170 protein-coding genes, 3 tRNA genes, 3 pseudogenes and 3 riboswitches (2 of these 179 cut by a window edge) are annotated in these 230,686 nt (G+C 60.5%); of the genes and pseudogenes, 97 read left to right on the top strand and 79 right to left on the bottom strand.

The annotated features are described in order from the left end of the window. Positions 1-978, top strand: the 3' portion of a protein-coding gene (locus tag SM130_RS11645; RefSeq protein ID WP_102825877.1) for an efflux RND transporter periplasmic adaptor subunit. 510 nt of this gene lie to the left of the window's left edge; only the last 978 of its 1,488 coding nucleotides appear in the window; the start codon falls outside the window, past its left edge; its stop codon occupies positions 976-978. Then, a complete protein-coding gene (locus tag SM130_RS11640; RefSeq protein ID WP_102825878.1) occupies positions 975-4,133 on the top strand; it encodes an efflux RND transporter permease subunit in 3,159 nt (1,052 codons plus the stop codon). The genes SM130_RS11645 and SM130_RS11640 overlap by 4 nt, the downstream gene beginning before the upstream one ends. Here SM130_RS11640 and SM130_RS11635 read toward each other — a convergent pair. Further along, positions 4,116-4,832 carry a hypothetical protein gene (locus tag SM130_RS11635; protein WP_102825879.1) on the bottom strand — a complete coding sequence of 239 codons (717 nt, stop codon included), beginning with the start codon at positions 4,830-4,832 and terminating at the stop codon, positions 4,116-4,118. The two genes, SM130_RS11640 and SM130_RS11635, sit on opposite strands and share 18 nt — an antisense overlap. Before the next feature lie 206 nt (positions 4,833-5,038). Between SM130_RS11635 and gacA the strand changes: the two genes are divergently transcribed. The 6 genes from gacA to SM130_RS11605 all read left to right on the top strand — a co-directional run bounded on the left by gacA (position 5,039) and on the right by SM130_RS11605 (position 8,761). Beyond that, positions 5,039-5,683 (top strand): response regulator transcription factor GacA, encoded by a 645-nt coding sequence (gacA, locus tag SM130_RS11630; RefSeq protein ID WP_003284948.1) that lies wholly within the window; start codon positions 5,039-5,041, stop codon positions 5,681-5,683. Continuing rightward, positions 5,683-7,506: an excinuclease ABC subunit UvrC gene (gene uvrC / locus SM130_RS11625; protein WP_102825880.1), complete on the top strand. Its 1,824-nt coding sequence runs from the start codon at positions 5,683-5,685 to the stop codon at positions 7,504-7,506. Before gacA ends, uvrC begins: the two co-directional genes overlap by 1 nt. A gap of 34 nt (positions 7,507-7,540) precedes the next feature. Then, the gene (pgsA, locus tag SM130_RS11620) at positions 7,541-8,098 is read left to right on the top strand and encodes a CDP-diacylglycerol--glycerol-3-phosphate 3-phosphatidyltransferase (RefSeq protein ID WP_102825881.1); all 558 of its coding nucleotides are present in this window, start codon (positions 7,541-7,543) and stop codon (positions 8,096-8,098) included. Between the two features lie 68 nt (positions 8,099-8,166). Then, positions 8,167-8,242 (top strand) — tRNA-Gly (locus SM130_RS11615). Between the two features lie 46 nt (positions 8,243-8,288). Next, positions 8,289-8,362: transfer RNA gene (locus SM130_RS11610), tRNA-Cys, on the top strand. A 153-nt stretch (positions 8,363-8,515) separates the two neighbouring features. After that, complete coding sequence (locus tag SM130_RS11605; protein ID WP_102825882.1) at positions 8,516-8,761, top strand: hypothetical protein; 246 nt, start codon at positions 8,516-8,518, stop codon at positions 8,759-8,761. Here the strand turns inward: SM130_RS11605 and SM130_RS11600 are convergent, their stop codons facing one another. From SM130_RS11600 to SM130_RS11580, 5 genes are all read right to left on the bottom strand, one after another. Continuing rightward, positions 8,762-8,944: a PLD nuclease N-terminal domain-containing protein gene (locus SM130_RS11600; protein ID WP_102825883.1), complete on the bottom strand. Its 183-nt coding sequence runs from the start codon at positions 8,942-8,944 to the stop codon at positions 8,762-8,764. It lies immediately after the preceding gene. A gap of 115 nt (positions 8,945-9,059) precedes the next feature. Further along, complete coding sequence (locus SM130_RS11595; protein WP_102825884.1) at positions 9,060-9,290, bottom strand: thioredoxin family protein; 231 nt, start codon at positions 9,288-9,290, stop codon at positions 9,060-9,062. 8 nt (positions 9,291-9,298) lie between these two features. Then, positions 9,299-10,675: a permease gene (locus SM130_RS11590; RefSeq protein ID WP_102825885.1), complete on the bottom strand. Its 1,377-nt coding sequence runs from the start codon at positions 10,673-10,675 to the stop codon at positions 9,299-9,301. Positions 10,676-10,768: 93 nt separating this feature from the next. Continuing rightward, positions 10,769-11,848, bottom strand: a complete 1,080-nt coding sequence (gene arsB / locus SM130_RS11585) for an ACR3 family arsenite efflux transporter (protein WP_102825886.1) — start codon at positions 11,846-11,848, stop codon at positions 10,769-10,771. Positions 11,849-11,891: 43 nt separating this feature from the next. Beyond that, a complete protein-coding gene (locus tag SM130_RS11580) occupies positions 11,892-12,977 on the bottom strand; it encodes an ArsO family NAD(P)H-dependent flavin-containing monooxygenase (RefSeq protein WP_102825887.1) in 1,086 nt (361 codons plus the stop codon). Between the two features lie 195 nt (positions 12,978-13,172). Between SM130_RS11580 and SM130_RS11575 the strand changes: the two genes are divergently transcribed. The 8 genes from SM130_RS11575 to arsJ all read left to right on the top strand — a co-directional run bounded on the left by SM130_RS11575 (position 13,173) and on the right by arsJ (position 18,471). Further along, entirely contained in the window at positions 13,173-13,586 is a 414-nt protein-coding gene (locus tag SM130_RS11575) for an arsenate reductase ArsC (RefSeq protein WP_102825888.1), read from the top strand. Between the two features lie 12 nt (positions 13,587-13,598). Continuing rightward, positions 13,599-13,955: a metalloregulator ArsR/SmtB family transcription factor gene (locus tag SM130_RS11570; RefSeq protein WP_102825889.1), complete on the top strand. Its 357-nt coding sequence runs from the start codon at positions 13,599-13,601 to the stop codon at positions 13,953-13,955. Between the two features lie 13 nt (positions 13,956-13,968). After that, positions 13,969-14,439: an arsenate reductase ArsC gene (locus SM130_RS11565; protein WP_102825890.1), complete on the top strand. Its 471-nt coding sequence runs from the start codon at positions 13,969-13,971 to the stop codon at positions 14,437-14,439. 18 nt (positions 14,440-14,457) lie between these two features. Next, entirely contained in the window at positions 14,458-15,171 is a 714-nt protein-coding gene (gene arsH / locus SM130_RS11560; protein ID WP_102825891.1) for an arsenical resistance protein ArsH, read from the top strand. A 22-nt stretch (positions 15,172-15,193) separates the two neighbouring features. After that, a complete protein-coding gene (locus SM130_RS11555) occupies positions 15,194-15,691 on the top strand; it encodes a dual specificity protein phosphatase family protein (RefSeq protein WP_102825892.1) in 498 nt (165 codons plus the stop codon). Positions 15,692-15,701: 10 nt separating this feature from the next. Next, a complete protein-coding gene (locus SM130_RS11550; RefSeq protein ID WP_102825893.1) occupies positions 15,702-16,028 on the top strand; it encodes a YnfA family protein in 327 nt (108 codons plus the stop codon). 25 nt (positions 16,029-16,053) lie between these two features. Continuing rightward, the gene (locus tag SM130_RS11545) at positions 16,054-17,058 is read left to right on the top strand and encodes an ArsJ-associated glyceraldehyde-3-phosphate dehydrogenase (protein ID WP_102825894.1); all 1,005 of its coding nucleotides are present in this window, start codon (positions 16,054-16,056) and stop codon (positions 17,056-17,058) included. 198 nt (positions 17,059-17,256) lie between these two features. Further along, entirely contained in the window at positions 17,257-18,471 is a 1,215-nt protein-coding gene (gene arsJ, locus SM130_RS11540) for an organoarsenical effux MFS transporter ArsJ (protein WP_102825895.1), read from the top strand. A 38-nt stretch (positions 18,472-18,509) separates the two neighbouring features. On the opposite strand, the gene SM130_RS11535 is transcribed toward arsJ, so the two are convergent. The 5 genes from SM130_RS11535 to SM130_RS11515 all read right to left on the bottom strand — a co-directional run bounded on the left by SM130_RS11535 (position 18,510) and on the right by SM130_RS11515 (position 23,533). Next, positions 18,510-19,763: an alginate export family protein gene (locus tag SM130_RS11535; RefSeq protein ID WP_102825896.1), complete on the bottom strand. Its 1,254-nt coding sequence runs from the start codon at positions 19,761-19,763 to the stop codon at positions 18,510-18,512. 139 nt (positions 19,764-19,902) lie between these two features. Beyond that, the gene (locus SM130_RS11530; protein WP_102825897.1) at positions 19,903-20,082 is read right to left on the bottom strand and encodes a hypothetical protein; all 180 of its coding nucleotides are present in this window, start codon (positions 20,080-20,082) and stop codon (positions 19,903-19,905) included. A gap of 136 nt (positions 20,083-20,218) precedes the next feature. After that, the gene (locus tag SM130_RS11525) at positions 20,219-20,905 is read right to left on the bottom strand and encodes an RES family NAD+ phosphorylase (RefSeq protein ID WP_102826134.1); all 687 of its coding nucleotides are present in this window, start codon (positions 20,903-20,905) and stop codon (positions 20,219-20,221) included. Then, the gene (locus SM130_RS11520) at positions 20,905-21,312 is read right to left on the bottom strand and encodes an antitoxin Xre-like helix-turn-helix domain-containing protein (protein WP_102825898.1); all 408 of its coding nucleotides are present in this window, start codon (positions 21,310-21,312) and stop codon (positions 20,905-20,907) included. The genes SM130_RS11525 and SM130_RS11520 overlap by 1 nt, the downstream gene beginning before the upstream one ends. A 766-nt stretch (positions 21,313-22,078) precedes the next feature. Next, positions 22,079-23,533, bottom strand: coding sequence for an efflux transporter outer membrane subunit (locus SM130_RS11515; protein ID WP_102825899.1), 1,455 nt, complete (start codon positions 23,531-23,533; stop codon positions 22,079-22,081). 100 nt (positions 23,534-23,633) lie between these two features. Here SM130_RS11515 and SM130_RS11510 point away from each other — a divergent pair, with 100 nt between their 5' ends. The 8 genes and pseudogenes from SM130_RS11510 (at position 23,634) to SM130_RS11475 (ending at position 33,128) form a co-directional block, all read left to right on the top strand. Further along, positions 23,634-24,251, top strand: a complete 618-nt coding sequence (locus SM130_RS11510; protein ID WP_102825900.1) for a TetR/AcrR family transcriptional regulator — start codon at positions 23,634-23,636, stop codon at positions 24,249-24,251. A 73-nt stretch (positions 24,252-24,324) separates the two neighbouring features. Then, positions 24,325-25,440, top strand: coding sequence for an efflux RND transporter periplasmic adaptor subunit (locus tag SM130_RS11505; protein ID WP_102825901.1), 1,116 nt, complete (start codon positions 24,325-24,327; stop codon positions 25,438-25,440). Further along, positions 25,437-28,526 (top strand): efflux RND transporter permease subunit, encoded by a 3,090-nt coding sequence (locus tag SM130_RS11500; RefSeq protein ID WP_102825902.1) that lies wholly within the window; start codon positions 25,437-25,439, stop codon positions 28,524-28,526. The genes SM130_RS11505 and SM130_RS11500 overlap by 4 nt, the downstream gene beginning before the upstream one ends. Continuing rightward, positions 28,523-29,365 (top strand): oxidoreductase, encoded by an 843-nt coding sequence (locus SM130_RS11495; protein WP_256044909.1) that lies wholly within the window; start codon positions 28,523-28,525, stop codon positions 29,363-29,365. Before SM130_RS11500 ends, SM130_RS11495 begins: the two co-directional genes overlap by 4 nt. 50 nt (positions 29,366-29,415) lie before the next feature. Next, positions 29,416-30,699: a beta-ketoacyl-ACP synthase II gene (gene fabF, locus SM130_RS11490; RefSeq protein ID WP_102826135.1), complete on the top strand. Its 1,284-nt coding sequence runs from the start codon at positions 29,416-29,418 to the stop codon at positions 30,697-30,699. Positions 30,700-30,701: 2 nt separating this feature from the next. Beyond that, on the top strand, positions 30,702-31,265 hold the full coding sequence (locus SM130_RS11485; RefSeq protein WP_102825904.1) for a TetR/AcrR family transcriptional regulator: 564 nt from the start codon (positions 30,702-30,704) through the stop codon (positions 31,263-31,265). 134 nt (positions 31,266-31,399) lie between these two features. Continuing rightward, positions 31,400-32,556, top strand: a pseudogene (locus SM130_RS11480) (IS30 family transposase). Between the two features lie 368 nt (positions 32,557-32,924). After that, positions 32,925-33,128 carry a DUF4224 domain-containing protein gene (locus SM130_RS11475; RefSeq protein ID WP_102825905.1) on the top strand — a complete coding sequence of 68 codons (204 nt, stop codon included), beginning with the start codon at positions 32,925-32,927 and terminating at the stop codon, positions 33,126-33,128. 89 nt (positions 33,129-33,217) lie between these two features. Here the strand turns inward: SM130_RS11475 and SM130_RS11470 are convergent. The 5 genes from SM130_RS11470 to SM130_RS11450 form a co-directional block, all read right to left on the bottom strand. Beyond that, positions 33,218-33,304: transfer RNA gene (locus tag SM130_RS11470), tRNA-Leu, on the bottom strand. Between the two features lie 45 nt (positions 33,305-33,349). Continuing rightward, on the bottom strand, positions 33,350-35,674 hold the full coding sequence (locus SM130_RS11465; protein ID WP_102826136.1) for an ATP-dependent DNA helicase: 2,325 nt from the start codon (positions 35,672-35,674) through the stop codon (positions 33,350-33,352). Next, entirely contained in the window at positions 35,671-37,308 is a 1,638-nt protein-coding gene (locus SM130_RS11460; RefSeq protein WP_102825906.1) for a VRR-NUC domain-containing protein, read from the bottom strand. The genes SM130_RS11465 and SM130_RS11460 overlap by 4 nt, the downstream gene beginning before the upstream one ends. A gap of 149 nt (positions 37,309-37,457) precedes the next feature. Further along, positions 37,458-38,846 (bottom strand): oxygen-independent coproporphyrinogen III oxidase, encoded by a 1,389-nt coding sequence (hemN, locus tag SM130_RS11455; protein WP_102825907.1) that lies wholly within the window; start codon positions 38,844-38,846, stop codon positions 37,458-37,460. A gap of 234 nt (positions 38,847-39,080) precedes the next feature. Next, positions 39,081-40,700, bottom strand: coding sequence for a methyl-accepting chemotaxis protein (locus SM130_RS11450; protein ID WP_102825908.1), 1,620 nt, complete (start codon positions 40,698-40,700; stop codon positions 39,081-39,083). A gap of 597 nt (positions 40,701-41,297) precedes the next feature. Between SM130_RS11450 and galU the strand changes: the two genes are divergently transcribed. Next, positions 41,298-42,137 carry a UTP--glucose-1-phosphate uridylyltransferase GalU gene (galU, locus tag SM130_RS11445; RefSeq protein WP_102825909.1) on the top strand — a complete coding sequence of 280 codons (840 nt, stop codon included), beginning with the start codon at positions 41,298-41,300 and terminating at the stop codon, positions 42,135-42,137. A gap of 111 nt (positions 42,138-42,248) precedes the next feature. On the opposite strand, the gene SM130_RS11440 is transcribed toward galU, so the two are convergent. Then, positions 42,249-42,671: a VOC family protein gene (locus SM130_RS11440; RefSeq protein ID WP_102825910.1), complete on the bottom strand. Its 423-nt coding sequence runs from the start codon at positions 42,669-42,671 to the stop codon at positions 42,249-42,251. Positions 42,672-42,742: 71 nt separating this feature from the next. On the opposite strand from SM130_RS11440, the gene gorA reads away from it, so the two are divergent. After that, the gene (gene gorA, locus SM130_RS11435; RefSeq protein WP_102825911.1) at positions 42,743-44,101 is read left to right on the top strand and encodes a glutathione-disulfide reductase; all 1,359 of its coding nucleotides are present in this window, start codon (positions 42,743-42,745) and stop codon (positions 44,099-44,101) included. Positions 44,102-44,143: 42 nt separating this feature from the next. Here gorA and SM130_RS11430 read toward each other — a convergent pair whose 3' ends face one another. Beyond that, on the bottom strand, positions 44,144-44,650 hold the full coding sequence (locus SM130_RS11430; RefSeq protein ID WP_102825912.1) for a copper chaperone PCu(A)C: 507 nt from the start codon (positions 44,648-44,650) through the stop codon (positions 44,144-44,146). A gap of 355 nt (positions 44,651-45,005) precedes the next feature. Here SM130_RS11430 and SM130_RS11425 point away from each other — a divergent pair, with 355 nt between their 5' ends. The 12 genes from SM130_RS11425 (at position 45,006) to SM130_RS11370 (ending at position 64,167) form a co-directional block, all read left to right on the top strand. Next, a complete protein-coding gene (locus SM130_RS11425; protein WP_181019281.1) occupies positions 45,006-46,298 on the top strand; it encodes a sialidase family protein in 1,293 nt (430 codons plus the stop codon). Beyond that, positions 46,298-46,888: a hypothetical protein gene (locus SM130_RS11420; protein WP_102825913.1), complete on the top strand. Its 591-nt coding sequence runs from the start codon at positions 46,298-46,300 to the stop codon at positions 46,886-46,888. The genes SM130_RS11425 and SM130_RS11420 overlap by 1 nt, the downstream gene beginning before the upstream one ends. A gap of 58 nt (positions 46,889-46,946) precedes the next feature. After that, entirely contained in the window at positions 46,947-48,986 is a 2,040-nt protein-coding gene (locus SM130_RS11415; protein WP_102826138.1) for an LTA synthase family protein, read from the top strand. A 403-nt stretch (positions 48,987-49,389) separates the two neighbouring features. Next, a complete protein-coding gene (locus SM130_RS11410) occupies positions 49,390-49,980 on the top strand; it encodes a hypothetical protein (RefSeq protein WP_102825914.1) in 591 nt (196 codons plus the stop codon). After that, a complete protein-coding gene (locus SM130_RS11405) occupies positions 49,977-51,962 on the top strand; it encodes a Mu transposase C-terminal domain-containing protein (RefSeq protein ID WP_146029749.1) in 1,986 nt (661 codons plus the stop codon). The genes SM130_RS11410 and SM130_RS11405 overlap by 4 nt, the downstream gene beginning before the upstream one ends. Further along, positions 51,962-52,924, top strand: a complete 963-nt coding sequence (locus tag SM130_RS11400) for an ATP-binding protein (protein ID WP_102825916.1) — start codon at positions 51,962-51,964, stop codon at positions 52,922-52,924. Before SM130_RS11405 ends, SM130_RS11400 begins: the two co-directional genes overlap by 1 nt. Positions 52,925-53,000: 76 nt before the next feature. Further along, positions 53,001-54,368, top strand: a complete 1,368-nt coding sequence (locus SM130_RS11395; protein WP_146029750.1) for a hypothetical protein — start codon at positions 53,001-53,003, stop codon at positions 54,366-54,368. Positions 54,369-55,106: 738 nt separating this feature from the next. Then, on the top strand, positions 55,107-55,967 hold the full coding sequence (locus tag SM130_RS11390; RefSeq protein WP_102825918.1) for a helix-turn-helix transcriptional regulator: 861 nt from the start codon (positions 55,107-55,109) through the stop codon (positions 55,965-55,967). A 9-nt stretch (positions 55,968-55,976) separates the two neighbouring features. Beyond that, complete coding sequence (locus tag SM130_RS11385) at positions 55,977-57,341, top strand: hypothetical protein (protein WP_102825919.1); 1,365 nt, start codon at positions 55,977-55,979, stop codon at positions 57,339-57,341. After that, positions 57,338-58,129: a hypothetical protein gene (locus SM130_RS11380; RefSeq protein WP_102825920.1), complete on the top strand. Its 792-nt coding sequence runs from the start codon at positions 57,338-57,340 to the stop codon at positions 58,127-58,129. The genes SM130_RS11385 and SM130_RS11380 overlap by 4 nt, the downstream gene beginning before the upstream one ends. Continuing rightward, the gene (locus tag SM130_RS11375; protein ID WP_102825921.1) at positions 58,113-63,065 is read left to right on the top strand and encodes a hypothetical protein; all 4,953 of its coding nucleotides are present in this window, start codon (positions 58,113-58,115) and stop codon (positions 63,063-63,065) included. Before SM130_RS11380 ends, SM130_RS11375 begins: the two co-directional genes overlap by 17 nt. Beyond that, on the top strand, positions 63,058-64,167 hold the full coding sequence (locus tag SM130_RS11370) for a Wadjet anti-phage system protein JetD domain-containing protein (protein ID WP_102825922.1): 1,110 nt from the start codon (positions 63,058-63,060) through the stop codon (positions 64,165-64,167). Before SM130_RS11375 ends, SM130_RS11370 begins: the two co-directional genes overlap by 8 nt. 143 nt (positions 64,168-64,310) lie before the next feature. Here the strand turns inward: SM130_RS11370 and SM130_RS11365 are convergent, their stop codons facing one another. The 6 genes from SM130_RS11365 to SM130_RS11340 all read right to left on the bottom strand — a co-directional run bounded on the left by SM130_RS11365 (position 64,311) and on the right by SM130_RS11340 (position 80,509). After that, positions 64,311-65,123 (bottom strand): phospholipase D-like domain-containing protein, encoded by an 813-nt coding sequence (locus tag SM130_RS11365; protein WP_102825923.1) that lies wholly within the window; start codon positions 65,121-65,123, stop codon positions 64,311-64,313. Continuing rightward, positions 65,110-67,152 carry a hypothetical protein gene (locus SM130_RS11360; RefSeq protein WP_102825924.1) on the bottom strand — a complete coding sequence of 681 codons (2,043 nt, stop codon included), beginning with the start codon at positions 67,150-67,152 and terminating at the stop codon, positions 65,110-65,112. Before SM130_RS11360 ends, SM130_RS11365 begins: the two co-directional genes overlap by 14 nt. A 9-nt stretch (positions 67,153-67,161) precedes the next feature. Further along, the gene (locus tag SM130_RS11355) at positions 67,162-70,722 is read right to left on the bottom strand and encodes a DEAD/DEAH box helicase family protein (protein ID WP_256044910.1); all 3,561 of its coding nucleotides are present in this window, start codon (positions 70,720-70,722) and stop codon (positions 67,162-67,164) included. A gap of 9 nt (positions 70,723-70,731) precedes the next feature. Further along, positions 70,732-73,518: a hypothetical protein gene (locus SM130_RS11350; RefSeq protein WP_102826140.1), complete on the bottom strand. Its 2,787-nt coding sequence runs from the start codon at positions 73,516-73,518 to the stop codon at positions 70,732-70,734. 8 nt (positions 73,519-73,526) lie between these two features. Further along, the gene (locus tag SM130_RS11345; RefSeq protein WP_258006880.1) at positions 73,527-79,949 is read right to left on the bottom strand and encodes a hypothetical protein; all 6,423 of its coding nucleotides are present in this window, start codon (positions 79,947-79,949) and stop codon (positions 73,527-73,529) included. 284 nt (positions 79,950-80,233) lie between these two features. After that, positions 80,234-80,509: a tyrosine-type recombinase/integrase gene (locus tag SM130_RS11340; protein ID WP_256044913.1), complete on the bottom strand. Its 276-nt coding sequence runs from the start codon at positions 80,507-80,509 to the stop codon at positions 80,234-80,236. Between the two features lie 136 nt (positions 80,510-80,645). Between SM130_RS11340 and SM130_RS11335 the strand changes: the two genes are divergently transcribed. From SM130_RS11335 to SM130_RS11300, 8 genes are all read left to right on the top strand, one after another. Next, positions 80,646-80,804: a hypothetical protein gene (locus SM130_RS11335; protein WP_256044914.1), complete on the top strand. Its 159-nt coding sequence runs from the start codon at positions 80,646-80,648 to the stop codon at positions 80,802-80,804. Between the two features lie 111 nt (positions 80,805-80,915). Continuing rightward, positions 80,916-81,287 (top strand): hypothetical protein, encoded by a 372-nt coding sequence (locus tag SM130_RS11330; protein WP_256044915.1) that lies wholly within the window; start codon positions 80,916-80,918, stop codon positions 81,285-81,287. Between the two features lie 89 nt (positions 81,288-81,376). Beyond that, positions 81,377-82,405 carry a DNA-binding protein gene (locus SM130_RS11325; RefSeq protein ID WP_102825925.1) on the top strand — a complete coding sequence of 343 codons (1,029 nt, stop codon included), beginning with the start codon at positions 81,377-81,379 and terminating at the stop codon, positions 82,403-82,405. Positions 82,406-82,660: 255 nt separating this feature from the next. After that, complete coding sequence (locus SM130_RS11320; RefSeq protein ID WP_102825926.1) at positions 82,661-83,248, top strand: hypothetical protein; 588 nt, start codon at positions 82,661-82,663, stop codon at positions 83,246-83,248. Positions 83,249-83,258: 10 nt separating this feature from the next. After that, positions 83,259-84,188, top strand: a complete 930-nt coding sequence (locus SM130_RS11315; RefSeq protein WP_102825927.1) for a Kiwa anti-phage protein KwaB-like domain-containing protein — start codon at positions 83,259-83,261, stop codon at positions 84,186-84,188. 100 nt (positions 84,189-84,288) lie between these two features. After that, the gene (locus tag SM130_RS11310; protein WP_146029751.1) at positions 84,289-84,507 is read left to right on the top strand and encodes a hypothetical protein; all 219 of its coding nucleotides are present in this window, start codon (positions 84,289-84,291) and stop codon (positions 84,505-84,507) included. Positions 84,508-84,683: 176 nt separating this feature from the next. Continuing rightward, a complete protein-coding gene (locus SM130_RS11305) occupies positions 84,684-85,136 on the top strand; it encodes a DNA-binding protein (RefSeq protein WP_102825929.1) in 453 nt (150 codons plus the stop codon). An 834-nt stretch (positions 85,137-85,970) separates the two neighbouring features. Then, on the top strand, positions 85,971-87,707 hold the full coding sequence (locus SM130_RS11300; RefSeq protein ID WP_102825930.1) for a diguanylate cyclase: 1,737 nt from the start codon (positions 85,971-85,973) through the stop codon (positions 87,705-87,707). Positions 87,708-88,187: 480 nt separating this feature from the next. On the opposite strand, the gene SM130_RS11295 is transcribed toward SM130_RS11300, so the two are convergent. Together SM130_RS11295 and grxB are read right to left on the bottom strand one after the other, a co-directional pair. Next, entirely contained in the window at positions 88,188-88,643 is a 456-nt protein-coding gene (locus SM130_RS11295; protein ID WP_102825931.1) for a DUF305 domain-containing protein, read from the bottom strand. A 581-nt stretch (positions 88,644-89,224) separates the two neighbouring features. Beyond that, positions 89,225-89,869: a glutaredoxin 2 gene (gene grxB / locus SM130_RS11290; protein WP_102825932.1), complete on the bottom strand. Its 645-nt coding sequence runs from the start codon at positions 89,867-89,869 to the stop codon at positions 89,225-89,227. Positions 89,870-90,157: 288 nt separating this feature from the next. On the opposite strand from grxB, the gene SM130_RS11285 reads away from it, so the two are divergent. Both SM130_RS11285 and SM130_RS11280 read left to right on the top strand, forming a co-directional pair. Next, entirely contained in the window at positions 90,158-91,633 is a 1,476-nt protein-coding gene (locus tag SM130_RS11285; RefSeq protein ID WP_102825933.1) for an FAD-dependent oxidoreductase, read from the top strand. 149 nt (positions 91,634-91,782) lie between these two features. Continuing rightward, a complete protein-coding gene (locus SM130_RS11280) occupies positions 91,783-92,796 on the top strand; it encodes an SDR family oxidoreductase (protein ID WP_102825934.1) in 1,014 nt (337 codons plus the stop codon). Between the two features lie 47 nt (positions 92,797-92,843). On the opposite strand, the gene SM130_RS11275 is transcribed toward SM130_RS11280, so the two are convergent. The 3 genes from SM130_RS11275 to SM130_RS11265 form a co-directional block, all read right to left on the bottom strand. Beyond that, positions 92,844-94,646, bottom strand: a complete 1,803-nt coding sequence (locus SM130_RS11275; protein ID WP_102825935.1) for a thiamine pyrophosphate-requiring protein — start codon at positions 94,644-94,646, stop codon at positions 92,844-92,846. Between the two features lie 98 nt (positions 94,647-94,744). Next, the gene (gene ligD / locus SM130_RS11270) at positions 94,745-97,303 is read right to left on the bottom strand and encodes a DNA ligase D (RefSeq protein WP_102825936.1); all 2,559 of its coding nucleotides are present in this window, start codon (positions 97,301-97,303) and stop codon (positions 94,745-94,747) included. Between the two features lie 29 nt (positions 97,304-97,332). Then, the gene (locus tag SM130_RS11265; protein WP_102825937.1) at positions 97,333-97,626 is read right to left on the bottom strand and encodes a hypothetical protein; all 294 of its coding nucleotides are present in this window, start codon (positions 97,624-97,626) and stop codon (positions 97,333-97,335) included. A gap of 271 nt (positions 97,627-97,897) precedes the next feature. Between SM130_RS11265 and SM130_RS11260 the strand changes: the two genes are divergently transcribed. Continuing rightward, the gene (locus SM130_RS11260) at positions 97,898-98,173 is read left to right on the top strand and encodes a DUF1652 domain-containing protein (protein ID WP_102825938.1); all 276 of its coding nucleotides are present in this window, start codon (positions 97,898-97,900) and stop codon (positions 98,171-98,173) included. A gap of 10 nt (positions 98,174-98,183) precedes the next feature. On the opposite strand, the gene SM130_RS11255 is transcribed toward SM130_RS11260, so the two are convergent. After that, positions 98,184-98,468, bottom strand: coding sequence for a DUF2061 domain-containing protein (locus SM130_RS11255; protein WP_102825939.1), 285 nt, complete (start codon positions 98,466-98,468; stop codon positions 98,184-98,186). A gap of 103 nt (positions 98,469-98,571) precedes the next feature. Further along, positions 98,572-99,102: a ferritin-like domain-containing protein gene (locus SM130_RS11250; RefSeq protein ID WP_102825940.1), complete on the bottom strand. Its 531-nt coding sequence runs from the start codon at positions 99,100-99,102 to the stop codon at positions 98,572-98,574. Positions 99,103-99,297: 195 nt separating this feature from the next. Here SM130_RS11250 and SM130_RS11245 point away from each other — a divergent pair, with 195 nt between their 5' ends. Next, entirely contained in the window at positions 99,298-100,410 is a 1,113-nt protein-coding gene (locus SM130_RS11245) for a mechanosensitive ion channel family protein (RefSeq protein WP_102826142.1), read from the top strand. 12 nt (positions 100,411-100,422) lie between these two features. On the opposite strand, the gene SM130_RS11240 is transcribed toward SM130_RS11245, so the two are convergent. Beyond that, a complete protein-coding gene (locus SM130_RS11240; protein ID WP_102825941.1) occupies positions 100,423-100,929 on the bottom strand; it encodes a CinA family protein in 507 nt (168 codons plus the stop codon). Positions 100,930-101,223: 294 nt separating this feature from the next. On the opposite strand from SM130_RS11240, the gene glgA reads away from it, so the two are divergent. From glgA to SM130_RS11205, 7 genes and pseudogenes are all read left to right on the top strand, one after another. Further along, on the top strand, positions 101,224-102,774 hold the full coding sequence (gene glgA, locus SM130_RS11235; protein ID WP_102825942.1) for a glycogen synthase GlgA: 1,551 nt from the start codon (positions 101,224-101,226) through the stop codon (positions 102,772-102,774). Between the two features lie 12 nt (positions 102,775-102,786). Further along, entirely contained in the window at positions 102,787-104,559 is a 1,773-nt protein-coding gene (gene treZ / locus SM130_RS11230) for a malto-oligosyltrehalose trehalohydrolase (protein WP_102825943.1), read from the top strand. Continuing rightward, positions 104,556-106,631: a 4-alpha-glucanotransferase gene (malQ, locus tag SM130_RS11225; RefSeq protein ID WP_102825944.1), complete on the top strand. Its 2,076-nt coding sequence runs from the start codon at positions 104,556-104,558 to the stop codon at positions 106,629-106,631. The genes treZ and malQ overlap by 4 nt, the downstream gene beginning before the upstream one ends. Continuing rightward, a pseudogene (locus tag SM130_RS11220) lies at positions 106,628-109,440 on the top strand (malto-oligosyltrehalose synthase). Before malQ ends, SM130_RS11220 begins: the two are co-directional and overlap by 4 nt. Further along, on the top strand, positions 109,437-109,790 hold the full coding sequence (locus SM130_RS11215; RefSeq protein ID WP_102825946.1) for a DUF2934 domain-containing protein: 354 nt from the start codon (positions 109,437-109,439) through the stop codon (positions 109,788-109,790). Before SM130_RS11220 ends, SM130_RS11215 begins: the two are co-directional and overlap by 4 nt. 92 nt (positions 109,791-109,882) lie before the next feature. Further along, positions 109,883-112,033, top strand: a complete 2,151-nt coding sequence (gene glgX, locus SM130_RS11210; protein WP_102825947.1) for a glycogen debranching protein GlgX — start codon at positions 109,883-109,885, stop codon at positions 112,031-112,033. Between the two features lie 411 nt (positions 112,034-112,444). Beyond that, the gene (locus SM130_RS11205; RefSeq protein WP_102825948.1) at positions 112,445-113,293 is read left to right on the top strand and encodes a M23 family metallopeptidase; all 849 of its coding nucleotides are present in this window, start codon (positions 112,445-112,447) and stop codon (positions 113,291-113,293) included. A gap of 17 nt (positions 113,294-113,310) precedes the next feature. On the opposite strand, the pseudogene SM130_RS22330 reads toward SM130_RS11205, so the two are convergent. Together SM130_RS22330 and SM130_RS11190 are read right to left on the bottom strand one after the other, a co-directional pair. After that, positions 113,311-114,149, bottom strand: a pseudogene (locus SM130_RS22330) (DUF2218 domain-containing protein). Positions 114,150-114,179: 30 nt separating this feature from the next. Further along, on the bottom strand, positions 114,180-115,004 hold the full coding sequence (locus SM130_RS11190; protein WP_102825951.1) for a DODA-type extradiol aromatic ring-opening family dioxygenase: 825 nt from the start codon (positions 115,002-115,004) through the stop codon (positions 114,180-114,182). Positions 115,005-115,106: 102 nt separating this feature from the next. On the opposite strand from SM130_RS11190, the gene SM130_RS11185 reads away from it, so the two are divergent. Next, complete coding sequence (locus SM130_RS11185) at positions 115,107-116,027, top strand: LysR family transcriptional regulator (RefSeq protein WP_102825952.1); 921 nt, start codon at positions 115,107-115,109, stop codon at positions 116,025-116,027. A gap of 72 nt (positions 116,028-116,099) precedes the next feature. On the opposite strand, the gene SM130_RS11180 is transcribed toward SM130_RS11185, so the two are convergent. Then, on the bottom strand, positions 116,100-116,357 hold the full coding sequence (locus tag SM130_RS11180; RefSeq protein ID WP_102825953.1) for a hypothetical protein: 258 nt from the start codon (positions 116,355-116,357) through the stop codon (positions 116,100-116,102). A 151-nt stretch (positions 116,358-116,508) separates the two neighbouring features. On the opposite strand from SM130_RS11180, the gene SM130_RS11175 reads away from it, so the two are divergent. The 5 genes from SM130_RS11175 to SM130_RS11155 are packed head-to-tail and all read left to right on the top strand — an operon-like array spanning position 116,509 to position 121,748. Continuing rightward, complete coding sequence (locus tag SM130_RS11175) at positions 116,509-117,774, top strand: zinc-dependent alcohol dehydrogenase (RefSeq protein ID WP_102825954.1); 1,266 nt, start codon at positions 116,509-116,511, stop codon at positions 117,772-117,774. Positions 117,775-117,788: 14 nt separating this feature from the next. Then, on the top strand, positions 117,789-118,706 hold the full coding sequence (locus SM130_RS11170) for a DUF72 domain-containing protein (RefSeq protein WP_102825955.1): 918 nt from the start codon (positions 117,789-117,791) through the stop codon (positions 118,704-118,706). Continuing rightward, positions 118,703-119,506 (top strand): endonuclease/exonuclease/phosphatase family protein, encoded by an 804-nt coding sequence (locus SM130_RS11165; RefSeq protein WP_102825956.1) that lies wholly within the window; start codon positions 118,703-118,705, stop codon positions 119,504-119,506. The genes SM130_RS11170 and SM130_RS11165 overlap by 4 nt, the downstream gene beginning before the upstream one ends. After that, positions 119,503-120,744 (top strand): cardiolipin synthase ClsB, encoded by a 1,242-nt coding sequence (gene clsB, locus SM130_RS11160; RefSeq protein ID WP_102825957.1) that lies wholly within the window; start codon positions 119,503-119,505, stop codon positions 120,742-120,744. The genes SM130_RS11165 and clsB overlap by 4 nt, the downstream gene beginning before the upstream one ends. Further along, positions 120,741-121,748 (top strand): lysylphosphatidylglycerol synthase domain-containing protein, encoded by a 1,008-nt coding sequence (locus tag SM130_RS11155; RefSeq protein WP_102825958.1) that lies wholly within the window; start codon positions 120,741-120,743, stop codon positions 121,746-121,748. The genes clsB and SM130_RS11155 overlap by 4 nt, the downstream gene beginning before the upstream one ends. Positions 121,749-122,116: 368 nt before the next feature. On the opposite strand, the gene glgB is transcribed toward SM130_RS11155, so the two are convergent. From glgB to SM130_RS11140, 3 genes are all read right to left on the bottom strand, one after another. Continuing rightward, positions 122,117-124,330, bottom strand: coding sequence for a 1,4-alpha-glucan branching protein GlgB (glgB, locus tag SM130_RS11150; RefSeq protein WP_102825959.1), 2,214 nt, complete (start codon positions 124,328-124,330; stop codon positions 122,117-122,119). Further along, positions 124,323-127,649 carry a maltose alpha-D-glucosyltransferase gene (gene treS, locus SM130_RS11145; RefSeq protein WP_102825960.1) on the bottom strand — a complete coding sequence of 1,109 codons (3,327 nt, stop codon included), beginning with the start codon at positions 127,647-127,649 and terminating at the stop codon, positions 124,323-124,325. Before treS ends, glgB begins: the two co-directional genes overlap by 8 nt. Before the next feature lie 135 nt (positions 127,650-127,784). After that, positions 127,785-129,797 (bottom strand): alpha-1,4-glucan--maltose-1-phosphate maltosyltransferase, encoded by a 2,013-nt coding sequence (locus SM130_RS11140; RefSeq protein ID WP_102825961.1) that lies wholly within the window; start codon positions 129,795-129,797, stop codon positions 127,785-127,787. 348 nt (positions 129,798-130,145) lie between these two features. Between SM130_RS11140 and SM130_RS11135 the strand changes: the two genes are divergently transcribed. Then, the gene (locus SM130_RS11135; protein ID WP_181019276.1) at positions 130,146-130,310 is read left to right on the top strand and encodes a hypothetical protein; all 165 of its coding nucleotides are present in this window, start codon (positions 130,146-130,148) and stop codon (positions 130,308-130,310) included. A gap of 13 nt (positions 130,311-130,323) precedes the next feature. On the opposite strand, the gene fdhE is transcribed toward SM130_RS11135, so the two are convergent. The 8 genes from fdhE to SM130_RS11095 form a co-directional block, all read right to left on the bottom strand. Next, positions 130,324-131,271, bottom strand: a complete 948-nt coding sequence (fdhE, locus tag SM130_RS11130; protein ID WP_102825962.1) for a formate dehydrogenase accessory protein FdhE — start codon at positions 131,269-131,271, stop codon at positions 130,324-130,326. A 22-nt stretch (positions 131,272-131,293) separates the two neighbouring features. Then, positions 131,294-131,998 (bottom strand): formate dehydrogenase subunit gamma, encoded by a 705-nt coding sequence (locus tag SM130_RS11125; RefSeq protein ID WP_102825963.1) that lies wholly within the window; start codon positions 131,996-131,998, stop codon positions 131,294-131,296. Further along, positions 131,995-132,933: a formate dehydrogenase subunit beta gene (gene fdxH, locus SM130_RS11120; protein ID WP_102825964.1), complete on the bottom strand. Its 939-nt coding sequence runs from the start codon at positions 132,931-132,933 to the stop codon at positions 131,995-131,997. Before fdxH ends, SM130_RS11125 begins: the two co-directional genes overlap by 4 nt. 10 nt (positions 132,934-132,943) lie before the next feature. Then, on the bottom strand, positions 132,944-136,009 hold the full coding sequence (gene fdnG / locus SM130_RS11115) for a formate dehydrogenase-N subunit alpha (RefSeq protein ID WP_146029752.1): 3,066 nt from the start codon (positions 136,007-136,009) through the stop codon (positions 132,944-132,946). Positions 136,010-136,365: 356 nt separating this feature from the next. Further along, positions 136,366-137,289: a non-homologous end-joining DNA ligase gene (ligD, locus tag SM130_RS11110; protein WP_102825967.1), complete on the bottom strand. Its 924-nt coding sequence runs from the start codon at positions 137,287-137,289 to the stop codon at positions 136,366-136,368. An 11-nt stretch (positions 137,290-137,300) separates the two neighbouring features. Further along, complete coding sequence (locus tag SM130_RS11105; RefSeq protein ID WP_102825968.1) at positions 137,301-138,260, bottom strand: Ku protein; 960 nt, start codon at positions 138,258-138,260, stop codon at positions 137,301-137,303. 53 nt (positions 138,261-138,313) lie between these two features. Continuing rightward, a complete protein-coding gene (locus tag SM130_RS11100) occupies positions 138,314-139,171 on the bottom strand; it encodes an SDR family oxidoreductase (RefSeq protein ID WP_102825969.1) in 858 nt (285 codons plus the stop codon). A 106-nt stretch (positions 139,172-139,277) separates the two neighbouring features. Then, positions 139,278-140,294, bottom strand: a complete 1,017-nt coding sequence (locus tag SM130_RS11095) for a zinc-dependent alcohol dehydrogenase family protein (RefSeq protein ID WP_102825970.1) — start codon at positions 140,292-140,294, stop codon at positions 139,278-139,280. A gap of 260 nt (positions 140,295-140,554) precedes the next feature. On the opposite strand from SM130_RS11095, the gene SM130_RS11090 reads away from it, so the two are divergent. The 5 genes from SM130_RS11090 to SM130_RS11070 all read left to right on the top strand — a co-directional run bounded on the left by SM130_RS11090 (position 140,555) and on the right by SM130_RS11070 (position 148,934). After that, positions 140,555-141,472 carry a LysR substrate-binding domain-containing protein gene (locus SM130_RS11090; protein WP_102825971.1) on the top strand — a complete coding sequence of 306 codons (918 nt, stop codon included), beginning with the start codon at positions 140,555-140,557 and terminating at the stop codon, positions 141,470-141,472. A 378-nt stretch (positions 141,473-141,850) separates the two neighbouring features. Beyond that, positions 141,851-143,080, top strand: coding sequence for a multidrug efflux RND transporter periplasmic adaptor subunit MexE (mexE, locus tag SM130_RS11085; RefSeq protein WP_102825972.1), 1,230 nt, complete (start codon positions 141,851-141,853; stop codon positions 143,078-143,080). 98 nt (positions 143,081-143,178) lie between these two features. After that, positions 143,179-146,349 carry an efflux RND transporter permease subunit gene (locus SM130_RS11080; protein WP_102825973.1) on the top strand — a complete coding sequence of 1,057 codons (3,171 nt, stop codon included), beginning with the start codon at positions 143,179-143,181 and terminating at the stop codon, positions 146,347-146,349. After that, the gene (locus SM130_RS11075) at positions 146,346-147,794 is read left to right on the top strand and encodes an efflux transporter outer membrane subunit (protein WP_102825974.1); all 1,449 of its coding nucleotides are present in this window, start codon (positions 146,346-146,348) and stop codon (positions 147,792-147,794) included. The genes SM130_RS11080 and SM130_RS11075 overlap by 4 nt, the downstream gene beginning before the upstream one ends. 147 nt (positions 147,795-147,941) lie before the next feature. After that, a complete protein-coding gene (locus SM130_RS11070; RefSeq protein ID WP_102825975.1) occupies positions 147,942-148,934 on the top strand; it encodes a TRAP transporter substrate-binding protein in 993 nt (330 codons plus the stop codon). Positions 148,935-149,007: 73 nt separating this feature from the next. On the opposite strand, the gene SM130_RS11065 is transcribed toward SM130_RS11070, so the two are convergent. The 4 genes from SM130_RS11065 to SM130_RS11050 are packed head-to-tail and all read right to left on the bottom strand — an operon-like array spanning position 149,008 to position 157,949. Next, positions 149,008-150,501: an efflux transporter outer membrane subunit gene (locus tag SM130_RS11065; RefSeq protein ID WP_102825976.1), complete on the bottom strand. Its 1,494-nt coding sequence runs from the start codon at positions 150,499-150,501 to the stop codon at positions 149,008-149,010. Next, positions 150,498-153,602: an efflux RND transporter permease subunit gene (locus tag SM130_RS11060; RefSeq protein WP_102825977.1), complete on the bottom strand. Its 3,105-nt coding sequence runs from the start codon at positions 153,600-153,602 to the stop codon at positions 150,498-150,500. Before SM130_RS11060 ends, SM130_RS11065 begins: the two co-directional genes overlap by 4 nt. Before the next feature lie 28 nt (positions 153,603-153,630). Next, positions 153,631-156,711 (bottom strand): MdtB/MuxB family multidrug efflux RND transporter permease subunit, encoded by a 3,081-nt coding sequence (locus SM130_RS11055; protein WP_102825978.1) that lies wholly within the window; start codon positions 156,709-156,711, stop codon positions 153,631-153,633. Next, positions 156,708-157,949: an MdtA/MuxA family multidrug efflux RND transporter periplasmic adaptor subunit gene (locus tag SM130_RS11050; protein ID WP_102825979.1), complete on the bottom strand. Its 1,242-nt coding sequence runs from the start codon at positions 157,947-157,949 to the stop codon at positions 156,708-156,710. Before SM130_RS11050 ends, SM130_RS11055 begins: the two co-directional genes overlap by 4 nt. Before the next feature lie 290 nt (positions 157,950-158,239). Here SM130_RS11050 and murJ point away from each other — a divergent pair, with 290 nt between their 5' ends. Next, on the top strand, positions 158,240-159,706 hold the full coding sequence (gene murJ / locus SM130_RS11045; protein ID WP_102825980.1) for a murein biosynthesis integral membrane protein MurJ: 1,467 nt from the start codon (positions 158,240-158,242) through the stop codon (positions 159,704-159,706). 87 nt (positions 159,707-159,793) lie between these two features. On the opposite strand, the gene SM130_RS11040 is transcribed toward murJ, so the two are convergent. The 6 genes from SM130_RS11040 to SM130_RS11015 all read right to left on the bottom strand — a co-directional run bounded on the left by SM130_RS11040 (position 159,794) and on the right by SM130_RS11015 (position 169,940). Beyond that, the gene (locus SM130_RS11040) at positions 159,794-160,981 is read right to left on the bottom strand and encodes an NAD(P)-dependent oxidoreductase (protein WP_102825981.1); all 1,188 of its coding nucleotides are present in this window, start codon (positions 160,979-160,981) and stop codon (positions 159,794-159,796) included. 315 nt (positions 160,982-161,296) lie between these two features. Continuing rightward, complete coding sequence (gene tpx, locus SM130_RS11035) at positions 161,297-161,797, bottom strand: thiol peroxidase (protein ID WP_102825982.1); 501 nt, start codon at positions 161,795-161,797, stop codon at positions 161,297-161,299. Between the two features lie 121 nt (positions 161,798-161,918). After that, positions 161,919-163,262: an alanine/glycine:cation symporter family protein gene (locus tag SM130_RS11030; protein WP_102825983.1), complete on the bottom strand. Its 1,344-nt coding sequence runs from the start codon at positions 163,260-163,262 to the stop codon at positions 161,919-161,921. A gap of 490 nt (positions 163,263-163,752) precedes the next feature. Continuing rightward, on the bottom strand, positions 163,753-167,433 hold the full coding sequence (locus tag SM130_RS11025) for a translocation/assembly module TamB domain-containing protein (protein ID WP_102825984.1): 3,681 nt from the start codon (positions 167,431-167,433) through the stop codon (positions 163,753-163,755). Beyond that, positions 167,430-169,112, bottom strand: coding sequence for an autotransporter assembly complex protein TamA (locus SM130_RS11020; RefSeq protein ID WP_423835167.1), 1,683 nt, complete (start codon positions 169,110-169,112; stop codon positions 167,430-167,432). Before SM130_RS11020 ends, SM130_RS11025 begins: the two co-directional genes overlap by 4 nt. Positions 169,113-169,304: 192 nt before the next feature. Further along, positions 169,305-169,940 (bottom strand): GNAT family N-acetyltransferase, encoded by a 636-nt coding sequence (locus SM130_RS11015; RefSeq protein ID WP_102826143.1) that lies wholly within the window; start codon positions 169,938-169,940, stop codon positions 169,305-169,307. A 274-nt stretch (positions 169,941-170,214) separates the two neighbouring features. On the opposite strand from SM130_RS11015, the gene xthA reads away from it, so the two are divergent. From xthA to xylB, 10 genes are all read left to right on the top strand, one after another. Continuing rightward, the gene (gene xthA, locus SM130_RS11010) at positions 170,215-171,027 is read left to right on the top strand and encodes an exodeoxyribonuclease III (protein ID WP_102825986.1); all 813 of its coding nucleotides are present in this window, start codon (positions 170,215-170,217) and stop codon (positions 171,025-171,027) included. An 82-nt stretch (positions 171,028-171,109) separates the two neighbouring features. Continuing rightward, positions 171,110-172,474, top strand: coding sequence for a substrate-binding domain-containing protein (locus tag SM130_RS11005; RefSeq protein ID WP_102825987.1), 1,365 nt, complete (start codon positions 171,110-171,112; stop codon positions 172,472-172,474). Positions 172,475-172,574: 100 nt separating this feature from the next. Then, entirely contained in the window at positions 172,575-173,507 is a 933-nt protein-coding gene (locus tag SM130_RS11000; RefSeq protein ID WP_102825988.1) for a carbohydrate kinase family protein, read from the top strand. A gap of 66 nt (positions 173,508-173,573) precedes the next feature. Further along, on the top strand, positions 173,574-174,479 hold the full coding sequence (locus SM130_RS10995; RefSeq protein WP_102825989.1) for an AraC family transcriptional regulator: 906 nt from the start codon (positions 173,574-173,576) through the stop codon (positions 174,477-174,479). A gap of 297 nt (positions 174,480-174,776) precedes the next feature. Next, positions 174,777-176,084: an ABC transporter substrate-binding protein gene (locus tag SM130_RS10990; protein ID WP_102825990.1), complete on the top strand. Its 1,308-nt coding sequence runs from the start codon at positions 174,777-174,779 to the stop codon at positions 176,082-176,084. 96 nt (positions 176,085-176,180) lie between these two features. Further along, positions 176,181-177,125, top strand: coding sequence for a carbohydrate ABC transporter permease (locus SM130_RS10985; RefSeq protein WP_102825991.1), 945 nt, complete (start codon positions 176,181-176,183; stop codon positions 177,123-177,125). A gap of 10 nt (positions 177,126-177,135) precedes the next feature. Then, on the top strand, positions 177,136-177,969 hold the full coding sequence (locus SM130_RS10980) for a carbohydrate ABC transporter permease (RefSeq protein ID WP_102825992.1): 834 nt from the start codon (positions 177,136-177,138) through the stop codon (positions 177,967-177,969). A gap of 38 nt (positions 177,970-178,007) precedes the next feature. Then, positions 178,008-179,111 carry an ABC transporter ATP-binding protein gene (locus tag SM130_RS10975; protein ID WP_102825993.1) on the top strand — a complete coding sequence of 368 codons (1,104 nt, stop codon included), beginning with the start codon at positions 178,008-178,010 and terminating at the stop codon, positions 179,109-179,111. 97 nt (positions 179,112-179,208) lie between these two features. After that, on the top strand, positions 179,209-180,687 hold the full coding sequence (locus tag SM130_RS10970; RefSeq protein ID WP_102825994.1) for a mannitol dehydrogenase family protein: 1,479 nt from the start codon (positions 179,209-179,211) through the stop codon (positions 180,685-180,687). 11 nt (positions 180,688-180,698) lie between these two features. Then, positions 180,699-182,222, top strand: a complete 1,524-nt coding sequence (gene xylB, locus SM130_RS10965; protein ID WP_102825995.1) for a xylulokinase — start codon at positions 180,699-180,701, stop codon at positions 182,220-182,222. A gap of 262 nt (positions 182,223-182,484) precedes the next feature. Here the strand turns inward: xylB and SM130_RS10960 are convergent, their stop codons facing one another. Beyond that, entirely contained in the window at positions 182,485-183,711 is a 1,227-nt protein-coding gene (locus tag SM130_RS10960; RefSeq protein ID WP_102825996.1) for an acyl-CoA dehydrogenase, read from the bottom strand. A 145-nt stretch (positions 183,712-183,856) separates the two neighbouring features. Here SM130_RS10960 and SM130_RS10955 point away from each other — a divergent pair, with 145 nt between their 5' ends. After that, on the top strand, positions 183,857-184,768 hold the full coding sequence (locus tag SM130_RS10955) for a LysR family transcriptional regulator (RefSeq protein WP_102825997.1): 912 nt from the start codon (positions 183,857-183,859) through the stop codon (positions 184,766-184,768). Between the two features lie 24 nt (positions 184,769-184,792). On the opposite strand, the gene SM130_RS10950 is transcribed toward SM130_RS10955, so the two are convergent. The 4 genes from SM130_RS10950 to SM130_RS10935 all read right to left on the bottom strand — a co-directional run bounded on the left by SM130_RS10950 (position 184,793) and on the right by SM130_RS10935 (position 189,408). After that, positions 184,793-185,812, bottom strand: a complete 1,020-nt coding sequence (locus SM130_RS10950) for a LacI family DNA-binding transcriptional regulator (protein WP_102825998.1) — start codon at positions 185,810-185,812, stop codon at positions 184,793-184,795. Between the two features lie 56 nt (positions 185,813-185,868). Next, a complete protein-coding gene (locus SM130_RS10945) occupies positions 185,869-186,885 on the bottom strand; it encodes a TRAP transporter substrate-binding protein (protein ID WP_102825999.1) in 1,017 nt (338 codons plus the stop codon). Positions 186,886-186,948: 63 nt separating this feature from the next. Next, positions 186,949-188,226, bottom strand: a complete 1,278-nt coding sequence (locus SM130_RS10940; RefSeq protein WP_102826000.1) for a TRAP transporter large permease — start codon at positions 188,224-188,226, stop codon at positions 186,949-186,951. Positions 188,227-188,277: 51 nt separating this feature from the next. Beyond that, positions 188,278-189,408: a gluconokinase, GntK/IdnK-type gene (locus SM130_RS10935; protein ID WP_102826001.1), complete on the bottom strand. Its 1,131-nt coding sequence runs from the start codon at positions 189,406-189,408 to the stop codon at positions 188,278-188,280. A gap of 177 nt (positions 189,409-189,585) precedes the next feature. Here SM130_RS10935 and SM130_RS10930 point away from each other — a divergent pair, with 177 nt between their 5' ends. Continuing rightward, positions 189,586-189,864: a peptidylprolyl isomerase gene (locus SM130_RS10930; RefSeq protein ID WP_102826002.1), complete on the top strand. Its 279-nt coding sequence runs from the start codon at positions 189,586-189,588 to the stop codon at positions 189,862-189,864. 11 nt (positions 189,865-189,875) lie between these two features. On the opposite strand, the gene zapE is transcribed toward SM130_RS10930, so the two are convergent. From zapE to cbiE, 6 genes are all read right to left on the bottom strand, one after another. After that, positions 189,876-190,985, bottom strand: coding sequence for a cell division protein ZapE (gene zapE / locus SM130_RS10925; protein ID WP_102826003.1), 1,110 nt, complete (start codon positions 190,983-190,985; stop codon positions 189,876-189,878). A 117-nt stretch (positions 190,986-191,102) separates the two neighbouring features. After that, complete coding sequence (locus SM130_RS10920) at positions 191,103-191,828, bottom strand: DUF4198 domain-containing protein (protein WP_102826004.1); 726 nt, start codon at positions 191,826-191,828, stop codon at positions 191,103-191,105. A 61-nt stretch (positions 191,829-191,889) separates the two neighbouring features. Beyond that, complete coding sequence (locus tag SM130_RS10915; protein ID WP_102826005.1) at positions 191,890-193,950, bottom strand: TonB-dependent siderophore receptor; 2,061 nt, start codon at positions 193,948-193,950, stop codon at positions 191,890-191,892. Positions 193,951-194,286: 336 nt separating this feature from the next. Then, positions 194,287-195,003 (bottom strand): (2Fe-2S) ferredoxin domain-containing protein, encoded by a 717-nt coding sequence (locus SM130_RS10910; protein ID WP_102826006.1) that lies wholly within the window; start codon positions 195,001-195,003, stop codon positions 194,287-194,289. A 53-nt stretch (positions 195,004-195,056) separates the two neighbouring features. Beyond that, complete coding sequence (locus tag SM130_RS10905; RefSeq protein WP_102826007.1) at positions 195,057-195,803, bottom strand: cobalt-precorrin-6A reductase; 747 nt, start codon at positions 195,801-195,803, stop codon at positions 195,057-195,059. After that, positions 195,800-197,005: a precorrin-6y C5,15-methyltransferase (decarboxylating) subunit CbiE gene (gene cbiE / locus SM130_RS10900; protein ID WP_102826008.1), complete on the bottom strand. Its 1,206-nt coding sequence runs from the start codon at positions 197,003-197,005 to the stop codon at positions 195,800-195,802. The genes SM130_RS10905 and cbiE overlap by 4 nt, the downstream gene beginning before the upstream one ends. 74 nt (positions 197,006-197,079) lie before the next feature. Next, a riboswitch (cobalamin riboswitch) is annotated at positions 197,080-197,280 on the top strand. A 107-nt stretch (positions 197,281-197,387) separates the two neighbouring features. Between cbiE and cobG the strand changes: the two genes are divergently transcribed. The 5 genes from cobG to SM130_RS10875 all read left to right on the top strand — a co-directional run bounded on the left by cobG (position 197,388) and on the right by SM130_RS10875 (position 202,725). After that, positions 197,388-198,713: a precorrin-3B synthase gene (gene cobG / locus SM130_RS10895; RefSeq protein WP_102826009.1), complete on the top strand. Its 1,326-nt coding sequence runs from the start codon at positions 197,388-197,390 to the stop codon at positions 198,711-198,713. After that, positions 198,706-199,332, top strand: coding sequence for a precorrin-8X methylmutase (locus tag SM130_RS10890; protein WP_102826010.1), 627 nt, complete (start codon positions 198,706-198,708; stop codon positions 199,330-199,332). The genes cobG and SM130_RS10890 overlap by 8 nt, the downstream gene beginning before the upstream one ends. Beyond that, a complete protein-coding gene (locus tag SM130_RS10885; RefSeq protein ID WP_102826011.1) occupies positions 199,332-200,078 on the top strand; it encodes a precorrin-2 C(20)-methyltransferase in 747 nt (248 codons plus the stop codon). Before SM130_RS10890 ends, SM130_RS10885 begins: the two co-directional genes overlap by 1 nt. A 45-nt stretch (positions 200,079-200,123) precedes the next feature. Continuing rightward, a complete protein-coding gene (cobJ, locus tag SM130_RS10880; protein WP_102826012.1) occupies positions 200,124-201,794 on the top strand; it encodes a precorrin-3B C(17)-methyltransferase in 1,671 nt (556 codons plus the stop codon). A 44-nt stretch (positions 201,795-201,838) separates the two neighbouring features. Continuing rightward, positions 201,839-202,038: riboswitch (cobalamin riboswitch) on the top strand. Between the two features lie 36 nt (positions 202,039-202,074). Next, on the top strand, positions 202,075-202,725 hold the full coding sequence (locus SM130_RS10875) for an energy-coupling factor ABC transporter permease (protein WP_102826013.1): 651 nt from the start codon (positions 202,075-202,077) through the stop codon (positions 202,723-202,725). Positions 202,726-202,749: 24 nt separating this feature from the next. Here SM130_RS10875 and cobF read toward each other — a convergent pair whose 3' ends face one another. The 5 genes from cobF to cobW form a co-directional block, all read right to left on the bottom strand. Further along, on the bottom strand, positions 202,750-203,520 hold the full coding sequence (gene cobF / locus SM130_RS10870) for a precorrin-6A synthase (deacetylating) (protein WP_102826144.1): 771 nt from the start codon (positions 203,518-203,520) through the stop codon (positions 202,750-202,752). Between the two features lie 34 nt (positions 203,521-203,554). Further along, positions 203,555-204,253, bottom strand: coding sequence for a vWA domain-containing protein (locus SM130_RS10865; protein WP_102826014.1), 699 nt, complete (start codon positions 204,251-204,253; stop codon positions 203,555-203,557). Continuing rightward, positions 204,235-205,248, bottom strand: coding sequence for an ATP-binding protein (locus tag SM130_RS10860; RefSeq protein ID WP_102826015.1), 1,014 nt, complete (start codon positions 205,246-205,248; stop codon positions 204,235-204,237). The genes SM130_RS10865 and SM130_RS10860 overlap by 19 nt, the downstream gene beginning before the upstream one ends. A gap of 219 nt (positions 205,249-205,467) precedes the next feature. Then, entirely contained in the window at positions 205,468-209,199 is a 3,732-nt protein-coding gene (cobN, locus tag SM130_RS10855) for a cobaltochelatase subunit CobN (protein WP_102826016.1), read from the bottom strand. A gap of 6 nt (positions 209,200-209,205) precedes the next feature. Continuing rightward, positions 209,206-210,261, bottom strand: a complete 1,056-nt coding sequence (gene cobW, locus SM130_RS10850; RefSeq protein ID WP_102826017.1) for a cobalamin biosynthesis protein CobW — start codon at positions 210,259-210,261, stop codon at positions 209,206-209,208. Between the two features lie 95 nt (positions 210,262-210,356). Then, a riboswitch (cobalamin riboswitch) is annotated at positions 210,357-210,575 on the bottom strand. Positions 210,576-210,687: 112 nt separating this feature from the next. Between cobW and SM130_RS10845 the strand changes: the two genes are divergently transcribed. From SM130_RS10845 to SM130_RS10835, 3 genes are all read left to right on the top strand, one after another. Then, a complete protein-coding gene (locus SM130_RS10845; RefSeq protein ID WP_102826018.1) occupies positions 210,688-211,149 on the top strand; it encodes a cobalamin biosynthesis protein in 462 nt (153 codons plus the stop codon). 12 nt (positions 211,150-211,161) lie between these two features. Beyond that, complete coding sequence (cobM, locus tag SM130_RS10840; RefSeq protein WP_102826019.1) at positions 211,162-211,917, top strand: precorrin-4 C(11)-methyltransferase; 756 nt, start codon at positions 211,162-211,164, stop codon at positions 211,915-211,917. Positions 211,918-212,329: 412 nt separating this feature from the next. Next, a complete protein-coding gene (locus SM130_RS10835) occupies positions 212,330-213,919 on the top strand; it encodes an ABC-F family ATPase (protein WP_102826020.1) in 1,590 nt (529 codons plus the stop codon). A 123-nt stretch (positions 213,920-214,042) separates the two neighbouring features. Here SM130_RS10835 and SM130_RS10830 read toward each other — a convergent pair whose 3' ends face one another. After that, positions 214,043-215,008, bottom strand: a complete 966-nt coding sequence (locus tag SM130_RS10830; protein ID WP_102826021.1) for an alpha/beta fold hydrolase — start codon at positions 215,006-215,008, stop codon at positions 214,043-214,045. 92 nt (positions 215,009-215,100) lie between these two features. Beyond that, a complete protein-coding gene (locus SM130_RS10825; RefSeq protein WP_102826022.1) occupies positions 215,101-215,931 on the bottom strand; it encodes an undecaprenyl-diphosphate phosphatase in 831 nt (276 codons plus the stop codon). A 263-nt stretch (positions 215,932-216,194) separates the two neighbouring features. Between SM130_RS10825 and SM130_RS10820 the strand changes: the two genes are divergently transcribed. The 6 genes from SM130_RS10820 to SM130_RS10795 all read left to right on the top strand — a co-directional run bounded on the left by SM130_RS10820 (position 216,195) and on the right by SM130_RS10795 (position 221,116). Then, entirely contained in the window at positions 216,195-217,829 is a 1,635-nt protein-coding gene (locus SM130_RS10820) for a methyl-accepting chemotaxis protein (RefSeq protein ID WP_102826023.1), read from the top strand. A gap of 393 nt (positions 217,830-218,222) precedes the next feature. Beyond that, complete coding sequence (locus SM130_RS10815; protein ID WP_102826024.1) at positions 218,223-218,492, top strand: hypothetical protein; 270 nt, start codon at positions 218,223-218,225, stop codon at positions 218,490-218,492. A gap of 141 nt (positions 218,493-218,633) precedes the next feature. Next, the gene (locus tag SM130_RS10810) at positions 218,634-218,915 is read left to right on the top strand and encodes a hypothetical protein (RefSeq protein WP_102826025.1); all 282 of its coding nucleotides are present in this window, start codon (positions 218,634-218,636) and stop codon (positions 218,913-218,915) included. Between the two features lie 77 nt (positions 218,916-218,992). Then, complete coding sequence (locus SM130_RS10805; protein WP_102826026.1) at positions 218,993-219,685, top strand: DUF421 domain-containing protein; 693 nt, start codon at positions 218,993-218,995, stop codon at positions 219,683-219,685. Positions 219,686-219,751: 66 nt separating this feature from the next. Further along, positions 219,752-219,955, top strand: a complete 204-nt coding sequence (locus SM130_RS10800; RefSeq protein WP_102826027.1) for a hypothetical protein — start codon at positions 219,752-219,754, stop codon at positions 219,953-219,955. Between the two features lie 60 nt (positions 219,956-220,015). Beyond that, complete coding sequence (locus SM130_RS10795) at positions 220,016-221,116, top strand: DNA topoisomerase IB (RefSeq protein ID WP_102826028.1); 1,101 nt, start codon at positions 220,016-220,018, stop codon at positions 221,114-221,116. 11 nt (positions 221,117-221,127) lie between these two features. On the opposite strand, the gene SM130_RS10790 is transcribed toward SM130_RS10795, so the two are convergent. The 4 genes from SM130_RS10790 to SM130_RS10775 form a co-directional block, all read right to left on the bottom strand. Continuing rightward, complete coding sequence (locus SM130_RS10790; protein WP_102826029.1) at positions 221,128-222,084, bottom strand: sensor domain-containing diguanylate cyclase; 957 nt, start codon at positions 222,082-222,084, stop codon at positions 221,128-221,130. 2 nt (positions 222,085-222,086) lie between these two features. Further along, the gene (locus SM130_RS10785) at positions 222,087-223,070 is read right to left on the bottom strand and encodes a response regulator (RefSeq protein WP_102826030.1); all 984 of its coding nucleotides are present in this window, start codon (positions 223,068-223,070) and stop codon (positions 222,087-222,089) included. A 165-nt stretch (positions 223,071-223,235) separates the two neighbouring features. Continuing rightward, positions 223,236-223,820 (bottom strand): Fe-S biogenesis protein NfuA, encoded by a 585-nt coding sequence (gene nfuA, locus SM130_RS10780; RefSeq protein ID WP_102826031.1) that lies wholly within the window; start codon positions 223,818-223,820, stop codon positions 223,236-223,238. A 126-nt stretch (positions 223,821-223,946) separates the two neighbouring features. Then, positions 223,947-226,220 carry a fatty acid cis/trans isomerase gene (locus SM130_RS10775; RefSeq protein WP_102826032.1) on the bottom strand — a complete coding sequence of 758 codons (2,274 nt, stop codon included), beginning with the start codon at positions 226,218-226,220 and terminating at the stop codon, positions 223,947-223,949. A 162-nt stretch (positions 226,221-226,382) separates the two neighbouring features. On the opposite strand from SM130_RS10775, the gene metH reads away from it, so the two are divergent. Continuing rightward, positions 226,383-230,075, top strand: a complete 3,693-nt coding sequence (gene metH / locus SM130_RS10770; RefSeq protein ID WP_102826033.1) for a methionine synthase — start codon at positions 226,383-226,385, stop codon at positions 230,073-230,075. Positions 230,076-230,180: 105 nt separating this feature from the next. Here metH and SM130_RS10765 read toward each other — a convergent pair whose 3' ends face one another. Beyond that, positions 230,181-230,686, bottom strand: the 3' end of a protein-coding gene (locus SM130_RS10765) for a sensor domain-containing phosphodiesterase (protein WP_102826034.1). Its footprint extends 1,264 nt past the window's final position; the window shows 506 of its 1,770 coding nt (coding positions 1,265-1,770); its start codon lies off the right edge, out of view; the stop codon is at positions 230,181-230,183.

Raw genomic sequence — 230,686 nt, 5'->3', positions numbered from 1 at the left:
CTGGCCCTGCGGCGAATCGGCGAGCCGGCATTGCTGGCGGCCGCACGGCAGCGGCTACGGCTGGTTGGAATGCCGGCGGTGACCATCAACCAGCTCGAGCGCAGTGGCAAAATCAACGCGTCCGTCACCATTTCCACTCCGATCGCCGGCGTACTGCAGGAGCTGGATGTTCGTGAAGGCATGACGCTTGCTGCCGGTGCTTCGCTGGCGCGGATGAATGGGCTGGACAGCGTCTGGCTGGAAGTCGCGGTGCCGGAGGCGCAAAGCCAGGGCATCCGCGTCGGCCAGCGCGCCACCGCACGGCTCCCGGCGCTACCGGGACAACCCATCGAGGGTGAGATCACCGCGGTGCTGCCGCAAGCCAATGCTGCAAGCCGCACCCTGCGTGTGCGGGTGCAGCTGCCCAATCCGGGCGGACTGCTGCGCCCTGGGCTGACGGCTCAGGCCAGCCTGGCCGGCGGAGAGGGGGCATTGGCTCTGCTGATTCCCAGCGAGGCCGTAATCCGCACGGGCCAACGCAGCCTGGTGATGCTGGCCGAGCCCGGCGGGCGTTATCGCCCGGTCGAAGTGCAGACCGGGCGGGAGAATGGCAGCCAGACCGTCATCCTCAGCGGATTGGACGAAGGGCAACAGGTGGTCGCATCCGGGCAGTTCCTGCTGGATTCGGAAGCCAGCCTGCGCGGAATCGTCGCGCCACCGGCCGCCAGTGATACGGGCCACGTACACCATCAGGCGCAGCCAACGCCCGCCTTACACGAGTCCGAAGGCCGCGTCCTGGCGCTGAGCGACACTCGAATGAAGATCGCCCATGGGCCGTTCCATACGCTCGGCATGCCGGGCATGACCATGACGTTCACGGTGGTCGATGCGGCATTGCTGCAGAACATCAAGGTGGAAGACCGGGTCCGTTTCGCCGTGAGGGAAACTGACGAGGGTTTGCTGGTCGAGCGGGTTCAGACTCTGGAGAAGCAGCCATGATTGCCGCGCTGATTCGTTGGTCCGTGCTGAACCGCTTTCTCGTGCTGCTGGCAACGTTGTTGATGACCGCCGTAGGCATCTGGTCCGTGCGCACCACGCCGATTGATGCGCTGCCGGACCTGTCCGATGTGCAGGTGATCATTCGCACGCCCTATCCGGGACAGGCACCGCAGATCGTCGAGAATCAGGTGACCTACCCACTGACCACGACGATGCTCTCGGTGCCCGGCGCGAAGACCGTGCGAGGCTATTCGTTCTTCGGCGACAGCTTCGTCTATGTGCTGTTCGAGGACGGCACCGACCTCTACTGGGCGCGCTCGCGGGTGCTGGAGTATCTGAGCCAGGTCCAGAGTCGCCTGCCGGCCAGCGCCAAGCCATCACTCGGGCCGGACGCTACCGGCGTTGGCTGGATCTACCAGTACGCGCTGGTCGACCGCAGCGGTACGCACGACCTGGCGCAGCTGCGCAGCCTGCAGGATTGGTTCCTCAAGTACGAATTGATCACGCTGCCCAACGTGGCCGAAGTGGCGACCATCGGCGGCATGGTCAAGCAGTATCAGGTCGTACTCGATCCGCTGAAGATGGCCAGCCTTGCGGTGACCCAGGCCCAAGTGATCGAAGCGATCGGCATGGCCAACCAGGAAACCGGTGGTGCGGTGCTCGAACTGGCCGAGACCGAGTACATGGTCCGCGCATCCGGCTATCTGCAGACGCTCGATGACTTTCGTCAGATTCCGTTGCAGCTCAGCGCCGGCGTGCCGGTGACACTGGGCGACATCGCGCATGTTCAGCTCGGTCCGGAAATGCGCCGGGGCATCGCTGAGCTCGATGGGGAAGGGGAAACGGTCGGCGGCGTGGTGATTCTGCGCAGCGGCAAGAACGCGCGGGAAACCCTCGCCGCCGTACATAGCAAGCTTGAGGAGCTGAAGACCAGCCTGCCCAAGGGCGTCGAAATCGTTACCACCTACGACCGTAGCCAGCTGATCGACCGTGCGGTGGAGAATCTCAGCTTCAAGCTGCTGGAGGAGCTCATCGTCGTCGCCCTGGTGTGCGGCATCTTCCTCTGGCACTTGCGCTCCTCGCTGGTGGCCATCGTCTCGCTGCCCATCGGGATACTGATCGCCTTCGTCGTGATGCGTTACCAGGGCATCAACGCCAACATCATGTCGCTCGGCGGTATTGCCATTGCCATCGGCGCGATGGTCGATGCCGCGGTGGTGATGATCGAGAACGCTCACAAGAAGGCTGAAGCCTGGCGTCACGCCAATCCGGGCAGGGCGCTGGAAGGCGAAGAACACTGGCGAGTCATGACCAGCGCAGCGGAGGAGGTCGGCCCAGCGCTGTTCTTCTGTCTGCTGATCATCACGCTGTCGTTCATTCCAGTGTTCACCCTCGAAGCGCAGGAAGGCCGCCTCTTTGGGCCTCTGGCCTTTACCAAGACCTATGCCATGGCGGCCGCAGCTGGGCTTTCCGTCACCCTGGTGCCGGTGCTGATGGGCTACTGGATTCGCGGCAAGCTGCCGGACGAGGCGCGCAATCCGCTCAACCGCGGGCTGGTACGAATTTATCGCCCTGCGCTGAATGCAGTGCTGGATCACCCGAAGGCAACCATCGTGGTAGCCGTGCTGATCCTGGCTACCACGCTGTGGCCGATGTCACGGCTGGGCGGCGAGTTTCTGCCACCGATGGACGAGGGCGATCTGCTCTACATGCCTTCGGCGCTGCCGGGGCTGTCGGCGCAGAAGGCCGCGCAGTTGCTGCAGCAGACCGATCGGATGATCCGCACGGTCCCGGAAGTCGAGACGGTCTTCGGCAAGGCCGGCCGCGCGGAGTCGGCCACCGATCCGGCGCCGCTGGAAATGTTCGAGACCACCATTCGCTTCAAGCCGCGCGAGCAGTGGCGCGTTGGAATGACCCCGGAAAAGCTGGTCGACGAGTTGGACAGGGCCGTGCAGGTGCCAGGCCTGACCAACATCTGGATTCCGCCGATCCGCAACCGCATCGATATGCTCGCCACCGGCATCAAAAGCCCAATCGGGGTGAAGATCGCCGGCGCCAACCTGGAGGAGATCGACCGGATCAGCCAACAGGTGGAAGCCGTCGCCAAGCAGGTTCCGGGTGTCAGCTCGGCGCTGGCCGAGCGTCTGGTTGGCGGGCGCTATGTCGATATCGACATCGACAGGCGGGACGCCGCGCGCTATGGCCTGAATATCGCCGATGTGCAGTCGATCGTGTCTAGCGCCATCGGTGGTGAAACCGTCGGCGAAACCGTTGAGGGGCTGGCGCGCTACCCGATCAGCGTGCGCTATCCACGCGAATGGCGGGATACGCCCCAGGCGCTGGAGCAATTACCGATCCTCACACCGCAGGGCAGCCAGATCACCCTCGGCAGCGTGGCGCGGGTGCGCGTCAGTGACGGTCCGCCGATGTTGCGTAGCGAAAACGCGCGGCTGGCCGGCTGGGTGTACGTCGATGTGCGCGGCCGCGACATCGCTTCGGTCGTTGCTGATCTGCGCGTGGCGATCAGCGCCCAAATCACCCTGCTACCTGGCATGAGCCTGAGCTACTCGGGGCAGTTCGAGTTCCTCGAGCGCGCCAACGAGCGGCTCAAGCTGGTCGTTCCGGCCACCTTGCTGATCATCTTCGTGTTGCTCTACCTGACCTTCAGTCGTCTGGATGAGGCCGTGCTGATCATGCTGACACTGCCGTTCGCGCTGACTGGCGGCGTCTGGTTCCTCTATCTGATGGGCTACAACCTGTCGGTGGCGACCGGTGTCGGCTTTATCGCGCTGGCAGGGGTCGCTGCGGAGTTCGGTGTGATCATGCTGCTCTACTTGAAGAATGCCTGGGCTGATCGGCAGCGCGACGGGCTGCATGACGAAGCCGCGCTGTGCGACGCCATCCGAGAAGGCGCGGTGCAACGGGTTCGTCCGAAAGCAATGACCGTGGCGGTGATCGTCGCCGGGCTGCTGCCGATCCTCCTAGGCGCTGGCACCGGCAGCGAAGTGATGAGCCGCATTGCCGCGCCAATGGTCGGCGGCATGCTGAGCGCGCCGTTGCTGTCGCTGTTCGTGATCCCGGCCGCCTATCGTTTGATGCGCAGGCCACGGGGGCGGCGAGGCGTCCGGGCGGGACCGTTACATCAGCAACAGTAGGGCCGAATATCCCAGCGACCCGAGCAGGAAACCGCCGATTGTGCTGTTTCGCTCAGACGGCAGTTCTTCCTTGAGCACATTGAGAATGATGGCCCCGGCAATGAATGCGGTAACCGCTGAAATGCCCACCTCGGATAACTCGATGGCTGTGCCGAACGCCCAGCCGACCAGCGTCGAGCCGGCCAGGATCCATCGGCCACGCCGGGCGAACAGTTGCTGGTGGTCATGCTGCAACGCCACGTCGTTGACCATGAAATGCAGCGCCATGGCGACCGTGTACCAGATCAGCTCCAGCGGCTGCGCTGGGTCGCGATTAGCCAGGATGTAGCCGATCAATGCGTTGTAGCCAGCGAACGCGCCAATGTGGAGCCAGAACACACTTGCATGGGACGGCGCCTCGTCGGGGCGCTCGCTGCGGTGCTGCTTGATTAACCGTTCCAGCCCGTAAAAACAGGCCAGGCCGAGCAAGGCCAGCAGGTAAGCGTGGTGTTCCAGGTAGCGCAGTGGGTGGAACCCGCTATCCTCCATCACCTGTTGCCCTTGGGCCAGTTCAGGGAGCAGGTGTACGAACACGTAGGCCACGGCAACACCACCGGCCACCGAGAGCCAGCGGTTACGCGGTGACTCGTGCAGCTTGCTTAGCCTTCCGGCCAGTACATGGGTGGCTGTCAGCGCCAGGGCAGCGATCAGCGTGAGCATGGGAAAACGTGCGAAATGTTCATTCCGTTGTGACTTTCGCCGTCCATCGGCGTTCAGCATGCAGTTCGTCGGCTTACGGTCCCTACTTATGATCTCGATCAGTTAGCCGCGTCTTGATCGGCCAGGTCGATCTTTTTTTTGATAGAGTTCGCTTCTGAAAAAGCGAGCAGCCAGCCAGCTTTCAATACGGTCAATGAGGTGTCTGCTTGATTAGGGTGCTGGTGGTCGATGACCACGATCTGGTTCGCACGGGCATCAGTCGCATGCTTGCCGATATCTCAGGGCTGCAGGTGATAGGCCAGGCGGACAGTGGCGAAGATGCCATTCGCAAAGCGCGTGAGCTCAAGCCCGATGTTGTCCTCATGGACGTCAAGATGCCGGGTATCGGTGGCCTTGAGGCGACCCGTAAGTTGCTGCGCAGCTATCCGGATCTGAAGGTCATTGCCGTAACCATCTGCGAAGAAGATCCTTTTCCGACACGCCTCTTGCAGGCTGGGGCAGCTGGCTATCTGACCAAGGGCGCTGCGCTGGAGGAAATGGTGCAGGCGATCCGTATGGTCTTCGGCGGCCAGCGTTACATCAGCCCGCAGATCGCACAGCAGCTGGCCCTGAAGTCGTTTCAGCCGCAACTTAGCGAGTCACCGTTCGACCTGTTATCCGAGCGCGAAATCCAGATTGCGCTGATGATCGCCAACTGTCAGAAGGTCCAGAGCATCTCCGACAAACTCTGTCTTTCGCCGAAAACGGTCAACACTTATCGTTATCGCATCTTCGAAAAGCTATCGATTACCAGTGATGTCGAGCTCGCCCTGCTGGCGGTTCGCCACGGGATGGTCGACACCGTCAACTGATGACAGAAGCCTTCGACTCATCGGCGTTCCTGGCGGCCTGTAGCGGCCGGCCGGGCGTGTATCGCATGTTCGATGCGCAGGCCAAGCTGCTCTACGTCGGCAAGGCCAAGAACCTCAAGAAACGACTGGCCAGTTATTTCCGCAAGACCGGCCAGGCGCCGAAAACCGCTGCGCTGGTGGCGAAGATCGCGCAGGTGGAAACCACCATCACCGCGAACGAAACCGAAGCCTTGCTGCTCGAGCAGACCCTGATCAAGCAGTGGCGCCCGCCGTACAACATCCTGCTGCGCGACGATAAATCCTATCCCTATGTATTCCTCTCGGCGGGCGACTTTCCACGGCTGAGCATCCATCGTGGGGCGAAGAAAGAGCCGGGACGTTACTTCGGACCCTATCCCAGCGCCGGGGCGATTCGCGAGAGTCTGAGTCTGCTGCAGAAGGCCTTCTTCGTGCGCCAATGCGAAGACAGTTATTACCGAAACCGCACACGGCCGTGCCTGCAGTACCAGATCAAACGCTGCAAGGCGCCTTGCGTGAATCTGGTGGACGCGGACGAGTACGCCGAAGACGTACGCCATTCGGTGATGTTCCTTGAAGGCCGCAGTAATGCGTTGTCTGAAGAGCTCTCGCGCAATATGGAAAAGGCGGCGATGAACCTGGATTTCGAGCGCGCCGCCGAAATCCGCGATCAGATCGGCATCCTGCGCCGTGTGCAGGACCAGCAGAGCATGGAAGGCGGCACCGGTGATGTGGATATCGTCGCCGCGGTAGTCAGCCCTGGCGGTGCCTGCGTTCATCTGATCACCGTACGCGGCGGCCGTGTGTTGGGCAGCAAGAATTTCTTCCCGCAGGTGGCGATCGAAGAGAGCGTCAGCGAGGTGCTGCAGGCCTTTTTGGAGCAGTACTACCTGGGCGCTGCCGAGCGCGATTTGCCCGCCGAGTTGATCGTCAACGCTGTGCACGAAGATTTCCCTACGCTGATCAACGCCATTTCCGAGCTGCGCAGCGTCGAGCTCACCATCACTCATCGCGTGCGTGGCACGCGCGCGCGCTGGCAGCAGCTGGCGCTGACTAACGCCGAGCAGGCGATGGGCGCGCGCCTGGCCAACCGTCAGCATCTGTCTGCACGCTTCGAAGCATTGGCTGAGGCGCTGGATCTCGACGAGCCACCGCAGCGCTTGGAATGCTTCGATATCAGCCATTCCAGTGGCGAGGCGACGGTAGCCTCCTGCGTTGTGTTCGGTCCTGAAGGCCCACTCAAATCCGACTATCGCCGCTACAACATCGAAGGTGTCACCGCAGGCGATGACTACGCGGCGATGCATCAGGCGCTGTCCAGACGCTTTCGCAAGGTGGCGGAAGGCGAGGGCAAGCTGCCGGACATCCTGCTGGTCGATGGCGGCAAGGGTCAGCTCAACATGGCGCGCGAGGTACTCGAAGAGCTTGCCGTGCCGGAACTGATCCTGCTCGGCGTAGCCAAGGGGGTGACGCGCAAGCCGGGGCTGGAAACCCTCTACCTCAACGATGCGGCCCACGAGTTCACGCTACCCGCGGACTCACCGGCGCTTCATCTGATCCAGCAGGTGCGCGACGAAGCCCACCGTTTCGCCATCACCGGCCACCGCGCCAGGCGCGGAAAAACGCGTCGAACCTCAACGCTGGAGGAGGTTCCGGGCATTGGCCCGAAGCGTCGTCGCGAACTGCTGACGCATTTTGGTGGTCTTCAGGAACTGTGCAGGGCCAGCCTCGACGAGATCGCCAAGGCCCCCGGTATCAGTAAAAAGCTTGCCGAGTCGATTTATGCCGCTCTGCACAGTGAGTAGACTGTCCCCCGAATTCCGCCGATCAGTGGTACCGATGAATATCCCGAACCTGCTCACCGTTCTACGCGTGCTGCTGATACCTGTTTTTATTTTGCTTTTTTATCTTCCGTTCTACTGGAGCTACCTCGCCGCGAGCGCAGTATTCACCGTGGCTGCGCTGACCGACTGGCTGGACGGCTACCTTGCCCGGCGGCTGGGACAAAGCACGCCGTTCGGGGCCTTTCTCGACCCGGTCGCCGACAAGCTGATGGTTGCCGTCGCGTTGGTGCTGTTGGTCGAAGAGCATTCGAACCTCTGGCTGACGTTGCCTGCTGCGATCATTATTGGCCGGGAGATCGTCGTCTCGGCGCTGCGCGAATGGATGGCCGAACTGGGCGCTCGGGCCCACGTGGCGGTCTCGAACCTGGGCAAGTGGAAGACCGCTGCGCAAATGGTCGCGTTGGTGATTCTATTGGCGAACCCGCCGCAACCGACGATCTGGGTCGGCTCCGGCTATGCATTGCTGATCGTGGCGGCGGGCCTGACGTTGTGGTCGATGATCAATTACCTGATGGCGGCATGGCCGCACCTGAGTCCCACCGAAAAGAAATAAAACTTTTTTAATCAAAGGGTTGACGGCAGCATCCGATCGTATAGAATGGCGCCCGTCACCAAGACGATGCGGGAATAGCTCAGTTGGTAGAGCACGACCTTGCCAAGGTCGGGGTCGCGAGTTCGAGTCTCGTTTCCCGCTCCAGTTTGTAAGATCGCGCCGCAGATGTTATGCGGCGCCTTCGTTTTGAGGCCGGTTGGCAGAGTGGTTATGCAGCGGATTGCAAATCCGTGTACGCCGGTTCGATTCCGACATCGGCCTCCATATTGAAAAGCCCCAAGCAACTCGTTGCTTGGGGCTTTTTCTTTTGCGCGAAAGAATGTTGAGTTCTTCGGGCATCAACAACGTGTTCATCAGCCGGCGACTCCGCAAAGGCTATCTATACTTCGTGAGCGCCTCTTGCGCCGGAGAATAGCCATGCGACGCCTCACAGCTTTTGCCTTTGCCGTCCTGTTCAGTTCGCCGCTGCTGGCGATGCACTGCCCAATGGATATGGCCAAGATCGACGAGCAGCTCAAGACCAATCCGCCAAAGGACGCTGCGACCCTGCAACAGGTGCGCGAATTGCGCGCCGAGGGCGAGCAGTTGCATCAGGCCGGCAAGCACGCCGATTCGGTAAGAGTGCTCGGCCGGGCGCTGTATCTGTTGGGTCTGAAGCCCTGATCAACGCGATCGGCGTAGCCCTACCAGCAGCCAGAACAGCAGGCCCAGCACCGGGAAAACGGCGATGCCAATCGCCCAGAGTGCCTTTGCGCCTACTGTTCGCTCACTTTTGAATACGCTGATGATCGCCAGCAGATTCAGCGCTATCACAGCTACAGCGGCCGCAATGGCCAGGTAAGTCATCGTATCGGACACTTCTCACTCTCCTGACAGTTCACTTATGAGGCCGTGAACTGCACAGGACGGTTCCGTTCGACGAAGCCGTGCTGCATTTGCCGCACGGAGACGAGGCGATCACTCAGCCAAGCAACTGCTGAAGCTCATCACTGCTCGGCACCTTGCCCTCGACGACTATGTCGTCTTCCACTGCGAGTGCTGGGGTGCGCATGATGCCCGCGTCGATGATGGCGTTGACGTCGGTGACTTTCTCGACCTGGAACTCCAGCCCGAGCCTCCGCGCGGCTGCTTCGGCGTTGGCGGTGAGTTGCTGGCACTTGGCGCAGCCTGATCCATAAACAGTCAGTTTCATCGTCGTTCTCACATCAATTGGCCATAGAGATAGCCGCTGAGCGTGGCCATAACCACCACCAGCGAGCAGTACACGATCGTTTTCTGGGTGCCGAGCACGGTGCGAATCACCAGCATGTTCGGTAAGGACAATGCAGGCCCGGCCAGCAGGATCGCCAGCGCCGGGCCCTTGCCCATGCCCGCGCCCAGCAGACCCTCGACAATGGGTACCTCGGTCAGGGTGGAAAAGTACATGAATGCGCCGAGGACCGAGGCGAGGAGGGTGGAGGTGAAACTGTTGTCGCCTACAGCCCAGACCACCCATTCGCTGGGGATCAGCCCTTCGTGGCCGGGCCTGCCAAGCAGCATGCCGGCGATTAGCACTCCACCAAGCAGTAGCGGCATGATCTGCTTGGTGAAGTCCCAGCTCTGGCCAACCCATTCCTGACCGGCCGCATTCTCGCGACTGGCCTGCAGCATCAATCCCGCGATACCTATGATCATGGCGAGCTCAGGCCATTGCGGCGCGAGCAGAGCGCTCGCAGCGACCAGCGCGCCGATCACGAGCAGCGGTTGTACCGACCACTTCCAGCGGCGTACCAGCAATGTCGCCAGCAAGATCGCAAGCGTTGCGGTGATTGGCCATTTCCAGGCATGCACGGCCATCCAGGCCGAGTTCTCCGCACTGGCCCAGTTGGCGAATACCAGGATGCCAATCATCAAGCTGAACAAAGCGACGATGTCGCCGAGGGGGTGTTCGCTGTCGGCACCGGCGAAGCCGCGGGCACTTTTGGCAGCGCGTGCGGCCTCTTCGTGACGGTAGAGCAGGTGCATGATGGCGCCGATTACCAGTGCGAACACGATCGCACCAACTGCGCGAGCAATGCCGAGCTCGGCGCCCAGTATCTTGGCGGTGACCACGATGGCCATGACATTGATCGCCGGCCCGGAGTAGAGAAAGGCGATTGCCGCACCGAGGCCGGCGCCGCGCTTGTAGATGCCGCCGAACAGCGGCAATACGGTGCAGGAGCACACCGCCAGCAGCGTGCCGGCGACGGATGCCACACCGAACGCCACTGGCTTCGGCGAAGCCGGGCCAAGGTGCTTCATCACCGCGCCCTGGCTGATGTAGACCGCCATCGCACCGGCTATAACAAACGCCGGCAGCAAACAGAGGATTACATGCTCCCGGGCGTACCACTGCGTCAGGCGCAAGCCTTCCAGTACCGCGTTTTCGAAACGCGGCTGGCCCATCGGCAGGAAGAAGATCGCAAGGAACGCCGCGCACATGCCGAGCAGTACCTTGGCTTCGGTGGGATGGCCCCGCCAGAAGTCACCCAAGTGCGCCCGCAGCGAAGGTGGTGTGTTACGGATTGGTGCAGGCTGTTCTTGCGCAGGGCCGTCCATGTCTGTGCTTCCTCTCAGGCCACTGCATCGATAGTAGCCAGCCTGCGCGCAGCCTGGCTGATCAGGGTCAAGCGCTGGTGAGTGTTTCCTTGCTCAGCCAGCCGGTAGTGCTCGGTTGTACCAATCACGGCTGCGGTTGATGCTGCGCACCAGCCAGAGCATGACCGGTACCTCGATCAATACGCCAACCACGGTCGCAAGAGCGGCACCTGAATTGAAGCCATAGAGCACGATGGCGACGGCAACGGCCAGCTCGAAAAAGTTCGAGGCACCGATCATTGCGGAGGGGCCCGCAACATCGTGACGAACCTGAAAGCGACGATTGAGCCAGTAGCCGAGCCCTGCAATGAACAGTGTTTGCAACAGGATTGGTACCGCGAGCATGGCAATGATCAAGGGCTGGGCAACGATCGCTTCGCCCTGGAATGAGAACAGTAGAACCAGGGTCGCCAGCAACGCCACGATGGAATACGGCTGAACCTTCGTCAGCGCCGCCTGGAAAGACTGATCCCCCCGTTTCATCAATCGCGCGCGGATGAATTGCGCGATGGCCAGCGGAATGACGATGTACATCACTACGGAAAGCAGCAGGGTGTCCCAGGGCACCGGGATCGATGACACGCCGAGTAGTAGCGCGACGATTGGCGCGAAGGCGAACACCATCACCACGTCGTTCAGCGCGACCTGGGTCAGGGTGAAATTGGCGTTGCCGTTACAGAGATTGCTCCAGACGAAGACCATCGCGGTGCAAGGCGCGGCGCCGAGCAGAATCAGGCCGGCCATGTAGCTGTCCAGCTCGGAAGCCGGTAGCCACGGTGCGAACACGTGTTTGATGAATACCCAGCCGAGCAGGGCCATGGTGAATGGCTTCACCGCCCAGTTGATAAACAGCGTGACGCCCATGCTCGCCCGCTGCGCATAGACCTCTCGCAGAGCGGAGAAATCGATCTTCATCAGCATCGGAATAATCATCACCCATATCAGCAGGCCGACCGGGATGTTCACGTGGGCGACTTCCAGCGCACCGACGGCTTGCGCGGCGTCGGGTAGGCTGAGACCGAGCAGGGTGCCGGCAATGATGCAGAGGAAAACCCAGAGCGTCAGATAACGCTCGAAAAATCCGAGCGGGGCGCCGGCGGCTTTCTTGCCGACTACTTCACATTGACTGGACATCGCTAAGTACACCTTTTCGCATGATGATCGGGTTGCGTTCGTATTACTGCGGGTTCTGTGATGGCGTCGTGGCAAGTGCCTGCGCGACCTGTTCAACGGTGCTTCGCGCCGTGCGCGTGACGCCGATCAGCGTGCCTGAAGCCATGCCGGTCCAGTCGCCGTAGCCCACCAGCCAGAGATTGGGCTGCGTCGCGACACGGGTACCTTCCACCTGCACCTTGCCATCTGCCTCGACGAGGCCGAGTTGACGCAGATGATCCAGCGCCGGGCGGAAACCGGTGCACCAGATCACCGCGTCGAGCTCCTCGCGACGCCCATCCGTCCATTCAACGCCCGTTCCGGTGAAGCGAGCAAAGGGGCGTTCGGCCACCAGTACGCCGCGCTCACGGGCTTCGCGTACCGCTGGCACCATGACGATGTCACCGAAGCCGCCTACCGGCTCGTCGATGCTGCGCCCCTCCTGCTGAGCCTTCCAGCGCGCAGTGGCGCGCTCGAACAGTACGCGCCCATCGACGTCGTCGGGCAGAAACGCCGGTGCCTCCTGGGTGATCCAGAGTGTCTCGCTGACTTTCGATACCTCGGCAAGTATTTGCGCGCCGGAGTTGCCGCCGCCTATCACCATTACCCGTTTACCTGCGAAGGAAGCCGAATCGCGGTAGTGAGCCGAATGGATCTGTTGACCCTGGAAATCCTCACGACCCTGATAGGCCGGAATGAATGGCTTGCTCCAGGTGCCAGTTGCGCTGATGACAGCACGAGCCAGCCAGTGCCGATCGCCGGCTTGCACCTGCCAGAGATCGTCGACGCGATTGATCGCATCGACGCGGACCGGTCGCTGGATTGGGAACTGGTAGCGGTCTTCGTAATGTCGCAAATAACCGATAACGTCGTTGCGCGTTGGATTGCCCGGTTCCGCTGGAGCAGGCATTTGCCAGCCGGCAATTGAGCTCCAGGCAGCAGGTGAGAACAACCTCAGCGACTCCCAAGCGTGCAGCCAGGCCCCGCCAGGGCCGGATTGCTCGTCGAGCAGCAGATAGGACAGCGATGTGCGACGCAGGAAATACGCGGATGTCAGAGCAGACTGTCCGGCGCCGATGATGATCACATCGAGAACGTTGGGCGCTGTCATCAAGCGGCTCCCGTAAAGACTAATATTCGTTCAGTGCTATATATGTTTTATGGAATATACGCCTATTGCTCTGGCTGAACAAATCGATGCTCTGTACAGCATAGCTAGGTTAGAAAGCTAGGACGACCTGGCGCTTTACATACTTATTCGATAAACAATATATTCTCCCAGGCATATATTTTGGAGATCCGCTTCATGGCCTACAAAGCTCGCGTCCTGTTCGTCTGCGTTGCCAATTCGGCGCGCTCTCAGCTCGCCGAGGCGCTGTTACGGCATACCGATTCGGATCACTTCGAGGCATTCAGTGCGGGCACTGCCCCTACGCAGGTCGATCCACACGCGTTGGCCGCGCTCGAGCAGCTGGGTGTTGCGTCAGCCGGCTTGCGCAGCAAAGCACTGGCGGAGCTGGAAGGGCAGCAGTTCGATTTCGTCATCACGCTGTGTGACAAGTCATCGCTGGAGTGCCATGCGCTGCCTGGCGCCGGTGAATACATCGCCTGGAACTTCGAAGACCCCGCGGCTAGCGACCAACCGGATGCCTACCGGCACACCCTTCACGAGATACACGAACGCATCAAGATGTTCGTGCTGGTCAAGAACAAGCGTTGAGAAGGCAAATCAATGGTCGAGCACCTGACACCCACCACCGTATTCAAATGCCTGGCAGACGAGACCCGCGTGCGGATCGCATTGCTCATCGCCCGTGAAGGCGAGCTGTGCGTATGCGAATTGACCTGCGCACTGGATGAAAGCCAGCCGAAGATCTCTCGGCACCTGGCGCTGCTGCGCGGATGCGGAATTCTGGAAGACCGCCGGCAGGGCCAGTGGGTTTATTACCGGCTCCATCCGCACCTGCCTGACTGGGTCACCGACATGCTGCAGCCGATCCTGACGGCCAACAAGAACTGGCTAAGCGACAACGTGCAGCGCCTCGAACATATGCGTAACCGCCCCGAGCGCGCGAGTTCCTGTGCCTGAATCAAGGACCACCATGAAGATTCTTTTTCTCTGCACCGCCAACAGCTGCCGCAGCATTCTTGCCGAGGCACTGTTCAATCACCTCGCGCCAGCCGGCTTGCGCGGATTCAGTGCTGGCAGCGAGCCAAGAGCCGAGATCAATCCGCTGACGCTTGAAGCGCTAGCGCGAGCAGGGATTTCGGCGGACGGGCTGTACAGCAAGAGCAGCGACGCGCATCAGGTGCTGAATCCTGACTTCGTCATCACCGTCTGCGATAAGGCCGCCGGTGAGGCGTGCCCGGTGTACTTCGGGCCGGCCACCAAGGCGCACTGGGGGCTTGCCGATCCCTCCGAGAGCGTTGGAAGCCTTGAGGAAGTCGAGGCGGCGTTCGATGCGACTCTGGCCAGTCTCAAGCGCCGTATCGCAGCGTTTCTCGCACTGCCGCTCGCCCAGCTGGATGCCGCTGCGCTGAAAACGGAGTTGGCTCGCATCGGCACGCTTTGAACTTGCAGGAGAAATTTGATGAACGACGATCTACCCAACATCGACTCCGATCTGCTGGATTTGCCTGACCTCGACAAGCTCGACCTGCCGGCAGATCTGGAGCACAAACCGCGCATTCTGTTGCTCTATGGCTCCAATCGGGAGCGCTCCTTCAGTCGCCTGCTGGTGCAGGAAGCCGCGCGTTTGCTCGAACGTTTCGGCGCCGAGACGCGTATCTTCAATCCGGCAGGGTTGCCGTTACCGGACGATGCGCCAGACAGCCACCCGAAGGTTCAGGAACTGCGCGAGCTGATGCAGTGGTCGGAAGGGCAGGTTTGGTGTTCGCCAGAACGTCACGGCTCGATGAGCGCGGTGTTCAAGGCGCAGATCGACTGGGTGCCGCTGGCCATTGGCGCGGTGCGGCCGACCCAGGGCAAGACGCTGGCGATCATGCAGGTCAGCGGTGGCTCGCAATCATTCAACGCACTGAACCAGATGCGCGTGCTGGGCCGCTGGATGCGCATGGTCACCATCCCCAACCAGTCCTCCGTAGCCAAGGTCTTTCTCGAATTCGACGACGCCGGACGGATGAAGCCGTCGGCCTATTACGACCGCGTGGTGGACGTGATGGAGGAGCTGATCAAGTTCACCCTGCTGCTGCGCGGCCGGGCCGGCTATCTGGTCGATCGCTATTCGGAACGCAAGGAGTCGGCCGAAGCGCTGTCCCGTCGCGTTAATCAACGCTCCATCTGACTTTCATTCAGGAGTCGCCCGCGTGTCCAACCATCCCTATGACGTTCTCGATGTTCCAGGCAGCGCTGCCAAGCTGATCTTCACGCCTTGCCCCGGCAGCAAGGACACCAGCGTCGACGAGGCGCTGGCCACGTTGCAAGCGGCTGGCGCCGAGGCGCTGATCACCTTGATGCCTGCTGAAGAGCTGGCGCGTAACGAAGCGACGCAGCTGTCCCAGCTGTGCGACGAGCGCAACCTCGAGTGGTTCCATTTGCCTGTGGCCGACGAGCAAGTACCGCTCGCGGATTTCGATCAGGCCTGGGGGCAATCCGCAGCCCGAATCAATGAACTGCTGAATGCCGGGAAAAGCGTTGCCGTTCATTGTAAAGGTGGCTCCGGGCGTACCGGTTTGATCGCGGCGCGCATCCTGATGGATCGGGAAGTGCCGCGCGAAACCGCCATCACCAGTGTCCAGGCGTTGCGTCCCAAGGCTATCCAGCATCCGGCGCATCTGAGCTGGATAGAGCGCTTCGGCGAATGACGAGGCCAGCATGCTGAATACGCTTGGCCTGTTCGTGATCACCGCGGTCGCAGAAATCGTCGGTTGCTACCTGCCGTACCTCTGGTTGAAACAGGGCAAGAGTATCTGGTTGCTGGTGCCGGCGGCGCTCTCACTGGCGCTGTTCGCCTGGTTGCTGTCATTGCATCCGACTGCTGCCGGGCGTGTGTATGCGGCGTACGGCGGTGTGTATGTCGGCGTGGCGCTGGTCTGGCTGTGGCTGGTCGACGGCGTTCGCCCGACCTGGTGGGACCTGCTTGGCTGCGCCGTGGCGTTGCTGGGCATGGCGATCATCATGTTTGCGCCACGAACCCCCTGATTCACCTTTCGAAAGCGAGTCTTGCATGAGTATCAAAGTGGGCATCAACGGCTTCGGCCGCATTGGACGTCTGGCATTGCGTGCCGCGTGGGATTGGCCCGAGCTGGAATTCGTTCAGATCAACGATCCGGCGGGCGATGCGGCTACTCATGCCCACCTGCTGAACTTCGATTCCGTCCATGGCCGCTGGCAGTACGAAGCGGGTGCCGAGGGCGACTGCCTGGTGATAAACGGGCGGCGGGTTACGGTCAGTGCCAACAAGACCATTGCCGATACCGACTGGTCGGGCTGCGATCTGGTCATCGAGGCCAGTGGCAAGATGAAGACCGTCGCGGTGCTACAGCAATATCTGGATCAGGGCGTGAAACGTGTGGTGGTCAGCGCGCCGGTGAAGGAGCCAGGTGCACTGAACGTCGTCATGGGCGTCAACGATGGTCTGTTCGATCCGGCGCAGCATCGCATCGTCACCGCGGCTTCCTGCACCACCAACTGCCTGGCGCCGGTGGTCAAGGTCATCCACGAGCAGTTGGGTATCCGCCACGGCTCGATCACCACGATTCACGACCTGACCAACACACAGAGCATTCTCGACCAGCCGCACAAGGATCTGCGTCGCGCGCGCGCCTCAGGCATGAGCCTGATACCCACGACCACCGGATCGGCCACCGCCATCGCGAAAATCTTTCCTGAGCTGCGCGGCAAGCTGAATGGTCATGCCGTACGCGTGCCGCTGGCCAATGCGTCGCTGACCGATTGCGTGTTCGAGGTGGAGCGCGCAACCGATGCTGTCGAGGTAAATCAGCTGCTCAAGGCGGCGGCTGATGGCGAGTTAAAGGGGGTTCTCGGGTACGAGGAGCGGCCACTGGTTTCCATCGATTACCGCACCGATCCACGCTCGTCGATTATCGATGCGCTGTCGACCATGGTGGTCAATGGTACCCAGGTGAAGATCTATGCCTGGTACGACAACGAATGGGGCTACGCCAACCGGACCGTCGAACTGGCACGCAAGGTGGGATTGGCCGTGTGATGCGCCGTTGAGTGGCGCTTTGCTGAGAGCGGTGCGGGTTATGGAAGGTCGGCAGGGTGGTGGGCTGGAGCCCACCCGACAAATCTATGACTCGATGGGTGGGCTTTACCCCATCTCTCTTTTTCTCGACTTGCCACGCCGTCGCTCCTCTCCAATCTGGCTACGCAATACACCTGATCAATCAAACCGGAACCCGCCATGCAAGCCCTTGCGCGACTATCTCCCGAGGTGCGTCAGTACCTGATCGTCACCGGTAACTACTGGGCGTTCACGCTTACCGATGGTGCCCTGCGCATGCTGGTGGTGCTGCATTTCCATGCGCTGGGCTACTCACCGCTGCAGATCGCGGCGCTGTTTCTGTTCTACGAGGTGTTCGGTGTCATCACCAATCTGGTCGGCGGCTACCTCGGTGCGCGGCTCGGGCTGAATCGGACGATGAACCTCGGCCTGGCGATGCAGGTCGTGGCGCTGCTGATGCTCACCGTGCCGGCTGCATGGCTGACGGTTCCCTGGGTGATGGGCGCGCAAGCGCTGTCCGGCATCGCCAAGGACCTAAACAAGATGTCGGCCAAGAGTTCGATCAAGCTTCTGGTGCCCGATAGCCAGCAGGGCACGCTGTACAAGTGGATCGCCATCCTCACTGGCTCGAAAAATGCGCTCAAGGGTGTCGGATTCTTCCTGGGCGGCGCGTTGCTCACACTGCTTGGATTCGCCGGTGCGGTGTTGGCGATGGCTGCGGTGCTGGCGGTGATCTGGCTTTGCAGCCTGGTGCTGCTAAAAAAGGATCTTGGCAAGGCGAAGGCCAAACCGAAATTCAAGGACATCCTCTCCAAAAGCCAGGCGATCAATGTGCTGTCTGCGGCGCGGTTGTTTCTCTTCGGGGCGCGCGACGTGTGGTTCGTCATCGCACTGCCGGTGTATCTGAGTACCGTGTTTGGCTGGAGTTTCTGGATGGTCGGCGGCTTTTTGGCCTGCTGGGTTATCGGCTACGGCATCGTCCAATCGATAGCGCCGGCCATTACCGGCAAGCGTAGTGGGCAGGTTCCTGACGGACGCGCTGCCTTCATCTGGGCTGCTCTGTTGGCGGCGCTACCCGCGGCGATTGCGATAGGCCTGACAACTGATGCTTCGCCGCAATGGGTGTTGATCGGCGGGCTGTTGCTGTTCGGCGCACTGTTCGCGGTGAACTCTTCGCTGCACAGCTACCTGATCGTCAGCTATGCCAAGGAAGACGGCGTCTCGCTGGACGTGGGCTTTTACTACATGTCCAACGCCATGGGCCGGCTGATCGGCACCTTGCTGTCCGGCTGGGTGTTCCAGGCCTACGGGTTGCAGGCCTGCTTGTGGGTTTCGTCATTGTTCGTGCTGCTCGCTGCGCTCATCTCGCTGCGCTTACCTCGTCATGCGCAGTAGTCGGCAGGTCGGGCGGAGCGACGCCCGACCTGCATCGCTCAGTACGTGTACTGCAGCTGTGCCCAGAGCTTGTCAGTGTCCACCGAGTAGTCATCCGCGTCGTAGCCAGCATACTTGACCGTTGCGACCAGCCCCTTGACCAGCGGAATGGCGCGGCTGTAGCCGATGTTGATCTCTTCTCCGTACTGCTGGCTGCCGCGCTCGGCGCGGAAGTCGTGGTACCAGGCCTGCAACGTGCCGCCAAACAACGGTAGGGTGCCGCCGAGATAGACGTCCTGCACACCGTCTGCCGGTGTCAGCAGAAAGGTATCCGCCCAGCCTTGAAAAGCGTGTTTGGTGGCCAGCGGGGTTTGGAAGGCACGATTGCCCGGCCCCGAGTCGCCGCCCAGCACCTCAACGCCCGCTTTCACTGTTGCACCTTGTACCGCATAACCCAGCTCGGCCAGGTAGTACTCGCTGCTCAGCTCCTGCGGATTGCCTGCGTAGTCTTGCTGGTGTGCATATTCAAGCGCGTAGCTGATGCCTTGGACGGCACCGTTCAGGCGCAGGCCGGTGGTCTTGCTGGATAGGGTGCCCAGCGCTGCGGCGGGCGCAGTGGCGATGTTATCGAGACCCAGTAAATAGCTGTAGCCCGTGACGTTCAGTTCCGGCGCAAGGGCATAGCGGGCGTTGAACAGGTGGCTGTGGCCTTCGATGTTGGCCGGGTTGGCGCGGTTGTCGAAACGGTTGTCGCCCGGGCCGAAGATTGTGTTGATGTTGTCGAGGTAGGCGTAGGTCAGCGTCAGCTTATCGAGCGGTTGCAGCTGGGCCAGCACACCGTCGTAGGTCTGCTCGTTTTGCCGCCAACCGACGCCACCGACGAAGCGTTGATTGTCCAGGTTGATGCGCTGACGACCAGCGACCGCGTTGCCAAGGGTATGGTCATAACGCAACAGTGCCTGGTTGATTTCGCTGCCATCAGGGTCGGGTACAGCCGAGTAGTCAGTCTGGCCGTTGCGTGTGCTGTTGTAGGCGGCATCACCCAATCGACTTACGTTGTCTGCTTCGACCAGGGCCGACAAGCCGTACCACTTGCCGGTCTGAAAGCCGACGCGGGTACGCAGCGTCTGGGCGTTGGCGTGCTTGAGTGCATTGTCCTGGTCGACATGCTCGTAGCGATAGCGCAAATCCAGAATCGGCTTTGCGTCGGTGAATAACGTGCTGAAGTTCTCTTGGGCGAAGACTGCAGGGCTGCATAACAGTCCGGCGCTCAGCAGGTAGGGAGTCAGATGATGTGGATGCAGGTTCTTCATGTGCCGCTCCTTGGTTGACATCGGAGCGAACGATAGGCTGCTTACTATTTTTGCCATTGACAGCAGTCAAGGACGGAAAAAGACCCTGGGGCGGACCTGTTGGCGCGCCCCGGTAGCCTTATGGGAGCCTTGCGGACGGTTAGCGGGGCAGGGCAGCTCTTAGCATGCCGATGTCGTGCGCGGCACGCTGGATCAGCGCAGCGGCATTCGGCCCGGACTTGTCCTGTGCGTTGCGGCGGCCACGACGCCAGTGAGCCATCGGCTGGAGTGCGCTGATGTCCGACCGGGTAACCAGATCTTCGAGTGATCGCTTGCTCATGTTCGCGTCCTCACGTGGTGAGTTCGGTGGAGCGTCCGTGCGCCATGGGGAGTCCATGAGCAGAGAATGCGCGGGGTTTGTTACAACGGTTTGGCAGCATCAAACCGGCAGATGAACGGTGGCAGTCGCCTGCGAATCAGACCTCGCCGATTGCACTGACACTGGTGATGCCGGCGTTCCAGATCATCTCGTAGTGGGCGGCCTGGATGATGGAGAGCACACAGCGCGGCGTCATCAGCGCCCAGCAATGCTGGCCTGGCTTGCGCACGGAGTGGTAGCGCAATCCGGGAAATCCATCCTGTCTGGCCTGGCGGCCGAACTGGCGGCTTGCGGAGTAATCCGCGCCATCGTAAATCGGGTTCGTCATCGCTATAGCGGTGGCGTCCAGCAGCCCCGCCTCATTGAATTGGCACGACAGCCCGCGAAAAACGAAGCGCTCGAAATTGAGCCCGTGGATGTTGGACCAATACAGCTCCTGATGATGACGAACCTCGGCCAGCGCGGTTTCCATGCTATCGGCCAGATAGAGCACGCCGTAGCTGCCATCGCTGAAGCGTGACCCCGCCGGATTTACGTGGGTAAAGGGCGCTGTGGCGTAGGAGCAGCCGGGAATGCCAAAGGGGATTTCCGGTCGCGGGATCAGTTCGAGGCGGCCGGTCTCGTTGTGCAGCCGCGGGTTGGTCAAAGCCTGTAGCTGATAGAGCACTTCGAACTCATCGGCATCGGCCACATCATCGAACAGATCAATGGGTGGGAATTTCGAGTTGACCAACCGGTACGCCTGCAGCCTGCCTTCCGGCCGGACCGGCAACCGTTGCGGCACTACCACTGTGCGCCCCTCAAGCTATCGATTCGGCGGAACGACTCATAGAGCGAAATCATGTCGCCCTGCGCCATGACATCCAGCGGCGAACGCCCGTTGAAGAATTCGTTGTGATTGGGCATCGCCGCGAAGCCATAGGTGTTTTCGGGATTGTCGAATATCAGCCGCAGCGCTGCGTGGATGTTCAGGATGAAGCTCACCCGCTGCATCTGATCCGGGTCCAGACTGACCGACCAATCCGGATTGCGCAGCTTGGCTCGAGCATGGGTGCTGCGAGAGATACGCAGAATTCGGCATGCCTGTTCGGTAGTCGCCTGCCATCTATCAAGAATGTTTACCGCGGCACGCAAGCCAGTGGCGCATTGATCCTTGGTAAAGGTGACAGCTTCTAGAAGAGTCGCGCTCATATGTGATCACCTCATTTGAATCTACAGGAGCACAATAACACTATTTGTATCTGTAGATAAAATGCAACGCGAAAGTATCTCCATAAGGCGTGTCACTCGCTGTGGCTGTGGGTAGCGCTGGTGGTGCTGGGCTTGAGCCGGGCACGCCAATGCCAGCCATTTCGCCACGGCTTTCCGTAAACAGTTTGGTATCAATCCCTCTGAGGCCAGGCCGCGACGTCGAGAGGCTTTAATTCCATCATCACCGGAATCACGACAATTTGCTGAAAGCAGTAGGTCCAGCAGAGCCTGAACGTTCCGCAATCACCAAGGCCGCTTTGAAACTAGGGATTTGCGGTGAGGCTGAAAGGTGTCGATTGCCGCGCGGATGCAGCGCTAACAGATTTTCATTTTGTTTCGAGATCTCCTGAACCCGTAGGAAGGCACCGTCATGTCCCTCTCATACTCACTCGTCGCGCTGGCCATCCATATTGCTCACTGTTGCCCTTGGAGCAGATTCGGAGAAAGCCCTGCATCAGCTTCTACTTAATGGAATCACCCGTCGAGATCTAAGGGATAGGCTCGGTAATGTGCGCGTCTCGATTGATGCCCTTAAGACGCTCCAGATTTGCGAGACGGACTCGTCCATTGTAAGGCTGCTTTCGGCCAAAAGCGGGCAGTGGGGAGTGGATAGAGCGGAGCTAGTCCAGAAGCCACCCGGATGTTTCTACACAATCAGGGGCGATTTTGAGAGCCCCATATGTCCACCTTTTCCGGAGAACAACGATTAGTTGCTTGCAACCGACTGAGGGGCGTCCCAGCCGCCACCCAAGGCTTTGAAAGCCGCGACCGCGGCGCGTGCCGATTCAGTTTGCGCCTGGGCCCGCGCGTCGGAGGCACGCAGCAGGTTCTCGTCGGCCTGCAACACCTCGATCAGGCTGACGATGCCTTGCTGATAAGAAGCGAAGGACGCTTGCCGCGCACGAGCAAGCGAACCCACACCCTGCTCGAGCAAACTTGTCTGCAGCTCGCGCTTGACCAGGGCTGAGAAGGCGTTTTCCACATCCTCGGTGGCCCGCAGGGCGGCCAGTCGATAAGCCGCCAGCATCTCGGCTTCCTGACCCTTGGCCAGGTCTATCTGTGCGTCGATACGGCCGAAATCGAACAGCCGCCAGCGCAGGCCAAGCACGCCGGCGGCCTGGCTGGCACCGCTGCCGAACAGATTGCCCCCGGACACCGATGTCGCGCTGCCGATCAACCCGCTCAGGGAAAGCTTGGGGTAATACTCGGCGATGGCGATGCCGATTCGCGCGTTTGCAGCGGCCAGTCGACGCTCGGCCGCCATCAGATCGGGCCGGCGTCTTAGCAGCTCGCCCGGCGATCCCGCCGCCGCAATTTGTGGGGCAACCGGGATGGCAGCGGCTTTGGCCAGGTCTGAGCGATGCGTGCCTGGCGGCGTGCCCAGCATCACATCCAGCGCATTCATCGCCGCGTCCAGGCCCGTTTCAAGCACGGGTACGGATGCCCGCACTTGCGCAAGCGCGCCCTCGACCTGATACAGCTGCAACTCGGCAGCCAGCCCCTGGCTGTACAGCAGGTTGATCGTTGCCAGCAGCTCTTCTTGCGTCTGCACTTGCTGGCGGGCGACGGCGATGCGGGCTTGCAATCCGCGGATGGCGATATAGCTATCGGCGGTCTGCGCCGCCACGGCTAGCCGGGTCGCAGCGGCACCTGCCGCCGAAGCCTGATAGTCAGCCAGCGCCGCTTCACGGTCACGCCGCAGGCCGCCGAAAACGTCCAGTTCCCAGCTCGCGCCGAGATTGGCCTCATGGGCGTTGCCGTAGCGGTCGAAGCCGGGCGTCGAGCTCAGCACCTGTCCCAGCGGTGTTTCAACCGATTGGTAGGCTCTGCCTGTTTGGCCGCTGATCGAGCCGGAGGGTAATAATGCAGCATTGGCTGCCCCTAAGCCTGCACGGGCCTGGGCGACGCGAGCGGCGGCCTGGGCAAGATCGAGGTTCTGCTCCAGCGCCAGGGTCACCAGGCGAGTCAGTTGCGGGTCGGCAAATCCGGCCCACCAGGCGATGAGGTCAGCGTTGGGGTGAGCACTCCGTTGATCTAATGCTGCCTGGCCCATGAAGTCTTCCGGCATGGAGAGCTCGGGGCGGCTGTAGTCAGGGCCGACCACGCAGCCTGCCGAGAGACTGGCGCTGATCAGTACGGCGAGGGTGCGCTTGGATGGCATGGGTATCTTCTTCCTGGGCAAGGTGGAAATTCAACAAGTGACCATAATACATTTTAGTCACTTGTTGTCCATATACCGACTGCTCTGTAGGCTATGCCCCATGAACAAGACACCCTCTCCCAAAGTTACAGCGCGTGGTCCGGTGGACCATGAGGTGCGTGATCAGATCGTGGCCGCGGCTACCGAGCACTTCAGTCGCTATGGCTACGAAAAGACCACGGTCTCCGATCTGGCCAAAGCCATCGGCTTTTCCAAGGCTTATATCTACAAGTTCTTCGAGTCCAAGCAGGCCATCGGCGAGATGATCTGCGCGGGCTGCCTGAGCCAGATCGAGGCCGAGATCAGAGCCGCCGTCGCTGAGGCCGAGCACCCGCCGGAGAAGCTGCGACGGATGTTCAAGGCGCTGGTGGAATCGGGCCTGCGCCTGTTCTTCCAGGACCGTAAGCTCTTCGAAATCGCCGCTTCGGCGGCGACCGAGAACTGGCAGGCGGCGCGCGCCTATGACGGGCGGATCCGGGAATTGCTGCAGGATATCGTGCAGCAAGGCCGGCAATGCGGCGACTTCGAGCGCAAGACGCCCCTTGATGAAGCCGTGATGGCGATCCATCTGGTTATGCGCCCCTACCTCAACCCGCTACTCCTGCAGCACGGCCTCGATTACACCGACCAGGCGCCGGCCCTGCTGTCCAGTCTGATACTGCGCAGCCTGTCTCCATAGCGATTGTGACTATTGACTAAATTGGTCACTAGATTCAAAGTGAGGCTCCCTATTACTTCGCGATGGGTTCCTCATGCGTCGGCGCAGCCTCCTTTTGTCCACTCTTATCGGCGTGATGCCATTTGCGCTGGTCGCCTGCAGCGAACAAGCGCCATCCGATCCACGTACTGACGCGCCGCTGGTGCGTGTCGCCATCGTCCAGGGGGCAGTCTCCGGGTCGCGCTCCTTTACCGGCATAGTCGCCGCCCGGGTGCAGAGCGATCTGGGCTTTCGGGTGTCCGGTAAGGTTTTGCAGCGGCAGGTGGATACCGGTCAAACGGTCAAGCGCGGCCAGGTACTGCTGCGCCTCGACCCCGTCGATCTGAAGCTCGCCGCCCATGCGCAGCGCGAAACGGTCGCCGCAGCGCGAGCGCGAGCGCAGCAGGCCATTGACGATGAAGCCCGTTATCGCGCCTTGCGCGGCACCGGCGCGGTATCGGCGTCGGCCTACGATCAGTTCAAGGCCGCGGCGGATACGGCCCGGGCGCAGCTCAGTGCGGCCGAGGCCCAGGCTGAAGTGGCCCGCAATGCGACGCGCTATGCCGAACTGTTGGCCGATGCCGATGGCATCGTCATGGAAACCCTGGTCGAGCCCGGTCAGGTCGTCAGTGCTGGGCAGGCTGTGGTGCGACTGGCGCATGCCGGGCCACGGGAGGCGATCGTGCAGTTGCCGGAAACCCTGCGTCCTGCGGTCGGTTCTGCCGCCCAGGCCACGCTCTTTGGCAAAGACAACATCAGCGTGGCGACCCGTCTGCGCCAGCTCTCGGATGTCGCCGACCGCCTGACCCGTACCTTCGAAGCGCGCTACGTACTAGAAGGCGAACTGGCCAACGCGCCGCTGGGCACCACCATCACCTTGCAGATAGCCAACGGGCAGGCGCATGGGGCAAACGAGCTGCAGGTACCGATCGGTGCCCTGCACGACGCGGGCAAGGGGCCGGGGGTCTGGGTCATCCAAGGTGACCCGGCGCAGGTGTCCTGGCAGCCGGTTGTGCTGCAGCACATGAATGACGAGCTCGCGCGCGTCACTGGTCCGCTCAAACAAGGCGAGCAGATCGTTGCGCTCGGCGCGCATCTGTTGCGCGAAGGACAGCAGGTGCGGGTGGCTGGCCAACCTGCCATCGCGGCGGCCCAAGGAGTCCGCCCATGAGCGAGAGTCCTTTCAACCTCTCGGCGCTGGCCGTACGCGAGCGCTCCATCACCCTGTTTATGGTGTGCCTGATCACCCTGGCGGGGCTGGTCGCCTTCTTCAAGCTGGGGCGGGCGGAAGATCCGGCCTTCACGGTCAAGGTGATGACCATCGTCACCGCCTGGCCGGGTGCCACTGCCCAGGAAATGCAGGACCAGGTCGCCGAGAAGATCGAAAAACGCCTGCAGGAACTGCGCTGGTATGACCGCAGCGAGACCTACACCAGACCCGGCCTGGCGTTCACCACCCTGTCGCTGCTCGACACGACGCCGCCCTCGCAGGTGCCGGAGGAGTTCTACCAGGCCCGCAAGAAGATCAGCGACGAGGCCAAGACGCTTCCGGCCGGCGTGATCGGCCCGCTGGTCAACGACGAATATTCCGACGTCACCTTCGCCCTGTTCGCGCTCAAGGCCAAGGGCGAACCGCAGCGCCTGCTGGTGCGCGACGCGGATACGCTGCGCCAGCGACTGCTGCATGTGCCGGGGGTGAAGAAGGTCAACATCATCGGCGAGCAGGCCGAGCGCATCTTCGTCGAGTTCTCCCATGAGCGCCTGGCCACCCTGGGCATTGGCCCGCAGGAAGTGTTCGCCGCGCTCAATGGCCAGAATGCCCTGACGCCAGCTGGCTCCGTGGAAACCAAGGGCCCGCAGGTGTTCTTGCGCCTGGACGGGGCTTTCGATGAGTTGCAGAAGATCCGCGACACGCCGGTGGTGGCACAAGGCCGGACGCTGAAACTGTCGGATGTCGCCACGGTCACGCGCGGTTATGAAGACCCGGCGACCTTCCTGATCCGCAATGGCGGTGAACCGGCCTTGTTACTGGGCATCGTCATGCGCGAAGGCTGGAACGGCCTCGACCTGGGCAAGGCGCTGAACGACGAGATGGGTGCCATTAACGCCGAGCTGCCGCTGGGCATGAGCCTGAGCAAGGTCACCGATCAGGCCGTCAATATCAGCGCTTCGGTCGACGAGTTCATGGTCAAGTTCTTCGTCGCGCTGCTGGTGGTCATGCTCGTGAGCTTTATCAGCATGGGCTGGCGGGTGGGCGTGGTGGTCGCGGTGGCCGTGCCCTTGACCCTGGCGATGGTCTTCGTGGTGATGGCGGCCAGCGGTAAGAACTTCGACCGCATCACCTTGGGCTCGCTGATTCTGGCATTGGGTCTGCTGGTGGACGACGCCATCATCGCCATCGAGATGATGGTGGTGAAGATGGAAGAGGGCTACAGCCGCATTCAAGCCTCTGCCTACGCCTGGAGCCACACCGCGGCACCGATGCTGTCCGGCACCCTGGTCACCGCGGTCGGCTTTATGCCCAATGGCTTCGCCCGTTCCACGGCGGGTGAATACACAAGCAACATGTTCTGGATCGTCGGCATCGCGCTGATCGCGTCCTGGCTGGTCGCCGTGCTGTTCACCCCTTACTTCGGGGTCAAGTTGCTGCCCAACATCAGGAAGGTCGAGGGCGGCCATGCGGCGATCTACGACACCCCGCGCTACAACCGCTTTCGCCAACTGCTGAGCCGTGTCATCGCCCACAAGTGGCTGGTCGCCGGCTCGGTGGTCGGGCTGTTCGTCGCGGCCATACTGGGCATGGGGCTGGTCAAGAAGCAGTTCTTCCCGATCTCCGACCGACCCGAAGTGCTGGTGGAAGTGCAGATGCCCTATGGCACCTCGATCGCCCAGACCAGCGCCGCCGCGGAGAAGGTCGAGGCCTGGCTGGCCCGGCAGGAAGAGGCCAGGATAGTCACGGCCTACATCGGCCAGGGTGCGCCGCGCTTCTTTATGCCCATGGGGCCGGAGCTGCCCGATCCGTCGTTCGCCAAGATAGTTATCCGTACCGACAACCAGGACGAGCGTGAGGCCTTGAAACATCGGCTGCGCCAGGCGATCGCCGAGGGCCTGGCCAGCGAGGCGCGTGTGCGTGTCACCCAACTGGTGTTCGGCCCGTACTCGCCATACCCGGTTGCCTACCGGGTCACCGGCCCGAACCCGGACAAGCTGCGCGAAATCGCCGCCGAGGTGCAGCAAGTGATGGATTCCAGTCCGCTGATGCGCACGGTCAATAGCGACTGGGGCACCCGCGTGCCCACCCTGCACTTCAGTTTGCAACAGGATCGCCTGCAGGCCGTGGGGCTGACCTCCAGTGCCGTTGCCGAGCAACTGCAGTTCCTGCTCAGCGGCGTGCCCATCACCGCCGTGCGTGAGGACATCCGTACGGTACAGGTGATGGCCCGTGCGGCTGGGGATATCCGCTTCGATCCCACCCGGGTCATGGACTTCACCCTGGCCGGTGCCGACGGGCAACGTATCCCGCTGTCGCAGGTCGGCGAGGTCGATGTGCGCATGGAAGAGCCGATCATGCGCTGGCGCGACCGCATGCCGACCATCACCGTGCGCGGCGACATCGCCGAGGGCTTGCAGCCGCCGGATGTGTCGACGGCCATTACCCGGCAGCTCCTGCCCCTGATGGCGATACTGCCGAGCGGCTACCGCATCGAGGAGGCGGGTTCCATCGAGGAATCGGGCAAGGCGATGGTGGCCATGCTGCCGCTGTTTCCGATCATGCTGGCAGCCACGCTGATCATCATTATTCTGCAGGTGCGCTCGATCTCGGCGATGGTCATGGTCTTTCTGACCAGCCCGCTGGGGCTGATCGGTGTGGTGCCGACGCTGATCCTGTTTCAGCAGCCATTCGGCATCAATGCGCTGGTCGGCTTGATCGCCCTGTCGGGCATCCTGATGCGCAACACACTGATCCTGATCGGACAGATTCATCACAACGAGCAAGCCGGTCTCGATCCATTCCGGGCCGTGGTCGAGGCCACCGTGCAGCGCGCCCGACCGGTGATTCTCACAGCGTTGGCGGCGATCCTGGCTTTTATTCCGCTGACCCATTCGGTGTTCTGGGGAACGCTCGCCTACACCCTGATCGGCGGCACCTTGGCAGGCACCGTACTGACCCTGGTGTTCCTGCCGGCCATGTACGCCATCTGGTTCGGCATCAAGCCCGTCAGTCATAGCCCACTTATGGCGGCGCAGCCTGCATGAAACCCGCGTCCAATTTAGCGAGAGGAACCAACATGTCGACTTCCACCGTTGTCGTTATCACCGGCGTGTCTTCGGGCATCGGCCGCGCCACCGCAGAGCGGTTTGCCAAACGCGGTTGCCGGGTATTCGGCACCGTGCGCAACACGGTCAAAGCACAACCAATCGCGGGTGTGGAGCTGGTCGAGATGGATATCCGTGACGACGCGTCGGTGGGGCAGGGAATCCAGGCCATCATCGCCCAGGCGGGGCGCATCGACGTGCTGGTCAACAGTGCCGGTGTGACCCTGCTCGGCGCGACGGAGGAAACCTCAATTGCCGAGGCCCAGTCGCTGTTCGACACCAACGTTCTGGGCATCTTGCGCACGACACAGGCGGTACTGCCGTACATGCGTAAGCAAGGCTGCGGGCGCATCGTCAACGTCAGCTCGGTGCTGGGTTTCCTTCCGGCACCGTACATGGGGCTTTATTCGGCCTCCAAGCATGCCGTGGAAGGGCTGTCCGAGACACTCGATCACGAGGTGCGCAAGTTCGGCATTCGCGTCGCGCTGGTCGAGCCGTCTTTCACCAAAACCAACCTGGACCTCAACGCACCCCAGGCTGCCTTGAGAATTCCGGCCTACGACAGCGAGCGCAGCGTCGTTTCCCAGGCCATCCAAAAAAATGTTCAGAAAGCACCACAGCCCGATGAGGTCGCCTTGACCATTGTCGAGGCCGCTTTGGGCATCTGGAGAATGCGGCGTACGCCCAACGGCGAGGCCTCTCTGCTGAGCAGGTTGCGCCGCTTTATGCCGGCTGGCCCGGTCGATGCCGGTCTGCGCAAGACCTTTGGCATCGGCTGAGAGCGCTTCGGCTACCCCTTCATCAGCTTTACCGGGAGCGAGATATGGCAATGCATAGAGAAAACCCCGTGCGCATCGTGGTCACGGGAACCGGTGTGGTCAGCCCGTTGGGCTGTGGCAGCGAGACGGTCTGGTCGCGACTGCTGTCCGGGCAGTCGGGCATTCGTGCGTTGCCTGCCGAGCTAACCGAAGGCACCGGCTGCGCGGTGGGCGGACGGGTGCCCACGCTGGAAGAAGATGAACAGGCCGGCTACGACCCGGAGCGAACCATCGCCGCCAAGGAACGCAAGAAGATGGATCGCTTTATCGAGTTTGCCCTGGTTGCCGCCGAGGAAGCCCTGGCACAGGCTGGCTGGCATCCAGCAGACGAGGCGCAGCGGCAGCGCACCGCCACCCTCATCGCTTCCGGTGTCGGCGGCTTCGGTGCCATCGCCGAGGCAGTCCGCACTACGGACAATCGCGGCCCGCGCCGGCTCTCGCCATTCACCGCGCCTTCATTCCTGGCCAATATGGCCGCCGGTCATGTGTCAATCCGGCACGGCTTCAAAGGGCCGCTTGGGGCACCGGTGACCGCCTGCGCGGCCGGTGCGCAAGCCATCGGCGATGCGGCCCGACTGATCCGTAGCGGCGAAGCGGATATCGCCGTGTGTGGCGGGAGCGAAGCCGCGATCCATCGGGTCACGCTCGGCAGCTTCGCCGCCGCGCGTGCGCTGTCCAGCGGCTTCAACGACCGTCCTCAGGAAGCGTCGCGCCCGTTCGACCGTGATCGAAATGGCTTCGTCATGGCCGAGGGTGCCGGTCTGCTGGTGATTGAATCGCTGGAGCATGCGTTGGCCCGCGGCGCTCAGCCGTTGGCGGAGCTGGTCGGTTATGGCACCAGCGCCGATGCCTATCACCTGACTGCCGGCCCCGAGAACGGCGACGGCGCTCGCCGCGCCATGGAACTGGCATTGCGACAAGCCGGCATCGAGGCCAGTGAGGTGCAGCATATCAACGCCCATGCGACCTCCACGCCAGTGGGCGACCGTGGCGAGCTGGCGGCCATCCGCTCAGTGTTCGGCAGTGGATCGGGGGTGGCGATTGCCTCGACCAAGTCCAGTACCGGGCATCTGCTGGGAGCCGCAGGTGGGGTCGAGGCCATCTTCACCGTTCTGGCGCTACGTGATCAGGTCGTCCCGCCCACGCTGAACCTGATCAACCCCGACGATGCGGCCGCCGGGCTCGACCTGGTCGCCCTGAACGCCCGGCACATGCCGATCAATTACGCACTATCGAACGGCTTCGGTTTCGGCGGCGTCAACGCCAGCCTGCTGTTCCGCCGCTGGAAGCCCTGAGCATGAGCCAACCCGCGCAGAAGGACGCGCGTCGCGACAGACGCCGGCGGGAGATACTGTGGGCGGCGAGCGATGTATTCACGGTGTTCGGCTTCGAGCTGGCGAACATGCAGGCCATCGCTGATTCCGCCGGGGTGACCAAGGCTACCCTGTATGCGTATGTCGGTGACAAGGAGCAGCTTTTCCGGGCCGTTATGGATTACTGGCTGGAGGAACTGCCGGAGCCGAAACTGTCGAGCCAGGCGAAGGGCGGGTTGCGCGCCTGCCTAGAGAAAGTCGCAAGTGAACTGCTGCAGCAAAGCGAGCATCCGGCCTTTCATGCGCTCACCCATATACTGCTGCGCTCCAACCGGATTCCACAGAAGCGTTGGCGACAACGCTATCGTTCGTACCAGGGCTATCTGGAAAAGGCCCTATCCCAGTCTACCCGCTGCACCGATCCCGGGCAGGCTGCCATCCAGTTTCTGTTGCTGGCGGTGGGAAGCCTCGATTGCAGCAACCCCATGTCGGTGAATGAATCCCGTCTCACTGCTGCTGTGGAAACGTTCGCTCAAGCCTACGCATGAGTCGCCCGATATGAGTTTCACTCAAGCTGATTCGTCCCTCGTTTTAGAGATTCATGCGGATGTCCGCTTTTGGCTGTGGACTCAACCGGTGAACGCAACACACTGAACCCTGCGTAAGCAGGAGGGTGTTGCAGATGAAGCAAAGACCTCGGATCTACTACACCGAAAGCCAGAAGGCGTTGATGTGGGATCGCTGGAAGGCAGGTGATTCGCTACAGAAGATCGCGCAGCTGTTCGATCGAAACCACTCTTCGATCCAGCGAATTCTTGCCGAGACAGGAGGCATCCGCCCAGCCGCGCGACGACGCTCCAGGTTGTCGCTAACGCTGGTTGAGCGCGAAGAGATCTCACGTGCACTTGCAGTTGGTCAGTCGATTCGGCAAATCGCACTACGCCTGGAGCGCGCCCCATCCACCGTCAGTCGCGAGATTAGCCGTAACGGTGGTCGTCGGTCTTACCGCGCTAACGAAGCTGAACAAGCGGCATGGGATAGGGCTCATCGCCCGAAGCTGTGCAAGCTTGCTCAGTGTCCGAAGTTGGCGCAGCTTGTTGCGGAGAAGCTTCAGATTCAGTGGTCGCCCGAGCAGATCGCTGGATGGTTGAAGCGAACATACCCGGACGCGGCCAGTCAGGTGTCACACGAGACCATCTGCCGGAGCCTCTTCATCCAGGCCCGTGGCGCATTGAAGAAGGAATTACTGGAGCATCTGCGCCGCAGCCGGGCCATGCGCCGCTCACGCCATCACACCCAGAAAACTGACAACCATGGCCGCGTCAGCGATACGATTTCCATCAGCGAACGGCCAACCTGCGTTGAGGATCGTGCGGTACCAGGGCACTGGGAAGGGGATCTTTTGTGCGGCAGCAAGAATAGCCAGATTGCCACGCTGGTAGAGCGCCATAGCCGCTACGTGATGCTGGTAAGGTGGGTGGAAAAGATACCGAGGCAGTGGTGAACGCGCTGATCGAAAATGCCCGGCGACTGCGTCAGGAGCTCTACCGATCACTGAACTGGGATCGCGGCAAGGAGATGGCCGCTCACAAGCGCTTTACCCTGGCGACGGACATCCAGGTCTATTTCTGCGATCCGCAAAATCCCTGGCAGCGAGGGACGAATGAAAATACCAACGGCCTGCTACGGCAGTACTTCCCGAAGGGAATGGATCTCTCGCTCTACTCGCAGGATGAGCTGGATGTAGTCGCTCGGCAGTTGAACGAGCGCCCCAGAAAGACTCTGGGATACTCGACCCCTGCCGAGTGCTTTAACCACGCTGTTGCGTCGACCGGTTGAATCCACAGCCGATAGCGGCCTATCTCGAACGGCGGTTCGGATCGCTCCCTGCCAGTGAGGGTCATGAAGCATGTCGATAGTCGAAGCATTGGTTGGTCGGGCGCAATGGGTGGGCACGTCGCTGCAATTGCCATTAAGTACTGAATTGCCGTTCTGCTGCAAAAATGCCGGCGCCGATCATGCTGGGCCTTCTACTCTCACCAGGTAGACGTGCGGCGTGCGCAAATCGACCAGCTCATCAATGGAGAGTGTGACCTCCTCATAGTCCGACGCGGGCGATGGAAAGCCCGCCGGCACGCGGCTGTCGACGTATTGGAGAAATGTCGGAGATGGGCCGAGCTGGCCGAGAGTGTTAGCGAGAGAACTCGATGTTTCTTACGTCAGAAGAGCTTGAACAACTGACCGGATATCAGAAGGTATCAGCACAGGCTCGCTGGCTGACTCGCGAGCACCTGCCGTTTGTTAGAGGGGGAGACGGTAAGCTGAAGGTGCTCCGCCAGGTTATAGAGCAGCGTCTTGGCCTCAAGCCCCAGCCAAAGCGGGAGCCCCAAATGCGCCTCAGCAGAACGTAACCCTTCCTCTGTGATTGACCGGTGATTGACCATGAAAAAAGAGGAGGGCGTTTTTAAGGGAGGTATATCGCTGAGAATTCCGTAGTTAGTGGTGCCCGGAGCGGGGGTCGAACCCGCATACCCTTTCGGATGAGAGATTTTAAGTCTCTTGCGTATACCAATTTCGCCATCCGGGCGGAGACTGCACTGCAGTGTGCCGATGGAGAATCGGCGGCGCAGGACTATAGCGAGCCTCCGTGGCCCACGCAACCAGAACGACCGGTATCTCGAACACCCGCGCCGGTCGAAAGGGACCACCAGCTCGGTAACAGTCGACGGATCTGCGGTCGGCCGAAACGATCGTCGATCAGGTGCACGACACCTTCGTCATCCTGGGTACGGATGACTCGGCCAGCCGCCTGGACGACCTTCTGCAGGCCGGGGTAGAGGTAGGTGTAGTCGTAACCGAGGCCGCGTCCGAAAATCTCGTCGAAACGCCTCTTGAACTGCTCGTTGACCGGATTGACCTGCGGCAGACCGAGGGTCGCGATAAATGCACCGATCAGGCGCCGGCCAGGGAGGTCGATACCTTCGGCGAAGGCGCCGCCGAGCACGGCGAATCCGATCCCTTTGCTGTGTTCGGTGAAACGACCGAGAAAGTCATTGCGGGCCGCCTCCTGCATGCCGCGGGTTTGCTCCCAGAACGGAACATCCGGGCACTGTTCGCGCAATAGGGCGGTCACCTGCTGCAGGTAATCGAAGCTGCTGAAGAAGGCCAGATAGTTGCCGGGGCGGGCGCGGTACTGCTCGGCGATCAGCTCGACGACGGCGCCCAGCGAGGCTTCGCGGTGCTGGTAGCGCGTCGATACGTGTTCGGCCAGGCGTACCTGCAGCTGATGACTCTGGAACGGCGAATCGACTTCGATCCAGGCGCTGGCGGCAGGCAAACCCAAGGTGTCGGCGTAGAACCGTCGCGGATTCAGCGTGGCGGAGAACAGCACGCTGGAATGTGCCTGCGTGAGCCGCGGCTCTAGAAACGGCGCGGGAATCACGTTGCGCAGACACAGGCACGAACGCTTGGCCGTGCCACGGCCTGTGGCCGGCAGCAGGCTGATATCGAAAAGAGAATGCTCGCCGAACAGTTCGGCAATCCGGCAGAAGTGCATGGCATCGAAATAGGCGCGTTGCAGGTCCGCATCCAACATCGCGGGCTGCTCACCCAGATAATCGGTGATGGCGCTGACGGCCTGTTGCAATGCACCTAGCAGCTTTACCGGCAGCTCGGTTTGCACTTGGTAAGTTGCTGTCTGCTCGCGATGCAGTTCGTTCCAGCAGCGCTGAACACGACTCAGCGGTCGCTTCAGCGGTGCGGGTGCCTTGCTGCCAAGGCCGGCGAAGGCGCGCTGGTCGAGGTCCGCGCTGTACATGCCGCGTGCCCGTTCGAGCAGGTTATGCGCCTCGTCTACCAGCAGGCAGGCGCGCCAGTCGTTGCTCAGAGTCAGGCCGTAGAGCAGGGCGCTGATGTCGAAGTAGTAGTTGTAATCACCCACCACCACGTCAGCCCAGCGCGCCAGTTCCTGGCTGAGGTAGTAGGGACAGAGCTGATGGGAGAGGGCAATGTCGCGCAGCGTCGCCTGATCGAGCATGCAATGCTGCAGCGCCTCAGCACGGGCCGCGGGCAGGCGATCATAGAACCCTTTGGCCAGTGGGCAGGAATCGCCATGGCAGGCCTTGTCCGGGTGCTCGCAGGTCTTGTCGCGCGCTACGAGCTCAAGCGTGCGCAATGAATCAGCGCCGCTGCGCTGCAGGCTTTGCAGGGCATCCAGCGCGAGACGGCGGCCGGACGTCTTCGCGGCGAGAAAGAACAGTTTGTCCAGCTGCTGACCGGGAAACGCCTTGAGCTGCGGAAATAGCGTGGCAAGGGTCTTGCCGATACCGGTCGGCGCTTGCGCCATGAGCGTGGTGCCAGTGCAGGCCGCCTTGTACACCGCTTCGGCCAGTTGCCGCTGCCCGGAGCGGAAGTCTGCATAGGGAAAACGCAGCGCGGTCAGCGCCTGATCGCGCGTGGCACGGTGGGCCAGCTCCTGTTCGGCCCAGTCGACGAAGGCCTGGCATTGCACCTCGAAGAAGCTGCGCAGGTCTGCCGCTGTGTGCCGCTCGATGAACAAGGTCTCCTTGTGGCTGACTATGTCGAAATAGACCAATGCCAGTTCGACTTCAGCGAGCCCGCGCGCCTGACACAGCAGCCAGCCGTAGATCTTCGCCTGCGCCCAGTGCAGCTGGCGGTGATTGGCGGGCTGACGTTCCAGGTCGCCACGAAAAGTCTTGATCTCTTCCAGCCGGTTGCGCGTCGGATCGTAACCATCGGCGCGTCCGCGCACGTTCAGTTGCCCGTACTGGCCTTGCAGCGCGACTTCGCGCTCGTAGCCTTCACCGCGCCGTGCGGTGACCTGGGCATGACCGGCGATGCCTTCCAGCGCAGTGGGCGAGGGGGTGAAACGCAGGTCCAGATCGCCGACCTTGGCGGTGAACTCGCAGAGCGCACGCACCGCGACCTGATAGCTCACGCTGTTGCCTCGGCCCATTGCACATGGCAGGCCGCAATCGGGAGCCCGTGCTGGTGGGCATAGTCGATCCAGCGTTTCTGGTTGTCCTGCAAGCGATCGCCCGGTCCCTTTACCTCGATCATGCGGTAGCGGCCTTCCTTCGGCCACAGCTGGATAAGGTCCGGCAGGCCGGTGCGATTGCCGCTGACATCCGCCAGGATGCGCTGGAACATCAGCTTTAGATGGCCGGCGGGAATGCAGTCGAGCGCGAGCGCCAGCAGCTGCTCGTCGACCAAGCCCCAGACGACGAAGGCGTTGTGGACGCCGAGCTTCGCCTGGAAGGTGCGCCAGATGCAGTCACGGTAATCGTCGCTGTCGAGGCAGGTCAGGCAGGCAGCAAACAGGTCGGCACGCCGCTGATAAAAATCGGCGCGGTTCAGATCGGCCGGCGCCAAGTGAAATGGATGGAAGAACGCACCGGGCAGCGGAGCGAAGATCGCTTCCCAGCACAGCAGGCCGAACAGGGAGCCGACCAGTGCGTTCTCGACGTAATAGACCGGCGCGTCAGCCGTAGAAAAGTGCTCGCGCACCGCGTGTTCGACGCTACAGCCGGGTCTAGGCAGAACCAGCTCGAGCAGCTCGGGCTTGCGGCTACGAGAGCGATCCGTCGGGATGCCGAGGCTGCGCTGCAGGCGCGGCAGAATGCGCTGCAACTGCTGCGATTCATGCTCGTTCTGCGGTGATGCCTGAGCCTGAAGCAGCAGTTCCAGTGCCGCGGCCGGCTGGTCGCAGCGTTCCAGCACCCGAATCGCGCGTTCGCGTGCGCCCGGATAGGGGTTGGCGGCATGCAACCGCAGCGCCTCGGGCAGCTCCCCGAGCCGTTCGAGCTGCTGGCCGATACGCAGTAGCAGCTTGCCGCGGCGACTTTCCAGCCAGGCGTTGGCATACGGCGTAAGTGGCACGTCGGCCAGCACATCGGGCAGCGGCTCGCCCGCATCGAAGCGCTCCCGGCAGCGATGCAGATGCAGATAGGCATCCAGATCGGCGCGGCAGGTGAAGGCCCGCGAGGTCGGCGAAAAGGCGACTTGCTCGTAGCGATAGATACCGAGATCGGCCAGCACGAACTCCGACCAGTCCTGATGAATGTTGCCGAAGAACAGCAGGCGCAACCGCTCGCAGAGCTCGTCGATGCATAGCGCGAAAACCGCGTCCTCGATGTGGCAGCACCACGCCTGGAAGGGCTTTGCCGCGTCATGGAGCGCCCGCAGACTCTCCAATAGCTCGGCCTTGCGCAGGCTGGCGGGTGCAGCCGCTCCGAATACCTGCAATAGCTCGCCTTTGGTCATCAGCGCGAACAGCTGCTCCAGCGTCAGCGCCCGCTCAGCGTCGACCCAGCCCTGTTCGATCAGCGGCAGCGCTGCGTGGCGTGGGCAGCCGATCTCGGCATAGTGCAGCTTACCCGCGCGAAACAGCGTGCCCTTGCGCATCACCATGCGCACCAGCAGCGCCTGGGAGGCTTGGGGCAACAGCGAGAAACGGTCGATGAAGGCTCGTTCGGCTTCGTCCAGCAGATCGCCATGGTGACGACTCACCCAGGCCAGCACCTGCTGGAAGTTGTCGAGATAGTAGAAGGGATTTTCCAGGGCCTGACGCATTGCACATCCGCTGAAACTGGGGGCACGGTCGACCCGCTCAAAGACTGGCTATTTATACAGTTTAAGCGGATTTTGGCAATCATCGGGTGATCAGCGGAGGGGAGCAGGGCGGCAGGATTGCCGCCCGGTGAAGCGATCGAAAGGACAGATCAGACCGTACGCGAGAAGCGCCCGCGCTGCTCGCCGCCGAGGTAGGCATCGAAGGCCATCGCCACGTTGCGCATCATCAGCTGCCCTTGCGGCAACAGCACCAACGCATCGTCGTGCAACTCGACCAGACCGTCTGCAATCGGCTCGGCCAGCTTGGCCAGTGACTCGGCGAAATATTCGCGGAAGTTGATGGCGTGCTTGCGCTCGATCTGCGGGTAGTCGATGCGGCTGTGGCACATCAGCGACACGATCACGTCCCGGCGCAGACAGTCGTCCTCGCTCAGCTTGTAGCCACGATGCACCGGCAGCATGCCGTCATTGAGGCGCGCGTAGTACTGCGAGAGCTCCTTGACGTTCTGGCTGTAGCTGTCGGCAACCTTGCCGATGGAGGAAATGCCCAGGCCGATCAGGTCGCAGTCGGCATGGGTCGAGTAACCCTGGAAGTTGCGTTGCAGCGTGCCATTTGCACGGGCCAAGGCCAGTTCGTCTTCCGGCAGCGAGAAGTGATCCATACCGATGTAGATGTAGCCAGCCGCGGTGAGGCGCTGGATGGTCAGCTCCAGCAGTTCGAGCTTGCGCTCTGGTGGCGGCATGTCCTCGGGGCGGATGAGTTTCTGCGCCCGTACCAGTTCCGGCAGGTGCGCGTAGCTGTACGCCGCGATGCGATCGGGACGGATGTCGATGATCTTGTCCAGCGTGACGTCGAAGCTGGCCACCGTTTGCAGCGGCAGGCCGTAGATCAGGTCGACGCTAATGGACTTGAAGTGAGCATCACGGGCAGCCTGGACCAGCTCGCGAGTCTGCTCCTCGGTCTGGATGCGGTTGACGGCGATCTGCACTTGCTCGTCGAAGTCCTGCACGCCAAAGCTCAGGCGGTTGAAGCCGAGCTTGCGCAAGCTGTGGATCTGCTCGGGCGTGACGGTGCGCGGGTCGACTTCCAGCGAGAACTCGTGGTTGTCGCTGTCATCCATGTTGAACGCTTGATGCAGGCTGGCCATCAGGTCGGCCAGCTGCTCGCTGGTGAAGTAGGTCGGCGTGCCGCCACCCAGGTGCAGCTGCGTCAGTTTGCGCGAGCGATCGAACAGTTCGCCCTGCATCGCGATCTCGCGCTTGAGGTACTCGAGGTACTCGATGGCGCGATCGGTCTTGTGGGTGATGATCTTGTTGCAGGCGCAGTAGTAGCAAAGGCTCTTGCAGAACGGGATGTGGATATACACCGACAGCGGCTTGGGCGGTTGCGCCTGATTGCTGCGCGTGGCGGCGGCGCGGTAGTCGTCTTGGGCGAAAGCCTGGTGAAACTGCGGGGCAGTGGGGTAGGAGGTATAGCGCGGACCGGGGCGGTCGTATTTCTCGACCAGGGCCCGGTTGAAGCTCGGCAGTTGGTCCATGTTCGGTTCACCTAAGGGTTGAATGCGGAGTCAGGTGCGGAACGCGGTGTCACCCTCGGGTGTGTCCGGCTCAGGCAGGTCATGGGCGCGGATTATGGACGATTCGATCCGGCGCGCCGACTGTCTCAGATCAAGAATAGTGCCCCAATGACACCCCGGGCCGCGCTGTTGCGCGAACCGGATGTGCGGTTGGGGCGGATGGCGCGAGGCGCAAAGCGGCCTCGCAATGCTAGATCAAAGCTTGAACTGGCCGACCAAGCGGTTCAGTTCGGATGCCAGGCGCACCAGTTCATCGCTGATCTCGGACGTCTGCGTTGCGTCGGCCGAGGTGGTATCAGCGATCCGGCTGATCGTCGAGATGTTGCGGTTGATCTCTTCGGCAACCGCACTCTGCTGCTCGGCGGCGGTGGCGATCTGGGTGTTCATCTCGTTGATGGTGCCTACTTCATCGGCGATCACGCCCAGGCTCTGTGCGGCTTTCTCAACACATTGCGAACCGGAGCGGGCCCGCAGTTGCGCTTCTTTCATCGCCAGCACTGCATTGCGTACACCGCTTTGCAGCTGTTCGATCATGGCCTGGATTTCTTCGGTGGACTTCTGCGTACGCGAAGCAAGCGTGCGTACCTCATCGGCCACCACGGCGAAGCCTCGGCCTTGCTCGCCGGCGCGTGCCGCTTCGATCGCAGCGTTCAAGGCGAGCAGGTTGGTCTGCTCAGCGATGCCGTTGATCACGCCGAGCACCATGTCGATGCTGGCGCTGTCACTTTCGACCCGCTGAATCACTTGCGCTGCTTTTTCGATTTCGGCGATCAGCAGTTCAATGCCATCGAGCGCTTCGGTCGCAACTTTCACGCCGGCCTTCGACTCGGTATCGGCTCCGGTGGATGCCGTGGCGGTCTGGTTGGCGTTACGTGCCACTTCCTGCACGGTCGCACTCATTTCGTTCATCGCCGAGGCGACCATGTCGGTCTCGCTGCGCTGCTCATTGACTGCTGCCAAGGTCTTCTCGGCCACATGGGAAACGCGCTCGGATACATCCGTAAGCTGGTGGGTGACGCCAGCAACAGCTTCCAGACTATGACGGAACTTACCGATCATGCGGTTGAACGCATCGCCCATGGCGCCAATCTCGTCCTGGGCGCCGATCGCCACACTGCGGCTCAGATCTTCATCTTCGGCCATGCTATTCATGGTGTGGCGCATGGCAGTGATGCGCCGGATGATCACGTGGCGCACCGTCATGCACATCACCGCCACGCCGATGACCAACAGCAGTAACTGGATTGCGCCACTGATTAGGATGTTGCGGTCGACCTCATGATCCAGCGCCTTGAGGTCGTAGCTGATACGCACGGCGCCCATCACTGCGTTCTCGCCGACCTGGTGACAGGTCAGGCAGTTGGTGCCACGGTAGTCGGCGTGCGCAAGGATGGGGTTGATGACGGTCAGCACGCGGCCGCCATCCTGCTTGTTCACCTGAATGATTTCCTCACCGCTCAAAGCGCGCCGGTCCAGTGCGTCAGCCGGTGCCTGATGCTCGTATCCCGGGCCGAACACCTTGGTGATTTCCTCACCCCGAATGATGCGAGCGTCAATGACACCTGGTCGAGCGAGAATCTTGTTTCGCAGCACCTCGCGCTGAGCCATGGTTCCGGTAAGCATCATGGTGTTGATGCTATCGAAATAGGAGTCGGCTGCATCCTTGGTCTGCTGCTCGACTACCTGGAGAACCAACCGCTTCTCCGTACTGGCAGCGATAAACAGCGAGGCCGACATGATCGCTACCAGCACCAGAACGAGGGCCAGGTTGATCTTTGTCTGCACGGACATTTGGCGAGAGGCGGAGTTGTTCATGGTTTTCCTTAGTACTACTGCCACTTGGGCGTAGCTGCCATTGCGCACTGATTGTTCTGTTTGCCACGACGCAGCGATGAGCTGGCAATCTGAAACCGCTATCGGCGATCTGCCGGGTTTCTTGAAGATCGATGCGAATGGTAGCCATCCGCCATTACGGGGCGCGCTATGGTATTGCGTTCCGGTCGGGATGAAGCGCGTTAGTAGACCAATGACTATGCAAATACAGCTTTCAATGACTCAGATCAGTGGAGCGCCCCGTCCGTATGGGTGCAATGTGGCCATCTGGCTGTCACGTAACGCAGATAGATAGGGTTGTGGCGCCATGCTTTAGCTTGGTGCGAACGAATGAGGAGCCGGGTCCTGCTTTACAGAATGGCAAAGCGATATTAGCGTTGCCGACCCGTCTAGAATGGCGTCCGTGGGATTGCCTTGGATAGCGGGCATATTTTCTGCATTCGCTCATGGCGCTCGCTGCGAACCCCTATGGAAAACGATGGTCGTAGGCTCTACGCCGGCAAGGCCGGGCAATACCGCAAGGCAGCTGCTGAACCGACAAGCAGTGCATCGACTGGAACCTTCATTTCAAGGACTCACATGATCAAAAAATGCCTTTTTCCCGCTGCCGGATATGGCACACGTTTTCTTCCCGCAACCAAGGCCATGCCCAAGGAAATGCTGCCGGTGGTGAACAAGCCGCTGATCCAGTACGGGGTAGAGGAGGCACTGGCTGCGGGCCTTAGCCAGATTGCGATCGTCACCGGGCGCGGCAAGCGCTCGCTGGAAGACCATTTCGACATCAGCTACGAGCTGGAACACCAGATCCGCAACACCGACAAGGAAAAGTATCTGGTCGGCATCCGTCGCCTGATCGACGAATGCAGTTTTTCCTACACGCGTCAGGTGGAAATGAAAGGCCTGGGTCACGCGATTCTAAGCGGCCGTCCGCTGATCGGCGACGAGCCGTTCGCCGTGGTGCTAGCCGATGACCTTTGCATCAACCTGGACGGCGACCCCGTGCTGGCGCAGATGGTCAAGCTGTACAACCAGTTCCGTTGCTCGATTGTCGCAATCCAGGAAGTGCCGCCGGAAGAAACCAGCAAATATGGCGTGATCGCCGGCGAAATGATCCGCGACGACATCTTCCGCGTCAGCCACATGGTTGAGAAGCCTAAGCCGGAAGACGCGCCGTCCAACATGGCGATCATCGGCCGCTACATCCTCACGCCGGACATCTTCGACCTGATCGAGCAGACCGAGCCGGGCAAGGGTGGCGAAATCCAGATCACCGACGCACTGATGCGCCAGGCTCAGGATGGCTGCGTACTGGCATACAAGTTCAAGGGTCAGCGCTTCGACTGCGGTAGCGCCGAGGGCTACATCGCGGCGACTAACTTCTGCTACGAGCACTTCTACCTCACCGGTAAGGCGTTCTGACAGCCGGGTCTGGCAGAATTCCTGCGGGTGGGCTTCAGCCCACCGCCCGCTACCTTTAGTGGGTACGGACCTGGATCCTCGCAAAGCCACCTTCGGGTGGCTTTTTGCATTTCAGGGCGACGGAATATCCTCCGCGCCGGGCCCGAGGGGTTGGCCGTAACTGAACTCGACATAGTTGCCGGCTGGGTCACGCAAACCGCAGTAATAGCCTACCGGGTAGGGCTCATCGCGCGGCGCCCATATCAGACAGCCGTCTTCGCGCGCGCGATCTGCAATCGCATCCACTTCCTCCCGACTGGCAAGCGCAAAACCGAAATGGCTGTAGTCGTCCGCCGCCAGTGATCGATCCTTGCCGCCGGGCATGATCACGAATATGAAATCCCGCTCTTTCCCAGGCTCCGCCATCCAGACGATGCGCGAGCCCTTTCCCGGGCGCTCATGAAACACATGCATGCCACAGAATCGTGCATAGAATTCGATACAGGCTTCCAGATCCGGCACGTGCAGAGCCAGATGGGTGAGGGTAGGGCGCATGCGGCACTCCTTCGGTGAATCAGGCCGAAAGCCTGGGTTATGCTGTTCACTACAGAAGGAGACAACATTACATGGCTTACGACTTCGATCTATTCGTCATCGGCGCAGGTTCCGGTGGCGTGCGTGCGGCGCGCTTCGCCGCAGGCTTCGGCGCCAAGGTGGCAGTTGCCGAAAGCCGCTATCTGGGCGGCACCTGCGTCAATGTCGGTTGCGTACCGAAAAAACTGCTGGTCTACGGCGCGCACTATGCCGAAGAGATCGGCCAGGCGCAGGGTTATGGCTGGACAATCGACGGCGCAACCTTCGACTGGAAAACGCTGATCGCCAACAAGGATCGCGAAATCCAGCGGCTCAACGGTATCTATCGGAGCATTCTGGTCGATAGCGGCGTAACACTTCTGCAGGCCCATGCCCGTCTGGTGGATGCTCATACCGTCGAGGTCGAAGGCAAGCAGTACAGTGCAGAGCATATTCTGATCGCCACCGGCGGCTGGCCCTATGTCCCACAGATTGCCGGTCGCGAGCACGCCATTACCTCCAATGAAGCCTTTTATCTCGAATCCCTGCCGCGGCGCGTATTGGTAGTGGGCGGCGGTTACATCGCCGTCGAATTCGCCTCGATCTTTCATGGCTGCGGCGCGGACACAAAGCTGCTCTATCGAGGCGAGCTGTTCTTGCGTGGCTTCGATGGCTCGCTGCGCGACCACCTGAAGGACGAGATGATCAAGAAGGGCGTCGACCTGCAGTTCAACGCCGACATCATTCACATCGACAAGCAGGCCGATGGCAGCCTGCTCGCCACGCTGGAAGACGGCCGCACGCTGGAAGCGGACTGCATCTTCTATGCGACCGGTCGCCGCCCGATGCTCGACAACCTGGGGCTGGAGCAGGCCGGTGTAGCACTGGATGCCCGCGGCTTCATCGCCGTCGATGATGAATACCGCACCTCGGTGTCGTCCATTCTGGCTATCGGTGACGTGATCGGCCGCGTACAGCTGACGCCTGTTGCACTTGCTGAGGGCATGGCCGTGGCACGGCGACTATTCAAGCCGGAGCAATACCGCAAGGTCGACTACACGACCATTCCGACTGCGGTGTTCAGTTTGCCGAATATGGCGACTGTTGGACTGACCGAAGAAGAAGCGCGCGAGAAAGGCTACAAGGTGACGGTGTTCGAAAGCCGTTTCCGGCCAATGAAACTGACCATGACCGACAGCCTCGAGCGCAGCCTGATGAAACTGGTGGTGGATTCCGAGACCGACCGTGTGCTGGGTTGCCACATGGCCGGGCCGGACGCAGGGGAAATCATGCAAGGGCTGGGTGTGGCGCTGAAAGCTGGCGCAACCAAGCAAGTGTTCGACGACACGCTGGGCATTCACCCGACGGCGGCGGAAGAGTTCGTCACCATGCGCACGCCCGCCGCGATCTGAGGACGGGAAGGGCGTGCCAACTGAGGTGGCACGCCAGATGACTCAGTGATGATGCCCTGATGCAGCACCGCCGGCAGCCGGGGCATCTACTTCAATGCTGACCTCAGTGGTGATCTCGCCGCCATTCTCGAACTGCAACGTAACCGGAAAACTCTCCCCAGCGACCAGCGGCTGCTTGAGCCCGAACAGCATCAGGTGGTTGCCGCCCGGCTTGAACTCCACCTTGCCAGCAGCCGGTACGTCGACCGATTCGATCTGCTGCATTTTCATCATGTCGTTTTGATGTACGTGGGTATGCAGCTCAGTCTTCTCGGCGCGGGATGTCTGTGCGCCGATAAGGCGCTCAGGCTGCTCACCGCGATTTTCCAGAACGAAATAGACTGCACCGGTCGGAGCGCTTGGAGGCATCGCGCGCGACCACGCCTGACTCACAGCGAGCTCAGTCGCAGCTGCTTGCGCAGGCGCGTGGTGGTCGTGGCTGTGTTCCTGCGCGACGGCAGGCAGACAAAGCGCCGCTAGAGCGCTGGCGGCTAGTAAGCGAAGCAGCATAAGAGAACTCCAGTTCCGTTGAGATGGCGCCATATTACGCCGCTTGTCCCCTAGCGGTACCGGCATACTGCGTACCATGCTGTATGCCGCCAGTGGCGCCCGCTAAGGTGTGCCAATTTGCCACGGCCGCAGTCAAGACACTATATTGCGGCGCCGGCCCGCGCGCGCCAGCCGCACTAAGCCCCTGGCTATTGATCGGCGGCGCTCGGTTACAGCAATTCTCCATCCTAGAAGTCGAGTACGACCCTTGTAGAAACCAGCCAGCACGCTTTTCCGTCTCGAACAAATGAGGCATGCGTCTGTTGTTTCTCGCAGTCCGCAAGATGCGACGAGTATTTATATGGATATGGTTTCTATGGGCTCTGCAAAATCTGGATTTTTCGCTTCTTGTGTTTCTGCAATTGCTCTGACTGCAGTGTTCACGACCACTTGGTGGCTTCATCCTGACCGTGCCGTCTCTGGCTTCGCAGTAGCCGCTAGCTCCGTGGAGCTAGCGGGCGCGAGCCCTTTCTACAGCACTCGCTTTGCATCATCTGACCTCGAAGAGTTCGTGCATGCGTCGTCGGTGACTTCGCTGCCGCGCGGCGGGTTGATGGCCGTCTGGTTCGCAGGCTCGAGAGAGGGCGCCGCGGACGTTCAGATTCGTGGCGCGCGGTATGACGCCATAGCGGCGGAGTGGGGCGATGAACTGGTTTTGGCAACCCGAGAGTCGACTCAGCAGGCAACCCGCAAGCACATACGCAAACTGGGCAATCCCGTGATTGCGTTGGCCCCAGACAACAGGTTGTGGCTCTTTTACGTGTCTGTATCGATCGGCGGCTGGGCTGGCAGCGCCATCAATACCATGTACTCGGATGACTTTGGCGAAACCTGGTCGACCCCGAAGCAGCTGATTACCACGCCGTTCCTGAACGTCAGCACGTTGGTTCGCAACGCCCCGGTATTTCATAGCGACGGCACCATAGGCTTGCCGGTTTACCATGAGTTTCTGGGCAAGTTCGCCGAGTACCTCTATATCAGTCCCACCGGTGACGTCATAGGCAAGAGCCGGATCAGCATGGGCACCGACTCTCTGCAGCCCACAGTGGTGCCGATGGACGAGCAGAACGCTATCGCGATGCTGCGTTACGCAGGTGCCACGCACCATCGCGTGCTAGCCAGCCGCACCGAGGATGCAGGCAGGACGTGGAGCAAGCCGTTCCCAGTTGACCCCGCCAACCCCAATTCTGCGCTAGCGGCGGTAGCTACTCCCAATCATGGGCTGCTAGTCGCCTTGAATGACCTCGAGGACGGACGCTTCCGCCTTCGCTTGATGGAAACCAATTCCAGCCTCGAACTCTGGACGCCGGTAATAGACCTGGACGAGTCGCCTGATCCTGAAGGCAACCCGTTCAGCCCCGAGGTTTATCGGGACATAATCGGCGACAAGTTCCGCCTCTCCAGTGGGCCGCGGCGCCTCTCGTTGGTCGATGAGTTTCTGGCAAATCTCGACCGGCGGGTTTGCCAGACTCGCGGCTGCGACTTCGAGTACGAGTATCCCTATTTCATCAAGAGTGCTGATGGTCTTTACCACCTGGTGTACTCCTGGAATAACACATTCATTAAGCACGTCAGCTTCAATGATGCCTGGCTATTGGAGCAGCTCTGATGCCTGAACTTTGGCAAGCACATCTGACCTTTGCGCTATTCGCATACGTGGTTCTTCCCGGTTTTGGCCGCGGTCGGATTGCCCAGTTGTTTCGTCTTTTCCTTCTGCTGGCGGTCAGCTTCGTTACTGTGGATGGACTTTCCCTCGCCGCTTACATGCGCAGCTTCACCGACGATGTCGCGATTACAACGCTGGTAATTCTGGCCTTCGCCGCAGCAGTACGCATGGGCTTACTGGACTCGCCTGGGCACAGCGCTCGCGTGCAGGTGCTAATCGTGCTGGCAGCGCTGGCGCTTTTTCTTTACCCGGCAACGATGGGTTTGTCCTACCTGGATCCTTATCAGCTTGGTTACGACCCGCGCCCGCTGCTTGCGGTTGTAGGTCTGCTAGCGTTGGGGTTGCTGTTGCTGAGGAACTGGTTGGGCGCGTGCATGCTCGGTCTGGCGACCTTGGCGTTCAGCCTAGGACTCAAGCCTTCGCCTAATTACTGGGACTACTTGCTAGACCCCTTCATCGCGCTGTTCAGTTGTGGCGCGTTGATTGGCTACGCATACAGGATGCTCGTGCGTAAACCAACGGTTGCGCAGTGAAAGAAACGGATCAGCCATAGGGCTGCGCTTGGCGGTTCGATAATCAGAGGTTTGAATGATGGGTTGGGTTAGTTCGCGACGGTTGCACTACTGGTTCGCTGCTGTCGGGGTTCTGTTCATCACGCTCGCGGTGTTGCGCGGGATCTTCTTCGTCGGTTTTTCCGGATTCGACGCCAGTGCGCTCGGTGAAGTCGATGGCCTGTCCGAAACGCTGGGAATCGGTCTGCGCTTCGACCTTCGCCTTGCCATTCTGCTGATGCTGCCGGTCGCCTTGTTGGCATGGTTGCCTAAATGGAATCTGACCCGCTCACGTACCGTTCGGTGGCTAGCACGGCTGTACCTTGCGCTGGCGCTCGGAGCGATGATGTTGGTCTACATCATCGATTTCGGGCATTACGCCTATCTCGGCGTGCGTATCAACGCCACCGTATTGCGCTTTCTTGAGGATGCGCAGATTTCCACCGATATGGTCTGGCAAACCTATCCAGTGGTATGGATTACCCTCGGCTGGGCTGCGGCCACTGCGCTGGTCTGGTGGCTACTGGTGCGCATCGAGCGCGTGACGCTGGATCGCCCGGCAAAGCCCATCAGCCGCCTCTCGTTGATCTGGGGCAGCGCGTTGATGGTCGTGCTGGTCTTCGTCGCCATTCTGGGGCGCGTCGATAATCTCAATCTGGAAAACCCGGTGCCTTTGCGTTGGAGCGACGCTTTCTTCTCGGGCGATAGCCAGATTGCCGCGCTCGGCCTGAACCCGGTGATCTTCCTGTACGACACCTTGAAGGTTCCCAATCAACCATATGATCGTGAGCAAGTCGAAGCCCATTACGACGTGGTCAGTCGTTACCTGGGCGTTGAGCAGCCTGATGCGGCGTCGCTGAATTTCAGCCGAGAGCAGAGCGTCCAACCGTATGCGCTTGCTGGAAATCAGCGGCCGAACGTGGTGTTCGTCATGCTTGAATCCCTGGGCACCAGCGCAGTTGGCGCCTATGGCAATCCACTGAATCCCACGCCTAACATCGATCGGCTGGCCAAGCAGAGCTGGTTTTTCAAGAGCTTCTACGTACCCGTCACCGGCACCGCAAAAACCGTCTGGGCCAGTATCTCTGGCGTACCGGACGTTTCACGCCAGGAAACCGCAACGCGTAATCCGCTGATCACCCGCCAGCACAGCCTCGTCAATGCGCTGCAGGGCTACGACAAGTACTACATGATCGGAGGTAATTCCGGTTGGGCGAACATGAATGCGCTTATTCGCCAGAGCATCGACGGTATCCAGCTGTACGAAGAGCGACATTGGAAATCACCGATGGTCGACGTATGGGGCGTTTCGGATCTGGACCTGTTCAAGGAAAGCGACCGAATATTTCGGGAGCAGGGGGAGGGCAAGCCATTCTTCGCCTATATCCAGACGGCGGGCAATCATCGACCGTTCACTATCCCCAAACAGAACGACGGCTTTGAAGTTCTTGATCTGCCGCTGGAAAAAGTACAAGGCGCTGGCTCCCGTAGCCTGGCGCAGTACAACGCGGTCCGCCTACTGGATTTCAACATTGGTCGCCTGATGGAGATAGCGAAGGAAGGCGGCTGGTACGACAACACCATCTTCGTCATGTTTGGCGATCACAACACACGCATCAGCCAGATACCGCATATGCCACCGGCATTCGAAAAGCTCGGCCTGGAGAGCAACCATGTACCGCTGCTGATTCACGCGCCCGAGCTGCTCGAGCCGCGTGTAATTGAAGAGGCCGTGGGCTTGGTTGACTTGCTGCCGAGTGTGCTGGGCATGGCAGGAATGGAATTTCGCAATGGCGCGATGGGCCGCGACATCCAACAGCCGTCTCCGGAAGGCGAGCGTGTGGTTCCGTTGGTTCTGCGAGAAGGTACGTTTCCTCTGATCGGCGGGGTTACCAAGGATTTCCTGTTGCAGATGCAGCACGACGGCAGCCAGCCGAGTCTGCATGACATTGCTTCATCCGAGCCGCTGGTGGACGTCGCCGAACAGCATCCCGAGGAGTTCCAGCGCCTGGTCAAACTGACACGTGGCCTTCACGAGACATCCCGATTGATGCTCTATCAGAACGTCAGGAAGGACTGAGCGTCAGGCGGGGCTCGGCGACGTTGGTCGTCGCATCCCCGCCAAGGCCGTAACGAATTCGCGGATGCCTGCTTTGATTCGAAACTCACCAGCCCAATAACCCACGTCAGCAACGGCTCGATCACAGCGACACGCGTGCTATTCGACGCACCGCAAACCTTAGCGCGAGCTGGCTTTTCTGACGGAGCCGGGGGATAGCGCCGCAGGAAGATGACCGTATAACTAAAAGCTAGAAATAGCCTATCGGCCCACTCGTAACAAATTCAAAGTCTTAGTTGATTGTTTGAACAAACCACATTAATCAATTCTAGAAATTAGTTTAAATTTCTATAACTAATTTCTGGAAAAATAGTGAACGTTAACTAAAGTCTAGAAAAAGAGAAGAGACCTCTAGGAGAGGGGCATGAAGCCAAGCCTATCCGCCAAGTCCAGTGCGCGAGACTTGGTACACAAGGCATATCGTGCTCGTGGGCATAGAGACTGGCTTCTTAATTCCGATTTGCAATACATCTACTGGCTATATTTTCTTGAGTCTGACAAGACTGTCGCCGATTTCGAAATATTTGAGCGCAAGGCAGAGTCCCCTGACTTCCTAGTCAACTACCGTGATGGTTCGTCAGAAGTTCATTTCGTTAAGAGTAATAAGTCTGAGGTTCCGGAGTCATATCCTGTTGAGGGGCACAATTTATCATGCAGGTGTTTTGACTATGAAACCCTTGATGCGGTCGCTATTGAGGCTCTACGTTGGGCGAAACCTTTAGCGTTTGCGGCAAGTATCAGAGGCGAGCAGCACATAAACCTTATGAATGCAGTTGCATTTTACTTCGGTAGAGTCAGGGCTGGGACTATAGGCGATGTGGTTTCTCATCTCGGCGAGTATGATCACGCAGAAGTTGTAGGGGCGATTATTCGCCAGTATTCAAGAGGTTTCATTAAAATCTCACTAGAAAGTGGCCCTTTCAGTTTGAATACTTGCTGGGAGATCTCAGCATGAAGGCCATCATCAACTCAAGTCATGTCAATGATCCTATAGATAGTTGGCCACGTATCGATGCGGATACACTGGCGCCAGATGATAAGGAAAAATATACACAGAGGTGCATGGCTGTACAAATGCTGATGGAAGGCAGGCCTCTGGATGAAATTCAAGCAAAATGCAACATAAAAGCGTCAAATATTTATTACTACCGAAATAGATGTAAAGCGTTAGGGGATGATGGGCAAATTTTAGGGTTTAGAGCACTACTGCCCAGAAGGCATCTTGCGCTATATACAAGAGTTAAAGATGAATCACCTAAGCTTCCTGAAGCCCAAGGAGGGTGCTCTGGGCTGTTTTCAGCTCTACTTAATAGGTTTCCGGGGATTGAGCAAGAGCTCCAGACCAGAATTAAAAAAGAGCAGTCCAGAAGCATTATTCATGAACACATGATTCGCCCGAAGACACTGCACAAGATATTCATATCACTACTTAAGGAGAAAGGGGTTACTGACAGCGAATGGCCGTTCAATACCAAGTGGCAAGGTCGTACAACTATTTTCAAGTACATGCGCACCATGTTACTTCGTGATGCGGCTTCATTTGCAACAAGGCGAGGCGTTGATGAAGCAAAAAGCAATGTCCATCTAGGGAAAAAGAGCAAGTCACTGATTAAATGTGATTTGCCATATGAGATATTTAAAGCCGATGCTCATCGCATTGACTGTCATGCAACAGTGTCCTTCGCAAACCCTAATGGTACGAAGTCGAAAATTCTGATTAAGCGCATGTGGATAATTGCTCTTCTGTGTCGCTCATCCAGTGCAATAATTTCGTACAGAGTCGTCTATCGTAGCGAAGTTGGTGCGGACGATGTTGTGGCGCTGCTGCGTGATGCTGTAAACCCTGAGCACATACGACCAAAGCCAGTTATCGAAGGCTTAATCTACCCATCAAAAGGCGGACTCCCCAAAGAAGTTATTTCAGAGTGCAAGGGCGCACTATGGTCTGCAATAATGTTTGATGGTGCGCTGGCACACCTAGCGATCAAAGTAAGAGAGCGGGCAAGAAAAGAGCTTGGGTTTTCTATTAACTGGGGCTCTCCTGGTGTACCAGCAAGGCGCTCCCGCGTTGAACATTTTTTTAATATTGTCTCAAAAGAATTGTTCCAGAGACTTATGTCAACCACAGGCAGCTCGCCATCGAAAGGTAGGGCAAAGGATGGTGCAGAGCTTGCCGTTGAGTACGATATTACGGCTGACGAGATCGAGCATCTATTGAGCGTTAGTATTGCCACTCACAATGCCACTCCAACGGAGGCGTTATTCAATATATCTCCGCTCGAATTTATAAAGCAAAAAATTGAGCAGGCAGGCGGAGCCTTTTTGTTTCGATATATACCTGCCAGCAAACATTCGGAAGGCAGGGAGCTGTTCTGTGACGAAAAGCTTGTCACGGTTCGTGGAGATATAAAGAAAGGACGGATGCCATATATTCAGTTCCAAGGCGTCAGGTACACCAGTTCAATTTTAAGGGACTTGGCAGAATTAATTGGTAAAAAGATAAAGATCACAATAAATGAGGCCGACTTGCGGCAAGTAAGAGCCTTTACGTTGAACGGGTATCCCTTGGATATCTTGTTTGCCACTGGCAAGTGGTCTTATACAAAGCATGATCTCCGAACACGCAAGGCAATTCGATCACTACTATCAGCGAGGACAATCTTCATAAATTCGCAGCAAGACCCTATACAGGTATATCTGAGCTACCTGTCGACCAAGACCACTAAAGGGAAAAGAAAGGCCGCAATACCGCCCTCACAGGCAACAGAAGCTAAGAGAGTGGCCGTAGAGGCTGACTCGAGTCTGATGTTGGTTGAGGAAGAAAAACTTGAAGAGTCCTTACAGGAAACCTTCCAATCTCGCGAATCAAGCGATCAAAAAAATATTTTAAACAAGCCCTTACCGAATTTGGCAAATATTTTAAAGGGAGGGGCGTAATGCTTGATTTGAATGATCCTGGTATTCGCGAAGATATACTGGACTCCCATCCAATTATCAAGGGGCGGTCGCTCATTCTTACGCCTATGATTGAGGATGCTTACAAAAAAATCAGAGAAAAGGTTTGGCTACGTCACTCTGGATTATTTTTGTATGCTCAGCCTCGCATGGGGAAAACCAGCTGCCTGACTGCCGTCCAGAAAATGTTGAATTATGAATACCCGGAGAAATACACGTCGCAACTTGAAGCCGATGGAACAAAGTCTGCTAACTTCATGAAGGACTTGGTTAAGGCAGCACACTTGTTTCATAAGAGTAGGGAGCTATATCCGGAGCTTTTGGAGAGATACCTTGGGCATGTTGAAGCTCAGTTGGCTGCGGTTGATGGTGATCATTTTATATTGTTGATTGGCGAAATGCAGAATGTCAGCAGGGATCACTATGGAGTGCTATTGACCATTCATAACAGGCTCAAGCAGCGTAAAATAAGTATGACTACCGTAGGTTTTGCTCAGCCACAAATCCTAAACAGGAGGAGTTCTTTATTTGTCGGAGAGGCAACCAACCTTATCGCTCGGTTCCTTAGTGAGCCTGTGCCGTTTCCCGGGTGTGTCAGCAAAGATTATTTAAGAGGGATTCTAAAAAGTTTCGATCAAGAATCTGAATTCCCCGAGGGTTCTGGCTGGACCTATACTCGATTCTTTTTTCCTTCCGCTTTTGCAGCGGGATTTAAGCTTGGAATTTATCTTGATTTAATTTGGGGTGCCTTGAGCGAAATTGACCGGGCAGGCGTCAATCATTTGCCGATGGAACACGTATTTAGAATTATCGAACATTTGTTACTGGCCAATCGACGAGATGACAGCGCTAGCTTTAGGCTTGATGAGCCCATTATAAAAGAAGCTATTGATTCGAGTGGCGTTCGTCAGTTTGTGGAGCTGATGAAGCGTGCAGCGCCCTAGTCATAAAATATCGCTCAGGCTTGGCGCCCGATGCAAGGCTCCATTTGAATCGTCATTTTCGTTTTTTTTGAAGCTAATGGCCGTCAATATTATTGATAAGAGTTCGCTGTTTTCTTATATCGGCAATGGATCATGTAATGACTCTGGCCGCACTCAATACTGGTTAAGCGACTGGATTGATATGGATAAATTTTCCATGTCCACCGGTATACCTGTGCCGGAGCTAAAAAGCAGCTTCATTGATAGTATCGTTCCGATTAACGCTAAGCAGGTAGTCTCAGTCAGGCACTGCTCAGAGTGCTTGTTGAAAGGCTACCATAGTGTCTTTTTCTATTTGAAATTTATTACCCACTGTCCTTGGCATCAAAGGAAATTGGTTTTTTGTCGCGCATGTAGTGAAGCAATGTCGCTGGCAGGTCTCACACCTAAAAAGCACAAGGAGATTGATGGGGTTTCTTTCAGTCTAAAGCTGTCGTGTGGACATTTTTACTTTGACTCTAACCTTGGTTACGAAATTGGCTGCAATGATTTAAATTTTTACAACGTTGTCTGTGAGTATAGCTCCAAAATTTTGAGCTGGCTAAAACGCGCCTCCTGTTGCGATGAGGTAGCAGGCGCATTTATAAGCAGCCTTTATGACGGAAAAAGCCAGAATGAACTTGGATTTAGCCACTGCGTTGAAATTTGCTCTGCCAAGATAGGCCATGCTCCTTGGGTTGGCACAGCGCCTCTAGGATGTAAAAAAAATCTTCATATTCTTCAGTCCAGCAAGTCATTTGACGGCATTAAGCCATTGCCTGTACTTAAAAGCATACGGAGATACATCTATCGAGAGCATATTAAGTCACACAAGAGATGCTTCAAAACACTAATGCATATGGATGGTAAAGAATTACACTGTCTTGATATAAAATGCGCATGCGCGGTGTCTTCTGCCATGCTTGGCTGGATGTGCGCACTGGGATATGCTCCGGGGAATAAATTTGATGGCATTCAACCACTAACGGTTATGCTTGGAAGTGAAATGCCAGCCACCCTCAAACAGATTGCTTTATTGTGGCTGTCTCAATTTTATGGAATATGGGCGTCAATAGAGCATGAGTTGCAACTGGCTTTAACCCAGAAAGGTAAATTCATGATTTCTTTAAGCCCACGACGCGATCCCACGTTTGTTGATTTAAGTGGGCATTGCGTACTTATCACTTCCAGTAAGAGTGCATCTGCCGCAGAATTTACTGTTATTGTTCGCGATCCCAGCTATTTGTCGCTCAAATCATTTCAGCGTTGCCTTGGGCAACTTAATCTTGATAAGGCGGTGAGCCCTGCATCTACATGGGTCGTTTATTACTGGGCGTATGAGCCTTCCGATGAAATCATCATGCGATATTGGACTAACGAAGCTACCTCGGATCGCTCTCATTTCCGAAGCGTTTTACTGGGATGAGGGGGAGGGTGTTCATTACAACTGAGCCCATCTGCGTCGCGATCCTCTCAGGACTCAGAGAGCGGGATGGACACAGCAGCCTACCCGGGCTGCCTAGGGGGATGGTGGTGCTAGAGCATTTTGCAGAAGGCAGAAGGCAGAAGGCAGAAGGCAGAAAAAACTAACCCCCTGGTGCGCAGTACGGGTATGAGCCCGCCGGAGGCGTGGGGGTTATTCTTGGCTGTAACAATATACGGAAAACACTAATGCGGTCAATTCCTGCGCTCTGGGCATATTGCACCGCTTACGCCATGGCCGATGTTCGGGCACAAGCGTGCGGAACAGAGGTGTCAAGGCTGTTTAGTAATGCCTACCGGCCAACTAAAAGGCGTAACGACTGCTTATGGAAGGCGAAGATCGTCCCTCGACTTGATCGCGAAGGTGTGTGGCAGTCGCGGCAGCGCCATTGCTGCCGAGTCGTAATGAAATAGCGCTTGGCGCCGGCACCGCAGCATAGGCAATCCCCTTCTTCGCTCTGATCCCAAACGCAGCTCGCGGAACAGGGCGAACGCCTCGTCGTGGCTCAATGCGTTCAGCCCCTCTTTATCGACAGCGAACGGGCTACGGGTGAGGGGGAGGAGGGCTGCTTGTGAAGCAGGGCATTGGCTTGCCAAGGCGGCGCAGTACATGAGCGTAAAATCTATTATGCGATCAATAGATTGTATGGTATAGATTTTTATACGAACATCGGAGGGCAGCATGGGCAGAGTGGATTCAGCACAACAGCGACAATCGATTCTTGAATTGCTGCTGCTGTGGGAGGGTTTCCTAAACCGGAGCCGGATAGCAGGCCTGCTCGGACTTGGAGATATTCGAGCAAGCCAACTAATCCAGGAATTCCGCGATGCGCATCCCCTATGGATGGAGTGGAACACCAAGTCACGCAGCTACCATGTAACGAGCGCAGCCTACGCGCACGCAACGTCGGGCGGTAAAGCTCGTGATCGTGCTGAGTCGTTGGCGAAGTACCTTAGCCTCGTGGGGCTACCTTATGTAGCGGGCGAGGCGGTCGTCGACGGTCCAGTTTGCGCTGCGTTCCCTGATCTGACGACGCCAGAACCAAGTATTTTCGCCGCCTTATCGCATGCAATCCGAAACCATGCGGCCGTTCAGATTACCTATCGCTCAATGAAGGAGCCGGTGCCGCATCAGCGCACCATTACTCCCCATCACCTGGTTCGTGCCGGGCGACGTTGGCATGTACGTGCCTATTGCTCGACGCGCGATGATTTTCGGGACTACTCCCTTGGCCGGGTGGTGGATGTGATGCCTACGGGGTTGCGAGGAGAACGTTCCGAGGAAGATGACGCTGCGTGGAACGCGCACGTTCCAGTTTGCTTGATCGCGCACCCCGACCTCAGTCGCGAGCAAGAAGAGGTCATCCGATTTGAATATTTCGCTAACACGTCGGCTCGCATTGTCACATGCCGCGGCGCGCTGGTCGGGTACTTCATTCAAGACATACGAGCAGCCGTTGATGTAACGAAGCAGCGTCCGCCCGACTACCAATTGACGGTCTCGAACGTAACGGAAGTCAAACCGTGGCTGTTTCCCATATGAGAAGCTGACGTGGACTACATCCCCTTACTCTCTGCAACAGTGCGTTTACTCGACCTCCACGACTCCGATCGTGGATATGGCGAGTCCCCAGCATTTACGCGGGAGTCGCGCCCAGGGAAAACCGATGGTGTCTATCTTGATATTGCGGCGCTAGTCATCCAATGCCTCAAAGTTCAAGATGAAACCGCCCACCAAGAGTACATGCCGTTCGCAGCGATTTTTCGTCACCTCAGTCTGTCAATACCTGGCGTCGCCACCAGTGATGTGGCCTACGTTCTCAATGTTCTACGTCGCCCGACTGAGCTTTATTACTTGGAGCGGGCGGCAGGGGCACTTGAAGCGGCGCGTCACTCTGAGAAACGGAAGACCGCCATCGTCGACAAGACCGATTACGCGGACGAGTACCGCCTATCCCCGACTGGACGGATGCTTCCGGTCTTAGTGAATGCTGCTCGGGACGCCACCTACATTCGAGGTGATGCTTATAACCTTCTTCACGCTGTCGAATTCCGCGACTTCCAGAAAGTCGGTACGTTTGCTGATGAGATCGTCAGCCAGCTTCGCAACGAGATCCTCGACATCCTCTCAGCGCTAGAAAAGGTCGGGAAGACGGAGACAGCCGAAAAATACGTCGGCCGGTTCGACCAATACTGCCGAGTCATCAACGAGACGATCGATATCGTCCGTAAGGCGGAAGAAGAGGTAGACAAGAAATCGACAGCCGACGACTTCTCCGAATGGCTGGAACGTAGTGACGCGGACATCACCTTCGAGAGCGTGCGAGCCCACCTCCTTCGGGTACGGCAAGTCCTGATAATTTTCAACCGGCGCGTATCCGAATTGGTACAGGCCGCCGCCCAGAACAAGCGTATTGCAGTGCCGCCGCCATCATTCCTGGATGTGGCGCGCGAACTTGTGCGGGCTCCCTTCAGTGAAGTGCAAGAAGCGCACTTCATGCGTCAATGGGGCGCGACGACGCTTGAGGCCCCATTTCACTCGGTTCTCGATGGTTGGCACGCGGTTCCTATTCGTCAGGGGCAGCCCGAGACAAAAGCCATGGAGTTCTCCGATGAGACGGTGGAGTCGGTGTCCCAGTTGGGCAAGGTTCTGTTCATCGCACGACACGGAGAAGAGATCGCCACATTCTTGAAGAAATCACCGCTGCGCCTCTCAGAGGCCATTGATCGCGGCTGGTTCCTTCTGGATGGGAAGCCCTCGGTGGGCGATCTGGTCGGCGTGTTCGTGGCGCCGGATACCCTTCCTATCAAAGAGCCGCTCGAAATCCGGGTGTCGCCGACTTTGGTGACCAAGCAGGTCAATGGCGGCGACTTCCTGTTCTGTGACCTTGAATTGGCAATAAGGAGCAATGCGTGAATAACTCGGAACTTGGCCGCGTCCAAGCCTTCCTGCTCAAGCACCGCATTGCTGAGACGAAGGCGGCACGACGGAACATCTCACGCGAGGAGCGCGAGGTCGCCACGATCTTGCGGGATGCCGATCCTCAGATGCGAGCCCTGCTTGAAGAGATTCTCGACGGACAGGGCCTTGTGCTCCAGTCATTCCGTGAGTTCGACGTGGCTGGTATACCTGCCGGCGCAATGACCTTCGTGCTTGCGCGCAAGCCGGATACGAATCCACCTTTCTTCGGCACCGAGCGATTGGTTTCGCGTATGAAACAACTCGGGCGCTACAAGGTCTCGGACACCGAGATCAAGATCTGGTTCACGCAACTCTGGTTCATCCTTCTCGACCTCCTCTACACGAAGAAGAACCGTAGTCCCGGAGCGATGCAGGATTGGGTTGACACGGCCTTCAATCGCCTCGTTTTCACCGATGCGGTGAAGAACTACATCAACGACTCGGTTCTCAAGATGGATCCGGCGTCCTTGAAGACGACGGCCATCTATGACGCCCTTACGTCCACGAAGGAGGGCACGATCACGCAACTGTGTTCGGCCTTTATCGAGATCATGCAGGACGCCAGCTTGCTGGAGCGCCTTGAAGAGGATGTCTACCGCCAGTCGCTCCTCTTCGCATTCGAGATGAAGATGAACTATGACCGGCAGCTTGTCCCGTTGCTGCCGGCGTTGTTGCCGTTTGACGCGGCGTCCACTGTGCTGATCGAGGAAGTCGAGGAGGTCGCTCATGGCAACAATCACTAGCATTCAGGTAGCCAACTTTCTAAGCGACGGCTACACCGAAGGGCGTGAATGGGTGCCGCTCTATCGAGGTGAGACCTTCCGTCTCTTTGGTCGGTCGTCTGCCTTACAAATCGACAACGGCGGCGGAAAGACCAGTCTTACTGAGTCCTCGCTATTCCTTCTGAGCCGGGATGCTCGGCTCAAGGCCAAAGTCGCGGATCGCATTGCACCGGCGGAGCACGGTTGGACCCATATCCGCATGGAGTTCGTCGAGAAACCGCACGACGAAGATATTCTTCAGCGCGACTTGATCACTGTCGATCCTAGTGAGATTCCGGGGGTGACCTACGTGATCGGTCTCGCCTGGAGCCGTGGCAAGGATCCATATTTCTATCATTATCTAGGGCTGCTTTCTGACGCTCCTTGTTTCGTTCAGGAGCCTGACAAACTTCGACTCATCGACAACGAGACCTTCAGGCGTTCCGTCGAGCGCATACAGGGGGCGCGATGGGACAAATGGCGGAACCAGAAGGACTGGCTGGAAGAGATACGTCAGTTCACCAACATCGAAGTCGTCAAGAAGAACGTGGAGTTTCAGTTGGAGGGGGCTGGCGACTACTCCGCGATGATCAACAAGGTGGAACCTGAAAGCGGTGAATCCTACGACGCCGCGTTCTTTCGTCAGTTTGTCGCCCCAGAGCTTCTCCGCCAATCGATGGGCACTGAGGGCGATGAAGACGAGGAGCACTTCGAAGACACGCTCTACAAGACCTTGAAGCCGACCGCTGACGCCCTGGTCCACATCAACCTGCGTCAGCATGAGCTGAACGACGCGGAAGCAGCGCTCGACAAGTTCGAGCCGGTCGAAGCCAAAGCACGGGATGTTCTCGAAGCCAACGCGTCTTACGAGGATGAATTGTCTGAGGTGATCCGGGACGCAGCGGTGGTGCATGTGCTCTCAGTACGTGATCCCATACCAGGTATGCCGACAATCCCTCGTGACGCGCCATGGAGAAAGGACAGCAAGCTCAGCGCGGTGATTGCCAGCCTTGTGATCGACAAGACAGCCGGCGTGTTGATCGCTGACCACGGAGTAGCAAAACTCTTGGGAATCGAAACCAAGCGGGTTAACGAACGAGCGATGGCTGTCCGCGTGAGCCCGGTAGTTTGCGGAGCACAAGTCGTTGACTTCACGAACGACTTTAAGGGCATGGTTGTTGCGGCGCCAGATGCCCAGTATGGAGATGAAGGGGCCTATCTTGTTGAAAATAAAGGCGACCTTAAAGAATCCAGGCGCGGGCAGCATCGGAAGTACGCCGTCAATGGCTATACGCTTACGGGTGCCAAAGCTTTGCTGCCGGCAGGTGACCCCGGCAACCTTGCTGATCTCCTGACTCGCGCCTTCGGGATCGCGATCGACATCATCGATACGAACCCGTACCGCAGAACTCAGCGCGAGCTCTCTGCCCAACTTGAAAAGGCGTCCAGCTCCCACAAGACTGCTGATGCGGGCGTCAAACAATGGTCAGCCGAGTACGAGAACCTCATTGCAGAGTCCCGTGAGGCTGAAGAGAACCAAGTGGCGTATGAGACGTTCGCCGCGCGGGCAGACCTATTCCCGGCTGAGCACAAGAACCAACCGAGGGCGGCCAAGGAATGGGGATCCAAGCAGCTTACTTGGGACCGTCAGGCGCTCTCCGACCACAATGACCGCGTGGCGTCACTGACAGGCAAACACGAGATTTGGCAAGCGGTAACTACCAAGTACCAGGATTGCCCGTTGTCGGAGGCGCTGTCGATGATTGTCGACCGGCATACCGAAGCGGTTGCGGCTGGCGAGGCGGCAAAGGATGCAATGGATCAAGCTTGCCGGCGGCGAGATGAACTTCGTCCTCGGCACAAAGCAGCGGCAGACCAACTCAATACCGCAGTCGCCGCGCATCAGCGCTTAAGCGAGCTGGCGTCAGCGCTTCCTGTTTTTCGCGAACTGTTCGGCGATGTCGATCCCCTTCAGCAGAACCCTCAGGGCAACCTCGAAACAACGAACGGACAGCTTCAAAGTGTGACCGAGCGACTGCGCGCAGCTGTCGAGACGCGTGACAAGCTGGATAACCTGCAGCCCAAGGTGAAGGTTTTCCATGAGGTCTTCGGCGAAGCAGCCCCGAATACACTCAATCCGATCCAAGACTTGATCAACCTGAAGGGCAAGATCGCGACGGAAGAGACAATTCTGTCCGAGCACCTGCCTTACGTTAAGGCGTTGTTGCAGTTCCGCGAGGCCCACGGCGAGGAGACTCCTGAACAGCGCCTCGAAGCCATTGAACGTCTGCGTGGCGAACTGCTTGGAGAGCGCGTCGCGATCAAGAGACGCCTCGAAGAGATTGGTGCGGAACGGAAAGAGCTTGATGCCTATGCGGTCGCTGATGGGCGAGTCTACTCGGCTGCACTGGACGCGCTGGCGAACGCGGGAGTTTCCTTCACGCGACTGCACACCTTGGCGATGGCGGCGCCTGAAAGTCGCCGGGAGGCAGTCCTATCACTATTCTCCGCCGCGCTCTCCGCACCGGTCGTGCAGTCCGCAGAAGATGCGGACAAAGCCACCGAGGTTCTGGAGAAGGCGAAACTAACTGTTCCGGTCTTTCTGGCCGGGCCGCTGCGTCAATTCGTCGAAGCCGGCAGCTACGAGGTGACGGGAGAAGTCACTCACACCTTCCTTGCTGGTCGCTCGACACGGCAGGTCAAGATCCTCCTGAATCCGGCCCTTATAGTCGAGGAAAAGGAGCGGCTCGTGTCGGAGGAGAAGAGCCTTGAGTCGCGTGATGCGGAGGCTACTGCGCGGCTTGCCAGTATCGATCCGGCATCCGAAGCGGTAGCGATGATACTCAGGGCGCGCGATGCCGTTCGGAAGGCCTCGGATACGAAATATGCAGAGGCAAAGCAGAACCTTGGTGAGCTTTCCAAGCAGTTGCCGCAACAGCAGCGGAAGGTAGACGCCATGGACACTATTGCGGCTGCGAAGGAGTACCAAGCGCTCGGTGGCGAGACGCGGTGGCAAAAATTGGTTGATCAAACTATCCCCCACGAAGAGGGGGAGGTGGCCCGTCTCAAACGCGATATTCGGCGGCTACAGCGGCTGGTCGAGGAGGACGCCTCGCGTGCACTAATCGCCGCCAAGGACTTCTTCCGGTCTGGCGGAGAGGGCGCCCTGGCACGAGCAAAAGCAGATGTTGAACAGCTTGAGTCCATGACCACTGACCTCTTCAAGCAACTGGAAGTATTGCGGAGCGAGATCGAGGGCAAGCTGGCGGAAAATCAACGCTCTGCAGCGGCGGCCCTAAATAGCCTTGATCAGACGTTCCACCTCGACAAGCGCGATCTCGAAACGTCGATAGCGTTTGAGGAAGACGGATCCGCACATTTCATGAGCGAAGCCGAGGAACAACTCAAGACCTTGCAAGGCGCCGTGAGTACTTCTATTGCCCGGCTTCAGGACATCGACTTCGAGCGTGCCCATCGCTACATCGAGGCATCGAAGGCCGAAGGCTTAGCACTGGCTGACCGGATCGCAGAAGCCAAAGGGAAGCGGGACACCTTCACGGAGCAGCGTAACACTGCGGAACGGTCCATAAACGATCTCAACGGCCGCCTGTCTGCCTTGGAGCCATTCCTCTACGACCTCCACGACGCCATCGTAGAAATCCGCGAGCAGTACGGAAAGATCGTAACGTTCTCGGATGACGTTCGTGCACGTATCGCCATGGAGGCGAAGGCGCATCCAGACATCCTCGCCGACGCCGAGGTGTTGCGGAATGGGTGCATTGGGAAGCTGCCGTCGACTTCGGTGGAGACAAAGGCTGCCATCGCCAACCTGCGGGAAGCGATCAAGGCACTGGAAATCGACACTCGGCTACTCAACCAGCGCCGCCAAGCACGGGCGGCGGCGCAAAACGCCTTCGTCGATGAACGCGAACGCTTCTGCGAACAAGCCCGTACTGGCCACATCAAGGGATTGCAACTCCCCGAGATTGAGAGAATCGCCGAAGCGACGACGCTCGCACAGTTGGGTGCGATTCACCATATCCGTGAAAAGATTCGAGCGACCATTGATGAATATGTCGATAAGTTGACGAAAATGCGAGAGACGATGGAAACCAATAAGGCGGCGACTGTCGACAGCCTTGTCCGGTTCGCACGGCAGGCGGAAATGAATCTCAGGATCCTTAGCGACGTGATGGCGCGCACGCCGAACGCTCGTTTTTTTGTCGAAGCAGAGGTTGCGGACGAGGAGACGATCCGTCGCATCATAGAATCCCTTATCATCGAAATTCAGGATCGGGAGCAAGCTGCCCGTGACCGTAACCCGGTTGCGCTCAACAAGGATATCGAGCGCCGCAACAAGTCGTACAAAGCAGAGATTCACAAGCAGATATACGCGAACATCTTCTCCAAGGAACGCGTCCATTTTACGCATGCTGCCATTTGGGATGGCATGAAATCGCCTCTCAGCGGCGAGGGTGGCGGGCTTTCTACCGGCCAGCGCACGGCATTGATGATGATGTGGCTCATCAAACAGGCCGAGTATTCTCTAACGCGAGCGGCGCTTATGTACGGTAGTCGTAAGCAACAGAAGGCGGCGCTCAAGAGCGCTCAGCGCATCATGTTCTTCGACGGCCTGTTCTCGAACCTCAGCAACGAGGACTACATCGATCACGCCTTCCAGGGACTCAAGGATGTCGATGAGAATTTCCAGTTGATCGGCCTGATCCACAATCCGCACTACGTCAACAACCAGAACATCTTCCCCATTCATCTGGTCGGTAAGAAGAAGGTGGGCGTCAAAGGAGGTGTGCGGCGTCGGTTCGTCACCGTCGAGCCGTGGCAAGACGACAACGGGATGATCACCTACACGAGTGCATTCCGGGAAGGCAGTGCTGGTGAGGATTACCCCCGTGCCTGAGCTTCATGAGCGCGTCTACGCGTGGCTTTGCAAGAAGTCGAAGGGAAGCGCTACCGGCAAGCTGCGGTGCAGCGGCATTCTCGACAAATTGCGAACCGATGTATTGAACGATCCGGTGGCGTTGCGCAAGGCGCTCATCCAGCTTCGGGGCGAGCAACTTATCGATTACGCCGCCGGACAACACGGAGAGCCGATCAGTGGCTTCCTAACCGTAGTGCGGCCTGACCAGGAAGTGCCTTCGCATGTTGAGGCATGGCGTGCCGTCTTGGCTGACTCAACCCTCCCAGAACGAGACAAACTCGCACTACAGGCAGTCGGCAGCGCAATGGAGGGGTTCTCCTCAAAAAACATGGCGATGCTGCTGGACGGGCTTATTCGTCTGCGAGAAAACCAAGCGCAGCACTTTGGCGAGCAAGTGTTCAGCGTCAGTGCGATGTACCTAATGGGGTCGTCGAAGCTGCTATCCAGCCTCGATTGGAAGGCTCTATACAGTTTCGGTATCGAGATCGCCCGATTCTTGCCTCGCCCGGTCTATGTGGTGGTAGGCGGAAATGTGGAGGCACCCACTGCAGTCGTGCTTGTAGAGAACCCAGTGTCTTTCGAGGCAGCCGTGGACTCGGTGGCGGCTCGTGATTGTCTTTTCGTCTGCACTTTCGGGTTCGGTCTGAGTGCCTCGACGAATGACTACGGCAATCAGCTTGCAGGGGCAGTCGAGGCGGGGCAGGCGCGTGTCCTCAGCCGCTCCGCTGGCGGAGAAGTGCCGACCTTGCGCGACATCTTGCGGCATCAGCGAATCCAGTTTTGGGGTGACTTGGATGTGGCTGGCATGCAGATATTCTGCCGTCTTGCTTCCAAGGTACCGGACATGACTTTGTCGGCCCTCTATGAACCGATGATCGAAGCGATCCGGCACGACGCTTCCAGACATCCTTACGTCTCAGCCGTATGCAAGGATGGACAGGGGCGGATGATCGTTCAGACAGCTCGGAGCGACGTTCAGGAATTGCTTTGCCTTTGCGAACACTTTGCTGTTGATCAGGAGTTCGTCAGCGCAGATGACATCGTACGGTTGGCCGGTAAGCCGCTCAGCTGCTATGGCTGATCCTCAAAGCGCGACAAAAGTTGAGTGATGTTGAAAAGGAGAAAACCAGCCTCGGATTACCATTCCTACTCAGTCTCGGCAGCGGTCTCTCCTAAATTGAAGGCCGAGATTAATTAGTCGACAGGCAGACACTTTCGGAGGGACTATGCCCACTCCTCAAAGTTGTTAATAAGAACACCTGCCCACTCTCTTAAATCTATGACTGAAGAACCCTTTAGTCTGATTCCCAACTCGAAGCTTTGTTCAATTCCGGACGAAGAGTAATTAGCACTCCCGATATACGCCTCACACCCATCCATTACGACCGTTTTGGCATGGAGCAGGGGGGCTCGATACTCCTCCTCTTTTGGAGACAAAATTCGTACCTCTGCCTTTTTAAAAAGGAGGGCGTCTCGAAGCATCAATACCCCTTCCAGCTCATCATGCCTAAGCTCGCTTCTGGGTTGCGTCATAACAATGACATTTACCCCTTCCATGCTTTTTCGAGATATGTGTCGCAATAATGAGGCCACACCGGATGGTGACCAATACGGCGCAACAATGATGACTTCTCTTTCTGCCTGATTAATCAACTCATAGATCGCCGCCATAAGGGTTCCTGCCCATATACCCGTATCGATCCCGAGCTTCCTAGTCCCAGGCAGATTACGGAGAGAGGAAGGGAGGGTGCAGATTACTCGGGCTTGATCTCCCCTCTGTAACGCTGCCCCAAACTGCTCATGCGTTCTCCGGTAAGCATCCCATCCAGCGGTGAGCGTGGCGAGATTACGAACTGACGCTGGTATCAAACGTTCTACCATCGAGTCGCAATCAGTCGTACCGTTTTTCCTGGCCAGTTTATTGTTGATTACTGCCGTAATGTCAGAGGCCAACTGCATGGCTTCTGGCTTTTCCATCATGCGCATTTCCGTCGAGATGGCATTAACCAGCAGCTGATATGTATCAGCGCGATCCATCCCAGAACCCTTTCTGAATGACCAATGTGGCTTCCCGATTTACTGCACCGCCATGGAGGTATGCACGTGACAACCCTTGGTTAAAGGTCTCGCAGCCTATCTCTGTTTGTACACAGCCACTGCAGGAACTGCCATTATCTGTGCACACCGGATCGAAGGCACAATTGAAGGCGAACATGGATGCATCATTAAACCACGACTGCAGGTAGTGCTGAAACAAGGTCAGCAGCCCACCTGCCGTATAGTTCTGGACGGATGACACATACAGAATTACCGATAGATCCATGGGCAACAGGTACTCTTGGATACTCTTCGAGTCATACCCTGTATGACGGCGAGCTGTAAGCATCAACGAGTGACTGATTGAGTGAAGTAGATGAAATGAAGCTCTATTCCTCATCGGTTCTAACAAGGTTTCTCTCGCCACCATGCCTGGATGCATCGCCAATACGCGACTATGACGCAGGAGATAGGCATGACTCTTTGCCCGACTCTCTAGTACATCAGCATCAGGTGCCTCCCAGCCGGCTGACTCCACGCACCAGCGCAACACCTTGCGCGGGTCCAGACGGATCCATAGCGCTTCCGTTTTTGCCGACATCGCATACACAGGCGTTTTGCCTCTCATGCCCTCATCCACGCGATCAGTAAAGGCATTGAGCATTACAGGGGGCACGTTCTCTGTATTCGACGGACTACTCTTTTCTCGCGTGTATCCCAGCGTCGCTAGGACCACACGCAAATCCGGTATGTGCGAGATGGATTCCACCCCATAACGCTCCTGCACCATCTCCCATTGCTGATGCATGGATTCCTTCTGGATTGGGTCAGACGCCAACGCAATCGCCTTTTCGACCGAGATCCCGTTAACGTCATGTTCCAGAAAGACGGCCTCCATCGCTCGGCGATGCTGGATCAGTTCACTTAGAGTTTCATCATCCGGAATGAGGTCGCGTACGGCCTTGAAGCCGCCAGATGAGCCCGCCAGTTTGGCATCAATCGCAGCTACTTCTTTTTTGGCGGAGTCTAGTAAATCCCTAATGAATTCATCGTTTTTGGCCTGATCCTCATACTTGGCGATGCTTTCCTGTTTTTTCGCCCGAGCGGCCAGCAATGCTGCCTGCTCTTCGGCATTGCCTGCACTATTGGACAGCAGCGATTCCAGCTTCTGCTCGAGCTCCCGTCCTGGAATTTTCCGCAGCAGAGCCAACGCCAAGCCTTCGGCAATATCTTCTACCGGCCCGATAATGGCTCCTTGGGCGTCATGCAGGCACCCCAACAGCTTGGCGATTAGTTTGCCACGCTCCTCGCTCAGGGCAATATATTGCGTGCTTTGCGCATAGAAGGATTCCCCGCTGGTCAGCGGTGTCCCGCGCTTGTTGATCTCCTGCTGGTACTGGTCGCGGCAGGCTGGGCAGTTATCCTGCAGCGAGCCCGCGAGCTTTTCATTGGTATCTACATCAAAGAAGGAGGAGTGAATGAACGAGCCGGCATCACGGTATCCAATATTCATCGAACGACGGGCGGAGTGATGGACATAGATAGGACTACCGTAACCGCAGCGATGTACAGCTAGATAAGGGATTTGGATCATCTCCCCTGAACATCCTGGCCGCTTACATGAAATATAGGTTCGCCCGTTGCGTTGCTTGATGCGTTTCTCCATCTTCGGCAGGTTCTGGTCTTCCGACATCCGGGTATCATAAAAGTCGATAACCTTGCACTTCTTACAGCTCAGCATCAGGGGTGAGGGCGTCACAAAAATTTCGGATGGCGACTGGATTTCGAGACGCTTCTTTTCGGCAGCAGTCATAAATGTCGGGTCTACCGTCCCGCCAGCCCTGACCCAATCATTTACGAAATTCAGTACAGCTTCCCGGAGTTGCTCCTTGTCCACGCCTTCGAGTGCGGAGCCACTGCTATGTACCCCGACTACACGCCCATAGGCCTGATTGCGGAGACGGGTATAGGCACCCGGCAGGAAGGACTCCCGGAAAAGACGGCTGCGACTTACATATTCCTTATCCATACGTCCACCTTACCTGGCCAATGCCGTCAGAACCTGATCCGCGGTGGTATTGCTGGGCTTGATCAGAATTTGGTTTTCGATGTCACGAAACGAGCGGAATGGGGCATATCCAAATATGTCGCCGAGGGCTTCGCTCAACGTCTGGTCATTCTTGCTGCCCGGCCAGTTTTCTAGTTCATAGAGTGCGTTATCGACACGCTCCTTGAGCGACGCATTGAATCCTGCAATCACCCGTGGATCGAATTTAGATTCCAGTGCTGCTGGCATCCGTAATGCGTTGATCACCACCTTTTTGATTTCATCGGCAATGGCCCCGCCATTGGTCGTGCGTAGCAAGGACACCAAGGGTTTAACCTTGTTGTTCAGCTCGTTGCCCCACGTCTGTTGCGGCGCCCAGTTAAGCAATACAGCCGAGATGACCCCAGGGAGTGTCCGTTCGAGAATATTCGGGGCAAACCGGTTGATCGGTACTGAGTCCACTAGGCGATCAAGGAAGGTATGGTAGTCCCCGAAGTTCATAAAAACTCCTGACTCGAACAACTGATGAGAGGACAGCACGCAGACCACAATCCCGGGGTGCACACGTCCGCTACGGGCAGAGGCCTGGATGTATTCGGCGGTCGATTTCGGCCAGCCCGCCATCACCATGAAATTCAGTTCAGAAATGTCGACACCGTGGGAAACTACGCTGGTGGCAATGATATGCCGGCAGGTGTCATCTGCGTCTTTTGTCTCTACGTGATGAATTGCATCCAGAATCATGTCCAGGCGGGTTTCCCCATCGAGTAAGCGGAAGTCTCGTTCTGTCCCTGCCTTACTATTTACTTCTTCCATGTAACGCATAACTTCGGTGATGTTCCGTTTGCTGTTCGCGTAGACCAGGTCGGTATTCAGGTTCTTCTCGATATAGCCCAGCGCATCGCCTGCCTGTGCCTTCGATAATCCCATCTGGGTCAAAAGGGTTTCATCAGCATTTGCCAGACGGCTTCTCCATTCATCCACCTGATCCAGAAAGCGGGAACTGACTTCCGCGACAGCCTGCATGGCAATCTTGCCGCGACCGATAGGCAGGATTCCGGCAAACCACCGACGGATGAGACTCGTACCGGTTTCGGTATCCTTCGCTTTGCGGGCGTAGAACGACTCTCCCTGTGTGACGCCTGGCGCTGGAAAGCGTATGGCTTGCTTCAGGTACAAGTGATGGATGTGATCTTCAAAGTCCTTGATGGTGGCAGTAGCCGCCAATACTTTGGGGCCGCGTCCCTTGTGACTGACTTGCAGGGTATTCAGCAGAGTCTCGTAGTGAGCATCAAAATTCCCCAAAGATTCGCGCAGCAGGTGAAGCTCATCCTGGACAAGGAGAGCAAATCCGGGGTCTTTCATTGGGGCCACCGGAACCACTTTCAGGTCACTCGTCCGAGTGTTGTTGCCGCATTCTTTGCCTTCCCAGGCATCGTTCTTCTTCACTATGCGACGATGCTCGCACTTCGATGTATGTGAGAAGCCGTGTTCCGGGCAGAAGAAACGAGCTCCCCCGAAGTAATTCACGAAGCGTTTGTTGTGGCCAATGACCGCCAGCTTGTCCACCGTGCCAACCAGCACGGAGGGCAGGTAGCGATAACATTCCTCATCCGAGATATAGATGCCTATTTCTCCTCGGATGCCTTCGCCATGGTGACCGGCCTCCGCCTCAATATTGGACCAGCACTCCTGGTTGCTGCACACATGTTTGATACGGGCGCGTTCGAGATCCTTTTGTACGCCGATAGAACCAGCGGTACCGCAATACGGGCAGTCGCTGATGAACTGGTAGGTTTTAAGGCGATCATCACTGATCGAAGGTAAAAAGCCCTTGTATGCGTCTTCACCATAGTTGCTGCTTATGCGATTGGGCGTGCCATCTCCGGTGTAATAGCCAATGGTAAATGGCCAACCGCCCAAGCGTTCGCGCTGACGAATCTGGTTAGTTTGCGCCAGTACATAGGAGAGCCGCTGGAACTGCTGGACTGACAGCATACGCAACGGAAACCGAATCCAGGCTGTGGTGCCATAATCGCGACCTTTAAGGCGCCCATGTAGCATAGCCATGCTGATAATACCGAGATACGCCTCAGTCTTGCCGCCCCCGGTAGCAAACCACAGCACATCGGCTGCCTCTGTGCTTCCCCGTAATTCGGTAACAGGGGCATGGCGTTCATAAATCGAGCGTATTTGGGTGAGAATGAAGCCGAGCTGAAATAAGTGCCAACCGATAAACTTCTTGCCCTGCATTCTGATGGCGCTTGCCATCGCCACGTTCATCCACTGAAAACACTGGCGTAAGTCATCATGCTTGCGCAGCAGCTCCACCCCGTCCCGAATCCGGTCAATTTCCCCCTGAAAAGCGTCACGGTCTGCCATGGCAACATCACGGTCAGCCATAAGCCCGGTAGTCTCCAGAGAGGCAATACGACTCGCCCATAGTCCCAGGTAGTTATCCAGCGCCGTCAGGAAATCATCAAGCACCGGCAGGGGATCACTCGAGAGCACTGTATAGTGAGGTGGATGTCGCATACCGACCATTTCAGGTAGCGGGGCATCCACGCGAGCCTGTGCCGATGTGGGCATGCCATCGGTGATAAACCGTTTCTCGCCCTCCTGGGTTACAGCACAGCTGATGCCATAACCGGGTAGTCCATCATCATCGCGGTATCGATAATCCTCTGGCTGCAGGCGATGCGGTACCTTGTGGCTTTCACCCGTCACCAAATCCACAGCCAGACGAGCATCTAGCAGATAAGGGAACTCCACGCCGAAGGCGCGGGCATCAGTCGTCGTGGTTTGATTTTCGAGAAACAACTCCAGAAGATAGCGTCCGCCCATTGCTTCCCCGAACGCCATTGGGGTAGGGCGCAGGCGACCCCGCACATTCACTTGGTAATCCAGTATCCGATCAGGGTGCTCAATGATCTGACCATAGACAGCGCGATTCAGCCCTTCCTGGCTGCCGAGTGCTGCTTCGCTCCACTCGAAGTTGAACTTGGCCCCCCCACTTGGATTCAGATGGCAGCGACGCATGATGCGGGGGTCATTAAGCCAGCGTTTTTCTTCGACCCTCATGACAGCCGCCATCTCAACCTTACCCGACACCCATTCATTGCTCCTCTGTGGATCAAACACCAGATTGATTCCGGAAAAGCAGACCGTGTAACGCTTGAAGGCCATGGAGATGATCTGGCCTTTACGTGGAGCGGCGGAGTCCTGTACCAGATCCCTCTCCATGCTTGTCAGGTCGGGGATGTAACGATGCACTACATCAAACTGACCAGACAGTTCACATTTGACGGTATCACTGACACCTGGCGAGACCAGCAGGACAATGCCAACGGAGTTTGGGGGTTGCGGGCCGCTGTAATCCGGGTCCGGTAGAGGCCCCAGACAACCCACGAGGCTCAGTCGGTTGGGTTCCACGCAGTCATAGTGCTTGCCTTCTGGCGTAAGCACATCCGCGTCCTTGTCGCTCAGCCGCAGGCGCATCTCCTTCAGGAAGGCGGCGGTGAGCCTCATTTCCTCACGGTATTTGAGTGCCATAGAACATCCCTATGATTGCGTAGTTTCCAGATGCTTGCCGGCGTGATGAATGACAAGCAGCTTGTCTTCATCATCCCAGTCAAAATGAATGCGAAGAGTGCGTATCGGGTCGCGGGCGTTCCCCAGACAGAAGTGTCTGTTTATATCTGCGGATCTGCCTTTGTATTTTCGGTTATCGGCATATTGGCCCATGGTCACACTAGATATCTTGGGCTGGAACTCGATGCTCTCCCGCCTGAAGTTTTCGAGCACATCATGCAGGCGTCCTTTTCTGTCCCGGTAGTGCTCATAGAGTTCAGTAGCCATTAGCGAGAGGCAGGCTCGGAATTTGTCCACATCACGGTAGACTGAATCGCGCATCGATTTGAGCGCGGGCACCGTAAAATGAATCCGTTTCGGATGCTGAGCCATGATGCTTTCGGCAATCTCGGTCAACCCTTCCTCTTTGGCTGCCGCCACCAACTGGGTCGTCGGCAGCCGAACTGATTCCACGATTGCGATCTCGATCATGTCGTCAAAGGTGCATCCGTCCATAGTCAGCTTGCCTATGGTGATTGTGGTGGCACCCTTGCTCCGTTCCAGCAGAGCCTTACGTAGTTGCTGCCCCACATGTTGATGCATGTTGCGTAGCTGCTCTATGCCGTTAGATATGTAGCCGGCGGCTTTCTCTGGTTCCTTTATTCCTGCCAGTCGTGCAAACACCAGCACAGCAGCGCGGTCACGCGGACCATATACCTTGTGCCGATACCAGTTGGCGATCGCTGCATCGCCGATAATGACGTTCTCTTTTTTGAGGTGCGGCTGCACCTGGTGAGGTCTGAAACGGGCCGACACCACGTTCACCAGTGATTTCCAGCGATTTGCCGCCCTTATGAACTGCTGCATGCCTTCAGTCTCTGCCACTATCTCGAATAGCTTTTCCTGGGTAGCCAGACGCTCCTCGGTCTGCTTGAGCAGAATGATCTGGTCTCCTTCATCCAGATACTCCGGTAGGGTGGGGTGAATGTCTTCGTTCTTAAGCACCAGTACTGGTCGTGTCTTGCCCCAAGGTAACGGAAGGTCATTTATTGTCGTGGTGATCCAGACGAGATCGGGGCTCAGACTTTCGCCGCTATCTACCGAGCGATTAGGCTCAGCCGGTTCTTCCAATAACAGATCAAGCCAGTTATCCAACTCCATTTTTATTGGAACCGTCGCATGCTGCTTCCGGGGCGGATACTGGCTGTGATCCAAGCAGTTCATGATCTGCAGAGTAAGGGGCTGCGTCCTAGTTTCCTTGTCTTCGCAACGGCTTGCCCCCCAGTTCAAGCGCCAGTGCCTGAGCTTGTCGCCATCCGGGCGGCTGGCCGCCCCATTTTCCTGCCACCATCGCTGCAGCAGACGTTGCACCTGTGTGACTTCATAGGCGTAGACAGGAAACGTCATTTTTTTGCAAGGTGTCGCGAGCCAGTGCTGGCGGCTCGGCCATAGCATCCCAGTTATGATCACCTCATCCATCATGTCGCGTTGCTGCCGATAGGATCTCACTCCATCCATAGCGGTAATATGTATCGTTTCGCTCCAGCCTGGATCGAGCGTGTCATCCAACCAGCTCTCCAGCGCGGTGATTTCATGCGGACTACCGCACAGGATTAGGGTCTGAACTCCATTTATGCGACAGATCCGCAAGTGCTCACGTAACCAGCCGGCTTTCCCTGAGACGCCTTGCATCAGTAGGCCATGAAACTCCGACATCTGCGTGATCAGGCTACGCGAGCCCATCTCGGTATCGCCATATTGGCAGCTACCCTGGCCGGCGATCACCAGCCAGCGTTCCAGGCAGCGAATTGGAAACAAACCTGGTCGCGTAGCAACCTGCAGGGCGTCCTCCAGACGGGGGAGGGGAACGATCAGTTCGTTCAGGGCCCGGAATACTTTTCCAATGATGGCCAACCGTTCTTTCAGGATCGGATCCCTAGATTTTTCCAGCTCCCGCCGGAGCTGGAAAAAATGCGCGGCGAGACTCTCTAATCCGGAGTTGGCGGCATCGTCACTAATCACCCCCAGTTGCAATGTGGCCGTAGAGGATGCCTCTGGGTAAAGGGCCGCTTTGTCATCCAGTCGCATGACCCAGAGATGGGTGCGGGTGCGGTTTTGCCTCATTTTGGTAAGAGAATCGCTGTCGCCCAGAGATAACAGAACAATGCGTGGTGTTTCCGGAAAGCATTCTTCAAGAGCGCTATCGACTGCCCAGATGCCCTCGTTACCCCCGCGAGTCCCATCTAGCACAAGGACGAAGGGACGACTTTCCTTGCCGATGAGATCAGTGAGTTCCATCAGGTCAGAGGCACCGTCAACCACCAGAGTTTCTGATGTGTGACCACCCTTGTGCGCTTTTAGACTTCCTGGTCGCAAGATACGGGCATGCAACGCAGCCACCCGCGATAGCTCCTGAAAACCCGCACGAGGCCGTGAGATAAAGACGATGTCTGGATGCTGCTCTACGTTTCCCGGGTTGAGCCATGGCGAACGAATCCCCCCCTGCAGCGCGTCTAGGCGAAGCCGATGCAGATACACCATCAAGCGCGTGGTGCCGTCGCCACTCAGAACTGGCAGAGCAACCCCCATCGACTGGCCGTACTTTAAGGCGCGACCAACCATGGCAAAGCTAGCCGCTTCTGCCTTGTCCGGAGCGCTCAATTTCAACGATTCCCAGACTTGGGACGACTGCTCCAGCAAGTCGCCGGCAGGAACCGCTCCCCACGACTCCTGCATCGCCGCCAACCATTCCGGCAAGGTTGCACTGTCCCTATGCATGTTCATTATCAGGCCTTGGCTTCCTGTCCGGATTTCACCAGTAGTGCCGCCTTAATGCTGGCGGGTACCCGATAGGTGCTCTGTTTTGACACCACCTTTATGGGCTCAACCAGGCGCAGGCGCGATAGCCAGCGTAGGGCCTCTTTCGGGTTCACCTCGAATTGCTGCTCCATCAGTTGAAGTGCCAGATCATCCTCATCGAACCGCTCTTCTTCACATAAAGCGGTCAGGATCGGCTGTGCCCAGTTCACGCAGGAGACACCCGCCTTGCTCAGGAACTCTTCCAGACTCTTCGGCTTGGCATGTAGCAGTGACGAATAGGCTTGGCCGAATGCCCCCACGCGTACCACATCGGGCTTCTTTTTCCTTGCCTCCAGAAGCCTATCCAGCGAGAAGTACCAACCCTGGCTGAAGTTGGCGAGCATCTCCACAGACGTGGAAGTATTTTCCAGTCCCAGCTTGTTCAGTAGATGAGCAAGCGCCGTCTTTTTCCACACATCCAGCGCCACAAATGGCTGCATGGACTCACGGCCTACCGTCAGATCCGGGTGTACTTCCCACTGCCACAGCGCCTTTGGCGTCATCAGGAAAATCACACGGACACGGTTACGTTTCAAATTCGTATTTAGCCGCGCCTCATGGGCCACATCCAGCAAGTCCAGCGTGTGGCTAATGGGGTTGTCGCCAGTCAACTCTACAAACAGCATGATGTGTTTACTGAGTGCCTGAACCCCCAGCACACTTTCATTCAGCAGTTTCTTGAAATCACCTACCGTTGCAAAATCCGTGTCCTTCTTGTGAGCTGGTAGGTAACGGCCGAAGGGGTTGTTATTGATCGGCGGCTCTTCTTCCCCAATAGCCAGCAGGGACTCCACCATCCACAGAGGATTGAGTCCCAGCGCCTCTGAGCCGGTGATAATGCCTACCGAGTAATTCGAGGAGCGTGCTTCCACCGAGTTATGATGGGTTTTCTCCTTTTTCTCTTCGCTGATGAGTAACTTCTCGTCACGCAGCGTAAGAGGGGAAGGGCGAGTAGCTTTTTCCGGGAAAGCATGCCCCGACAGCGGGTCATCGTCGTTAATGGCCTCCACTGCACTTAATAGCTTGTCTTCGATCTTCTTGGCACCACCCACCAAATTCATGATGTTGGCGTTACGCAGCGCATATTCCTTACCTCCTTCGGTACGGCGCATGTACTGCAGCACACCAAGACCGCAAAGCTCATCCAGGAAAGCCTCGAACTGAGCTTCAGTCATTGGTTGGAAAGTCTCCGGAGCCCACTCTTCGACAATGGCCTTGGCGCGACTCGGAGAGAACGTGGTTTTGCTCTGTGCAATCAAGCTGTAGGCAATCAGTTTGTAACGTAGGTCGAGGTTGAGAGTGATATCGAAGCGATCGCAAATCAGCTCGCGAATACTCGGATCCTTGCGGATCTGTTCAATGTCATCGGTAGTGATCTTTAGTGTGCCGATGGGGTTCTGATGGCGAGCACACAGCATCCGAATGAGTTCATGACAGAAAATATGAATCAGGCCCGGATGGCGGTTCGTCTCTACCAAAATGCGGTTCATTAGTAGGGGAGACTCAAACTCATAACCCAGATACGCCAGAGGCTCGCGGATCAGTTGCAAAGCCTCCATCGGACTCATGATCGAGACCTGAATGGCACTCCCTAACTGATGCAGCGGATAATTCGGTGCATCCGCGAAACGGCGTACGTTTTCCAAGCCCGCAATAACAACCTTGAAGCGACCATTACTGTTGTTTACCAGCCCGCTCAGTTCACGAAAAATACGGAAGCCGTTGGCTGCGTCGAGACCGAGAATTGGATCGATTTCATCCAGGCAGACCATAAGTGCATCAGGGTTCTCCCTACGGAAGTACTCCTGTAGAGCAGCTACCATCCCGGCTGTATCCAGCCCGAAAGCCTCTTTCACCAACCCACTTTCAACCGCATAGTTGTAGATCGTTTTCCAGACCAGCTTGCGGTGCTTTTCTAGCTCATCTCCTGACAGGTTGGCCCGATCAAGATTCCCGTCCATCTGATGCAGGTAAGCATGATGCCGTTGCTCAGGGTCATGGAAGCGTCGTTGGGTTTCGTTGAGCAGCGTTGTCTTACCGAGCTGGCGACCACCAAAGATCATTGCCGCACCATTGCGCATGGTGGTCAGCATCTTTATGTCATTCTGGCGGCCATAGCGCATTTCAGGTGGTGCCGGCTGCATTTGGTTGCCGGTATAAGGATTGAAGAACGTCCACGGCAGGCTGAGCTGCAGGAATGTCTTGAGCCGCACCGTGTCAGGTACATTCAGGCCCGCAAGCATTGCAAGCAGAACTGGATCCGCGTGGAAGAGCGTGTGCTTCTCCCGTTTGGAAAAGGTGGCCAGCTCATTGCGATCATTATTCGTCAACGCCCTGCCGGATAGTAGGATGGTTCGATCATGCAAGGATTGAACATGCTCGTTCAGGAGGGTGCGTAATTCTGCAATCGTCCAGTCGCCCGCCGCTAACAGGATATTTACGGATTGCTCTTCCGATTTCTGACTGAAAAACACAATGCCGCGTCCGGATTCCTTACGTTTTACCGGAATCACCAGTCGAGAGAACTTGTTGTGTGTCGAAAAGCCAGTTCGTTGCTGCATTGCTCCACTGAACGACGGATTTACTGCTTCCAGTCCTAAGGCGTGCAGAACATGCACCAATTCTTCGTAGGTGGCTTTGTCCAGTGACTTCACTCGTCGACGTAGGCTGACCAGATCCTCGATGCCGTGCTTGAAGTAGGCCGGCAGGGCCTCAAGTGACAACCCTTCAATCTTTTCGCTTGCCAAATGCCGAATGACCTCACGGGGATTGTGATTGGCATTTAACACTTCATACAGTGTCGGCTCGATGAAGAGGAACTGCTTCAGTAACTCTGTTCCAGTCTCTGCCGTGCTGGCTAGCGACGTCCCGGTCTCAAGCGAGCTTTTAAGGTGCTCCAACATCTCCTCTGCAACTGTGGTGTCGTGCATCGAGAGTGCTGTCTTGAGCTGTTCCAGCCATGTGACCGGCACCCAGTCCACCCCACGCTCCACTCGTGATTGACTAACTAAAATATCCAACGAAGCTAGAAGCTCTTCTTTCTTTGCTGCGAACTTAGATTCAATGCTCGATTCCAGCTCATTGAGATTGGTATGTATCCCACAAAGGTCATCTAACATCTGAAGATGTTTTAGCTGATCCTGAAGATGTTCTAGCTCAGACCGAAGCTGGTAATGGCGTTCGTCGTCTATCAGAGATGCTACGTTGGCATTGTCTAGTAAACCCTTCAGTCGAACGCTGCGGTTGTTGCAGTTGAACACGTCTGCAGAGAACAAACGCTTGATCGCCTCTATCTTCTCAGGGATAGGCTGTTTGAGATCTTCCTGATGATGCAGCGCGAGCAGAAGTGCATGCCGGAAGTTTTTGCGCTCCAGAGCCTCATCTGCCAGTGCTTCAGAGTTAAATCCTTTTTCTTGCAGCGAGCAAAGCAGACTCAATTGTTGATCAGCACCATCCGCATCGGATTTTTCCAACCACTCTGTTGGCCATGCCAACCATCCAATGACACGACGTCCTTCCCACTGTATGTCTTCCTTACCTTCGGCAACCTGACATACGCGATCAAGAGTGTTTTTCAAAATACTAAGACCTGCCTGCTGTTCTAGGTCGTCCGTGCGTTTGAGGCGCTCAGAGACATGATTCAGGGCAGTGGTAGCCATCGTCACAAACCGACGAGCAAATTTGCTCGCCTCATTATTGCGTTGTCCCTGCTGAATGTGGCCGTCAACCCACTTATCTGCGATAGCGACGACTTCTTCCAGTGTACGCAGAAACCAGTTGCGGGCATTTCCTTCGATTTGTGGGGCTGCCGTGCTTTCGTTCATCACCTTCAGAATTTCGGTATGCATCAGGCGATTTTGCTCTTCCTGATCCCGATACTTGTCTGCGAATTCACGAACCTGGTTGATCGCCAAAACATCATCCTTTGTGATGCTGTTGTAAGCGAGCGCAAAATCCTCATGCTCTAGGCATTCCTTCATGGCCTTGCGGGCAGGTGCCCAGCCCGTTTGCTTATTCTGGATACGGTCATGCCATTCAATAAGCCGTACCGCCAACTTGCTCCGGCTTTCTTTGTCATCCCCCTTGGGCTGTTCTCTTAAAGTGTCCACATCGAGACGGAGATTGCGGCTAGAGAAGTCGACTAGCTCATCAATCATGCGAACAATCGGGCCATCAAAGTACGAGGCTACTGATGCGAGTAACCGAGGGGCACTTGTCATGTTCCCGGTAAAAATTGTTGGTTGGAAGGTGGCTGTAAATACTAGGTAGGGCACTACACGCCCACCGGGCCGCCGATCTATCCATGCCTCTATTACGTCAGAGGAAAGTTGGTTCATGCTCTGCATGATGCGCGTCACTGTCGAGGTATTACCGCTCCAGACATGCATGCCTTGATAAGCTGCCTGGACCAGCGAGAGAGACAATAATTCACCATCCAGATTTAATCGTCCCGCTACCTCCAACGTCTTGCTGGCCAGCGGTAGATGACCCTGCCTAAGCCACAATAGAGCGATATTCTCCGCGGCTATGGCTGGAACAAAGCCCATTGATTGCTTGCAGTGTTCAAACCTCAGACGAGCTTCCATGGGCGTTCCCATGTATTGGGAAACATTCACTTCTTCTTCCGGCAGCGGTTCCGCCGCTAACACCGCCGTTACCTCCTCAGATAACGGAACATCTTTTTCTGGATTGTGCTCAGACTCTTCTGGCACATCCCCAACTTTGGCAGGAGCCCGTGATTCTTCAGCTACGCTATCCAGTAGTTTTTCGGCAGCTGAAATTTCTGCAGAGATGACCTCAGGCTTCTCATTCTCTACTGGGATGAACTCGGCCTCCGGTGCTGAAATTTCTTTGGCTTCTGCGGAGAGTGCCTCTTCCTTTTCCACGATTACGGCATGAGCAGCTTCTGGGTTCCATGACCATGCTTTCAAGGCGGCCTTGGTGGTCGGGTGGTATAGCTCAGGGGTCAGCTGCACGTATTGTCCTTCCGGCAGCGAGTCAATAAAGGAGCCTGGCGGCAGCAACAGGTTGTAGCCGTCGCTCTCTGCTTCTTGGTTCTGCTTATTCCCCGTCACCCTCAGCTCTTCGGCCTGAGTGATGCTGTTACGCAGATCGCTTTTCTCGCGAAAGTTTGCAGTCTTAATTTTTTCATTGAGCCCGTCGAGCTCAGTCTCGGCTGACACAAGTACGCTTTCGGCGATCTTAAAGCGATGCTTGATCTCTTCGGCACCTGTGTAGCGCTCCATGGCCACGTCTTGCAGAAGCGTTTTCGGCACCTCTTCCATCAACCGCATATTGAAGAACTGGAGCCATGCCGACCGGAAGGCGGACAAAAATTCTTCGTCCTCGAACTCAAGCAAAGGGACGTTACGTCCAATTTCTTCCAGCACGCTAATGCATTCAGTCAGGATATTCCGAATAACATCCTCTCCCAGCGAGTACTCTTGCTTTAACCGTGGGAGATTAGAGGTAATGAGCAGCTCGATTTGCTCAGCGTATTTGAGATTACCTGCATCGGTTTTTGCCTGCTCGGCAATCTTGAATAGCTCACTATAGAGAGCTGGGAGACTCAGAGAGGACGAGTGCTCGATAAATTCAGCAGAATCTGCTTTAACTTCAGCGGGCTCTTCCTCCTTGATTGCTCTTGCATCTTTCAGTATCTCAGAGTAGTAGTTCATCAGCTCTGGTTGTTGCGAAATAAACACACCTAATATATCAGTACCAAAAGGAGTGGCGCATGCATACACACCATCTGCCAGTATCAACTTTTCGTCACTGCTTAATGTATGCCATTTAGGCAACTGATCCAGTAGAAGACCCACCATTCCTGAGATTTGTTGAAAGTACCAGCGACTCTCCATGAATTTAATTGTCTGAGCTGAGGTGTTTTTTACACCTTGCATCCAAGAAAGTCGTGGCTCAGCCATCGCCTCCAGTGCGCGCTGATCTTCCTCCGACATCTTTTTAAATCGCTCAGCCGCAATCCCCTGTGGATCGTACCAATTGTTATTAATCCGCCTGAAGACAATCATCTCCCAGCTTCGATACGCATTATTGCTCTTGGTTTTTTGACTGCAGTTCTGTTGTGCCAGATATAAGTCATTAATTAGAAGTAGCATCCGGCCGGGCGCGGACTTATGGAAATCTATTACACGAGCGCCAGGTTTGTGCTTTGCAGCTTCCATTCGCCGGATTGCTCTAGTCATGCCAATAATTCTTTCGAGCACAGATATATCGCGCTCGCCAGTATTAGGATTTAACATTACATGATCAGGCAAGCCTGGGCCGTCCTTCACAAACTGATCAAGCAGAGCATGATTGACTTTGACTTCAGAAATCAGATTTGACATAGGACTTCCATATCTTATTCATAGAGAAATAGCAGTGATTTAAAGGCCCGACTTAGAGACTTATGAGCGGAGAACCTCTTACGCTTAATCGGCCAGATGAGTGCCTCGTACTCGAATTTTGGCTAGTCACCGCTTGCTCGCAAGGCTTCTAGGAGTGGCTTTCCAGTCGATAACTCCGGACGGATGGCGCAACGCTACTATAGCGGGGGAGGTAGGGCCAGCATTTGCGGGGGGGTATGCGCGGATAGCATTCGGCGACCTGCGTATGGCTAGGCACTCCTCCACTAGGATTGCTGAGTTGGCGTCAGCTGAGTCAACGTATTGGCGCTAGGCTCAAGGGTCTGCTTCGCGGCTAAGCCGCCAAAGGAAATGGCGGGATCAATGTAGCGCATGGCTGACTTGATGTCTTTCCAGCCCACGTAGGTCATCAACGATTTGATGTCCCAACCATTCGCCGTAGCCCAGGTGGCAAAGCCCCGACGCAGTGAGTGACTGCGGTACACCAGCACCCCGCAGGATCTGGCGCAGGAGTGCGATGATGCTGTTGGGGTGGAAGCCATTCTCACCCAAATGCCCCCAGCGATCGATCCGGCGAAACACCGGTCCACGGGCAATGCCGGCCACGCTGATCCAGTCCAGGTAGGCCTGTACCGGACAGAGTCGTTTCAATGCGGGCGTTTGATAGGTAGTCCCAAGGTGCTGGCGATCCCCCTTGCTGTGCGACAGGTACAACTCCATGCCGGAACCAGCTTTGGCCTGGATCTGCTCGATCTGCAGGCGACACAACTCGTCACTGCGAAAGCCACGCCAGAAGCCGATCAGGATCAAGGCGGCATCGCGACGGCAGCGCAGTAGCCTTCCTAGGTTAGCTTGCGCGGTCGCGCGTGCTGCTTCTTTATCCAGCCAGGCGATGGCCTGTTCGAGGTGGTTAAGCTGCAGAGGCGCTGCCTGTTTTTCTTGAGCAGGATGCAGGGTACGAATGCCCTTGAGTACCTGACGGACAACTGGGGTTTTGGTGGGGTCGGGGAAGCCCTGGCTGCTGTGCCACTGAGCGAGCGCTGCCAGGCGTTGCTTGAGGGTGTTGATCGACAGCTTATCAGCGTGATCGACCAAGTAGCGCACGATGCTGTCGCTGGTGGCCGGCAGGAACCCACCCCAGGTCACTTCGAAGTGCTCTACGGCCGATTGATAACTGCGCCGGGTGTTCTCCCGGGTACCAGCCTGTATGTAGCGATCTACCTCAGTCATCACCTGACGCCCACCAACCGTACTGAAAAGCCACAGCTTGACCGCAGTTTTCATCTATACCATTCGATAAGTCTTCATTACTTTATCTGATTTAAGCCACTGAATCCGGCTTTACTTCAGATCAATTTGGCATGTAAATACATGGTATGTAATCCACTACGAAATCGTAGGAGCACACCATGGCCCGTGGCGGTATTAACAAGGCGCTGGTTCAGAAGGCGCGACAGGCCATCCTGGCGCGGGGCGAGAACCCCAGCATCGACGCGGTACGCGTCGAACTGGGCAACACCGGCTCGAAAACCACCATTCACCGCTACTTGAAAGAGCTCGAAGACGCCGAGCGCGGCCGGAATACGGCCGCGATCCCGCTCAGCGAACAGTTGGCCAACTTGGTCGGCCAGTTGGCGGATCAGCTAAAGGAGGACGCGCAGGCCGCCGTGGCCCAGGAGCGCGAGCAACTGGCACGTGAGCGGCTCGACTACCAGAACCAGACTCGGCTGGCTGAAAGCCGTATCCAGCAACTGGAAAGTCAGTGCAGCGGGGTCACGGAACAGCTTCAGGCAATTCAGCAAGCGCTACAGCAGGAACAGCAGCAACGCCAGCAGTCCGAGGTTGAGAATGCCCGCCTGGTGCAGGCTAACCGCGATCAGGACGCGCGCCTGCAGGACCGCGACAGCCAAATTCGCTCGCTGGAGGAAAAGCATCAGCATGCCCGCGATGCTCTGGAGCACTATCGCCTGGCCAGCAAAGAGCAGCGTGAGCAAGAACAGCGCCGACACGAGTCGCAGGTGCAACAACTGCAACTGGAGCTGCGGCAACTTCAGCAGACCGTGATAATCAAGCAGGACGAACTGACCCAACTGAACCGCGACAATGCGCGCCTGCTCGCCGAGGCGCGGCAGTTGCAGAAAGAGCAGCATGCGCAACAACAGCTTCTGGCGCAGAAGACCCAGGCCCTAGAAACCGCCAAGAGCGCACTGACCGGCGTTGAGCGCACGAATGAAACCCTGGAACAGCGTTGTCGCACATTGCAGGAGGAAGTGTCCCGGCTGGGCGAAGCCTCCGTGATTCAGGCACAGCAAGCGCAGGGTCTGCAGGAGCGTTTGATCGAAGCCGCTGCACAGCTGAAGCTACTCGGGGCACCGCTTGCGAACAGCGATGGCGCACGTAGCAAAAGATCCGGCACACTGAGGCCAGAAGCTGAGTAGGGGGGCAGATGACACTACCCGAGACTGCCAATGAACGGACAGCGAAGTCGTTTCGACGCAGACCCAGCGCGTACAGAGCCTACAGATAAGCCTTGCCGAGGCTACAGCAGCGTTGAAACTGCAGCGCCAAGAGGCGTCCCCCTGCAGCCTCGAAGGCACGGCGTCCGACGCAGCCCCTGACTACGCAATTGCTTGGGCCGCTAGTACGCTAAATGAAACAATAGGATCGGGATAGGCAGGGAAGTAGGCATACATATGAAATTTCGCACGCACGCAGCAGCAATGATTTACATCGGCTCCTACCTGCCGCTGAGCGTGATCTTGCTGACACAAGACTACCAGTATGAAGCGCTGTCCTTACCGTGGTGCAGTGACTGGCTGGCCTTTACCAGCCAGTGTCACATCCCTTTACGGAATCCGCTCATGGCGTTGTCGTTGTTCGCAGTCTGTTTGATGTGTTTTCTCTTTACCCTGCTTACTTTGACCTGCGTTAAGCCGAGGCTGGAGGTGGCCATCGAGGAGGCTCGACACATTCCTTCGGATTTGATGAATTACGTGCTGCCTTATGTGGTGTCTTTCATGAGCCTGGATTATCAGGAAACCAGCAAGTTCATTGGTTTCATAATTTTCTTGGCGTGGCTGTTCTGGATCACCCACAAGTCTGGCCAGATCATCCTCAACCCGCTCCTAATCGTTTTTGGCTGGAAGCTCTACGAGATTCGCTATCGCTTCGCGCAGAGCCCGAATGTCCTTAGCGGCGTCTGTTTGTCGAAGGTCGACCTGTTTCCCAACCAAACCCATAAACAACGCGCCCTCGAGGATGTGTTGATCATCAAAGAATAAGGAATACGCCATGGCTGGAGCGCTAGAAACTCTCAAGGAATTCGATCTGGAACACGCCACAGTGACGCTGTGGACCTTCAAGAAGTCGACCGGAAAGGACAAAAGACCTGTCTTTACCGGCCGCTGGGTGGACACCAGCGATGCGTTGAATGAGGCCATCAAATCGGCAGTGCAGACGACTTGTGAAGGTATAAACGAGACGCAGGAATACGGCCTGCTTGCGCAGAACAACGAGGCTAGCGTGCTGACGATCACTACCCTGGAAACCCATGCAGGGTTGATTGTGGCGCAGGCTGTCGATGAGGTTGCAGCGAAGAAGGTGATCAACCTCAAAGACATCAGCAATGCGGGCTTCTACGCGTTGAAGCTGGTTTCGGGCGATAAAGTGATTTATGCCGTGCGGCGCACGGATGATTCGTGGAAGGCGAAGAAGTCGCTCAAGATCATTTCTGCCGTATTCTCCGACCATGAGTTGGGGCTCGATGATAAACCGGGGTTCAACCTGTCCAAATACGTGGATTTCTTCATCGTTGGGGAGGATGTTCTCGTTTGCTCAAAGCCAAGCTTCGAGTCCATCCTTAGTTACAAGCAGGCACATAAAGAGGACTTCGGCGCGCTGCAAGCTGAACCGGAGTTCTCTGAAGTATTCACCGACATGCAACCGCTGATTGCTTATGTGGGGGACAACAAAATGCAATTGCGTAGGGCATCGGCTATTCGCCAGAAAGGGCACTATCGCAACCCTGATTTTATGGCGAGCCTGCGCGCAGCCCATGCACAGTTTAGTTTGAACATCACTTTTGATGACGTTGGTAAGATTGTGCCGTCGCCGGAGACCTGCAAGGATATTTTCCAAGCTCTACTGGATCACCGTTTGATGTCGCATTTCTCGCACCGTGTGTATGACGTCCAAAATGCTGCGGATGTGGCGGTAAACTAAAGAGCAGACTCACGCCAGATGCGCTTTTAGACAGATCATTGTCCTGCTTGCAGGAGGTGGTCCCATCCGGCATAGCGGGATATCCATGAGGAGACATGTCGTGATTTCTAGCGCTGAACAAAAGCGCCGAGAGGCTGCTGCCCGATATGCTCGGACGACGATCGCCTTGGAGGGCGGTCAGCAGGCGCCGATTGCAGCAGAACAGTTGGCGCGCTTTGTAGAGGGCTCGATCTCTATCGAGCAGGCGATTGAGCTCGTGCGGCAGAGCTACGGCCTCCCAAAGAATATGTCGGCGGCCCAGGTCAACAGAATCGATTAGCTAGCGAGATGGATTGCTATGGCGTAGTCGATTGGGCGCCAGTGCATCGAAAGCACTCAGATCTACACCCACATGACCATCACGGACCTGCAAGGTGTGTACAGCAGAACGCACTCGGCAGCCCAGGGTTCACGACGTTGAATAGGGTTTGGATGCGCGCTTGAGAATTTCGAGCAATGCGAGCACTGGAGACAGTGCTGGGGGGAGCAGAAAAAACTAACCACCGAGACCTAAAAGAGATCGAGGAGACCGAAGGGGGCAGGGCAGAGGGCCAGCTTCAGCTCAGCGAGCAATTGGTCAGCCTGGTGAGCCATCTCGCTGATCAGCTAGTGGAAGAAGCCGAGGCTTCGATAGCCCAGGAACGAGAGCATCTGGCACGGGAGCGGCTCGACTACCAGAATCAGATCAGGCAAGCCGAAGCCCATATCCAGCAGCTGGAAAGCCAGTTCGCAAGGCTTGCGGAGCAGCTCAATGTCGCGCAGCAAGCCCTGAACCAAGCACAGCATCAACACCAGCTGGCCCAGCTGGATTATGTCCGGCTGACCCAAGCTAACGATGACAAAGACGCGCGCCTAGCAGCGTTGTCAGTCCTTCCAGGGCGAAGCGGACAACCTGCGCAAAGCCTCTGAGAGGCAAGCTCTGCATACACTAGGGCTTCAGGAGCGTTTGATTGAGGTGACAACGCAACTGAAGCTGCATGAGCGCGCAGCCGATGCGAGCAGCACATGACCCTCACGCCCCACGCACCCAACAATCAGAGCCGCCTCCAGAGCATCGACTAGCCTAAGCTACGTCGCCTGGAAACCGTATGGCGGCTCGAACCAAGTGCGTCCAGTTTTTAACTAATCTCTGGAATGGAAGAACGAGGCCTCGGTCTGTCAAATCCCATGGGCTGCGTCGCCAACTAAACTCTAGAATCGGCGGATGTGAGACATTTCCCGCGGCTCAAACCGGTAAAAACGTTAACTAAACTCTAGAATGGAAGGACAGAAGCCCGTTTCTAGGGTTTAGTTGCAGAAAATTCTAAAATTTAGTTATACGAACAGAAGAAACGCTACGCATATAAAGAAGCAGACCCCATCGTCTGATCTAAATCCATCATTTAACATAATATAGATTATGCGAAATAAGGTAAGCGTGCCGTCTGCGCCTAGGGACTGGTCTTTCACTGTGGATGGTCAGGTCTTGCCAAGCCAATGGATGATGGTCTGGGCAACGGTCGCATCCTCCAAAGAATCAGACTTTAGTGCGCGCACCTTTCAGTAATCGAGGCGCTATACGATCAGGGATGCTCAGTTGCTTTTCGCTGCCACACGCCGTGAGCGTGTTCCAGGCGAACTCCATACCTTGTAGGTGATTTTTTTAGAATGTGATTGATGTCCGTTTTGCGTATATTTCCATCAAGGGACCGTCGCGTCATATATTGACCCGAGCACACGCGAACATTAGATAGGCTTTGGCAGATGGATCTATATAAGCAGGTACTGTTCGCGTTTGTTTTTCTGCTCGCAGCGGCGCAGACATCGGCAGCGCCAGAGGTCGTAATTGACGAGGTGCCGGTCAAGCTGACTGACTTCCGAATGGGCTACCTTGTCGATGCCTCGCACAAACTAACCTTTGAACAAGCCAGAACCCAGCCATTCAAAGAAACCGGCAACCGGACCTCTCTTGGGGCTGATGCGAGGGTCGCCTGGTACCGGCTGAATCTGCGCAGTGCATCGGATACGGATCAGCGGCTGTTCGTCCATCTGCCGCATGCCTACCATCTACGCTCAGTTGAAATCTATGAGGAACGAGACGGCGAACTGCGGCAGCGCGAACTGCTTGATATGAACCGAGCTGCTGGTTCCGATTTAATGTTTCGTGGCACTTTAGTTTTCCCACTGGCGCTTCCTGCACAGCAGTCCACCACGCTGTACTTGCGCAGCGTTTCTTACTCGCATCAATGGTTTGCGGTCGATATTTATAACGAAAGAGCGTCGCGCCTGGCCTTGGTAAGTATCAACACAGATATCGCCCTGATGGTCGGCATGCTGCTCGCTTTGGTGTTCTACAACGCGTTGCTGTATTTCGCTACCAGCAACCGGGAGAACATCTACTATTCGCTTTATCTTATTTCTGGCCTGACCTGGATCGCACTCTCCTACGGGCTAATTGCCAGCGTTTTCAATGGATATGGTGACGCTGTTTTCCAGCTGAACATGTCGCTGCTTACAATGCCCATATTCTTGCTGTTGTTCATGATTTCGATCTTCGAGACCAAGCTGCTCTACCCGACCGAGCACCGCCTTCTACAGGCATTGATCGTGCTCCTGACGGTGACCCTCATATGGTCGTGTTTCGATATTTCAGCTGCCCTCAAGCCGGCGAGCAGTCTGGCGGCGCTGATGATGTTGGTCACCTTTTCGGTCAGCATCTCGCTGTATCGCAAGGGCCATCCACTCGTGAAGTACTTCTTGATCGGCCACAGCTTCTTCGTACTGTTCAATGTTCTCGCCGTACTCACTTATAAAGGAATCCTCCCACCGAGCTATATAAGTAGTCATGGGGTGGGCATCGGTATTGTGCTCGAAGCGCTGACGCTGGCATTCATCATCTCCCATCGAATCAAACTGCTGGAAGATATGCGCGCCTCCCAAGAGGACTTGAAGAAACAGGCCGCCACTGACCCGCTGACCAAACTGTATAACCGTCGGTTCTTCTTTCCAGAGTCAGATTATTTGCTCAAGCTGGCCAGAGACGGCCTAGCTCCGATATCGATCGTGACGCTCGACATTGATCATTTCAAACGCATTAATGACTCCCACGGCCACGCCTGTGGCGACAAGGTCATTCAGCACTTGGCGAAAGCATTGAAAGAAGAAAGTCGCACCGTTGATCTGGTGGCTCGTTTGGGCGGCGAAGAGTTTGTCGTTTTGCTGCCAGGCGCTAACGTCATGGAGGCAAGCCAATATGCTGAGCGCATCCGTTGCGCAGTGCAGGTGCTGGAAGTCGCTACCAGCACAGGCGAGACGATTCAGGTCACGGTAAGCATTGGTGTTGCGGAGATCGATACCGCATTAGAGAACATCGAGTCTGCGCTCGGCCGTGCCGACAGTGCGCTGTACCAGGCCAAGAAAAACGGGCGCAACCGCGCGTGCCAGGCAGAGCCCGCGATAATTCCCCGCGGGCAAACGTTGGCTGATGGGGTAAGTGCGTGACCGAGCGGGTCGTTCGAAATATGTAACTCAACCGCTCCCTTTGGTTGAGCAAGCTCGCGTATCTGCTGTGCCCTCTTCCACCTGCCCATGCTCAATCAGACGAATCTTGATTTAGGCGAACCCATCTTACTGGTGGTGCTGCGGGCAACCCGCATTGGGCGTCTCAATTTACTAGTGCCTGAAATGCCGACTGCCTCTGGTCGAGCCGATGTATGTGTCATTACGTCTTTCGGATGCTTCAGCGATCGACAGTACGACCCGCCCTCCCCTCTGGTCTCCCTCTGTGGCTGCCGAGTTTATGTTTGACGACGTATCGCAGATCCGCAATGTCTGTTGGCGAGTTCGAAGGGCGAGGGAACCTAGACGAAGGCGGGACGTTCTCCGTTGCAGGTCGGTCCGATATGGCAGGCTGGGACATGACGCTAAGAACTGCCTAGCAACAGCGAGGTAATGCCTTGCTGCCCTACCCGTGTCAGGTGCTCAGTTGTCCCTTTCGAGATCGTTGATCAAGTACTTCATTTCGGCGATTTCACGACGCTGCGCTTCGATGATTTCGTCAGCCAGTTTGCGTACCCGTGGGTCCGTAATCTGCGCCCGCTCGCTGGTCAGGATCGCGATCGAATGGTGAGGAATCATCGCCTTCATATAGTCCGTATCACTAACGGTGGCCTGACTGCGAATCAACCAGAGCGTCAAGGCAAACACAACGGCACTGCCGATATATATAGCGATATTGATGCGCTTGTTCTTATACATATTGAGCATGAAGCTCAACATGATCACGGCCATGGCAGCGCCCATCAAAAAAGCCATCCAAGTACGTGTTTCGCTCCAGAACACATGTTCAAGTGCGTATGTGTTCAGGTACATCAAGCCGAACATCACGACGATGGAAGTTGCGATCATGACGGCGAAGCGCCAATAGGACATCTGCATAATAGTTTTCCTCTCTAGTGGTGCCCGCGTGCACTTGCCTGTCGCACCGCCGGCGTACTGGCATTTCGGAGCTCGCCGGGAGCCCGAATCGCCGGCATCTGTATCTCATGCTTGGCCGGCGTAAAACTTCGCGTTCGTTGCCATAGCGGTTGGACTAACCAACGAACGAAGGGAGATTAGCGAATGGGGCGCGGGCTACTGTGTGTATGCATCGGAATAAAGAAGCCGCCGCGCCAACAACAATCCCCGCCAGGCCCAGGCGATACAGTTCTAGTCTCTAGCGCTTAAAACTTCGTTTTTTTAACAACTACGACAGACCCTATGAAGAATCGGCGCTTGTTACATAAAGACAAAGCAACGAGTAAGAGTTTCCTGTAAATCGTCTCCCTTACAGAAATGTAATCAAAGCCAAGTTGCCCGGCCGGCATGGCAGTTCCCTAAAGGGCGCTCAGAGCGAACTAGCGCTCCTAGTGACCACCTATAGATGTTCAGGAGCAGCCCTGGCGCCTGGGGGCCTCGCTCGGCCAGCGATGACGCTCAACTTGTCGGTATACCGCTGCATCAAGGCGGCGCGAGGCGCTCTAGCATGCGCGGTCGAAAAACGTGTCGAGTCCGCAGCGCTGCGCCTGGGTGACGGTGTAGGCCCGCACTTCCGCAGGCCATTGGACAGCCTTCACCACGCTCAGGCTGCGCAGCATGGGAAACAGCGTGACGTCATCCCAGCGCGGTTGCTGGTGGGTCGGCGTCAGATCGATGATCTGCGGTAGGCGCTCAAGTTGTGCAGCGACCTCGCGCGCCTTGGCTTCGGTATGCGAAAGCGCCGCGTCGAAGTCGCCGATTGTTTGGCTTTTCTTTTCCCGGAAATGCGCATACGCCGAGGGGCTGGCGAACTCTTCCAGGCCGATCTGCGTCCAGCGCGGATAACCGAGGTACTGCAGGTTCGGCACAAATGAGTCCAGCCAATCGTGCAGCGCGGGCGTATCCGGTTCACGAATTATCGGCTGGCCATCGAGCGAATCAAGGTATCTGACGATGTCCATGCTGTCGGCCATCGGTGAACCATCGTCACGCTGCAAAACCGGGATCTGATGTTTGCCGATCAGTTGGCTGATGGTCTGCTCGTCGTCGGCCGGCAGCACCACCTGTTCTGCTTTGATTCCTTTGAGATTCAGGATCATGCGCACGCGGGCGCTGAACGGACAGTGCTCGTAGTAGTAGAGCTTCATCGGTCACATCCTCGGTCGGGGGTTCTAGCAGATGACCGGAGTCGATGGCATCCGTTTGCTCCTGCGCCTGCCAGCCGACGAGAGGAAAAACCGAGCCGGCTTGGCTTTTGGTGCCCTGCCAGATGGTCAGGAACCCGCCCGGGCCAGGGTCGCTCTACTGAACAGTGTCCGACGTTTCGCAAACGCCCGGACCCGGCATGCCGCCGTGCCGGGCCGCCTTGTCCTTCACCGACGCGGTGATGAGAAAACGTCGACGGATCAATTGACTCAGCCGACGAGGACCCTGCCATGCCAGCCCTATCCGCAACGCCCGATTGCTGCTGGACCGCCAGCGCCCCCCGTAGCGATTTTCCGCGCCTGACCGGCAACAGCGAGTGCGACGTGGTGGTGGTCGGTGCCGGCATCGTCGGGCTGAGCACCGCCATGACTCTCTGCGAAGCCGGTAAATCCGTCGTGGTATTGGAGGCGCGTGAGGTGGGTGGACAAGTCACGGGTCGCTCAACTGCAAAGGTCACCACGCAGCACGCGCTGATCTATCGCTACCTGATCGACACCTTCGGCCAGGACCTGGCGCAGTGCTACGCCGACGCCAATCGCGAAGCCGTGGAGCGGATTCGCCACTGGGTCACCAGCCTAGCCATCGATTGCGACTACGAGCGCCAGTCGGCCTTCGCCTATGCCTGCTCGGTGGACTGGCGGGCGGCCATCGAACAGGAAGCCGAAGCGGCGCATCGCCTGGGGTTCGCGGCGCGGGTCATCGACCAGCCGCCGCTGCCCTTTGCTACTGCCGGCGCGCTGGAGTTTCCCGACCAGGCACAGTTCAACCCGGCGCGCTACCTGATCGGCCTGGCCGCCTTGCTGCAGGCGCTGGGTGGACGCATCTACCAGCACACCCGAGCGACGAGCTTCGAGCGTCATGACCGCTGGCGGGTCGGCTTCGACGGCGGAAGCGTAGAAGCCGACCAGGTGGTTCTGGCCACGCACATGCCGGTGGAAACGCCGATCGACCTCGCCAGCCCGACCCAGCCGCGCTGCCACGTGGCGATGGCCTTCCGGCCGCAGGAAGGTGCACATCTGGAAGGCATGTTCATTGGCATCGACGAGCCAACCCACTCGATCCGCATGGGCCGGGATGACCACGGACCGTTGTTCATCGTGCTCGGCCCTCGTTTCAAGACCGGCCAGGATGACGATGTTGCCCAGCGCTTCGTCGATCTGGAACGCTGGGCACGGAGCAACCTGCCGGTCAGTGAAGCCGTCTGGCGCTGGTGCAACGAGGATTACGACACCGCCGACCGGGTGGCCTACGTCGGCGAGGCGGACAGCGAAAAGTCGCCCGGCCTGTTCGTCGCCACCGGCTTCAATGGCTGGGGCATCAGCAATGGCACCGCCGCCGGACTGGGCATTGCGCGCCAGATCATTACCGGTCGCTGCCCATGGAAGCAGCTCTACGACCCCAACCGCCCCTCTCCCGACGATTTCAACCAGAGCAGCGACAGTCATTCACAGATTGATGATCTGGAGGCCATCGCCCCTGGCGAGGGCGGCGTCATCACCCGCGGCGATGAGAAGCTCGCGGTGTGGCGCGACGATGCCGGCAGCCTGCATGCGGTATCTGCAGCGTGCACACATATGGGCTGCAGCGTGACCTGGAACAACGCCGACCGCACCTGGGACTGCCCCTGCCACGGGTCGATCTTCCAGGCCGATGGCGAGGTCATCCACGGCCCGGCGATCGAGCCGCTGGCCGCCAAGTCGATCTGATCGTTGCGCCGGTCTCCGCCCTCGGCATCTGCCAACTAGCGGAGCTTCCGGCGCGGCGCTTGCTGAAGCCGGCCAAGGGCCTGGTCGGAGTCTTCACCGCGACTATCGGCTGATGGATTGCCGATACCGCACAGCTTTGCAGGTTTCCCATGCATTCAAACGATCATGACAGCTCGCGGCGCAAGCTCATTCAGGGTGCCGCTGCAACACTCGCTGCCGGTGTGGTGCTACCGGGTTTTGTTCAGGCCGCTGACGCCAGCGCCACGCAGCAGGCGAGCCCCAGGCCGCTGCGCGACCCGAAGAGCCTCTATCCGCAACCGCCCTTCGACAAGCAATCGCAGCCCTGGCCGGGGCTCGCGCGGGACATGCAGCCGTTACCCGATCACGGCGAGAAGAGCTACCGCGGCTCAAACCGGCTCGCCGGGCGCAAGGCGCTGATCACTGGCGGTGATTCGGGCATAGGCCGCGCGGCGGCAATTGCCTTCGCCCGCGAAGGCGCCGATGTCGCCATCGGCTATCTCCCGGATGAGGAGCCGGACGCCCAGTCGGTGATTACGTTGATCCGCGACGCCGGACGCAAGGCGGTCGCACTGCCGGGCGACATTCGCGACGAAGCCTTCTGCCGTACCTTGGTGCAGCGCGCCGTCGAGGAGCTGGGTGGGCTCGATATCCTGGTCAACAACGCAGCGCGGCAGAACAGCGAGCAGTCAATCCTCGACATCACCAGTGAGGCGTTCGACTGGACGCTGAAGACCAACCTCTACGCCATGTTCTGGATTACCAAGGCTGCTGTGCCGCACATGCCGGAGGGCGCATCGATCATCAATACCTCATCGGTTACGTCCGATGACCCGCCGGCCAACCTGTTGGACTACTCGCTGACCAAAGCGGCCATCAGCAATTTCAGCAAGGGCTTGGCCAAGCAGCTGATCGAAAAAGGCATTCGGGTGAACGCCGTGGCGCCCGGGCCTTTCTGGACGCCGCTACAGGTCAGCGGTGGCCAGACCATGGAAAACCTGCAGAGCTTCGGCGGCGATACGCCGTTGGGCCGCCCGGGCCAGCCAGCGGAGATCGCTCCGTTGTACGTGCTGCTGGCGTCCACCGAGGCCAGCTACGTTACCGGCCAGGTATTCGGTGCTTCCGGCGGCAATGGCCAGCCTTAGTGAGAGCCTCTGTACCGCCCGATCGGGCGGTAAAGGGCATGCAAGCATCACTTCTTGTCGTTGTCGTGTCCCGGCAGGATCGAGCCAAGCACCTGCTTGGCTGTTTGCTTGATGATCCCGCGCTGGTCCGGATCGCCATGCAACAGCACCGAGGCGTACGCCTTGGCCTGTTCGAGCTTGATGTGCGGCGGCAGTGGCGGCACGTTCGGGTCCGTCTTGAATTCGAGCAACACCGGCCGTTCGGCCGCCAGCGCTTCTTCCCAGGCGGCGGCGACCTGATCCTCGCGGTCGCAGAAGATGCCTTTCAGGCCGATCGACTCGGCGAAACGGTGATAAGGCACGTCCGGGATGTTCTGCGAGGCCTCGAATTTCGGATCGCCCTCCATCACGCGCTGCTCCCAGGTCACCTGATTGAGGTCCTCGTTGTTGAACACGCAGCAGATCCAGTGCGGGTTTTCCCACTCCTTCCAGTATTTAGCCACGGTGATCAGCTCGGCCATGTTGTTCATTTGCATCGCACCGTCACCGACCAGCGCCACCACCGGGCGGTCCGGATGGGCAAACTTCGCCGCGATGGCGTAGGGCACGGCGGCCCCCATCGAGGCTAGCCCGCCCGACAGCGAGCACATCATGCCGCGACGTATCTTGATGTCCCGAGCGAACCAGTTGGCGCAGGAACCCGAATCGCTGGTGATGATCGCCCCGTCGGGCAGACGCGGCGACAATTCCCAGGTCACCCGCTGCGGGTTGATCGGACTTGCGCTGGCCATGGCCCGTTCTTCGAGTGTTTTCTCCCATTTGCCGCGCCACTTCTCCACTTGCTGCTGCCAGCTACGATCGGTCTTTTCCTCCAGCAATGGCAGCAAGGCGCGCAGCGTCTCGGCCGCCTCACCATGCAGGTTCACCTCCATCGGATAGCGGATGCTCAGCATGTCGGCCTTGATGTCGATCTGTACGCCGCGCGCCTGCCCCTCCTCCGGCAGGAACTCCGAATAGGGGAAACCCGAGCCAATCATCAGGAAGGTGTCGCACTGGGTCATCAACTTGTAGCTTGGCTCGGTACCAAGCAGGCCGATGGAGCCGGTGACCCAAGGCAGGTCGTCTGGCACGACGGCTTTGCCGAGCAGCGCCTTGGCGACGCCAGCGCCGAGCTTTTCGGCCACGGCGATAACTTCATCTGTCGCCCCCAGCGCACCGGCGCCAACCAGGATGGCGACCTTCTTGCCGCTATTGAGCACCTCGGCAGCGCGCTGCAGATCTACGTCGTAGGGCAGTATCTTCGGCCGGGTATAACCGATGCCCGACAGCACCGCGCCGTGGGCGCGCGGTGGTTCGCTGTACTCGGCCTCCTGCAAGTCGTTGGGCAAAATGATCGCGGCGACCTTGCGCTCGGCGAAGGCGGTGCGTATCGCCCGGTCCACCAGATGACGCACCTGCGCCGGCGCCGAGGCCTGCTGAACGAAGGCGCCGGCGACATCCTTGAACATGGCCGGCAGGTCGATTTCCTGCTGGTAATGCGCACCTAGCGCGGTGCGCGCCTGTTGACCGCAGATAGCAAGGACGGGCATGTGATCGAGACGCGCGTCGTACAGCCCCGTCAGAAGGTGCGAGGCGCCCGGGCCGGAGGTCGATAGGCAAACGCCAAGGCCGCCGCTGAACTTGGCATCGGCCGACGCCATAAAGGCGGCCATTTCCTCATGGCGCGCTTGGATGAAGCGGATCTTGCCGCCCGCCCGGTTCAGCGCACCGAGTACCCCATTGATGCCATCACCGGGGTAGCCATAGATACGCCGAACGCCCCACTGGTAGAGCCGTTCGACAAAATAATCTCCTACGGTCATGCCACTCATAACCTTGCTCCCCTGACTGGTTGACGTTGTACGGTGCGGGCCGAAGCCAGGAGCTGGCCCAACCCATGAAGCCGAATTTGATTGGGCGAACCCTGGTATCAAAGGCCCAGCCGCTCACGCATCTGCGCTGTAATGCGCTGCCTGGTTTGCGCGATGGCAGCCCAGGGATCGTCATCGCCCAACTGCTGCAGACGCTCCAGCAGGTTGCGTACGGTCCAGAGGTTGGCACCTTTCAGATCGGCCAGCTCTTCACGGTGGATGGGCACAGAAACCGGCAGGCCTTCCCGCGCACGCACCGAGTACGCGGCGACCGTGCTGGCGCCGCGGCTGTTGCGCAGGTAGTCGATGAATATTCGTCCTACCCGGTTCTTCGGTCCGCTGACGGCGGAGAAATGCGACGGCAACAGCTTGGCCAGGTACTTGGCGATTGCCTGGCTGAAGCCTTTCACCTCGGTCCAGTCATGCACCGGATCAAGCGGCACGATGATATGCAGGCCCTTGCCACCGCTGGTCTTGAGGAAAGAGGCTAGGCCGATTTCGTCCAGTAGCGTCTGGGTCAGCTGGGTCGCTTCGATCATGCTTTTCCACGGCAGCGCCGGGTCCGGGTCGAGGTCGAGCACGAAGCGGTCTGGATTCTCCAGCTGCGGCGCTACGGCATTCCAGCTATGCAGTTCGATAGTGCCCATCTGCGCGGCGCTGACCAGCGCCTCGACGCTATCGATGACCAGCAGTGCGCCGTGCTTGGGATCGAGCGCAGGGTCCAGCTGGGTGATATGCGGTATCGACAGTTTGTCGGCGTGCTTCTGGAAGAACAGTTCGCCGGTGATGCCCTCCGGAGCGCGGACCAGTGCCAGCGGCCGCTGGCGCAGCTGCGGCAAGGCCCAAGGCGCGACCTGGGCGTAAAACTTCGCCAGTTCGACCTTGGTGATGCCGCTGCTGGGGTCGATGACCCGATCGGGATTGGAAATCTTGATCCGGCCGCTGCCAATGGGATCGGCCTTTTGCCGCGCCGACCTGGGTGCGCGATTGGCCGGTTGGGCCCGCTCATGGGTAATCGCTTTGGCTGGCTTGTCCGAGCGCAGGCCGTGAAAAACCGAGTGGCGAACCACGCCCTGGCGGGTCATCTCGGCGTAGGCGACTTCGCACATCAAATCGGGCTTGAGCCATTGCGCCCCACGTACGTCGGCTGCAGGTGCAGCTTTAGCCAGGGGGCTTTTATCCGTTTCCAGCTTCTGAAGCTGCTTGTGCAGGCTTTGCAGCGTGGCGTGATTGAAGCCGGTGCCGACCTTGCCCGCATACAGGAGTTTTCCGCTTTCGTCGTGCAGCCCCAGCAGCAAAGCGCCGAAGCCGGTACGGCTGCCTTTGGGCTGGGTGTAGCCGACAATGATGAATTCCTGGCGATTGCTGCACTTGATCTTCACCCAGCTGCTGCTGCGCTTGGATGTGTAGGTGCTGCCAGCGCGCTTGCCGATCAAGCCTTCGAGTTTCATCTGGCAGGCGCTTTCCAGGATGCTGTCCGGCTGATCGGTAAAGTCTTCGGAAAAACGCAGCAAATCGCTGTCGCTGCGTTCCAGTGCTTCACGCAGCGCCTCGCGGCGTTGTTCCAGCGCAACTTCGCGCAGGTCCATGCCGTTCAGGTAAGGCGCGTCGAACAGGTAGTAAAGAATGCTGCCGCTGCGGCCTGCCTCGAAGGCGTTCTGCAACGCCTGAAAGTCCGGGGCGCCCTCCTCGTTCGGTACCACCACCTCGCCGTCCAGCCAGCCGGATTCAAGCCCCAGGCCTGCTAGTGCAGCTGCCTGCTGAGGCATCTTTGCGGTCCAGTCATGGCCGTTGCGGGTGAACAGTGCGACCTTGCCCGACTCGATGCGGGCCAGCATGCGGTAACCGTCAAACTTGATTTCGTAGCGCCAGTCGCCGGTAGGCACCGAGTCGACCAGTGTGGCCAGCTGCGGCTTGAAACTGGCCGGCAGCTCGGCCGGGACGGCCCCTTCCAGCTTGGCCGTGGCAGATTGCTCGCGCACGGCACGCTTTTTCGCCGGCGCCTTGAGAGGTTTGGGCGGCGATTCCGCAACACGCGCCTTGGTTGCACCACGCTTGCGCGGAACCAGGGTGCGATCGCTGAGTACGCTGTCCGGCGCGGCGCTGACGACATCGTAATCGCCTTCCTCGCGCGCCGCTTCGTCGCGGGACTTGATCAGAAACCACTGTTCCTTCTTCCCATCCATGCGGGTTCGCACGAGGTTCCAGCTGCCAGCAAGCTTTTCGCCTTCCAGCGTGAATTTCAGCTTGCCCTTGCGATATGCCTCTTGGGGATCGCCCTCGGGCGTCCACACGCCACGGTCCCAGACAATCACGTCACCGGCACCGTAATGCCCGGCAGGGATGCTGCCCTCGAACGTCGCATATTCCAGTGGATGGTCTTCCACATGAACGGCCAGGCGGCGCACGCTGGGGTCCAGGCTCGGGCCCTTGGGGATGGCCCAGCTCTTCAGGGTGCCGTCGAGCTCCAGGCGAAAATCGTAGTGCAGGCGCGTGGCGTCGTGTTTCTGGATGCAGTACTGCAACGCCTGTGTTTTGCGCGCCTTGCTGCGGGACTTGCCCGATGGTTCGGGCGTGGCGGCGAAGTCACGCATGCGCTGGTAATCGTCAAGCGCCATGACAGGTCTCCAGCAGATGACGTCTGGTGCTATTCGACTTTGCCGGCATCGGTCGAGGTGTCATTCGGGCCACCGGGTGCCGAATGACGGGTCGGGTCGGTGGAGTCCTCTTCACCCATGCGTGGCGCAACGGGGCGGCCGTCCTCGGTGACGGTGCGGCCTTTGTAATCCTTGCGCGTCTCCACTTCTTCCTGAGGAGTCGGGTTGCCCATGGGGCTCGGTCGGGAGCCGGTATCGTCGCGCGGGGTGCCCGCGGGGAACTGCGCGAGTGCCGGCGCTGCGATCAGCGCGCTCAGCATTGCGGTTAGCATCAATCTCTTCATCTCGGATCTCCGCGAAGAACTAGGTACTTAATTTGGTCACCCCGTACCGGTACGAGTTCAGCAAGCGCAAATCAGCCCGCTGAGCGGGTTCCGACAAGTGGCGGTTCCCGCAAATGGCCATGTAGAGCCTCTGCGCGACTTAATCCGCGAGGTGGACATATCGCCGCATTTACAACACGACTAGCGCTGCTACGGTTGAAAGACGTCGGGGAATCCAGGCGCGCAGCGAATGCTTTACTGCGCTTAAGTCACCTCCTCTCAGGGAGGATTTATGAGCACACGTCTTCCTTTGTTCAAAATCGAAGCCATTCTGCACACCTATCTGCGCCCGTTTCAGTGTGAGTGCCGCGCCGAGCCCGACAGCTCGCTCAGTGTGCGTCTGTACCATGAACCACCCAGCGAAGAGCTAACCGTCCTCGGCATCTCGTACGACCAGTGCCGCGACGCGGCGAACCTGGTGCGCCTGGCTCAGGAGCTACGCATCGAAATGTTCGCCACCCGCAGTACGCTGCGCGCAGATGGCGAGACGTTCAGCCGAGCGGAGTAGGCGAGGTCGATCAGCGTGGCGAGCGGACGACACGCCCGCTGGCTGATCGACCGCGGGTCATGTATTTCAGAAAAACGTCGTGCCCGTAGCTGTGGCTTTCGGTCGCCTTCTGGCGCCCAAAACGCTGCCAGGCGCGTTCGTGCAGGTAGAACACCACCGTGTTGCACAGCGGTTCGATCAGCGCGACGGCTCCGCCTATCACCAGGCTTCCGGTCAGCGCGTAGACGACGATGAACGCCGTGGCGAAGTGCAGCACGGCAAAGGTCAGGGTCTTGACTAAAGGACGTTGTTTCATTGGCAGCTTCCACCGCTCACATGCACAGCTCGCTGCATATGCCGGCCTCTGGACGGGACAGATAAGCCCGGCCGGTCATCGGCCGGGCTTTGCAGGCAAACAGTTAGCGCTTGGCTTCGACGTTGGGCTCGGCTGCCCGGGTCAGATAGGCCTGGGTCAGCTCGGGCAGGTGATCACGTAGCCAGTCCGCCATTGCCACCTCTTCCACCAGAATGCGCTCACAGACTTCCTTGGTCTGCATGTCGCCTACCGCTTCTGCCGCGGCGATGAGGATCGTGTACGAAGCGATCTCCAGGTTCTCGAAGACGTAGCCCATCTGAGCGCCTTTGACGACCTCGTCGTTGACCATCATGCCGCCCATGGCTTGTCCCATCGCCATCATCTTGCCGCCCATATCCTTCAGACCGGAGTAGGACTTGTCGTAGCGCTGCAGGCAGCCCTCGATCAGCTTGGCCTGGTTCTGAGTCTCGGTAATGTGCTGCTCGATGCGAGCCTTGAGCTGCGGATAATGGTCGATGCGGCTGGCCTGCTTGTTCAGCATGGTTTCAGCCTGCGCTTCCATGGCGTGCGCGTCGCGCAGCCACTCGATAAGGCGTTCGATACGGACGTCGTTGCCAGTCTGTGCACTTTGCATGGGGTTCTCTCCTATGAGGTCTGGAAAAACCGGGCGTCATTTTTGGCCCGCTTGATTTTGTGAAAGACCCCGCGCACAAGAGTTCCGCCCACCCGTCCGGCATGCCAGGCACCTGAACTTTTGCCGCATGCGGCCGGTCACTGGCCCTGACGAACGGTTTACCGGAGCTTCCTTATCGAATTGCCTGCGTTTCTCCTGCAATGGGATCAGTACATCAGTCAGCCGGCGCTGCGTACGCTGGCTGCTGCACTGTTCGTGGTGTTGTTTCTGAGCCTGTTCGGTCGTCTGCTGACCGCACTGATGCTGCGCCTGGCCCGCGTCTTCCTGTTTACCCGTGAGCTGTCAGAGCAGCTGGAAAAGCCCATCCGGGTGCTGCTGCCGCTGATAGGGCTTCAGGGCGTATGGACGTCTGCCTCCGATGAGCTGTTGCTGATCGATGGGGCGCGCCATGTAACCACGCTGCTGATCATCGCCAATCTCACCTGGCTGGTGATGCGTCTGCTTCGCGGTCTGCAGCAGTTCATCCTGTTGCGCAACCCGGTGGATGTGGTCGACAACCTGCGCGCCAGGCAAATCCAGACCCAGTCGCGGGTATTGCTGCGCACCCTGGCCTTCTTCGTGTTGTTGGTTGGCGCAGCGGCCATGCTGATGACGTTTCCTGGCGCTCGCCAGTTCGGCGCCAGCTTGCTGGCCTCGGCAGGGCTTGCCGGTCTTGCCGTGGGTTTCGCTGCAAGGCCGGTGCTGGCCAACCTGATTGCCGGCATGCAGATCGCCATGACTCAGCCGATCCGCCTGGACGATGTGGTCATCATCGAGAACGAGTGGGGGCGCATCGAGGAAATTACCGGTACCTATGTCGTCGTGCGTATCTGGGACGACCGCCGCCTGGTGGTGCCGCTGCAGTACTTCATCGAGAAGCCGTTCCAGAACTGGACCCGCCGCGGCTCCAGCCTGATCGGCACGGTTTTCCTCTGGGCCGATTACTCGCTACCGCTGGAGCCGCTGCGTGAGGAGTTGCGGCGGCTATGCAAGGAAGTCCCGGAGCTTTGGGACGGCAGGGTTTGCGTGCTGCAAGTGACGGATACCAGCGAAAAGTCCATCCAGTTACGCGCTCTGGTCAGTTCGCCGGACTCTTCGCGCAACTGGGACCTGCGCTGCCATATCCGCGAAAACCTGCTGGGCTTCATCCAGCGCCAGTATCCGCATTCGCTGCCGCAGGTTCGGGCGGATCTGAGTGTTGGGCACAAGCAGCGCGTCGATACCTCACAGCCCGAGCATGTGGAACCGGAGCGTCAACCGCCGGTGTGACCCCTCGCGTGACTAACGCGCCTCTGCTGCCTCGAGTTTCTTCAGCAACTGCGCGTACCGTTCCGGCAACTGAGTCAGCCCGTGCCGTGCAGCCTGCTTGCGGATATCCACGCGGTCACCCTCGAACTGCACCGTTTCGCTCACGACCACCTGCCGATCGCCCCGCATCAGTGCATAGGCGTAGCACTGCGTGCCGCCTTCGTCTTCCTCGTCATCATCGGCGACGCCTGTATTGGCCACGGCCAGGGTAGCGACGCTGGCGTTCAGCGCACCGATCGCCATCTCGCACGCCACCTCTTCGCTGGTGAGACCGAAGTTCTCGATGGTTTCGAAATCAACGCTGAGCAGGCGGTTCTTTGCCTTGGGCGAATAAACCACGAAGCCGCTGTCCAGAACCTGGCCGCAGCCCGGTATATCGCCCATCAGCGACGCCATCAGGCCGCAGGTGCAGGACTCGGCCGTAGTCAGCTTCAATTCCTCGCGCTGCAAAAAAGCTACGACTTGTTCGATCTCTTGCATGTTTTTTGCTCCAGCAGTTTCAGGGTCATTGCCTTCACGACTCTGTATTCGGAGCAGATCGGCCGGCTGCGAGTTCCGGCAGCGGCTGTTGATCGGATTTTGAGAACTTCTACAGCGACACCGGGTCTGGATTTTGGCAGGGCCAACGCAGCTCTGCCTGCCCTCGCGGCAGCTCCGAATTGATTCAGCCTGGTCGTGTTCATGGTATGTGGCGGTCATCAGATCGTTGCATAGGAGAAATATGCTCGTAGCTGGCACCGGCATCTGGAACGCCGAGGCTTTGGGGAGATCGTGATGAGTATTGCCGCTGTGAACGCTCGGCCTGCCGGAACACCGAAGGCCCAACCCGCTATGCCCCTGGTTGCTCGCCCTGCCCTGCAGATTCGCAGTAGCCACGATGACAAACGCAAAATCCTTTTCGTTACCTCGGAGCTGACCGACCTGGTCAAGACCGGCGGGCTCGCCGATGTCTCGGCTGCGCTGCCCCGTGCGCTGGGCGCTCGACATGACGTACGCGTGTTGATTCCTGGCTATTCACAGGTGATCAACAGCGGCCACGCCATCCGCACAGTTGGCTCGCTAAGCGGCTATGCCGAAATACCCGCTTGCCGCATCGGCCGGATGGACATGCCTGACGGGCTGATCATCTACGTGCTGATCTGCCCCGAGCTGTATGAGCGCGAAGGCTCGCCGTACGGCGACGGCCACGGTAACGACTGGCCGGACAACCCGGTGCGCTTCGCTCGCCTCGGCCTCGCTGCTGCGGAGATCGCTGCGGGCACGGCCTGCATCCGCTGGGCCCCGGAGCTGGTTCACGCCCACGACTGGCCGGCCGGGTTGGTGCCCGCCTACATGCGCTGGCGCGGTTTGAACACGCCGAGCGTCTTCACCATTCATAACCTCGCCTACCAGGGCAACATCGACATGGCGCAGCGGCGTCTGCTGGGAATTCCGGTGGAAGCCTGCGACCCAGAACGGATGGAGTTCTACGGCAAGCTATCGCTGCTCAAGGCCGGCATTGCCTATGCCAACCGAGTGACCACGGTGAGCGCCACCTATGCCGAAGAAATCACTACGCCGGAATTCGGCTGTGGCATGGAAGGCTTCCTCAGCATGAAAGCCCGCCAGGGTCTTCTCAGCGGTCTGCTCAACGGCATTGACGAGAGTTGGGAGCCGGAAAGCGATCCCTATCTGGTAAGCGGCTTCAGCGCGCGTAACTGGGCTGGCAAGAATGCGAATGCCGCCTATATCCGGGAGTCCTTCGGGCTTGAGGATTCTCGTGCTCCGCTGTTCGCCGTGGTTTCGCGTCTGGTGCACCAGAAGGGTGTCGACCTCACTCTCGACGTCGCGCATGCCATCGTTGAAGGCGGCGGCCAGCTGGCGATTCTGGGCCAGGGCGATCATTACATCGAGGACCAGGTCCGCCAGTTGGCCGCTCAGTATCCCGGCCGGGTCGCGGCACACATTGGCTTCAACGAAACCGATGCACGGCGCCTGTTCGCCGGCAGCGATTTTCTCCTCATGCCGTCGCGCTACGAACCCTGCGGGCTCAGCCAGATGTACGCCCAGCGTTATGCCTCGCTGCCCATCGCGCGGCGCACCGGTGGGCTGGCCGACTCCATCGAGGATGGCGTCACCGGCTTCCTGTTCAACGAGTCCGACGTCGCCAGCTACCGCCAAGCAGTGCAGCGCGCGCTGGCGATCCATCAGCATCCGCAACTTCTCAGTGCCATGCGCTGCCGTGCGATGGCGGGTGGATTTTTCTGGCGTCATGCGATCGAACCCTATGACGCGCTTTACCGGCAACTGCTCGGAGAGCGCCGCGAGGTTCGTCTTTTAATCTGAAGAGGTTGTTCAATGCAGAAGCAGCGTGCCTATATCGGGCATCACGGTCCGGAGTTGCTGGACGACGGGACGACCCGTTTCAGACTCTGGGCGCCCGATGCGCAGAGTGTCAGTCTGATCGTTGTAGGCGCACAAACGCTGCCGATGACCGCGGGGCAAGACGGCTGGTACAGCATCGAGGCACCTTACGGGGCCGGTACGCTCTACCGGTTTCTTATCGACGACGAGTTGCATGTTCCTGACCCGGCATCGCGAGCACAGGCTGGCGACGTACACGCGCCGAGCCTGGTGGTCGATACGCAGAATAATTATCTCTGGCGCAACGCCGACTGGCGCGGCCGGCCATGGCACGAGACCGTGCTGTATGAGACCCATGTCGGTCTGTATGGCGGTTTCGCCGCAATGGAAAAGCACCTCGCCGCGCTCGCTGAACTCGGCGTGACAGCGATCGAGCTGATGCCCATCGCCGAGTTTCCCGGCGATCGCAACTGGGGTTACGACGGCGTCCTGCCTTATGCACCGGAAGCGGCCTACGGCAGCCCGGAAGAACTCAAGCACCTGATCGATACCGCTCACGGCCTGGGTCTGATGGTGTTCCTTGATGTGGTCTACAACCACTTCGGCCCGGACGGCAATTATCTCGGCCGTTATGCCAAACACTTTTTCCGTCACGACCAGCAAACCCCCTGGGGCGACGGCATAGACTTCCGCCGCCGCGAAGTGCGCGATTTCTTCATCGACAACACGCTGATGTGGCTGATGGACTACCGTTTCGACGGTCTGCGTTTCGATGCCGTGCATGCCATCCCTGATCGCAGCTTCCTGACTGAACTGGCCGAGCGTGTACACACCACTGTGGAGCCTGGCCGCCATGTGCATCTGGTTCTGGAGAACGAGGACAACCGCTCCAGCCTGCTCACACAGGGGTTCACAGCGCAGTGGAATGATGATGGTCACAACGTGCTGCACGCGCTACTGACCGACGAAAGCCAGGGCTACTACGGCGACTATCACCAGGACTCGACGACAAAGCTGGCGCGCTTCCTTGGCGAAGGTTTCATCTACCAGGGACAGAACAATCGCCGTGGCGAAGCCCGTGGCGAGCCCAGTGGCCACCTTCCGCCGACATCATTCGTGCTGTTCCTGCAGAACCACGATCAGACCGGCAACCGTGCCTTCGGTGATCGCCTGATTACGCTTGCCGATGCGGATGCGCTTCGTGCCGCCACCGCGGCGCTGTTGCTGTCGCCAATGATCCCGCTGTTGTTCATGGGCGAGGAATGGGGTTCGCGCCAACCGTTCTTGTTTTTCACCAGCCATCACGGAGAGCTGGCCGACGCAGTGCGTGAGGGCCGTCGCAACGAGTTTGCAGAATTCGCCGAGTTTGCTGATGAAGCCACCCGCGAGCGCATTCCAGACCCTAACGAGGCATCGACCTTTGAGGATTCGCGGCCGGACTTCGGCGCCCATGAAAGCGCCGGGCATGCCGAGTGGTATGCGCTGTACCGCCAGCTGCTGCGCATCCGCCATGGCGAGATCGTGCCGCGCCTGCCCGGTGCGGCGTTTCTCGGCTCCAGCGTGCTTGGCGATGCGGCCGTGCTTGCCCGCTGGCAGCTGGGTGACGGCAGCCAGCTGCGCCTTGAGCTGAACCTTGGCGAACAAGCCGCTCCACTGCCCGCCTCGTCTAGCGTTGCGCAATTGCTGTTCGCCAGCCGTGAGTCGGATGACATGCCCGACCAATTGCCGCCTCGTATGGCCAAGCTGTATCTGGAGAAAGCCAAATGAGCGACGAATCCCTGATCCGCCTGGCCGAAGCCGCCGGTTTATCCATCGACTGGGTTGATGCCGATAACCGTGAACAACGGGTCGAGCCGGCTGTGCTGCGTGACGTGCTGGCCTGTCTCGGGCTGGCCGCAGAGACCGATGCAGATATCGACGCCAGCCTCGAGATACTGGCTCACAAGAACAACCACGGCGGCGTGCCACCCTTGCTTACGTGCGATCAGCACGCTGCGCTGGATCTTTCCGCCTACTTTCCCGCCGCAAGTCGTTTCGAGTTGCAGGCAGAAGATGGCGACGCCCAGCAGGGCACGCTCGATTTCCAGGCGCGCCTGCCGGCTATCGACACCCCTGGCTATTACCGGCTGACCATCGACAAGTATCAGTTGACCGTGGCTGTCGCGCCGCTCTCCTGTCCCACCGTCGCCGAAATCGCCGGGGCGGACGCCTGGGGTCTGACGGTGCAGTTATACGGACTGCGCCGGACAGGCGATGGTGGTCTGGGCGACACCCAGGCGCTCGAAGCCCTCGTCAGCAATGCCGCTGCCCATGGCGCCGATGCGCTGGGCATCAGTCCGGGGCACGCAATGTTTGGCGCGCACATCAATCAGTACAGCCCCTACTCGCCCTCGAGCCGGCTGTTCTTCAACGTGCTACATGCCGCGCCCGGGTCGATCCTCGGCGAACGACCGCTCCGGCTGGCTATCGAGACCTGCGGACTCCGGGAGGAACTGGAGCGGCTCGAGCGTCTTGATCTGATCGACTGGCCTGCCGTTGCGCAGTCGCGTCAAAAGCTGCTTCGCCAGTTGTTCGACGATTTCAGCCAAGGGGAGAATCCGCTACAGGCCGATTTCGACAGCTTCCGCAGCGCCGGCGGCGAGGCATTGGAAAACCATTGCCGGTTCGAAGTCCTGCACAGCCATTTGCGCGACGGACTTGGCCATACCCAACACTGGAATGACTGGCCAAGCGATTACCGCGACCCAGCCAGCCCAGCGGTCGAGGCCTTCGCCCGTGAACATTCGGATGAAGTCAGTTACCACGCTTTCGGCCAGTGGCTGATGGCCCGCGGTCTGGAGCGCGCACAGGTCGCTGCGCGCAGCGCTGGCATGCGCATCGGCCTGATTTCCGATCTGGCCGTGGGCGCCGATGGCGGCGGCAGCCAGGCCTGGAGCCGGCAATCCGAGCTGCTGGCATCGCTGAGCGTCGGTGCTCCGCCGGACATCATGAACCGCGACGGACAGAACTGGGGCATCTCCGCCTTCTCGCCCTGGGGCTTGCAGCAGAACGGGTTTCGCGCCTACATCGAGATGCTGCGGGCCAACCTCGCTCACGCCGGCGGCATGCGCATCGACCATGTGCTGGGCCTGAAGCGCCTCTGGGTTGTACCCGCCGGCGCCGATCCGAAGCGCGGCGTGTACCTCAACTTCCCCTTCGACGACATGCTGCGCCTGCTCTGTCTCGAAGCCTGGCGCCATCAGGCGGTGATCCTCGGCGAGGACCTCGGCACCATTCCCCACGGTCTGCGGGACGTACTCGCAGCACGTGGAATCCTGGGCATGCGGGTGTTGCTGTTCGAACAGCATGACGGCCATTTCCAAACGCCTGGCCAGTATCCAGCGCAGGCGCTGGCGACCAGCAGCACCCACGACATCCCGACCCTGACGGGTTGGTGGCAAGGTCACGATATCGACTGGCGCATCAAGGTCGGTCAGGTGCCCGAATCCGACCGCGACGCCCAGTGGCGAGCGCGCGAGAAGGAGCGCGCCGGGCTGAATCGCGCCTTGTGCGAGTACAGCGGTAAGAACCCGGATGTGCTGCTGAGCGCTGAGGACGCCGTTGATGCCGCCATCTGCTTCCTGGCCCATACCCCGGCACCGCTGGTGCTGGTACCGGTCGAAGATGCGCTTGGCCTGGAAGAACAGACCAACATGCCCGGCATTGTCGAAACCCATCCCAACTGGCGTCGCCGCTATCCCGGCGACAGTGCAACGTTGCTCGACAGCCCGGCCAGTAGCCGTCGGCTGGCGTCCTTTGCGCAAGCCCGCCGCAATCATCGTGGAGCTGCGCATCGATGAAAGACCTCACCGCAACCCTGCGACTGCAATTCCACCGCGATTTCACGCTGGACGACGCCACCGCGCTGGTGGACTACTTCGCCGAGCTCGGCATCAGCCATATCTACGCCTCACCGCTGCTGACCGCCCGCCCCGGCTCCATGCACGGTTATGACGTGATCGATCCCACCCGCATCAACCCGGAGCTGGGCGGTGAGCCGGCCCTGCATCGCCTCGTCGAAGCGCTGCGCGGCAAAGGCATGGGCCTGATCCTAGATATTGTCTCCAATCACATGGCCGTCGGTGGCTCGGGTAACGCCTGGTGGCTGGACGTGCTGGAGTGGGGCCGCCGCAGCCCCTATGCGCAGTTCTTCGATATCGAGTGGAATTCGCCCGATCCGCTGCTCGAAGGTCAGTTGTTGGTGCCCTTTCTTGGCAGCGACTATGGCGAGGCCTTGCAGCAAGGCACCGTGAAGCTGCGTCTGGACACTGATAATGGCTCGCTTTACGCCGAGCACTACGAGCATCGCTTCCCCATTACCCCGCCTAGCTACGGCGAGGTATTGCGCGCAGCCGATCATCCGCAGCTGCGGTCCCTGGCGCAGCATTTCGATGCACTTAAGACCGAGCCGGCGCCTTACCAGGCTGCGCGTCTGCTGCGCACGGAGCTTGCCGAGCAGTTGCAGAACGCCGATACCCGCCAGGCACTCGAGCAGGCGCTCGGCACCTACGACTCGACCACCGAGGATGGCTTCCGCCGACTGCACAGCCTGCTCGAACGTCAGCACTACCGCCTGGCCAGCTGGCGGACCGCAGGTGACGACATCAACTGGCGGCGCTTCTTCGATATCAACGAGCTGGGCGGTTTGCGCGTCGAGCGGCCAGTAGTGTTCGAGGAAACCCACGCCAAGATTTTCGAACTGATCGGCGACGGCCTGGTAGATGGCTTGCGTATCGACCACATCGACGGGCTGGCCGATCCGCGCGGCTATTGCCGGCGACTGCGCCGCCGCGTCGACCGACTGAACGCTGGGCGTCCGCAGGACGCCGTGCAGGATCACGTGCCGATCTATGTCGAGAAGATTCTCGCTGGTGGCGAGCGCCTGCATGACGATTGGGGTGTGGATGGCACCACCGGTTACGAATTCATGAACCAGGTTTCGCTGCTGCAGCACGATCCGGCCGGTGAATCGGTGCTCTGCGCGCTATGGAGCGAAACCAGCGGGCGCACCACCGACTTCCTCGAGGAAGCGCGCCAGGCACGTCAGCTGGTGCTGACCGGTCCGCTGGCCGGTGACTTCGAAACCGTGGCGCTGGCCTTGCTGCAAGTCGCTCGCGGCGACGTGATGACCCGCGACATCACCCTCGGTGCCATTCGCCGGGCGCTGCTGGAGCTGATCATCCACTTCCCGGTGTACCGCACCTATATCGCAGCGCCTGGCCGCCGCGAAGCCGATGAGCCGTTTTTCCAGCAGGCACTGGACGGCGCGCGGACCACCTTGAACGAGGCCGACTGGCCGCTGCTCGATCACCTGCAGCGCTGGCTGGGTGGCGAAAGCTTGCGGACACTTCCGCGCAACCTGCGCAAGATCCGTCGCTACGCTTGCACGCGCTTCCAGCAACTGACTTCGCCAGCCGCGGCCAAGGCCGTGGAGGATACCGCCTGCTATCGCTCCGGCATCCTGCTCTCGCGTAATGACGTGGGTTTCGATCCGCAGCATTTCAGCGCGCCGCTGCAAGCGTTTCATGACGAGTGCCTGCAGCGTGTCGAGCACTTTCCGCGCAACATGCTGACGACCGCGACCCACGACCATAAGCGTGGCGAGGACACCCGGGCGCGCATGGCCGTTATCAGCGAACGGGCCGACTGGTTCGCTGGCAAGGTACGACGCTGGCGCAACATGACCGCCGGCCGTATCCAGCAGCTCGGCGACGGCGACGCGCCCTCTGCTGCCGACGAACTGATGTTGTTTCAGATCCTGCTCAGCTGCTGGCCGCTGGATCTTCGCGCAGACGACAAGGCGGCGATGGAGCAGTTCTGCGCACGTATTCTGCAGTGGCAGGAAAAAGCCCTGCGCGAAGCCAAGCTGCGGACGACCTGGAGCGACCCCAACGGCGACTACGAGAACGCCTGTCGTCAGTATGTCGAGCACCTGCTGCTTGCCGACGAGGGTGCACCATTACGGGACGAAATCGCCGCGGCCGCCACAGAGCTGGCCCCTGCCGGTGCGTTGAACGGTCTTGTGCAAAGCTTGCTGCGCATGACTACGCCGGGGGTGCCAGACCTCTATCAAGGCGCCGAGTATTGGGATTTCAGCCTGGTTGATCCTGATAACCGCAGGCCTGTGGACTTCGCTGCGCGCCAGCGCAGCCTCGACAGCGCCGCGTCCTTCGATCAATTGCTGCAAAGCTGGCACGACGGTCGCATCAAGCAGTGCGTGATCAGCCGTACGTTGCAGCTGCGCCGCCGCTACCCGCGGCTGCTCAGTGAAGGTCGTTATCTGGCGCTTTCGGTGAGTGGTGAGCAGTCGGAGCATTTGCTGGCCTTTGCCCGCGAGCTGGACGGCGAATGGCTGGTGGTTGTGGTGCCGCGGCTGGCAGCCGGTCTGCTGGGCGATTGTGAAGTGCCAAGGGTGCCGGCCGAGCGCTGGGGCAACACCCGAATCGCGCTGCCCGAGGCGCTGGACGGTAGTGAATTCGAGCGACTTTTCGACGGAACGACAGTCACATCCCAACAAGCCAGCCTTGAGGTTGCGCGGGTTTTGGACGGACTGCCGGTGGCCGTCCTGCATACGTCTATATGAGAGCAACAGGAGAATCCCAACAATGAGTTCAGAAGAGCAACGTATCCGCGAGTTCGCTTATCAGATCTGGCAATCCGAGGGTTGCCCGGAGGGTGAAGAAGAGCGCCACTGGGCAATGGCCCGCAAGCTGGCGGAGGCCGAACACGGCGCTGCTGCAGAGAAGCCGGCAGCTAGCCGTCCGCGCAAGGCCGCTACCAAACCCACCGACGTGACACCAACCGACGCCGCGCCCAAAGCCAAAACCAAGGCCAAGGACGCCCCGGCTGCGAAGCCCCGCGCGACCCGCGCCGCACCGAAAGCCGACACTGACGCCAAGGCCGGAACACCTGAAGTCATCAAGAAAACCCGCACCCCGCGCGCGAAGAAGGAAAGCTGACAGGCGGCAGGCATCTTGTCGGCGTCGGGCCGGTCGAATGACCGTCCGCGCCGACGCTCGCTTCGGCACGCCGTTCCATCCCTGGAGATGTCATGAGTAAGAAAAAGCCCTACGTGCCACAGGTGTCGACTCCATCCAGGATCAGCGAGGGCTTGCCCTTCCCTCTTGGGGCAACCTGGGACGGCCTGGGGGTCAATTTCGCCATTTTCTCCGCCCACGCCACCAAGGTTGAGCTGTGCCTGTTCGACGCCAGTGGTGAGGTAGAACTCGAGCGCATCGAGTTGCCCGAGTACACCGACGAGATCTGGCATGGCTACTTGCCGGATGCCCATCCCGGGCAGATCTACGGCTACCGCGTATACGGTCCGTATGACCCGGAGAACGGCCATCGCTTCAACCCGAACAAGCTGCTGATCGACCCCTATGCCAAGCAGCTGGTGGGCGAGCTGAAATGGTCGGAAGCGCTATTCGGCTACACCATTGGCCATCCTGATGGCGACCTCAGTTTCGACGAGCGCGACAGCGCGCCCTTCGTACCCAAGTGCAAAATTATCGACCCGGCCTTCACCTGGGGCCGCGATCACCCGGTGCAGGTGCCCTGGGACAAGACGATCATCTACGAGACCCATGTACGTGGTTACACCATGCGCCATCCGGCGGTGGCGGACGATGTGCGCGGTACTTTTGCCGGCTTCAAGACGCCGGAAGTGATCGACTACATCCGCAAACTGGGTGTCTCGTCAATTGAGCTATTGCCGATCCATGCCTTCGTGCAGGACCAGCATCTGCTGGAAAAAGGCATGGCCAACTACTGGGGCTACAACAGCATCGCCTTCTTCGCGCCGCATCCGAAGTACCTGGCCAGCGGCAAGATCACCGAGTTCAAGGAAATGGTCGCGCATCTGCACAACGCCGACCTCGAAGTGATTCTCGACGTGGTCTACAACCACACCGCCGAAGGTAACGAGCGGGGCCCGACCCTCTCCATGCGCGGCATCGACAACGCCTCGTACTACCGCCTGATGCCCGACGACAAGCGCTACTACATCAACGATTCCGGCACCGGCAACACGCTGGACATGAGCCACCCGTGTGTACTGCAGATGGTCACCGACTCGCTGCGCTACTGGGCGACCGAGATGCACGTCGATGGCTTCCGCTTCGATCTGGCGACCATTCTCGGCCGCGAGCACGATGGGTTCGACGAGCGTCACGGCTTCCTCGTCGCCTGCCGCCAGGACCCGGTACTGGCCAAGACCAAACTGATTTCCGAGCCCTGGGACTGTGGCCCCGGCGGCTATCAGGTCGGTGGCTTCCCGCCGGGCTGGGCCGAGTGGAACGACCAGTTCCGCGATACGGTGCGCTCGTTCTGGAAAGGCGACGACGGCCAGCTGGCCGACTTCGCCAGCCGCCTCACCGGCTCCGGCGATCTATTCAACCAGCGCGGGCGGCGTCCGTTCAGCTCGATCAACTTCGTCACCGCCCATGATGGCTTTACGTTGAAGGACCTGGTGTCCTACAACCACAAGCACAACGAGGACAACGACGAAGGCAACCGCGACGGCAGCGACAACAACCTGTCGTGGAACCACGGCGTCGAGGGGCATACCGAGGACCCGGAGATCAACGAGCTGCGCTATCGGCAGATGCGCAATTTCCTCGCCACGCTGCTGTTCTCCCAGGGCACGCCGATGATCGTCGCTGGCGATGAATTCGCCCGCACCCAGCACGGCAACAACAATGCCTACTGCCAGGACAGCGAAATCGGCTGGGTGAACTGGGATATCAGCGAGGACAGCTACGGCCTGCTCGGCTTCACGCGCAAGCTGATCCGCCTGCGCCAGCGCTTCCCGATGTTGCGCCGTGGCCGGTTCCTGGTGGGCGCCTACAACGAAGAGCTGGGCGTGAAGGACGTGACCTGGCTGGCTCCAAACGCCGAGGAAATGTCCATCGAGCAGTGGGAGGATGCGCACAACCGCTGCATGGGCATGCTGCTCGACGGCCGTGCCCAGCCTACCGGTATCCGGCGCGCCGGCTCCGACTCGACGCTGTTGATGATCGTCAACTCGCATCACGACATGGTGAATTTCACGCTACCCGAGGTGCCGCAAGGCATTTACTGGAATCGCCTGATCGACACCAATCACCCGACCGCGCGCCCCGAGCGTTTCGACTTCAACGACGAGTACGCCGTGACGGGTCGTTCGCTGTTGCTGTTGGAATTGATCAAGTCCGACGAGTGATCAAAAAAGGCGTCCCGGTCCGACAAGGGCCGGGGCGCCTTTTCTTTTCGCTGCGGGATCGCCCGCTGAATCATTCGCTGCGACCACGCCAGTTGTACCAGCCTTCTTTGTAAGGGTGTTCGTGCACTGCAGGCCGGGCTCTGACCGATTTGCATGCCGCACGCTTTGCCTGTCGTCGGTGGAGTTCTACCTCCGCGCTACTGTGAGCAGTCAGGGGCGCCCAGTCCTGCCCGCAAGCACTCCGCAGTGGATTGATCGCCGATGGCTATCCATGCGCAAAAAAATCGACATGCGGCAGTGAACCTCGCCGCGTGACTCAAGTCCCAAAACCAGCGCGGCTCACCTAACAACCAACGGATTCGTTCTGCTCGTCGCCGGCAGCCCTGTCTTTTCCGTGATGGATCACACGTCATGTTCTCTCTGCGACCGCTTATCTATCCCCTTCTCATGCTGATCGGCCTTGCGCCACTGGCGCCTGCTCTAGCCTCCAGCAACCAACCAAAAGCCACCGACAAGCCAGGCTCCGTTCGCCTGCTGATCAACCGCGCCGGTAGTGGTAAGGCGATGGATGTGAGTAACACGCTGCAGGTACCGGTCGAAGTCACTCTGCGCCTGACGCGGATGGTCAATGTGGCGGGAGTCGGCAAGGGTGTGGTCCGCAAGACCGTGCCGGCCAACAGCCGAGTCCGGATCGCGACGCTGAGCAAGCGCCAGGCCGGCGGGCCGATCATGTTCAAGCACTCGTTCAGCTACGCGCTGATCTACTCGCCCGAGCCGGATCAGCCCGGCTCGGTAGAGGGGCCGGCCTACGCCCTGCCCTGGCAAGGTGGTCCATTTCGCATCTCTCAGGGGGCCGGTGGCGACTTCAGCCACAGCTCACCGAGCGGTCGCTACGCAGTGGACATCGCCATGCCGGCCGGCACCCCGATCGTCGCCGCCCGGGCGGGCACCGTGGTGAAGATCCGCAACGGCCAGGGCGGTCGGCTGCCGGACCCTGCCGGCAACTACGTGCGTATCGAGCATGACGACGGCACCCATAGCGCCTATCTGCACCTGAGCCGCGGATCGGTGCGTGTCCAGCCTGGGCAGCAGGTCAAAGTCGGCACGTTGCTTGGAAAGTCCGGCAATACCGGTCGTAGCACCGGCCCGCACCTGCATTTCGTGGTGCAGAAGCCTTACGGCGGCTCAATGCTGTCGATCCCCTTCCGCTTTAGCCAGCCGGTGGATTCGCTGCCCAACTTTGCGCTGAGCAGCCAGTGAGTCAGAGCAAATCGATGTCAGAGCATGCGCTGCATGATGTCGTCGCGCTTGACCACTCGGTGGTACAGCGCCGCGGCGATGTGACCGACTACCAACAGAACGGTCAGCCAGGCCAGCGGTGAATGCAGGCCGCCGAGCGAGGCGGCCCAAGCGATTTCCGGGCCCTTTTCGACCAGCTGCTGGCCGAACACCTTCAGACCGTAACCGTTACCGACCAGGTACAGCACACCGGTGACCGGCATCAGCGCCATGCAGGCATACAACGTCAGATGACCGCCCTTCACCAGCCATGCCGTGGCTGGATCATGCAGCGGGCGCTGCTTGAGCTGGCTGGCAGACCAGACGACTCGCAGCAGTAGCAGAACCATCAGCAAAGCACCCAGCGAAACGTGCCAGGGCACCATCGTTTGGCCGACCCAATGCTCGCCCTCGGCGATACGGTCACCCAGCTTGAGAAATTGCCAGACGATCAGCAGGGCCATCAGCCAGTGAAACACTCGCGAAACGCTGCCGTATTTCTGTCTCGAGTCGTTGATCATTTTCTGTACTCCTTTTTTTTCAAGTGCTGCAGCGCTCACTGCTGCCAGTTGACGGTTAGCGGCTCATCACCAGCCATGCGGATGAGATGGTCGGCGGCAACCTTCTGTAGTTGCTGCAGCTGCTCCTGATCAGGTGACTCCAGATGCGCATCCAGCCAGCCTTCGCGTGCCTGCAAGTTGCAGCGACCAAGCGGTAGCTCGATTACCCCGCCCTGCTCGTCCAGCTGTACCGGAAACTTGTGCCGCCAGTGGTTACACAGCCGCTTGATCAGCCGCTCGGGGTTTTCAGCAGTGATACGGGCATGGGACTGATACATAGGTCATCTCTCCTGTTGAATGGGTACGCTTCAGCCAAACCGATAGGCTGACAGCGTGGTATGCATGACGCGGTCGCTGAAGACCTTGCGCCCAATCGAATCGCCAGCCGCGCCCGCGGCCACCAGCAGCGGAAGCAGATGTTCCTCCGCACGCGGCGGATGGCATAAGCGCGCCGCAGGTGCCTTGGCCCAGTGCTGCAGCGCGTAATCACGCTGTTGCGGCGCGGACTCGACCGCAGTGGTAAGCCAGCTGTCGAACTCGTCGGAGATCGGCGCGAAACGCGGGTCACCGTAGCCACGCATGTTGTGAAAACTCATGCCGCTACCGACGATCAGCACGCCCTCATTGCGCAGCGTTCGCAACGCGCGTCCGGCCTCGATATGCGCCTGCGGGTCTAGATCGCTGCGCAACGAGAGCTGCACCACCGGAATATCCGCATCGGGGAACATCAGCTTCAGCGGAATGAACATGCCGTGGTCGAAGCCACGTTGCGCGTCCACTTGACTGGCGAGCCCTGCGCCCTCGAACAGCGCTGCGATGCGCGCGGCCAATTGCGGATCACCTGGCGCGGGATAGCGCAGCTCATAAGTGTGCGGCGGAAAGCCGTGGTAGTCGTAGATCAGCCCAGGCCGCGCGGCACTTGTGGTGTTGAAGGTCGGCTGCAGCCAGTGGCCGGATATCAGCACGATGGCCTTCGGTCTGGCTGGCAGGCTTGCGCCGACGCCCTTGAGAAAGCCGGCCGTCGCATCCCAGGCATTGCGCGGGTTCCACTCCATGAAGAAGCAAGGCCCGGCGCCATGAGGGACGAACAGCGTCGGCATGGTCGAACTAGGCACTGGTTTGCTGGGGGTCATCGCCACAGCTCCGAGATGAGATGCAGCAAGCATGGGCTACACTCACGGGTGTGAGAACCAGCGGTAACGCACTAACAGTTTTTACTCTTAGCAGGAGCTGACATGCTCGATCGAATCACCAGCATGCGCGTCTTCGCCCGTGCCGCCACGGCCGGTAGCCTCTCGGCCGCCGCGCGTCATCTGGATATGTCGCCTGCCATGGCCAGTAAGCATGTCGATGCGCTGGAGAGCCGCCTGGGCGTCAAGTTGTTCCACCGCAGCACGCGGCGGCTGACCCTCACGGAGGCCGGCAGCAACTACCTGGAAGCCTGTCAGCGCATCCTGCCGGAGGTTGAAGAAGCCGAAGCCAGCGTCGCCTCGCAGCGGATCGAGGCAACCGGTCTGTTGCGTATGAATGTGCCGCTGACCTTCGGCACACATTTCATCGCCCCGCTCATTCCGGAGTTCAGCCGCCGCCATCCGGCGGTCAAGGTAGAGCTTGGCCTGACCGACAGCCGGGTCGACCTGCTCGATGGCGGCTGGGACATGGCCGTGCGTATCGGCTGGCTGCAGGACAGCCCCATGCAAGCCAGGCAACTTGCCGATTGCCCGTTGCTGGTCTGTGCCGCGCCGCGCTACCTGGATGAACGAGGGGTGCCGCGCAGCACCGCCGACCTGGGCCAGCATAATTGCCTGGGTTACAGCCTTTCGAGCGTTGCCGCCGGCAAGGTCTGGCCCTTTGGCCGCCATGCCGAGGTGCGGGTCGCGGTCAACGGCGATCTGGTTGCCAACAATGGCGAAGCCCTGGTGGCCGCTGCGGTCGGTGGCCAGGGCGTGATTTATCAGCCTCAGTTCATCGTTGCCAAAGCGCTGCGCAGCGGTGAACTGGTCGCCCTCGAACTGGATCAGCCGTGCGTCGCGCTCGGCGGGATCCATGTGGTTTATCCGCCAGACCGGCGTCCACCGGCCAAGGTCCGGGTAATGATCGACTATCTGGTCGAGTCGTTCGCCAGCGACCTGCCGTGGAGCCTGCCATCGAGCTGAGCGCCGAACGCCCGGTAGCACCGCCGACGGATTGAGTTAGGGCTTGCCGGCCAATTCTCCAGATTCGCCACTTCAGTACAGAGCAAGCAGGTCGATGGCCAGCTCCAGCTCCAGCTCGTCGATGATTTGTGTCGCGCGGATCGTCGTCGCACCGCCGCGGCTCGTTCCTGCACTCCGCGTTTCGTGCGCCCTTTTGCCTCCTCCGGCATGCCCGTCGCTCCTGCGCGGCGAGCCTGGCGTCTCGCTCGTTGCCGTCGACCCGCGGCGGTAGAAAAAGATGAACCGCCAACGTCGGGAAAAGTCGGAACAGATGTGCCCGGCAGTAATCACGCCGCGCTCGTGAGTTATTCCAGTATCCCGCGGAGCCTTCGATTCGCCTATTCGCGCCGGTTCACCTTTTCATCGTGCAGCCCGCTCGTCCGCTCCGCCAGCATCCGTCCCGCGGCGTATTCCCAAACGCAGCGGGGCCAATGGAGTGTTTATGAAAGCCGTTGTCTACCACGCCGTTGGCGATATCCGCTTCGAAGACGTACCGGACCCGCTAATCCTGGCGCCCACCGACGCCATCGTGCGCATCACCTCATCGGCTATCTGCGGTACGGACCTGCATTTCGTCCGTGGCACCGTCAGCGGCATGCAGCCCGGCACCATTCTCGGCCACGAAGGCGTCGGCATCGTCGAGGCGCTGGGCGCCGACGTGCGCAACCTGCAGATCGGCGACCGGGTGGTGATTCCATCCACCATAGCCTGCGGCAATTGCTCCTACTGCCGGGCCGGCTACTTCGCCCAGTGCGATGGCGCCAATCCCAACGGCAAGGAAGCTGGAACGTCCTTCTATGGCGGTCCGCAGACCACCGGCCCGTTTCATGGCCTGCAGGCGGAAAAAGCTCGCATACCGTTCGCCAATGTCGGCCTGGTCAAGCTGCCCGTGGAAATCAGCGACGACCAGGCGATTCTGCTTTCCGACATTTTTCCTACCGGCTATTTCGGTGCCGAGATGGCCGAGGTGGGCAGTGGCGACACCGTAGCGGTCTACGGCTGCGGGCCGGTGGGCCAGTTCGCCATCGCCAGTGCCAAGCTGCTTGGCGCCGGCCGTGTATTTGCCATCGACCGGCATGACGATCGCCTGCGCATGGCGCAGCGGCAAGGCGCTGAGGTCATCAACTTCGACCGCGAGGACCCCGTCGAAACGCTCAAACGGCTCACCGGCGGCATCGGCGTGGACCGGGTGATCGATGCCGTGGGCATCGACGCCGAGCATGGCTGCTGCGGTGCCGCGGCAGCTGCCGATGCCGATGCCGATGCCGATCACAGCCAACCCTGGCAGCCCGGCGATGGCCCTTCGCAGGCGCTGGAGTGGGCGGTGCAGAGCATTGCCAAGGCCGGCACGCTTTCGATCATTGGCGTGTATCCGCCGGATGCGATGACCTTCCCCATCGGTATGGCGATGAACAAGAACATCACCATCAATATGGGCAATTGCCACCACCGCAAATACATCCCGCGGTTGATCGAGATGATTCAGGCGCGCCGTATCGATCCGGCGAAGATCCTGACCCAGGTGAAACCGATGACCGACGTGATCGCCGCGTTCGAAGCTTTCGATCGGCGCGAGAACGGCTGGATCAAGGTGGAGCTACAGCCGCAGCGCAGCGATGCGCGCGGCAGTGAGGAGCACGTGCTGGACGAAGTGGTGGCCGAAACCTACCCCGCCAGCAACCCGACCAGCATGCAGAATCCGAGCTGAGCCGAGGGCAGTCCATGGCGGGCATTCATATCGGCATATCCGGCTGGCGCTACGCACCCTGGCGCGGTGACTTCTATCCCAAGGGGCTGACGCAGAAGAAGGAGCTGTGCTTTGCCTCGCGGGCGGTGAGTAGTATCGAGATCAATGGCTCGTTCTACGCCCTACAGACACCGGAACGCTACGCGGATTGGTATGCCGACACGCCCAAGGGCTTCGTCTTCAGCGTCAAGGGGCCGCGCTACATCACCCATGTGCGCAGGCTGCGAGAGGTGGAAAAGCCGCTGGCCAACTTCTTTGCCTCGGGCATCTTCCAGCTCAAGGAAAAGATGGGTCCGATCCTTTGGCAGTTCCCGCCTTCCTTCAAATTCGATCCCGAACTGTTCGAGTCGTTTCTGTGTCAGCTGCCCCACGACAGCGAAGCGGCGTTGGCCCTTGCCAAGCAATGCGAACCCCGGATGGAGGGCCGCAGTTGCTTGTCCATCGATCGCAAGCGGCGGCTGCGCCATGCGGTGGAAATCCGCCATACGAGCTTCGTCGATCCCGCATTCATCGACCTGCTGCGCAAATACCGGGTCGCACTGGTGGTGGCCGACACCGCGGGCAAGTGGCCGCACCGCGAAGACCTCACCAGCGACTTCGTCTACATCCGCCTGCACGGTGCGGAGGAGCTCTACACCAGCGGCTACACCGATGCAGCACTGGATGACTGGTGCAGGCGCATCCAATGCTGGAGCGAAGGCAGCCAACCTGACGATGCCCACCTGATCAGTACAAGCAAGCCCCGGGCGCGACGCTCACGCGAGGTGTACTGCTATTTCGACAACGATGTGAAGGTCCGCGCGCCCTATGACGCGCGGCAACTGCTGCGCCGGCTCGGCCTGGAGGAACACCTGCAGGTCACACCCGGTGAACTAGAAGGAGCAATGGTTTGACTCTGGATAAAGGCCATCCCATCGAAAGTGCCGATCTCGACGCGCACATGGCGACCGCGGTCAATTCGATCCGCATTCTCACGGTGAACACACACAAGGGTTTCACCGCCCTCAATCGTCGCTTCATCCTCCCGGAGCTGCGTGAGGCAGTGCGTAGCGTCTCGGCGGACATGGTGTTCCTGCAGGAGGTTCTAGGCACGCACGACAAGCACGCACTGCGCTTTCACAACTGGCCGGCCACACCGCAGTACGAATTCCTTGCCGACAGCATCTGGACCGACTTCGCCTACGGGCGTAACGCGGTCTACCCCGACGGCGATCACGGCAACGCCCTGCTCTCGAAATTTCCGATCATTCGCTACGAGAATCTCGACGTCTCGATTGCCGGGCCTGAGCGTCGTGGGCTTCTGCACAGCGTGCTGCAGGTACCGGGGCACGACGAGTTCCACGCCATCTGCGTGCACTTGGGCCTGCGCGAGTCGCATCGCCAGCAGCAGCTTGAGCTGCTCTGCAATCTGCTCGATTCGTTACCCGAAGGTGCGCCGGTGGTGGTGGCCGGCGACTTCAACGATTGGCGGCTCAAGGCCACGCAAAAGCTGGACCGCTGTGCCGGGCTGCATGAGGTTTTCGCGGTCGCGCATGGGCAGGTCGCGAAAACATTTCCGGCCCGCTGGCCGATGCTGCGGCTGGACCGCATCTACGTGCGCAATGCCAGCAGTCATGATCCGCGAATACTTGGTAACAAACCCTGGACACACTTGTCCGATCATCTGCCCCTAGCGGTGGAGATACATATATGAGTTACCACTGGAGAGACGGAAACCGCCTTCAGTTGCTGGAAAACGGCGAAGAATTCTTTCCTCGAGTGTTCGAGGTAATCGCCCAGGCCAAGAAAGAGGTGCTGCTGGAAACCTTCATCCTGTTCCAGGACAAGGTAGGCGCCGAACTGCAGAAAGCACTGATCGCCGCTGCGGAAAACGGTGCCAGCGTCGACGTGACTGTCGATGGCTACGGTTCCGCGGACCTGCACGGGGAATTCGTTACGGCGATGACCCGGGTAGGCGTGCGCATTCACATGTTCGACCCCGGCAAGCGCTTGCTTGGCCGCCGGCTCAACGTGTTTCGCCGTATGCACCGCAAGATCGTCGTGGTCGATGGCGAGGTTGCCTTCATCGGCGGCATCAACTTCTCCGCCGACCACCTGGGCGACTTCGGCCCGGCAGCCAAGCAAGACTATGCGCTGCAGGTCGAAGGCCCGGTAGTACGCGACATCCACCACTTCGCTCTCAGTCAGATCGCCCCGGACAATCCGCCGCATCGCTGGTGGCGGCGCCGTCTGCGTCAGCAGACTCCGGGCTATGGTGGCGTCAGCCGGGGCGAGGCGCGTGCGTTGTTTGTCGTGCGCGACAACGATCAGCACCGCAACGATATCGAAGATCACTACTTACAAGCGATTCGAGATGCACGCTCCAGGCTATTGATTGCTAACGCTTACTTCTTCCCTGGGTATCGCGTGCTGCGGGAAATCCGCAACGCGGCAAGGCGTGGCGTGCGGGTGCGCCTGATACTTCAGGGCGAGCCGGACATGCCCATCGCCAAGTTCGGCGCGCGCATGCTTTACAACTACCTGATGCGCGATGGCGTGGAAATCCATGAGTACTGCCGGCGTCCGCTGCACGGCAAGGTCGCGCTGGCCGACTATGAGTGGTCGACGGTGGGCTCGAGCAATCTCGACCCGCTGAGCTTGTCGCTCAATCTGGAAGCCAATCTGGTCATCCGTGACCATGTCTTCAACCGGCACCTGCACGAGCGGCTCGATCACCTGCTGCAGACAGACTGCCGGCGCATTCCGCTGGAGCGGATCATCCGTGGCTTCTGGTGGCGGGCGCCGCTGGCCTTTCTGATCTTCCACTTCCTGCGCCATTTCCCGGGGCTGGTAAACCTGTTCCCCGAGCACAAGCCGCGCCTGGAACTGCTCGATTCCGACACGCCTGACCTCGATACGGTGTCGTCACCCATGCAGCGAGAACAACGATGAGCGATACCTCCAAAGGCGAGCCGAAAAGCGGCTGGCGTCGGCGCTGGCCGCTGATCAAGAAGATCCTTACCTACGTCTTCTTCGCCCTTGTTGTCGGGCTGTTGATCGGCCTGGCGCGCAACCTCGATTGGCAGGAGGTCTACAACACCCTGCGCAACTACCAGGCCAAGACGCTGTGGATGGCAGGCGCGGCGGCGGTCGGCAGCTATGTGGTGTACTGCTTCTTCGACGTGCTCGGCAAAGGCTACGCGCGCCACGACCTGCCGATCAGGCAAATCCTGCCGGTGACCTTCGTCTGTTATGCATTCAACCTGAATTTGAGCGCCTGGGTCGGTGGCATCGCCCTGCGCTTTCGCCTCTATTCGCGCCTAGGGCTGCGGCCTTCGCAGATCACCCGGGTGTTCACCATGAGCATCCTGACCAACTGGCTAGGCTACATGTGGCTGGCCGGGATGATCTTCATGATGGGTTGGATCAAGCCCCCGGCGAGCTGGGAAATAGGCTTTACCGCGCTGCGTGTGCTGGGTGCCGGCCTGCTCGCGGCGTGCGCGGTTTACCTGGGGCTGTGCGGTTTCTCCAAGCGCCGTTCATGGACCATACGCGGCCACGAAATACACCTGCCGTCGCTACGGCTGGCGCTGATTCAGCTGGTATTGGGCGCAGCCAACTGGTCGCTGATGGCGCTGGTGGTTTACTACATGCTGTCGCAGCAGGCGCCCTATCCGGAGGTGCTGGGCATTCTGATGATCAGCAGCATCGCCGGTGTGGTGACCCATATCCCCGCCGGCCTCGGGGTGATCGAGGCCGTTTTCGTCGCCATGCTCGCCGACGACATGAGCAAGGGCGCCATCGTCGGCGGCTTGATCGGTTACCGAGTGGTGTACTTCCTGATACCGCTACTGCTGGCGACCTTGGTCTACATCGTCCTCGAAGCCCGCGCGAAGAAACTGCGCAGCGGCAACCAGACAGACGAGCAGCAACCCGCTTCGCAGGAAGCGGGTTGAGCGGGGATCGGTTGGCAGAGCCGGTTCCGCGTTGGTCCGAAAAATGGGTGGACTGAAGGCCACCCCTACCCCTGCGTAGGTTTCTGCGCGGGCGCGGATCTGCCGCTAGCCGCTCGAGCCCACCCTGCGATCGTCATATTCCACGACCTTCCCTGTAGGGTGGGCTTCAGCCCACCGATCCACTGATCCACCGATTCAAGTCGCTATTCCGTAGCCGTACCCCAGCCACGGTTGCTGACCATGCGACCGCCAGAACTCCTTGCGGCGCCCTCTGGCATACAACGATGAGCGCTGCGCACATGCAAAAACGCCGCTCGGATTACCCGAGCGGCGTTTGCCTATGTTCAATCGCTGGACCTGGCTGCCCGCTATCCTTGCGGCCGCAACACGAGCACACCCAGCGGTGGCAAGGTCAGTGACAACGACACCTTTTCACCGTGACTCTCGATCGGCTCGGCGAGCATGCCGCCGCCGTTGCCGGTGTTGGAGCCGCCGTAGCATTCGGCATCGCTGTTGAACACCTCCAGCCACTTGGCATCCACCGGCACGCCGATCCGATAGGCCTCGCGTACCACCGGCGTGAAGTTGGCAACCACCAGTAGCGGGTGCCCTGTCGAACTCTTGCGTAGCCAGGCGAATACGCTGTTGGCGCGGTCGTCGCCGATCAGCCACTGGAAGCCACGCGGATCGCTGTCCAGTTCGTGCAGAGCCGGTTCCTGGCTGTACAGGCGGTTCAGGTCGCGGACCAGGTTCTGCGTGCCACGGTGATCCGCCTCTTCGAGCAGGTGCCAGTCGAGTTCACGATCATGGTTCCACTCGCGCCACTGGCCAAACTCGCAACCCATGAACAGCAGCTTCTTGCCTGGGTGCGTCCACATGAACGACAGATAAGCCCGCAGGTTGGCGAATTTCTGCCAGCGGTCACCCGGCATTTTGTCGATCAGCGAGCCTTTGCCGTGGACCACTTCGTCATGCGAAATCGGCAGGACGAAATGCTCGGAATAGGCGTAGACCATGCTGAAGGTCAGTTTGTCGTGGTGGTACTGGCGGTTGATTGGGTCTTCCTGAACGTACTTCAGCGAGTCGTGCATCCAGCCCATGTTCCATTTGTAGGAAAAGCCGAGGCCGCCCTCACTGGTGGGCTTGCTCACGCCGGGGAACGCCGTCGACTCTTCGGCGATCACCAGCGCGCCGGGGGTTTCGGTAGCTACCACGTCGTTCAGGTGGCGCAGGAAGTCGATAGCCTCGAGGTTCTCGCGACCGCCGTAGCGGTTGGGTATCCACTCGCCCTCCTGGCGTGAATAGTCGCGATAGAGCATAGAGGCGACAGCATCGACACGCAGGGCATCGACGTGGAATTCACGCAGCCAGTGCAGTGCCGAGGCCAGCATGAAGCCGTGTACCTCGGTACGGCCGAGGTTGTAGATGTAGGTGTCCCAATCCTGGTGGAAGCCTTCGAACGGATGCGCATATTCGTACAGCGCCGTGCCATCGAATTCGCCCAGACCATGGGCATCGGTGGGAAAGTGTGCCGGCACCCAGTCGAGGATCACCCCGATGCCGGCGTTATGGCAGGCATCAATGAACTCGGCGAAATCATGGGCATTGCCATAACGGGCGCTGGGGGCGAACTGCGAGAGCAGCTGGTAGCCCCAGGAGCCGCCAAATGGGTGCTCCATGATCGGCATCAGCTCGATATGGGTAAAGCCCATGTCGACCACGTAGGGAATCAAGCGCTCGGCCAGTTCGTGCCAGTCGTACAGGCGGCCATCGTCACCGCCGTCGCGCCGCCAGGAGCCTGCATGCAGCTCGTAGATGCTCATCGGCGCATTGACCGAGTGCCGCGCGGCACGCTGTTGCAGCCAAGCCTGGTCCTTCCACTGGTAGTCCAGCGGCTTGGCGATGACCGAGGCGGTTCCCGGCGGATGCTCGGTCGCCAGCGCGATGGGGTCGGCCTTGAGCGGCACGATGCCGTTGGGCCCGAGAATCTCATACTTGTAGCTATCGCCCGGCTGCAGGCGCGGGATGAACAACTCCCAGACGCCGGAAGGAAAGCGCAAGCGCATCGGATGCCGACGCCCGTCCCAGCCGTTGAAGCTGCCGACCACCGAGACACGGCGCGCGTTGGGCGCCCAGACGGCGAAGCGCACGCCTTGCACGCCGTCGACTTCCAGCACTTGCGAGCCGAACACCCGCCCGATCTGCCGGTGATTGCCTTCGGAGAACAGGTGCATGTCCAGCTCGCCAAGCTGCGGGCCAAAACTGTAAGGGTCTTCGGTGATCTGCTCGCCTCCGGCCCAGCGGATTTTCAGCAGATAGGGTTGCTGGTGCGGCAAGCGGGTGAAGAAAAAGCCTGGCACCTGCCCCTGTTCCATGACGGCCAGCTGCTGCTGGTCACGGTCGAGAACCTCAACGCCAAGGGCATTGGGGAGGTAGGCGCGGATCACTACGCCCTCGCCATCCGGGTGCGGTCCGAGGACGGAAAACGGGTTGCCATGTTCGGCTCGCACCAGGGCATCTACATCGGCATCGCTGGGCATCAGGGTTTCCCCTGGCATGGTCAGAACCGGGCGATCAATCATTGGAACCTCCATCGAAAAGCTGTTGTGCCAGGGCCAGCAATCCCTGTAGCGGGACGGGCAACCAGGCTGGGCGGTTCTCCGCTTCGTAAACGATCTCGTATGCGCATTTTTCCAGGCTGAACAACAACAGTGCAGCATTCGCGCCATCCTGGTCGCGCCAGTCGTGCGGCAAATCGGCTGTCGCCTCGCGATAGGCCTCGAGGAACACTTGCTGCGCGCTGCTCTGGTAGCTGGCAGCGATGCGTTCGCGGGCCTGATCCGCTTCCGGCGTGCTGTCGCTGATCTGCGCACCACGAACGGTCATGGCCGCGGCATATTCGAACGAACGCAGCAGCCCTGAGACATCCTTGAACGGGCTGTGTTTCGCGCGCCGCTCATCCAGCGAGCGGGCCGGCTCACCTTCGAAGTCGATGAAGTAGGCATCACCCTGCACCACCAACACCTGCCCGAGGTGCAAGTCGCCGTGTACTCGGGTTCGCACGCCTCCCACGGTTCTAGCAGCGAGACGTTTCACCTGTGCGATGAGCTTGTCGCGACGTGCAAGCAACTTGCCGAGCGCCGCCGCCTCTTCGCGTTCGAAGCTGGCGCGATGTTCCTCCAGGCGCTGCAGGGCCTGTTCAAGCTGGTCGCTGACACTCTGTTCCCACTGCTGGGTGTCCGCTTCCTTGGTGCTTTCGTAAGCGAACGCCGGATCGTCGGTCTGCGCGGCGAGGGCCATGTGCATTTCACCGAGCCGCTGGCCAAGCAGGCGGTTGAAGGACTGCAGTTCGTCCAGTGCGCTGAACTGGTTTTCGTGCATCGACACGCCGCCGGCGATTTCGTCACGCACTGCGCGATCCAGGTTGTTCAGCGTCCAGACCCAGGCATCACCCTGACTTTCGAGGAAGTGCTGAACCACCATCAGCGCGACGGGCTCCCCCTGCTTGTTGATACGGCTGACCTGACCAAGCATGGCGGAGATGTGGTTAAAGCCTCGTTCCGTCAGGAAGCCGCCCATTTCCAGTTCAGGGTGAATGCCCGGTGCCACGCGGCGGAGCAATTTGATCATCACCGAGTTGTCGATGATCGCCGAGCTGTTGGATTGCTCAGCGGAGATGAAACGCACTTCCGGATTGGCCGACAGTTGCAAATCGGCCAGCTGAGGCATCGGCACGAAGCGAATCTCACCGTCGTTGCACGGCAGTACCAGTTCGTCGCGCAAACCCTGGATAACTGCGCCGCTGAATTGCTCCAGTGCAAACGCATCGGTCATCAAGCCTACCTGTGGTCCACGGCGCACACGGGCCAGAGCCAGTTGCTGCGGCAACGCAGCTTCGAAGTCGGTCTCGGCAAGAAAGCCCAGCGGCAGCTGGTAAAGATCGCTGCGCCCGGCGGACTCCACGCACAGCTCGCTGAGCAATACCGGGCGGTTCGGATCGCCGAATGGCACGCAATAGCTGATACGGACCGACTCGATCGCCACATCCTTGGCGGCGAACCAGCGCCGTTTGGGGAGGTAAGCCGGCAGCGATTCGGTTTCCAGAATGCGCCGGTTGGCAGCAGTCAGGGTATCCAGGCGCTTGAGCACCAGCGTCTGGAAGTCCGGCATGGTATCCACCGGTTCCTGGTGCCAGCTCGGCATCTGGTTGGTCGGTGCGAGCTGGAACCAGTAGAAGCCGTACGGCGGCAGCGTCAGCAAGTACGGCAGCTGGCCGATCGGTGGGAAAGCACTGCCGCCGACCATCTCCACAGGCACCATCCCGGCGTACTGAGACATTTCCAGCTCAGCGGCCTGAGCCGAGCGCGAGACATTAGCCACACAGAAGATGATCTCGGTGTCGCCGTTCTCCGCGGTGAACTCGCGCATGTAGGCAAGAATGCGCCGGTTGCTCGGCGCGAGCATTTTCAAAGTGCCACGACCGAACGCCTTGAACTGCTTGCGGATGGTCAGCATCCGTCGCGTCCAATTGAGCAGCGAGTGCGGGTCGCGCTGCTGGGCTTCGACGTTGATGGTGTAGTAGCCGTAAAGCGGGTCCATTACCGGTGGCAGCACCAGGTTCGGCGGGTCGGCACGGGAGAATCCACCGTTACGGTCAACCGACCACTGCATCGGCGTGCGCACGCCGTCGCGGTCGCCGAGAAAGATGTTGTCGCCCATACCAATCTCGTCACCGTAATAGATCACCGGCGTACCTGGCATCGACAACAACAGACAGTTGAGCAACTCAATGCGTCGGCGATCGCGCTCCAACAGCGGCGCCAAGCGGCGGCGAATGCCAAGGTTGATACGAGCGCGCTTGTCCGAGGCGTAGTAGTTCCATAGGTAGTCGCGCTCCCTATCGGTCACCATCTCCAGCGTCAGCTCGTCGTGATTTCGCAGGAAGATCGCCCACTGGCAGTTCTCCGGAATTTCCGGGGTTTGGCGCAGAATGTCAGTGATCGGGAAGCGATCTTCCTGGGCAATGGCCATGTACATGCGAGGCATCAGCGGGAAGTGAAAGGCCATATGGCACTCGTCACCCGGCCCGCCGTTCTCACCACCGAAGTACAGCTGGGTGTCTTCCGGCCACTGGTTGGCCTCGGCGAGCAGCATGCGATCAGGGTAATTGGCGTCGATCTCGGCGCGGATGGCTTTGAGTACGACGTGGGTTTCCGGCAGGTTCTCGTTGTTGGTGCCGTCGCGCTCGACCAGATAGGGAATCGCATCCAGCCGCAGGCCGTCGATGCCCATGTCCAGCCAGTAGCGCATCACCGCCAGAACGGCCTTCATCACCTGCGGGTTATCGAAGTTCAGGTCCGGCTGGTGCGAGTAGAAGCGGTGCCAGAAGTATTGCTTGGCCACCGGATCCCAGGTCCAGTTGGATTTCTCGGTATCGAGAAAGATGATCCGCGTGCCTTCGTACTTGTCGTCGGTGTCCGACCACACGTAGAAGTTGCGCGCCGCCGAACCCTTGCGTGCCTTGCGGGCGCGCTGGAACCAGGGGTGCTGGTCCGAGGTGTGGTTGATGACCAGTTCGGTGATCACCCGCAGTCCGCGCTTGTGCGCTTCGGCAATGAAGCGCCGCGCATCGGCCATGGTCCCGTATTCGGGATGCACGCCGCGGTAATCGGCGATGTCGTAACCGTCGTCACGCCGCGGTGATGGATAGAACGGCAACAGCCAGATGGTGTTGACCCCGAGGTCAGCGATGTAGTCGAGCTTCTCGATCAGACCGGCGAAATCACCGACGCCGTCATTGTTCGAGTCGTAGAACGACTTCAGGTGCACCTGATACACCACCGCATCCTTGTACCAGAGCGGGTCTTTGATGAATGCCGCTGGTTTGCGCGGTTTTGCCATGGTCTTCATTCCTGTCGCGGTGTGAAGGCCCGGTCAGATCAAATGACAGAGCAACGGCGTAACGAAGCTGGAATGTACATTAGGAAAAGTATCTAACTAATTGATTAGTAGCGCTTTCCAGCTTCGTTCGAGAATTTACTTGAGGTCTGGATCCGGCTGCTGCACCGTCAGGCGCCAGATGCCGAACGGCAGATGCGCAGGGTCTATACGCATCCACTGGGTCTTGCCGTACCAGGTCCAGCGGTGGCCATTCATCAGGTCCTCACCCTGGGTGTGAGCGTCATCCGGCAAGCCGAGCTCCCACAGGGGTAGCTCGAAGTGCGCCTCCTGAGCGTTGTGCGGATCGAGGCTGATGGCGACCAGGATGAAGTTCGACAGGTCTGCGCTGCGTTTGCCGAAGTAGAGGATGTTGTCGTTCCAGGCCACATAAGCCTTGAAGCCAAGGTGCGTCTGTAGCGCCGGGTTCATCCGGCGGATGCGGTTGAGCTGAGCGATCTCCGCAACGATGTTGCCCGGTGCGTGGTAGTCGCGAACACGGATCTGATACTTCTCGGAGTCCAGATACTCTTCCTTGCCCGGAATGGCCGCTGCCTCGCACAGCTCGAAGCCGGAATACATGCCCCACAGCCCCGAGCCCATGGTGGCCAGCGCCGCACGGATCAGAAAGCCGGCACGGCCGGAGTCCTGCAGAAAGAACGGGTTGATGTCCGGCGTGTTGACGAAGAAGTTCGGCCGGTAGCAGTCGCGTAGCGGCGGCTCGTTCAGTTCGGTGAGGTACTCGCTCAGCTCGGCCTTGGTGTTGCGCCAGGTGAAGTAGGTGTAGCTCTGGCTGTAACCGATCTTGCCCAGGCGCGCCATCATCCCCGGGCGGGTGAACGCTTCGGAAAGGAACATCACGTCGCGATCACGCTCGCGGATATCGGCAATCAGCCATTCCCAGAACGGCAGTGGTTTGGTGTGAGGGTTGTCGACCCGGAAGATCTTCACGCCCTGTTCCACCCAGTGCCAGACCACATCGCGCAGCGCTAGCCACAGACCCGGCTTGGCGTCTTCGGCATAGAAGTCGACGTTGACGATGTCCTGATATTTCTTTGGCGGGTTTTCCGCGTATTTGATGGTGCCGTCCGGGCGCCAGGAGAACCAACCCGGGTGCTCCTGCAACCAGGGATGGTCCTGGGAGCACTGAATGGCGAAATCGAGGGCGATCTCCAGCCCATGCTCACGCGCCGCCGCAACCAGCTCACGGAAATCATCCAGCGTGCCCAGTTGCGCGTGGATGGCGTCGTGACCGCCCTCCTCGCTGCCAATTGCATAAGGGCTGCCTGGGTCATTCGGTCCGGCCTGCAGGCTGTTGTTCGGCCCCTTGCGGTGCTGGCGGCCGATCGGGTGGATCGGCGGGAAATACAGCACATCAAAGCCCATGTCGCGAATCGCTGGCAGGCGCTTGTGCACGTCGCGGAAGGTGCCATGGCGATTGGGATCGTCGGTTTCCGAACGCGGGAACAGCTCGTACCAACTGGCGAACTGTGCCAGCGGACGCTCGACATCCAGCGGATACACGGCGCTGCGACTGCAATGCTCACGCGGATCAGCCGTGGCCATTGCTGCAGCCGTTTCTGGCGCGAGCAGGAGCGAAACGCGCTCGTCGTCGGTGTGCGTCATACCGAGGCGGTGCACCAGATCGTCGAGCACTGCGCGGTTCTCGCCCTGTGCGCGAGCGGTGGCCTTCACCAGCAGCTGACGGCCTTCTTCCAGCTCCAGATGCACCGGCACGCCGACGGTGTGTTTTTTCGAGAGTTCGTAGCGATAGGTCTCGAACACATCCCACCAGGATTCGATGACGAACTCGTGCTCGGCGACCTGGGTCGGCGTGAATTGCCCTTGCCAGGCATCGTTGCCCAGCAATTTCAGCCGCGCGCGGCGCCAATTGGTGTCGCCCTTCTGACGCCAGCACACGGCGGCGGCCAGCTGGTCATGGCCGTCGGCGAAAATCTTGCTGGTCACGATCACCGGTTGGCCGATGACCGCCTTGGCGGCGAAGCGGCCTTCGTCGACCACCGGCAAGGTGGACTCGATGGCGATGCGCGGCATCTGCAGGGCTTCTTCGAGTCGAGGGTGGATCGTCGCGTTAGGCTGGGCATCGCTCATCGAAAGGGCTCCTGAGGCGCATGGTTCGGTTGCCCGAGCCGCCTCTGGATGCGTCATCGTGCGGTTCGGGAGGCGACCGGTACGGTTTTTGTCGGCTCTTTCTTCCGAGCCAACGGACCCTGGAAAGTTCAGCCTAACGGGCCCGTTAGCCAGCCCTTCCGGCGATCGGTCGGCAGCCTCGCCGCGCTGGTCGACTGGTCATTGGCAGCGTGGCGACAACCGACACGACGCCGGCTGTCGCCAGTGCGGTTGATGCCGACGGCTGACCGGAACCCATGCGAGCCCTGCGTCTCAATTCAGCATATCTGTCGCTACTGCGTCAGCAGCAGCGCCGCCAGGAGAACGACCATGACTCACGCACGCCCCGATGTGCCGCAACCGGACCCTATCGTTCACGACAAGCCAGGCGATGTGCCGCAGGTGCCTTGTGTCGAGGAGCTCGACGATCACAAGCCAGGCTCGCCATATGGGGATCAATCGGTTGTCGACGCCGACAGCACGCAGCCGGCCTGACGGCTGCGTAGCACTATTCGCCGAATACCAGCAGTGGGTTGTAGCCACTCCTGGCATACACGCCTTCTTCGGCGAGCATCAAATCCAGCGGTAGGCTGGCCAGGTCATCGGCTACCGGATCGGCACGCCCTTGAAGTTGCCGCAGAATGATCTTCAGGTAGCTCTCGCAGGCGCCGCAGGCTTCTGCCTGCACCGGCAAGAAAGGCTGACCCTGCTCATCATCCAGACCGAGATAGAGCAGCTGACCGCCCGTTTCGCAATTGCTGCACTTGACCCGTTCCAGGTGCCATTCGGTCGCGCACAGCGCGCAGTGCAGGAAGCGCACGCCGCTGCGATGCGACTCGTTATGCACCACGCTGGCAACCGGCGGAGAGCCGCAGCAAGGGCACAAGGCACGCGCTTCAGTCAGTGGCTGTGCCGGCGGTTGTGGCAATCCAGCGGCCAGCCTCGCCCAGGCGACCTGCAGAGCCGCGGCCACCAGCGGCATCAGCCCGCGATTGGCTTCGTTGCCGGCGCGCTGTTCGAGCACATCATCGGCAATCGCCTCCAGTGCCCCGGTATCCGCCTCACGCAGCGCTTGCAGCAACGGTCTCTGCCGTTCACCGACGTGCAGCGCCAGCGCATCGAGGATCGCGCTGAGGTCTGCCTGCCAATCCAGATCGCGGCGCAAGGCCCGGAAACCCAGCGGCGGCATGCGATGGGTGAATGCCTGATCGAACGCATCCGGTGCGGGACGCCAGGCCGGCTCGCGGCCGCTTAGTACCTGGTGCTGCGCCTGGGCCAGGCGCGCCATGAAGTCGAGAAACTCATCGAGCGCCGGCACCATCACCATCAACTCCCGCAGGCGCAGCGCCCGGCGGCTGAACAGCTGATCGTCCGGCAGCACGACCTGCGGCGGCTCCATGATCGTGGTGGGTGCATAGCCGAACTCGTGTCCCGCTGCTCCGCGTTTTCCTTTCATGCTCGATTCCCTTGTCGTTCAGTCATGTTCGATTTCGAGACGCCGCGGCATCGCCGGGTTCGCGATGGGGTAAGGCACTTTGGTCGCCGCGTTTTTCGCCGGCCATGACCTCGTCGTACCAGAGCTTGTGATGGTGCTTGGCCCATGCCGGGCTCACACGGCCCTGGGTCATGGCGCGTATCGAACCCTTGACCCAGATTGCCGAGTAGATGTGGATGATCAGCGTCAGGATCGCCACGAACGCGGTCACCGCGTGGATCAGCGCTGCCCAGCGCAACGCCCAGATCGGCATCTCGCTGGCCACCCAGGGCCGCCAGAGCACCACGCCGGTAACTAGCAAGACCGGCACCGTGGCGAGGAATACCCAGTACACCAGCTTCTGCCCGGCATTGTTCTGCCCCACTGGCGGCAGGCGCTCGTCGCGGTTGGAGAGCACATCACCGATCTGCCGCGCCCACTGGATGTCGTAGCGGCGGAACAGGTTGGCGCGGAAGAAGCGCACCGCCTGAATCACGAAGAACAGCGACATGAACACACCGATGTACGGATGCACGATCCGCGTCGGCTCAGGCCCACCGAACAGCGCGGTAAGGCCGAAGAAGGCCGGATAGAACAATGCCAACCCGCTCAGCGTGAGCAACACGAAGCAGATCGCGACGAGCCAGTGGTTTGCCCGCGCCAGCGGCCCATAGCGCAGGATGCCTTTGCGTACGTTGGAATGACTCATGGCCGCCGCTCCTCGTCGCGCATGTCCAGTTCACGGTCCGCTGCAGCTTTCTCGGCGTCAGGCTCGTCCTCCGGTTCCTCCTTCGGCCCTTTGGTCATGTAATGGAAGAAGCCGGCCAGCACCGACACGCCCAGCACCGCGGACATGATCGGCTTGGTCACGCCTTTCCACAGCTCTACCGTCGGGCTGATGTGCGGGTCTTTCGGCAGGCCGCTGTAGATCTCCGGCTTGTCGGCGTGCTGCAGCACGTAGACCACATGGGTGCCGCCGACACCCGCCGGATCGTAGATGCCAGCGTTCTCGTAACCGCGTTCCTTGAGCTTGCCGACCCGGTGCGCGCCGTAGTCGAGCATCTGTTCCTTGGTGCCGAACTGGATCGAACCGGTTGGGCAGCTCTTCACGCAGGCCGGTTCCAGGCCGTGATAGACGCGGTCGGAACAGAGCGTGCACTTGTAGGCCTTGTTGTCCTTTTTCGAGATACGCGGAATGTTGAAGGGGCAGCCCGCCACGCAATAGCCGCAACCGATGCAGTGCTCCGAGTTGAAATCGACGATGCCGTTGGCGTACTGCACGATGGCGCCGGGCGACGGGCAGGCCTTGAGGCAGCCCGGCTCGGCGCAGTGCATGCAGTTGTCCTTGCGGATCAGCCACTCCAGGTCGCCCTCCTCGTTTTCGTACTCGGAAAAGCGCATGACCTCGAAGGACGACGGTGTCAGGTCCTGCGGGGCATTGTAGGTGCCGTCGCATTCGCCGACTTCGTCACGCAGGTCGTTCCACTCCATGCACGCGACCTGGCAGGCCTTGCAGCCGATGCACACCGACACATCGATCAGCTTGGTCACCTTCTCCACGCCACCGGAGCGAATCTGTGGCGAGGGTTCGGTGGTTGCCGAACGCGCGATGATGTTCTGCAGGTTGATCTGGTCACCTCGCATCAGGCGTCTCCTATAGCTTCTCGACGTTCACCAGGAACGACTTGAATTCCGGGGTCTGGGTGTTGCCGTCACCGACGAAGGGCGTCAGCGTGTTGGTCAGGTGCGCTTTCCTCGCCACACCGGTGAAACCCCAGTGGATCGGGATACCGATCTGATGCACGGTGCGCCCGTCCACCTGCAACGGGCGCAGGCGCTTGGTCACTACTGCCACGGCGTCGATATGCCCGCGTTTGGAGCGCACCCGTACCTTCTCGCCAGCCGCGATACCCAATTCCCCAGCCAGCACCTCCCCGATCTCGACGAACTTTTCCGGCTGGACGATGGCGTTGAGCAACACATGGGTCGTCCAGTAGTGGAAGTGTTCGGTGAGGCGGTAGGTGGTCGCCGCGTAGGGGAATTCCTCGAACGTGCCGAAGGTGTCGCGATCCTCGGGGAAAATCCGCGCGACCGGGTTGTGGTACGCCAGCGGATTGTTCGGGTGCAGCGGGTTGTTCGGGATCGGCGATTCCAGCGGCTCGTAGTGCTCGGGGAACGGCCCCTCGCCCAGCCACTCGCTGGCGAAGAAATGCCCGGTGCCGCTCTCGGTAAGGATGAACGGCTTGACGTCGTCTTCCGGCGGCGCGGCGATCGGATAATCCGGTACGTCGGCGCCGACCCAGCGTTCGCCGTTCCACCACACCAGCGCGCGATTCGGGTCCCAGGGCGTGCCATCGGGGCGTGCCGAGGCGCGGTTGTAGAGAATCCGCCGGTTCAATGGCCAAGCCCAGGCCCAGCCGAGCGTTACGCCAATGTCGTACGGGTCGGAATTGTCCCGTCGATCCATCATGTTGCCCTGCTCGGTCCAGGAGCCGGAGTAGATCCAGCAGCCGCAGGATGTGGAGCCATCGGCCCGCAGCTCGCCGAAGTCGTTGAGCAGTTCGCCCTTGCGCCGAATGATCCGGCCCTGGTCCTCGATATCGGCCAATGCGCGGCCGTTGTATTCCTGCGCCAGTTCCGCCGCGGCGGGATGCGCCGGATCGCTGTATTCCCAGGTCAGGTTGAGGATCGGCTCGGGGAACGCACCTCCCTCTTCCTGATAGAGCTTCTGCAAACGGTGGAACACGCCGGCCAGGATCGCCGTATCGGTCTTCGCCTCGCCGGGTGGCGGTGCCGCCTGGTGGTGCCATTGCAGCCAGCGCGAGCTGTTGGTGATCGAGCCATCGTCTTCGGCAAAGGTGGTGGTCGGCAGGCGGAATACCGCGGTCTGGATCTGGCTCGGATCGACGTCGTTGAACTCGCCATGGTTCTTCCAGAACTCGCCGGTTTCAGTCGCCAGCGGGTCCATGATCACCAGCCACTTGAGCTTCGACAGGCCGTCCAGCACCTTCGCCTTGTTCGGAAACGCGGCGAGGATGTTGAAACCCTGGCAGAAGGCGCCGGTCATCTTGCCCTTGGTCATGTCATTGACCGCATAGAGCACGTCGTACAGCGGCTCGGAGAGCTTGGGCAGCCAGTCGTAGCACCAATTGTTCTCGGCGCTGGCGGCCTCGCCGTAGAACGCCTTCATCATGCTGACGAAGAAGCGCTCGTAGTGCTTCCAGTACGACACCTGATTGGGCAGCAGGGGCTGACGGATCTTCTCGCGGATGTAGTCGTCGTAGCGCTGCGCACCGGCCGCTGGCAGCGTCATGTAGCCGGTCAGCAGGTTGGACAGCAGGCCGATATCGGTCAGGCCCTGAATGTTGGAATGCCCGCGCAACGCGTTCACCCCGCCACCGGGCATGCCCATGTTGCCCAGCAGCAGCTGCACCATGGCGCCGGTGCGGATCATCTGCGCGCCGACCGAATGCTGCGTCCAGCCCAGCGCATAGAGGATGGTCATGGTTTTGTCCGGCGCCGCGCTCTGCGCCAGTAGCTCCCACAACTGCAGCACTTTCTGCTGCGGCATGCCGCAGACCCGCTCCACCATCTCCACGGTGTAGCGGCTGTAATGCTTGCGCATCATCTGGAATACGCAGCGCGGATGCTGCAGCGTTTCATCGCGGCGGACGAAGCCCTGCTCGTCCAGATCGAAATTCCAGGTGGCCTTGTCGTACTGATGGCGCTCTTCGTCGTAGCCGGTGAACAGGCCATCGTTGAACTCGAAGCCTTCACGCACCAGATGCGGCGCGTCTGTGTAATGCAGCACGTACTCGTGGGCGTAACGGTCGTTCTCGATCAGGTAGCTGATCAGGCCGCCTAGAAAGACGATATCCGTGCCGGTGCGAATCCACGCGTGATAGTCCGCCACTGCCGTGGTGCGGTTGTAGCGCGGATCGATGGAAATCAGGATCGCATCGCTGCGTTCCTTGGCCTGCATGACCCAGCGGAAGCCCACCGGATGCGCCTCGGCCGAGTTCCCACCCATGGACAGGACGATATTGGCATTGCGAATGTCGACCCAGCTGTTCGTCATCGCACCGCGACCAAATGAAGGGGCAAGACCTGCCACCGTCGGTCCGTGTCAGACGCGCGCCTGGTTGTCGAGTTTGAGAATGCCCAGCGCCCGGGTGAGCTTTTGCGTCAGATACGCCGTCTCGTTGGTGCAAGCCGAAGCTGCCACCATCGAGGTGGTCATCCAGCGATTCACCAACTGACCCTGCTCGTCATGAGTCTCGAAGTTGCGATCGCGATCATCCTTCATCAGGCGCGCGATGCGGTCGAGGGCTTCGTCCCAGCTGATGCGCTTCCATTCATCGGTGCCCGGCTCGCGCACCTGCGGATAGCGCAACCGCGAATCGCTCTTGATGAAGTCGAGCACCCCGGCGCCACGCGGACAGAGCGAGCCGCGACTGACCGGATGATCCGGATCGCCTTCAACGTGGAAAATATGGTCGTGGCTATTGATCGAGCCATCGCCACGCGCGTAGAGCAACATGCCGCAGCCGACCGAACAGTAGGTGCAGATGTTGCGCGTGACCCTGGCGCCAGTCAGTTTGAAATGACGCACAGAGGCCAGCGCCTCCTGGGGGGCGAATCCCATCATCGCCATGCTGGAAGCCCCCAATCCGGCTGCGCCGAACTTGAGAAACTGCCGTCGGGATACTCGTACCGTCATCGGTATCTCCTGTCATTGATGCTCGGCCAACTAGAACGGTCGACTTTGGCCGCGCAAACGGGTTCCGACGAGATGACGGGCGGCTCTACCGCCTGGGGTTTTGGGGGTTAGGCCGGAGCGATTCACGACCGGGATCAGCAGGCAGAGCATGGCGGTGAGGACGGAATTAGGTGGGGCTGCTGCGCGGGCTCGATTCGCGGCCAAGACCGCTCCCACGTCACCGAAGCGATGAGCTGGCGGCTGTCCCGCCCAGATCCAATGGTTCGGTTCCCACGCTCCCGCGTGGGAACCCCACCTGGGGGGCTTCGCGCCTGCGACGCGGAGCATCTCCAGACAACGCTCCCATGCAGAGCGAGTCAGCCGTCCGCCCGTAGTTGCTCGAGCATGTCGCGACCAAGCCGTTGGCGAGTACTGCCATATTCCGCCCAGGGATCAGTGCCGCGCTCGCCCAGATACGCCCTGACGTTGTCCAGCCGCCACTGGTCCGCTCCGTCGAGCTGACGCACCTCATCCAGACTCACAGGCAGTGATACCCCTAGTCCCGGCCGCGCACGCACGGAATAAGCTGCCACGGTACTGGCGCCACGCTGGTTGCGCAGGTAGTCGACAAAGATGCGCCCGACCCGGTTCTGCGCGCCCATCTTGCAGGCGATTCGCTCCGGGTTCTGCCGGCCGAGACGCTGGGTCACGCCCTGGGCGAAGCTACGCGCGCAGTCCCAGTCGTGGCGCCGCTCGATCGGTACGACAACATGCATGCCTCGGCCGCCGCTGGTCTTGAGAAATGCCTGCAGCCCAAGCTCTTCGAGCAGCGCCAGGGTCAGTTCGGTGGCCTCGACCATGCGCGACCAGGGCAGCGCAGGGTCCGGATCGAGGTCGAAAATCACCCGGTCCGGCCGTTCGATGCGGTCGCTGCGTGCATTCCAGGTGTGAAATTCCACGGTTCCCATCTGCGCGGCTTCGATGACCGCCGTGATGTCGTCCGCCTGGATCAGCCGTGCATGTTTCGGGTCCAGATCCTTCGGTAACGTGCGCATGTGCGGCATCTTCAGCCGGCCGCAATGACGCTGGAAGAAGCTCTCACCGCCAATGCCTTCCGGCGCGCGAACAATTGACAGCGGCCGCCCCGTCAGATGCGGCATCAGCCAGTCGGCCACCGCCAGGTAATACTCGGCCACTTCGACCTTGGTGGTGCCGCTGGCCTCATCGATCACCCGCTGCGGGTTGCTTATGCCGATGCCGCCAACCAGCGGCCGATCGACGCTCTTGCGCTTTGCTGGCATGAGGACCTCGATCAGCCGGCTTTCTTGCTGGATTTGCTAGCCGCAGCCGGCGCCTTGCGCGTGCTCGAAGATGCGGTCGATTTGCTGGTCTTGGCCTTGCTCGTCGTCTTCGGCTTGGCCGGTGCCTTTTCCGACGTGTCGTCCGCCTCGTCGTCATCGCTGGCCGCACGCGACTTGCCCGGCTTGCCGGCGAGGCTGCGCTTGAGCAGTTCGGTAAGGTCGATGACATCCGCCGAACGACGGTCCACTGCTTCTTCCGGTCCGCCGACCGCTTCCAGCTTGCCTTCGCGAGCCTTCTTCTCGACCAGGTCCATGATCTGATCCTGGAAAGTGTCCTTGTACTGTTCCGGCTTCCATTTCTCGGTCATGTCTTCGACCAGCCGCTTGGCCATATCCAGTTCTCGGTCGGCCAGATCCGGATCGAGCGCCTCGTCCTTCAGCTCCAGGTACTCGATGCCGCGCACTTCGTCGGCCCAGCGCAGGGTGTTCATCACCAGCGCCTTGCCCAGCGGCATCACCACCGCCAGATGCTGCTTGTTGCGTAGCACCACGTTGGCGATGCCGACCTTGCCAGTCTGGATCAGTGTCTCGCGCAGCAGTGCATAAACCTTTTCACCGCGCCGGTCCGGCGTCAGGTAGTACGGCGTGTCGATGTAGAGAAAGGAGATGTCCTTGGCGTCGACGAAGGCGACGATATCGACGGTTTGGGTGGCCTTGGGGTGCGCTGACTTGATCTCGTCATCGCTGATCACCACGTAGTGACCCTTCTCGTACTCGACGCCCTTGACGATGTTTTCGCTCTGAATATCGTCGCCAGTAGTCTTGTTGATGCGCTTGTAGCCGACCCGGTCCATGCTGCGTTTGTCCAGCCAGTCGAAGTCGATGCCCTGGCGGGAGGTAGCCGGCACCAGAGCTACCGGGATATGTACCAGTCCGAAACTGACAGCGCCTTTCCAGATCGTGCGTGGCATGGTCGTTCTCCAAGCGTTGATGTGGCCGGGCCATTCGCTGGCCCGGCAATGGGTCAGCCGTTGACCACGGTGCCACCGTTGACGTGGATGACCTGTCCGCTGACGTAGGCCGCATCGCTGCTCGCCAGGTAGACGTAGGCAGGCGCTACTTCCTCCGGCTGGCCGGGTCGCTTGAGCGGCACATTGCCGCCGAATTCAGCCACCTTGTCTGCATCGAACGTGGACGGAATCAATGGCGTCCAGATAGGGCCGGGGGCCACGGAATTGACCCGGATGCCGCGCTCGGCCAGGCCCATGGACAACGATCGGGTAAAGGCAACGATGGCGCCCTTGGTCGAGGAGTAGTCGATCAGCATCGGGTTGCCCTTGTAGGCGGTCACCGAACTCGTATTGATGATGGCAGCGCCTTCCTTCAGATGCGGCAACGCCACCTGAGTCATCTGGAACATGCCGAAAACGTTGGTGCGGAAGGTCTTTTCCCACTGCTCCGGTGGAATGTCCTCGAAGCGGTCTCGCGGATGCTGTTCGGCGGCGTTGTTGACCAGAACGTCGAGCTGGCCGAATTGCGCCAGTGTCTCGTCGACGACTTTGCGGCAGACGTCGCGGTCGGCCACATCGCCAGCGAACGTCAGGCAACGGCGGCCGTACTGCTCGACGACCTTGCGGGTTTCCTCGGCGTCCTGATGCTGGTCGAGGTAGAGAATCGCCACGTCGGCGCCTTCACGGGCGAACAGCACCGCCACCGAACGGCCGATGCCGCTGTCACCACCGGTGATGATGGCGGTCTTGCCTTCGAGCTTGCCTGCGGCCTTGTAGTCTTCGCCGCGATATTCCGGGCGCGGATTCATCAGCCCTTCCTTGCCCGGTTCGGGTTGCTCCTGAGGGGGCTGGATCTGGTTTTCGTTGGCCATGAAAAATCCTCCGTCAAGGTTGTGAGCCTGTCTTCGGAGGACTGGAACGGCGGGAGAAAAGTTTCTGTGGGGCGATGAGAGGGCCCCGTGCAGGGCCCTTGCTGGGTCAGTTCAGGGTCAGTACGACGCGACCGCGGGGTACGCCGCTTTCGACATACTGGTGAGCCTCAACCGCCTGTTCGAACGGAAACTGGCGATCGACCTGCGGGCGGACCAAGCGGTCGGCGGTGAGCTGGTTGATATGTTGCAGCGCGCGCTCAACCGCTTCGCGGTTCTGCTCGATGCCAAGTTCCGGCTGCCCGGTGAAGTCGCACAAGCAATGCAGAAAAAACTTGAAGTTCTTCTTGAACGCCGCGCAAACCGGTAGCGCCGTCTCGTTGCCGCCGTTCATGCCGTAGAGGATCAGCTTGCCCAGCGGCGCCATCACGTCTCCGAGCAGCTTCATCTGGGAGCCGCCGCAGGCATCGAGCACCACGTCTACACCACGGCCTGCAGTCACCTTTTGCAGGCGGCCGACCAAGTCTTCCTCTTCGGTGACGATTACCGTCTCGGCACCCAGCTCGCGTAAATAGTCGCGGTCCGCTGCGGTGTCGCAGGTGGCAATCACCCGTCCGCTCAGCGCCTTGGCCAACTGTACCGCCGCCGGCCCGGTGCAGTGCGCGGCCTGGTTGATCAGCACGTACTGGCCCGGCTCCAGCTGCGCCAGTTCGACCAGCGCGAAGTAGCTGACCAGCATCGGCGTGTAATGGATTGCCGCCTCGCTGGCGTCGAGCATATCCGGGTAGTGCACCAGCGCCTGTTGCGGCAGCAATGCGTGTTCGGCATAGAGCGGATATTGATTGAGGTCGTGGGCCGGAAAGCCTGCTACCTGATCGCCGACGCTGAAGCCCTGAACGCCCTCGCCCACTGCCAGCACCTCGCCCGCCACTTCGCTGCCGAGCCCGGCAGGCAGGCGGGCGTGCCGTGGCGCAAGATCCTGGCGCCAGAGCACGTCATTCCAGCTAACACCGATGGCGCGAACGCCGATCAGTACCTCGCCTGGGCCGGCAACCGGCACCGCGCGCTCCTCGTGGCGCAACACGTCGGCCGGACCGAACTGATGAAAACGGATGATGCGGGACATTTCGACCCCTCACTTACTACTGTGCAAATGGACTCTATCGTCAGTATCGTCACAACTCCAGCCGACGACGTGGATTCCCATCGATAGTCCCCATGCGCCGTAATGATGGAGCCGCGTATGTATCTTCGCCAGTGCATTGCAGCTTTGTGCATTTTGAAAGCGGGATCGGGCATGCCGTTGTCAGCCGAAGCTGTCTAGAATGCCAATACCTCCAGTGCTGGACGCCTCTTGTTCCGGCCGCAGGCTCGACGTGAACCAGTATGAATCGCAACGACCTTCGCCGTGTTGACCTCAATCTGCTGATCGTATTCGAAACGCTGATGCACGAGCGCAGCGTGACGCGTGCTGCGGAAAAACTCTTTCTCGGCCAGCCGGCGATCAGTGCGGCGCTGGCGCGATTGCGCACGCTGTTCGACGATCCGCTGTTCGTCCGTACCGGCCGCAGCATGGAGCCCACCGCCCGCGCGCTGGAAATAGCGCAGTTGTTATCGCCAGCGCTGGATTCCATTTCCACTGCGGTGAGCCGTGCCTCGACCTTCGACCCCGCCACCAGTACTCAGGTGTTTCGCATCGGCCTGACCGATGAGGTCGAGTTCGCCCTGCTGCCGCCGTTGCTGCGCCGCCTGCGCGCCGAGGCGCCGGATGTGGTGCTGGTGGTGCGCCGAGCCAACTATCTGCTGATGCCCGGCCTGCTGGCCTCCGGCGAGATCTCCGTGGGCGTCTGCTACACCGAGGAGCTGCCGGCCAATTCCAAACGCAAGGTGCTGCGCCGGCCCAAGCCGATGCTGCTGCGCGCCGACAGCATTCCCGGCCGCCTGAGCATGGAGGACTACTGCAGCCGTCCGCATGCCATGGTTTCGTTCGCTGGCGATCTCAATGGCTACATCGACGAGGAACTGGCCCTGCACGGCTGCAAACGCAAGGTGGTGCTGGCGGTGCCGCAGTTCAATGGCCTGGCCAGCCTGCTCGCCGGCACCGACATCGTCGCCACCGTCCCGGATTACGCCGCAGCCGCGCTGGCGGCCAATGGCGGCGTACGTGCCGAGCCGCTGCCATTCCAGACCAGCCAGGACTTCGAACTGTCCATGGCCTGGCGCGGAGCCCAGGACAACGACCCCGCCGAGCGCTGGCTGCGTTCGCGTATCCAGATGTTCGTCGGCGATCCAGATAGTCTCTGAGGGCCTTTGCCCAATGTCCCCTAGCTTCATCCCGGCGAGCGCCGTGATTCCCTTGGTGAGCTAAGCCCGCGCTACAAAAGCCTGTTCGCTGCCGTTGTCTGTGAAACCTCTACGGCACACAGCGCCGTATTTGAAGCGCTTGCTAGGGGAGCAGGACCACCAACCATCATCCTCCCCGTAAGGTGAGCTTCAGCCCACCAAGCGCGCATCAAGTGAACACCACGGTGGGCTCGGATTAACGCGGACCTCGCCCATCGTCGATACCGAATACGCAAACATCATCGCCAATGATATTCACCTTCGCCTCATTCGATTTCTGCTGATCAACTTGACCGAGCAGACTCCTGCCATCAACAAATCCGACTTGCGGAGTCAAGCATGGAACGTTCGTTCAGCGCCTTGCGTTTTCCCCTTATTGCCCTGACGGTGCTAATCACCGCCGCCTGTGGCAAGGCACCGGAGGCCACTCAATCGGGAATGCCACCGCCCGCCGTCAGCGTCGCGGAGGTCATCGAACAGCAGGTGACTGAGTGGGACGAGCTCACCGGTCGCCTGGAAGCGCCCCAGTCGGTCGAGATTCGCCCACGCGTGTCCGGCTTCATCGACAAGGTAGCCTTCGAGGAAGGCGCACTGGTCAACAAAGGCGACCTGCTATTCCAGATCGACCCGCGCCCGTTCCAGGCTGAGGTCAAGCGTTTGCAGGCCCAGCTGCAACAGGCCCGTGCCATCCAGCAGCGCACGGTGGCCGAAGCCGAACGCGGCGAACGGTTACGGCAGAAAAATGCAATTTCAGCAGAACTGGCCGATGCCCGCGTCAGTGCGGCCAGCGAAGCCCGTTCGGCGACGGCGGCGATCCAGGCGCAGCTGGACCGCGCTCAACTGGACCTCTCCTTCACCCGCGTGACCGCACCCATTGACGGCCGCGTAGGCCGTGCGCTGATTACCTCCGGCAACCTGGTCAACGCTGGCGAGGCGCTGCTTACCACGCTGGTCTCCACCGACAAGGTGTATGCCTATTTCGAAGCGGACGAGCGTACCTACCTGAAATACCGTGAGCTGGCGCGAAATGGCGACCGTGGCGAGACGACGCCTGTCTACCTCGGCCTGTCCAGCGAAGACGGCCACCCGCATCAGGGCCGCATGGACTTCGTCGACAACCAGGTCGACCCACGTACCGGCACCATCCGTGGCCGCGCTGTGTTCGACAACCGTGACGGCAGCTTCACCCCCGGCCTGTACGCCCGGCTCAAGCTGGTCGGCAGCGCCACCTACGACGCCGTGCTGATCAAGGACGTCGCCGTCGGTACGGATCTGGGCAAGAAGTTCGTTCTGGTACTGGCCGAAGACGGCACTGTCGCCTACCGCCCGGTCGAGCTCGGTCCCAAGCTCGAGGGGCTGCGCATCGTGCGCAGCGGCCTGGCCAAGGGCGAAAGCATCGTAGTCAACGGCCTGCAACGGGTACGGCCGGGTAGCTCGGTGCAACCGGAGTCGGTACCGATGGCCGACGCCGAAACCCTCGCCACGTTGCGCCAGCAGAACCGTGCAATCAGCGAAGCGATGAAACCGCAGGTCGTCGAACGTGCGGTGGCCCAGCGCCCGAGCAGCTAAGCATTACCCCGCACCTGCCTTGAACTCCGGCGCGCCAGCCGCGCCAATCCGATCGATCCGCCAGGGTGCCAGACGCGCGCCCTACCCCGGAGTGCGCCATGAATTTCTCGCAATTCTTCATCAAACGGCCGATTTTCGCCGCCGTGCTGTCGCTGGTGATCCTCATCGGCGGGGCCATCTCGCTGTTCCAGCTGCCCATCAGCGAATACCCCGAAGTCGTTCCGCCCACCGTGGTGGTGCGTGCCAACTTCCCCGGCGCCAACCCCAAGGTGATCGGCGAAACCGTGGCTTCACCGCTGGAACAGGCCATCACCGGCGTCGAGGGCATGCTCTATATGTCGTCCCAGGCGACTGCCGACGGCAAGCTGACCCTGACCATCACCTTTGGCCTGGGCACTGATCTGGACAATGCCCAGGTGCAGGTGCAGAACCGCGTCACGCGCACCATGCCGACCTTGCCCACCGAGGTGCAGCGCCTCGGCGTGACCGTCGACAAAGCGTCGCCGGACCTAACCATGGTGGTGCACCTGACCTCGCCGGATCAGCGCTACGACATGCTCTACCTGTCCAACTACGCCGCGCTCAACGTCAAGGACGAGCTGGCGCGGCTGGACGGCATCGGTGATGTGCAGCTGTTCGGCATGGGCGATTACTCCCTGCGCGTCTGGCTCGACCCGGAGAAGGTCGCGTCGCGCAACCTCACCGCGTCGGACGTGGTCAATGCGATCCGCGAGCAGAATCGCCAGGTCGCCGCGGGTTCGCTGGGCGCTCCGCCAGCACCCGGTGCGACGGACTTCCAGCTGTCGATCAATACCCAGGGCCGGCTGGTCACCGAGGAGGAATTCGAAAGCATCATCATCCGCGCTGGTGAAGACGGCTCGATCACCCGCCTGCGAGACATCGCCCGCGTCGAGCTGGGTTCCAGTCAGTACGCGCTGCGTTCGCTGCTGAACAACCAGCCCGCAGTGGCCATTCCGGTGTTCCAGCGGCCGGGTTCGAACGCCATCGAAATCTCCGACTCGGTGCGCGCGCGCATGGCCGAGCTGAAACGCGATTTCCCGGAAGGCGTGGATTACGAGATCGTCTACGACCCGACCATCTTCGTGCGTGGCTCCATCGAAGCCGTGGTGCATACCCTGCTCGAGGCCATCGTGCTGGTAGTGCTGGTGGTCATCCTGTTCCTGCAGACCTGGCGCGCCTCGATCATCCCGCTGGCCGCCGTGCCGGTGTCGCTGATCGGCACCTTCGCGGTCATGCACATGCTCGGTTTCTCGCTGAACGCGCTGTCGCTGTTCGGCCTGGTATTGGCAATCGGCATCGTGGTGGACGACGCCATCGTCGTGGTGGAAAACGTCGAGCGCAACATCGGCCTCGGCAAGTCTCCGGAGGAAGCGACCCGCCAGGCCATGAAGGAAGTGACCGGGCCGATCATCGCCACGGCCCTCGTACTCTGCGCAGTGTTCATCCCGACCGCGTTCATTTCGGGCCTCACCGGGCAGTTCTACCAGCAGTTCGCGCTGACCATCGCCATCTCCACCGTGATCTCGGCGTTCAACTCGCTGACTCTTTCGCCGGCGTTGGCCGCTGCGCTCCTCAGGTCGCACGACGCGCCAAAAGATGGCTTCTCGCGTCTGCTTGATCGAATCTTCGGCGGCTGGCTGTTCGCGCCGTTCAACCGCATGTTCGATCGCGCCAGCCACGGCTATGTCGGCCTGGTGCGGCGCATCCTGCGTGGCACCGGCATCGCGCTGGTGGTTTATGTCGGCCTGGTCGGCCTCGGCTACATGGGTTTCGCCAGCACGCCGACCGGCTTCGTGCCGCCGCAAGACAAACAGTATCTGGTCGCATTTGCCCAGCTGCCGGACGCCGCCACGCTGGACCGCACCGAGGATGTGATCAAGAAAATGTCCGAAATCGCCGGCAAACACCCAGGCGTGGAAAACACCATTGCCTTTCCGGGGCTGTCGATCAACGGCTTCACCAACAGCCCGAATAGCGGCATCGTCTTCGTCGCCCTGAAGGACTTCGGCCTGCGCAAGGACGAAAGCATGTCCGCCGGGGCAATAGCCGCCGAGCTCAACGGTCAGTTCAGCGGTATTCAGGAAGCCTATCTCGCGATCTTCCCGCCGCCGCCCGTACAAGGGCTGGGCACCATCGGCGGCTTCCGCGTGCAGGTGCAGGATCGTGGCAACCTCGGCTACGAAGAGCTCTACAACCAGGTGCAAAACGTCATCGCCAAGAGCGCGGACTATCCCGAACTGGCCGGCCTGTTCACCAGCTACCAGGTCAACGTGCCGCAGGTGGATGCCGATATCGACCGCGAGAAGGCCAAGACCCATGGCGTGCCGATCGACGAGATCTTCGACACCATGCAGGTCTACCTCGGCTCGCTGTACGCCAACGACTTCAACCGCTTCGGCCGTACCTACCAGGTCAATGTTCAGGCGGACCAGAAGTTCCGCCTGGCACCCGAGCAGATCGGCCAGCTGAAGGTGCGCAACAACCGCGGCGAAATGGTCCCGCTGTCGACCTTCGTCAATGTCACCGACAGCGCCGGTCCGGACCGGGTGATGCATTACAACGGCTTCCTCACTGCCGAAATCAACGGCGCAGCCGCACCGGGCTATAGCTCCGGCCAAGCCGAGGCGGCCATGGAGCGCCTGCTCAAGGCTGAGTTGCCGAACGGCATGAGCTACGAATGGACCGAGCTGACCTACCAGCAGATTCTCGCCGGCAATACCGCGATATTCGTATTCCCGCTCTGCGTGCTGCTGGCCTTCCTGGTGCTGGCTGCACAGTACGAGAGCTGGAGTCTGCCGCTGGCGGTGATCCTGATCGTGCCGATGACGCTGCTTTCGGCCATCACCGGGGTGATCCTGGCCGGTAGCGACAACAACGTGTTCACCCAGATCGGCCTGATCGTGCTGGTCGGTCTGGCGTGCAAGAACGCCATCCTCATCGTCGAGTTCGCCAAGGACAAGCAGGAAGAAGGCATGGACCGGCTGGCCGCGATTCTGGAAGCCTGCCGCCTGCGTTTGCGACCAATCCTGATGACCAGCTTCGCGTTCATCATGGGCGTGGTGCCGCTGGTGCTCTCCAGCGGAGCCGGCGCCGAGATGCGCCATGCCATGGGTGTCGCGGTATTCAGTGGCATGCTCGGTGTGACCTTCTTCGGTCTGCTGCTGACCCCGGTGTTCTATCTGGTGATTCGCGCCTTCGTCGAGAAGCGCGAAGCCCGCAAGGCGGTTTACAAGGAGGTTCAGGCATGAAGTTCTTCGCCCTTTCCTTGCTCTCTCTGGCACTGAGCGCTTGTGCGGTCGGCCCGGATTACCGGGCGCCGCAACCTGAACCGGCAAGCATCGGCCTTGCAGCCACTGACGAATACGACCGCTCGCGCTTCGAAGCAACCTGGTGGCATCAGTTCGAAGACCCGACGCTGGATGCCCTGGTCGGCGAAGCCCTGGCCGAGAACCGCGAACTGCGCATCGCCTATGCACGTCTGCGTGCGGCGCGGGCGATCCGTGACGACGTCAGCAATGATCGACTGCCCACAGTCACCGCCGGTGCCAGCGCTGACATCGGCAAGGCACAACAGCCTGGCTTCAGCGAGCGGCGCGTCAATACCGAGCGCTACGACCTCGGCTTGGATATGGCGTGGGAACTCGACCTCTTCGGCCGGATTCAACGACGTCTGGAAGCCAGCGAAGCACAGGCCGATGCCGTCGAGGCCGAGCTCTACCAGCTACAGGTCAGCCTGATTGCCGAGCTAGTGGACGCCTACGGCCAGCTGCGCGGCGCGCAGCTGCGCGAACGCATAGCCCGCGACAACCTGGCCAATCAGCGCAACTCCCATGAGCTGACCGAACAGTTACGCGAAGTGGGCGTCGGCAGCGAACTGGATGTGCTGCGCGCCGATGCGCGGCTGGCCGCTACCGAATCGAGCCTGCCGCAGTTGCAGGCGCAGCAGGCGCGCGCGCGTAACCGCATCGCAACCCTGCTCGGCCAGCGTGCGGACCAGCTTAGCGTCGACCTTTCGCCACGTGACTTGCCGGCTATCGCCAAGGCCTTGCCGATTGGTGACCCGGGCGAACTGCTGCGCAGGCGGCCGGATATTCGCGCCGCGGAACGCCAGCTGGCGGCCGCTACGGCAGATGTCGGCGTGGCTACTGCCGATCTGTTTCCGCGGGTCAGCCTGTCCGGATTCCTTGGTTTTATCGCCGGGCGCGGTTCGCAGATCGGTTCCAGCGCCGCGCAGGCCTGGGGCGTTGCGCCAAGCATCAGCTGGGCCGCGTTCGACCTGGGCAGTGTGCGGGCCCGTCTGCGCGGCGCCGAAGCCGATGCCGATGCGGCGTTGGCCAGCTATGAGCAACAGGTCCTGCTGGCACTGGAAGAGTCGGAGAATGCCTTCAGCGATTACGCCAATGCCCAGCAGCGCTTGCTCTCGCTGCTGCGTCAGTCCACGGCCAGTCGGGCCGCAGCGCAGCAGGCGGAAATCCGCTATCGCGAAGGCACCGCCGATTTCCTCGTGCTGCTGGACGCCGAACGCGAACGCCTTACCGCCGAGGATGCCCAGGCGCAAGCCGAGGTCGAGCTCTATCGCGGCGTGGTCGCGGTATACAAGGCGCTTGGTGGCGGATGGGAGGTTAGCGATCAATCACTGCAGTCTAGGGCTGTGGATCAGGCACCCGCGGAGGGACAGCAGGCAAAACTGTGACACGGTGCCGCTCCCGTCGGGTTGGTTGGGGAAAGCGCTTTCAGTCGTCACCTATCTTTGGCATAAGGAGCGGCTGAAAGCCTAGACGCGTCCTAGCGGTCGGTCCGCATGGATGCACTGCCAACCAACCAGAATAAAGAGTCTTTCATGAAGCCGATCATTACTCTTGCCGGGCTCTTGCTGGCGGTCGCCAGCGCTTGTGCCCAGGCAGAGCCCATCGTCATCAAGTTTTCCCACGTAGTGGCCGACGACACACCCAAGGGCAAGGGTGCGCTGATGTTCAAGCGCCTCGCAGAAGAGCGAATGCCTGGTCAGGTACGCGTCGAGGTCTATCCCAACTCGACGCTGTTCGGCGATGCCACTGAGCTGGAGGCGCTGCGCAACGACGAAGTCCAGCTGCTGGCACCGTCGCTGGCCAAGTTCGAGCAGTACACCAAACAGCTACAGGTGTTCGACCTGCCATTCCTGTTCGACGATATCGAGGCGGTCAATCGCTTTCAGAAACGCACCAAGGGCAAGCAGCTGCTGCGTTCGATGGAAGACAAGAACATCACCGGTCTTGCTTATTGGCACAACGGCATGAAGCAGCTATCGGCAACGCGCATGCTGCGCCAGCCGAGCGACGCTGCGGGCCTGAGCTTCAGAATCCAGCCTTCGGCCGTGCTCGAGGCGCAGTTCGGTGCCGTTGGCGCGTCGACCCAGAAGATCCCCTTCGCCGATGCTTACGACGCCCTGCGCGCCGGCACCGTGCAAGGTGCCGAGAACCCCTGGTCGAACATCTACAGCAAGAAGATGCACACCGTGCAGCCCTACATCGTCGAGACCGATCACGGTGTGCTCGACTACATGGTGGTAAGCAATACGCGCTTCTGGATGAGCATGCCGCACAAGGTCCGTTTCGAGCTTGAAGCGATCCTTGATGAAGTCAGCTTCATGGTGAATCGCGAGGCCGAAGAACTGAACAGGGCCGACCGCGAGCGGATTCGCCAGGCCGGCACCTCGGAAATCGCCACGCTGACGCCGGAAGAGCGCGAACGCTGGCGTGAAGCGATGCGCCCGGTATGGCAACAGTTCGAGCCAATTATAGGTGCGGACATCATCAAGGCTGCCGAAACGGTCAACCGCAAACAGCGCAACTGACCTACGAAGTGATGTCGCTAAAGCCCCGCCAATCAGGCGGGGCTTTTTATTGGGCGGCGAAAGGCGGTAACGCTCAGGGCGCGGTGGGTGTCGCCGAAAGCGTTGGCTGTTGCTCCAGCTGCACACTGTCCCAGCCACCGCCCAGCGCGGCGATCAGCAGCACACTGGCGGTGAGCCGATTGCCGAGCAACGTCAGGTTGGTCCGTTGGTTGTTCAAAGCAGTGGTCTGTACCGTCACCACGCTGAGGAAGTCCACGGTACCCGCCCGATACTGGTTCTCGATCAGACGCAGCGATTCCTGCGCGGCCTCGAGCGCCTCACGCTGAACCACCGCCTCCTCTTCCAGCACACGCAGCTGCACCAGGTAATCCTCGACCTCGCGGAAGCTGTTCAGCACCGTCTGCCGATAGTTCGCCACGGTCTGGTCATAACTGGCTTCGACGCGCTCCAGTTCGGCACGCCGTCCTCCGAAATCGAGCAGTGTCAGCGCGAGTTGCGGGCCAAGCGACCAGAACCGATTGGGCACGCTGAACAGGTCGCTGAAGCTGCTGTTGCGATAGCCGCCGCTGGCTGAAAGTGTCAGGTCCGGATACCAGGCAGCCTCGGCCACACCGATGTTGGCATTCGCCGCGATAACCTGGCGCTCGGCAGAGGCGATATCCGGCCGGCGTTCCAGTAATTGCGATGGCACGGCGAGCGGTACTGCCGGCAATGGCGGAATGTCGTCGCGTGCGGCGATGCCCAGTTCCGATGGCGCCACGCCAACAAGCACCGCAATCGCGTGCTCCATCTGCGCCCGTTGCCAGCGAAGGTCGATGGCCTGTGCCTGAGTGCTCTTGAGCTGGGTCTGCGCCTGGCTGACGTCGGACCTGGGCACGATGCCGGCGCGGTATTGGTTTTCGGTCAGGCGCAGCGAACGTGCATAGGCTTCGACCGTCTGATCGAGCAGCCGCTGGTGTTCGTCGATCACCCGCAGCTGTAGATAGGTCTGTACCAGTTCCGCTTGCAGGCTGAGCCGAGCGGCAGCGAGGTCGGCGGCGCTGGCCTGCATGGTGGCGCGATTGGCTTCCAGATTGCGACGCAGACGACCCCACACATCGGCCTGCCAGGACGCGCTCAGGCCTGCCTCGTAGCTTTCACCCACTCCGCCATTGAACGCAGTACCGGTGCTGTTGGTGCTACCGCTGCCCTGAGCCGAACGACTAACGCCAGCGCTGCCGGACAGCACCGGAAACAGCTGCGATCGCGCGCCGCGGACCAACGCCCGCGCCTGGCGGAACTGCGCCTCGGCCGCAGCGATGTTCTGGTTGGAGACATTCAGCCGGGCCACCAGGGCATCGAGTTCGGCATCGCCGTACAGCCGCCACCACTCGCCGCGTTGCAGCACATCGGCTGGCGCAGCCTGTTTCCAACCTTCGGCCTGCTTGAATTCGCTGGCTACCGTCAGGTCCGGCCTTTGATAGTTGGGGCCCAGCGTGCAGGCTCCCAATGACAGGGCGAGCACGGCAACCGCGAGGGGACGCAGGGTATGCTTCAGCGATGAAGGGTTCAGCGACGGCGAATTCATAGCGAGTTTTCCAGGGCGGCATCGGTGCGTACACCGCGCCAGCTGTTAAAACGATGACGCAGGCGGTCCAGGTAGAGGTAAACCACCGGCGTGGTGTAGAGCGTAAGGATCTGGCTCAGCAGCAGCCCGCCAATGATGGTCAGGCCGAGCGGCTGACGCATCTCGGCACCCTCCGCGCCGCCAAGCAGCAACGGTAATGCGCCAAGAATTGCGGCCATGGTGGTCATCAGGATCGGACGGAAGCGCAGCAGGCAGGCACGATGGATCGAGTCGGCCGGCGACAGCTTGTCCTGACGCTCGAACTGCAGGGCCAGGTCGATCATCAGGATCGCGTTTTTCTTTACCACGCCGATCAGCAGAAACAGTCCGAGCAGTGAGATCAGGCTGAACTGGTCACCGGTGAGGATGATTGCCAGCAAGGCGCCCACGCCTGCCGAGGGCAGTGTCGACAGAATCGTCAGCGGGTGGATGTAGCTCTCGTAAAGAATGCCCAGCACGATGTAGACCAGCAGCAAGGCGCCGAGAATCATCAGTGGCTGGCCTTGCTGGGTGCTCTCGAAGGCACTGCCGGTGCCGCCGAGGCGGCCCTGCACCTCACTGGGCATGCCGATGGCCGCCACCGCGCGTTCGATGGCCAGGGTTGCCTGGTCGAGGCTGACGCCGGGCGCGAGATCGAAGTCGATGTTCTCCGCAGCAAACTGGCCATCGTGGCTGACGCGGTCTTCCTCCAGGCTGCGCTCGTAGCGGGCAAATGCGGCCAGCGGCACGCGGCGGCCGTCACTGGTCACCACGTGAATCTGCTCCAGCACCTCCGGGTACTGTGCGTAGCTGGGGTCGATCTCCATCACCACCTGGTACTGGTTGAGCGATTCGTAAATGGTGGAAATCTGCCGCTGACTGAAGGCGTTGTTGAGCAGCGTGGTCACGGTGCTCATGTCGATGCCCAGACGCTTGGCCGCATCGCGATCGATCTTCAGGCTGATCTGCTGCGCGCCCTCGCCATCGTTGGCGTCGATGCTGGTCAGTTCAGGCAGTTCGGACAGCGCCCGGGTCACCTGCGGCACCCAGGTGCGCAGGTCGTTCAGGTCGCTGGCGAGCAATGTATAGGCATAGGCCGAGCTGCTCTGGCGGCCGCCGCCGAACTGCAGATCCTGATCGGCCATGAGGAACATCCGTCCGCCCGGCACCTTCGGCTGCTCCTTGCGAATGCGCTCGATGACTTTCTGTGCCGAGATGCCGCGTTCGCCCAAGGGCTTGAGCCGCACGATCATGAACGCGTTGTTGATGCCGCCCTGCCCGCCGATGAAGCCGGCCACGCTTTCCACCGCCGGATCGGCGAGGACTGCCTTGCGGAAGATCTCCATCTTCGGCTGCATGACCTGGAACGACATGCCGTCGTCACCGCGGATGAAGCCGGTGATCTGACCGGTGTCCTGCTGCGGCAGGAACGTCTTGGGCACCTGCACATAAAGCACCACGTTCAGCGCGATAGTCGCCAGCAGGCTCAGCAGCGTGATGCGACGGTGGCGCAGCGCCCAACTCAGCGATCGGTCGTAGTGGCGCAGCAACCACTGATGGGCGTCGTGGCTCCAACGCTGCAGGCGCCCTTCCTTCTCCGGCTCATGTGGCTTGAGCCAGCGCGCGCAGAGCATTGGCGTGAGCGTCAGCGATACCAGTAGCGAAACCAGGATCGCAGCCGCCAGGGTGATGGAGAATTCGCGGAACAGCCGTTCGACGATTCCCCCCATATAGAGAATCGAGACGAACACCACCACCAACGACAGGTTCATCGACAGCAGCGTGAAGCCGACCTCGCGGGTGCCGACGTAGGCCGCCTTCATCGGCGACATGCCGTCGTCGATATGTCGTGCGATGTTCTCCAGCACCACGATGGCATCGTCCACCACCAGGCCGGCGGCGAGGATCAGCGCCATCAGCGACAGCACGTTGAGCGAGAAGCCGAACATGTACATCACGGCAAAGGTGCCAACCAACGACACCGGCACGGCCAGCGCCGGAATCAGCGCCGTGCGCAGGCGACCGAGAAACAGGAACACCAGCACGATCACCAGGCCCACCGCAATCAGCAGCGTGCGCTCGGCTTCGTGCAGCGTCGCGCGAATCACTGGCGAGCGGTCCATGGCAACGTTCAGATCGACACTGCCCGGCATGATCGCCTGCAGTGATGGCAGTTCGCGGCGGATGCCTTCGATGGTTTCGATGATGTTGGCGCCGGCCTGACGGTTGACGATCAACAGCACGGCCTGTTCGTTATTGAAGAAGCCACTGTTGTAGCGGTCCTCCACCGAATCGCGCACCTTCGCGACATCTCCCAGGCGCAATGCCGCACCGTCCTGGTAGCGGATGATCAGCGGTGTGTAATCGGCCGCCTGGTGCAGCTGGTCATTGGCGCGAACCTGCCAATGGCGGTCCACGTCCTCGACCATACCCTTGGGCCGGCGCACGTTGCTGTTGGCAATGGTTCGGCGCACCTCATCCAGCGACACACCGTACTGTTCGAGTTGTTGCGGTTGCAATTCGACACGCACCGCCGGCAGCGAACTGCCACCGACCTGGATCTCGCCAACGCCGGAAACCTGCGACAGCTTCTGCGCCAGGATGGTCGAGCCAATGTCGTACAGCTCGGCCTTGTCCAGCACCTCGGAGGTCAGCGAGAGCACCATGATCGGTGCCTGCGACGGGTTGATCTTGCGATAGGTAGGCATGCTGCGCATGCCGCTGGGCAGCAGGTTGCGCGCCGCATTGATGGCAGCCTGCACGTCGCGGGCAGCGCCATTGATGTCGCGTTCAAGGTCGAACTGGATGATGATCCGCGTCGAGCCCTGGCTGCTGCGACTGGTCATCTGGCTGACCCCGGCAATGCTGCCCAGCGATCGTTCCAGCGGTGTCGCTACGCTGGAAGCCATGATTTCCGGACTCGCCCCCGGCAGGCTGGCCTGCACGGTGATCACCGGAAAGTCCATGTTCGGCAACGGCGATACCGGTAGCAGGCCGAAGCTGACACCGCCGAGCAACAGAATGGCCAGGCTCAACAGCATGGTTGCCACGGGGCGGGCGATAAAGGGCGCGGAGAGGTTCATGCCTGCCCCCGCGCGATCTCAGGCCGGCTCACGCTTCGGCCTCCTGCAGCGACTCGCGTCGACGACCGAAGCGCTGTCCGAGGCGATCGAAGAACAGGTAGATCACCGGCGTGGTGAACAGCGTCAGCAGCTGGCTGAGCAGCAGACCGCCGACCAGCACCAGGCCCAGCGGCTGACGCAGTTCGGCGCCGGAGCCGGATGCCAGCATCAGCGGAATCGCACCAAACAGCGCCGCCAGGGTGGTCATCAGGATCGGCCGAAAACGCAGCAGCGCCGCCCGGTAGATCGCATCGTGCGGGCTCATGCCCTGCTGCCGCTCGGCCTCCAGGGCGAAGTCGATCATCATGATCGCGTTCTTCTTGACGATGCCGATCAGCAGAATGATGCCGATGATCGCGATCAGGCCAAGGTCGTTGCCGGTCAGCAGCAAGGCGAGCAGCGCCCCAACCGCTGCGGAGGGCAGCGTGGAAAGAATCGTGATCGGATGGATATAGCTCTCGTAGAGCACGCCGAGCACGATGTACATGGTCACCACTGCCGCCAGGATCAGCAGCAGTGTGCTCGACAATGAGGCGCGGAAGGCCTCGGCGGCGCCCTGGAAACGCGTCTGGATGCCAGCCGGCAGGCCGATTTCCTGCTCGACCGCCTCGATCACCTCGACTGCCTTGCCCAGCGACACGCCGGAAGCCAGGTTGAACGACAGCGTCACCGCCGGAAATTGGCCGATGTGATTGATCAGCAGCGGCGCATTGCGCTGCTCCAGCGTCGCCAGGCTCGACAACCGCACCGGCGTACCGCCTGCACTCTGCACGAACAATTGCTCCAGCGCCTGCGGGCCGAGGCGATTGCCTGCTTCCGCCTCCAGCACCACGCGATACTGACTGGCCTGGGTGAAGATGGTGGATATCTGCCGTTGGCCGAAGGCGTCGTACAGCGCATCGGTGATGTCGGCCACCTGAATGCCCAGTCGCGCCGCGGCATCGCGGTCGATGTCCAGGTAGATTTGCAGGCCATTGCTCTGCAGGTCGCTGGCCACATCGGTCAGTTCCGGGCGCTCGCGCAGCGCTTCGACCAGCAGCGGCGTCCATTCCTGCAGCAATTCGCCGTCCGGTGTCTCCAGGCTGAACTGGAACTGCGTGCGGCTGACCCGATCCTCGATGGACAGGTCCTGCACCGGCTGCAGATACAGCTCGATGCCCGGCACCTTGGCCAGTTCCGGTCGCAGACGATCAATGATCTGGCTCGCGGTCAGATCGCGCTCGCCATGGGGCTTGAGGTTGATCAGCAGACGGCCACTGTTGAGCGTGACGTTATCGCCATCCACACCGATGTAGGACGACAGGCTGTCTACCGACGGATCGGCCAGGATCACCCGCGCCAGTGCCTGCTGGCGTTCGCTCATGGCACGGAAGGAAATCGACTGCGGCGCCTCGCTGATGCCTTGGATTACACCGGTGTCCTGCACCGGGAAGAAGCCCTTGGGCACAGCGAGATAGAGCACGACGGTAAGACCCAGGGTAGCGACCGCTACCAGCAGCGTCAGCGTCTGGTGGCGCAGCACCCAGGTCAGCCAGCGCGAGTAGCCGCCAATCAGCCGCTCGACCCAGTCGGGCTTCGCCTCGGCGGCGATCTGCGGCTTGAGCAGCTTGGCACACATCATCGGCGTCAGTGTCAGCGAGACCACCAGCGAGATCAGAATCGCCACGGCGAGGGTAATGGCGAACTCGCGGAACAGCCGGCCGACGACGTCCTGCATGAACAGCAGCGGGATCAGCACGGCGATCAGCGAGAAGGTCAGCGAGATCAGCGTAAAACCGATCTGCCGTGCGCCCTTGAGCGCCGCATTAAGCGGTGTCTCGCCCTCCTCCAAATGCCGCGCGATGTTTTCCAGCATGACGATGGCGTCATCCACCACGAAGCCGGTGGCGATCGTCAGCGCCATCAATGTCAGGTTGTTCAGGGAAAAGCCGCAGACGTACATCACTGCAAAGGTGCCGACCAGCGACAGCGGCACGGCAATCGATGGAATCACCGTGGCGGAGAGCTTCTTGAGGAAGACGAAGGTCACCATCACCACCAGGAAGGTGGCGAGCATCAGCTCATGCTGTACATCGGTAACCGCGGCACGGATGGTCTGTGTGCGGTCGGTAAGGACGACCACATCGAGCCCGGCCGGCATGCTGGCCGTGACTTCCGGTAGCAGCGCCTGGATGCGTTCGACCACGTCGATGACATTGGCGCCCGGTTGGCGTTGGACGTTCAGCAGCACCGCCTGGCTTTCGTTGGCCCAGGCCGCGAGGCGTTCGTTCTCAGCGCCGTCGACGATATCGGCGACATCCTTCAGCCGTAGGGCTGCGCCATCCTGATAGGTCAGGATCAGCTCGGCATACTCCTCCGGCGTCTTCAGCTGGTCATTGGCGTCGAGCATCGACACCCGGGTCGGGCCGTCGAAGTTGCCCTTGGGCTGGTTGACGTTGGAACTGGTGATCAGCGAGCGCACATCGGCCAGCGACAGGCCGTAGGCGGCAAGTGCTTCGGGATTGGTGCGGATGCGCACTGCCGGGCGTTGCCCACCGGCGATGCTGACCATGCCAACGCCGTTGATTTGCGCCAGTTTCTGCGCCATGCGCGTGTCGACCAGATCATGCAGTTTGGGCAGTGGTAGCGAGTCGGACGTTACCGCCAGGGTCAGCACAGGCGTGTCAGCCGGGTTGACCTTGTTGTACACCGGTGGTGCCGGCAGGTCGTTGGGCAGCAGGTTGTTCGCCGCGTTGATCGCCGCCTGCACTTCCTGCTCGGCGACATCCAGCGCCACGTCCAGCGAGAAGCGCAGGGTGATCACCGAGGCGCCGCCGGAGCTGGTGGATGACAGCTGCGCAAGGCCCGGCATCTGCCCGAACTGTCGCTCCAGCGGTGCGGTGACGGCGCTGGTCATGACCTCAGGGCTGGCGCCAGGGTAAAGCGTCATTACCCGGATGGTCGGGTAGTCCACCTGCGGTAGTGCCGCTACCGGCAGCAGCTTGTAGGCGATCAGACCCGCCAGCAGGATCGCGACCATGCTCAGCGTGGTCGCGACCGGCCGCAGGATGAACAACCGGGAGATGTTCATCGCTCCTCGCGCTCCGCAGCCTCGCCACCACCCAATACCGGATTCTCCGCGGCCTGTTCGGCCATGCGACGGCTGCCGACTACCTCGACATCAGCGCCATCACGCAGACGGTCGGTGCCTTCCATTACTACGCGCTCGCCGACCTCCAGCCCTTCGAGCACTACGGTCGTTTCGCCATTGCTTGGCCCTGCCTTGAGCAGGCGCAGCTGCACCTTGTTGTCCTCACCCACCACGTAGGCAAAGGTGCCGCGTGAGCCGAATTGCAGCGCAGCCGAAGGGATCAGCACGGCATCGCTCAGGGTTTCCACGCGCAAGCGAACATTGACGAACTGATTGGGGATCAGCAGCTCGGCCTCATTATCGAAACGCGCCTTCAGCCGCAACGTACCGGTAGTGGCGTCGATCTGGTTGTCGATGCTTTCCAGCACGCCGTCACCGAACATGACCTTTTCACCACGATCCCAGATCTGTACGGCCAGCTTGTCGCCCTGACGGTAGCGGGTCAGAACGGGCAACAGATCGCCTTCAGGAAGCGTGAAGCTGATCGACATCGGCTGCGTCTGGTTAATCACCACCAACGGCGTGGTGTCGTTTGCTGCGACAAGGTTGCCCACATCGAGCTGCCGCAGGCCGACGCGCCCGTCTATGGGCGAGCGAATCTGGGTGAAGTCCAGGTTCAGCCGTGCCTCGTTGACGGTCGCCTGGTTCGCCGCCAGTGTGCCCTGGTACTGGCTGACCAACGCTTCCTGGGTATCTAGGGTCTGCTTGGCGATGCTGTCGTCAGCGTAAAGCCCGCGATAGCGCTCGAAGTCCACCTGGGCGTTCTTCAGTTGGGCACGGTTCTGCTGCAAGGTCCCCTCAGCCTGCTGCAACGCCACTTTGTACGGGCGCGGATCAATCACAGCGAGCAGGTCGCCCTTCTTGACACGCTGGCCCTCCTCGAAACGCAGCTCAACCAGCTCCCCGCCCACACGGCTGCGCAAACTCACGCTATTGAGCGGCGTTACGCTGCCGAGCGCCTTGTTGAACACCTCGAATTCACCCTGCTCCACTTTGGCAACGCGCACGGGAACCGGCCCGCCGAACGCACCGAAGCCTGGTCGGCCACCCGGGCGCTGAGGGGTTTCCTGAGGCGCTGGCCATAGCCACCAGAGCAACAGGCCGATGGCGGCCACGGCAAGAATAAGGAACAGCCAGCGAAAGCTGAAACGAGCGGATTTAGGATGAGCCTCGGACATGAACGGTGTTCGCTTGAAAAGGAGCGTGAACCATAAGCAGTCGCGAACCGCTCGCAAAGTGCCTTTACGGCATTTTTACGTATCGACATGTATGTCGACCCGGATGAATGCTGTCAGCTCGGAACCATGCCGCAGGTCTTAAGTCTATTTACCGTTCTTCCCGCTGCGCCGGGTTTGTGCAGGCAGGAAGAAAAAGCTGTGAGCAGGCCGCGCGGTTTGCCAGCACGTCGAATCGGACATTGTCGTGTCGTTAACCGGCTATCGCATCGATAGCCGCAAAGGATCAAGGAATGAATGTATCGCTGGTCATTCTGGCGCTCACCGTCGCCAGTTTTCTTCTCGGTTTTCTGCGTGACCTGTTCATAGCGCGCTCTTTCGGCCTCAGCTGGGAAGCGGACCTCATTTTCGTAGCCCTGATCCTGCCGCTGTTCTTCGAAAACTTCCTTGGCCTGGCGTTGCGCGACGCGCTGATCCCATACCTGCAGAAGTTGCGCAGCCAATCGCAATCGCTGTTCGAGGCCGTGGCGCGCTGGCTCTACTGGCGCATCATGCTGCTCGGCGGCGCTGCCTGCCTTGTAATACTGCTGACCAGCTACTGGGTACTGAATGCCCTGGCGCCGGGCTGGACACCCGAACAGGTTGCCAACGGCCAGCTGGTCTTTTGCGTCGGCGCGCTGCTTATCGGGGTGCAGGCCGCGCTGTACTGTCAGGGTGCGTTGTTGAACATGGATAACGTGTTCATCCTGCCCATGACCCGTACCCTGCTGCTGAATGCCGGCGCGATCATCGGCATCCTGCTGTTCGAACCCACCGGCATGGCGATCTTCCTTGGCATGCTGCTACCTCAGATCGCCCTGATCGTCTTGCAGCACCGTCGTATCCGCTACCTGCGAGGGGAAGCACAAGCACTGGAGAAAGGCCACGGCAGCCAATTCGGCCTCGCCTTTGCGCCAGTGCTGATGGCCGCCGGTGCCCAGCAAGCCTGCATACTGGCAGAGCGGATGTTCGCCTCGTATCTCGAGGAGGGCAGCATCACCATGCTCTCGTTCGCCTTCCGCATCGTCACAATACCGCTGACGCTGTATGCAATGTCGGTGCTGTCGGTTCTGTTCCCGCAGTTTTCGGCCAGCTGGAACGACCAGGACCATTCCGCCCACGCAGCGGTAATTCGCAAGGGGCTGCTGGCAACGCTTCTCTTTCTGGTGCCGGCGACCGTGGTGCTCTGTTCCTTTCCGGACGCCGTGGTTTCAGTGCTATTGGAGCGTGGCGAGTTCGGCGCCGCCCAAACCCAGGCCACAGCCTCGCTGATGGTCATCTATGCGCTGGGTCTGCCGGCTATGGGCCTCGCCTTGCTCTGGGGGCGCGCGCTGCTCGCGCAGCATCAGGTCCGCCTGTTCCTGGTGATCACACTGATCAGCTCAGCCATGACGATCGGTCTGGATGCTGCACTTTATCGACATTACGGCGCCTCGGGCCTGGCATTGGCCTTCTCCTGTGGTGCTACGTTGCAGGCGCTGTTTATGGGGCTATTCGTCTATCGCGCCTCTCCCAAGGGGGCAGGCGTCGAGGTGTTGGCTCGCTGGCTGACGACGGCGGCCGTAGTGGCCGTTGCGCTGCATTTCGTGCCCCAGCCCCACGGATTGATCGAGTTGTGCCTGTATGTCGGGCTGGTACTCGCAGCGTTTGCCGCCGGCGTGACATTGCTCGGCGAGCGTGACCTGTTCCGACCTCGTTACTGGTCCATGCGCAAGGCTTGAGTGCCGTTAGCGGCCGCATAGAAATCATGCAGAAACAAAAAGGCCGCTAGTCATCCGACAGCGGCCTTTTTCTCGAAAGGGTGACGCTCAGCCGCCGAAGGCGAGCATTCCCATCGTGTTGATGCTCGGCGCTGTCCAGCGGTCGGACTTGCTCTCGACTTCGGTCAAGCGCGGTTTACGCTGATCCATGACGATATCCAGCGCGCGGCTCGGCAGGATGTCGATGTCGTCGAAGGTGATGATCTGACCGGGCTCGACGGCACGCTTGAGGGCGGTCTTGCGCAGCAAGCCGATCGGTACGTGGTCCGGGTGCTGAGCCAGCTTGATAGCCTCGCCACGGAACTGGAAACCACCGATGCCGCGCTCGATCAGTTCGCCCGGTTTCATCGCGCGTTTGGCGATGGCAGCAACACCCAGGGTCGGTTCGGTGGAGTTGTTGAGCAGCACTCCCCCGCCGTTCAGCACGCGGCGCACCGTCTTGCCGACTTCCAGCGAGCACAGGTGGAACGGACGCACCAGCGTGTAGAAGGGGCCGCGACCGAGCTTGAAGTACTCGATGGCGCGCGCCTGATCCTCGTCATGCTTGCCGACCAGGAACACACCACCCGCCGAATAGCCGGATGGAATGACGTAATCGACGATCGGCTGCCCTACCCGCTCGGCCATCATGCCAAGCAGGCTGGCGCTATCGTCCAAGTTGGTCGAAGCCAACCCTTCCATACCTTGACGGGTAATGGTGCCGCCCAGGCCGTTTCCGATGATCACCTGTTCGATCTGCACCTTGGTGCCGTCGGTAAACGAGGTCGTTTGGTCGACGCTGATTCCCTGGCGGTTGGCCCAATAGACCATGTCCTCGGGCGAGGGGTCATGGTTCAGGTAGCCCTTCATGTTGCCGTAGACCAGCGGCTGGAAGCCCATCTGCAGGGCATCTTCTCGCAACGCAGCGAGGGAACCTGGCTGGTCGCCCTCCGCTTCGGTCAGGAACCCTTTACCGGCCAGATACGACCCGGTGGTTACCTGCAGCTCGGCATTGACGGTGACAACCTTCAGCCCGGCCTCGAAGGCACGTTCTACGACAGCTGTGCCGTGGAACACGTCACCGCTGCACTCGACGATGAGGTCGGAGTGATCGATCAACTCATCCAGCGAGTTGGTGAGCACATCCGCTAGCGGAAAGTCAGCCATCGAAGAAAGCGGGCGGCGGGTAAGGACGCGGGAGATTTCCATGTCCGGATAGTGATTTCTGATCAACCGCACAATACCGTGGGCGATCATACCGGTTCCGGAAACACCGATTCTCTTGATCTCTGAAGTAGGCATAAAATGAATCCATTCAATGGGCATCAGCGCTATGACAGCAGCTGCGCGAAAAGATTTTTGAAAAGCTGCCTATTTGCCACTTTTGCAGACTTCTCCACACCCTGAACTCCTGAGACGGGTGGCTAGGTGAAATTAGTTGCCAGCGCGCATTTGTGCTAATTGACGACGACAAGCGGTTGAACGTTTATTGATGGATTTCTGCCGCCAGAAAACGAAACGGCGAGTGCTCCGTAGAGCGCCTCGCCGTTCGGTACTGGCAGATGGCGGAAATCAGCCGAGCGAAACGATCGCCGCCTCGTAGTTCGGCTCGCTGCCAATCTCGCTGACCAGTTCGCTATGCAGCACGCGATCCTGCTCATCCAGCACGACGACGGCGCGCGCTGCAACGCCCGCCAGAGGGCCGCTGGCGATCGCCACGCCATAGTTCACGAGAAACTCTGCGCCGCGCATGGTCGACAGATTGATCACGTTCTCCAGACCCTCTGCGCCGCAGAAACGCTTCTGTGCAAACGGCAGATCCGCCGAAATGCAAAGCACCACGGTGTTTGCCAGTGCATTGGCCTGAGCATTGAACTTGCGTACCGAGGTGGCGCAGGTTGGCGTATCGACACTGGGGAAAATGTTGAGGATCTTGCGCTTGCCGGCGAAGCTCGAGAGCGCGACGTCGGAAAGATCAGCACCAACCAGGCTGAATGCCTTGGCCTGCTGACCCTTTTGCGGGAATTCACCGGCTACCTGGACGGGCGCGCCTTTCAGGGTGATTTCGGTCATTTGCTTGGCTCCTTGATATACAGAGGCAGAAAAAAGCCGTGGGACAGTCAGCCCCACGGCTCTGGAACTTGAATCGAGCAGCCGGTGATCGCGGGTTGCGCTCGCCGGCCGATATCGGACATCAACTACGCGCGAAATATTCCTTGGTCAGCTTGACGACCACCGGACTCAGCAGCAACAGCGAGAGCAGGTTCGGGATAGCCATCAGACCGTTGAGCGTATCGGCCAGCAGCCATGCGAAGTCGAGCTGCGCAATCGCTCCGAACGGCACCGCCAGAACCCAGATCACTCGGAACGGCCAGATGGCCCGGGTGCCGACCAGAAACTCCCAGCACTTCTCGCCAAAATAACTCCAGCCGAGGATGGTCGTGAAGGCAAAAACCACCAGTGCAATGGTGAGAATGATCCCGCCAACGCCCGGCATTGCCGACTCGAACGCCGCTGCCGAGAGCGCCGCGCCGCTTTCGCCGCTGGTCCAGACGCCGGTGCAGATGATGGCCAGACCGGTCACCGAGCAGACGATGATGGTGTCGATGAACGTACCCAGCATACCGATCATGCCCGAACGCACCGAGCTGGTGGTGGTGCCCGCCGCTTGAGCGATACCAGCCGTACCGAGGCCCGCTTCGTTGGAGAAAATACCGCGGGCGACACCAAAACGGATCGCAGCCATGACGGCTGCACCGGCGAAACCACCGGTAGCGGCAATCGGCGAGAAGGCGTGAGTGAAGATCAGATCGAACGCAGCCGGAATGGCCGATGCATTGACCACTAACACCACTGCAGCGGCAATCAGATAGGCCAGGCACATGAACGGAACCAGCGATGCAGCCACCACGCCGATACGACGAATGCCACCCAGAATCACCAGACCTACGGCCACCATGGTGATCAGACCGGTTGCCCACAACGGCACCGAAAAGGTGGTTTCCAGCGCATGCGCCATGCTGTTGACCTGGACCATGTTACCGATGCCGAAGCCGGCCAAGCCGCCGAAGATCGAGAAAGCGGTACCGAGCCAGAGCCACTTCTTGCCCAGGCCGTTCTTGATCGCATACATCGGGCCGCCGACATGCTCGCCACGGTCGTCCTTCTCGCGATAGTGCACCGCCAGTACGACCTCGCAGTACTTGGTCGCCATGCCGACCAATGCGGTGCACCACATCCAGAACAGCGCACCGGGGCCGCCGAGGAAGATAGCGGTCGCGACACCTGCGATGTTGCCGGTCCCGACAGTTGCCGCCAGGGACGTCATCAGCGCCTGGAACGGACTGATTTCACCGGTCGCTGCATCACCCTTGGCGCGTCCACGCCACATCAGGGCGAAACCTGTGCCGATACGGGTCAGCGGCATGAACTTGAGCATGACCATCAGGAACAGACCGGTACCGAGAATCAGCACCAGCATGGGCGGGCCCCAGACGAGGCCGTTGACGCTATTGACGAGGTTGTTCAGAAATTCCATTCGAGCACCTTATTTCTTATAGGCGAGTTCCCTCGCGTTAGGGTCGCGCTACCGTGGAGCCGTTGAAAAACATGACGCTTGTGGCGGTGGTTTTTCAGCGACCAGGTAACGACGATTCCGATCCGCCTCTGGAGCCATGCGCAGCGCCGAGGTCGCCAGGCGCATTGCAAGACTCGTGCTAGAGCGTTGCGCGGTTATAACCGCGACGGTCGGAAGCGTGGATGCTACCACTGCATTCGCTCGTTGGGCTCAGGGCAATCGCGCCAGATTCAATGATCGAATCGACGAGAAAACAGACCGAACAGTCAAACCCTGGCACTCACGCCCCGCGAATAACGAATGGCACGGAAAGCGAAATCAGCGTAGCCCACTCTGGTGCGCCTGCCAGTCGTGATTGAAGCGCTTTGGTGCGCGCCATCGGCCCCGCGACGAATACGGCGTCGAGATGGTGCAGCCGAGCGCGGCGCACCAACAGGGGTGTGCGGGTCAATCAGAAATCGCGGCGGTAGAACACGTCCAGGGAGCTGGCCAATCCGCTGGCCGCTTCGAGGAATATTCGGCGGGTCAGTTGATAGCGCAGTGCGATGGTATTGGACGGTTCGAATACGCCGACGCCGTAGCGCAATGCAAGTCGCTCGGTCAGCCGCCCGGTGGCCACCACACTGGTACCGGCTCCGGTGCCCTCGGTGTCCAGCTGGAAATCCTGAATGCCCAAACGCTGCGCCAGCCCGCCAGTGATGGATGAGCTGCCGGCCAGACCGAGGCCCAGCGCGGCCTGAGCCAATAAGTTGCTGTCACCGGTGTCGGCGCCCAGCGGCCTGCCCAGTACGAGGTAGGCCAGTGCCTGTTCCTGGCTCATGGCCGGCTCGGAAAACACGTCGATCCGCGGCTGCTCGGCACTGCCGGTAATGCGCAGGCCGGCTACGACGTTCTCTGCCTCGATCCGGCGTATCGCTTCGATATTGAGGAACGGCTGGCTGATCAGGCCGGTGAACAGCAACTCGGCGCGGCGGATGGTCAGCCGTTGGCCATAGGCGCGATAGCGGCCGTTCTTCAACTGCAGCTCGCCCCGTGCATCGAGGTTGTCACCGATGTGCAGGTAGCCGGCAAGATCGGCGGTCAGGCCGAAACCCGTGAAGCGCAGACGATCCTGGCCCACCTCGACATCGATATCCATTTTCACTGCCAGCGGCGTGGCCGGTTCCTCTGCCTCGCGTCCGACGATGACGGTGTCTTCGGAAACCCTGACGGTCGCAGGTGGCAGTTCACGGACCGTGATCGCCCCCCGCGGCACTGCAACCCGACCGCTGACAGTCAGATCCTGGCCTCTCAGCACGATGCGCAGGTCCGGCTCGACTTCGAGATCCGCGTATGGCTCGACCACTACAGGCAAGCGACTGCCCTTTATCGCCAGGTCCAGATCCAGCGCGTCGCGCCAATCCAGAGCGCCGCTGAGGTTGCCGCGTCCCTGTTCCCCGGCTCGCCAATCGCCATCGATGCTCAGCCGCTCACCTTCGATCAGCAGGCGGACCCGCAGATCCTCGAACGTCGTGGGTAGTTCGCTGCCGGCTATTTCGCCACCGCTGAGCAACAATTGGCCGTTGAGCGTGGGCTGCTGGAGGCTGCCGGAGAGCTGACCGCTGCCGTTCAGCTGGCCCCGCAAGCGCTCGACCATCGGCACGAACGGGCGCGCCACGGCCAGATCGAGACCGCTCAGGCGAAACTCGCCATCAATCGGCTTATTCTCCGGGCGCGGATCGATGCGGACCTGCACGTCGAGTTCGCCCAGCTCTCCACCTTGGAAACGCAGCTCGCTATCGATGCGCTCGGGCAACAACCGGCTGTTGAGCGCAAGGGTCTGGTATGGGAAGTCGTGCCACTCATCCGCGTCTCGAATACGCAGGACGCCGGGGCCAGCGTCGACCTGAATCCGGCCATTGGGGCCGCTGGCAGGCAGGTCGAGTTCGATATCGGCGTTCAATTCGCCCTGCCAGCGGAAGTCTTCGGGCAGGTATTCGGCAAGAGACTGCAGCGCGAAGTCACGCAAGCGGTAGCGAATACGTGGGTCAGGCATGATGCGTTGATCTTCGGCGCAAAGGCTCGCGGGGCCAGAGATCCAGCAGTGCGCACCCAGCTCCAGGCGGCCATCGGCGAAACGCTGCAACGCAGCAGGCCGTTGCAGTGCCCAGTTCTGCTGCTCTGCGCTGAGCTCGCCGCGCGTCAGCCGACCAAGCCAATCCTCACCGCGCAGACCGCCGTCGAAGGCCAGCTGGAGATTGATTAACGGGCCCTGCAGCTGCAGGTCAGCCTGATGCTGTTCCGCTGTGCCTTCAGCATTAACCTGCAGCGCGCCCAAATCGGTTTCGCCGGCGCGAATGCGATCGGCATTGAGCACCAAGCGACCGCGCTCGCCATCGGACAACTGGCCCTGAAGGCTGAGGCGGCGTAGTCGATTGTCCTGGTAAGCGAGATTGCGGCCGCTGAGCTCGACCTGCCCACTCGGCGCCGCAGCGGTTCCGCCCAACGTCACCTCACCGTTCAGCTGGCCGCTAAGGTCGGGCCAAAGCTGCGCCAGGCGGCGCAGCTCCAGCTGCAATCGCCCGTCCAGTGTTTGCGCCCATGCACCCTCACCATGCACACGGTTATCGCCCATGCGCAGGTCGATTACCGGCAAGTTCCAACGCTCGCCCTCGCCGCTGGCCTGCAACTGAAGGCTGGTGTCCTGCCCACGCAGCCGACCGGTGATATCGAGGCGCGCCTCGGCCTGCAGGTGTTCATCACGCAAGGCACCCTGGCTTTGCAACGTACCACCGAGGTTGCCCGGCAATTCCGCCAGCCAGTACGCCGGGTCGAGATTGCTCAGGGCCAGGTCGGCTTTCCAGTCGATGCCATTGGCGAACCCGACGCTGACCGAACCAACCGCACTGCCCTGCCCGGCTCGCAGTTCCAGTTGCGGCAGGTGGACGGCTTCCAGATTGCCGCTGACCGGGCTGTTCAGCGTGAAATCTCCGGCAGGACCGGTCATGGCTGATTCGAAGTTGCCGAGGTAGTTGCCGTCCTCGTACTGGATCTGCGCCTTGAGTTCGCGCAGCGTCACCGGGGGCTCCTCGATCTGCGGATACAGTTGCCGCCAGGGAAAATCGCGCCAGAGCAGATCAGCGTTGGCGGCCAACCCCTGTTGCCAATCGACATCGCCGCTCAGCCGCACGTGGCGCTGCTCACCGGCGTCCAGTTCGAGCATGGCGATCTGCGCCCCGCTGGGGATGACGACACCTTCGAGCGCCACCCGCACGGCTCCGCCCTCGCCTGGCAACAGGGTCGTGCCGAGCAGACGATAGCCATCTTGCATGTTGCCGCTCGCAGTCAGTTCCAAATCGTTCAAGCGCAACGTTTCCGGAAGATCGGGCAATGCCTTGAAACCATCGGCGTTCAGTCTGATGGTCGCCGGCAGCTGATCATCCAGCGCATGCAGCTGGCCGCTGAGGGTGCCATCCAGATAGCCCTGGCTCTGCACCTCCAATTGCAGCTGTTCGCGCAAGTCACCTTCGATGGCGATCATCAGCGCCCAAGGCTGTTCGTCCGGTGACTGCAATGCAGCCTGCCCTTGCAACTGCAGCGGCCAGTCGCCGCTGGGTTGCAGTCGACCGGTCATCGACAGATCGAGATCATCCCTCCGCAGATCGAGTCGCTGGATATCCAGGCCCTCAGCGCGCCAGTTCGCCTGTAGCTGCAGATGGCGCAACTGCTCGGCGTCGTTGAGCGTTAGCTGACCGATTTCGATGCGTTCTACCTGTAAAGCCAACGGCAGGTCGATATCCGGCAGGCTGAATGGCTCAGCGTTGGGGTCAGGTTCACTCGGCGGAAAACTGAGACTGATATTCCCTGTCACCAACTCATCGATGCACAGGGTGCGCTTGAGCAGGCAAGCCGGCGACCAGGCGAGTCGGGGCTGCTGCACCTCCACACGGTTACCGTCCTGCTCCCAAATCAGTCGATCAGCCTGCCAGTGTTGGCCGAGTCGACCTTCGAACGCCTCCACCGTCAAGCCGGGAACCTGAGCCAGCAGCCAGCGGCTGCCGGCAGATGTGCCAAGCAGCACGCCAAGCGTGATAGCCAGTAGCAGCACCAGCCCAAGGAGTGTCCAGCCGATGCCGCGCAATACTCGGCTCACAGTTCAGGCCCCATGGAAAAGTGCAGGCGGACGCCGCCTTCGCTGTCCAGCGGATGGGCAACGTCGACGCGAATCGGACCGACCGGTGAAACCCAGCGCACGCCAACGCCAACGGCGCTTTTAAGGGTGGGAATCTCCAGCGAGTTGAAGGCATTGCCTTGGTCGACAAAGGTCGCGATGCGCCATTTCTCGGCGATCGAATACTGGTACTCCGCGCTAACGGCGAATTGGTAGCGGCCACCGATCTTGTCGCCATCGGAGTTGGTCGGCGACAGGCTCTGGTAGTCGTAGCCGCGCACGCTCTGGTCACCACCGGCAAAATAGCGCAGCGAAGGCGGCACGTTGACGTACTCATCGGTCCAGTTACCGCCAAGTTGTACCCGGCCGAGAAAGCGATGCCGCTGGCCAAGCGTGGTCAGCCCGCGCAGCAGCACATTGGCGTGGACCAGGTCGGCATCCGACAGCACGCCGGATTTGGCCCCAGCCACTTCGAACTGCAAGCGGTAGCCGTTGCTGGGATCGATACGATTGTCACTGCGCAGATAGCTATAGGCGATGCCAGGCATCAGTAAGGTGCTGGTCCCCGAGTCATCGCCAAGTTTGTATTCCTCGTGCTGCCACTTCAGCGATACCACGCGCAACCAGCCACTGGGCAATCGACTGTGCCATTCCGGCCCAACCTTCAGCAGGCGGCTCAGCGTGTCGGTGCCGGCAATTTCCTCGTACTGATATCCGCCAACGAAGCGCAGCTTGTCGGTCAGCGGCGGATCAAGGGGAATGTCGTACCACAGCCCGACGTTCTGACGCGGCGCGGACAGCTCGGTTTCGGCGCCATAACTATGACCCTGCGGGTTCACCCAGTGGCGGGTCCAGTTCAGCCGGATGCGCGGACCGACATCGGTGGAATAGCCCAGGCCAAGACCGAAGGTGCGCGGTTTGCGCGTCGTGAGGGCCACCGCTACGGGAATGCGTTGATCGCTGGCGCTGGTCGGGTTGGCATCGACGCGAACACCTTCGAAATAGCCACTCGACTGCAATGCCTGACTGAGTTCGGCGACCAGCTCGGAATCGTAGGGTGTATCAGCGTCGAACGGCACCATGCGCCTGAGCAGATCGTCATCGAACGGCGCATCCCCTTCGAATCGCACATCACCCAGGCGGTAGCGTGGCCCGCTGTCGAATACCAGCTCGATATCGGCGGTGTTTTCACGCGGATCGACCGCCAGGCGCTGGCGAGTGAACCTGCCATCGAAGTAGCCGAAGCGCGACGCCTGATTGAGAAATTGCTGCTTCACGTCCTCGTAACGACCGTGATTGAGTACATCGCCCTGGCGCAAGGTGCGCTGGGCGACGCGAAAGCCGGAAAACGCTGCTGCCGGGCCGTCCAGGCGAACCGTGATATTGCGCAGGCGCACCGGGTCGCCGGTCTGTACGCGGACGACAAGGGTCGGTTCGTCCCCTTCACGCACATCCGTTCGAATCCGGCTGCGGTAGTAGCCCAGCGCTTGCAAGGCTTTCTCTGCCTGACTCTGGGCTACTCGGCTGTAGCGCAGCAACTCATTGGCATCGCGATCACCCAACTCACCGATGTAGTTCTCGATGTTTTCGCGCAGCGCCCGGTTCTGCGGCTCGATACGAACTTCGAGCTCAGCGGCGCTGGCATGGATGCCGTTCAACATCAGGATCGTGGCTACCAGCGGGCCGATTCGGTTCGATTTGCACATGGCGCGCAATGCTAGCACGGGCGTTCTGGCAGGCCCGAGCGCTCGGGCTAGACAGTATGTAAGGCAACTTTGCGGGGGGGCGGGCATCGGCTGATATCGAATGGTTTCCCAGTCAGACTGGTCCGTCCGGATAAAATTCGACCACACCTAGCGCGCGGCTTCCATCCGCCTTGGTGCAGGATGGAAAAAGATGTGTTCCACCACCGGCCCGACGGCGATCTGGCCGATCTCTTCGTAGCCCTGTCGCTGATAGAAGTTCAGGTAACGCGGGTTGCCGGTATCGATAACCAGGCCCTGGGATGTTTCGTCTTCGGCACACCATTCATGTACGGCCTGGAGCAGCTGCTCCCCATAATGCTGCCCCTGAAATTGCGGATGCACGCCGAGCAGCGGCAGCAGATGCACCGCTCCGGCCGGTAGGCAGGCCAGCACCGCTGCGTGGTAATCCAGATAGCGGCGCGTACAACGAAACCCGGCGGTCAGCAGCATTCGCGCGCGCCAGGCCCAACTCTCGGTCACATCCAGCCGGCGCTGAGGCGGCGCAATCAGAGCGACCGCGATCAGGCGATCATCGAGAAGCAGGCCAAGCCCTGGCTGTTGCTGCAGAAAGTGTTGATTCACCAGTTCCCGCACCGTTGCTCGCACCCGTTGCTGATAGCCAGGGCGGTCGGCTTCGAACAGGTGGGCGAAAGTCGGTTCGTGACGGTAGGCGTGATACAGCAGCGAGCGGGTTTCGCGGGCATAACCACTATCGAGCGTGCGAACCTCGGCAGACATCGGCATGGCATCTTCTCGGTTTTTTTTCATGGGAGACTGCTTGCAACTTAGCAGCGCTTGGCCCGCCCTGCCACGCCGATGAACCACTCGCTCGCGGCTGCTCGGCGGCCATCGACGCGGGCGCTTGCGAAGCGCACGGCATCGCCGCAGGCATCTCGACAGTTGGTAAGCCTGGCGCCGGCTCTCTAGAATCAGCACTTTCCGCCCACGACAGATCGGCAGTGAAAGCAGCACCCTGCTTGTCACCGGTAAAAGCCGATAACAGCCATCACGGAATCTCATGAAAATCGTTTCTTTCAATATCAATGGTTTACGTGCAAGACCTCATCAGCTTTCTGCGATTATCGAGAAGCATCAGCCGGACGTCATCGGCCTGCAGGAAACCAAAGTTTCTGACGAGCAGTTTCCGCTGGCCGACATCGAAGCGCTTGGCTATCACGTGCACTATCACGGGCAGAAGGGTCATTACGGCGTCGCCCTGCTCTCGCGGCAGGCGCCGCTGGAGATTCACAAAGGCTTCCCCACCGACGGCGAAGAGTCGCAGAAACGCTTTATCTGGGGCCGCTTCGCTGACGCCAATGGCCAGCCGGTAACCGTGATGAACGGCTACTTCCCGCAGGGTGAAAGTCGCGCTCACCCGCTGAAATTTCCTGCCAAGACCAAGTTCTATGCCGACCTGCAAGCACTGCTCGAACAACAGTTCAAGCCGGACGAGTCGCTGGCCCTGATGGGGGACTTCAATATTTCCCCGCAGGACTGCGACATCGGCATCGGCGAAGTGAATGCCAAGCGCTGGCTGCGCACCGGCAAGTGCAGCTTCCTGCCGGAAGAACGCGAGTGGCTCGAGCGCATAAAGGGCTGGGGCCTGCAGGACAGCTTCCGCACCCTCAACCCGGAAGTCGTTGACCGTTTCAGCTGGTTCGACTATCGCAGCCGCGGCTTCGAGGACGAACCTCGTCGTGGCCTGCGCATCGACTACATCCTCACCACCGCCGCGTTGCACGAGCGGGTTATCGATTGCGGCGTCGACTACGACATCCGTGCGATGGAAAAGCCTTCCGACCACTGCCCGGTCTGGATCGAGCTCCGTTGACTCGCCATCCGGACGCCCTGGCTGTCATCTTTCGGTAACCGAACCGTCTTAATCTCGCGGCCTTCTACAAGGAGGTCGCAAGATGATGCCAGGCTTGATTGGACGGTTCAGGAATCGGGCGTTGCCCCTGCTGTTGCTCGTGCTGGGTGGCATATCAAACAGTAGTCTTGCTGCGTTGCCCACTCCGTCAGACGGATCGGCCGTTTTGCGCATCCATGGCTCCAACACCGTGGGTGCCAAGCTGGCCCCTATGCTGGTCGCCGGGATGTTCGAGGCCAAGGGCTTGCAGTCGATCCGGATCGACCCGGCAGGACAGGAAAACGAGCAACGCGTCACCGCCCTGAACCAGCACGGCCAGTCCGTGCTGGCACTGGTCGCCGCCCACGGTACCGGTACCGGTTTTGCCGGGCTCAAAGGCGGCACGGCAGACCTCGCCGCCGCTTCCCGGCCGATCAAGCAGGCCGAAGCGCAAAGCCTCGCCGCCTTGGGCGACATGCGCAGCGCCAAGAGTGAGCAGGTCATCGCTATCGATGGCCTTGCGGTGATCGTCCACCCCGATAACCCGGTGCAAGCCCTCAGCGTGGAGCAGGTAGCCCGCCTGTTCGCTGGCGAGATCAGCAGCTGGCGTGAGCTGGGCGGTGCGAATGTTGCCGTCGAGCTGCACGCGCGTGATGACCAGTCCGGGACCTACGACACCTTCAAGGAGCTGGTGCTAAGCAGCCAGGGTCAGGCATTGGCCTCGAGCGCCGTGCGCTACGAGTCCAACGATGCCCTATCCCAGGCGGTCAGCCTTCGTACCGGTGCCATTGGATTTGTCGGCCTCGCCTCAGTCGGCAAGTCGAAGGCGCTGGCGATCACCGACGGCGATTCACATCCCATGGCGCCCAGCCAGGCGCTGGTCGCCACCGAGGACTACCCGCTGTCACGCCGGCTATTTTTCTATGCCGATCCTCAGAAGCAGTCCGCCTGGACCCGCGAGTTCCTAAGCTTCGTGCACAGCCCGAAAGGACAGGCCATTGTCGAGAAATCCGGTTATGTCGCCCAGGCGATCGCGCCGATTAGTCTGCCGCTGCAGGCGACGATGCCTGCCGCTTACCAACAGTTGGCCAGGGAGGCACAGCGACTGACCGTCAATTTCCGTTTCGCCGAGGGCAGCGCGCAACTGGACAACAAGGCCCAGCGCGACGTGCAGCGCTTGATCGAACATCTCAAGGCGCACGACAAGCAGATGAACGCTGCCGTGCTGGTCGGCTTTGGCGACGCCCGCAACGACCCCGCACGGACAGCATTGTTGTCCAAGCTGCGCGCCATGGCGGTGCGTCGCGAACTGGCGAGAGGCGGCATTCTAGTCAAGGAAATCAACGGATTGGGTGATCAACTTCCAGTGGCGTCTAATAGCGAATCTGGCCGCATCAAGAATCGCCGCGTGGAAGTCTGGGTGTACTGAAGCGAATGCAAGATCGTATCGGCCAGCGTTCACGGGCGTACTGTCACGGGTGTCGGCGCCGGGTTTAAGCTCGGGCGATTTCCGCCAGCAGGAATCGTCCATGTACCTCGTCTGTGGTGAAGCGCTTTTCGATGTGTTCGCGGCCCCGACTGACAGCCGCAGTCGCCTGAATCTGGAAGCCGTCGCAGGTGGCTCACCGTTCAACGTCGCAGTCGGGCTGGCCCGGTTGGGCGCGCAGGCCGCGCTGCTGGGTGGGCTCTCCCGCGATCATTTCGGTCAACGCCTGCTCCAGCTTCTGCAGGACGATGGCGTCGCCACCGAGTATCTTGCCGTCTTCGATGCGCCGACCACCCTGGCGATGGTCGCCATCGGCGCCGATGGCAGTCCGGTCTACAGCTTTCGCGGCGAAGGCTGTGCCGATCGCCTGCTGCAGCCCGAACACCTGCAAGCACTGCCAGCCGCCATACGCGGCATCCATTTCGGTTCCTATTCGCTGGTGACGCCGCCGATTGCCGATACGCTGCTGGCCCTGCTGCATCGCGAGCACGCGCAACGTCTGATTTCGCTCGACCCGAACATCCGTCTCAACGTCGAGCCCAGCCTCGAACGCTGGCGCGAGCGGGTCGAAGTCTTTGCTGAGCGTGCGCATCTGATCAAGGTCAGCGACGAGGACTTGGCCCTGCTCTATCCGGGCATTGCGCCAGCGAGCATCGCTCAGCGCTGGCTGGACAATCACACCGAGCTGGTGGTGCTCACCCGCGGTGGCGACGGCGCGCAGCTCTTCAGCCGCAAGCATGGGCAGCTGCATGCGCCAGCACAGGCGGTGACGGTGCGTGACACCGTGGGCGCCGGCGACACCTTTCACGCCGCTTTGCTGGCCTACCTGGCCGAACAGCAGCTGGACTCGCCCCACGGGCTCGCGCAGATGAGCCCTACCCAACTGCAGACCATGCTCGCTTTTGCCAGCAGCGCGGCCGCTATCACCTGTTCCAGACGCGGCCCGGAACTGCCCTACCGATACGAAATTGACTGACCGGTTTGGCCATTGCGCCCTCAGCAGCTATAACCCTTCGTGGCCTTTCACGACAACGGACCCTGCATGAGAGCGTTGAAGATTACCGACCCGTCCTACGAGCTGATGGACGATCACCACGGCAATTCGCTGATCTACCGCGAACATGGCTTCCCTTGCCCGTTGGTGCGCTGGCACAACCACAAGGAATACGAGCTGCACCTGATCGTGGCCAGCTCGGGCAAGGTGTTCGTTGGCGATTACGTGGGCAATTTCGGGCCGGACAGCCTGTTCCTCACCGGCCCGCACCTGCCGCACAACTGGATCAGCCAGGTCGAGGACGGCGAGGTCGTGGCCAAACGCGACATGCTGGTCAACTTCACGGACGAGATGCTCGAAGCGGGCCACGCTGTCTTCTCCGAGCTGCGCAGCTTCACGCCGATGCTCGAGCGCTCGCGCTACGGAATCGAGTTTCGCTGCCCGAACACCATCGCCCAGGCACGCCAACTGATGCAGCAGATCGCCGACAGCAGCGCCGCCACCCGCCTCGGCTATTTCCTGATCATGCTGGAGCTGCTTGCCAGGTGCGACGACTACCAGCTGCTCTCCGGCGCCACCTCGGCACAGCTGAGCGACGAGCAGCAGGCCGACCGGACCAATATGGCGGTCAACTACATCTTCGAACACTACATGCGCGAGCTGCCGCTGGAGGAAGTCGCCAGCCATCTCGGCATGAAATCCACCTATTTCTCGCGTTTCTTCAAGCGTGCGACCGGCCGCTGTTACGTCGAGTTCGTCAACAGCCTGCGCATCAGCAAATCCTGCGAACTGCTGCTCGACCAGGACAAACCGGTCACGGATGTCTGCTTCGAATCGGGTTTCAACAACCTGTCCAATTTCAATCGCCGCTTCCAGCAGCTCAAGGGCATGACCCCATCGTGCTATCGACGCCTCGTCGAACAACGCCTGACCGAGCAGAACCTGGCCAGCTGATACGCTTCCGGCCGGCCGGGTCCAGCGCCCTCCTCCTCGCCGAATCCTCAGCTTGCACCTTTAAGGCTGCGTAAAAGCCCCGTACTTGAGCCCCTGCGACAGGCTTTCAGCGCACTGGCGCCGGCGTCGCGCGCCGCCCTACAGAGTGCAAAATAGTATCGAACTGAGTGCAGTCACGGCTTTGTCGCACGGCTACTGCCGGCGTTGTAATGCTGCCAGACGCTCGTAGCGCAGTACGCGGGTAACAACAAAAACAATATGTGCTTCCAGGCTTCGATCTGGAAGAGGAGTCCACGAATGAAAGCATTCAACTTGCTGCTCGCCACCGCCTGCATCGCCACGACTGGTATTGCGCAGGCCGCCGAAACCCTCACCGTCGCCACCGTGAACAACGCGGACATGATCCGCATGCAACGTCTCTCCAAAACCTTCGAACAGCAGAATCCCGATATCAAGCTCAACTGGGTGGTGCTCGAAGAGAACGTGCTGCGCCAGCGCCTGACCACCGATATCGCCACCCAAGGCGGCCAGTTCGACGTGCTGACCATTGGCATGTACGAAGCCTCGCTCTGGGGCGACAAGGGCTGGCTGGCACCGATGACCGATTTGCCCGAAAACTACGATCTGGAGGACGTTTTCCCTTCTGTTCGCGAAGGCCTATCGGTAGACGGAACGTTGTTCGCCCTGCCGTTCTATGCCGAAAGTTCCATGACCTACTACCGCACCGACCTGTTCGAGCAGGCGGGTCTGGACATGCCCGAACATCCCACCTGGACCCAGATGGCCGAGTTCGCTGAAAAGCTGCACAAGCCTGGCGAAGACCAATACGGTATGTGCCTGCGCGGCAAGGCCGGCTGGGGCGAGAACATGGCGCTGGTCACCACGGTCGCCAACTCGTTCGGAGCACGCTGGTTCGATGAGAAATGGCAGCCTGAGTTCGACGGCCCCGAGTGGACCCAAGCGGCGAACTTTTATGTGAATCTGTTGAGCAAGTTCGGCCCACCGGGCGCTTCGAGTAACGGCTTCAACGAAAACCTTGCGCTGTTCAACAGCGGCAAGTGCGCAATGTGGGTCGACGCTACGGTAGCGGGTTCCTTCGTCACGGATGCTTCCCAAAGCAAGGTTGCCGACAAAGTAGGCTTCACCTTTGCGCCCCAGGAAGTGACGGACAAGGGTTCGGCCTGGTTGTATTCCTGGGCGCTGGCAATCCCTACCAGCTCGCAGCAAAAGGAAGCCGCCAAACTCTTCGCCGCATGGGCCACTTCGGAAGACTACGCGAAGCTCGTTGCCGAAACCGACGGCGTTGCCAACGTGCCGCCAGGTACTCGCGAATCCACTTATAACGAGGCATACATGGCAGCCGCGCCGTTCGCCAGGATCACGTTGGAATCGTTGAAGCAGGCCGATCCAGCCTCACCTTCTGCCAAATCCGTGCCTTACGTCGGCATCCAGCTGGTGACCATCCCCGAGTTCCAGGCCATCGGCACCCAGGTCGGCAAGATGTTCTCCGCAGCGCTTACCGGACAGATGCCGGTCGAGCAGATGCTCACAGCGGTTCAACAGTCCACGACGCGCGAGATGAAGCGCGCCGGCTATCCCAAGTAGGCATCCCAAGTAGGCAACGTCCCTTCCTAATCGAAGGTGATCACCGGACAGGGCTCGCCCGAGCCCTCACGGCCTTCTTTCCGCCGGAGCATTCCTATGGCCACCCCATCCACAGCCTTACCCAAGGCGTCTATCACCGATACGGCAAGCGAGCCGAACGAGCGTAAGCCACGCCGCTTCGGCCCCAGCTGGTTTCTCGTCAGCCCGTCCGTTGCACTGTTGCTGCTGTGGATGCTGGTTCCGCTGTCGATGACCGTCTATTTCTCGGTGATTCGCTACAACCTGCTCTATCCCGGCGAAAACGACTTCGTCGGGCTGGAGAACTTTCATTACTTCCTGACCGATGCCGGATTCATGCCCGGCATGACCAACACACTGATCTTGGTCGGCAGCGTGCTGATTATCAGCGTCGTGCTCGGCGTATTGATCTCGGCACTTCTCGAGGCGGCGGACTTTGCCGGCCGCGGGATCGTTCGCGTGATGTTGATCTCCCCGTTCTTCATCATGCCGACCGTCAGCGCGCTGGTCTGGAAGAACCTGATTTACCACCCGGTCTCGGGCATTCTCGCCGCCGTCTGGAAGTTTTTCGGCGCACAGCCGATCGACTGGCTGGCGCAACACCCGCTCGCCTCGATCGTGATCATCGTGTCCTGGCAATGGCTGCCCTTCGCCATCCTGATTCTGATGACGGCCATGCAGTCGCTCGACCAGGAGCAAAAAGAAGCCGCCCGCCTCGATGGCGCCGGCCCCATCGCGATCTTCTGGCACCTGACCCTGCCGCATCTGGCACGCCCCATTGCCGTGGTGGTGATGATCGAGACCATCTTCCTGCTCTCGGTGTTTGCCGAGATCTTCACCACAACCAGCGGCGGTCCAGGCTATGCCTCGACCAACCTTGCCTACCTGATCTACACCCAGGCACTGCTGCAGTTCGACGTCGGCATGGCATCGGCCGGCGGCTTGATCGCAGTGGTAATCGCCAATATCGCGGCGATCATCCTGGTGCGGATGCTCGGCAAGAATCTCACCGAAAAATACTGAGGACAGACCGATGCTGACGCTCAAACAAAGTCGCCGCCTCAATACCCTGGTGGTCGGGTTGTTCGCCTGGGCCGTGGCGCTGCTGCTGTTCTTCCCGATCTTCTGGATGCTGATGACCAGCCTGAAGACCGAGATCGACGCCTTTGCCACGCCGCCGCAGTTCATCTTCACACCCACGCTGGAAAACTACCTGCAGATCCAGGAACGCAGTGGCTACTTCAAGTACGCCTGGAACTCGGTGACCATCTCCTTCGGCGCGACTGCCCTGGGCATGCTGATCGCGATACCCGCGGCTTACTCGATGGCCTTCTACGAGACCAAACGCACCAAGGGTACGCTGCTGTGGATGCTGTCCACCAAGATGCTTCCACCCGTGGGCGTGCTGGTGCCTATCTACCTGCTGGCCAAGCAGTTCGGCATGCTCGACAGCCGCGCGGTGCTGATCATCATCTACACGCTGATCAATCTGCCGATCCTGGTGTGGATGATCTACACCTACTTCAAAGACATCCCGCGCGACATCCTTGAGGCGGCGCGTATGGACGGTGCCACGCTGATGCAGGAGATGGTTCGCGTGCTGTTGCCGATCAGCAAGGGCGGGCTCGCCTCGACCATGCTGCTGTCGCTGATCCTGTGCTGGAACGAGGCCTTCTGGTCGCTGAACCTGACCTCCTCCAACGCCGCCCCGCTGACCGCCTTGATCGCGTCGTACTCCAGCCCTGAAGGGCTGTTTTGGGCCAAGCTTTCGGCGGTCTCCACCCTCGCCTGCGCCCCCATCCTGATTTTCGGCTGGATCAGCCAGAAGCAACTGGTCCGCGGCCTGTCGTTCGGCGCTGTGAAGTAATGCCGCCGAGCTGAAAAGAACAACAGAGGATTCCGAACATGGCAGACCTGAAAGTCCATAACCTGAGAAAAAGCTTCGACGGCAATGACATCATCAAAGGCATCGATCTGGACATCCGCGATCGCGAGTTCGTGGTTTTTGTCGGCCCATCCGGCTGTGGCAAGTCGACCCTGCTACGGCTGATTGCCGGGCTCGAGGAAGTCAGTAGCGGCCGGATCGAACTCGACGGCCGCGACATCACCGATGTCAGCCCGGCCAAGCGCGACCTTGCCATGGTGTTTCAGACCTACGCACTGTATCCGCACATGACGGTGCGCAAGAACATGTCCTTTGCCCTCGACCTGGCCGGCGCCGACAAGCAGGAAGTCGCCCGCAAGATCGAAGCCGCCGCCCGTACGCTCGAACTCGAGCCACTACTCGAACGCAAGCCACGCCAGCTTTCCGGTGGCCAGCGCCAGCGTGTCGCCATCGGGCGCGCCATCGTGCGCAATCCCAAGGTGTTTCTCTTCGACGAGCCCCTGTCGAACCTCGACGCGGCGCTACGCGTTCAGATGCGTCTGGAGCTGTCGCGCCTGCATCAGGAACTGCAGGCAACGATGATTTACGTGACCCACGATCAGGTCGAAGCCATGACCCTGGCGGACAAGGTAGTGGTGCTCAACGGTGGGCAGGTCGAACAGGTCGGTTCGCCTATGGAGCTCTACCACAACCCCGCCAACCTGTTTGTTGCCGGCTTCCTTGGCACACCGAAGATGGGCTTCTTGCAGGGCCGCATCAGCAAGGTCGAAGCCACCGGTTGTGAAGTTGAACTGGACGCAGGCTGCCGGCTGTATCTGCCGCGCAGCGGCCCATCACTCGCGGTGGGGGACGTCGTCACCCTGGGTATCCGCCCCGAGCATCTCAACCGCAGCACCGATGGCAATTGTCAGCTTGAGGTCAAAGCCGACGTCAGCGAACGACTGGGCAGCGACACCTACTGCCATGTCATCACCCAGGCGAACGAGCCGTTGACCATGCGCATCCGGGGCGACTTCACGCCCCGCTACGGCGAATCGCTGAAGCTGACCCTCGACTCTGCCCACTGCCATCTGTTCGATGGCAACGGTCTGGCGGTCGGCCAATCGCTGCAACAGGTGGCCTGACGCTCCAATCGGAGCCCGTATGTTGGCGAAATCGCCGCCCACCGAGGCAGCGATAACGCCCTCGGCTTTTCCATTCTCACGCCCAGCGAGGCCTGACATGAAGTTGAAACGACAGAATCTGCCGCAGCTGCCAGCCCATATCGCGCGACCCGCCTACGCTCTGGATCAGATCAAAGCGGGCATAGCCCATATCGGCGTCGGTGGCTTCCACCGCGCCCACCAGGCGGCCTACACCGATGCGCTGATGAACATGGGCGAAGGGCTCGAATGGGGCATCTGCGGTATCGGCACGCGCGCCGATGAGCTGGCGATGCGTGACGCCCTATCCTCGCAGAATTATCTGTACACCCTGGTGGAGCTTGACGACCGGCCGGATACCGAGGTCCGGGTGATCGGCAGCATTCGCGAAATGCTACTGGTGAGCGAGGACGGCTCCGAGGCCGTGGTCGCTCGGCTGGCTGATCCGGCGATCCGCATCGTCTCCCTGACCGTCACCGAAGGCGGTTATTGCATGGACGACGGCACAGGGGAGTTCAACCCCACCCTGCCGCACATCCAGCACGATGTGAAAAATCCGCGCACGCCGATCAGCGTGTTCGGCCTGCTGTGCGCAGCCTTGGCCAAACGCCGCGGGAACGGCTTGCCCGCCTTCACAGTGATGTCCTGCGATAACCTGCCGCACAACGGGGATGTCACGCGCAAGGCGACGCTGGCCTTCGCGAACCTGGTCGACTCGGACCTGGCCAATTGGATCGCACAGAACGTCACTTTCCCCAATGCGATGGTCGATCGCATCACGCCGATGACCAGCGCAGCGCACCGCAAGGATCTCCGCCAGAAACATGGCATCGATGACGCTTGGCCGGTGGTCTGCGAACCCTTCGTGCAGTGGGTGCTGGAGGACAAGTTCGTTGCTGGCCGGCCGGCTTGGGAGCACGTCGGCGTTCAGTTCACCGATGACGTCTCGCCGTATGAGGAGATGAAGATCAAGCTGCTAAACGGCAGCCACCTCGCGCTGACCTATCTGGGCTTTCTGCGCGGCTACCGCTTCGTCCACGAAACCATGGCCGACCCCCTGTTCGTCGAGTACATCCGCCAGTACATGGACGAGGATGTCACGCCCCAATTGGCCCCTGTGCCAGGGATCGATCTGACGCAATACAAACAGACCCTGATCGAGCGTTTTTCCAATTGCGCCATTGCCGATCAGTTGGAGCGTGTCTGTTCCGACGGCTCGTCCAAGTTCCCCAAATTCAGCGTGCCGACCATCAACCGCCTGATTGTCGACAACGCCGAGCTGGATCGCGCGGCACTGGTCGTAGCGGCTTGGGCGCTGTACCTGCGTGGTGTCGACGAGAACGGTGACAACTACAGAATCCCGGACCCGCGTGCAGCGTTCTGCCAGTCGCTGGTCGAAGAGGATGAAGGGCTCGCCGAGCGCCTGCTTGGGCGGGAAGAGATCTTCGGCACGCAGATAGCCCGCTCGCCGGCCTTCCGTGAGGCGTTCGAGCGCAACCTGCTCCGCCTGACGACATTGGGCGTCAGCGGCACCCTCGACCTGTTGCTTACGCGTTGACGGAGCAGACCATGTATCTCGGTATCGATTGCGGCACCCAGGGCACCAAGGCATTGCTACTCGATTCGGCCACCGGAACGGTGCTGGGTCAGGGTTCAGCCAGCCATGAGCTGATCAGCGGCCCGAACGGCCGCCGCGAACAGCGCGTCGAGCAATGGACCGATGCCTTTGAAGCGGCAACCGCGGCGGCGCTAGCCGAGGCCGGTATAGCGGGTGATCGCGTGCTTGGGATCGGCGTATCGGGCCAGCAGCACGGTCTGGTCACGCTTGATAGCGACGGCAAGGTCATGCGCCCTGCCAAGCTCTGGTGCGATACCGAATCGGCAAACCAGAACCAACGGCTGCTGGAGTGGCTGGGCGGCGAGCGCGGCTCGCTGGAGCGGTTGGGGGTGGTCATCGCGCCGGGCTATACGGTATCCAAGCTGTTGTGGATGAAAGAACAACATCCGCAACTGTTCGAACGGATCGCTCATATCCTTCTGCCCCATGACTACCTGAATTACTGGCTGACCGGTCGCAGCTGTAGTGAGTATGGCGACGCATCAGGGACCGGTTATTTCAATGTACGCGCACGACATTGGGACCTGGAAATGCTGCGCCACATCGATTCCAGCGGCCGTCTCGAAGCGGCGCTGCCGGAGCTGATCGGCCCAGATGAGGCTGTCGGCAGGCTGCGCCCGGAACTGGCACATCGTCTGGGTTTGAACCCGGACGCCATCGTATCGAGCGGTGGCGGCGACAACATGATGGGCGCCATCGGTACGGGAAACATCCATCCCGGCACCATCACCATGAGCCTCGGCACGTCCGGCACCTTGTACGCTTTCGCCGAACAGCCGCGGATCAGCCCGCAGCCATCGGTCGCGACATTCTGCTCATCCAGCGGCGGCTGGCTGCCGCTGATCTGCACCATGAACCTGACCAACGCCAACGCGGCTATTCGCGACCTGCTGGAGCTTGATCTTCAGCAGTTCAACGAGCTGGTGATGCAGGCCCCTATCGGCGCAGAAGGCGTAACCCTGCTGCCGTTTCTCAACGGTGAGCGTGTGCCCGCCCTGCCCCAGGCCACCGCGAGCCTGCATGGCCTGACGACAGACAATCTGACTCGCGCCAATCTTTGCCGAGCAGTGCTCGAAGGCGTGACCTTCGGCCTGCGTTACGGGTTGGATCTGCTTCGTGAAAGCGGGGTTCGCAGCGAACGAATCCAGTTGATCGGCGGCGGCGCGAAAAACCCACAGTGGCGCCAGATAGTCGCTGACATGATGGCGACGCCAGTGGTCTGCACGACGCACAGCGAAGCCGCCGCGCTGGGTGGCGCTATCCAGGCCGCCTGGTGCTACGCAAAACAGACGGACCCAACCGCCAGCCTTGATGAACTATGCAAGCGCTGCGTCAGCCTCGACGAGGCTACGGCGGTAGAGCCCGACCCATCAGCAATCCAGGCCTATGAACAGGCCTATCGACGCTACCGGGATCTAGTTAGCGCCACCTATGGTCAGCAAACTCCGCCCGATATGACGACGGTCGCGCCGTGATAAGCCGGGCATTGTTCTCAAGCTAGATAGCCGTGCTGTTGAGCACCAGAGACGCAGAGTCAATTCTTGGAAGAGTCCGTCGTCTGCCTGCACACCTGTTCGCGGGCAAGCTCGCTCCTGCAAAAAAAACGGCACGCCGTAGGAGTGAACTTGCTCACGAATGAATGAATGTTCAGCAGACCTCGCAAGTCACTGCACACAAAAAAGGCAAAGCCACTGTGCGTGACCTTGCCTCGGGGTTTGCTTCAGGACTCGAGAAGTATCAACGACTGCGCAGCATTTCCCGCGGGAAGTACTTGCCCAGCTCATGCTTGGCGATCGAGGCGCGATGCACTTCGTCCGGACCGTCGGCGAGGCGCAGGGTGCGCTGCATGGCCCACCAATGCGCCAGCGGGAAGTCTTCGGAAACACCGGCACCGCCGTGGATCTGGATGGCGCGATCGATCACCTTCAAGGCCACGTTCGGTGCGACGACCTTGATCTGGGCAATTTCGCTTGCCGCGATCTTATTACCGACCGTGTCCATCATGTAGGCCGCGTTGAGTGTCAGCAGGCGCGCCATGTTGATCTCGATGCGGCACTCGGCGATGTGGTCGAAGTTGGCGCCCAGGCGTGCCAGCGGCTTGCCGAAGGCGGTGCGGCTGACGGCGCGTTCACACATCAGTTTCAGTGCGCGTTCAGCTACACCGATGGAGCGCATGCAGTGGTGAATGCGGCCTGGGCCGAGGCGGCCCTGGGCGATCTCGAAACCGCGTCCTTCGCCGAGCAGGACGTTCTCGTAAGGCACGCGCACGTTTTCCAGCAGCACCTCGGCGTGGCCGTGCGGTGCATCGTCGTAGCCGAAAACGGGCAATGGACGCAGCACCTTCACCCCGGGGGTATCCATCGGCACCAGGATCATCGAGTGCTGGGCATGGCGCGGCGCGTCCGGGTTGGTCAGACCCATGAAGATCATGATCTTGCAGCGCGGATCGCAAGCGCCGGATGTCCACCACTTGCGACCGTTGATGACCCACTCGTCGCCCTCGCGCACCGCCCGGGCTTCCATGTTGGTGGCGTCGGACGAGGCCACACCCGGCTCGGTCATGCCGAAGGCCGAACGAATTTCGCCGCGCAGCAGCGGTTCCAGCCACTCGCGCTTCTGCGCCTCGCTGCCGTAGCGCACCAGCACTTCCATGTTGCCGGTATCCGGCGCCGAGCAGTTGAACGCTTCCGGGCCGAGGCCCGAGCTGCCCATGATTTCCGCCAGCGGCGCGTATTCAGTGTTGGTCAGGCCGGCGCCCAGTTCCGATTCCGGCAGAAACAGATTCCACAGCCCCTCTGCCTTGGCCTTGGCCTTGAGCTCCTCGACGATGGCGGTCGGCTGCCAGCGATCACCCTCGGCGACCTGCTGGTGGAACACCTTTTCGGCGGGATAGACATGAGCATCCATGAACGCTTGCACGCGCTCTCTGAGCTCTTGAACCTTCGGGGAGTAGGCGAAATCCATGGGCGGCAACCTTCTGGCAGGTAATGTTTTGTAGTTTTGAATGCTAGAGGAGGCCTGGTGATTTATCTAAGCTATTTTCCTCGTGTATAAACATTCATCACCGATATATGATCGGCGAATCCGATACACGCCGGAGAGCACAACAATGAACCTGAACAAGGTCGATCTGAATCTATTCATCGTCTTCGACGCCATCTACACCGAAGCGAACCTGACACGCGCCGGGCAGATCGTCGGCATCACCCAGCCCGCCGTTTCCAACGCCCTCGCCCGTCTGCGCGAAACCTTCAACGACCCGCTGTTCGTGCGCACAGCGCAGGGCATGGTGCCGACGCCAATGGCGCAGAACATCATCGGCCCGGTGCGTAATGCGCTGCAGCTGTTGCGGGTTTCGGTGCAGGAAAGCCGCACCTTCAGCCCGGCGCAGGCGAACAAGACCTTCCGCATCAGCATGACCGACCTCACCGAGGCTGTGATGCTACCGCCGCTGTTCCAGCGCCTGCGCCGCCTGGCGCCGAACGTGAAGATCGAGAGCATGCTGGCCAAGCGCCGCGAAACCACCAAGGAACTGGCCGCTGGCCGCCTGGATTTCGCCATGGATGCGCCGCTCAACACCGATCCGCAAGTGCGGCACGTCAAGCTGCTGGAAGACCGCTACATCTGTGCCATGCGCCGCGGCCACCCGCTGGCCAAGGACAAGCTGACCCTTGAGCAGTACCTGTCGCTGTCGCACATCCACATTTCCAGCCGCCGCAGCGGCCTCGGCCTGGTGGACCTGGCGTTGGGCAAGATGGGCCTGCAGCGCAAGATCGCCCTGCGCTCGCAGCACTATCTGATGGCAACTCAGGTGATCGACCAGACCGACATGGCTGTGACCGTTCCCGAGCGTTTTGCTCGTCGCCACAACCTGCACCAGATCGACCTGCCGGTGGATATCCAGCCGCTGGAAACCCACATCTACTGGCATGAAAGCACCGATCAGGACCCGGCCAATCGCTGGATGCGCGAGCAGATGATCGAGATTGCCCAACAGGTAACCGCGCAACAGGACCTCTAATGCCCCGGCGGGTAAAACCCCGCCTCAGGCACTGTCGCGCATCACTACCTCAAAGCCCACGTCAACACAGCGCTCGGCAGGCTGCTGACCACGCATCAGGCTCAGCAGCATCTGCGCCGCCAGCTCGCCGATTTCACCGCGGCGGGTACGCACTGTGCTCAGCGCCGGGTGCATCCAGGCTGCGGCCGGCAGGTCATTGAAGCCAGCAATCGCCAGCCGACCCGGCACATCCAGCCCCAACTGATGGGCGCGAAACAGCGCGCCGAGTGCCAGGTCGTCGTTGTTGAAGAACACCGCGTCGATCTGCGGATGCTGCGCCAGCAACCGATCCAATAATTCTGCGCCAAGACCGATGGAGGACAACTGCGGCGTCAGCAGTTCCAGCGTCGACTCGTAGCGCCCGGCATGACGCATCGCCTGGCGATAACCTTCGGCGCGCTGCAAAGTGCGTGGGTCGAGCTGCGCCGCGGCGAAGGCAACGTGGCGATAGCCGCGTTCGAGCAGCGTACGAGTCATGGCCACGCCAGCATCCAGCTGCGAGAAGCCGACGCAATAGTCATCCGGCCGTTCGCTCAGCTCCATCAGGGTGACCATCGGTGCGGTGTAGTTGGCCAGCACCGCACGCGCGGCGTCGCTGCGCTCGAACCCCGTGATCAGCAACCCGGCCGGCTGATGCGCCAGATAGGCGCGCAGCAGTCGCTCGTCCTCGTCGGGTCGATAGTGGCTGACACCGATCATCATTTCGTAGCCCGCTGGCATCAGCACTCGCTGGATAGCCTCGACGGTGTCGACGAACACCGCGTTGGACAGCGAGGGGATGATGACCGCCACCAGATTGGAGCGCGAACTGGCCAGGCTGCGCGCCGCCGGATGCGGCACGTAACCGAGCGATTTGACCGCCTGTTCGACGCGCTCGCGCAGCGCATCGGAAACCAGATCCGGTTGCGATAACGCGCGCGATGCCGACATCAGCGAGCAGCCGGCGCTGCGCGCGACATCGGACAGGGTTACGCGCTCGGCGGAGCGACGGCGGCGTGTGGTCATGCGCTATCCATTGTTGAGGGCGGCGAATTCTAGCAGCGGCGTCGAGCGAAGCAGTCCTACTGCGCCGCCTTTTTCACCTCAGCCTGAACTTGATCGAACAGCTCCTGCCCGACCGCGTCGATCACCGTCTGGATCGCCGGCTGTGCCTGCTCGCGCATGCGCTGGATCTCGTCCGCACTGACTTCGTTGATCTGCATGCCACGCTCTTTCAGTGTCGCCAATGCCTGGCTGGCCTCACGGCGAGTGTCCTCGCGCTCGGCATCGCGCGCTTTCTCAGCTGCCTCCATGAGAATGCCCTGCTCTGTCGCCGACAATCCGTCCCACCAGCGCTTGGAAACCGTGACGATCCATGGGCTGTAAACATGGTTAGTCACGCTGAGGTACTTCTGCACCTCATAGAACTTGGACGAGAGGATGGTGTTGAACGGGTTTTCCTGGCCGTCGACCGCCTTGGTTTCCAGCGCCGTGAACAGCTCGGAGAACGGCAGCGGCACCGCGTTGGCGCCCATGCGCTTGAAGGTGTCGATAAACACCGGATTGGGCATCACGCGCAGCTTGATGCCATTGAAGTCCTCGTATTTCTCGATCGGACGGGCGCTATTGGTCACGTTGCGAAAGCCATTCTCCCAGTACACCAGCCCGACCAAGCCTTTCTCTTCGAGCTTGTCCATCACCTGCCGGCCCACCGGGCCGTCCAGTACCTGATCGGCCTGACTCGCGTCGGTGAACAGGAACGGCGTATCCCACACCGCCATCTCCTTGCTGATGCCGACCAGCGTCGCGGTCGAGCCCACCATCATTTCCTGGGCGCCGCCGATCAATGCGTTCTGCATCTGATCATCCGAACCGAGGCTAGCGGAGGCGAACGTACGCATCTTTAATTTTCCGCCCGAGGCCTTGGCCACTTCCTCGGCCAGCAGCTTGGCCGCCCTGCCCTGGTTGCTGTCCTCATTGAGCCCGTAGCCGAAGCGGATCATGCGCGGGCGTATGTCGTCCGCCGCCTGAACCTGGCCGACGCTGAGTGTGCTGCCGAGCAAGGCGGCGGCCAGTGTGCTGATGAGAAGTCGTTTCATGTCACGGTACCTTTCTTGTTGTTGGACGTTGGGTTGTTTAACGCTGGGGTTGCACGACCGGCGTTACCGCAGCCAGGCCAGGGGTACGGTGATGATCGAGGGCACAGCGATAAGCAGCCCGACGATCACCAGATAGATAAGGAAGAACGGCATCACGCCACGCACCAGGGTTTCCATGCGTAGCCGGCCGATGCCGCCGACGACGTTGAGTACGGTGCCCACCGGTGGGGTGATCAGCCCGATGGAGCCGATCAGCACGAACATCACGCCGAAGTACACCGGGTCGATGCCAGCCTTGATCGCGATAGGCGCCAGCACCGGGCCGAGGATCAGGATGGTCGGCGTCAGGTCGAGCACCATGCCGACCGCGATCATCAGCAGCATGATGGCGACCATCAGCAGTTTCGGATCCTGCGCCAGCGGGCCGAGCATCGCGGCGATCTCGTCGGGCAGTTGCGCCAGGGTGATCATGTACGCGGACACCGTCGCGGCGGCACAAAGGAACATCACCGAAGCGGTGGTGCGGCTGGCGCGGGTCAGCACCTCGACCAGCGCGGCCCAGTTGAGTTCGCGATAGAGCAATGTCGAGACGGCCAGGGCGTAGACCGCAGCGACCACCGCCGCTTCGGTCGGGGTGAACAGACCACCACGCAGCCCGCCGACGATGATCACCGGCAGCATCAGCGCCGCAGCACCGTCCACCAGCACGCGGCGGCGTTCTGCGGCGCTGGCCTTTTCCTGTTTCGGCTCATCGATCCGCCGGGCAATCAGCGTCCAGGCAACGATCAGGCCCATGCCCATGATCAGCCCTGGCACCATGCCGGCGAGAAACAGCTGGCTGATCGACGTGCCAGTCACCACGCCGTAGATCACGAACGGCATCGACGGCGGAATGATCGGCGCGATGATCCCGCCCGCCGCCACCAGGCCCGACGACGAGCTCAGCGGATAACCGCGCTCGCGCATCATCGGCAGCAGCAGCGTCGCCAGCGCAGCGGTATCGGCCAGGGCCGAACCGGACATGCTCGCCAGCAGCACCGAGGCGGCAATCGCCACGTAACCCAGGCCGCCACGCTTGTGGCCGAAATAAGCCTGCGCCATGGCGATGATGCGCCGCGAGATGCCGCCAGCGTTCATCAATTCGCCGGCCAGAATGAAGAACGGCACCGCCAGCAGCGGGAAGCTGTCGGCACCGGCCTGAAGGTTCTGCGCCAGCAGTTGCACGTCCCAGAAATCCAGGTACCACATCAGCACCGAGCCGGTTAGCAGCAGCGCGAAGGCGATCGGCATGCCGAGCGTCATGAAGCCCAGCAGCGATGAAAGGAAGACGACGACGGTCATACAAGGTCCTCGGTTGGGCGGTGCCCGTATTGTTCTGAATGCGGTGTCGCTTCAGTCCGCAGTGATATTTGCGGTAGGCGCAGCCGGTGGCTGATCGCGTCGCCAGACATTGACCAGCTGCAGCAGCGCCAGAACGGCCAGGGCAACCATGCTTGCCGCCACTGGCAACATCGCCAGGCCCAGCGGATAACCGACTACCGGGCTGTTGATGGTCCAGCCGAACTGCATCTGGTTCCAACCGCCCCAGGCCGCCAGGCAGCTCGCAGCTGCCACCAGCAGCCAGCTGATGGAGTCGACGACACGGCGGAACAGCCGCGGGAAACGATCGCGCAGCATGGAGAAACTCATCAGCTCGCCGCGGCGCATGCTGGAAGCGACACCGACGAAGACCAGCCAGACGAACGCAAGCCGCGACAGCTCCTCGGCGCCTGTCCAGCCGGTGCCGAAGGCGTAGCGCAGCACCACGCTGGAGAACACAACAATGACCATGAAGGCCATCAGCGCCGCCATCAGCCAATCGGTCAGGCGATCGAACTGTTGGGCGACCGCCCCGCTGTAGATCGGTGCGCTGGTCAGTGGCGGCGCCGTGGTAGCGCTATCTAACGGACGCGCGGAAAGATCGACGCGCGTTTCGATAAGCTCATCCAGTCCGGCGCCCTGCATCCACTCGACGATCTCGCGCAAAACGACTTCGCGGGGCTGGCTGGCGTCCACCGTCAATACGCCGGGCTCGCCCTCGGGCGATTCGAGGGTGGCGAACTGGCTGTCGACCAGGGAGATCGGCATGAAATGCCCTGCGCGGCCACCGACACGCTCCAGCGCGGTTTCGTAATCAATGGCCAGATGGGCGAAACGCAGCTCCGGGACCGCACTGCGCAGCAGTTCACGGTAGCTGCGCTTGAGCGCCGAGCAAGCCAGCACGAAGCCGCTGCCTGCCGCCAGGGTCCGCTGCATTTCAGCGATCAACGCATGCAGCCACTCCACGCGGTCGGCGTCGGACAGCGGCGTACCGGCACGCATGCGCGCCACGTTCTCTGCTGGGTGGAAGTTGTCCGCTTCGATGTGCGGCAGGCCGAGCGCGTCGGCTACGGCGTGGCTGGTCTCGGTCTTGCCGGAACCGCTGACGCCCATGACGACCAGAACCGGAAGCGCGGAAGCCTTTGAGGTATGCACTGAAGGCATGCGAGGAATCCATTGTTGTGCTTGTTTGGCCGAATGTTAGCGCTATCACACGCAGCTATAAAACTACCGCTCGTCGACCACGCAGTGACGAAGCGGCTGCATCGAAGCGGTATCCCCGGTCGACATTCGCCGCCGCGCGATTACAATCGCGGCCCTGTGCAATCGAGGACTCCGAACATGCCCAAAGCCATGTGCCGCCACATTCTGGTCAAGACCGAGGCCGAAGCCGCGCAGCTGAAAAAGCGCCTGGCCAATGGCGAGGCATTTGACGTACTGGCGCGCAAATACTCGACCTGCCCGTCCGGCAAAAAAGGCGGGGATCTAGGCGAAGTGCGCCCCGGGCAGATGGTGCGCAGCATCGATCAGGTGATCTTCAAGAAGCCGCTGCGTGAAGTGCACGGGCCGGTGAAGAGCCAATTCGGCTATCACCTGGTGCAGGTCTTCTACCGCGACTGAGGCTTGCGCGCTCAGCCAAAACGCTGCAACTGCATCTCGCGCAGGCGACTCAGCGTGCGGCGGAAAGGAAAGGCCAGATAGCCCTCGGTATAGAGTTCATCCAGCGCGACCTGCGCCTCGATATAGAGTGGAATCCGCCGGTCATAACACTCATCCACCAGCGCGATGAAGCGGCGCACGGCATCATCCCGAGCAGCGAGCTTGGGTATCTGGCGGTCGCCCGCCTCGACCCGCGCGGCCGCGTCTTCGGTACCGCGGGCGATGCGCCCATCACGCGGCGTGCCGCCCAGCCTCGGTATGTCAGCAATCAGGATCGCCGAAAAGCGGTCGCACAGCTCGATGAAGTCCAGCGCGGAAAACGGCTGCTCGCAGAGATCAGCGAAGCGGCACCAAAGCACCAATTCGCTACGCCGCACCACGTTCAGCTGGCGACGACTGAGTGCCAGCGGCTCGGCACTGACCGATCCAGCGACGAGCGCCTCGAACGTCGCCTCCAGCGCGCTGCTGTTGTCGGGCTGGGCGATCCAGTAACGCTGCTGCGCTGCGCCGGGACGCAGGCGGTGATCGGCGCCACCGTCCACATCCACCACATGCATGTGCTGCACGATGGCATCGATGGCCGGCAGAAAACGCTCACGATTGAAGCCGTCGGCGTAGAGCTGCTCCGGCGGCTGATTGGAGGTCGCGACGACCACCACACCATGCTCGAAGAGCACCTGGAACAGGCGCCCCAGGATGATGGCGTCGCCGATGTCACCGACAAACAGCTCGTCGAAGCACAGCACGCGAATTTCTTCCGAGAGCTCTTTGGCCAGCGCTTGCAACGGATCCGCCGTGCCGTTGAGCTGGAACAGCCGGATGTGCACCCAGCGCATGAAGTGATGAAAATGCTGCCGCCGCGACGGAACGGCCAGGCTTGCGTGAAACAGGTCCATCAGCCAGGTCTTGCCACGCCCGACCGGACCCCACAGATAAACGCCGAGCGGCGTTCCCGCGCCCGAAATCAATGCCTCATGGCAGGCCTGGAGCCGTGCCACGGCGAGCTGCTGAGCGGCATCCGGGACGAAACCGTCCTGTGCCACAGCCTGCTGATAGCGTTCAAGGGGCGAGTCGGCGTACATGATCGTCCGGCGCAAAAGCCGCCATGGTAGCGCACGCTGGCTCGCGAACGCTCCCACAGCGCCTCGACACTGAAGCCGCGCGCTGCCGGAACACAGCTGAGAGGGTTGGCCACCTATTTAGTGGTGGTGATCCGCCTTGCGAAAGCTTAAGGAAGTGAACATGCCCCGGACGCGGGCATCCGGGTCGTCATTCGCAACACTGGTGGATGCTGCAATTACGTTGAACTCGCGATTACGCACTGGCACGAGCGCTTTACCTTGTGCATCAGTCGTCGCCACCACCTTGTCAGGGTCATTGATGTAGTCGCCAATCAGCTCGATTCCTTCAGCTGGCTTTCCGTCAAGGAGGACCTGAACCGGCAGCGACTCACCCATGTCGAGGGACAGCGGGTCGGTCTGCGGCACGATGACCAGGCTGAGCTTATCCAACGGGGGAAGTTTTGCGCCTTCCTTCAGCACCGCCAGGCTGTATTTGTAGTAACGCCCGGAATCCAGTGCGCCAGCCACCTTGCTTGCACCGACGTTGAGCCATTTTTTGTCCGGAGCCTGCGTCCAATAACCATTGTCCAGCGCAACGGTGATTACCGCAGGTGGATTCAAGGGCTGTAGCCGAGCATGGTCTTCAAGCCGCTCGACTGTGACTGGGATCTGTTTGCCTCGCTGATCAGCTGCCCATGCGCCGGAAATCTTCTTAGCGTCATAGGCGTTGTCTTCCGCGCCGTGCCCATAGATCACCTCGATATTGCCGCGGCGCTCTTCGGTCCACATACCGTGGGCCCAGCTTTGCCCGGCGGCCAACATAAGCGTTAGTACCGCCGCGACTCTCACGTGTTGTTTGTTCATTTCAAATCCAAATATAAGCGAAGAAACTTGCCCGGCATGGCAGGCCTAGCCGGGCAAGGGATTACAGATCGAGCGACAGGCTGACGCTCAGGTTGCGCGGTTCACCCGGCATGACCCAGAGATTGCTGTAGGAGCGCTCGTAGTAGGTGCGGTCGAAGGCGTTGTTCAGGTTCACGCCGAGGGTCAGCTTTTCCGTCGCCTTGTAGCGCGCCAGCAGATCCACAGTCGTGTACGACGGCAGCTCGAAGTCGCTATCGGCCTGCCCTGCCCGATCACCCACGTAGTTCACGGCGCCGCCTAGCGAAAGACCACGCAGGTCGCTGTCCAGGAATTCGTAGGTAGTCAGCACGCTGCCGCTATGGCGTGGCACGTTGAGCAGGCGGGTGCCACTGGCCAGCCTGTTGTCACGGGTAATCTCCGCATCGACAAAGGCATAAGAGCCAATGACGCGAATCGCATCGGTCAGCTGTCCGGCCAGCTGTAGGTCCACTCCGCGGCTGCGCACTTCGCCGGCGGCAATCTGGAAGCCGTCATTGGCCGGGTCGCTGGTCAGCACGTTTTCCTTGGTCAGGTGGAACGCGGCGGCGGTGAGTCCTAGACGGCCATCGAACAGGTCGAGCTTGACCCCAGCCTCATATCCAACGCCCTCTTCCGGATCGAAAGTCCCGCCGCTGGAATCCGCACCGTTGTTCGGTTTGAACGACTGCGAGGCGTTGGCGAACAGCCCGACCTCCGGCACCAGCTGATAGAGCACGCCCACCCGAGGCGTGACCTTTTCATGGGTCTGCACGGTGCGCCTGCCGGCAACCTCATTGTCCAGGCGTTGCTCGTAGTGGTCATAACGAGCGCCGACAACGCCGAAAAGCTTGTCGGTAAAGCGCATCTGATCCTGCAGGTTCAGCGCCCGGCTATGCACTAGCTCGTTGCGGTCGACCGTACGCGCGGGATTGAACGCCGGACGCGGCGCACCGTAGACCGGGTTGTAGAGATCGATGGTGCGTAGATTGTCGGAGCGCAGCATGAATTCGCTCAAGGCGTAGCGCTCGTACTCGGTGCCGATCAACAGCTGATGCTCGATCGAGCCGGTATCGAAACGCCCGCGCAGCTCCAGTTGGGTGATCGCGTCCTGCCAGTCGTAGTCGCGATAGCGCAAGTTGCGGGTCAGCGTGCGGCCGTCTGCTGCGACCCCTGCCGCTTCGGTCGCATAGCCATCCATCCGGCCCTGCTTGTAGTGGCTGGCCAGGCGTAGCGTCCAGACCTCGTTCAGATCATGTTCGAGTTCGGCCTGCAGCGTTTCGTTGTCGTTGCTGATCGGCCCATCCGAGGGTTCTCCGTAAAATGCGGAGCGGGAAACCTTGCCCAGCTTTCCACCTGGAGCGACAACGCCGCGATCGAAGGTCTGGCGGTTGCGCACCACCTCGGCCTGCACCAGCAGCCGCGTATCAGGGCTCAGTTCCCAGCTGAAGGACGGCGCGACGAACTGGCGCTCAGCCTCGCGGTGGTCGCGAAAACTGTTGTTGTCTTCGATGGCGATGTTCATGCGATAGAGCATGTTGCCGTCTTCATCGAGTGGCGTATTCACGTCCAGCGCGGTGCGATAGCGATCCCAGCGGCCAGCGCTCAGATCGAGACGGGCAAAGCTGTCGAGCTGCGGCCGCTTGCTGACGATATTGATGGTGCCGCCTGGGTCGCCGCGTCCGTAAAGGCTGGCGGAAGGCCCCTTGAGTACTTCGACTCGCTCGATATTGGAAGCGTCCGGCGGGTTCATGAAGCCGCGGTTGACACTGAAACCGTCTTTATAGAACTCACCGGTGGTCAGCCCGCGGACGCTGTATTCGTACATCGTCAAGCCGCCGAAGTCGTTCTGCCGGGCGACGCCGCCGGCGAAGTCCAGCGCCTTCTCTACGCGCGGGCTGCCGAGATCCTGCAGCACGGATGCGGGAATCACGCTGATCGACTGGGGTATTTCCTCGATAGGTGTGTCGGTTTTGGTTGCACTGCGTGTGCGTTGCGCGCGGTATCCCTGAACGGGCCCGTCTGCACGTTCCTGGTCCGCCGTAACGGTAATGGAATCCAGCACCGCCGCCTCCTGCGCACCGGCCAGAGGCACACCAACCAACATCAGCGCCGCTCCAGCGCCTACCCACTTCGATACTGTACTTCCGCTATTCATGCTCAAACCCAAGACATCGATGTTATATCGTAACAATGCTGTCTGTTTGGCGCATGAGTGTCAATGGAACGATTCGTATCTGCTTCTTTGGTCCGCGGTTTGCGTAACGAACGCGGCGTCCCGGCCGTGACTCAGCGCTTGAGGTCGGGGTACCGGGTATGCAGCTGCGGAAACTCAGTACGCCTCTATCGCCCTTCCTGCGGCTATCCAGGCATCCGAATAAAGTGCGTTGGGCTACCTGATGGTCGCCCTATCCTCGGATGCTGGAGCTAACGCCATCAGGCTTCATTGATCCGGCATCAGCAGCTCAGGCACCTCGCGTCCGGCGACAAACAACTCGTCGACCAGGCGCGTCACCTCCGCCTCGTTGCGCACGCGATACCACTTGCCCGCCGGATAGACGCTCAGCGTCGGGCCTTGATCGCACGGAAACTGACATTGGGTGCGGGTGATGTGCACGCCACCCTCGCATTCAAGCCTGCCCGCAGCCTTGAGCTTTTCCCGCAGCCCTTTCCAGAGCGGCAAGGCACCGCGACGGGTGCAACGCGGGCCATTGCACAGCAGCACACGGTGCTCGTGTAAGGGAATCTTCGACCAGGCGTGCGCGGCGGGAAGCGGCGCGACATTGATACACGGCAGGTGCAATTCCGGCCGCTCGATCAAGGCGCAGGCCGCTTCGACAGGCAGCGCCTCAGCGGTGCCAATCGCGCTGGCTACGAAGATGCGATCAGCATCGTCGAGCTGCATGAGTTCGCTACGCAGCCAGTCGAGATGAGCACTGCTGGTTTGCGGCTCAAGGTCGATCACCAGAAGCGGCCGAGCGCTTTCACCGACCGTCTGCCAAAGCAAATCGTAGCCCGAGCCCGTATCAATCACGTCCCGCAGTGCCTGTTCGCCACGCAGCGCGACCAGGCGCGCCCTGAAAACCTCGGCGAACGAGCCTTCGGACAAATCGGGGCCGACGAACAGGATTCGGGCGTAGGGTGCAACAGCGGTAGTCATTGGCTCTCTCCTTAGCGGCGCGCAGTCTAGCAGCGACGGTCGAAAAGGAGCGATCAGCCCGTAGAAACACCGGTGAGCACGCCGAGGGCCATAAGCGCGGTAAGGAGATCATCTCGACGCAGGAACTCCCTTGTTACCGCCGGGAGCATCGGCCGGCGCAGGAACAGCACCGGCAGACCTCGCTCGCGAGCCACCTGCAGTTTCGGCTCGGTGGAATCGCCGCCGCTGTTCTTGCTGATCAGCACATCGCTGTTCAACCGTTCAAACAGCTGACGCTCGGCTTCAAGGCTGAAGGGGCCCCGATCACCGATGATCTCGGCGCGTTCAGTCGGCGCCTGTGCATCCAGGCAGCGCACGGTCCAGTGCTGGTGAGCAGGAATTTCATGCAGGTGCGCCAGCGGTTCGCGTCCGAGGGTGAAGAAGGGTCGCCGGAAATCGTTCATAGCTTCGGTCAACTCTGCCCAACCACTCACCTCGTGCCAGTCGTCGCCTTCGCCTGCCTGCCAGGCCGGCCGCCGCAATGCCCAGCACGGTATGCCGGCCTGCTCCGCCGCGCTTGCAGCATTGGTGCTGATCTGCGCCGCGTAGGGGTGCGTGGCGTCGACCAGCAGGTCGATACATTCCGCCGCGATGAAGGCTGCCAGACCCTGCGCACCCCCAAAGCCGCCGACGCGGACCTGGCACATGAGGTCAACGGGCACGCGGCCCAGACCGGCGAGACTGTAGATGTGCGATGGCCCGAGGCTGCGCGCCAGCCGCAAGGCATCGCCCGTGCCGCCGAGCAGGAGGATGCGCTTCATCGCGGTTTCTCGACCTGCAGCAGCGTGATCGGCAACGCACCACGCCAGGTGTCGAACCCGCCCAAAGGCTGAGCATGCGCCACCGAAATCCGGGTCAGCTCGCCGCCGATGCGTTCACGCCAGCTCATCAGAAGCGCCTCGCTCTGCAGGGTCACGGCGTTGGCCAACAGTCGTCCACCCGGCTTCAAGCTGGCCCAGCAATGCTCCATCACACCCGGAACCGTGACGCCACCACCGATGAAGATCGCATCCGGCTCGGGAAGGCCCGCCAACGCCTCGGGTGCGCGACCGGCCACCAATTTCAATGCGGGAACGCCCAGCGCATCGCGATTGTGTTCGATATGCGCCTGACGCCCGGCATCGGCCTCCACCGCGATGGCCCGGCAGCCGGGATGAGCACGCATCCACTCGATGCCGATGGAGCCGCAGCCGGCGCCGACGTCCCAGAGCAATTCGCCGGGCATGGGAGCGAGGCGAGCCAGGGTCAGAGCCCGCACGTCCCGTTTGGTCAGCTGGCCATCGTGTCGGTAGAGATGATCGGCAAGACCGGGTGTGAGCGGCAAGCAATTGGCATCCACGTCGGCCATACACTCGACTGCCAGCAGATTCAGATCGGCGATCGCATCGAATGCCCATTCGGCTGCGAGGGCGTCCAGACGGCGCTCCTTTGCGCCGCCCAGGTGCTCCAAGGCGGTCAGCCGACTAGCGCCGAAGCCCCGGCTCGTCAGCAATTGTGCGACCTGAGCAGGGCTCGTTCCGTCATTACAGAGGATCAACAGACGCGCGCCGGGAAATATCCGGGCGTTCAGCGCCGCGAGCGGCCTGGCAACCAGAGAAACGACCTCCACGTCCTGCAATGGCCAGCCAAGGCGTGCCGCCGCCAGAGACACGGACGACGGCGCTGAGAACGCGCGCATCTCTGTGGCATTCAAATGCCGTGCGAGAGTGGCGCCGATGCCATAGAACATCGGGTCACCACTCGCCAGTACGCACAAGGGCGTACCGCGCCGTGCGAGCACCGGCTCGAGGCTGAACGGGCTCGGCCAGCGTTCTAACCGGCACTGCAGCTCGGCCGGCAATAGCGCCAGCTGCCGTTCGCCGCCAATGATGCACGTCGCCTCACCAAGCGCCTGTCGAGCCACGTCGCCGAGTCCTGACCAGCCGTCTTCGCCGATCCCTACCACCGTCAACCAGGGTGTCATCCGCCTCCCCCACATCGCTAGGCCAGCCTTCGTCGGGCGACAGCCTTGACTGTCGCGTCATCGGGCAAAGCGGGCATAATAGCGCCTTCGTCGGTGCCCGCCGCGACTACGCCAAGGGCCTAAGAGGGAATACGGAGCGATCTCATGATCGTGACCGAGCTGCCCCCGCAACTGTAAACAGCGAATCCTCCGCACGCATGCCACTGGGAAACCGGGAAGGCCGCGGATGATGAAGACCTGTCAGCCAGGAGACCTGCCGACGACGCTGGTCGCGAGTGCCAACATCGGGCGGGGTGTACCGATGCCAACTGAGTTCGCCGAACTCAGCCGGTCTGGTCGCCGCGTCTTTAGTTTCAGGTGACACCGTGCGCGACCATGTCTCATGAGTGAACTGCCCATTCCACGCCCCAGCGCGTGCCCCGGCCTGCTGCGCATCGTGCAGGCACTGGACGGCGGCATCTGCCGAATAAAACTGCCCGGCGGCACCCTTGCTAACAATCAGGCGCGTGCAATTGCCGACGCAGCGCAGCGCTTTGCCAGCGGCGTGCTTGAGCTGACCAACCGCAGCAACCTGCAGATACGCGGCGTCCGCACCGAGGCGGAACGGGACCTTATCCGCGCGCTGCTGGAGGCGAACCTCGGGCCCTCGGTTGCCGACGCCGACGACGTGCGCAATCTCATGCTGAGCCCCGCTGCCGGCCTGGATCGTCAGCAGCACATGGACACCCGTCCGCTGGCAGCAGCACTACTGGCGCTGCTGGAGGACAACCGAGCCCTGCACGCCCTGTCTGCCAAGTTCGCCCTCCAGCTCGACGGTGGCGAAAGTCTGTGCATGCTCGAACACGCCCATGACCTCTGGTTGCGCGCCCTCCCCGGCACTCCGCAGCGGCTGGCATTCGGACTGGCAGGCTGTCCGACCGACAGGCCGCTGGGTCTGGTCGCTGCAACTGATGCCGTGCAGCTGGTTGAAGCGATCCTGCTGATTTTTCTGGAAAGTGCCGGACCGGAGCAGAGGCGCATGCGCCAGCTGCTCGAATCCATCCCGGCCGAGGTTTTTTTGCTGCGGATACAGGCGCGCCTGCCATTCGTTGTATTGCCGGTACCGGCCGACTGGCCACGACAAAACCCGGCGGCAGACGCGCCAGTTGGCATCATCATGCAGCGCCAGCCAGGGTTGGCCATGGTTGCTGCCAGCGCGCCACTCGGGCGGATAGACGCTCAACAGCTCCTCGCCGTCGCCGAACTGGCGCGGCTGCACGGCGATGGCAGCCTGCGACTGACGCCCTGGCAGGGCCTGCTGATTCCGAATGTACAGGTCGACGACGCAGATACCCTGCTCGGCGCGCTCGACCTGGCGGGACTGCTCACCGACAACGCCGCCCCGCTGGCCAATCTGATTGCCTGCACCGGTTCTGCCGGCTGCGCACGCGGGCTGGCCGACACCAAAAACGATGCGCTGAAACTGGCGAGATGCCTGCAACAGCACGCTCCGCACCCGCGGGTACACCTCAGCGGCTGCCCGCGCTCCTGCGCGGCTGCGCATGTCGCGCCGTTCACGCTGCTCGCCGTAGGCGACGGCCGCTACCAACTCTACGGACGCCAAGTGGGCATGGCCGGTTTCGGTCAACCACTAACGCCACCAATGGATATCGAATACGCAGGCGCGTGGCTCGCCCAGCACCACGCAACGGGACGCACCAATGCTTGATTACATCCGCGACGGCCAGGAAATCTACCGGCGCTCCTTCGCCACCATTCGGGCAGAAGCCGACCTCAGTGCGATTCCGCCTGACATGGAAAAACTCGCCGTGCGGGTGATCCACGCCTGTGGAATGGTCGATATCGTCAGCGATCTCGCCTTCTCTCCCGGTGCCGGAGCGGCCGGTCGTGCAGCGCTGCAGGCCGGCGCGCCGATCCTCTGCGACGCACGTATGGTGGCCGAAGGCATCACCCGGCCGCGCTTGCCGATGGCCAACCCGGTCATCTGCACCCTCCACAACGACGGCGTGCCGGATCTGGCGCAGACGCTCGGCAATACCCGCTCTGCGGCGGCGCTGGAGCACTGGCGTGAGCATCTGCAAGGCAGCGTGGTGGTGATCGGCAATGCCCCGACCGCGCTGTTCTACCTGCTGGAAATGCTCGACGCCGGGGCACCAAAGCCAGCGCTGATCATCGGCATGCCGGTCGGTTTCATCGGCGCGGCGGAATCCAAGGACGCGCTGGCGGCGGACAGCCGCGGCGTGCCCTACGTGGTGGTGCGCGGTCGGCGCGGCGGCAGTGCGATGGCGGTGGCCGCGGTCAACGCCCTTGCCACGGAGGTGGAGTGATGGAAGGCAAAGGGCGGCTGATCGGCCTTGGCGTAGGGCCGGGCGATCCGGAACTGATCACACTGAAGGCCCTGCGTCTGCTGCAGAGCGCGGCGGTGGTCGGGTATTTCGTGGCCAAGGCGAAAGCCAGCAAGGGCCAGGGCGGCAACGCCTTCGGCATCATCGAGCAGCACCTGACTGACGCGCAGCAGCGCATGCCGCTGGTTTACCCGGTCACCACCGAAAAACTCGCGCCGCCGTTCTCCTACGAGGATGTGATCAGCGATTTCTACGATACCTGCGCGGTGCAGATTGCCGCTGAACTCGACGCCGGACGCGACGTGGCGGTGATCTGCGAAGGCGATCCGTTCTTCTACGGCTCCTACATGTATCTGCACGATCGTTTGGCGGCTCATTATCCGGTCGAGGTAGTGCCCGGCGTCTGCTCGATGCTGGGCTGCACCTCGGTGCTCGGCACGCCCCTGGTCTACCGCAATCAGAGCCTCTCCGTTTTGTCCGGCGTGCTGCCGGAGCCGGAACTCAAGCAACGCCTTCGCGACGCCGAAGCGGCGGTGATCATGAAACTCGGGCGCAACTTCGAAAAGGTTCGCCGCGTGCTGCAGGAGCTTGGGCTTGAGCAGCGTGCGCACTACGTCGAACGGGCCACCATGGCCAACCAGAAGATCGTCCCGCTGGATCAGGTGGAGCCGATGTCGTCCCCGTACTTCTCGATGATCCTCGTTCCTGGCGAGAAATGGCGCGGCTAGAAGCCATCCTCATCCACCCGTCTACCCTGATTTATCGGATGCACTATGCCCGGCCCCGAAACCCCAGCACCCGCCATTGTCGTACTCGGCGCCTCCGCCCTCGAAACCGCCCGACGGATCCAGCGCCTCTACCCTGAGGCGCAGATTCACGGGCTCCGAGGCCGCACGGACGAGGTCGACAGGCCGTACGAAAACTTCGGCGAGCACCTGCGCGATCTGTATCGAGCCAACACACCGATCATCGCGCTCTGCGCAGCCGGCATCGTGATCCGCAGTCTGGCCCCGGTGCTCGGCGACAAGGACAACGAGCCTCCGGTACTGGTGGTCGGTGAAGATGGCAGCGCCGTGGTGCCCTTGCTCGGCGGCCTGGCAGGCGTAAACCGCATGGCCCGGGAGATCGCCGACGCGCTGGAGGTCAACCCGGCCATCACCACCAGCGGCGAGCTGCGCTTCGGCGCCTGCCTGCTCTCCCCTCCGCCCGGCTACGTGCTGGCAGATCTGGAACAAGGCAAGCGATTCGTCAGCGATCTCCTGGCAGGTGCGCCGGTGCGGGTCGAAGGACCTGCGCCCTGGCTGGATGAACTCAGCCTGCCACTCGACCCGAATGCGAAACACCGGGTCACCGTCAGCCCGCTCAGGCAGGACGACGCTTCCGCGCTGAGCATTCACCCCCGGCAGGTCGCGATCCATATCGAACACGGCGGCCCGGAACTGGATGCGGAAGTGCAGCAGCTTATCGATGAATCTGGTCTATCCCCGCATAGCCTGGCCTGCCTGATCGCCCCGCCCGACCTTATTACGAGCGCCGAACTGCAACAGGTCGCCAGCCAACTGGACCTGCCGATCCGTTACAGCGATGACGCCGAACAGCTGCCGCCGCAGCACAGCCGCAGCCAGCGCGTGCGTCTGTTAATGGCAGATGGGCTCATCGAGGTTGAGAAGATTGGTCAGCCGCGCGGCTCGCTGACGGTGATCGGCCTCGGTCCCGGCGCACCCGAGTTCATGGTGCCTGCGGCGCGGCAGGCACTGGACGAGGCGCAGGACCTGCTCGGTTACGAAACCTACATCAAGATGGCCGGCCCGCTACGGCCGGGTCAGGTCAGCCACAGCAGCGACAACCGCGAGGAACTGCAGCGCGCGGGCCACGCCTTCGAGCTCGCCGCCAGTGGTCGTCGGGTCGTGGTGATCTCATCCGGCGATCCCGGTGTATTTGCCATGGCCGCGGCCGTACTGGAAGCACTGCACGCATCAAGCGACCCGCGCTGGCACGCCGTCGATCTGCAGATCCTGCCGGGCGTCTCTGCAGCGCTGGCGACCGCGGCAAGAGCCGGCGCGCCGCTGGGTCACGATTTCTGCATGATCTCGCTATCGGACAATCTCAAGCCCTGGACGCTGATCGAGAAGCGTCTGGAGCATGCTGCAGCGGCCGATCTGGTCATGGCCTTCTACAACCCCATTTCCAAGGCGCGACCCTGGCAGCTCGGCCGGGCCCTGGAGATCCTCCGCCAACAGCGCACGCCGGACACCCTTGTGGTGCTGGGCCGGGACGTGGGGCGACCAGCCGAAATGCTGACCGTCACCACGCTTGGGGAACTAGTACCCGAACAGGTGGATATGCGCACGCTGGTCATCATCGGCTCGTCGCAGACCTGCCGGTTCGCCAAACCAGGCGGAGGCGACTGGGTTTACACCCCCAGAAGCTATCCGGCCTTCTAAACCGAGCCCGCGTTTTAGACGTGCTCAATACCAGTAAACCCATTACCCTAGCGACGCTTGATGGTTCTGCCCCAAAGGCAGAGGCAAGAGGGAAGCAGGTACGCCCACGGGCTATTCCTGCGCTGCCCCCGCAACTGTGAACGGCGAGTTCACCTGCAATGAAGTCACTGGCCTGATCGGCTGGGAAGACGCAGGTGCACGACGACCCGCGAGCCAGGAGACCTGCCATCAGCGTGCCGATCCCGGCGCCTTTCAACCCGCATCCCTCGGAGGGAGAACGATGCATATCGAACCTGGCGTACTCAACGCCGCAAAAATCGTCTTTGCCAACGCCGCAGCCGTTTCCACATTGGCCGTATTCCTGCCCAAGCTCATGTGGCGGCCGGACATCTGGATGAAGACCCTGCTCGCCGCGCTGTTCTTCTCGGTATTTATGGAGGTCTTCCATATGCCGGTCGGCGCCTCGGAACTGCACTTCGTAGGCGCGTCGGCGGTGTATGTGATCTTCGGTTTCGTGCCGACGCTGTTCGGATTCGCCATCGGCCTGCTGCTGCAAGGGCTGCTGTTCGAGCCGACCGATCTGGTGCACCTGGCAGTCAACTCGCTGTCGCTGATCCTTCCGCTGATCGCCGCCCATGGCCTGCTCGGTCGGCACTTCTTCGCTGAAGGCGGACGCGTCATCCGCTGGGCCGAGGTGGTCAAGTTCGACGCCGCGTTCTACGGCGGCGTGGTGCTGATGGTCGGCTTCTGGCTGTCGCTGGGTAACGAACCCACGCCGCTGCAGAATTGGGCGCTGTTTGCCGTGTCCTACCTGCCACTGGTGCTGCTCGAGCCGCTGTTTACCTGCCTGGTGGTACGTACGCTCAAGCGCTATGGCGACAACCCGCTGATCAGCCGTTTCACCACGGTGAAAACACTCGCGACCGCCTGATCTAGGCTTGCCCAGCGCTGGCGATCACGCCTCGTCAGCGCTGCGGCGCCGCAGCAAGTAGCTGTCCATGATCCAGCCATGCCGCTCGCGCAACGCGGCGCGGGTGCTGCGAATCTCCTCCGCAACCTCCCCGACCTTTCCGGCAATCAGCACTTCATCCGCAGTGCCCACGTATGCGCCCCAGTAGATATCCATCTCCTGATCGACGAACAGGCAATAGGTGTCCCGCGCATCGAGCATCACCAGCACGCTGTCCAGCCCCTCGGGGAAGCCTTCGGCCAGTCGCCGGGCGGGCATGACCTGAAAGGCCTGGCCAATGCTGTTGAAGCAGACCTTATGCCGGGCTGCCAACGCTTGCAGGCTGGTGATACCAGGAATCACCTCGTAGCTGATCGGCTCCGGGCTGGCCTGCACGATGTCCTCTACGATACGCAGCGTACTGTCATACAGCGCCGGGTCCCCCCAGACCAGAAAACCGCCCACCTCACCGTCGGCCAATTCGTGGTGAACCATCTGCTCGAATACCCGCTGCTTGTCCTGATTGAGGTCGACAACGCTGGCCCGGTAGTCAGCGACGCCTCGAACGCGCTCGGGGCATTCCGCCTCGACGAAGCGATACCCCGGCGTTTCGATGAAGCGTTCGCAAATGTGTTTGCGCAGATGAATGAGCGAGTCCTTCGAGGCGCCCTTGTCCATCAGGAAAAACACGTCGACGCGGTTCAGCGCCTTGATCGCCTGAACCGTCATAAAGTCGGGATCACCTGCGCCAATGCCGATAATCAATAGGGTTTTCACGGATTCCGGCTCCATTGCGCTCAGGGTTTGTTGTTCAAAGTTTGTCATTGAGGGCCGCGAGCGTATCGATGTGTCGATACTCCGCGCCCAGTTGCTCGGCCAATTGCCGTGCGCGGCCGAGGCGAATCGGCGAACTCTCGATATCCACCAGCAGGGCCGGACAACGGCTCGGTTTCAGGGCGTCCACGTCACGCAGCCGGCCATCGGTGAAGACCAGCAATCGATGCTGCTCGGCGGGCTTCAGCCGTTGCCGACGCGTCTGCCATTCAGCCGCCTGCCGCAGTGCGTCCAGCAAGGGCGTACCGCCTCCGGCACCGAGATCAGCCAGCCATTGCTGCTGTGCAGCTTCGACCTTGCGGCCCGGCCAGACCCAATCGGCGCGCGTTCCGTTGGCCTGCATCAAAGCCAGACGGACACGTTTACGCCGGGCCTGTTCGAAGACTTCGCCGAGCAGCCCCTTGGCCTTGCTCAGCGCGCCATGTCGACGCGTCGAGCCCGAAGCATCGACGATGACCAGCCACAGCTCGCTTGCCCGCAGGCTGCGCGGGCGCATCACCAGATCTTCACGGCGGTGCGGTCGCCCATTGAGCAAAAAGGTGGCTGCCCAGTCGATCCGTCCCGCTGCGCCACTGCGAGCGGCGCCCTGCCGACCGCCGTTCAGGTTGCCCGGTGCTGCTCGTGCATCCACGCCGCGGGCGTTGCGTGGGCGGATGCTCAGGACTTTTTTGGCCATTGCGGTGGCTCACGCCGTGCGCCCACCGGCTGCGCCTGGGCCGGCAACTGCCCCCAGTCACCCGCGCCCTCGTTTTGCTGCCGAGGCGCGCCGGGCTGGTCGGCCTCGCGTGGCGGCGGTGATTGCGGGGCAGTCGAAGGAGGAGTCGCTTGCCGCTGACGATGGCGTAACACGAAACCGGCGACGGCCTCGATATCTTCATCCTCGATTCGCGCTGAGGCACGCCAGGCCGCATGAGCACGGGCCGCGCGCAGCCAGACCAGATCCGCGCGCAATCCGTCGACCTCGGCGGCAAAGCAACGCTGGCTGATCTGCTCCAGTGCGGCATCGTCCAGAGGAACGTCCGCCAACAGCGTCCGAGCGCTCTGGCAGCGCGCGCGCAACGCCTCCTGCTGAACCGACCAGCTGTATAGGAAACTGCTCGGATCGGCATCGAAACTCAACCGGCGCCGCACGATTTCCGCACGCTGAGCAGGCTGCGGTTGGGCGTCGAGCGCAACGTTCAAGCCGAAGCGGTCGAGCAACTGCGGCCGCAACTCGCCCTCCTCGCCATTCATGGTGCCGACGAGCACGAAGCGCGACGTGTGGCGATGGGACACGCCGTCACGCTCGACGTGATTGACGCCGCTGGAGGCTGCATCGAGCAACAAATCGACCAGATGATCCGGCAGCAGATTGACCTCATCGACATAGAGCACACCGCCGTCGGCCTTGGCCAGCAAGCCCGGAGAAAACTCGGCGCGTCCCTCGCCCAATGCGGCATCGAGGTCCAGCGAGCCGACGATGCGCTCCTCACTGGCGCCCAGCGGCAAGGTGACGAACTGGCCGCTCGGCAGCAGGTCCGCCAGCGCTCGCGCCAGGGTCGACTTGGCCATGCCGCGAGGCCCTTCGATCAGCACGCCGCCAATCGCCGGATCGATCGCAGCCAGGCACAGGGCCAACTTCAGATCATCGGCACCCACCACGGCGGCCAGGGGAAAGTGACTATCGGGCATGGCAGGCATCCGTAGGGGCAAAGAGGAATATGTAGGGTGGGTTAGCGGCGCAGAACTCGGGACAGCGATACGCAAGCGATCGTGACGCGCCGCGTAACCCACCACGCCATGGCACGCACCACACCGATGGCGGGTTAAGCCACGTCGATATCATGCGGGCATAGGACAAGCGCGACTCGCCGCTAGCCGACCCCAGTGAGTCAAAGGAAATGCCGGGACTCATGATTCCTCACTGTCGATCAGCAGGTTTTCCAACGCTTCCCGATAGTCGCCGGGCTCTTCCCAGAGTCCGCGCTGTTGCGCCTCCAACAAGCGTTCGAGGATGTCTTTCAGCGCCTCGGGGTTGTGCTGCTGGATGAACTCGCGAGTGTCCCCGTCCAACACGTAGGCATCGGCCAATAGCGCGTACTGGTGATCGTCGATCAACTCGGTGGTGGCATCAAAGGCGAACAGGTAATCCACGGTGGCCGCCAGTTCGAAGGCGCCCTTGTAGCCGTGGCGCTTCATGCCGGCGATCCACTTGGGGTTCGCTGCACGCGAACGCACCACCCTGCCCAACTCTTCTTTCAGGCTGCGGATTTTCGGGTTGTCCGGCTGGCTGTTGTCGCCGTGGTAACTCGCGACCGACCCGCTGCGCAGGGTCTCGGCGGCGGCCAGCATGCCGCCCTGAAACTGGTAGTAGTCGTTGGAGTCGAGAATGTCGTGCTCGCGGTTGTCCTGGTTCTGCAGCACCGCCTGAACCTGCTGCAGCCGCTCGGCGAAGCGCGCCCGTGCTGGCAGGCCTTCGGCGTCTTTGCCATAGGCATAGCCACCCCAGTTCAGGTACACCTCGGCTAGGTCTTCGCGGCTCTGCCAGCGACGATCATCGATGACGTTCTGCACGCCCGCACCGTAAGCACCCGGCATGGAGCCGAATATCCGCCAGCCGGCCTGGCGCCGCGCTTCCGCTTCCTCAAGGCCACCGTCTTCAAGTTCGAGCGATTCGCGCCAGACCCGAGCCGACAGCGGGTTCATATCCTCTGGTTCGTCGAGATCTGCCACCGCCTGCACCGCCTCGTCGAACACGCGGATCAGGTTGGCGAAGGCATCGCGGAAAAAGCCGGAAACCCGCAGCGTCACATCCACCCGCGGCCGACCCATCTCTTCGAGCGGCACGATCTCGAAGCGCTCCAGCCGCCCGCTTCCGGGCTGCCAGACCGGCCGCACGCCCAGCAGCGCCATGGCCTGGGCAATATCGTCGCCACCGGTGCGCATGGTTGCAGTGCCCCACATGGACAGGCCGAGTTGCCGGAGGTAATCGCCGTGATCCTGCATGTGCCGTTCTAGCAGGCGCTCGGTCGCCTGCGCGCCGATTCGCCAGGCCGTGGGCGTGGGCAGGTTGCGCACATCGACGGTATAGAAGTTACGCCCGGTCGGCAGTACATCGAGACGTCCCCGGCTCGGCGCGCCGCTGGGGCCAGCCGGGACGAAGCGGCCCTGCAACGCGGCCAGCAAGCCGGCCATTTCTTCGCTCCCGCAACTGTCGAGCAATGGCGCGATTCGGTGTTGAAGCTGCTGCAGCACTTTGCGGCTGGCCGGACCGAGCCCTGCGGATTCGCCTTCGATCAGCTCCAGCGCAAGCAGCTCCAGGCGCTCACGGGTATCGCCCGCCGTGCGCCAGAAGCTGGCATCGCAGTGTGCCAGCAAGTCCGGACGCGGCCCGTGCCAGGGCGCCGCCATGTCGCAGTCGATGGGATCGAAGCCCAGGGCCAGGTCATCGGCCAGGGCGCGCAGCAGACTCGCATTGGCGCCCTGCCCATCACCGCGCGGAATGCGCAGCAGCGCGAGCAAGGTGTCGCGCCGCAGTTGCCCGCCAGGGGACTCGCCGAACACGTGCAAACCATCGCGAATCTGCGACTCCTTCAGGTCGCAGAGGTAGGCATCGAGCTGCGGCAGCCAGCTGTTGGGATCGTCGCTAAGTTGCAGCCCCAGCTCGCGGTCGAGGTTGGCAGCGCGCACCAGCACCAGAATCTCGCTGCGCAGTTCCGCGGCACGGCGCAAGTCGAGCTGGCTGGCTTCGTAGTATTCGTCGGCCAATCGCTCGATATCGCGCAGCGGGCCGTAACTTTCGGCGCGGGTCAGCGGCGGCATCAGGTGATCGATGATCACCGCCTGGGTGCGCCGCTTGGCCTGAGCGCCCTCGCCCGGGTCGTTGACGATAAAGGGATAGATGTTCGGCATCGCGCCGATCACCACGTCCGGCCAGCAGCTGTCGGACAGACCGACGCTCTTGCCCGGCAGCCATTCGAGATTGCCATGCTTGCCGACGTGAATGACCGCATCGGCTGCGTAGCCTTTGCGCAACCATCCATAGAACGCAAGATAGCCATGCGGCGGAACCAGATCGGGATCGTGATACATCGCCGCCACGTCCAGCTGATAGCCACGCGCCGGCTGAATGCCGACGAAGGTCGAACCGAAGCGCAGCCCGGCAATCATCAGCCGGCCGGCGCGGAACATCGGGTCCTGCTCGGGCATGCCCCAGCGCTCGATCACTGCCTGCTGATTGGCGGCCGGTAACTGCTCGAAAAAGGCCCGGTATTCCTCCATTGCCAAACTCTGCGCGCAAGGTCGCAGATCCAGGTTGTCGAGATCATTGGTGACCCCACCGAGTAGCTCGTGAATCAAAGCGGTGCCGCTGTCCGGCAGATCGGCAACCGGATACCCCTGCGCCTGCAGCGCACGGAGAATGTTCAGCGCGGCTGCCGGGGTATCCAGCCCGACACCGTTGCCGATGCGCCCATCTCGTGTGGGGTAGTTGGCCAGGATCAGGGCGACGCGCTTGCCACTGTTCGGCAGCCGCGCCAGCCGCGCCCAGCGCCAGGCCAGCTCGGCCACGTGGTCCATGCCCGGCAGATGCGGCTGATAGCAGATCACGTCGCTCTGGCTGCGCTCGCTGCGCCAGGCCAGGCCCTTGAAGCTGATGGGTCGGGTGATCAGCCGACCGTCCAGCTCCGGCAGCACGATATGCATCGCCAGGTCACGCGAGCCCAGACCCTGCGCATTGGCCTGCCACTGTTCGTGGTTGTCTAGCGCGCAGATGGCTTGCAGCACCGGAACGTCCAGCTGAAACGGCCGCAGGTTTGGCGCATCCGGGCTGGACTGGGCAAAGCCTGTGGTGTTGATGATTACCCCGGCGGCGCTCTGCTCCAGCCAGGTTTCGACCTGCGCGAGGCAAGCCGCCTCCTTCAGGCTGGCGACCGCGATGGGCAAGGGGTTAAGCCCTTGCGCAGTCAGCCTTTCGCAGAAGGTGTCGATAAAGCCGGTGTTCGCTGCCTGTACCTGGGTGCGATAGAAGATCAGCCCGACCACCGGTGCATCCGCGTGCCAGTCGCGCTGCCAGTCAGCCAGCGTCGCGGATGGATGGCGCGGGTGATAGATCGCCACCCGCGCCAGCGCCTCGGGCTCACGCCAGGCGTAGTCTCGGCCCAACCAGCGGCTGGCGATGCAGTGGTAGAACTGGCGCGCGTTGTCGACGCCGCCCTGGCGCAGGAACTGCCACAGCCGGCGGCTATCCTCGGCAAGAACGTTGCTCAGCTCGCTCAATTCGGGATCGGCGCTGTCATCGCCCGGGACCATGATCACAGTCGCGCCGCGCTGGCCCAGCTCCACCAGACGCTCGATCCCGTAGCGCCAGTAACTGACGCCGCCGTGCACGGAAATCAGGATGACCTTTGCATGCTGCAACACCTGCTCGACATAGAAGTCGATCGACGCGTTGTTGCCCAGCTGCGCCGGACTCGCCAGGCGCAGGCTGGGGTAGTCCTCGGGCAGTTGTCCGGCCACCTCGGCAAGCAATGACAGGTGCGAATCACCCGTGCACAGCACGACGATTTCCCCGGGCGTCTGGCCCAGGTCGGCAATGCTGTCGGCCGGCAGTTGCTGGCCGGGCTGGGTGCGCAGCAGATGCACGGCCGGTCAGCCTGCCAGTGCAGCGTTCAGTTCAGCATTGATCGCCGAGGGGTCGAGCGCCTGGCCGATGATGATCAGCCTGCTGACGCGCGCCTCACCGGCCTGCCAAGGGCGGTCGAAGTGCTTGTCGAACCGTTGCCCGACGCCCTGCAACAACAGGCGCATCGGCTTGCCCGGAACCGCAGCGAAGCCCTTGATGCGCAGGATTCCGTGCTTGATCACGGCGCTCTTCAGTACCTGCAGCAGCTTGTCTTCAGGCACCTCCGGCAGCTCGACCGCAAACGAGTCGAAGGCATCGTGATCGTGCTCCTCGTGGTCTTCCAGATCGTGATGAGTCTTGCGCCCGTCGATGTGCAGTTCGGTTTCGCAATCGAGACCCAGCAGCACGCTCAACGGCAGCTCGCCGCCATGGGCCTCGATGACCTTGACCGCTTCGGGAAGCTCCTCGGCCACCTCGGCCCGGACCGCAGCGAGTGCGTCGGGGCTCAGCAGGTCGGCCTTGTTGAGGATGACCAGATCGGCGCTTGCCAGCTGATCGGCGAACAGCTCATGCAGCGGCGACTCGTGGTCGAGATTGGGATCGAGTTTGCGCTGAGCATCGACCTGGTCCGGGAAGGCTGCAAAGGTGCCGGCCGCAACCGCCGGGCTGTCGACCACGGTAATCACCGCATCGACCGTGCACGCGTTACGGATCTCCGGCCAGTTGAAGGCCTGCACCAGCGGCTTGGGCAATGCCAGACCCGAGGTTTCGATGAGGATGTGGTCGAGGTCACCACGACGCGCCACCAGCTCGCGCATCACCGGAAAGAACTCTTCCTGAACGGTGCAGCAGAGGCAGCCGTTGGCCAGTTCGAACACTCGGCCGTTCGCCTCTTCTTCGCTGCAACCGATGGAGCACTGCTTGAGGATTTCGCCATCAATGCCAAGCTCGCCGAACTCGTTGACGATCACGGCAATCCGTCGCCCTTCGGCATTGCTCAGCATGTGGCGCAGCAAGGTGGTTTTGCCGGCACCGAGAAAGCCGGTGACGATGGTGACGGGAAGTTTGGAAAGGGTTTTCATCGTGGCCCTGCGAGCATCGGAAAAAGATGAGCAGGCAGGCGGACACTTACGTGGCGACGTGCGCCAACAAGCACCACCGGAGCACCCCGCCCGGTTGTCAATTGTGTGGCGAGGCAGGTCTCCTGGCTCACGACCGGGCGACGCGGGGTGCGTCTGCCAATATCCCTCGCCTTCCCGCGCCATGCGCAGTGGCTGGTGTGCTCGACAAAGCACTCCCAAGGGTCAAGTCGCTTACAGTTGCGGGGGCAGCCACGGCTTTCCGTGTTCCCTCTTAGCTCTGGCATCGCCAGAGAACCTCGACGTGTGAAGGCTACGCAGAGGCCGGGAGCGGGTCAATCGCCCGGTTGACGCTCGGGAAAGCTTCGTGCTGTTCTTGCGCGCCGTTTTCATGACCGTGATCAGCTGCGGTCCACCCTTACGAGCGCTATGCCCATCCCAACCGCCATCGAAAATTCATCCGCACCCGAGTCCCGTCCAGTATCGGGCGAGTCGCTACTCGTCGCAGGGCTGGGGTGCCGCAAGGGCTGCAGCCGGGTCGAGCTCGAAGCGCTGCTGCATCGCGCCTTGCGGGATCACGGATTGACGACTGTCGCGCTCAGCTCCCTGGCCAGTAGTGAGATCAAGGCGAACGAACCGGGTCTGCAGGCGCTGGCCGCGCACCTGAGGCTACCCCTTGCATTGCTGTCTGCCACGCAGCTTGCCCCCTATGATGCGGCGGTCAGCGAGCATTCGCCGCGCAGCAAGGCCCTGACCGGCAGCGCTGGACTTGCCGAGGCCAGCGCCCTCGCACAGGCCGACCTCATGGGTAGTCAGAAAGCCCGATTGCTGTGTCGAAAGCTGCGCTCCGCCAATGCGTCCTGCGCCTTGGCTATCACCCGTCTTCCTTGATCTGGAGTTTGCATGACCGTCTATTTCATTGGCGCCGGCCCTGGCGATCCGGAACTGATCACCGTCAAAGGGCAGCGTCTGGTGCGCAGTTGCCCGGTCATTCTCTACGCCGGTTCGCTGGTCCCGGCCGCCGTACTTGAAGGCCATAGTGCCGAACAGGTGATCAACACAGCCGAGCTGCACCTGGATGAAATCATCGAGCTGATCCAGCAGGCCGATGCGCAGGGCAAGGATGTGGCACGGGTGCATTCGGGCGACCCGTCGCTGTACGGTGCCATCGGCGAGCAGATCCGCCATCTGCGCCGGCTCGGCATCGCCTTCCAGATCGTTCCGGGCGTGACCGCGACGGCGGCCTGCGCTGCACTGCTGGACGTCGAACTGACGCTGCCGCAGGTCTCCCAGACATTGATCATGACCCGCTACGCCACCAAATCGGACATGCCACCCGGTGAGCATCTGCACGATCTGGCCCGACATGGCGCGACCATGGCGATTCATCTTGGCGTGCAGCATCTGTCACGCATCGTTGCCGAGCTGGAACCGCACTACGGCACTGACTGCCCGATCGCCGTGGTGCACCGCGCCAGCTGGCCCGATCAGGATTGGGTCATGGGCACGCTGGCCGACATCGAGGCGAAGGTCAGCGAGAAAGGCTTTCGCCGTACCGCCTTGATCCTTGTCGGCCGCGTGCTGACGGCTGAAGCCTTCGCGGACTCAGCGCTGTACAACGTCGACACGAGGCACCTGTACCGTTCACCGGACGGCTGAATCACAGCGCTTAGCGACACTGCGCCGCCATTGGCTGAGGTTGCCGTGGTCTGATGAGCGGCCTTTCGTCTTGCTGCAAGACAGACGCTGGCTGTGGATTGAATTGCCAAGTGTTACCATTCACCACTTTCACGCCGCGCTACCTGCTTACCGCCTCGTCAGCACCGGCAATACGACGCCCGACATACCTACGCAACCATGTGCCCATCGGCCAGCCTGATCTCACGTTCAGCGCAAGCCAAGCTGGGCATAGCGTCCAGATGTTGCTCTTAACCTAAGCCAATGGCTGGGCTCGATCTCCAATTGGAGCGGGCTCGAAAAGCTGCCTGCCAGAATCAGAATGGTATGGGCTGGCATAGGGAACAGAGAAAGGCGCTTAACCACCCGTTGTTAATTCCCGCAGGACAAGTCTTTGATTTCTACCGCTAACATCACCATGCAGTTCGGTGCCAAGCCGCTGTTCGAAAACGTTTCCGTCAAATTCGGCGGTGGCAACCGCTACGGCCTGATCGGCGCCAACGGCTGCGGCAAGTCGACCTTCATGAAGATTCTCGGTGGGGATCTGGAGCCTTCCGGTGGCCAGGTCATGCTCGAACCGAACGTACGCCTGGGCAAGCTGCGCCAGGATCAGTTCGCCTACGAAGAATTCAACGTGATCGACACCGTGATCATGGGCCATGAGGACCTGTGGAAGGTCAAGGCAGAGCGCGACCGCATCTACTCCTTGCCCGAGATGAGCGAAGCGGACGGCATGAAGGTCGGCGAGCTCGAAGGTGAGTTCGCTGAGATGGACGGCTACACCGCCGAATCCCGTGCCGGCGAATTGCTGCTCGGCCTGGGCATTCCGCTGGAGCAGCATTTCGGCCCGATGAGCGAAGTCGCACCGGGCTGGAAACTCCGTGTATTGCTGGCCCAGGCGCTGTTTTCCGACCCGGACGTGCTGCTGTTGGACGAACCGACCAACCACCTGGACATCAACACCATCCGCTGGCTGGAAACGATTCTGACGGCGCGTAACAGCACCATGATCATCATTTCCCACGACCGTCACTTCCTGAACTCGGTCTGCACTCACATGGCCGACCTCGACTACGGCGAGCTGCGCCTGTTCCCGGGCAACTACGACCAGTACATGACCGCGGCCACCCAATCGCGCGAGCAACTGCTCTCGGACAACGCCAAGAAGAAGGCGCAGATCGCCGAGCTGCAGACCTTCGTCAGTCGGTTCTCGGCGAACGCCTCCAAGGCCAAGCAGGCCACCAGCCGCGCCAAGCAGATCGACAAGATCCAGCTGGCCGAGGTCAAGCCCTCCAGCCGTATCAGTCCGTTCATCCGCTTCGAGCAGACCAAGAAGTTGCACCGCCAGGCAGTGACCGTGGAGCGCATGTCCAAGTCGTTCGACGATAAGGAGTTGTTCAAGAATTTCAGCTTCACCGTCGAAGCCGGCGAGCGCGTCGCGATCATCGGCCCCAACGGCATCGGCAAGACCACCCTGCTGCGTACCTTGGTTGGCGAACTGACCCCGGACAGCGGAAGCGTCAAGTGGACCGAAAGCGCCGACTACGGCTATTACGCTCAGGACCACGCCCACGATTTTGAAGATGACGTCAGCCTGTTCGACTGGATGGGTCAGTGGACCCCTGGCGGCGAGCAGCTGGTGCGCGGCACCCTCGGCCGCATGTTGTTCTCCAACGATGAGATTCTCAAGTCGGTCAAGGTCATCTCCGGTGGTGAACAGGGCCGCATGCTGTTCGGCAAGCTGATCCTGCAGAAGCCCAACGTGCTGGTTATGGACGAACCGACCAACCACCTCGACATGGAATCCATCGAGGCACTGAACCTCGCGCTGGAGAACTACCCAGGCACGCTGATTTTCGTCAGCCACGACCGTGAGTTCGTCAGCTCTCTGGCAACGCGGATCATCGAGCTGTCCGCGAACGGCGTGACCGACTTCAGCGGCAATTACGACGACTATCTACGCAGCCAGGGCGTGATCGTCTGACTTTCGCCGATTGATCAGGCGGCCCTAGTGGCCGCAGCCCCCCTCTCGCCCATGCGAGTGGGACACGACAACTCTCCTTGTGGAGAGCCAGTCGAAGGCCGGTGAGCGGGCGCCTTCAGTGCGTCAACCTCTGGCGGGAAAATGCCTCGCCAGGAAGCCCTGCAGCAGCTCGTTCACCCGAGCTGCCTGTTCGTTCTGAATCCAATGCCCGCAGGGCGCCAACACGTGCTGCTCTAGATCCGGTACCCACTCCGGCATCTTCTTCAGCGTATAACCCTCCAGCTCGCCAACCGGGTCATGCTTGCCGATCAGAAACATCGTCGGTTGGACGATCTTCCGCCCCTGTAGCGGCTCGGTTACCTGCCAGTTGCGCTCGAAGTTGCGGTACCAGTTCAGCGCACCGCGAAAGCCCTGCTCGGCGAAGGTCTGACGGTATACCGACAGGTCCTCTTCCGAGCACCATTCGGGCAAAGGCCCCGCCTGCATGTCGTCTTCGAATAGCGTGCCGTCGGCAGGCTTGTCCTGCAGCAGCAGGTTTCGCTCCTGGTAGTACATCAACAGACGCAGCGTGCGATCGACGTCAGCGTCCAGTTCGCCCTCGGCTCGCCCAGGCTCCTGAAAATAGAGGATGTAGTTGAACCGATCACCAGAGGTCTCGCGCATGATTTCGGTAGCGGGCCGGCGCGGCCGACCGGCGAACGGGACCGACATCGTGACCAGAGCGGCGACGCGCGCGGGTTCTAGCAGCGCCAGATACCAGGCAACCATCGCGCCCCAGTCATGCCCGACCACAGCGACGTGCCCATGCCCGAAGTGGTCCATGGCCGCCCGAATATCCCCGCACAATGTCAGCACGTCATAGGCCGCTACCTCGGCTGGCGCACTACTGCGCCCGTAGCCGCGCATTTCTGGGATAAACACGCGATACCCGGCCGCCACCAGCGGGTCGATCTGATTGCGCCAGGAATACCAGCACTCGGGAAAGCCGTGCAGCAGCCACACCGGCTTGCCCTGCTCAGGACCGGCGCAGTAGAGGCTGAGGGAAATACCGTTGAGGTCGAGCTGAAGATGATCCGCGGCACTGTTCATGGAACCTCCTGATGGAGGCTCCACTATGGCAAAGCCTGGCACGCTTGTGCGTGCCATCAGCCGAACGAAGGCTAGGCCATCGACCCGGTGGATCAGACCTGGACGCTGGTCCAGTCGATAAGCCCTAGCTGCCAGGTGCCGAGAATCAAAAGACCGAAGCCGATCCGGTACCAGGCAAACGCCGCGTAGCTGTGGTTGCCGATGAACTTGAGCAAGGCCCGCACTGCGAGCATCGCGAAGATGAACGACGTCACGAAGCCGATGGCGAACACGGCGAAATCACCGGGCTGAAACAGGTCGCGGTACTTGTAGCCTGAATACACCGCCGCGCCGACCATGGTCGGCATGGCGAGGAAGAAGGAGAACTCGGTTGCCGCCTTGCGCGACAACCCGAACAGCAATCCGCCGATGATGGTCGATCCGGAACGCGACGTACCGGGCACGAGCGCCAGGCATTGGGCGAAGCCGACCTTCAATGCCAGAGCCCAGTTCATGTCATCGACTGTCTCGGCGCGAATCGCATGATCGCGGCGCTCGGCCCAGAGCATGACGATGCCGCCAAGCACCAGCGCAGTGGCAACGGTAATCGGGTTGAACAGGTATTCGTGAATCAGATCGGCAAAGGCGACGCCGAGCACCACGGCTGGCATGAAGGCAATCAGCAGGTTGCTGGTGAACTTCTGTGCCTGACGCTCCTTGGGCAAGCCAACAACCACGTCAATGATCTTGCGGCGATATTCCCAGATCACCGCGAGGATCGCGCCGAGCTGGATGATGATGTTGAAGGCCAACGCCCGCTCGCCACCGAACCCGATCAGATCCGCCACGATGATCTGGTGGCCCGTGCTGGAGACCGGGAGAAACTCGGTTACACCCTCGACCACACCCAGAATCAACGCCTGAATCGCAACCCAAAGATCCATCTATTCCCCTAAAGCGATGCAGTCCATCGCGACTCAATGCAACCAAGGTATATGTCAAAAAGCCATCCGGCCGGCTGTTCTGACTCGTCCAAGAGAACTAAATTCCTTGGCAGACGAAAAGGAGCTCATTTTTAGCCACCCCCGGCCGAAAAGCTATACAGAGCGCCGCGCCACGACCGGTACAAAGCGGTCGGAGTGAACCTGTCTGAACGACCGACCCGCGAAAACAGAACGATAAGAAAGTCCCACCTGGAGCCCTATTCATGAATCTGCTGCGAAATGTCCCCATCAGCAAGCGCCTCTGGCTGATCCCCGTGGTCGCCATCGTCATGCTGTTCATCCTTGGCGTACTGATGATTCAGCAAGTGCGCTCCGATTTGTATCGCGGCAAGCAGGAGGCGACCCGGAACGTCGTGGAAGCGGCCTCTGGGGTTTTCGAACACTACCGCAAGCTTGAAACCAGCGGTGCCATGAGTACGGCCGAAGCTCAGCAGGCGGCCATCGAACAGATTCGTCTGCTGCGTTACGACGGTCAGGATTATTTCTGGATCAACGACCTTGGTCCGACCATGATCATGCACCCGATACAGCCGAAGCTCGATGGCCAGGATCTATCGAAGATCAAGGACCCTGAAGGCAAGGAGCTGTTCAACGAGATGGTCAAGATCGCCCAGCGCGACGGCGCCGGTCTGGTCGATTACATGTGGGCCAAGCCTGGCGCCGAGGACCCCGTCCCGAAGATTTCCTACGTGCAACTTTTCAAACCGTGGGGCTGGATCATCGGCTCGGGCATCTACGTTGACGACGTGGAACAGGAGTTCTGGAATTACCTGACCCGTTTCTCCCTCATCGGCCTTTTGATCTCGGCAATCATGGCCGTGCTGGTGGCAATCCTGATTCGCAGCATCGTTCGCCCCCTGCGTCACACCATGGCCGCGATGGCGAATATCGCCAGCGGCGAAGCCGATCTGACCCGCACCCTGGATGTTTCCGGCAACGATGAGCTGAGCACCCTCGGCCGCGACTTCAACCGCTTCACCCAGAAGCTGCGTACCGTGGTCGGCCAACTGTTCGAGACCGCTGGTGCGCTGGACCATTCTTACCGCTCGCTTAGCCAATTGGCTGATCAGACCCACGAGCAGAGCCAGCAGCAGATGCTGCAGATGGAACAGGTAGCCACAGCTGTAAACGAAGTCACCTACGCCGTGCAGGAAGTGGCGAAGAACGCCGAGCATGCATCCAGCGAGGTCGGCACTGCCGAAAGCCAGGCAGGCCAAGGCCAGCGCAATATCGAAACGAGCCTGCGGCAGATCGATGAACTGTCAGCGACCATTGGCCAGGCGGTGGATGTAATCCAGTCGCTGGCTGACGAAACCACGAAAATCGGCTCGGTACTCGAGGTGATCCGTTCGATTGCAGAACAGACCAACCTGCTGGCGCTCAACGCGGCAATCGAAGCCGCTCGTGCCGGTGAGCAGGGCCGTGGCTTCGCAGTGGTAGCCGATGAAGTTCGCCTGCTGGCGCAGCGCACTCAGCAATCGACGGCCGAAATTCACAGCATGATTGAGCGCCTGCAGAAAAACTCCGGTGCTGCGGTGAATGTCATCATGGAAAGCAATCGTGCCTCCCAGCTCACCGTCGAGCAGGCCAGCCAGGCGGGCGAGAGCCTTGGCGAGATCGCCCAGGCCCTGCGCAACCTCTCCGGCTTGAACGCATCGATTGCCAGCGCAACGCTGCAGCAATCCCATGTGGTCGAAGACATCAACCAAAACGTGACCCAGGCGGCCGGGCTGGCGCAGCAGAGTACTCTGGCTGCCGAACAGTCCAGCGAAGCCGGCAAGCGACTCGGCGAACTCGCGGATCAACTGAATCGCCTGCTGAGCCAGTTCAGGGTCTGACGGCTGGGCCTGCGGTCCTCAGCGGACCGCAGGCACCTGGACGAAGCGGTGTCCCCCCTTCCCCGCACTAAGGCGACGCACGATTAGCCCGCGTCACACTTTTTCCATGGCGACCGGTTGTCGCATCAATCAGCGCACATGCCTGCCACGCCTCGCCCGCCGGGCTAGGCAACAGTCCTGAATTTCCAATATTTACAGAGAGTTAGATTCTGCCTTCGAACCGAAGAGGTCGAAGCGTCAAGGTTATACTTTTGGCTAATTGCAAAGGCCGTCAAACTTTTTTGACTTCGCATGTGACTTGCCAGTCCTCTGGGTACATCAACTGCAATGTAAGGCCAATGCCAATGCGCTTGGCTGCAGACATTTTGGGTATCACACAGAGAGACATGCCCCATGCACACCCCGCTGCGTATCAACGAAGCCCTTCTGATCACCGACCGCGCCTTCAAGCCTTTCCAGTGCGTTGCCTGGACGCTGCCCGAAGGAAACGGTGAAGTCAGCATCACCGTCGTCGACCGCGACGAAGCCCGTCTGCTAGGCCGCTGCAAGATGTCCAGCAGCGTGTTCACCGATCCCGTGAAGCTCGGCGAGACCCTGGAGCAAACCCGTGCACAGCTGAGCCGTGACGGCGCACAGCTGTCGCCTTGGCACATGCCCGATTAATCATGGGCTGTTTGATCAAAGGCCTGCAGCAGTGTGCTCCAGGCCTTTTTTCATGCTCCAGGTTTGCCTACAGCCCGCCGCCAACTGATCCATTCGTGTGATTGGCGGTCCTAAGAGCAACAGGCGAAACAGGAGAAGCTCATGAAAGGTGCAGAAGCGTACGTCAATGATCAGTGGCAGAGCTGCGGGCTGGCGGATCTTGCGCAAGATCCCGAGGCACATACCGTCACGTTGCACTTCATTGTGCCGCGTGACACTCAGATGCCCGGTCTGATCGATCACATCAGCGACGTTGCACAGCGGCATCTGGAAGATTTCTATGAGGGCCGCAAGGTCACTCACAAGCCAGTAGTCGGCTCGGTTGTAGGCGACGGTAGCGGTGATGGAATCGATCTGGAGTTCGAGGTAGCAGCCGCAGGCTGAGCTGATCTGCCCAGCACGTCCAGGAACAAGCCAAGCGTGTTTTCACCGCACCGGCACTCCTGAAAGGAAGATTCAAGATGACCCCGTTCGACCTGCAGCGCATGCTTCTGCACGAATTCCCCTTGATGTTCGTCGCGGAGGTGGCGCTGCGGGCGCTGCTTGCCTTCATTGCCGTATTTGTTTTTCTCAAGGTCAGCGGGCGCCGGGGCATTCGCCAGTTATCGGTGTTCGAGCTGGTCATTATCCTGACCCTGGGTTCTGCCGCGGGCGATGTGTCCTTCTACGACGATGTTCCGCTGCTGCCCGTGGCGGCGGTATTTGCCACCCTATTGGCGCTCTATCGTCTCACCGTGTTCCTGATGAACCGCAGCCCACGCTTTGGTGCCTGGCTGGAGGGTCGGCCGGTCACCATCATTCGCGATGGGATCTACGAGCTGCGCAGCCTCGATAACCTGAACATCTCAGCCGATGAGTTTTTCATGGAGCTGCGCCAACAAGGTGTCGAGCATCTCGGCCAGGTCAGGCTGGGCATTCTAGAAAACGACGGCAATGTAAGCCTGTTCTTCCATGCACCCGACGCTGTTCGCCCAGGGCTTTCGGTGCTTCCCCCGGAGTATCGACCGGTTTTCCGGCAAGTGCCGGCGGCTGGGATGTATGCGTGCAGTCGCTGTGGCTTCCCCCAGGCGCTAGAGAGTCAGCAGACGCAACAATGCCCACGCTGCGCCAACCAAACCTGGTCAAAGGCACTCTCCACGCTCAGATCGCGCTGATGCACGGTACGAACCGCAATCTCGCTCGCCGGTCAGTTGTTAGAGGCTGCAGGAACACATAGTCCTTTGCATCGCCTTCCTTTCAATCAGCAGCAGGAGCACACCATGCTTGGCGATTACTCATCCATCAACGACCACCTCGACACCGCGCGCAAACATGCTGACCAGGCAGAAACCGAGGCCAAACCCGAGCTCTATCGTGAAGCCGTGGACGAACTGGTCGCGGCGATTCGATTGCTGATGCGCAACAGCGACGAAAAAGACAGTTGAGCCCATCCGAGCGCCTCGCCAGCGTTTAGCCTGGCGGGGCCACAGCGGGAACCGCCATGCATGCGCAACGACACCGTGATGGATGAGCCTTTACCGCTGGCCGAAGGTACCCGCCCCGTTCCTGTCGACGAAACCAGCGATACCGGGACGCTGCTATGCCCCACCCTGCCGCCGGATCTGCATTATGTCGATGATTCCCAGCCGGGTATTCGGCGCAAACGACTGCGCGGCACGTTCGCCTACTTCGAGCCTAACGGAGAGCGAATTCGCGACGACGAAGCGATACAACGGATCAACAAGCTGGCGATACCGCCAGCCTATCGCGATGTTTGGATATGTCCCGACCCGCAGGGACATTTGCAGGCAACCGGTCGTGACGCACGCGGCCGCAAACAATATCGCTACCACACCCGCTGGCGCGAAATCCGCGACAGCGACAAGTACGAACGGATGCTCGAATTTGGCGAAGCCCTGCCGAAGCTACGCGGCAATCTGGAAAAGCATCTCGCGCTACCTGGAATGCCGCGTGAAAAGGTCATGGCGTTGGTCGTCATGCTGCTCGAATCCACACTGATTCGGATTGGCAATTCCCGTTACGCACGAGACAACCGATCCTATGGGCTGACCACCTTGCGTACACGCCACGTGGAAGTGCGCAGCACCTCGGTTCGCTTCCACTTTCGCGGCAAGAGCGGTGTGGAACAGGAGGTCACGTTGCGTGACCGTCGATTGGCGAGGCTCATGCGGCGGTGCATGGAACTGCCTGGTCAACAGCTGTTTCAGTATCTCGATGAAGATGGCCAACGTCGTGGCGTCAGCTCCCACGACGTCAATCTCTATCTTCGCGAAATGACCGGCCGCGACTTTACAGCCAAGGATTACCGCACCTGGGCAGGCAGCGCGTTGGCGCTGGAGCGGCTACGCAAGTTGGATGCAACGCCGGAAAGCGTTGCACGGCAGAATCTGCTCGAGACGGTCAAGCAAGTCGCCAGTCAGCTGGGTAATACACCCGCCGTGTGCCGCCAGTGCTACATCCATCCCGCCATTCTGCAAGCGTTCAACGAGGGAAAGCTGGGCAGCCTGAGAGCGGCACGCAAGCGCAAGTGGCTCAGTGCTGAGGAGGTCGCGCTTCTTACTTTTCTGCGTAGCGCCGCAGGCTAACGACGCCGAGATTATTGCTGATGCAGCGTGACCCGATTGCGCCCAGCCGCCTTCGAGGCATAAAGCGCGGAGTCCGCACGCTCGATCAACTGCGCATGGCTGCTAGTGGGGATGCTGAGATCGGCGACGCCCAAGCTGATGGTGAAACGAATGCGGTGCTGCTCATGCTGCACCTCGCGATTTTCCACGGTCTGCCGCAATCGCTCGGCAAACGTCATCGCACCCTGCTTGTCGGTGTCTGGCAGCAGCACCACGAATTCTTCGCCGCCGTAGCGTCCCGCCACATCGGAATCGCGCAGATTCTCGCGAATCAGTTCGGCGACCTGCTGGATCACGGTATCGCCAACCTGGTGTCCGTAGGTGTCGTTGATCGCCTTGAAGTGATCAATATCGAACATCACCAGTGCCGCCTGACTGTCATAGCGGCGATGGCGGGCATAATCGAGGCGCAGCATCTCTTCCCAGTGCCCGCGGTTGTAAAGCCCGGTCAACCGGTCAGTGCTCGATAGACGCTGCAGCTCGCCGTTTGCCGCCTGTAGCTGGCGACGGTTCACGGCGACATCGGTGACGTCGTAGATGATCAAGCAGACCTGATTGATGCTGCCATTGATCCCCTTGAGGGGTAGCAACGTCGTGTTCTGGTACATGAAGTCTTCCAACCCGGTGATCGGCTGGTAGTTCTTGAAACGCAGCAGATAAGGCCGCTGCTCCCAGATGGTGAACGACGGAGTGCCGAGGGTCATGACGCTCTCCACCTTACGGCGAAACCAGTCCTCGTCCACTTCGGGAAACAGCGTGAAGAACGACTGATTGCGCGCATGTTCGGGCTGCAAGCCGGAGCGATTCTCCATGAAGGTATTCCAGACGTCGACGCGATAGTCTCGGTCCAGCACCACGACGCCCACATCTATGCTCTGGACGATGGCCAGCAACCAATGCAGTTCGTTCAACTCGGCAGAATGGCTCATGCTCACTCCATCAGGTGGGCGAGCTTGCGTGTCAGCAGCTCGACCGAATCTTCAGTGAACAGCAACAACAGATCAAAGTGGATATCGTGCCCTTCCAGGCTGTAGCTGATTTCCACCGCCAGCGTTTTCTTCCATCGCGCGCTATTGACTCTTATCAGCTCGTCGATCGAAGCGTGCTGGCCCAGTACCTGCGGATGCCCCTGTGAAAAAACCACTTCGATCTGCTCGGCGATGCCACTGAGGCACGCGCTTATCAGCAGGCTCGAAAGGTCCAGGAGCATTTCCATCTCCAGGTAGTCCTGCCTGCGCATCAGTCGCGCCATATCGGCGACTTCCGAATCATGAAACAGCAGCAGCGCTTCCCCGGCGATGCCACCGCCGATGTAACCCTGGCAGACCGCCGTCAGCTTTTCCCCGTGCGCCGCATCGGCAAGTGCCATATGCAGCTCGCCAACTTCGAGAATATTGACGTTGGGGATTGGCAATTGGATGAAGACACCAAGCACCCGCGCCAGCAGCGCCGCAGCCCTGCCCATGGCGATATTGACGACTTCACGGAAAGTGTCGCGGAAGCTGATCCGCTCGCCTGCGACGCGGCTGATCAAGGAGGACACGTCGTCCAGCAGCCCAAGACTGGCCAGCGTCTGGTGCAGATGCACGGGGTCGGCTGGCTTCTTGATGAACGCCAGCGCACCGAGCGCCAGGACGCGGCGCACCGCCTCGTCCTGGATGTCGGCTGAAATCACGATGGTCTTGCAGCGCAGCTGCTCCTCGCGCAACTGCGCGAGTACCTGATAACCATCCAGTTCGGGCATGGTGAGGTCGAGCAACAGGACGTCGATGCCCCCCTCGCGGATGCGATCCAGCGCCTCGACGCCGGTGGCCGCCTGACTGACGACGACCGGCCAGCCGGCGGGCAGCGTATGTAGCAGCTGCTTGCGCGCCAGCGCGGAGTCATCGCAGATCAACAGGGAAATAGCAGACATGTGGTACGAGCTCTCGTTGCCCGATCAACACCTTGGCGCGAGAGCTTATCGCACGCCGGCCGCGCTGTGCGCGCAATGAAGGCAAAATAGTGGCATTTCACCTTAAAAACTGCCGAACGGCCCGACTGCCCCGCTCAGTCGGGCCTCGATTCACCAGGCCGCGGATCAGTAGTAGGCGTTTTCCCGGTTGGTGTGATCGGTCACGTCGCGCACACCCTTGAGCTCCGGAATCCGCGCCAGCAACGTTTTTTCGATGCCTTCCCTGAGCGTGACGTCCGCCTGGCCACAACCTTGGCAGCCGCCGCCGAACTGCAGCACCGCGATGCCTTCTTCAACAACGTCGATCAACGTGACCTGGCCGCCGTGGCTGGCCAAGCCAGGGTTGATTTCGGTCTGCAGGTAATAATTGATGCGCTCGTTCAGCGGGCTGTCTTCATTGACCATCGGCACCTTGGCATTTGGCGCCTTGATCGTCAGCTGACCTCCCATGCGGTCGGTCGCGTAGTCGACCAGCGCGTCCTCCAGGAAAGGTTCGCTGGTGCCGTCAATCCAGGCCGTGAAGCTCTTCAGGGCCAGCGCGGTGTCGTCCGGCTTTTCCTCGCCCGGCTTGCAGTAGGCGATGCAGGTTTCCGCATAAGGGGTACCCGGCTGGGTGATGAAGATCCGAATGCCGATGCCCGTGGTGTTCTGCTTCTCAAGCAGGTCAGCCAGATAATCGTGTGCAGCTTCGGTAATAGTGATCGCGCTCATGAGAACTCCTCGCAGACATGCGCCGCAGTGTACGCCAAACCACTGCCGTGGTTAAGTCCTAGTAATTTAGTCGGGATAAGGAGATACCGATACCCGATGCGGATCGAGCCAGCCACCGCGCGCCAATCAGAGATTCTCGTAGCGACTCATGTCGAGCACTCCCGCTTCCACTGGATCGGTCTCTTCCAGATATCGGGTGAGGTCGTTGAAGTATCGCCAGAAATCGGGATGGCTTCGACGTATGCCCCAACGCTCAACCAGGCGCTCGAAATCACCACTCTCTTTCGCTTGTTCCAGCGCCGCAACGAACGCTGGCACGTCGGATGCGGGCAGGCTGAAGAGGAAGTTCGGATAGCTGCTCAGAATGCCGGGATACACCGTCAGGGTGTCCAGCCTAGGCTGCCAGCGCAGCGACTCGCCATACATGAACGCCACATTACTGTGCGCTCGGTTGCGCAGCAGGCTATAGATCTCGCGGCGGTCGCCATACTCGATGCGCAGCAGCGTGGCTTCCGGTAGCTGCTGAATGACCGGTAAGCCCGCAGCGATTTTGCTGGTCAGGCGACTGAGCGCCTGTTCGGCAAGCTGCAGCGGCACAGGCTGATCCGATCGGTAGCAATGGCCACCCTGGCAGCGATTGATCGGATCGGGCGCCGCATTGATGCCGGTGTACCGCGCCAGCAACTGTCTCGCAAACGCACGCTTGGCGTCAGCCTTGCCCAGTTCGAGCAGCGAGGGGGTCGAGCTGTCGATCGAGGTGTAGGCCAGCAGCAATTTCAGCTGCCCGCCTTTCTCGTACCAGCCGTTCAGGATCGCCTGCCGGGACGCGGCCGGCAGCAACCGGAGGAAGTTCAGCTCGGCACCATTGCGGATCAGGTCGAAGTACAGGCGCGTCTGGCCCTGGTGGGAGACATTACCGAACACGTCGAAATTGACCACCAGTTGATAGTAGGTGCGCTCAAGCAAGGGAAAATCCATCCACCAGAGCGTTTGCGGGATCTCGCCGATCAGCCCTTTGCGCACCGAAGAGCTGTCATGCTGGCGAAAGATGCTGAGCAGGGCGTTGTCGTTACCGGACCAGATCTGTTTCCAATCCGCAGGCTTGTTGGCGTAGGCCTGCGTACGCAACTGCTCGTACTGGTTGCGTTTAACGCGGTAGGTTTTCCAGAACGCGAAAAGGCCACCCATTTCATCGAACTGTCCCGGCATCGCCAGCAGCGGTGTTGTCTGCTCGCGGTAGCGGCGGTCGGTCACGTACAGGTCGTGCTGCGGATCCTGGAAAAACACCCAGAAGTTATCGCGGATCACGTCGGTAGCAATTTGTCCGCGACACACCGGCCCACGGATGAATGTGCGCACGAAGTACTCGGCGTTATCCAGCATGAACTGGTAGCGCACCTCGGCAGGAATCGCCTGGAATGTCTTGAACGGGTTGGCCCGATGATTCGCGCCATAGCCAGGCACAGCATCCACTGTCCAGGCGCCATCGAAGAAAAGCGATTGCACCCGCGCCAGCTTTGTCGCGCTCAACCGGTAGGTGATGTGTGTCTTGTGCACGATCACGTCGCTGATCGGACGCAGGCGATAGCTGAAACGAGTGCCTGGATCGTCGTTGGGGCGACGCGTCGCGATGGGGTCGACCGGCTCACCGCTGGGCGTACGCGAGCGCACCACCTGATAGAAGTGACCGCCCTCGCCCCCTTCGAAATACAGGTGCGCAATATAAAGGTGCTCATACAGCCAGCGGCCGACCAGGCTGCCGCGTGCACCGGGCGTGTTGAGCAGGCGCTCCCATTCGGCGATCTGCGAAGCGTCCACTGCCGAGGGAGTCAACTGCCGATGCTCGACCGGCGCGCCCTGCTCCAGCCAGCGCTGCACGGTGCTGTACTCGTTATCGCTTAGCCCGGTGACGGCGAACGGCATGCCGCCATGGGCAGTCTTGCGCGCATAGGTATCGAACTCTCCCGGCCGAGGACAGCTGTTTTCCCGGCCGATGCCAATATCCAGACCCGGTGGCAGCTTGGCGTTCGGCACCAGCGGCTGGCTGCGCCCCAGCTCCAGCATGCGCGCCATCAGCGCCGCCTGATTGTTCTCGGCACCAAGCACCGAATGAAAGCCCTTGCGCCGCCAGGCCGCATCGCCATCGGCATCGAGAAACAGCCGGGTCGGCTGCTGCGCCTTGACTCGAACACCGTTGTAGACCGGCAACTTATGCCCGCCACGGGACGCACCCTCACCACTGCCAAGATTGAGCTGACAAGGCGAGTCGTAACAGGCATGGCAGGCAACACACTTGGCGGTAAAGATCGGCTGAATGTCGCGCTGATAAGAGAGGTCTTCAGCCTGTACGGCCCTGCCAGCAAGCAGGAGCAGACAGCTGAGCCAAAAGCGGAGGGACATGAAACGAACGCCTGAAAGTAAGCGTCCATTCTATTCGTCTCGGTGAGCAGCCGCTTGCCTGCCCAACTTGAATAATCCTCATGGAAAAGCGCGGAAGCTCAAAAAGCATGCAGCTTTGCTATCATTCGCGCTCTTTTGTCCCAGCTTTTTCAGGTAGTCCCCATGTCCACTCGCAGCTCCCGTCTCCAGGCCCTTCAGCAAGCGCTCAAAGAGCGCATCCTGATTCTCGACGGCGGCATGGGAACCATGATCCAGAGCTACAAACTGGAGGAGAAAGACTACCGCGGCGCGCGCTTCGCCGACTGGCCACAGGACGTCAAAGGCAACAATGACCTGCTGCTGCTGAGCCGCCCGGATATCATCCAGGCCATTGAGAAGGCCTACCTCGACGCCGGCGCCGACATTCTCGAGACCAACACCTTCAACGCTACCCAGGTTTCTCAGGCCGACTACGGCATGGAATCGCTGGTGTATGAGTTGAACGTCGAAGGCGCACGCCTGGCGCGTGAAGTGGCCGACGCCAAGACCGCCGAGACGCCGGATCGTCCGCGCTTCGTCGCTGGCGTACTCGGCCCGACCAGTCGCACCTGCTCTATTTCCCCAGACGTGAACAACCCCGGCTATCGCAACGTTACTTTCGATCTGCTGGTGGAGAACTACGTCGAGGCCACTCGCGGGCTGATCGAGGGCGGTGCCGACCTGATCCTGATCGAGACCATCTTCGACACGCTCAACGCCAAGGCGGCCATTTTCGCCGTGCAGCAGGTGTTCGAGGACCAAGGCGTCGAGCTGCCGATCATGATCTCCGGCACCATTACCGATGCATCCGGCCGCACCCTGTCCGGGCAGACCACCGAGGCCTTCTGGAACTCGGTACGTCATGCCAAACCGATCTCCGTGGGCTTGAACTGCGCGCTCGGCGCCAAGGACCTGCGTCCGTATCTGGAAGAACTCTCCAGCAAAGCCGAGACCTTCGTCTCCGCGCACCCCAATGCGGGCCTGCCGAACGCCTTCGGCGAATACGACGAAAGCCCGGCAGAAATGGCCGCGGTGGTCGAAGAGTTCGCCGCCTCGGGCTTTCTCAACATCATCGGCGGCTGCTGCGGCACTACGCCGGCGCATATCCAGGCGATTGCCGAGGCGGTCAGCAAATACCCGCCGCGCGCCATTCCGGACATTCCCAAGGCCTGCCGCCTGTCGGGCCTGGAGCCCTTCACCATCGACCGCAGCTCACTGTTCGTCAACGTCGGTGAGCGCACCAACATCACCGGTTCCGCCAAGTTCGCTCGCCTGATCCGTGAAGAGAACTACACCGAGGCACTGGAAGTCGCCCTGCAGCAGGTCGAAGCCGGCGCCCAGGTGATCGATATCAACATGGACGAGGGCATGCTGGATTCGAAGGCGGCCATGGTCACCTTCCTCAACCTGATCGCCGGTGAGCCGGATATTTCCCGCGTGCCGATCATGATCGACTCCTCAAAGTGGGAAGTGATCGAGGCAGGCCTCAAGTGCATCCAGGGCAAGGGCATCGTCAACTCGATTTCCATGAAGGAAGGCGTCGAGCAGTTCAAGCACCATGCGCACCTGTGCAAGCGCTACGGCGCGGCCGTCGTCGTAATGGCTTTCGATGAAGCGGGCCAGGCCGATACCGCCGCACGCAAACGCGAGATCTGCAAGCGCAGCTACGACATCCTGGTCAACGAAGTGGGCTTCCCGCCGGAAGACATCATCTTCGACCCGAACATCTTCGCCATCGCCACCGGCATCGACGAACACAACAACTACGCGGTCGACTTCATCGAGGCCTGCGCCTACATCCGCGACAACCTCCCCTATGCGCTGACCTCGGGCGGCGTGTCCAACGTGTCGTTCTCGTTCCGCGGCAACAACCCGGTGCGTGAAGCGATCCACTCGGTGTTCCTGTTCCATGCGATCAAGGCGGGCCTGACCATGGGCATCGTCAACGCCGGCCAATTGGAAATCTACGACGAGATTCCCAAAGAGCTGCGCGACGCGGTCGAGGACGTGGTGCTGAACCGCAGCGCCAACGGCACCGAAGGGCTGCTGGCGCTCGCTGACAAATACAAGGGCGACGGCTCCGTCAAGGAAGCCGAAACCGAGGAGTGGCGCGGCCTGCCAGTCGGCAAGCGGCTGGAACACGCACTGGTCAAAGGCATCACCGCCTTCATCGTCGAAGACACCGAGGAGTACCGCCAGCAATGCGCGCGCCCCATCGAGGTCATCGAAGGCCCGCTGATGAGCGGCATGAACGTGGTCGGTGACCTGTTTGGCGCCGGCAAGATGTTTCTGCCGCAGGTAGTCAAGTCTGCACGGGTGATGAAGCAGGCAGTTGCCCATTTGATCCCCTTCATCGAGGCGGAGAAAGGCGACAAGCCCGAAGCCAAGGGCAAAATCCTGATGGCCACGGTGAAAGGTGATGTGCATGACATCGGCAAGAACATCGTCGGTGTTGTGCTCGGTTGTAACGGCTACGACATCGTTGACATGGGCGTGATGGTGCCGGCGGAGAAGATTCTGCAGACCGCCATTGCCGAGAAATGCGACATCATCGGCCTGTCCGGCCTGATCACCCCGTCGCTGGACGAGATGGTCCACGTCGCCAAGGAAATGCAGCGCCAGGGCTTCAGCCTGCCGCTGATGATCGGTGGCGCCACCACCTCCAAGGCGCATACCGCGGTGAAGATCGATCCGCAGTACAACAACGATGCCGTGGTCTATGTAACCGATGCTTCGCGCGCGGTAGGCGTTGCCACGACCCTGTTATCGAAAGAACTGAAGCCGGCCTTCGTCGAAAAGACTCGCGAAGAGTACGCGATGATCCGCGAGCGCACCGCCAACCGCAGCGCGCGCACCGAACGGCTGAGCTACGCCCAGGCAGTCGCCAACAAGCCGCAGTTCGACTGGACTGGCTACACGCCGGTCAAACCGAGCTTCACCGGCCGCCAGTTGCTGGAGGACATCGACCTGCGCACGCTGGCCGAGTACATCGACTGGACGCCGTTCTTCATCGCCTGGGACCTGGCCGGCAAGTACCCGCGCATCCTTCAGGACGAAGTGGTCGGCGAAGCGGCCACCTCGCTGTTCAGCGATGCCCAGGCGATGCTGAACAAGCTGATCGACGAAAAACTGATCCGCGCCCGCGCGGTGTTCGGCTTCTGGCCAGCCAACCAGGTGCAGGACGACGATCTGGAAGTGTATGGCGACGGCGGCGAAAAGCTGGCCACCCTGCACCACCTGCGCCAGCAGATCATCAAGCCGGACGCCAAGCCCAACCTCTCCCTGGCCGACTTCGTCGCGCCGAAAGATAGCGGCATCACCGACTATGTAGGCGGCTTTATCTGCACCGCCGGCATCGGTGCCGAGGAGCTGGCCAAGGCCTATCAGGACAAGGGCGACGACTACAACTCGATTATGGTCAAGGCGCTCGCCGACCGCCTCGCCGAAGCCTGCGCCGAGTGGTTGCATCAACAGGTGCGCAAGCAATACTGGGGCTACGCCAAGGATGAGCAGCTGAGTAACGAGGAGCTGATCCGCGAACAATACAAGGGCATCCGCCCTGCCCCCGGCTATCCAGCCTGCCCGGATCACACCGAAAAAGGCACGCTGTTCCAGCTGCTCGATGCCGATGGCATCAGCCAGGTCACGCTCACCGAGCACTACGCCATGCTGCCAACTGCGGCGGTCAGCGGCTGGTACTTCGCCCATCCCGAGGCGCAGTACTTCGCGGTCGGCAAGATCGACAAGGATCAGGTTGAAAGTTACAGCCAGCGCAAGGGCGAAGACATCGCCATCAGCGAGCGCTGGCTGATGCCAAATCTGGGTTACGACAACTGACGTTACCGTGCCCTCCGGCACAGCAGCGCGCAGCGAAGCGGCAACGGCCGGCGGCGGTATCGACCGCCGGCCCGGCCGACCGGCAATACGACGAGGCGCGACTCGCTAGCGAGAGTTCCGAGCGTTTTGCCGCTGCGCCAACCAGTGCTCGAATGCTTCGACTGGTAGCGGCCTCGAGAGTAGAAAGCCCTGCGCCTCGTCACAGCCAATGGATTTCAGAAACTCATAAACCTCAGGCTCTTCGATGCCTTCGGCCACCACGCTGTAGCCCAAATCGTGGGCCATGCAGACCATCGCCTTGACCAGCGTCTGGCTGCGCGGACGCTGGTCAAGAAGCGAAATGAACGAACGGTCGATTTTCACTACTTGAGCAGCGATCTTCTGCAGATAGGACAGGCTGCTATAGCCTGTTCCGAAATCATCAATGGCAATGCTGATGCCTGCTGCTTGCAGAATTTCCAACTGACTGGACGCCGCGGGGCTGTTGCCGATCATCGCGCTTTCAGTCAACTCGAGCTCTATCGCTGATGAAAGCAGGTTGCGCTCGGCAAGAGCTGTAACCAGATTCTGCGCGAAATCCGGCTCCTCCAGATTCAGCGCTGTGACGTTGA

Origin of the sequence: Stutzerimonas stutzeri, assembly GCF_038561965.1 — a bacterium.
In the GTDB taxonomy this organism is placed as follows: Bacteria; Pseudomonadota; Gammaproteobacteria; order Pseudomonadales; family Pseudomonadaceae; genus Stutzerimonas; species Stutzerimonas stutzeri_AA.
This window is presented reverse-complemented; position numbering and strand designations above follow the sequence as displayed.

What these genes read in the sequence shown, in the direction of transcription:
- fdxH (WP_102825964.1), bottom strand. Translation starts at nt 132,933, where the DNA reads ATGCGAGGTGACCAGATCAACCTGCAGAACATCATCGCGCGTTCGGCA.
- SM130_RS11360 (WP_102825924.1), bottom strand. Translation starts at nt 67,152, where the DNA reads ATGGATAAGGAATATGTAAGTCGCAGCCGTCTTTTCCGGGAGTCCTTC.
- SM130_RS11255 (WP_102825939.1), bottom strand. Translation starts at nt 98,468, where the DNA reads ATGAAACAACGTCCTTTAGTCAAGACCCTGACCTTTGCCGTGCTGCAC.
- SM130_RS11095 (WP_102825970.1), bottom strand. Translation starts at nt 140,294, where the DNA reads ATGTCCCGCATCATCCGTTTTCATCAGTTCGGTCCGGCCGACGTGTTG.
- SM130_RS11275 (WP_102825935.1), bottom strand. Translation starts at nt 94,646, where the DNA reads ATGAGTGGCATGACCGTAGGAGATTATTTTGTCGAACGGCTCTACCAG.
- arsB (WP_102825886.1), bottom strand. Translation starts at nt 11,848, where the DNA reads ATGTCCAGTCAATGTGAAGTAGTCGGCAAGAAAGCCGCCGGCGCCCCG.
- SM130_RS10920 (WP_102826004.1), bottom strand. Translation starts at nt 191,828, where the DNA reads ATGAACAAACAACACGTGAGAGTCGCGGCGGTACTAACGCTTATGTTG.
- SM130_RS11260 (WP_102825938.1), top strand. Translation starts at nt 97,898, where the DNA reads ATGAGCACACGTCTTCCTTTGTTCAAAATCGAAGCCATTCTGCACACC.
- SM130_RS11250 (WP_102825940.1), bottom strand. Translation starts at nt 99,102, where the DNA reads ATGCAAAGTGCACAGACTGGCAACGACGTCCGTATCGAACGCCTTATC.
- SM130_RS10815 (WP_102826024.1), top strand. Translation starts at nt 218,223, where the DNA reads ATGCACACCCCGCTGCGTATCAACGAAGCCCTTCTGATCACCGACCGC.
- arsH (WP_102825891.1), top strand. Translation starts at nt 14,458, where the DNA reads ATGAACGACGATCTACCCAACATCGACTCCGATCTGCTGGATTTGCCT.
- SM130_RS11410 (WP_102825914.1), top strand. Translation starts at nt 49,390, where the DNA reads ATGAAGCCAAGCCTATCCGCCAAGTCCAGTGCGCGAGACTTGGTACAC.
- SM130_RS10805 (WP_102826026.1), top strand. Translation starts at nt 218,993, where the DNA reads ATGACCCCGTTCGACCTGCAGCGCATGCTTCTGCACGAATTCCCCTTG.
- SM130_RS11570 (WP_102825889.1), top strand. Translation starts at nt 13,599, where the DNA reads ATGGTCGAGCACCTGACACCCACCACCGTATTCAAATGCCTGGCAGAC.
- SM130_RS11400 (WP_102825916.1), top strand. Translation starts at nt 51,962, where the DNA reads ATGCTTGATTTGAATGATCCTGGTATTCGCGAAGATATACTGGACTCC.
- SM130_RS11450 (WP_102825908.1), bottom strand. Translation starts at nt 40,700, where the DNA reads ATGAACAACTCCGCCTCTCGCCAAATGTCCGTGCAGACAAAGATCAAC.
- SM130_RS11330 (WP_256044915.1), top strand. Translation starts at nt 80,916, where the DNA reads ATGCAGGGTACGAATGCCCTTGAGTACCTGACGGACAACTGGGGTTTT.
- SM130_RS10845 (WP_102826018.1), top strand. Translation starts at nt 210,688, where the DNA reads ATGCCCATCCCAACCGCCATCGAAAATTCATCCGCACCCGAGTCCCGT.
- SM130_RS11580 (WP_102825887.1), bottom strand. Translation starts at nt 12,977, where the DNA reads ATGACAGCGCCCAACGTTCTCGATGTGATCATCATCGGCGCCGGACAG.
- uvrC (WP_102825880.1), top strand. Translation starts at nt 5,683, where the DNA reads ATGACAGAAGCCTTCGACTCATCGGCGTTCCTGGCGGCCTGTAGCGGC.
- SM130_RS11070 (WP_102825975.1), top strand. Translation starts at nt 147,942, where the DNA reads ATGAAGCCGATCATTACTCTTGCCGGGCTCTTGCTGGCGGTCGCCAGC.
- clsB (WP_102825957.1), top strand. Translation starts at nt 119,503, where the DNA reads ATGAGTTACCACTGGAGAGACGGAAACCGCCTTCAGTTGCTGGAAAAC.
- glgA (WP_102825942.1), top strand. Translation starts at nt 101,224, where the DNA reads ATGAGTATTGCCGCTGTGAACGCTCGGCCTGCCGGAACACCGAAGGCC.
- SM130_RS10955 (WP_102825997.1), top strand. Translation starts at nt 183,857, where the DNA reads ATGAACCTGAACAAGGTCGATCTGAATCTATTCATCGTCTTCGACGCC.
- cobW (WP_102826017.1), bottom strand. Translation starts at nt 210,261, where the DNA reads ATGAAAACCCTTTCCAAACTTCCCGTCACCATCGTCACCGGCTTTCTC.
- galU (WP_102825909.1), top strand. Translation starts at nt 41,298, where the DNA reads ATGATCAAAAAATGCCTTTTTCCCGCTGCCGGATATGGCACACGTTTT.
- SM130_RS11500 (WP_102825902.1), top strand. Translation starts at nt 25,437, where the DNA reads ATGAGCGAGAGTCCTTTCAACCTCTCGGCGCTGGCCGTACGCGAGCGC.
- SM130_RS11365 (WP_102825923.1), bottom strand. Translation starts at nt 65,123, where the DNA reads ATGGATCGCGCTGATACATATCAGCTGCTGGTTAATGCCATCTCGACG.
- SM130_RS11240 (WP_102825941.1), bottom strand. Translation starts at nt 100,929, where the DNA reads ATGCAAGAGATCGAACAAGTCGTAGCTTTTTTGCAGCGCGAGGAATTG.
- SM130_RS11550 (WP_102825893.1), top strand. Translation starts at nt 15,702, where the DNA reads ATGCTGAATACGCTTGGCCTGTTCGTGATCACCGCGGTCGCAGAAATC.
- hemN (WP_102825907.1), bottom strand. Translation starts at nt 38,846, where the DNA reads ATGGACCAACTGCCGAGCTTCAACCGGGCCCTGGTCGAGAAATACGAC.
- SM130_RS11050 (WP_102825979.1), bottom strand. Translation starts at nt 157,949, where the DNA reads ATGTCCGAGGCTCATCCTAAATCCGCTCGTTTCAGCTTTCGCTGGCTG.
- SM130_RS11510 (WP_102825900.1), top strand. Translation starts at nt 23,634, where the DNA reads ATGAACAAGACACCCTCTCCCAAAGTTACAGCGCGTGGTCCGGTGGAC.
- SM130_RS11405 (WP_146029749.1), top strand. Translation starts at nt 49,977, where the DNA reads ATGAAGGCCATCATCAACTCAAGTCATGTCAATGATCCTATAGATAGT.
- xthA (WP_102825986.1), top strand. Translation starts at nt 170,215, where the DNA reads ATGAAAATCGTTTCTTTCAATATCAATGGTTTACGTGCAAGACCTCAT.
- SM130_RS11575 (WP_102825888.1), top strand. Translation starts at nt 13,173, where the DNA reads ATGGCCTACAAAGCTCGCGTCCTGTTCGTCTGCGTTGCCAATTCGGCG.
- SM130_RS10975 (WP_102825993.1), top strand. Translation starts at nt 178,008, where the DNA reads ATGGCAGACCTGAAAGTCCATAACCTGAGAAAAAGCTTCGACGGCAAT.
- SM130_RS11265 (WP_102825937.1), bottom strand. Translation starts at nt 97,626, where the DNA reads ATGAAGAGATTGATGCTAACCGCAATGCTGAGCGCGCTGATCGCAGCG.
- SM130_RS11605 (WP_102825882.1), top strand. Translation starts at nt 8,516, where the DNA reads ATGCGACGCCTCACAGCTTTTGCCTTTGCCGTCCTGTTCAGTTCGCCG.
- arsJ (WP_102825895.1), top strand. Translation starts at nt 17,257, where the DNA reads ATGCAAGCCCTTGCGCGACTATCTCCCGAGGTGCGTCAGTACCTGATC.
- SM130_RS10905 (WP_102826007.1), bottom strand. Translation starts at nt 195,803, where the DNA reads ATGAAGCGCATCCTCCTGCTCGGCGGCACGGGCGATGCCTTGCGGCTG.
- treS (WP_102825960.1), bottom strand. Translation starts at nt 127,649, where the DNA reads ATGGCAAAACCGCGCAAACCAGCGGCATTCATCAAAGACCCGCTCTGG.
- SM130_RS11305 (WP_102825929.1), top strand. Translation starts at nt 84,684, where the DNA reads ATGCGAGCACTGGAGACAGTGCTGGGGGGAGCAGAAAAAACTAACCAC.
- metH (WP_102826033.1), top strand. Translation starts at nt 226,383, where the DNA reads ATGTCCACTCGCAGCTCCCGTCTCCAGGCCCTTCAGCAAGCGCTCAAA.
- SM130_RS10795 (WP_102826028.1), top strand. Translation starts at nt 220,016, where the DNA reads ATGCGCAACGACACCGTGATGGATGAGCCTTTACCGCTGGCCGAAGGT.
- SM130_RS10790 (WP_102826029.1), bottom strand. Translation starts at nt 222,084, where the DNA reads ATGAGCCATTCTGCCGAGTTGAACGAACTGCATTGGTTGCTGGCCATC.
- SM130_RS11185 (WP_102825952.1), top strand. Translation starts at nt 115,107, where the DNA reads ATGCTCGATCGAATCACCAGCATGCGCGTCTTCGCCCGTGCCGCCACG.
- SM130_RS11325 (WP_102825925.1), top strand. Translation starts at nt 81,377, where the DNA reads ATGGCCCGTGGCGGTATTAACAAGGCGCTGGTTCAGAAGGCGCGACAG.
- SM130_RS11635 (WP_102825879.1), bottom strand. Translation starts at nt 4,832, where the DNA reads ATGCTCACGCTGATCGCTGCCCTGGCGCTGACAGCCACCCATGTACTG.
- SM130_RS11320 (WP_102825926.1), top strand. Translation starts at nt 82,661, where the DNA reads ATGAAATTTCGCACGCACGCAGCAGCAATGATTTACATCGGCTCCTAC.
- SM130_RS10775 (WP_102826032.1), bottom strand. Translation starts at nt 226,220, where the DNA reads ATGTCCCTCCGCTTTTGGCTCAGCTGTCTGCTCCTGCTTGCTGGCAGG.
- SM130_RS11600 (WP_102825883.1), bottom strand. Translation starts at nt 8,944, where the DNA reads ATGACTTACCTGGCCATTGCGGCCGCTGTAGCTGTGATAGCGCTGAAT.
- SM130_RS11060 (WP_102825977.1), bottom strand. Translation starts at nt 153,602, where the DNA reads ATGAACCTCTCCGCGCCCTTTATCGCCCGCCCCGTGGCAACCATGCTG.
- SM130_RS10875 (WP_102826013.1), top strand. Translation starts at nt 202,075, where the DNA reads ATGCATATCGAACCTGGCGTACTCAACGCCGCAAAAATCGTCTTTGCC.
- SM130_RS11495 (WP_256044909.1), top strand. Translation starts at nt 28,523, where the DNA reads ATGAAACCCGCGTCCAATTTAGCGAGAGGAACCAACATGTCGACTTCC.
- SM130_RS11530 (WP_102825897.1), bottom strand. Translation starts at nt 20,082, where the DNA reads ATGAGCAAGCGATCACTCGAAGATCTGGTTACCCGGTCGGACATCAGC.
- SM130_RS11175 (WP_102825954.1), top strand. Translation starts at nt 116,509, where the DNA reads ATGAAAGCCGTTGTCTACCACGCCGTTGGCGATATCCGCTTCGAAGAC.
- SM130_RS10940 (WP_102826000.1), bottom strand. Translation starts at nt 188,226, where the DNA reads ATGACCGTCGTCGTCTTCCTTTCATCGCTGCTGGGCTTCATGACGCTC.
- SM130_RS11430 (WP_102825912.1), bottom strand. Translation starts at nt 44,650, where the DNA reads ATGCTGCTTCGCTTACTAGCCGCCAGCGCTCTAGCGGCGCTTTGTCTG.
- SM130_RS10950 (WP_102825998.1), bottom strand. Translation starts at nt 185,812, where the DNA reads ATGACCACACGCCGCCGTCGCTCCGCCGAGCGCGTAACCCTGTCCGAT.
- SM130_RS11190 (WP_102825951.1), bottom strand. Translation starts at nt 115,004, where the DNA reads ATGACCCCCAGCAAACCAGTGCCTAGTTCGACCATGCCGACGCTGTTC.
- SM130_RS10830 (WP_102826021.1), bottom strand. Translation starts at nt 215,008, where the DNA reads ATGAACAGTGCCGCGGATCATCTTCAGCTCGACCTCAACGGTATTTCC.
- ligD (WP_102825936.1), bottom strand. Translation starts at nt 97,303, where the DNA reads ATGGCGCTTGACGATTACCAGCGCATGCGTGACTTCGCCGCCACGCCC.
- SM130_RS10990 (WP_102825990.1), top strand. Translation starts at nt 174,777, where the DNA reads ATGAAAGCATTCAACTTGCTGCTCGCCACCGCCTGCATCGCCACGACT.
- SM130_RS11030 (WP_102825983.1), bottom strand. Translation starts at nt 163,262, where the DNA reads ATGGAATTTCTGAACAACCTCGTCAATAGCGTCAACGGCCTCGTCTGG.
- SM130_RS11105 (WP_102825968.1), bottom strand. Translation starts at nt 138,260, where the DNA reads ATGCCACGCACGATCTGGAAAGGCGCTGTCAGTTTCGGACTGGTACAT.
- SM130_RS11065 (WP_102825976.1), bottom strand. Translation starts at nt 150,501, where the DNA reads ATGAATTCGCCGTCGCTGAACCCTTCATCGCTGAAGCATACCCTGCGT.
- SM130_RS10970 (WP_102825994.1), top strand. Translation starts at nt 179,209, where the DNA reads ATGAAGTTGAAACGACAGAATCTGCCGCAGCTGCCAGCCCATATCGCG.
- SM130_RS11155 (WP_102825958.1), top strand. Translation starts at nt 120,741, where the DNA reads ATGAGCGATACCTCCAAAGGCGAGCCGAAAAGCGGCTGGCGTCGGCGC.
- glgB (WP_102825959.1), bottom strand. Translation starts at nt 124,330, where the DNA reads ATGATTGATCGCCCGGTTCTGACCATGCCAGGGGAAACCCTGATGCCC.
- SM130_RS10820 (WP_102826023.1), top strand. Translation starts at nt 216,195, where the DNA reads ATGAATCTGCTGCGAAATGTCCCCATCAGCAAGCGCCTCTGGCTGATC.
- SM130_RS11020 (WP_423835167.1), bottom strand. Translation starts at nt 169,112, where the DNA reads ATGTTGAACGGCATCCATGCCAGCGCCGCTGAGCTCGAAGTTCGTATC.
- SM130_RS11595 (WP_102825884.1), bottom strand. Translation starts at nt 9,290, where the DNA reads ATGAAACTGACTGTTTATGGATCAGGCTGCGCCAAGTGCCAGCAACTC.
- SM130_RS11205 (WP_102825948.1), top strand. Translation starts at nt 112,445, where the DNA reads ATGTTCTCTCTGCGACCGCTTATCTATCCCCTTCTCATGCTGATCGGC.
- SM130_RS11565 (WP_102825890.1), top strand. Translation starts at nt 13,969, where the DNA reads ATGAAGATTCTTTTTCTCTGCACCGCCAACAGCTGCCGCAGCATTCTT.
- SM130_RS10865 (WP_102826014.1), bottom strand. Translation starts at nt 204,253, where the DNA reads ATGGCCAAAAAAGTCCTGAGCATCCGCCCACGCAACGCCCGCGGCGTG.
- SM130_RS11015 (WP_102826143.1), bottom strand. Translation starts at nt 169,940, where the DNA reads ATGCCGATGTCTGCCGAGGTTCGCACGCTCGATAGTGGTTATGCCCGC.
- ligD (WP_102825967.1), bottom strand. Translation starts at nt 137,289, where the DNA reads ATGCCAGCAAAGCGCAAGAGCGTCGATCGGCCGCTGGTTGGCGGCATC.
- SM130_RS10910 (WP_102826006.1), bottom strand. Translation starts at nt 195,003, where the DNA reads ATGACTACCGCTGTTGCACCCTACGCCCGAATCCTGTTCGTCGGCCCC.
- SM130_RS11090 (WP_102825971.1), top strand. Translation starts at nt 140,555, where the DNA reads ATGAATCGCAACGACCTTCGCCGTGTTGACCTCAATCTGCTGATCGTA.
- cobJ (WP_102826012.1), top strand. Translation starts at nt 200,124, where the DNA reads ATGCCCGGCCCCGAAACCCCAGCACCCGCCATTGTCGTACTCGGCGCC.
- SM130_RS11440 (WP_102825910.1), bottom strand. Translation starts at nt 42,671, where the DNA reads ATGCGCCCTACCCTCACCCATCTGGCTCTGCACGTGCCGGATCTGGAA.
- SM130_RS11300 (WP_102825930.1), top strand. Translation starts at nt 85,971, where the DNA reads ATGGATCTATATAAGCAGGTACTGTTCGCGTTTGTTTTTCTGCTCGCA.
- murJ (WP_102825980.1), top strand. Translation starts at nt 158,240, where the DNA reads ATGAATGTATCGCTGGTCATTCTGGCGCTCACCGTCGCCAGTTTTCTT.
- SM130_RS10995 (WP_102825989.1), top strand. Translation starts at nt 173,574, where the DNA reads ATGAGAGCGTTGAAGATTACCGACCCGTCCTACGAGCTGATGGACGAT.
- SM130_RS11080 (WP_102825973.1), top strand. Translation starts at nt 143,179, where the DNA reads ATGAATTTCTCGCAATTCTTCATCAAACGGCCGATTTTCGCCGCCGTG.
- SM130_RS10935 (WP_102826001.1), bottom strand. Translation starts at nt 189,408, where the DNA reads ATGCCTTCAGTGCATACCTCAAAGGCTTCCGCGCTTCCGGTTCTGGTC.
- cbiE (WP_102826008.1), bottom strand. Translation starts at nt 197,005, where the DNA reads ATGACACCCTGGTTGACGGTGGTAGGGATCGGCGAAGACGGCTGGTCA.
- SM130_RS10930 (WP_102826002.1), top strand. Translation starts at nt 189,586, where the DNA reads ATGCCCAAAGCCATGTGCCGCCACATTCTGGTCAAGACCGAGGCCGAA.
- SM130_RS11640 (WP_102825878.1), top strand. Translation starts at nt 975, where the DNA reads ATGATTGCCGCGCTGATTCGTTGGTCCGTGCTGAACCGCTTTCTCGTG.
- SM130_RS11515 (WP_102825899.1), bottom strand. Translation starts at nt 23,533, where the DNA reads ATGCCATCCAAGCGCACCCTCGCCGTACTGATCAGCGCCAGTCTCTCG.
- SM130_RS11545 (WP_102825894.1), top strand. Translation starts at nt 16,054, where the DNA reads ATGAGTATCAAAGTGGGCATCAACGGCTTCGGCCGCATTGGACGTCTG.
- SM130_RS11590 (WP_102825885.1), bottom strand. Translation starts at nt 10,675, where the DNA reads ATGGACGGCCCTGCGCAAGAACAGCCTGCACCAATCCGTAACACACCA.
- SM130_RS11415 (WP_102826138.1), top strand. Translation starts at nt 46,947, where the DNA reads ATGGGTTGGGTTAGTTCGCGACGGTTGCACTACTGGTTCGCTGCTGTC.
- SM130_RS11460 (WP_102825906.1), bottom strand. Translation starts at nt 37,308, where the DNA reads ATGCGTCAGGCCCTGGAAAATCCCTTCTACTATCTCGACAACTTCCAG.
- SM130_RS11215 (WP_102825946.1), top strand. Translation starts at nt 109,437, where the DNA reads ATGAGTTCAGAAGAGCAACGTATCCGCGAGTTCGCTTATCAGATCTGG.
- SM130_RS11535 (WP_102825896.1), bottom strand. Translation starts at nt 19,763, where the DNA reads ATGAAGAACCTGCATCCACATCATCTGACTCCCTACCTGCTGAGCGCC.
- SM130_RS11140 (WP_102825961.1), bottom strand. Translation starts at nt 129,797, where the DNA reads ATGAGCGATGCCCAGCCTAACGCGACGATCCACCCTCGACTCGAAGAA.
- SM130_RS11375 (WP_102825921.1), top strand. Translation starts at nt 58,113, where the DNA reads ATGGCAACAATCACTAGCATTCAGGTAGCCAACTTTCTAAGCGACGGC.
- SM130_RS10785 (WP_102826030.1), bottom strand. Translation starts at nt 223,070, where the DNA reads ATGTCTGCTATTTCCCTGTTGATCTGCGATGACTCCGCGCTGGCGCGC.
- SM130_RS11055 (WP_102825978.1), bottom strand. Translation starts at nt 156,711, where the DNA reads ATGAACATCTCCCGGTTGTTCATCCTGCGGCCGGTCGCGACCACGCTG.
- SM130_RS10860 (WP_102826015.1), bottom strand. Translation starts at nt 205,248, where the DNA reads ATGCCCGATAGTCACTTTCCCCTGGCCGCCGTGGTGGGTGCCGATGAT.
- SM130_RS10915 (WP_102826005.1), bottom strand. Translation starts at nt 193,950, where the DNA reads ATGTTGGTTGGTGTGCCTCTGGCCGGTGCGCAGGAGGCGGCGGTGCTG.
- SM130_RS11075 (WP_102825974.1), top strand. Translation starts at nt 146,346, where the DNA reads ATGAAGTTCTTCGCCCTTTCCTTGCTCTCTCTGGCACTGAGCGCTTGT.
- SM130_RS11390 (WP_102825918.1), top strand. Translation starts at nt 55,107, where the DNA reads ATGGGCAGAGTGGATTCAGCACAACAGCGACAATCGATTCTTGAATTG.
- SM130_RS10945 (WP_102825999.1), bottom strand. Translation starts at nt 186,885, where the DNA reads ATGAAACGACTTCTCATCAGCACACTGGCCGCCGCCTTGCTCGGCAGC.
- SM130_RS10890 (WP_102826010.1), top strand. Translation starts at nt 198,706, where the DNA reads ATGCTTGATTACATCCGCGACGGCCAGGAAATCTACCGGCGCTCCTTC.
- cobG (WP_102826009.1), top strand. Translation starts at nt 197,388, where the DNA reads ATGAGTGAACTGCCCATTCCACGCCCCAGCGCGTGCCCCGGCCTGCTG.
- SM130_RS11125 (WP_102825963.1), bottom strand. Translation starts at nt 131,998, where the DNA reads ATGAGTCATTCCAACGTACGCAAAGGCATCCTGCGCTATGGGCCGCTG.
- fdhE (WP_102825962.1), bottom strand. Translation starts at nt 131,271, where the DNA reads ATGAAAGGAAAACGCGGAGCAGCGGGACACGAGTTCGGCTATGCACCC.
- SM130_RS11100 (WP_102825969.1), bottom strand. Translation starts at nt 139,171, where the DNA reads ATGGCCAACGAAAACCAGATCCAGCCCCCTCAGGAGCAACCCGAACCG.
- SM130_RS10885 (WP_102826011.1), top strand. Translation starts at nt 199,332, where the DNA reads ATGGAAGGCAAAGGGCGGCTGATCGGCCTTGGCGTAGGGCCGGGCGAT.
- SM130_RS11350 (WP_102826140.1), bottom strand. Translation starts at nt 73,518, where the DNA reads ATGCATAGGGACAGTGCAACCTTGCCGGAATGGTTGGCGGCGATGCAG.
- SM130_RS10810 (WP_102826025.1), top strand. Translation starts at nt 218,634, where the DNA reads ATGAAAGGTGCAGAAGCGTACGTCAATGATCAGTGGCAGAGCTGCGGG.
- SM130_RS11475 (WP_102825905.1), top strand. Translation starts at nt 32,925, where the DNA reads ATGTTTCTTACGTCAGAAGAGCTTGAACAACTGACCGGATATCAGAAG.
- SM130_RS11040 (WP_102825981.1), bottom strand. Translation starts at nt 160,981, where the DNA reads ATGATCGCCCACGGTATTGTGCGGTTGATCAGAAATCACTATCCGGAC.
- fabF (WP_102826135.1), top strand. Translation starts at nt 29,416, where the DNA reads ATGCATAGAGAAAACCCCGTGCGCATCGTGGTCACGGGAACCGGTGTG.
- SM130_RS11505 (WP_102825901.1), top strand. Translation starts at nt 24,325, where the DNA reads ATGCGTCGGCGCAGCCTCCTTTTGTCCACTCTTATCGGCGTGATGCCA.
- SM130_RS11135 (WP_181019276.1), top strand. Translation starts at nt 130,146, where the DNA reads ATGACTCACGCACGCCCCGATGTGCCGCAACCGGACCCTATCGTTCAC.
- SM130_RS11520 (WP_102825898.1), bottom strand. Translation starts at nt 21,312, where the DNA reads ATGAGCGCGACTCTTCTAGAAGCTGTCACCTTTACCAAGGATCAATGC.
- SM130_RS10825 (WP_102826022.1), bottom strand. Translation starts at nt 215,931, where the DNA reads ATGGATCTTTGGGTTGCGATTCAGGCGTTGATTCTGGGTGTGGTCGAG.
- gorA (WP_102825911.1), top strand. Translation starts at nt 42,743, where the DNA reads ATGGCTTACGACTTCGATCTATTCGTCATCGGCGCAGGTTCCGGTGGC.
- treZ (WP_102825943.1), top strand. Translation starts at nt 102,787, where the DNA reads ATGCAGAAGCAGCGTGCCTATATCGGGCATCACGGTCCGGAGTTGCTG.
- SM130_RS11425 (WP_181019281.1), top strand. Translation starts at nt 45,006, where the DNA reads ATGGGCTCTGCAAAATCTGGATTTTTCGCTTCTTGTGTTTCTGCAATT.
- grxB (WP_102825932.1), bottom strand. Translation starts at nt 89,869, where the DNA reads ATGAAGCTCTACTACTACGAGCACTGTCCGTTCAGCGCCCGCGTGCGC.
- SM130_RS11280 (WP_102825934.1), top strand. Translation starts at nt 91,783, where the DNA reads ATGCATTCAAACGATCATGACAGCTCGCGGCGCAAGCTCATTCAGGGT.
- xylB (WP_102825995.1), top strand. Translation starts at nt 180,699, where the DNA reads ATGTATCTCGGTATCGATTGCGGCACCCAGGGCACCAAGGCATTGCTA.
- SM130_RS10960 (WP_102825996.1), bottom strand. Translation starts at nt 183,711, where the DNA reads ATGGATTTCGCCTACTCCCCGAAGGTTCAAGAGCTCAGAGAGCGCGTG.
- SM130_RS11485 (WP_102825904.1), top strand. Translation starts at nt 30,702, where the DNA reads ATGAGCCAACCCGCGCAGAAGGACGCGCGTCGCGACAGACGCCGGCGG.
- SM130_RS11005 (WP_102825987.1), top strand. Translation starts at nt 171,110, where the DNA reads ATGATGCCAGGCTTGATTGGACGGTTCAGGAATCGGGCGTTGCCCCTG.
- SM130_RS10985 (WP_102825991.1), top strand. Translation starts at nt 176,181, where the DNA reads ATGGCCACCCCATCCACAGCCTTACCCAAGGCGTCTATCACCGATACG.
- zapE (WP_102826003.1), bottom strand. Translation starts at nt 190,985, where the DNA reads ATGTACGCCGACTCGCCCCTTGAACGCTATCAGCAGGCTGTGGCACAG.
- cobM (WP_102826019.1), top strand. Translation starts at nt 211,162, where the DNA reads ATGACCGTCTATTTCATTGGCGCCGGCCCTGGCGATCCGGAACTGATC.
- SM130_RS11285 (WP_102825933.1), top strand. Translation starts at nt 90,158, where the DNA reads ATGCCAGCCCTATCCGCAACGCCCGATTGCTGCTGGACCGCCAGCGCC.
- SM130_RS11315 (WP_102825927.1), top strand. Translation starts at nt 83,259, where the DNA reads ATGGCTGGAGCGCTAGAAACTCTCAAGGAATTCGATCTGGAACACGCC.
- glgX (WP_102825947.1), top strand. Translation starts at nt 109,883, where the DNA reads ATGAGTAAGAAAAAGCCCTACGTGCCACAGGTGTCGACTCCATCCAGG.
- SM130_RS10980 (WP_102825992.1), top strand. Translation starts at nt 177,136, where the DNA reads ATGCTGACGCTCAAACAAAGTCGCCGCCTCAATACCCTGGTGGTCGGG.
- SM130_RS11345 (WP_258006880.1), bottom strand. Translation starts at nt 79,949, where the DNA reads ATGTCAAATCTGATTTCTGAAGTCAAAGTCAATCATGCTCTGCTTGAT.
- SM130_RS11355 (WP_256044910.1), bottom strand. Translation starts at nt 70,722, where the DNA reads ATGGCACTCAAATACCGTGAGGAAATGAGGCTCACCGCCGCCTTCCTG.
- nfuA (WP_102826031.1), bottom strand. Translation starts at nt 223,820, where the DNA reads ATGAGCGCGATCACTATTACCGAAGCTGCACACGATTATCTGGCTGAC.
- SM130_RS11000 (WP_102825988.1), top strand. Translation starts at nt 172,575, where the DNA reads ATGTACCTCGTCTGTGGTGAAGCGCTTTTCGATGTGTTCGCGGCCCCG.
- SM130_RS11170 (WP_102825955.1), top strand. Translation starts at nt 117,789, where the DNA reads ATGGCGGGCATTCATATCGGCATATCCGGCTGGCGCTACGCACCCTGG.
- SM130_RS11340 (WP_256044913.1), bottom strand. Translation starts at nt 80,509, where the DNA reads ATGGCTTCCACCCCAACAGCATCATCGCACTCCTGCGCCAGATCCTGC.
- malQ (WP_102825944.1), top strand. Translation starts at nt 104,556, where the DNA reads ATGAGCGACGAATCCCTGATCCGCCTGGCCGAAGCCGCCGGTTTATCC.
- mexE (WP_102825972.1), top strand. Translation starts at nt 141,851, where the DNA reads ATGGAACGTTCGTTCAGCGCCTTGCGTTTTCCCCTTATTGCCCTGACG.
- SM130_RS11295 (WP_102825931.1), bottom strand. Translation starts at nt 88,643, where the DNA reads ATGCAGATGTCCTATTGGCGCTTCGCCGTCATGATCGCAACTTCCATC.
- SM130_RS11395 (WP_146029750.1), top strand. Translation starts at nt 53,001, where the DNA reads ATGGCCGTCAATATTATTGATAAGAGTTCGCTGTTTTCTTATATCGGC.
- pgsA (WP_102825881.1), top strand. Translation starts at nt 7,541, where the DNA reads ATGAATATCCCGAACCTGCTCACCGTTCTACGCGTGCTGCTGATACCT.
- SM130_RS11420 (WP_102825913.1), top strand. Translation starts at nt 46,298, where the DNA reads ATGCCTGAACTTTGGCAAGCACATCTGACCTTTGCGCTATTCGCATAC.
- tpx (WP_102825982.1), bottom strand. Translation starts at nt 161,797, where the DNA reads ATGACCGAAATCACCCTGAAAGGCGCGCCCGTCCAGGTAGCCGGTGAA.